Below are 230,686 nucleotides of genomic sequence, written 5' to 3'. Positions count from 1 at the left end.
AATAGCTATATTGCCCCGAATAGCTAACCGATACTCAGTCTGTGCTTTATTGACATCTCGTAATTGTTCATACAATTTCCCTAAGTTATGGTGAACCTCGGCATTGTCTGGATCGAGGCTAATTGCTCGCTCATAGTCAGATATTGCATTGTCCCATTCACTAGCGTGGTAATGTTTCAAACCCCTTTGATTAAAGTAGTTAGCAATTTCGGGAAGTGAAGCTTTAAAGCCAATCAAACTTACTAAAAGTAAAGCTGATAACCCGAATTTTGTTTCTTGCCAAAAATAAGTCTTTATCCCAAAACGTAAAAAAGTTTCTTCAATTCCTTTTCGTCCTGCTTCTGTTAGCACACCACCAACAGTTAATAGGGTTAATACACTCTGAGAAATGACAGCAAATGAACTTAAAAAACCTGCTCCCCCACTCAAAAATCGAGTGGAAATATCTATCACTAAACTCAAAGAACCTGTCAGAGAGGCGATAGTAAGTGCATTCCAAAGCCAGTCAAAATTGTCTAAGGGATGACTAGGAGGTTGCAGAAACCACCACCAAGATGTGACTGGTACATTCAGGTTTGTACGCCAGTCTGCAAGTTTAGTTAGTTGATTAATTTTCTGAGCTTGTTGCTTTAAGCGAGTATCAAGCTCGATAATTTGAAGTAACTGTTCATCGGATTTTTGAGGAATATCATTTAATGCAGCTTGAATGCGATCGCGAGCAGTCAAAACGCTCAAAACTTCCTTTTCTGATACATCAGAAGTCTCTTCAAATGCTGCAAGTTTTTGGCGATAGAGTTCTATTGTCTCATCTAACACCATATTGTTATTTAATTATTTGAATTGCAACAAATATTTAATGGGTAACAGAGAATTGTGACTATTTTAGGACTTACGCAAGTGTCATATTTTTGTCGTAGAGGTTGTCCATAGTCAAAAGGAGCCAGTGCGTTGGGCGGGTTAAGAGACTTGAAGCAACTGGCGTTCCAAATTCCAAAAAATTGGCTCCTTTTGACCCTTGACTCTTGACTCTTGTCCACCATAGGGGAAGATATATGTGCCAGTTGCGTAAGTCCTGTATTTTTTTCCAGAAAACCTCGTAAGTCTGATTACGTAAGAGTTTATTGAGCATATATTTTATGGATAAAAATAGTACAAATGAACGTATTAAAAGGGCTAGATTTTATAGCTAATTGTACTGAAACAAAACTACAAAAGTATAAAATTCAATTCCGGAGGATTGCGGATATCTCTACACCAACCCATAGCGTAAATCCGATATCTCCTTCCTTCTGCACCCTTTGACAGTTGTCATCGTAAATCATCAAAGTTAGTGGATCTGCATGACGGCTCAACCTCAATTACGAGAAACTCCCTCTTTACTACCTTCAGGAATTGAAGTTGAATTTATGCAGGATGGGGAAGATAAATTTTCTATACCTGTCTTGAAAATACGGACTAGTACCGCTGCGCGTTAGTCAAAAGTCATACTTCGACAGGCTCAGTAACTAAAAGTCAGAAGTCAAAAGTATTATGGAATGGGCTTTTTAGGGATTTTAAATGGTCTGCTTCTCTTACAAAGTTTGGCGGGACGGAAACCGACACCGCCAACGCCAGTTGTTTTAAGCCGGGGAACCCTTTCGGCAGTCGCTACAACGGAGGGAACCTCACGCCAGTTCGCTCAAGTCGGGAAACCCGCCCACGCGACTGGCTCCGCAACGCGCTGCCTCACCAACACACTGGCTCAACTTTGCGCTATTTACGCCGTGGTGTACTAGTCCCGCAGGGCGGAATTTGGAATTCGTAATTACGTTTTTGTAAAAGTTTCAGACATTTATAATGGTATATTGATTTGCGCCATGCTGTACTAGTACTTATCCCCAGGCTCAGAAGGCTGGCGATCGCTAAAAATTAGGATAAAAATGCCTATTGTGAGTAGCATTTGAATAGCAAAGAATATCCAACATAATGAAAGCCTTGTGTATCTTGGCTTCAACAAGACTGACCACAAGCAGTATGAGAATTTTATTAGTTGATGACGAAATTGAATTAACTGGCCCTTTGAGTCGCGTGTTATCCCGTGAGGGCTATAGTGTAGATGCGGCTTATGAAGGCATCAATGGCAGCAACTTAGCACAAACAGGCAGTTATGACCTGCTAATTTTAGATTGGATGTTACCAGGAAAAACAGGCTTGGAAATTTGTCAGGAATTACGCCGCCAAGGTAAAACTACTCCGGTGCTGTTTCTCACTGCTAAGGATACTCTAGATGACCGAGTAGAAGGTTTAGATGCAGGTGCGGATGATTATTTAGTGAAACCTTTTGAACTGCGGGAGTTGCTAGCCAGAGTCCGCGCTTTGTTGCGTCGTTCTGGCTTGGAGACATACAGCACCACAACCGGACGCTTGATAGTAGCTGATTTAGAACTAGATATTGAAAACCAAGTAGCTTATCGTCAAGAACGAGTAATTGAGCTATCTCAAAAAGAAAGCCAATTGCTGCAATATTTTATGGAACACAGTGGACAGCTGCTAACTCACGCCCAGATTATGCAAAATCTCTGGCAAGATGAGGAACAACCAAGTAGCAATGTGATTGCTGCATTAATTCGCCTGGTGCGCCGTAAGATTGAGGTTGCAGGTGAAAGTCAGTTAATTCACACTGTTTATGGTAAAGGCTATCGCTTCGGTAGTGGTACTGGAGAGTAGGGGGATGAGGGGGATGAGGGAAGGGGGACAAGGGGAACAAGGAGGACAAGGGGGACAAGGAGGACAACTGATAACTGACAACTGATTATTGACTATTGACTATTGACCAACCGATTGATTTGCATTTGTAATTTATCTCTAAATTGTTGCACTTTTTGATAAGTGGTGGCTCGTTTATTGTTTGCAGGAGCTTCTATATCTATTTGTTCCAAAGGTTGAATAAAATAACGTAGTCGAGTTTTCATAGCCCAAACTCCCATTGAGGGAAAGAGTATCAACAGCAGCATTAAAGGCGATAAGGGTAAGAATGGTAATTTGAATAATTTTTGCAATTTTTTAAGATTTACCGTCCAAGGATGCAAATATTCATTACCAAGGCAAATTACTGGGAGAATCGGAACTTGATAGCGATCGCTCAACTGCTTAAAACTGACATCAAATTTTTGCAGTTGATACCTGTTTCTCCAACCTTTTAGCGGGCCGCGTAAACCTTCTGGTGCATAAAGGAGAATTTTACGTTGCTGCATGGCTGCTGTAAAATCATCTAATTCTGCGCGCACACCACCTAAAACGTTTGACCATCCCGGCGGTAACCACCAAATTACCCAAGGATGCTCGAACAATGAAACTTCTGCTACAGGTTGCACTATCCAGCCTCGTTCTTGACTTAATAAATAAGCCAAGGTCAAAAAGTCCCAAGGAAAACTCATTCCTGCATGATTCATGACGACAATCAATGGACTTGTTGACGGTAAATTTTCAATTTGTTGTAATTCCCCATGAAAATAATATTTCACAATGGGAGCAAGAATTTCTTCGCCAAATGCGCTTTGATATTTGGGATTAAATTCCTCAACTTCTTTTTGTGGAGAACGACAACCAAGACGGAGCCAACGCATCAGCAGCCCTAGATAAAATCCCCCAGGCAATAAAAATAATATATATTCTAGCCAATTCCACCCATCGGGGTCTGTATGGTAATGCTGCCAGTGACGGTTAAATAAAATTAGCCAGCCTGGAGGATACCATAAGCAAAACCAATCAAACCAGCTAAATTTGTAGCCATCATCTGCGGCTGTTTCTAGCTGAATATTGAGTAAGTTTTCAGCGCTTTGATTGCTCACAATTACTGTATGTTTTAGATAATAATTGAGTTATTCGTCTATTATATAGCAGCAATATTTGATTGATAAATTGATTCCTAGATATAGGCAATAAGCTAGAGATTTTTGGCAATTTTTTAGTGTTTTAATTCGCATCCTACCCCAGACGTAAGTTTATGCTAAGACTGACACACAACTGACGTGCGAGATCCCCGACTTCTTGAAGAAGTCGGGGATCTGACCCCTGGCTAGTGTAGTAATAATGCATCATCTGACATAAAATTACTATATGCAGCGTATTTGTGTTGTCGGAACCACAGGTTCAGGAAAAACGACGTTGGCTCGGCAAATTTCTGTTCGCCACAATATACCCCATGTAGAATTAGACTACTTGCACTGGGAACCCAACTGGATAGAAGCACCAAACGCTGTCATGCGCGAGAGGGTTTCTCAAGCAATATCAGGTAATAGTTGGGTGGTTGATGGTAACTACAGTATCGTGCGCGATATTGTTTGGGGAAAAGCTGACACAGTTGTGTGGTTAGATTATTCTTGGGCTGTAGTGATGAGGCGAATATTGCGGCGAACTCTGTCGCGGGTAGTGACACAACAACAAGTCTGCAATGGCAACCGCGAAACATGGCAAACTACTTTTAGTCGTGATTCCGTAATTTTGTGGGCACTGAAGACTTACAATCAAAAGCGCAGAGAATATCCGCAGCTATTTACCAAACCTGAGTATGCCCATCTAAGAATTGTACATTTGCGATCGCCTGACGATACCGAAAATTGGATGCAGAAGCAGTTCACGCCTGAGTTTGGGGCTATTGATGGTAAAGTGTAATAGCAGCTATACGATTTCTAAACTTTGATTTAAGAGTCGCAAAAGTTAATTTACGAGTCGCAAAAGTTAATTTACGAGTCGCAAAAGTTGATTTACGAGTCGCAAAAGTTAATTTACGAGTTGCAAAAGTTGATTTACGAGTTGCAAAAGTTAATTTACGAGTCGCAAAAGTTGATTTACGAGTTGTAAAAGTTGCTTGACGAGTTGTAAAAATTAATTTACGAGTCGCAAAAGTTGACTTTTGAGTTTAAATATAGTGAAAGCGCGATCGCATTTTTGTATTATAGACCTGAGTATGCACATCTCAGGATTATACAATTGCGATCGCTATCAGATACGCAAAATGGGATACTGTAGGCAATGCCCACCATATCAGGGTTTGTAAGCCATAGCCCTACCGACTTATTTATTACGCTGAAACATATCTATCAAATTACCAATTAAAGGTAACTGCTTTAGAACCATTCTTACTAAATCGACAAAAGATTTCTCAGAAAGGCGATCGTCCTGACGAAGTTGTAAAACTCCAATTAATGTCATAATAATAACAGTACCAATAATAGTTAACGCTAAAGAATAAATTGGTAATAACCCTGCAAAAATGCCTATTGTATTAAATACAATTGAGAATAAAAATACATAAAACATTCCGTTTCTAAAAGCAAACGGAAGTGTAAATTGTACTTCCGGTTTAGAATTTTCTTGATTGTTTGGCTGTTCTGTCATCACATTATTTCCTTGTTGTAGTTGCAAAACGTCTATCTTGTCAGTATTAATATAAATATCACCACATAGTCTATTTGTTTCTGTTTGAGTTAACTGGCTTCTGTCCATGACATCATCAATTAATCCCAAGACATTTACCTTTTTATAGCTAATATCACATTCAACATCATATTTTTGATTAGCAATCCGATTTCTTAAATTTTCAAATTTATAAAAGTGTGGCTCTTGTTGATTTTTACATACTGAGCAATTACAAGGAATGAGTTGATTAAATTTTAACTGTTTGTAAGAAGCATGAATTTTATCGATTTCGTAGGTAACACGAGTTAATAAATCTCTTTTGTGCCGACCTACAACGCGAATTTTAATTTCTCTGTTGTCGTAATATTCAATTACCTCTGCCTTCGTATTATCTTGACTGAGAATAACTCCACTTTTCCAGACATATTTTTGTTCATCAATCAACCCATGCATAGCGACTATCAACTGGGTAATCAAGCCTTTGGGCATGAAATCATAAATGTAACGTATGATGATGTTATTGTCTTTGTTCCAGGAATATTCAGGTTGTTTTTCAGTTAAAAGTTGCGGCGCGATGTAAGTTCTAGGATTGTTAGGAATTTCGTAACACAACTTGAAGTTAATCATCAATTGTAGAAGTTCGCCTTGCTTTGTGGCATATTGTTCTTCATGCCAGATATTTTGCAAGTCCTTCCAGGTGAACTTGCCCAAATTGAGAATTACCTGTTTATCGTCCAGAACTTTATACACTGCATCAGTGCCCCACTTAGGTTGAAGGATGACGATATTATTTAAAATCGGGTCTTCTTGGAAGTGTAAGCACACGCCTATATCGTGCAGATAGTTACTTAATTGCAATTTGTCTTTATCTTGGGTGAAGCCATTTTTTTGGCAAATTTGCAAATATTCATCTAAACTAATGTAATTACGTGGGTCATTCTCTAAGGCTTCCCGAACTCTCACCCAGGTTGTGGGAAGTGCTGTGCCAATATGAGGTAGAGAGGTAATATAATGCTTAATTTCTCGCAGAACTTCCGTTAAACCCCGATTAGTAGCAAAGTTAGTTGCTAAGGTTGTCTTTAGGTTGGTAAATCGTCCTCGCAATTGTGGTTCATTAATTTCACGGGGACGGTCTTGCTTTTCATTTTTGATAATTATTACTGGACTATTATCGCTCAACAATTCCACCACATTCAACCAATAGTAAAAATTGGTGTCTTCTTTGCGATTATCTGCTACCAAGGTATAGAGGGAACGCTTGGTGAGGAAAAATTGGTGGGTGGCATGATAAATTTCCTGTCCGCCAAAGTCCCAGATATTAACTCGAAATTCGCGCCCATTTTCCATTGAAAAACGCCACTGGATGACCTCAATACCCTTTGTTGAACCTTCTTCCTGAAGTTGATAATTTTGGTTTTCAATTTTCTTAGCCAGTGTTGTCTTACCTGCGCCTGCTTCGCCAACAATCAGCAATTTTGCTTCATACAGATAATCTGTTCCTTGTGCTTCCACTTGTCGGAAATAATCTTTAATCGAGCCAATACCTTTTTTAACCACTTCTAGTGGTGGCTTTTCAATGGGGTTGTCGCTTAAATTCAGCCAAGTTAATTGTTGCAGGTGAGTGATGGCTTCCGGTATCGTCGTTATTTGGTTGTAGCTTAAATTCAGCTCATTGAAGTTTTGCAGGCGGGTGATGGCTTCCGGTATCCTCTTTATTTGGTTGTAGCTTAAATTCAGCCAAGTTAATTGTTGCAGGTGAGTGATGGCTTCCGGTATCGTTGTTATTTGGTTGTGGCTTAAATTCAGCCAAGTTAATTGTTGGAGGCGGGTGATGACTTCCGGCATCATCCGGATTTGGTTGTAACTTAAATTTAGCCAAGTTAATTGTTGGAGGCGGGTGATGGCTTCCGGTATCATCCGGATTTGATTGTAACTTAAATTTAGCCAAGTTAATTGTTGTAGGTGGGTGATGGCTTCCGGTATCGTTCTGATTTGGTTGTAGCTTAAATTCAACCAAGTTAATTTTTGTAGGTGGGTAATGGCTTCTGATATCGTCGTGATTTGATTGCCGCTTAAATCCAGCTTAGTTACGTGTTGCAGGCGGGTGATGGCTTCCGGTATCCTCTTTATTTGGTTGTAGCTTAAATCCAGCCAAGTTAATTGTTGCAGGCAGGTGATGGCTTCCGGTATCTTCTTTATTTGATTGCCGCTTAAATCCAGCTTAGTTAAGTGTTGCAGGCGGGTAATGGCTTCCGGTATTGTCGTGATTTCGTTGCCTCTTAAACTCAAGACTTCTAACCATTTGAGTTCAAACACCTCAGTAGGAATCTCTATTGATTTGTCCTGCTCGTCAGTCCACAAATAATTGCTTAAATCTAATTCTTTAAGCTGTTTCTCTTTCGCTTGTTGAATTGTTTGCCGGACACGCTGAGGTGTAGTTGTCATACTGGTATCTTGAAATCAAATACAATCCCGCTTCATGCACCTAATTGACTGGAATATGTGGGAGCATCTCAGTAAGAGTAGTGTTTCAGTAACCAACTACATTAGTACTATCAATTTTTACGGATTCTGAGGGTAATATATCATTATCACTCAGGCATTGCTGAATTTAGGCGCGAAAAGTAATACTGTTCAGCTAAGCCCTAACTCAAACGCTGTCGTTATAAACCGTTAAGCACTGGCTTTAGTCATTTCAACAAGTATGGGCTGGAGTGAAATGATTGGAATAGTTTCTACGAGAGATACTGTATAAGCAGAAAGCTGCAAAAAATCGGACACTGGGGGAGTCAACAAAATATTAAAAACTATCTCTTTGAGGTCGCTTGATATTTGAGATAAGCCAGTCAGGGGAAAGCTGCGGGTTCCCATCTCTGTTTTTTGCGCCAACACGGAATAGTCAAAAAAAGCTATACTTACCGCCTGACACTGTTGTTGATTAATTCGCAATAGAATATGGTCGGTCAATTCTATTCCTGTTGCTGGCGAACCTGGTTCAAAGCAAACAGTTAGTGTATCGCTTGTTTCATCATATTTAATACTTGGCTTGCTCATAATATTTAACCCATCACCTTTTGATATGCTGTGATGTAGTACGCTTGAAACCTACCCTGTAAACCCTTGTCATTACCTTGCTGAGTGTCATCTCGCCCAGAACTGAAGTTCCGGGCTAATAGCGTAAGTCCACTTCAGTGGACTGAAATCCTTACGAGTCTACTTTAGTAGACTTTAGCTATTAGCCTTGGAATTCATTCCCAGGCGGTTTGGCAACGAAGCGGAGATTTTAAAGTAGCACTATCTAATATTCTCGGCGCGTTTGCTGAGTTAAGGACTTCAGTCCTTACTAAAGTGAATTAAACGTTAGCCGCTGCTGGTGTTGGTAAATTGACTTTCAACCGCTTAAACATGGCTTCCCGTGCTTGCATTGCTAAAGTATCATCCAAGGGTTCTAGGGTAATTGGCTGTTGATACTTCAGGCGCAATGCTGTTTGAATTAACCAATCTGCGACAAAAGGATTTTTTGGTAACAGGGGGCCGTGGGAATAGGTTGCGATCGCATTCTGATAAAATGCTCCCTCAGTTCCATCTTCACCATTATTGCCCAAACCGTAAACTACTTTTCCCAAAGCTTCGACTTTCCCCAGCTTGGTGCGTCCGCCGTGATTTTCAAAGCCGACTAAATACGGTGTGCTACCTGTCATGGCTTTTAAATCTTGCGCTAGGCGAGAGGCTGTAACTTCAATTACTAAGTTACCTATGCAGCGTTTGGTATTTTCACCAGGATGGACGGAGACTAAATCTAATATTCCTAAACCTTCAATGCGTTGTCCTAATCCGGGTTCATAATAATGTCCGAGTAACTGGGGTGAACCACAGGTAAATACTCCCGGTGTGCCATTTTCAATTTTTTCACGCATGGCATCGGCTTTTACACCTTGCAAATCACGCATGACAATTTCTTGCTGGCGGTCTTGTGCGCCACCACCGACAATCAAGTCTACAGATTTAATATCTTCTGCGGTAGCATTTTGATCTAAGGGTAAAACTTTAACACTGTATCCCCGCCATTGAGCGCGGCGTTCTATAGTAATAACATTACCGCGATCGCCATAGGTACTCATCAGCGTCGGATATAACCAACCAATTGTAATTTCAAATTTTTGAGAAGTCATATAATCTAATTTGAAAATAGTGTTGACTGTTGACTGTTGACTGTTGACTGTTGACTCTTAAGAGAGATTTTCCTGCCGCAGTTGTGTGATTTATCACATGACCGTCTAAGTTGAAAATAAGGCAGAGGGCAGAAGGAAGCAGAAAGTTTTTATCCTTAGTTGTGTCTCTTGCATAAATGAATCACTCATATCTTTTTCTATTTATGAGCGCAGAATCCGGTGTATATCTAGAGTCTGGGTAAGCATATCGCACATTTGTCTTAATTGCTATGTTTATTCGTAGTTTATGTAACAGTTTTGCAGTAACATTTTGCCGATAATCCCAAATGAGTTATCAGGGAATTACAAAAATTCAGTTTCACTTTTCCTGTTGAGTCGTAAGATTACAGATTGTCATAGGTTTGCTTCACAACCTGAAATATTACTTTATGGATTGTAAAACTGCTACATTAGTCTACCAAACAGAGAATCATCTCGAAAAAATTCGGGAGATTTTCCCCGAAGCATGGAAGTTCTTAGAAGAACAAGCTTTTGCTTATGTTCAAGGTAAGAAAGATAATTTTGATTCGGCTGTGAAAGATTTAGTAGGTGAAACCAAGTTTAAATATAGAATGGTTCACCGTGATGATAAAGACCAACTTACCAAAGACCTGGGAGAATTATTAGGAGATATTACCTCCCGCTTACTTTTACAACAACATTTTTCCGCATTAGTTGGTCAACAAGTCTTCTTTAGTACAATTTGCTGTAGTAGCCATCTCACAGCTGACCATGAGATGACTTTAGAAGAAGTGCTACCGATTCAACGCGCCGCCGTGAAGTTGCAATAGGTTAGGGGCTAGGGGCTAGGATGTAGGGATTAGGGGACAAGGGAGACAAGGGAAGGGGGATGGGGGAGACGCTGGGACACGGAGAAATCACCCATGCCCAATGCCCAATGCCCAATGCCCAATGCCCAATGCCCAATGCCCCATGCCCAATTACCGAATCTTCCTCCCAGTTAAGACTTCTCGGACACTCAACATGGCTGTGTATGTGGGTAAAATATGCAGGGTTTCGTTTTTGGGTGTCCGCGCTAATGCTGTGTTTATAGCATCACGTAAATCTTCTTCCACAATTAGATTAAAATTACTGTTAGGGTTGGGATCGCTATAACGCAGACGTAAGGCCATATCATAAGCGCGATCGCCACTCACAACTAAAGTACCTCCACGCTGGACTAGTTTTTCTGTATCTACATCCCAAATCCAAGATACATCTTCGCCATCTTGGACTCGGTCGTTTAATACCAGCAAAGTAGTTTTATCTGTGCTTTGGGTGACTACGCGAATTGTTTCATTAGTCCCGACAGGATTTTTCGATAATAAAATCCGCACTTTTTTACCGTTGATTTCTAAATCTTCCGCACGTCCAAAAGCTGCTTGGAAGTGGGGAATGGTATCGCGGATAGTCGCCTCATCAACGCCTAATTCTTGGGCAGCGGTGGCAGCAGCTAAGGTATTGTATTTGTTGTACAACCCTACAAGAATTTGCGGCCATTCGCTGCTGTTAAGGCTGGGTTGACTTCTACTAAAGCCGCATTTAGAACAGCTATATTCGCCCATGTGGGACAAATACACGCCTTCGTAGTCGAGAGCTTGTCCGCATCTGGGGCAATAGATAGAATCAACAGCATGGGGAATGGCTTCTAAATAATGTTCTGGTTCAGTCAAACCGAAAAACGAGACGCGCTGTTGGGTTAATTGTTGACCGAGATAGCAAATAGTCGGGTCATCAGCATTTGCCACTACGATGGTTTGGGGTGGTAAAGTAGCGATCGCACTTCCCCAGCGTTTACTAATAGTATCGACTTCGCCGTACCTGTCGAGTTGGTCGCGAAACAAATTTAAACACATGATGAGCTTTGGTTGAATCGGTGCTAATACCCTAGGTAAGATGTTCTCATCAACTTCCAAAATCGCATAGTCAACATCCAAGCTACCCGTTAAGCTGGCGTTATCCATCAGCGCCGTCATCAAACCATTTTCCAGATTCGCGCCTGTAGAATTATGGGAAACACGATAGCCTTTGCGTTCTAGAATCTCCCGTAACAGCAGCGATGTGGTAGTTTTACCATTAGTCCCAGCAATGAGAATTGTCCCTTGTTTTACCTGCTGACTCAATAATTGCAACAGCCTGGGTTCAATTTTACGAGCAATCGAGCCTGGTAATACACTAGCAGCACCGAGGCGGAGCGATCGCACCATAAACGTCACGCCTTTCGCCACCGACACCGCCAAACCCAGTCTGAATCTATCTATAAGTTGTATTTTGTTTTTCACTGTAGGTAATAGCTTAAATTAATTTTGTCAATAGTCAATAGTCAATGGTCAATAGTCAATAGTCAATAGGCATCGGGCATGGGGCATGGGGCATTTGTCTTCATCATCCCCCCACACTCCCCACACTCCCCACACTACCTCGTCCCCCTTGTCCCCCTTGTCCTCCTTGTCCCCTCTGCTTCTTTCTCCCCCTTCCCTCATCCCCCAATCTCCAATCTTTCCCGTCCCCAGAAGAGTTATCTTAAAAAATGGTGCAAGGACGTAATCATATATCCAGCGCTACTTGCTGAATTCAGCAAAAACTCACAAAATAGTAGCTCACAAGGTTTCTTTTGATGAATGGCTTAAAGTTTCCTTTTTTACAGAAAAAAACTCATTGGCAACAATTGATTTCTAAAGCTTTGGTGCTGCTTGCGTGCTTGTTGATTATAAATATCCCACCAGCAGTTGCTGGTATTAAGGATGACAATTACGACGGAAATATTTTCGTAGTTTATGCTGGTAATGGTTCACTAATTCCTCCCAGACAGACATTAGCACAGTCCCTAAAAGAGCATAAACCTATCTTTTTGGCTTTTTATGTCGATGACAGCCAAGATTGTAAGGAATACGCGATTACAATTTCACGGGTACAGGAATTCTACGGTAAGGTAGTAGAGATTATCCCCCTGAGTGTAGACACCATCCCATCCGAAAAAACTGACGACCCTACAGATCCAAGATATTACTACTCTGGGGGTGTACCTCAAGTTGTAGTGTTTGATCAATCAGGTAAAGTGCTTTTAAATAAGCAGGGTCAAGTTGCTTTTGAAGAAATAGACGATCGCTTTCGTGAAGTGTTCGATTTATTACCCCGTACCGAGTCGGTACAGTTAAAGCGGCGTTCCTTCAATGAATTCAGTAGTGAGTTAAGTAAGTAGCTTTGGGGCTAGACCAAATTGTGTCTAGCCTAATTTTTAGTGATATCTGATACTACATTCCCAATTTTGCCAAGAGATAATCTTTAAATAATCTGAGTTAACAACAGAAGAAGTTAATTCATAGTCTATAGTCCATATTAGATGACTAATGACTAATGACCAATGACCAATGACTAATGACTAATTAGAGTGTGTTCTGATGTCAAAGGTTTATACTACCGAAGAACTCATCCAAATTTTGGCAGCCGAACGTCAAGCTTGCCTCAAAGGGGAACGCCTAAAGTTAGAAGTAAGCGTTTCTGGCAATCCTTTAATTGACCAGTTTATCAGAACTGATGGGCTGCAAAAGTTTACTGCCTATCAAGACTTTAAAGCTGCCATTCACGACTATCAAAGAGAACATCGAGTGTCAGGAATTATCTGGCATGAAGTGAAGGTTAAGGGGAAAACTGTGTGTTATCCCCAAATAGATAGTGAGTTAATTGCTTTAAGTAATGACTTGGGTATATTACAATCTGCCAAAAATTCTATACTAGAATTTTGGTATGAAGTCACTTCAGACATGGATTTGTACCTGAGTTTTAATAACAGTAAACAATACCAGCAAATTAACAAAATTGATGTAGAAAGAATTTCCCAAAGAACAGAATGGGCAAGTTTATGTAAATGGGAGAATTCTAACTTTTTAGAAATAATTTTACAGTTAGGTTGGGGGCAACCAGAAGAAGCCTATTATAAACGTGGCAGACCCCATTCTGGTAGTGAGTATATTCATGCTGTCAATCCTGGCCATCGTCCTATTGGTTGATTGATCACTAAGAATGCTAAAATATAGCGTAAAAATGACGGACAAAATTGCCACAAAATTGTATTTACTTTCATCAGCTATAAAGGCACTATATCTGTAAAAGAAATTTCACCTGTACAGATAAGCAGTAGCATGAAAGTACGCGCAGTTATCAAACGTCTAGAAGCAGATGGTTGGTATCTTGATAGAACTAAAGGTAGTCATAGACAATTCAAACATCCTGATAAATCTGGTGTAGTTACAGTTCCTGGTAAATTGTCTGATGACTTAGCTCCTGGTACTCTAAGGCGATTTACAGGAATAAATATACCGCTGCCGTTGGTTTCGACTTCCCTGCGGGACGCTACGCGAACGCTCAACCAACTCCAGAGTCGAGAGTTGAGCGAAGTCGAAACTCGCCAACACAGGTATTTTCTTTCTCGGAAATCACCTAAGTAGTATTTGGAGGCAAGCACAGTTGTAAGGAGAATATTCATGCGGTATGCAGTGGTGATTGAAAAGGCTGAAGGTAATTACTCTGCTTATGTCCCCGATTTACCTGGTTGCATAGCTACGGGTGAAACCATAGAAGAAGTCAAGGAGATGATTGCAGAAGCAATTGAATTTCATATAGAAGGAATGCGAGAAGAAGGTTTACCTATTCCTAAGCCTACAAGCATCACTCATGAGGTGGAAGTTTTAGAAGTATTAAATTAAAATTTGGACTCAGCAAACTATCACAGTTAAAAAACTGACTTTAAATGAGTCAAATTGAAATTCTTGCTGCGATTTTTGGTTTAATAAGTGTTTGGCTAACCGTCACAGAAAATATCTGGTGCTGGCCTACAGGTTTGGTGATGGTGTTTCTCTACATCTTCATCTTCTACGAAGCCCGTTTGTACTCAGATGCAATTCTGCAAGTAATTTATGTCTTTTTGCAAATCTACGGTTGGTACGCTTGGCTACATGGGGGAAAGGATAGGGGAGAACTCCATGTAACTCGGATTACCCGCTTGGGTGCAATAGTTTGGGGTGGGGTAGCAATTGCAGCTAGTTTTACCCTTGGTTTTGTCATGCATCGCTACACTGATGCAGCTTTACCATATTGGGATGCTGCTATTACTGTTATCAGCTTAGTGGCGCAGTGGTTGATGGCAAAGAAGGTTTTGGAGTGCTGGCTACTTTGGATTACAGTAGATGTACTGGCTGTTGGGGTGTACGCAGTTAAAAAACTTTACCCAACAACTGGACTGTATGTAGTGTTTCTCGTGTTAGCGGTGCTGGGATATTTGACATGGAACAAGGCTTTGAAAAAGCGGCTACTGGTATGATTCTCGGCAAATTTATGCCGCCACATCTTGGACATCAGTACCTTGTTGATTTTGCCCGGAACTATGTTAAGCATCTCACAGTTTTAGTTTGTTCGATTAAATCTGAGCCAATTCCCGGACATCTCCGCTATGGTTGGATGCGGGAGATGTTTCCTGATGTGGATGTGGTGCATGTAACTGATGAAAATCCCCAAGAACCAAAAGAACACCCGGATTTTTGGCAGATTTGGCATGATACTATTCGCCGGGTGCTACCAACTGGGCCTGACTATGTATTTGCATCGGAAGATTATGGTTGGAAGTTGGCGGAAATCTTAGGTGCAAATTATATTCCTGTAGACCATGCTCGCAGTTTAGTACCAATATCGGGAACGAAGGTGAGGGAAAATGCGATCGCTCACTGGCATTATATCCCACCTTGTGTCCGTCCTTATTTCCTGCGTCGTGTTTGCATCTTTGGGCCGGAATCTACAGGTAAATCGACCTTAGCGCAAAACTTGGCAGCACATTACAACACAATTTATGTTAGTGAGTATGCCCGTGGTTGGCTAGACCCTAAAGATGGGAGATGTAATTTTGCAGACATAGAAATTATTGCTAGGGGACAAATCGCTGCTGAAGATGCATTAGCTAAACAGGCAAACCGGGTGATGTTCTGCGATACTGACCTGATAACAACTACCATCTGGAGTGATGTGCTTTTTGGTAAATGTCCCCAGTGGATTTATCAACAAGCAGAACAGCGCCAGTATGAGTTGTATTTAGTTTTAGATGTAGATGTGCCTTGGGTTGACGATAACCAACGCTACTTACCTCATCTGAGAACAGAATTTCGCGATCGCTGTATTTTTGAATTACAATCTCGAAATAGGCGCTATGTCCTAATTAGCGGCTCCTGGGAAGAACGCTTCCATAAAGCTTGTGTAGCAGTAGACGAAATTATAAATTCTGCATAGCAACGACGGGAATCGCACCCGCATCTCCTGGTCTACTCCAAGGAATTCTGCTGTTTGAACTACGTTGCTGGTGGCAGTGAACCGAATCAAACGGTCGTCTCCCGCCTGAAAAGCAGGCGCTCTACCATTAAGCCACACTGCCAGATAATATTGTGTCCGGTTAAGACTTATCATTAGGGCTGACGCGGGGGACGCGGGGACCGCACGCATTGGGGATTAGGGGCGGCGGGGGAGCGAGGGCGCAGGGAGATTTTAATAATAAGTAATTAACCAGACTTAAATTATTATATAACTTATTTTTTCAAAAATAGCAACAGCTGGATTCGCACCTGCATCTCCTGGTCGATGGGGCATGGGGCATTGGGCATTGGGCATGGGGCATTGGGCATGGGGCATTGGGCATTTGTTATTTCTCCCCACTCCTCCTTGTCTTCCTTGTCCTCCTTGTCCTCCTTGTCTCCTTTGGAGTTACCAGTCTATTTCCATATAATCTTTGAATAATTTGCCGAAGGGGTTTTTTCCTTCGTTGATTCCCTGATAAATGGGGTCGCAGATTCGCGCCGCCGCATCAATAATATCAAAGGGCGGATTTACACCGCGTTCTTGCATAGATTTTGCTTGCTGAACAGGATGTTGAAAGCTAATCCATCCTGGGTCTACTGCGTTCATGAAAATACGGTGTTTAGCATATTCTTTGGCACAGGTGCGAGTCATTTGATTGAGTGCAGCTTTTGCCATGTTGGTGTGAGGATGTCGCCAAGGTTTGTCAACGTCGTTAAATCGCCCTTCCATTGAAGAAACGTTGATGATGTATTTGGCGGTTTGTTTTTGGTTGCTCATTAACGGCTTGAGTCTGCTATTAATGATAAAAGGTGCGATCGCATTAATTATATGCACTTCCAATAACTCCAAAATACTGACTTCATCATCTCTCATCAACCAGCTATTAAACGGACGCAAGTCAAGCTGTTGTCCATCATCGCTATACATTCCCGGCGGAAATAAAGCATAATTTTCGGCTTTATCTTCGGGAATAAGGGGAATTTGCGAGAGAAAAGCTGAGTTTTCTGCTTTTAATTCTTGAATAGCTAAGGCTGGAAGGAAATTATCAGACGTATGAATATGACTAACCAAAGCTTGCAATTCTGGGGATAAATTTTGTAAAGGTAATGATTCAAACTCAATTAAATGCTGATAAAAAGCAGGCGGACGGCGTACTGTTTGCGCGGCGTTGTTAATAATAATGTCGAGTCGGGGATAAAACTTGAGGATGTGTTGGGTAAATTGCTCAACACTGTGGAGATGTCGCAAATCTAGTCCATAAATTTGCAGTCGATTTTGCCATTGTTGAAAATCTGGTTCAGCTGCATATCGTTTCGCCGCATCGTGAGGAAAGCGAGTTGTCACTATTACAGCAGCACCGTCTCGCAACAATCTCAACGCTACACCATAACCAATTTTTACCCTAGCACCTGTGACAACAGCCATCATTCCTTGCAAATCAGCGCTTTGCTGACGTTTGCTGTAGTTTAAATTTCCGCATTTCTCACAGATTGCAGAGTAAAAATTATGCGCTTGTATAAAAGTTGCCTTGCAAACAATGCAACGTTGTTGCTTAGTCATTTGTCATTGGTCATTTGTCATTTGTCATTGGTCATTTGTCAACCGTCAACCGTCAACCGTCAACAATCAACCGTCTCCTCATCTCATTTATACCTTGTCCCATTCGGCATAATTGCACCTGATAATCTAGCACTGCTGAGGTCAGCGCCTAAGATATTTGCACCTAAGAAGTCTGCATCCTGTAGATTGGCTCGACTGAGGTCAGCGCCTAAGAGGTTTGCTTCTTGAAAATTTGCACTTTGAAGGTTTGCGTTGCTGAAATCAGCGCCAATGAGATTGGCTTTGCGGAAGTTTGCTTGTCTGAGGTTTGTGCCACTGAAGTTAATACCATTGAGATTAAATTCACTGAAATTAAATCCCCAAAGCTGAGAGTTTTTCCACTTGGCTCCACTTAAATCAGCTTCGTTTATGTCAGTCGCTTGCAGGATAATATTACTCAAATTCGCTTTATTGAATTTTGCACCACTAACTTTTGTCTCATACAAGTTTGCGCCGCTCAAATTCGCGGCTGTAAGATTGGTTTGGCTGAGATTGGCTGCGTTTAAATCTGCTCTGCTCAAGTTCAATCCAGTCAGATTTAATTCACTGAGGTTAGCTCTAACTAACTTTGCTCGACCTAGTTTTACGCCACTCATATCAGCTTGGTGAAAGTCGGCTGCTTCTAAATTTGCGTGAGTAAATTTACATTGACGGAGATTCGCATTTCTAAAGTTAGCTTTGCTGAGATTTGTTTTGATGAAATTTACTTTATGCAGGATAGCTTGACTAAAATCAAATTCACTCAAATCAGTGCGGCTGAGGTTTGCACCGTTAAGGTTTGCGTCTTGCAAAATAGCCGCAGTTAAGTTAGCACCATTGAGATTTGCATTACTCAAATTTGCTCCACTTAAATTTGCACCGCTAAGGTTGGCTTTGTAGAGTTTTGCTTCACTTAAGTCTGCACCGCTTAAATCTGCCCAACTTAAATCAACTTGGCGAAAGTTTACTCGTTTTAGGTTGGCTCCACTGAGGTTAACTTCAATTAAATTCAGTGCTAAATATTTACTTAAATCTTCTTCAGGGATACACTCTAAAAGTTTTAAATCCTCTGCTCTCCATTCATTCCAAAAACCTACACCTTTTTGTAGTAAAGACAGCATTTCCGTTTGGGTTAATAAATGAGGAGTGTCTGACATAGCAAGATTTCCAACAAAATGATGCTCGGACTAAGTAAGGCGGTGGAAATTAATCAAACTATGTACTTTATGTAAATAGGCTTGAAACTCTTACCAATGACAAATGACCATTGACAAATGACAGCCATTGCCAGTTATGTTTAATTACGCCGACCTACTTATACAGACAATAGCCTAACAGCTTCACCAAAGGGGAATTGATTCAAGTCTAGCCCACCGGGAGTAACTACCCACAATACGGGGAGGTTTGGTGGTTGTTGAGGAAATGTACCATAGCCATCTGTGAGATAAACACAAACACCACTACTGTACCAATCACTTTGTTCGTTGACTTTATCAAAGAAAGGCACAAAAGATGTACCGCCACCGCCTACAGGTTTGGGAAGGGGACTATCTGTGGTGAGTTCATAAGGGCCGTAAGCATCGGCATCAGCGTAATAAAGCTGACACTGAAGATGGGGGTAAGAATTGAGAATTCCCACAACTTCGCTGAAAAATAGCCGCAGTTCTCTCTCGCCTACTGAACCACTGGTGTCAACTGCAACGAATACTTTTACACTTTCGCCTTCGAGTGCTTCGAGGTAAAGCCGCTGACCGATAAAGCGACGGTCAAAGCCTGTAAAATCTGTAGGTGTTCGCACTAAGTAACGCCATAGATAAGAACGCCAATCTAATTGTCCTTGAGTTACTGCTGTGAGTTCTCGCAGGATTCCCGCCGGGATACTACCTTGATTATTGCTGCTGCGGGCAACTGCGATCGCCTGTTGCATGGCATTTCGCCAATGAGTTTCTAAAGTTTTCTGTCGTGCTGCATCTAAACTACCGCCAGATTTCCCATCTATGGCTTCATACAATAAATCAGCTTCGCATTGAGGACAAGTTTTATGCTCTTTGAGCAACAATTCATAAATCTCTTCTACGCTTAAATGCTCTAGCTTTTGATCGCGCACACCACCCGCAGGGAGTTTAAAATTTTCTTGCTGGGCAATCATCCCATTAACCACAATATCAGCTGCCACATTCCAAAGTTGCCGTTCTCGTGCGCCACGGCGGGGGACATGCAAAAGTGCAGCGTGCAAGACTTCGTGTAATAATAAGCCATCAAGTTGGGATGAAGGAAGCGATGCCTGCGGCGGGCAAAGCCTACGCATAAACTTGGCATTAATAAAAATATCCTCCCCATCTGTCGCCGCAGTGGGAACGCTTTCGGTAATTAACACCCTTGCAAACAACGCCAAAGTTGCAAAAAACGGTGACTTCATTCGCAACCGCAGCATAGAAGCGCTGATAATTTTGTCTAGGTTGTCATTAGTCATTTGTCATTAGTCATTAGTCATTAGTCATTTGTCATTTGTCATTTGTCCCCCTTGTCCCCCTTATCCTCCTTGTCCTCCTTGTCCCCCCTGCTCCCCTGCCCCCCTCATCCCCCCATCAATTCTTGAAAGTCCTGCATAAACTTCTGGAGTTTGGGGTCTTTTTGCACTAACTGCGCTAATGCTCCGATTTTCTTTTTACTGCGCATACTGCGGAATAAATCGGTTGCAAATAACTGCACCCATTCCATTGCGGCTGCTTGGGAAATCCAGGTGAAGGCGTTGTGTGCTTGATTCGCTGATTCGGCGCGGATGGCTAAACCTATGGTTGTGGCATAACGAACTGATGGTTCGGTGGGAAATTTAATGCGATCGCCTTTACCTGAGAAAATATCTGTTAAATCGGGCAAGTTTTGATAAAGTCTGATAAAAGCATTGAACTCAGCAGTCGTTCCTACCCCGACAGCGGGGGTAATATCTAATTCAGCTGCATGTAATTGACTCGCCATCACCCAAGAACGCGGCGATGGCCATGATGGCTGCTGGGGGTCGAGTTTGTGCAATAAGCTGGGACGGAAGGAAAGAAAAGCAATAATTTGCTCGTGAACTCCCGTAGATAGTGCGTATGCTTTGAAACTATCAAAATCTGCTTCTACTTGCAGGTGTAAAAAGCGGTTGGCTAGGGGTGAAGGCATATCAAATACTGCTGCACGGTCTTCTTTACGGTTTCCCGCAGCCCAGACAAACCAATTTTCAGGAACTACGTATGAGCCAACACGACGGTCAAGAATTAACTGTTGGGCTACACCTTGCATGGCTGGGGGAGCCATATTCAGTTCATCGAGAAATAAAATACCCTTACCTTCACAAGGTAAAAATTCCGGTGGATACCATTTAGATATACCGTTTTCAGCTACAGGTAAACCCCGTAAATCGGTAGGCGCAAGTTGAGACAGGCGCACATCGACAAAATCGATTTGATGTTTGCGCGCAATTTGAGCCACGATGCTAGATTTACCAATTCCCGGCGCGCCCCAAATCATTGTACTGAGAGATAAGTTTTTGCTCAACAGGTTATCGAGGTAAGCTTTGAGGTCTGCTGGTGTCATGGTTGTGATAATTTTTTAGATAATTTGTTGTTTTTTATTGCGTGACAATGAGCTAATACACCCGACAAAACTGGAGATAGCCAAAAAATGGTTAAAAATAACAGGAACACGAAAAATTGGAATGCGATCGCGTGCCCACTTTTCTAACACATAAATTAGGTATGCTAAAATTTGCAGCTATTGCTTCTTGAACGCTTCATTTGCTCAACAAGTTTGAGATTTTATATTACAAATATACTACAAAATTCCCGTTTATTGAATCATTCGTTTCACATCAGACATCTTTTATGTGTTACACCAATTTTTTATGAAGCTGCATAGAATTCGATCCCCCCTAGCCCACGCCAGTCGTCTCAAGTCGGGAAACCCGCCCACGACGCTGGCTCCCCTTAATAAGGGGGGAACCGGAAAAAATCTCTCAAAGTCCCCCTTTTTAAGGGGGATTTAGGGGGATCTAGATATGTGCAACTTCACATTAAATTGGTATTACACGATTTAAATGGCTGGCGAGAGGAAAAATGATCTGAGTTTTTCCTTTGCTGAATGCAGATATAAAAAAGCGATCGCCACCCGTGCAAAAGCTTGTGTCTGTGCAATTGCACGTTGAGTCAAGATAGTCATATCATGTCCGAGTAATTAGTTATGATTCCCACAATCATTGCACCCCACCCCTTAATCCCCTCCCCGCAAGCGAGGAGGGGAGACAAAGCGTCGCTTTTGCGGGGTGGGGTTCTTGCGGTTTAGTAAGTAATCAACCGGACATGATATCAATTGTTTTGGTGTAGGTCAAAATACAACCACCTGCAATATTAATACATCGGGCTGTTATGCCAATACATCGGGCTGTTATGCCAATACATCGGTCTGTTATGCCAATACGTCGGTCTGTTATGCCAATACATCGGTCTGTTATGCCAATACATTGGTCTGTTATGCCAATACATCGGTCTGTTATATTAATACGTCGGGCTGTTATGCCAATACGTCGGGCTGTTATATTACAATACGGTTCAGTTAACGTTTTAATCTTCTGAAGATCCCCCCAACCCCCCTTAAAAAGGGGGGCTAATAACCCTCTTTTACCCCCTTTTTAAGGGGGTCGCCGCAGGCGGGGGGATCTTAAGTGAACCGTATTGTGTTATATTAATACGTAGACTTGTAAGTGTTAACTAACCCTGTCTAATCTTAATTTTCTGGAAAAATTTTATCTTATTGTAAATTTTTTGAGAGAAATGGGCACATTATATATAGTTGAGTACATGTGCATCTATGCCTCTTCAAAATACAACAAATCGTTTGCGTCCTCAAGTCATTAGCCAAGATGTTAGTTCATTGCACGGTTTGCAAACCATCGCCACTTATGACACATCCCGTGCTGATGCTACTGTGGCAAATATCCAGAAAGCTTATCAAGCGATGTTGGCACAGCAACAAGTGGAAACTGAGAAACTAGCTTTATACCGTGCGGCGGCTGATGCTGCGAGATTGGCAGAATGGGAATTTCACAATGCTATATTAGCCATGAAAGAAGTTGTACGCGGACAATATGGTTCAGATAGCGATCAAGCGCAAGCGATTGGATTGAAGAAAAAATCAGACCGCAAGCGTCCTTCCCGCAAAAAATCGGTGATGGTGACAAGTTAATTAATTTGGGCGTAGGCGCGTAGCGGTAGCGGCGTTCGCGCAGCGTCTCCCCTTGGGAGAAGGAGCTTTTTCAATCTAAGCTTTCTCTTTGTCCCGAGGTCGTAGGGGCGGGTTAAGCCAGATAGTCGTGAATTATGGAATCATATCTGTGAACCCGCCCCTACTGTTTGTGAAAAATGCGGGTAATATGGATTGTCGCGAAGGGCGGGGAAACCCCGCCCCTACAGATGTATCATTTTTTTTCAAATTGGCATAACACAAATAAAAAGCTCTAGATATTAATATCTAGAGCTTTTTCAATCACTTTCAACATGTTTTTCACATTTCAATCACCATACGCAATATTTCATGAATGAATCCAAGCTAGCAGGTAATCACGCAGAGATGTTGAGAGAATTTTTTCCACTACTTTTTGGGCTTTATCTTGTTGTCCTAAAGCGACATATAACTTCACTAAGCGGGTATATTGGTGAGCGCGATCGCTTTCATCGGGAACTTCGGTATACTCACTGACTTGAATAATGCGGCTTTCGGGATCGGCTATTTGTTGAGCTACCGCAAAGGCGCGATCGAGTAATTCAATTGCATCTTGATAACGTTGGAGTTGAGTATAAGTTTTAGCGATCGCAATTAATTTCGGTGCTTGTCTATCCGGTAGGGTTTCCAGTTCTACCAATTGCAAGGCGACATCAAAGGCGGATGATGAAACTGCTTGTTGGAAGATATCATCGTAGCTTGATTGCTGTAAGTAAGAAACAGGATTAGCCTGGGCAATGGTTAAAGCCACAGTATATTGTCGCTGTTGAATTAAATAATCGGCGATTTGCTTGAGTAAACGCCCGCGACTTTCCTCATCTTCTACCTGCTGCGCTGTTTGGATAGCTTGCTGGAGGAAATATTGTGTGCGTTCTTTATCCCCGAAACGCAGATAAGCTTGAGCGATCGCCGCCAGTGCTAAGGCTTTCTGCTCAATTGGTTTTAAGGCTTGTGTTTGTGTAATTGCAAGTTGAATTAAAGAAGTAAATTCTTCTGGTGTAGATGTAATTGCTGCCAGTTCTGTCAGTGTTAATACTTGATAAGGGCTAAAGTTAGTATTTTCAATTTGTGTGACAACTGCAATTACTTTACCGCATTGTTTAGTAATGCCATAGGCGATCGCAATTTCTTGTAAGCTAAGATTGCGTTCCTCCGGCCAAAAATTATTGGGAATCTGTTTTGCTAGTTCCAGTGCTTGATCGATATGTTGCGATCGCAATGGTGCTTGCACAATTTGCCGATACCAACCGGATTTGGTGAGAAAGTCGGCGTTATTTTGCACCGCATTTAAAATTGTCATCGCCAAATTATACTGTTCGGCATTCACAGCAGCTTGCAGTATATTGTTGACGTAACCAACAGAGTTTACCGCAGTTTCCGATTGAATTAAACTTGTAAGTTGGGCAAGAACTTGTTGCATTTGCGGGAATTGCTTGGCTTTGGCGTAAGCAACTGCAATTGCACCTAATGCTAAGGCTTTGGGTTCATCCTGGGTGAGTCGTTGAGCTGCATTGAGAGCAATGGTGAGTTGACCGGATGTGCTGTAAGTTTGAATCAGTGTTGATTGTACAGCTTCTTTCCGCTCATCTTTCGCCACTCGTTTCAAAGCTTGGGCAAACAGGCGATTTCCCCGGCGAATGTGATGATGAATAGCCCAATAAACCGCCATTTGTACTAAAGCATTAGCTTGGTATTCAGCTCCATGAATTTTATGTGTGACAGCTTGAGCTAAGTGCAAATCTCCTCTTTTTACCGCATCACGCACCACTTCTTGACGAATTGCATTAGGGTAATATTCATTATCAATATGTTCAGTTAATTTTAAGGCGCGTTGTTGTTCACCCACATTAATGTATAGTGATGCAATATCAAACAAATAATTCCATTGGGCGTAGGGATCGTCAGTGGGAATTTTCGCCACCGCTGACAATGCTTGGATTAATGCTTGTTTAGCTTGGGCTTGGTTGGAGAATTGCAGCCAAATTCTGGCGAGTTGAATACATTCATTAGCGCGATTAATCGCTTCGGGAATCTGAGATGCTGCTTGAGTAGCTTGTTTAAGTGCGATCGCTGCTTGATCGGTTAATCCCAGAGTTTGATAACCTTTTGCAACTTGTTCAAGATTTTTTGCGATCGCTAAACTAGAATTTTTGCCCAAATTCAGCGCAAACTGCTGCACCTGCTTGAGCCACTCAATCCACTTATCTTGCTCCTGGCGCGGGAGTTGAGTCAAGGGTTGAAAAACAGACAGTTCATTTTGAATCAGATAAAAAATTACATAATCCCGTTGTTCAGGGTTACTCAGGAGTGCAGCATTGTGGAGAATTTCATGGAATAATTTCAGCGCTTGGCTATACTGCTGGGCTTCCATTAATCGCTGCACATCAAAGCTAGCATCATTAATTCTCTCGTAGAGAACTGTCTGGCAAAGTTCGGGGGAGATTTGAAGGGTAGATATCATGGTTTGAGGTATTAGTGATACTACTGGAGAATTACTACAAGTAGCTCACCTGCTTTTCCTCAAACGAGCATTTATTTTAAGAATTGTATTTTCTGATACAGACTTTTGGCTAGCGCAGGATATGGAGCGATCGCGCTAAAGTTTTGGTTCTTTGGTGATCTGCCACTTAGCCAAAATAGTTCAAGGTTTTACACATAATTCCCTGATTTTACCAGCACAAAACCAAATGGAGGCTATTCCACCGAGTGTCATTGCGACCAAACCTTCATTGCTAACTATCTTTTGAAGCTGGTCAAAATTTGACCAAGTTTGAAATATTAGATACATACCAGAGACCCCTCCAAGCACAGAAAGCGCTAAGTCAATAAACTCATCAAGTTTAAGTGTCAATTTGGAAATTCGACGAAAACGGATGGCTAAGATAACCAGCGTAGCGAGACAAGTCAGGATAAACCAAGCTCCGTATATATACTTCTGAGTCATCTAAGCATTCCTATCCGATCTAGTCTGTGGGGCCGTAAACCATGCATAGACAGCGGCAAGCAGTCCACCAATAATAGCACCAGGAATTTGAGCTAATAAAACTCCCAGAAAAGCACCTCCTGTTGCTAGCGCAATCACATGATCTCCCCGTTGCCAAAAATCAGCTTGCTTAAAACTATCAGATAGTTGAGAATCCAAGCGAGAGACAAACTTTTTTGCTGCTTCAGGGATATCATCTGCGTTCAAAATCTGAGCAATCTGAGTTTCAATATCAAGGGATTGTGACCCATTTACTGCAATTGCTAAACTCTTTGTTCGTTCCTGAGCTTGGTACTGCTGTTGCAAGGTTCTATAGGCAAGTTGATATTGCTCATTGAGAACATCATCTTGTCTCATTAAGCTCGGTATCTCTTTTATAACATCAAGCTCATGGTTTTCTAAAGCACGGCCTACTCTACGAATTTCCCGTTGTAAGTCCTGCGACAGCGGTTCCTCCATTTGAGAAACAGCCCTTAGAAAAGCCTCAAGTGTTCTAGCTTCAAAGGGATTCATACAAAACCTCTTCCAGTGAGGGTAAAAGCTGCCCAGTAGTAGGGATTAACATATGGAGACTGGACTAGTTTAATTGTACTATTAGAGTCTTCTTGAAGTCTATATGCTTGCTGTTCTAAATCTTGTTTAATCAATGGATCTAGCCCTTCTATATTACTAAGAGTGCAGAGCCAAGTTGCTAGATCAGCATTTGTAACAGTACGAAGCCATTGTTGTGCTTGGTTCAATGCCCTTGCTGGAGTCATGCCTTCTTGAAGAAATTGATAGAAGCGAATTATAATCCAGGCATTGGAAATTTCGTCAACTGTCCATAAAGAGCTAAAGACGTAACTAACTTTAGCCCGCAGAAAAGCACTAACTAGCCCAACATATTCAGTCGTAATACTTTGGTTTCCAGTCAAAGCAGTTTCACAGGCAGCAATCGTAACTAAATCATAGGTTTCAAGATTGAGATGGCTAATTTCTTTTGCACTTATGTAATCGTTACTAGCCAAGCCAAGTCGGGAGTTTTCGGGCTGATCGCTGTTATACTCTCCGTGACCTGTGAAATGAAATACACGATAATTATTATCTAACTCCGCAATGACATTAGCTTTGGTGGCTTCTTCTTGAACAATAGCAGTAGAGTTGGTAAATTGTTGCCGAACTATTGCGGATTCTAGTTGAGCATAAGGCATTGGATCAATCCCGTCAATTGCAGGATCATCCACATTTAGTAGCGGTCTTTTATGCCATTCCTCCATCGAATCTTGATTTTGCATATTCAGTCCAACCTGAACACTAGGCAGATAGATAGTGGTGAAACGCTCATTAAACAGAGCATGGAGGGGAAAACGGTGTAAATCTCGGTGGGGAATCAAAATTAGATTGTTGATACCTGTGAGTTCAGCTTCAATCGCAGGAATATCTAAAATGCGTTTGAATTCTTCGAGACTAGTTTGCATACTGATTAACCAAGGAGATTTCTGCTTGTCTCCAATATTTTCTTTTGCCTTGTCTCGGTAGCTTGCATATAATTTATCCCAGTCGCTGACCCATGTTTCAAATTCTAGTAGGCGTTTTAGAGATTCTGGTATTTTGCTGTGGTTGATAGATGGGCTTGGATTAATCAGAACAGGAATTATGGTATTGGATTTTAGTACAAAAGTGGTAAGCGAAGCAGGGCTGAGATGCCAATAAATTATTGCTGTTGTAGTATCGAGAAGCTCCTGAGTTTGTTCATAGCTAGGGATTGATAAATCTTGCTCCCATAACAGCCATTTCAAACAAATATTTTTTCCTTGTTCTGCTGTTTGCCAAGCTTCTAAAATTTTCCCCTTCCTAGCCCAAATATCTACAGTTAATTGATTGAAACCTGTAAATTGAAGAGTCAGAATTCTTTTTTGCCGAAAGCTTTTAGCCTGCGCTAACAAACGGTTCAACAAATCTAGGCCTTCTCTTTGCAAATGTTCTGCTTCCTTGATTTCTCCCAACGCTAAACAAACTTGAATTAGATCCTCAATTACCTCTAGATATTCTTTCGGAAAAATCTGAGCAGTTAAAAACCGTAGAGCTTCTTCATAACTTTTCTTAGCCTCCTTCCAATACGAGTAGGGATCTGGCTGCTGCAACCCATGCTTGTAGTGAATTTTTCCTTTAGCACGATGGAGTTGTCCGCAACCCTGTTGATGATATTGACGTACTCCCAAACGTAAATCCTTGAGTTGAGCTTGAGATAGTGGCAACCCTTCATCCAGTATTGCTAAAACAGTCGAGTATTCATGAAATCGACTAAATAGTAGCCATCCCAAACCCTTACGAGCCTGCCAATAACTGGGATCTATCTTTAGCGCTTTGTGATAATCAGCGACAGCATCTTCATTACGTCGTAAATCTTTTAGAACATTGCCGCGTCCATTCAAAACTTGTTTGCGAAAGTTTTCGTAACTACAAAACTTCAGTGCATTATCAAAAGCTTCGAGAGCTTGTCGTGAATCTTTGAGATTATAAGCCAGTATTTTTCCTTTACAATACCAATAATTAGAATTTTTGGGCTTGAGAACGAGAGCCTGATCCAGTAAATCCAGAGCATCTTGGTATTCACCTTCTTGAGCTTGTTGTTCAGCTTGCTTAACTAACTCCTCCGGATTTTTTAAAATAGACTGAATTGTTCGTCCAATTTCTTTAACTTTCGATAACATTTTCTAAGTTCGAGAATTTAAATAGGTGTAAATATTAACCTATAGCATGAAACTATGTGTAGCTCAAAATAATTAATTGTTACTAGTCTTTTTTCAATTGCCTCTATTTAATTAGAGTAGCGCTAATCTCCCGTAAATTCGTTTATAATAAGAAACTTTTTCTACAATCATTCACGTAAAATCACGTTTTTATAGTTCATATTAGCCTATTTACTGACAAATATGCATATAAAATAATCTAGTTGTCAAAACTGAAGGAAGTAATATCATCCAGTGTTTGCGATCGCATCACCTCATGCCTTACACCAAAGCTAACGCAGTCTATAGAATTAGCGATCGCTTTTACTTCCCCTTGTTGCACAATGTTAAGCGGCTCTCAACTGAGACAGTGTACAACTACCATGAGCGATCGCCTTCATGTTCTCTGCTTAAATTTTGAAGCGCGTATTTACTCATTGAGCAGTCTGCTGACGACGCTGCTGTAGTTTTTGTTCTAGTTGATGAAAAACCATTTCTCCGTCAATAACTTCCCCACGTTCCGAAGCTTCGACCCCAATCATGATTTCCCGTTGTAATTCCTCAAATCTACCCTGGTAAATAGATTCCCTTTCCTCTAACAGTTTAATACCCGCAATAATCACTTCCTCTGTTGAGGCATACTTACCGCTTGTAACTTGACTTTGAATAAATTGCTCTAACTCTGGAGTAAAAGAGATATTCATATATATCATCTACCATACTATGTTCCTATTTTAGTGATAGTCGGGTGAAGGCAGAAAAAAGTGTTAATGCATCGACAAAAGAGCGATCGCATCACTTCATGTGTTACACAAGAGCTAACGCAGTCTCCAAAATTAGCGATCGCTCTTACTCCCCCTTGTTGCACAATGTTCAGCGCTCTAGAGTGAAAGCGATAATTAATACATTCGTCTGTTATGCCATTGCATCGAGCTGTTATGCCATTGCATCAAGCTGTTATGCCATTGCATCGAGCTGTTATGCCATTGCATCGAACTGTTATGCCATTGCATCGAACTGTTATGCCATTGCATCGAGCTGTTATGCCATTACATCGAGATGATATGCCATTGCATCGCACTGTAATGATTTAACCACTGTTTCTAATCTTGTTTTATCGGCAAATTTTATCTTATTGTTAAATTTTTTGAGTAAATGGGCAAATTAAATATATAGTTCTTCAGGAATGTATATATGTCTCTCCAAGACACAACACATCGGTTACGCCCGCAATTGATTAGTCAAGATATTACCTCTTGGCACGGATTGCAAACAGTTAGCACCTACGATACAACCCGTGCTGACGCTTCTGTAGCCAGAATACAGCAAGCTTATCAGGCGATGTTGGCACAGCAACAAACCGAAACCGAGAAACTAGCCTTATACCGTGCGGCGGCTGATGCTGCGAGATTAGCAGAATGGGAATTCCACAATGCTATATTAGCCATGAAAGAAGTTGTACTTGGTCAGTATGGTTCGGATAGCGATCAAGCACAAGCGGTGGGATTGAAGAAAAAATCAGATCGCAAGCGTCCCTCCCGCAAAAAGTCGGTGATAGTGACAAGTTAATTACAGCAGTTCTCATGTATTTAGACGACAATTATGAGACCTCACAACAACAGCCCCTTCCCTACTAGCGTTGGGGAGAGAGGAATGGAAGTGAGGTCTATTTGTGGTTCATTTACACAGAAGATGCTGTAATACCAATTTGAAAAAAGAATGCGACAGATGGTAGGGAACACTGCCGTGCCCTCTAGAATATATTGATGTGTCGCAAACATTATTTGAATTGGTATAAGTTGAGCGATCGCATTTCGCGAAAAGTACAGATTATCATCAGGGCACAACATTGTTCATTGGTGTCAACTTAAGTCAAAACGCTTATTCCACAGGCATTTTACCCCACCCCTCAATCCCCTCCCCGCTTGCGGGGAGGGGACGTTTTGCGTCAGCAAAACTGGGGTGGGGTAGCGCGGATATTGGTGGTACGTGATTTTGTATCAAATCACATCTTGGCAAGGGTTTCGCGTTAAGTTGACACGTATGAACAATGTAGTGCTACTACCTGTATATTTGGTTTACGGTAAAAAATGCTGTAGGAGTTAGAAATGTTTCATTCTAACTCCTTAAGGTTTACAACTTTAAACTCCAAGCAGCAAGGGCTAAAGCACCCCAACCAGCGATAAAAGCAGCGCCTCCTAAAGGTGCAATTGCTCCCAAAGATTTCACACCAGTTAAGCTCAGGGCGTACAAACTCCCTGAGAAAATCGCAATACCAATAATAAACAGCCAACCACTGGCGATCAGGGTGAATGGCGGCGACTCGGTGCGACTCAGCAGTAAAGCTACTAACAACAGTGCTAGAGCGTGGTACATTTGATAACGAGAGGCAGTGTCAAAAATTTCGAGCGATCGCTCACTGATTTTGTCCCGTAAAGCATGAGCGCCAAAGGCTCCAGCGGCAACAGATAAACCGCCTAAAACAGCGGCTATACTTAAAAAAATCTGCGTCATCAGACTTAGACGTAAATTGGTGGAGAACATAGCGGCGTTGAAATATTCACCGCTAACTGAGATTGAATTTAGAGTTCAAAATGATATGATATAGCGCCATCCTCGGTGACTTTAAAATTTGCATTGAATTCTTTAGCTTTCTCATCTAAATATTCTCTAGCGGCGATTGCAGGTAATTCTGATTTAATTGCAAAGCCGACAAGCGTCATGCGCCCTTTATTTTCTTGTAGCATTTGATAAAAAATCGATTGCAGGCGATCGTTCATTTGTTGATTTAGAGCTTTTTTCTCTTGCCTGCTTTGATAATACAATCCTAAACTGAGCCATCCCCCTAAAATTAAAGTAGGAACGCCAAAAATTAGACCTTGGCGAGCCGTATTATCAAGGAGATAAAGAGCGTCTTTATTGGGAAATTCTATCCCTGAGTCTTCATCCGTGCTTGGGATTGGCTTCAAGATATTATGTTTCTCAATTCCTGCTGAGACTGATAGAGTTAAAAACATGAATCCGAGTGTGAGTAGCCAACCAGCAGCTAATTTTTCAGCAGTCTTCATAGTTCTCTCTTAGAATTGAACTTTGCTTGCAATTTTAACTTCTCTTTTGCCAAGGTTCCAACAGTCAACAGTCAACCGTCAACCGTCAACAGTCAACCGTCAACCGTCAACAGTCCACAGTCCATTGACCATTGACTATTGACTATTCTGCCAACATTTCCAAAAACTGCGCTTCAGTTAATTGAGGAATTCCCAAGGATTCAGCCTTAGCTAATTTAGAGCCAGCATCTTCACCCACAACTAAATAATCTGTTTTTTTACTGACTGAATCTGTTACCTTACCGCCGGCTTTTTGAATTAAAGCTTTCGCGTCATCTCGCTTTAAGGTGGGTAAAGTCCCAGTGACAACAAAAGTTTTCCCGGCTAGTTTTTGATTACCTTCAGTAATTGTTGTTTCTTGGGTAGTTTCTAACTCTAAACCTGCGGCTTGCAAGCGCGAAATTAATGTTTGATTGGCAGCAATTTGAAACCACTGGTGTACAGATTCGGCAATTTCCACCCCAATTCCGTAAATAAGCGCAATATCTGACTGTTTAGCTTGAGCCAATTTATCTACAGAGCGAAACTTCTCGGTTAATAATTGGGCATTGACGCTGCCAACATGACGGATACCTAAACCATACAACACTCGTGACCAAGGTTGAGTTTTTGATTGAGCGATCGCATCAATTAATTTCTGTGCTGATTTTTGTCCCATTCTTTCTAAGCTACATAACTGCGCTTCTGTAACGTTGTACAAATCAGCGACGGAATGTACTAAACCTTTATCCACAAGTTGATGTACTAGTTTTTCTCCCATTCCTTTAATATCTAAAGCATCACGGCTTACCCAATGTTCAATTGCACCTTTAAGAATCGCCGCACAGGAAGCGTTGACACATCTGGTAACGGCTTCACCTAATTCACGCACCACCGGTTGTCCGCAAACGGGACAATTACTCGGCATAATAAACGGTTGTGTATCCGCCGGACGCAGTTCTTTAAGTACCCGCACCACTTCCGGGATAATCTCCCCAGCTTTGCGAACAATGACTGTATCGCCAATGCGGATATCTAATTGGGCAATGCGATCGCTATTATGTAAGGTAGCTCTTGATACTGTCGTCCCCGCCAATTGTACTGGACGCATCTCTGCTAAGGGTGTCAACGCTCCGGTTCTCCCCACATTTACCGCAATATTTTCAACGCGGGTAGGTGCTTCTTCTGCGGGATATTTCAATGCTACCGCCCAACGCGGGAATTTCTGCGTAAATCCTAGCTGTTCTTGCAGCTTAAAGGAATTGAGCTTTACTACCACCCCATCGGTCATGTAAGGTAAATTCAGCCGTTCTGTGTCCCAATAGTTGTAGTAATCGCCCACATTCGCCAGGGAAGGACACAATTTATGGTTGGGGTTGACGCGAAAACCCATTTTTTGCAACAATTCCAAAGCTTGCCATTGAGTATTAGCAATACTGGCATCATCTCTACCAGGAATGTGCAGGGTATAAGCAAAGAAATCTAAGCGTCTGCGGGCGACAATGCGGGAGTCTAATTGTCTCAGTGTACCAGCCGCAGCATTGCGGGGATTGGCGAATAATTGCTCACCTGCTTTTTGCCTTTCTTCGTTAATTTGTTTAAATACTTCTAAAGGTAGAAACGCCTCACCCCGAACTTCCACCTTTTCTAAAGGTTCTAACCCGTCAAAATTTAACCGTAGAGGAATTGAACGAATTGTGCGGACATTTTGGGTAATATCTTCACCCATCACCCCATCACCGCGAGTTGCGCCTCTAGTGAGAACGCCATTTTGATAAGTAAGTGCGATCGCCGAACCATCAATTTTCAATTCCGTGACATAATCTACTGTGTCAGTTTTGGGGACTTGTCGCCGCCAACGCTGATCCCATGCTTGCAACTCATCAATATTAAAAGCATTCTCCAGACTATATAACGGGATATTATGCCGCACCGATGTAAACTGTGTCGCCGGTCTTTCACCCACGCGCTGAGTGGGGCTATCCGGTGTCACCAGTTCTGGATACTGGGTTTCTAGTTGTTGCAATTCTCGATATAGTTGGTCATAGACTGCATCCTCCATAATTGGTGCATCTAGGACATAATAAGCATAACTAGCTTGCTGCAACAACTGACGTAGTTCTTCTACGCGCTTGGTTTGTGACTGACTCTGTATCATTGACTTTTTGCAAAATACTTAGCGAATAGAATTTAACGATGTTTTGCTAGTATAGCTATTGACTTTAAGTTTGTGAGTATTCCCAAAAATATAGACTCTAATAACAACAATAATTATATTAATCGGGAATCTGGGTTAATGAATACAATTGCGCAATTTACAGCCCCAATCATTATTGGACACAGAGGCGCTAGTGGCTACCGTCCAGAACATACATTAGCTGCTTATGAACTAGCAATTGATTTAGGGGCTGATTATATTGAACCAGATTTAGTTATCACCAAAGATGGCGTGTTAATTGCACGTCACGAAAATGAAATTTCCGAAACTACCGATATAGCCCAGCATCCAGAATTTGCCCAACGTCAAACTACCAAAATCATTGATGGGGAAAGCAAAACAGGCTGGTTTACTGAAGATTTTACCTTGAGTGAACTGAAAACACTGCGGGCAAAAGAGCGAATTCCCCAAGTGCGATCGCAAAATACAAACTATGATGGATTATTTACCATTCCCACACTGCAAGAAATTATCAATTTAGCTCAAACTAAAAGTATTGCAGTTGGGCGGACTATTGGCATTTATCCAGAAACAAAGCACCCAACATATTTTCAATCTATTGGATTACCCTTAGAAGATACCCTACTTGCCACTTTACAAGCCAACGGTTATCAAGGAGCAAATGCACCGATTTTCATTCAGTCTTTTGAAGTTAGCAACCTCAAATATTTAGCGACAAAAACCGATTTACCTTTGGTGCAATTGCTGAATAACACTGGTAAACCCTATGATTTTATAGTCAATAATGTTGATTGCAGCTATGCAGATTTAACCACAAAATCAGGATTACAAGAAATTGCTGAATATGCCCAAGCGATTGGCGTTCATAAAAATATGATAGTCCCAATTGATAGTAACAAAAAACTGCATTTTCCTACATCATTAGTTACAGATGCTCATGCAGCTTCTTTACTAGTTCATGCTTGGACATTCCGCAATGAAGATTTCTTTTTACCGCTTGACTTTCAAGGTAATCCCCAAAAAGAATATGAGCTATTTTTCAGCTTAGGAGTTGATGGTGTATTTAGCGATTTTCCCGATACGGCGAATTTAGTAAAATTAGAAAGTAGCAATTTAAAATAATTAGTTAGTTAAAAACGTTAACACCACCTATTTACGAAACATCCATCAATTCCATACATTTGTTTAAAAGTTCGTCTACCATTGACACAGATTCTACATCAATACATATAAATCCAAGACACTCAACCTCTTCCCTCATAAGTTTATTGTAGAACAGAGTCCGGTGAAGAAACTTTTGAATTAGATATTGTTCATCCTCACACACATTATAAAAATTACTTTCACGCTTGATTCGGTTTCGGAAGAGTTGATCACTAGCCGTAAGCCAAAGCGCTTTAACATTATTTTCGCCAACTAAATTCGCTACAAATCCTGGCCATAACGCAGATCCCTCAAGTATCAGGGATTCCTTTGATAAATCAGCCGCATGAGAATGAACAATAGCCTCGACTTGCGGCATCACATTTTTCTCATAATGCGACAATACATCTACAAAAAGAGCCTCTACAGAAAGATATCTATAATGTTCTACTACGTACTTTGGAATAACCTTTCCATTTGCACTCACCCAAGGACGTCCGGGATGCCGAGCGAGTGTGTCTGTAGAACGGTAACTCCAAGCAAGCTTGGCCGCCAAAGATCGACCAAGGGTAGATTTACCTACATGAGAGGAGCCACCAATTAGAATCACTCGTGTTTCATTGATTAATTTATTCATCTAACTATATAAATCACCTCTAGCTCCAAGCCCGATAAAATGTACTCTCTTGCCAGATATTGGCAGTACGCTGCTCAATTGCTGCTAATTGCTGATTAGTTAGAAGTTGATAGGAAACTGCTGCTTGAACATTCTCTTCTAACTGTTGCGCACTATCAGCCGGAATTATGCAACAATGAACCCCAGATTGAGACAAACTATAACCTAAAGCTTGCTGTATATTATCCAAAGCACCTGCTTGTAATAACTTTCCATAAGCAGGAACTTTCATCGCAATTACACCTAAGTTTTGTTGCTTTGCTAATGGTAAAACTCCTTTAATAAATGAGTCTGTATGATGATTTTCTACAGCATTGATGGGAATAAGTGTTGTATGAAATGGAAAGCGACGTATTCCTTCAGCTATTACTTGTGTATCGTGGTGTCCGGTAATTCCAGCAAACCGCACAATTTTTTGCTGCATCGCTTCTTCTAAAGCTTTGATTGCACCAGATGCACTAAATATAGTGTCAATTTCTTCTGGAAAAGAAACGTGATGCAATTGCCATAGATCTAGATGATCTGTATTGAGACGGTTTAGTGAACTTTCGAGTTCTCGCCATGCGCCATCTCTATCTCTTTTAGCTGTTTTACTTGCTAAGAAAATCTGGCTACGATGGGGTGGGAGTACTTTGCCGAAATGAAGTTCACTTGCTCCATAACTGCTAGCAGTATCAAAGTAACGAATACCAAGTGCGATCGCTCTTTCAATAATCGCCACAGCTTCACGTTCTTTATCTGGTTTATCTAGTGGCGTATTTGTCCCTGCACCTCCCAAACCCAAAATCGGGACTTTTACTCCTGTGCGTCCTAAAACTCGTTCTGGAATTGTTGCTGATGCTGTTCCAGAAGTATTATTTGTTAACGTATCCGCGCCGATAATGCTGCTAGCTACAGCAACACTGGTAAGCAAGAAATTCCGCCGTGTTTTTCTTCCTTTCATTGCTTAATGTACCAAATACAACAGGTTGGGCATTGGGGAGCCACTGCGTTGGACGGGTTTCCCGGCTTGTAGACGCGGAGCGGCTTCCCGCAGGGTAGCAAGTGGCGTCATTGGGCATTGGGCAAAAGTCAAAAGTTATTTGTCTCCCCTGCCCCCTCATCTCTCTCATCCCTAGCCCCTCATCCCTAGCCCCATGCCATTTGTAATTTCTCCGCCTTGAATTACGCAGTATTTTAAAACTTGCGCATATTTCGACTAACTGGGTCAAAACCGAAAGAAAATCTGGTACTTTCATCATAGTAAGCACCAGTTAAATCGGCTCCATACAACTTGGCAAAGTTCAGCTTGGCTCCCCGGAGATTTGCTTCATTCAGCTTGACACCACTTAAATTTGCTCTAGTTAAGTTGGCTTGTGCAAGGTTCGCTCTACTTAAATCTGAACCCCATAGTTTAGCTTTAGCTAAGTTAGCTTTACTTAAGTCTGCTCCCCATAAATTGATTCCTGGTAAATTGGCTGCAATTAACTTGACTTTAGTTAAGTTTGCTGCCGGAAAATATCTCTCTCCTCCAGCATAACGGCGGATCAATTCTGCTGCGTCCATGCTTATTTCACCTTTTTCAGTAAACAAGAAGTAATTTCTTCCCATTCCTGGTTGAGTCCTCCGGAGAACTCTGGCTGATTGCTGCGGCGATACCAGTAATGAGCATTGCTCAAATCCCCTTCTTTGCGGTGCAAATAGCCATGCACCCAAGCGCTGTCAGCATCGCTGGCATTTTGCACTATTTCATGGGCTTTGTCCCAATTACCTTTTTTGTCATAAAACAGTGCTTGTAGAGCTTTTGGCAGAGTTTCAGGGCATAAATGCTGTTTTTCGATTAACTGCTGAAATTCGCTTAAAGTTACCATTGCTGCTCAAACAGTATCAACTCTCTATTTTTAAGATACTGCTTAGTTTGGGACTAATGAAGACGAATCTCAATTATATTGTTGATGGCTCTATTGAACAGAGTATAAATATCAATTTTAGTAGTCTGAACAGTAATTTTTATGCTCACGTAGCTTCATATTTCTATTGTTACAGACACTATCTAAAGAAGTATTTTTGCTCAAAAAGAGGATTAATTTATGGTTCAAGTGAAAATTTACGGCATCAAGGATTATTTAAATCCTATCAAGCAGCAACTTTCAGATGTTATTCATAGTTGTGTAATGGAAGCATTACATTATCCTGCAAATAAGCGGGCACATCGCTTTTTTCCACTGGATAAATCAGACTTTTACTACCCATCTGGGCGCACTGACCGTTATACCATCATCGAGTTCAGTATGATTGAAGGGCGGAGTGTAGCAGCGAAAAAACAATTGATGCGGCTGTTGTTTGAGCGATCGCTTTCGGTAGGTATTACTGGGCAAGATTTAGAAATTACAATTTTCGAGAACCCCAAGCATAATTGGGGTTTTCGCGGTTTACCGGGGGATGAACACGAACTGGATTATAAAGTTGAGGTTTAGTCATCAAGGGTGGGGAGATCCCACCCCGAAAGCGATCGCTGCTAAATTCTACCTGTTGGTTTCGGCTGTTTTAACGGCACAATTTCAAACTCAAAAGCAGCAATTAAGCGGTCATCAATATACACCTGGATCTTATGCTTACCATCAGGGTCGCCTGGTGCGATCGTCCAAAAATTCTTAATCACACCATCAGTAGTATTTTGTGTGCGCTTCGTTACTGCTTGTTTACCATCTGGAGAGATGATGAGATCTTCTCCAGTATCTACACTCCAGGTTTCTGGACGTTTTGGTAATCTAAGAACTTCTCTCCATGTGACTGCACCTTTGTAGTTTTTGAGTTGAATTTGCCAGCCGTATTTATTTCCTTCTTGAAGTGGCACTCTAAAGGTAGGGATAAAGGTTGTTTTACCTTGGGAATCAATTCTTTGTACGCCAAATTCAGCTTTATTGACAATAATTGGTTGAGCATCGCTTTGTGGAGAAGCTGCTACAATTGTGATTGGTTCAGCAGCTATGACCTCAGGCATTAACCAAGAATAAGTTAGTAAAACAGTAACAGCCCAAATTCTCATCAACATAATTTTTGGTCGGATCTTTTAATAGTTATTTCCAACCTTCCGCCCTATCTTCCGGTTGAGGTTGCTGACAATTTGACAGAATTATTTTCCGGGAAAATTGGCAAAATTAAGTTAATAGTTAAATTTTAAACACGAGGTAGACAAAGTAAAAAAAAGTTTCTCGTATCAGAAAATCCATCTGACTGCGGAAACTACTATAGCGAGTGGTAGGTGTGGGTGATGGATATGCATCCATGCCTAAATTTCTTGCCATCAGTACGGCTCGTTTAAGATGCAATGGATCGCTGACAATGAGAAATTTATTTAATTTGTAAGTGGCTACTACTGCACGGGCATTTTTGAGATTTTGGTAAGTTGTTCGTGATTCGGTTTCAGTGAGAATATCATTTAATTTTACTTGTCGTGCTAAAGCATAATTTTTGCCAATTATCGCTTCCGCAGCTTCATTAGGTTCACCAACTCCGCCAGTAAAAATTATCTGATTAACATGCTGATTTTTATACAAGTTAATAGCATGATTAATTCTTTCTCGAAAAACTGGAGATGGTTCATCACCCCAAACGGCTGCACCTAAAACAATTGCTGCATCTGCTTTAGTAGTATCAACTTTATTACCGTACAAATAAATACTGATGGCTGTAGATGCGATCGCTAGCAATAGGGCAGATATGAAAGCTAGTAAAATTAGCATCAGCCATCGTTTTTTGGATTTAGTCATTTGTCAATGGTCAGTTGTCAGTTGTCAGTTGTCAACCTTCAACAGTTTTCTACTAAATTCCAGAAATAGCCATCGGGTGAAAGGAAGGAAAAACTCATCTCGCCAAATTCGTTACTGACTATGTTGGTGACATTTTGGGCTGAACTGTTTTGAATGCGATCGCAATATGTCTCAATTCCTTGTACGCGGTAGGTATATAACGACATCCCTAAGCTACCGGGTTGTGCTGCTTCAAACCGCGACTCTAAATTTATGGTTTCTGGGAAACGAACAATGTAAAGTCTACCACTGCGTGCATTCATGAAATCATACACAGAGGAACGTGGGTCATCAAAGGCGGTAACAATAAACTTTTCACCAGGGTTGAGATCAAACAAATCTCGTCCTGCTAGTGAAGATTCATAGCTAGTTTCGACATCATCACGTACACGCAGCAGACCTAAAACATCTTCGTAAAAGTTCAGAATTTCTTTGCTGTCATCCTGGACAATTAACCCCATGTGAGTAAACTGGCTAGTCTTAAATGCTGCATTTTGGTTAATTTGCCCATAATGTGGCATTGTATAGCCAAATCTTTGGAAGAAAACTTGTCTTGATAATGGTTGCAATAACAACATTTCTCGCACCCCAACCGCTGGATCTATAAAGGGGCGGCTTTTTCTTTCTTTGTTGTATATAATTTCCCAATAAGGGTTGGTGTAACGAATATCCGAACCAGCGGCTTTTGCTTGTTCGGCATGATTTAAAATAGTTAATGCATCAGATGTTAAAGCAGTTGCCCAACGATTTCCTTTGATTTTCATTGAAGCTGTTCCTAATCCCTGATTTGTGGGATTTTGCCAAACCATTAACCGAATTAATCCATGATCGGCATCTTGGTGATACAGGCGAATTGAGCGTAAAGATGAATTTACACCATATAATTGCTTGGCTACATCTGCGGTTAATTCCCCTATTTGACCAATGCGGTAACCAAATATTTCCCAATATTGAATTGCAGAAATTGGTTCGGGAACACCAATACAAACTTCATAGATACCTGCAATTTTAGTAGTTTGTTGCTCTTGAACCATAATAATTTTGAATCAGTAGGTGAGCATAATTAAACGTAAAATGTCAAGCACATCCACTTTTATCAAATTACGATTCCCTTTGAAAGCACGATAATAACTCTTCACGGTCAGCTTGCAAGAGTGAATCCATATATTCATCGGGTGACAATTGTAATAAAGCGGGAATAATGCTTTCTAATGAAGCATCAATATCCCCAAAACGCAGCTTCAAAATTTTAGTAATAGTTGCCCGTCGTTCTACCTGTATTGCTTTCCGTTCCCAACTGGTGACAATCTCCATATATACCTCCTGCTCAGTTAATCCCATTGTATCGACTACAGATTGAAAGACTTCTTCTTCTGCTGCATTCAGTTCCAAGTACACATCTACAAATCCAGAAATTAATTGCATCCGCGCTGGATCTAACCTTAACTTAGTTAGCAACCGCAAACATTCTGCCTTGACCTGCGGACGTTCTGATACAGCAATATTCATCTTCGCCATCAATGCCGCTGCGACTGGATTGTGTTGCGCTAGAAAATCTCGCCAACTTAGGCGATTTAATTGAATCGCTGCAAATTGAAATTCCAGCACTTTTAAATCGGGAAACGTGACACGGTAATTTTGAGGTTCAGCGCGTTTTGGTTCGTCGAAGGAGAAAATCACAACTGGATAAATTGGTAAATTATATTTTTCATGCAAGCGGGCAAAATACTTAAACATCCGCTTGGCGAATTCCGACTCAGTATAAGACTGATTTTCAACGTGAATTAGAAAATAAGTCTCTTTCTGCTCGAAGCGGCATTGTGCCAGCAAATCAATTTCTTTCTTTTCTCCAGATGTGACATCAGTAAATACATCTTGGGGTAAAAACTGGATGGAATCGCGGTCTATTTGGCTAGCTACTTGAGGCAGGAATAAATCGAGAAATTCAACAAAGAATGTAGATATTAATTCTTTGAAAAGCCTGTCATGGTCAATCATCCTAGTAACTCCTCCAACACATCCAAATCTCCGCATTCGGCACAAAAATATCTTCTGGGTACGATTGTGTATCCTGCAAAATTACAGCCAGGAATCGGGTAAACCCCCTATCACAATAGAACTGTGTGTAGGAGCTAGCGATCGCCCTTGACTAGTTGCGTCAGTCCTGCCAATACACATATACTAAAATTTAGCGATCGCCTCTGCCAGTTGCGTAAGTCCTGTACTTATTTGATTTGGTGCAAATACAAATTTTTCAATTGTTAACTTGCTAATGACTGAGTTTTCTCGATACTTTGTGCAGATGGAAGTGGGTTATTACGAAAATTAGGATATTTGCTATCAACTTGATGTGCTTTTTTAGCAATCCAGTTAAAGAATAAATTAACAATCTTTACTTGCCTAAAAATTTGCTGCGGATCGGCAAGGTGAGTTTTTGGTAATTGTTGTCCCATTTCTTTGAGAACCAGACCGATAGGCACATTTATTTCATCCTGGAGTTTGAGAAACCGGAGGAAAAGTGAATTGTAAGCTGAAATCAGCGATCCTACCCCGCCTCTTGCTTGGCCCCAACCAATAAAATACAGTCCTTTGTAATCGGCGAAAAACGAGCCGCCATAACATTGAACTGCTGCGCCTTCAACGCGCTGAAGTTCTTCAGGTAGAAACGGATAGGCGACGTAGTAGCCAGTGGCGCAAATTATTAAGTCAAATGCTTCTCGGCTACCATCAACAAATTCCACTTCGCAACCATCCAAACGACGCACACCTGGCTTGGGGGTGATTCTTCCGTGTTTGATATAATAGGGAACCTCGTTATTCAGAGTTGGGTGCTTGGCAAAAACTCTATGCTTGGGTTGAGATAGACCATAATTTTTATGGTTGCCGAAAGTCAGGCGGATGATCCCGTAAGCCATCAGCCGTTGCAACCATTCTGGCATCCACCATTTAATCAAATCGGCTACGGGAACTCCTGCAAATGATTTGGGAATAAACCATACTGATTCACGCATACTCAGAACAGATTTAGCGCCGACGCGGGCTGCTTCTGCTGCAACATCGCAAGCTGAGTTTCCGCCACCGATTACCAAAACCCTTTTCCCAGTAAGTTGATTTGGGTGTTTGTAATCTTTAGAATGGATAATTTCTCCGTTGAATTCTCCCTGAAATTGCGGAAACCGCTTGCACCAGTGATGACCATTACAAATCAACACTCCTTTATAAATTCGCTGTTCTCCATGAGCAAAGGACACTTCCCAGAGATTATTTTCGACTGGTCGCACGTAACTAATTGTACGGTTAAGTTCGATATGCTCACGCAAGTCAAAATGATTGGCGAAGGCGTTTAAGTAATTCCTCATATTCTGAGCGCTGGGGAAGTCGGGATAATGAGCCGGCATGGGGAAATGGGAAAATTGGGTAATTTTGCGTGACGAGATGATATGTGCTGTTTCGTAAACGCCGTGATACCAATTACCGCCAATATCGTCACTAGCATCAACTTGATCGTAGGGAATATCAGCAGATTTGAGTACTTGAGCCATACCTAATCCGACAAACCCAGCCCCGATAATCAGATGTTTGTCAGTAGTATCAAATATCTTTTGATTTTTACTAGAATTAGTTACGTTGACCAACTTTCAACCTCCTGGTAAATGCATTACTAATCAAGTCCAATAGCAAGGGAGAATATCTTTTCAGAAGATGGACGCTTTTAGCAGTTGGATCGGGAAATACGTGCAGTTGATTGTTAACAATTCCTTGAATGGTTGCGCGCATTACTTTGGCTGGGTCGGTTGCTAAACTTTCGGGAAAACCATTCTCAATTAGTTTACTTAAAGTTCCATAACTTTGTGATTGGAGAATTGGGGTACGACTAAAAAAGGGATAAACAGCTGTAACTTTTACTTGATGGTCTTTGACTTCATTAAAAAGTCCTTCACTGAAGCCACGCAAACCGAATTTGCTACATGCATAATGAGCCATCCCAGCTTGTGCTGACCAGCCTGCTAGCGATGAAATATTGACGATGTGGCCTTTTTGGCGGGCAATCATATCAGCAACAAATAGGGCACTTAACCGCATTGGTGCTAGTAGGTTTATCTGCATGAGTAGCTCCCATTTCTCGCTAGGAACTTCATCCATACGACCAAAGTATGCTATACCAGCGTTATTAATTAATATATCGATGGGTATATCGAGTTTTTTAACTTGACTATAAAGGATTTCACATCCCTCACGAGTAGCAAGATCAACAGCTAGGTAGGCAAGAACCTCTCCAGTTGAAACTACGTTTTGAATTGCTGCAACTCGTTGGCGCAGAACAGCTTCATCTAAATCAGTTAAAATCAGTCGGCTACCAGCCATTAATAATTGTCGGGTTAGTTCCTGTCCGAACCCGCCAGATGCACCAGTGATCAGTACAACAGCTTTATTTAGCTGGGTCATTTCTCTCTTCCACAATAGGTAGAATTATTTTGTTTAATGAAATTTATTAACAATTCAAGGCAAACTCATCTAAATAATTTTGACAGAAAATGATGTTTATAACCTAACAAAAATCAGGGTTTTGATGTCATCAGATTAACTAGAAAGTAATTAATTTAAGTGTGTATTAAATTTGCGGTGATTTGAGTGTCGTTAGTAGTAAGAGCAACCAAGGCACTTTCAAATCTGGTATGAGCCATGTATACTTTCTCAGCACAGGCAATGCATAAGGTATCAAAAAACGCAGAGAGCGTAGGGATACAGGGCGATCGCCATTTTGATCTACAAGTTTATAATGTTGAGCGAGTTCCGCAACAATCTGCACTCGTCCGGTACGGCGCATCACGTTGGAATCCGCTGCTAGTGCGGCAATCACCCGTCCTGTGAGTAAGGGGGTTTCCCAGTTGTAGCGTTCAGCGATTAATGAGTTTTTCTCTTGTGTAGCATTGTTTTCGTTCATTTGAGATGTGAGGCGGGAAATCTGCTCAGTGCCTACAATACCTGGCCATAGTGAAAGTGAAGCGATGTTATAAGGTTTGAGTTCAACGGCCATATCAGCAGCTAGGCGATCGCATCCTGATTTACCTGCACCGTATGCTGCACCAAAAATATAGGACAACCCCCCCCAGGAAGAAATAGTACAAATCAATCCTGAGTTACGCTTGCTCATCATCCGCGCCGCAAAAACACTAGCAACATAGTGACTACGCAAACCAACATTGTTGCAACTATCCCAAAGGCTGGGTTCAAAATCCCAAAATGGCTTTCCTTGAGCATCACTTAAGGCTTGGACTCCTGAAAAAACATTATTTACCAGCAGATCAAGTTGTCCCTGCTGCTCATCTTGAAGGCGATCAAAAAGCGATCGCACCTCCTCGTCGTTACTATGGTCTACTGGTACAGGAATACATACACCACCGACTTCCTCAACAGCAGCGCGAGTTTCCTCAAGACTACCTGAGATACCATTACTGGTAGTATATTTATCTAAACTGCGACCCGTAATATATACGATCGCACCTGCTTCACCAAGACTAATAGCAATTCCCTTGCCAATTCCCCGTGTAGCACCTGTGACTAAGGCAACTTTACCTTCAAGGTGTTTCATTCAAAAATCGTTGAAGTTTTTAACAGGATTTGTGATTAATTATGACAGAGCGACTCAATCAAGAGCAATTATATAGCAGTCATATAGCAAACATGATTAAAGTTTTTCCTACCCGGTTTTTAAGTTGGATGGTTGGTACATTATGCTTATTATCGCCCCTGGCTGTACAGGCAAAAGCTGGCGATCCTAATGGTATTCGCAATCAGCCAGAACCAGGCTGGAGTTTGTGGCGACCACAAGCACAAGCTGCTAAAGCTGATTTTAATTCGGGTTTTTCTAATTTGGAATTAGGGGGATATTTAGATTTTGAGAATGCTTGTCAAACTGATAGGAAACCTAATACAAAAATTGACTATTGGTTTAGGTTGAGTAATTCAGTTCAGCGCATTGGTACGGGACAAGTAGAATATGGCTGTTGGTCTGGGGGACGTTTTTTACATAAATACAGCAGTACTGCGATTAAACCGAGTTTGGGTGATGTCAATTGTCTGCGGGTTTTTTCTCAGAATAAAAAAAGCTTGGTAATTCGGGAGGAACCAAGGGCGAATTCGAGACAATTGGGAGTAGTGGCTAATGGAAGAACTGTCAAACCAAATGGTTTTCCGGCTTCAATTGTCGAAGTGAATGGGGAAAATTGGATTGCGATCGCCTATCCTAAAGATGGTTGGATTTCTGATGGTAGCTTGGCCAGTGGTGGCAATCTCAGGTTATGCTCTGTGAAAAAACCTTAACTTATTTTGGCTCTCGATTAATTAAAATTGTTAACAGGAGTTTTCATAAACCCCATAGCTAAAGCTGGGGGCTTGAAAAAGCCGTAATCTGAGTAGACTAAGTTCTTATTGGATTGATCCCAACGGTCAAATGGTCAAGCAAAACCGTTATCAAACTCGCCAGATTCATACATCGATTTGGGATACTCAGTGTCGTTATACTATCAATGCGATCGCACCAGTTGGCAATTAGCAAATACAGATGTTCCTAGAAGGTAGACAAATTAGCGAGGAAAGGTTTGAGGTTAAATAGTCAGTTATCAGTTGTCAAAAATTAGGCTCAAAGGCGCAACATTCAGGCTTAAAGGTGCAGCTTTCAACATCCAAGCTGCACCTTTCGACATCAAAACCGCAACTTTCGACATCAAAGCCGCAATGTTCAGCCTCAAAGCCACAACGTTCAAGCTTAAAACCGCAACTTTCGACATCAAAGCCGCAACTTTCAGCCTCAAAGCCGCAACTTCCAGCCTCAAAGCCACAACGTTCAAGCTTAAAGCCGCAACTTTCGACATCAAAGCCGCAACGTCCAGCCTCAAAGCCGCAACTTCCAGGCTTAAAAGCAATACAGTTCAGTTACGCTGATGGTCTACCACACTAATTATGACGCGCTCCGAGATCCCCGACTTCTTCAAGAAGTCGGGGATCTGAACAATCGCAACCCAAGAGAAATGTATTGGGCTGAAAAACTCACATTCCAAGCTCAAAGGCTCAAAAGTTATCATAAATTCACCACCAGTTTGTCTCCCTTGTCTTCCTTGTCCCCCTTCCCTCATCCTCGGTCAACGCTCAACAGTCAACAGTCAACAGTCAACGGTCAACAGCCAACAGTCAACAGTCAACAGTCAACAGTCAACAGCCAACAGTCAACAGTCAACAGTCAACAGCCCTTATTAGTATTTATGCAATTTAGACGCGCATTAGCTTATACTTTTGGATTAAGTATTGTTGACAAAACGTTGTTGGTATTCCTGCTCTGTAATCATGTCCTGAGTACTCTCCAAACGATCTACAAACAGGATGCCATCGAGGTGGTCATATTCGTGTTGAAAAATCCGCGCTACAAAATCGGTTAATTCTTGTTGTTGTAATTTGCCATTGCGATCGGTATATTCAACTGCGATCGCTTGGTATCTAGGAACAAATCCCCTAATGCCCGGAACACTCAAACAACCTTCCCAACCTTTAACTACTTCAGTAGAATGCCCAATAATTTTTGGATTGATCATCGCTGTAGGTTCCATTTGTGGGGCGTGAGGATATCTGGGATTAGGACGAGATGCCACAATAAATAAACGATAGGATGCGGCGATTTGTGGTGCAGCAATCCCCACCCCATTAGCTTGAGCAACTGTTGCCATTAAATCTTCAATTAAATTTTGGATATCCTGGTCTTGAATCTTATCAATCAAGCTAGCATGTTGCCGCAATATGGGATTACCTAATTCAATAATTGGTGTCATTTGTCAATAGTCAATAGTCAATGGTCATTGGTCATTGGGCATTGGGCATTGGGCATTGGGCATGGGAAAAAAACTTCCGACACTCCCCACACTCCTCCTTGTCCCCCTTCTCCCCCGGTCACTGAGCGTAGTCGAAGTGCTGCCCCCCGGTCACTGAGCGTAGTCGAAGTGCTGCCCCCTGCTAACTTTCACGCCGCACAGGTAAAGGAGCCGGTTTGACTGCTAGTTGAGAAATTTGCCCATTGCGTTCTATTTGCATTTGTAAAGGATTGCCAATTTTGCTATTTTCTACCAGTTTTTGTACGTCTTCTATTTTACTAACAGGCTGATTATTAATACTATGAATCACATCACCACTTTTTAGCCCAGCCACAAATGCAGGAGAGCGCGGAACCACATTAACCAATAAAACGCCCTTATCAGTTGTCAGAGTAATGCGATCGCCTAATTCTTTATTAATTCTTTCTTTAATTTCTGGTGTCAGTGTCACCATTTGAATACCCAAATAAGGATGCTCGACTTTACCGTTCGCAATTAATTCTTGGGCGATTCTTTGTGCAGTGTTGACCGGAATCGCAAATCCCAAACCTTGAGCGCCCTGAATAATCGCTGTATTCATCCCTATTACTTGACCGCGAACATTTAATAATGGCCCACCAGAGTTACCGGGGTTAATCGCTGCGTCAGTTTGAATATAATCAACTCGCTTGTCGCTAGCACCAATATCACTGCTAGAGCGACCTGTAGCACTGATAATTCCAGATGTCACAGTATTATTCAAACCTAAAGGATTACCAATCGCAATTACAGCCTCTCCCGGTTGTAAAACATCGGAGTTCCCGAGAGACAGGGTTGGCAGATTATTCGCATCAATTTTAATTACAGCCACATCGGTAACCGGATCTTCTCCCAGCACTTTACCGTTAAAAGTCCGACCATCTTTAAGGGTAACGGTTACAGTGTCAGCACCGTCTACTACGTGGGAATTGGTCAAAACTTGACCAGAGGAGTTAATAATAAATCCCGAACCACTACCCCGTTCTACCCGTTGTCTGGGCTGCGTTGGGACGCGATCGCCAAAAAACCTCCGGAAAAATGGATCTTCAAATTCTTCTGGTACTTGGGAAGTGACGGTTCTGGATGAATCAATGCGAACCACAGCAGATCCCACCTTTTGTACTACTCCCACCACAAAGTTAGGATCGCCAGAGGATGAAAAAATTGCTGGTGGCGCAATTGTATTCTGGGGCACAACCGGAGACTTTGGATCATTTTGTTGCGTCTCAATGGTTTTAGCAGGTAAAAGAGAGCAGCCCCCAAGGGCTACCACAAAACTTACCTTAAGTAGCATCGACATCAGATTTGTTCTACTCTGCCTCTGGAGTAAACCTTGGGTAATAATATCTTGGGCTGCACAAATACAGGTGTTTATCTTCATGTGTCGTTGCGTCTCCGTGTTAGTCAGTGGGTGGTAGGATCTTGCCTACCGGGTATGCCCCAAAATGATTACAACTTAAAAGCTTGTTCCAGGTCTAGAGCATGTGAGTGCTAACTTGGTGCTTGCTTATAACTTCTATTGTGACGATTAAACATGGAAATTCCCTTAGACAATTTGTGGAGTCAGGTACTAGAGCGATTGCAGCTAGAATTATCCCGTCCCACCTTTGAAACTTGGATTAAAACTGCTAGCGCCGAGCGATTAGAAAATAATTGCTTGGTAATCTGCACTCCTAATCCTTTTGCTCGGAATTGGTTACAAAAATATTACATCAACACGATTGCTAATGTTGTGCAAGATATTTTCGGACATCCTGTAGAAATTTATCTGACTGTTGCTCAGGGTGAGGCGGTTTCTCATTTGCATGAGCGAGAAGTTGCTTGGGAATTACCAGTCCAAAGTAATGTTTCTGAGACTATTGCTAAAAATAAACAAAAAACTAGTGAATTAAATGTCAAGTATGTATTCTCCAGATTTGTCGTCGGTGCCAATAATCGGATGGCTCACGCTGCGTCATTAGCAGTGGCAGAATATCCAGGGAGGGAGTTTAATCCTTTGTTTTTATGCGGTGGTGTAGGTTTAGGTAAAACTCACCTCATGCAGGCTATTGGACATTATCGCTGGGAAATTTGTCCTGATTGCAAAATCTTTTATGTTTCTACTGAGCAGTTTACTAATGATTTAATTACAGCTATCCGTCAAGATAGTATGCAAAGTTTCCGCGAGCATTATCGGGCGGCTGATGTGTTGTTAGTAGATGATATTCAGTTTCTCGAGGGTAAAGAGTACACTCAAGAAGAATTTTTCCATACTTTTAATACTTTACATGAAGCTGGCAAGCAAGTTGTCATCGCCTCAGACCGCCCTCCTAACCAAATTAAGAGCCTTCAAGAAAGATTATGTTCCCGGTTTTCTATGGGTTTAATTGCTGATATTCAACCCCCGGATTTAGAAACCAGGATGGCGATTCTCCAGAAGAAAGCAGAATACGAAAAAATTCTTCTTTCTCGAGATGTCATTGAGTATATTGCTTCTAACTACACTTCTAATATTCGAGAATTGGAAGGAGCTTTAACGCGAGCGATCGCTTATATCTCGATTTGGGGTTTACCAATGTCAGTGGACAGTATCGCCCCAGTTTTAGAAACACCAAACCAGAAAGTAGCCACTACTCCAGAGGTAATTTTAAAGGTGATTGCTGATGTTTTTCAAGTTTCCATTGAAGACCTAAAAAGCAATTCCCGACGACGAGAAATTAGCTGGGCACGGCAAATAGGGATGTATCTTATGCGCCAACATACAGATTTGAGTTTGCCGAGAATTGGCGAAGAGTTTGGTGGTAAAGATCATACAACGGTGATTTACAGTTGTGACAAAATTATCCAACTGCGAGATAGCGATCGCACTTTAGCCAACACCCTCCGTCAACTGAGCGATCGCATCAACATGCATAGCCGCTCCTAACATTCAACTTGATTGTTTATTTGCCGTTTTCCACAGCCTTCAGTCAAATATTTGTACCAGAATATTAAGCTAAGTTTAAAAATATCTTATATTTTCATTGAGATGTGGAAAAAAATTATTGTTTGTGGAAAAAATTGGGGAAAACTTGATAGTTTTTAGCAAAAACTTCAAATAAGTATAATTACCTTGTGGAAAAACTTCGGGGTTTTTCCACAAGTTTTCCACAGATAGCAGCTGAAGAAACTATCCTAAACATTTAATTAGAGCAAGTTATCCACAATTTCCACAGCTAGTACCGCTGCCGAGTCAGTCAAAATTGAAGAAGACACGGGGACACGGGGACACACCTGGACGCTCTTACACCCCATGTCTAAAGTGTCTAAAGCCTCTTGATTCGGTGCAAGGAATGTCTTTTTTCTTCTCCACGACTAAAGTCTCTTTCTTGAAACCATTCGCGTTGAACCCAAAACACAGGCGACTCTCCGCGTCGCCGCGTCTCCCACTCTCCGCGTCCTATAAAGGTCAAAAGTCCAAGACTTAACCACAAATTACGATTTCACGTCATTACGAGCAAAGTGAAGTATTAGCAAAGGCTGATTACACCTCACGAGTGGGTCAGTCCTAATAATTTCAATATACCAGAGTGCTATTGAGTGGGAAAACAAAAAAAATATCTCCTCTGGAATGGGGAGATATTTCAATATATGGGTAGTAATAAAGTTACAGTTTCAAACCCTAGAGCTTAATAACGGTTACGTCCGCCGTGATTACCTCGGTTACCACCGAACGATCCTCTATCTTCTCTAGGTTTAGCCTTATTAACTTTTAGGTCTCGTCCCATCCACTCTGCTCCATCAAGAGCTTCAATGGCAGCAGCTTCTTCAGCATCTGTACCCATTTCCACAAAACCAAAGCCGCGTACACGACCTGTTTCGCGGTCAGTAGGTAGCTGAACTCGCTTGACGGAACCATATTCTGCAAACACAGCATTCAAGCTTTCTTCTGTAACTTCGTAAGAAAGATTGCCTACATAAACTGACATAGATTGTCTCCGAAATCATAAATATGTAGAGATTTAAGCTTCGGAGAAATGTCTGTAAATACCAAAAACAAAAAACCTGTCAATACTAAAAACAAACGAGTCACCGAATTAACTCTCAATTCTCACTATGGCACAGCAGTCAACTTTTAACAGGGAAGTTGGAAAAAGCGTTATATAAGTTCATATAAACATTTTCCTACTAAGTACGGAGGATAGCACAACCTGCTGAGTCTGACATCGACCTTTGATGTAGACAACAGACTAAAGCAGCGTGCTATTGTATTTGAGAGGTTACTGCTGAAAATATTGGCGATAGTTTAATCGGACTTTAATTTATTGAATTCATTTGGATTTTGGTAGTAGATAATACATAATATGATGTGAAGATACTTTTTAGGTTAATTAAGGCAAAATCTACACAATGATTTTAAACATCATGGACTCATAGTTAGCTTTGTGTTACCTTGAACAGCAACAAGGCTCACACTGACCTGTATCCAGATCAGCGTGGCGACGGCAGTCGCTACAAGCTAGGAAACCCGCAGGGCGAGCTGCCTTATGAATTGCTAGTGAGAGCAGGGGTGTAGTCTGACCAAATTTGAGCGTAGCGAAAACCAGAAAGACTACAACAACCAGACGAAAAAAATCTGCTAAAATAAACATATCTTGACCATCAATGCCATAAGTAAAAACCAAGCTGAAGGTAGATGTTTCAAGAAAAAGATTTGGGTCTTGGGAACCAGGACTTCTGCCCTTGAAGGAGATATAAGACCAATAAAACTATGGAGTTATGGAGGCAATCCCCTGTGAATTGGGAAGCCTAAACTGTACCACAAGGTCAGTGTAGGTAGTTTGCATTAGCATTACTTGCACTCGCGAAGTATTGAAAAATTGAGAGGAAACCATTATCGTAGTCCAAAAGCAACTAATTAACTCGCAAATCAAGTCACCTCAAGTCTTCTTGATTGACCATGAAAATAACAATCGTGGTTTGACCGACACGCATGAAGCTCTAGAATTAGCTCTGAGCCTAGAGCTTGACCTAGTTTTAGTTTCCGAAGGCAAAGACGCTCCAGTAGCCAAGATCCTTAACTATGGCAAGCTTCAGTATCAAAAGAAAAAGCGTCAGGGCCAGAGTGCTAGACCTACAGTCAAGGAAGTTCGGTTCCGTCCAAACGTGGGTGCAGCTGATTACAACTTACGCATCGAGCAAGCGCTTGGGTGGTTGAAAAAAGGCGATTCAGTGAAGTTTGCCATTCGGTTACGAGGTCGAGAACATCAATATCGTGAAAAGGCTGGAGAACTACTAGAACGCATTGTCAGCGATCTCAGTCAAGTAGGTAAAGTTCAATCACTCGATAAACGTTCACTGATTGCGCAAGTTATTCCTGCTTAAATGAATTTTTCCAGCATATCTTGTAAGCTACTCATATCGGCTCGAACACCGATTCAATAATCAGAATCAGTTAAAAATCCCTATCCCGTTGCGGGTAGGGATTTTGTTTAAGGGAGTATCCCAATTTTTCCATCAATACCCGCCAAAGGTATTGGTATAGTATCGTGCGCCCTGGTGGTTAAGAGACTTGTAGCAACTACCGTCCAGGTTTAAAGGATGTCTCTTGAAGTATTAAATATTTCTTCTGATCTCCGCCCAAGCTTCCCCTGAAAATTTACCAAATTTGAGAGTTTCCGGCTTTGATAAATCATTCCTTTGATGGGATATAGATCCGCGCTATGGAGGGTTTAGCAGTGCTAAACCCCTACAATAGGTGTGTTTTTTGAGAATACATATTTTGTATTTATTATCAATGCGTAAGTGCTAGAACTAAGCCAAACACTTCGGGTGGGATTTTTACTTACCTTGAGATACAAGGACTTTTTCGCCCACAATTGCACTCGGTTTTAAACCTTCACTGTTTCAATTAACGCCCTCACCCACCAAGGGTGGGGCTAAACAAACAAAGCCTGCGAAGGCAAGCTAAATTATGTGCATCTTCATATTGAATTGGTATTAGGGGGATCTATAAGTCTTCAATACAACAGAGTTTTTAGACATCCTGTTATCTCGACTTTATCCATTTTTACGAAAACCCAAACCCGACGCTAAGTAGATCAACCTAAATAAATATAATATGTTTTTTCATTGCGTTCGCGTAGCGTCTCGAAGAGAGGAACGAAGCAATCTTGGTCTTTGCGATTGCTTCGTCGTTCCTCCTCGCAATGACATCTTACGTTTAATTATGCCCACCTACTTAAAAGCATTGAAAGACAGTAGTTTTAGTTTTTGAACAGAATCGCAAATCAATGAGATGGAAAAAGTATTGGCCAAAAAAGCAGGGTTTTTGCCGGCTTAGGAAAGCCGAGTTCTTAATTTTGGATAAATTCGAGGTTATAGCTTGTGGACGTTGAGAACAATTAACTATAAATTCATACTCTATAATTCCCTTCTATACATTTATCAAAAGGTAGATTTTAAATTTAAAAATTTGTTGCCGCTCTTCTTTTCTCTTCATGAAGATTGACTTTTAGTTTTTTCTCTCTTGTGATTGTTAAAATGTAGTTAAGCTCAGGGGACAAACAAACTCATGGTTACAAGCAAATTTGATGATACATTAGCTGCCATCGAGTTAAATGCAGCTAGACAACTAAACTGGGATTATAATCAATTCAAAGAATATTTTAGTTTTACAGTAAATCATGAAGCTATTGAGATAGAACTCAAGAATCAAATCGAAGAATCTCAGTTAAAAACTTTAAAGCAAGCTTTGTTAGATTATGGTTTTCAGTACAAAAAAACTGTAAATGATTTTATCTTAGTTTTTGAGCAAGATGTTGAATTAAGGTAAAGCAAAATTATAAATAATCAAATTAAATCCCTTGAACAGCGTAGTCATGGTCTGATCAATAAGGTAGCTTGACGGGGCGGTGATTATTTTACCTATTAATTTTAATTAATAGGTTGCTCTCGCCATCAAAAAATCTAACTTTTGCCAGAATCTTTATGTATCCGCTTGTGCAAAAATCAGCAATGCTGCACTAAGGATCTTAAAGAGAAGGATCGTATGAAAACACTGTTGCTCTACCCCCAGTTTCCTCAGTCTTTTTGGTCTTATGATCGCGCGATGGAAATGGCAGGACTGAAAGCGGCCATTCCACCCCTGGGAATTATTACCGTTGCGGCACTCTTACCTAAAGATTGGCAAGTGAGATTTTACGATCGCAATGTCAGCCTAGAGACAGAGGCAGATTGGGACTGGTGTGAGCTAGTGATTATCTCTGCCATGCTAGTGCAGAAACCGGATTTCCACGCCCTAATTCAAAAAGGTGTACGGTTAGGCAAAAAAGTAGCGGTGGGGGGACCATATCCCACATCAGTCCCCCAAGATGCCCAAGCTTCAGGAGCAGATTATCTCATACTGGATGAAGGAGAGATGACAGTTCCGCTGTTCCTAGAAGCGATCGCCCAAGGACAAGCTCAAGGAATCTTCCGCTCCGCAGAGAAGCCGGATGTCACTCAAAGCCCCATGCCCCGCTTTGACCTGCTGAAACGAGATGCCTACTTCATGATGGCGATTCAGTTTTCTCGCGGTTGTCCCTTCAATTGCGAATTTTGTGACATCATCTCTCTCTACGGTCGCAAATCGCGCACTAAAGAACCTTCTGGGACCTTAGCAGAGTTGCAATTTCTCTATGATTTAGGCTGGCGAGGATCACTCTTTATTGTCGATGACAACTTTATCGGCAATCAACGCAATGTCAAACGCCTCTTAAGAGAATTGATTCCTTGGATGCAGCAGCACAACTATCCCTTCACCTTCATGACCGAAGCTTCTGTGAATTTAGCAGAAGATGATGAATTGCTAGAGCTGATGGTAGAAGCAGGATTCTATGCTGTCTTTCTCGGCATTGAAACTCCTGACCAAGACAGCCTCGTCGTGACGCGCAAAATGCAAAATACGCGCAACCCCCTAGTAGAAGCTTGTCATAAGATCAATGAAGCGGGACTACTGATCTATGCCGGATTTATCCTCGGTTTTGATGGAGAACGCTCCGGTGCAGGTGAACGAATTCAAGCGTTTGTTGAACAAACCAGTATTCCTCAACCGATGTTAGGCATCCTCCAAGCGCTACCCAACACTGCCCTTTGGAACCGACTCCAACAAGAGCAGCGTTTAATAGAGGGTGTCGGTGTCACAGCTACCGGAGACCAAAATACCTTGATGAATTTCGTTCCAACTCGCCCCATTGCCGAAATTGCTAGAGAGTATGTAGAAGGTTTCTGGACGTTGTACGAACCCGCGAACTATCTTCGGAGATCTTTTCAGCAGTGCCTCAATATTGTTCCTCCAGCAAGGGGAACACAAACAATGCAAGTTCCCTTAGGTAGGCAGTTGCGGCTTGTTGCCCAATTAATCTGGCATCAGGGCTTACGACGACCGGAAATTAGAGGGCAATTTTGGGGACAACTATGGACGCTGGTACGAAAAAAGCCCCAAGTTCTGAATATGTATTTGTCCCTCTGCGCTGTGGGCGAGCATTTTTGGGAGTACCGAGTTTTAGCTAGGGAACGCATTACTCAACAGCTAGGCTACGACCCACTAGAAGTTTCTGTACTACCTAAGCTTGAACCAACGCTTGTCAAGAATATGTAACGCAATTTCAGAATCGTTCAGTTTGGCAATAAAAGCTGCTTGTTAACAATAACTAAAAAATATTTCTAGAGTGGTAATATAGACACTCACAAGCTGAACCTGACCATGAAATTAGTTTGCGCCCAAAGCGATCTCAGTACAAACCTCTCATTTGTCAGCCGTGCTGTACCGTCACGACCGACACATCCAGTACTTGCCAATGTGCTGCTACAAGCGGATGCACAAACTAACCAAGTAAGCTTAACCGCCTTCGATCTCAGCTTGGGTATCCGCACTAGCTTTAACGCTGAGGTATGGCAAGGAGGAGCGATCGCTCTTCCTGCTAAATTACTTCTAGACATCACCTCTCGTCTACCAGAGGGAGAAATCACTTTAGACGATGAATCAGCAACCGAAACATCTACAGGTGAGGGGTTAATTGTTACCCTGACACCAAAGAGCGGACATTATCAAGTGCGCGCAATGGGGGCCCAAGAATTTCCCGAACTACCCGTAATTGAAAATTCCCAAGTAATTCATTTAACCGCCGCCGCCTTAATTGAAGGATTACGGGGTTCGTTATTTGCTACCAGTGGAGATGAAACTAAGCAGGTACTCACTGGAGTGCATTTAACAGTTAAACAAGACATTCTGGAATTTGCCGCTACTGATGGGCATCGTTTAGCAGTAGTAGAAACTACTAATGAGCGTCCTATGGAAAATAGTAGCCAACTAGAAGTGACAGTACCAGCTAGAGCGCTGCGCGAACTACAACGGATGTTAGCTCATAGTTCCGCTGATGATGAACCTGTAGCCTTATATTTAGATCAAGGTCAAGTTGTGTTTGCCTGGAAAAATCAACGCTTGACCAGTCGCACTTTAGAAGGACAATATCCAGTTTATCGGCAACTCATACCCCGTCAATTTGAGCGCCAAGTCACTATTGATCGCAAACAATTTGTAAGCACTTTGGAGCGGATTGCAGTGCTAGCCGATCAAAAGAATAATATTGTAAAGCTCAGTATTGATAGCGGTAACCAAGAAATTACATTATCTTGTGAATCTCAAGATGTCGGTAGCGGTAGAGAGTCAATGTCAGCCCAAATATCTGGAGAAGATATAGATATTGCTTTTAATATCAAATATCTCATGGAAGGCTTGAAAGAATTGCCATCTTCAGAAATTCAAATGCATCTCAATCAAAGCCTAACTCCAGTAATTTTTACACCTCTGGGTGGGTTGAAGATGACTTATTTAGCTATGCCGGTGCAACTGAGAAATTAATTTTACATTTTTCATTCCTTTATTGCGCCTAATTCTTTGAGGGGGGAAATTTCTGCTGAAGTTAAGCCTTTAACTAATTACTAGTTCGTAATTCGTAATTCGTAATTCGTAATTCGTAATTTTCGGTGAAACACCGTTCGTCTATAAGTGGAGCAAGTTTGAGTTAGGGGTAGTACCTATCTGTAGGGGCGGGTTTATTTGGATTGTCGATACCCAACAAGGATATCTGTGAACCCGCCCCTACACTACGAATTACGAATTATCAATTACGAATTATTTTAATGCCCGTGATATCATAGGTATCGAAGAGGGTGAATTCCCTAATGACTACAAAAGTAGTTTTGTATCACTCAAATAAGTAAAAATGGCTACTCAAAAGCTAACCCTTGAAATACCAGAATCGCTACTTGAGGAATTGCATCGTTTTGCTGAGTTAACTGGTCAATCTGTAGAATCTTTGGCGCTGCAAAGTATTACAAGCAGTCTACCCCGATTTCGTGAGAAAATATATGACCTTGATGAGTTACTGTCACAGGTAACAACAGATAATTTGCATAGTGAAATCGATAGCGGAGAACCAGTAGGTCGTGAAATCTTTTGATTCACCAGTTTACATTCCGCAACAGGGCGATATTGTTTGGATAGATTTTACGCCCCAAGTTGGACGTGAACAAGCGGGTAGGCGACCTGCAATAATAGTTTCACCCTTTAAATATAATCGCCGAGTTGGATTAACTTTAGTATGTCCCATCACTACAAAAGTTAAGAGATATCCTTTTGAGGTGGTAATTCCAGAAGGTTTAGCAGTATCAGGGGTGGTATTGGCAGATCAGGTAAAATCGTTTGATTGGCGAGAAAGAAATGCGGAGTTTCTTTGTAAAGCACCACCCGAAATAACTGTTGAGGTAATTACTATGCTCAGAACTTTAATACCTTTGCCATAAGTGAATTATTTTTAAAGTACATACTTAATTATTAGTTTTTAATTTAGTGGTTTACGCTCCTTCTTCCACCGCACCTAATGATTTAAATGTGGCTTTTTCAGCTTCTGTTAAGCCTTGAACGCCTGTGATGTTCATGCGTTCATAAGGGCGATCGCTAATGTAGATACTCCGAGGTTCAATGCCCCATGCTCATTTTCATGTGTTCTGGTGTACGCAGTTCATGACGGCTATTGAGGACGATTTTGATAAATGGGAATTTCAATCCAGAATTCTGTGCCTAAACCTGGTTCAGAATCACATTTAAATATACCACCATGTCTATCTACGACAATCTTGTAACTAATTGATAACCCTAAGCCAGTACCTTTACCCACTGGCTTTGTCGTGAAAAAAGGGTCACATATTCTTGCTCTTAAAGCTTCTGGTATACCAGGTCCATTATCCACAATGCGAATCACTACACTATTAATATTGTCTTTCATCTCTCCCATAGAAGTATGGATAGTAATTTGACTTTTATGGGGTTCAGATATAGAGACTCTCTGCTCTTCTAAAGCATCGATCGCATTGCTCAAGACATTCATAAATACTTGATTTAATTGTCCGGCATAACACTCTACCAAGGGCAGCTCGTTGTAATTTTTGATGATATGAATCATCGGGGTTTCTGGCTTTGCTTTTAAGCGATGTTGTAAAATCAGTAGGGTATTATCAATACCTTCGTGAATATCCACCGCTTTCATTTCCGCTTCATCAAGACGAGAGAAATTTCTTAACCCCAAAACAATCTGACGGATGCGATCAATCCCTACTTTCATCGAAGTGAGAGTTTTGGGTAAATCTTCGGTGACAAATTCTAAGTCAATTTCTTCGGCTCGCTCCCAAATTTCGGCGCTAGCATTTGGAACTTGCTGTTGATATAGCTCCAAAATACTGAGTAAATCCTCAGCATATTCACTGACATGAGCCAGGTTACCGTAAATAAAGTTTACAGGGTTATTAATTTCATGGGCAATACCTGCTACCAGCTGACCTAATGAGGACATTTTCTCAGTTTGGATCAGTTGAGTTTGGGTTTCTTGTAGATGGTGTAGAGTTTGAGTTAGCTGTTCTGTTTGCTGCTGAGTTTGCAAGAATAAGTTAACTTGCTGGAGTGCTACCCCAAGCTGATTGGCAATCTGAGCTAAAAACTGAATTTCTGAGGTTTCCCAGTGGCGGGATGCAGAGTTTTGATAAGCTGCGAGCAAACCCCAGAGTTTTTGTCCAATAAAAATTGGGGCGATCGCATATGCTTTGATCTGAAATTTCTCTAAAAGCTCAATATGACACTGAGAGTGACCAGCATGATAGATGTCAGCTACTGCAAAGGTTTGATTGTGACGATATCGCCCACCTTGGGTTTCCTGTAAATAACTATCTTGCCAAATTGTCTTGCTCTCTGGACTTACCAGCTTGATCCAACCCTGATTGACAAACTCAGCAATAAACTCACCACTCCAATCTGGGTGAAACTGATACACCGCTACACGATCTGCTTGTAATGCTTTACAAATTTCTTGAGTAGTAATTTTAAAAATTGCATCTAAGTCAAGAAATTCGCGAATTTTGGCAACAACTTCAAACAATACCCGTTGTTGCTCTGCTGCTTGTCGTAAATCTAATGCTTGCTGCTGTGTTTGCCTGAGTAATTCAGCTTGCTGGAGTGCTACCCCAAGTTGGGCTGCAATCTGACTCATAAAGTTAACTTCTGAATCTTGCCATTGACGGGAACCAGAATGTTGATAAGCACATAGCAAACCCCAAAGTTTTTGTCCGACAAAGATGGGAGCAAGTACAAAAGCGTAAATGTGATACTCTTCTAAATTGTCGATATGACATTGGGTAAAGCCCTGCTTGTAGATGTCATCGACCGCAAATGTTTCGTTGTGGCGGTAACGTCCTCCCTGGGTGTCTTGTAAGTAAGTGTCATTCCAGACTGTATTTACTCCCAGCTTCGACTCATTTGTCCAGTGGGGACTAGCTACCTCAAAATCACCGACAAATTCACCACCCCACTCAGCATCAAAGCGATAAATAGAAACGCGATCGGCTTTGATTAATTGACAAACTTCTTTAGTAGTGATTTGAAAAATAGTTTTGGTATCAAGAGATTCGCGAATTTTAGCAATAACTCCAAATACAGCCTGTTGTTGTTCGGCTGTCCGTTGCATTTCTATTGTCCGCTTTTTAACTTGTTTTTCTAAATTGCTATTAAAGGTTTGTACCTGTTGATAAAGTTCATATTGCTGAATTGCTGAGCCAAAATGTTTACCAATTTCTCTGGCCATTTCTATTTCTGCATCTGTCCATTTTTGAACTTGTGCTGTTTTAGTTTCGCGCCATAGTTCAAAGGATTGACGAGGATAAATTTGCCTTTGGTCTGAATCGAATCGACCTGCCCACAAGGTTTCTGTGTCGATTTCATTCCGAAAAATACTTAAATAACCGACTAACTCCTGGCGATAAGTGAGTGGAATCATCAAAATACTGCGAATCTTAGTTCCTTGAAAAGCAACTTGCACAGTTCGCATATTACGCATTTGATAGATGTCGGAAATTGCCCAAACATCATACTCCCTAGATTGATAATGTTCTTGCCAAACAATAGATTGTTCGATGAGGGGATAGATGGTTTGTTCTGCTAGTACAGGTTGCTGTCCGCAAATATAAAGCCTAATACAATCATTTCCGGGAATTAAACATTCGGCTAAACTTTTAAATTTACTATTTTGCAAATTAAAAGCATTATGTCTAATACAAAGCCTACCACCAGAACCACCGAAGGCAGCTACAGTGGCTTCTAAAGCAGGCTGTAGTACGATTGTCGGCAATGCATGAAGTAGAGTAGCAACGCGATTAATATTAGCTTCCCGTTCCGCTTTTTTCTGGGCTTGGGTGAGGAGGCTACTCTGGGCGATCGCTACTGATAGTTGATCTACTACCATCTGCACCACTTCAATTTCTGACTCTAAAATCTCATGGCTTTGGGCGTGATGAGACACCAAAAGACCCCAAAGTTCTTTTTGGCATAAAATGGGCACAGCTAAAGAAGACTTGACTCCCATCGCCGTCAGGTATTTGACATGGCAGGGATCGACAGGGCGATAATGAATGTCTTGTCTGAGAATTTTTCCTGTCTCTAAGTTACTCACTCGACTGTGACCAATCTGCTGTGTTTCCACATTGACCAGAGAACGCACTTGTAACTTGATAAATAGTTCTCGCGCATGGGTGGGAATGTCATCAGGCGGAAAATTTAGCCCCAGAAGCGATGGTAATCTATCGTTATAAATCGATTCAGCAATGACCTGACCACTACCATCGGCATGAAACTTGTAAATCATGACTCGGTCAGTTGAGAGTAGCGATCGCACTTCTGTTGTCGTCGTTTTGAGAATATCTTCTAAGTCCAACGTTTGACGGATACTGTTTGTAATGCGGCGTAATAATCCTTCTTGTTCAAGGTTTAACCGCAAGTCTGTTTTTGCGATCGGGGTCATTGCTTATCGTGCTAAAATTCTTTATTGATAAAAAATAAAAAATCTTTATCTAAAAATATTATTAAATTTAATTTTTACGTCGTCTTCAGTAAAACTACGGTATAGTAACTATTGAAAACCTTTATTTATTAGTTCACCAAAAATCATTATTGTTTACAGAATAATTACTAACTCTTTTCAAAATATTCCTGAATCTAGAACTGGAGATATATTGACATTATTGTGTAGGCTTATTAACAGCTTAATAAGCTGGTAAGTGTCAATATTTTCAGTAAAAAGCAGAAGCAGAATTTTTCATTTAAGTGTGTTATGTTTTTAGGTATACTATGTCTCAGGTTGACTACTTAGTTTATATTTTAGTTGTCATAGCAAACCCAATAATTTTAGGTTTTTAACTAAAAATATTTGCCACAGAACTGTTTTGTGAATCTCTCACACTAAGAGCGATTTCCGCTGAGGATAAAAACAAAAAAGTACAGACGCAATTACGCCTGTACAAACAGCAAAGTTTAATCCGGCTGGACAATCGAGCCAAATTAACCTATTACATATTAAGCAAACCGAATCTTCAGATAATCTTCATCCATTTTTGCACCAGCAGGTTGGAGTGCTGCTAGCGCTTGTGGCAATACTAGATTACGACGGTGATTGCCAATAGTAATATTTAATTCATCCCCTGTTTTACTCAAGTTAACTTGGTTTTTGGGAATCCCAGGTAAATACAGTTCTAAGCTGTATTCGTCATTAACTTGTACAACCCTGATAGTTGTTTCTTTGTAATAAACTTGTGTGGGATCTTCGTCTTTGTAAAGTGTGTCCTTCAGTCTTTCTAAGGCTGCCAAACCACACATTTCCTCCGAAAATAGTGGAACTTCCTTCACAGGTAGAGGATGAAAATTATCATGGATTTCCTGACGATATTGCTGTTGATTTTGTTTCCAGCGTTGGAAAAATGGGTCTTGGACTTCGGCAGGAATGATGCGATTAGCTACCACTAAATCTGTGGCAACATTATATAAACTTAAATAAGCATGAGCGCGCAGAGATTCTTTAATCACCATCTTTTCTGGATTGGTGACAAGGCGAACTGAAGTTTGAGTATTGTCAGTTAGTACTTTTTCCAAAGCTTCTATTTGTTCATAGAACTCGTAAGGCGCATCCATCACTTCTTTATCTGGTAGCGAAAAACCAGCAATTGGTCGAAACAGAGGTTCAACCAGAGGGCGAAGTGCTACCGAGATGTTTTGAAATGGTTTGTAAAAACGGCGCATGTACCAACCACCAACTTCAGGTAAACTCAGCAATCGCAATGCTGTACCTGTAGGCGCTGAATCAATAATTAATACCTCAAATTCGCCTTCATCGTAATGGCGTTTCATTCTCACCAAGCCAAAAATTTCATCCATGCCTGGTAAAATAGCTAATTCTTCCGCCTGTACTCCATCCAAACCTCTGGCTTGCAGAACTTGGGTAATGTAGCGCTTCACAGCACCCCAGTTTCCTTCTAGTTCTTGCAGTGCATCTAGTTCTGCACCCCATAAATTTGGGCGAATCTGTTTTGGTGCGTGTCCTAGTTCCAGATCAAAGCTATCCGCTAAGGAGTGGGCGGGATCTGTACTCAACACCAGTGTGCGATAGCCTAGTTCTGCACAACGGAGTCCAGTAGCAGCAGCTACAGAAGTTTTTCCTACGCCACCCTTCCCTGTCATTAAAATTACACGCATGGATAATTCTGCCCTGCCTGAGAGTTGTTTACATTTATTTACGCTATCTCTATTATCAATGTTTCAAGAGAATAAATGCTATGGCAGGACATCTCAAGGCGAAGCTTACCAATATATAGATGTGACAGAGAATCAAGCCATACGGGTAAACTAGCTGCTCATTACCCAGGCGATGTCTACACATTTTTTATAAAATCTCAGCGCATCAAACTCGTTACTGGATAAGAAACTCGATGTGCTAACATGACTATTTTGCCTTTATCTCTAGCTTTATCTGGTCGGTAGAGTTTTTGGGAATATTTATACATTGTGTTTGCAGTATTAAAGTATGGACAATACTTGCACCTTTCCTAATACTTTCTGTTAACACACCAATACCTACATCTAACTGAGGTTTTACTTCATGTAGTTGTATGAATTTCCCAGAAGGTAGCATATAACCGCCGAACTCTCTGATAGAGATTTGTTTCCCTGTATTGAAACTAGCAGTATAATCAGAAGCTCTAAACTCATGAACAAATGCGCAACGATAGAATTTATAAATTAAAGCAGCATATGTGAACTTCTTCAGCGTCTTTTCTATATCTTTGAGAGTCATTTCAGGCGGAATAGAATTCTGTTTATGGCAATCCTCGTAAACAAGTTTAATTTCATCAATTCTTGGATCGCAATAAACCCTATGAGACTGACCCGTCCATCTATCCCCTTTATTGTTTATCCATCTATTTTTAATTTCTTGTCTAAAAGGTTCCTCTATTCCCTCTTTTTCTAAAAAATAATTCAGGAAAGGAGTACTCACTCGCTCTAAATCCTGTTGTATATTCGGGTGGAGTAAAAAAGAGACGAACCGTTCTTGGTGCGTTATATTTGCTTTTTGTGGTGAGTTAAGTACTTGATATATATACGATAAACCATCCAATGCTGTACAACCCACAACATAAGAATCAATGTACAAATTGCCAAAAGGATTATAATCCTGGGGTGGCATCATATCTATGTCCTCCCGTTCAATGCTAACCTTTCCGTTGATCAACTTCTCACATAGATCTGCCCTACAGTAGTAAAATTTTTTAACGCGATCAGCAAAATCTTGAACATCATCAACTATCACAACTAGCTCCTAAAACTACAAAAGTAGTGCAATTGTAGCATAAATAAGACTAGCAGAGGGTTAAGTGCGATCACTCATCTGTATATTTGCTTGCTCAGAAGTTTATTGACTCTAGTTTAATCAAAACCAACTAAAGCCTATTCTGCTGTTGACAGTATTTTAATTAACGATTTTTTAAAGAAAATGCATGTTGTTTCAGCACATCCAACTGCGAACAGTGCCAATAATCAATGTGAGAAATAATCAAACCTTCAGGATTGAGACGTAATTCACTCCAGCCAGATATAGAAATTCTTGGTTTCCAAGGTAGGGGGCTATTCCAACTGAGTGTCCACTCGGTTTTAATCGTATCTCCCAAAGATTGAATATCGTGCAAATCCATTTGGGGATTGATAAAAAAAGTCTTGATGAAATTAATCATCAGCTTATAGAGTGCAACACCACGAAATTTAAAAACAGCGTCTTGAAAATAAACATCCGGTGCATAAATGCTATAAGTCTGATTAACAGGAAATCTTTGGTAGTCTTCTTTGAGAATTTGAATTATGTCCATAGCACCCCAAATATTTGCGAGATCGCACACTAACAAATTATAAATTGCCTACTCTTCTATTTCATTCCACATACGTTCTAGTTGATACCGCCACACAGCTAACACTTGTTCCCGTGCCTCTTGAGTTTGCTCGATTTCTCCGAGTAGTCCTTCTGTATAAAAACGTTCGAGATTTTGCATTGTGGACTGAAGAGATTGTCCTTGCTGTTTTGCCGCTTGGACAATTTGTCGGATGCGATTTTCGATCAATCGATTAAAGACACCATTTAAACCAGCTTCATGTAAAGCTATGAGACGAGCGATCGCACTTGACAAATCTGCACTCACCAAAGTGGCGCTGTTATGCTGAAACACTCCCCACATGACTCCTTGATACAAAGCGTAGCGTACTTCCTGAGTCTCATCAAAGTTAGCTTCTAAAAACTGTTCTAGAAATGGTTGTGCTGCTGCTACTGGCACAATGGGCAGTAAAACCCGCAACCAAGTATCATCTTCGGTAAGCAGCACTAACAACCGAAAATTAGCAGTTTCTACTTGCCACGATCCAGGCGCGATCGCACCTACAGATGCTGTCCCAAATAATTTTGTTAGCGTACCCGCAATTTCTTCCGGTGTCATAGATTATTTTAAGCTATCACCTCTAGAGTAGCGCTTTCGGGTATCACAACTGCCCTGCTGCTGGCGGGAATACTTTTAAGGGTAAGTCTCACAATTGGGCGATCGCTTCAGCCATCACAGATGTTATTAAATCTTTATAATTGTGTGGATTAGTAAAGAAGAGTGAAGATGAAACACTGTTCACTAATACCTGATGACTCTGATATTACCAACATAATCAAAGCGATTCTTGATGATGTTGGTAATTTTATTTTCTAGGCTAGAACTGAGTAATTTATTGCCAGATAAACGTATATATATGTTTAAGTCGCAATCCGATTGAATCACATTAAAAACCTCAATTTGCCGAATTTCTGGATCTTGACTGACAACTTTTTGATCTTGCAAAATCTGATACACATCCTTGGCTAGGGCGCTTGACTCTGGTACGCTTTTTCCCAGACGTATTTTACATTTTGGATTTAATGAAGGAGTTGTTGACGGTGAAGCAGCAGTTGGTGGGCTGATATTTGCAGGTTTTGGGGGATTAATAGCTATATAGCCCAGAAATGCCAAAAATACAAACACTATCAAACCAACAATTTTCTTAAAGGTTAGCTGTTGTTTACTTTTATTTTCAAGTTGTAAATTGCGTTTAATTTCTTCTAAGCGCTGTAAAATTTCTTCTGTATTTTTAGGTCTATCTCCTGGAGACCAAGCCATCAAACTATCAATCAAATCTGCGATAGGACTTGATAATTTTGGCATACTGTTACGCCAAAGCAGCTTCCTATTTGCTCCTTCATCAAAATTATTTGGTGCTTTACCTGTTAACAGATGCACAAAGGTACGGCCCAAAGCATAAAAATCAGATTGGGGTAAAGGCTGACCTATTTCTTGCTCTGGTGCGACGTAACCCTTTGTACCAATTCTGCTGATACTTTTTCCCTCTACAACAGCTGCCGTGATTGACCTGATAGCATCAATACCAATTAATACTAGCTCTTCATTCTTGCCTCTCAACATGATATTTGCGGGTTTGATATCACGATGAAAGAAGTTTTTTTGATGAAGATTGCCTAAAATTATAGTCAGTTGTTCCAACCAATAAATTACTTTTTCTTCGGTGATAGAGCGATTATTTCCACTTTCCAGCCATTGTTGTAAATTTAATCCGGCAATCTTCTCCATAACCAAACAATAAGCTACTGTTTGATCGGGAAAATTTATCGGGAAGTATCCTCCTTGATCTACCTGAGGAATTCCAGGAACCCAGTGTTTTACTACAACATATGCCACTCTGTTAAACCGAGATATTGCTTCTTGATTATTTGTGTACAAAACTTTGATTGCTTTGGGCTTGCCGCCATCGGTCATATCAATAGCATCATAAAGCATACACTCTTGAATTTCTTGTTGATGCAATACATCAATTATCCGATAACGCCCATTCAAGAGCAAATCAGAGCCACAATCTTGGCAATAACTCTCATTAATTTTTTTCTGCTTCTGTAGGCATTTTAAATTAATACATAAGCAATTATCTTGTTTTGAGCCTGATGATTTGAATGAGTCAAAGATTGCCATTATTTTGGGATTTATTTGGGAATAAAGATTATTAAAATAATGCAGATAGACTTTTTTATATTTAGGATTATTTCCTAAAAATTTTTGATAATCGAGACTAGATTTTTATTGATTTTAGATAATTGATACCCTGCTTAATCGCCTGAATTAACCTAAAAATAACCAAATTTATTCTTTAGATAAAATTTCCACACAATCAAGCTACTAACTGCTTCCGATAAATTTACAACGTTTCCGGGAAATTCATAGTGAGTTTGTGAAGTTTTATGCTTTGCCTAAGATGCCAAAACTTAATGTAAAATAAAATACTTTACTAAATTTATCAACACGTCCTAATATTTACTAGTATGTAGTTTTGATTATATATGATCGCTTGGTAATCACTAGAATCCGGATAAAACTTGTTAAAAGTTTTACTTTGAAAATATCTCTGATACAAGTATAAATAAGTCATACATAAACTCCTACGGTATTACCATCAAAACACGCTCTTTCTCTATGCCTAAGCCAAAAAGCCTGAAAGCCAAGTCAAAAAAAACTCGGCTTTTAAAGTATGCTGTTTTACCTGTATTAACCCTGCTCATCCTGGTTTGCATCTCTCATGCTACAGCTGCTCAAACTTCGGCATCAGCTAGTTATAAAGTAGCTGATAATACCCAGTGGGTTTTGTTGACTGGGTGCTTAGTGTTCTTTATGAACGCAGGCTTCGCTATGTTAGAGTCTGGCTTTTGTCGCAGCGCCAATGCCATAACTGTCTTAGCCAAAAACCTAATTGTGTTTGCTATTGCTGCTTTAGCCTTCTGGATTTTAGGCTTCGGTTTCATGTTTGGTCATGGGAATGAATTTATCGGCACAAAAGGTTTTTTATTACAAGGTTATGACAATAGCCCTGCAATACAAAACAATTACCAAGGAATTTTTGATTCATTAAAATGGGCAGCGATTCCTCTGAGTGCTAAATTTTTCTTTCAGTTAACCTTTGCTGGTACTGCTGCAACTATTGTTTCCGGAGCGGTTGCGGAAAGAATTAGGTTCGCTGCATTTATGATTTTCAGTTTTTTCTTAGTGTTGAGTTATGCCATCACAGGCCATTGGATGTGGGGAGGTGGTTTTCTCTACAAGCTAGGTTTTAGAGATTTTGCTGGTTCAACTGTAGTTCACTCAGTTGGTGGCTGGGCTGCTTTGATCGGAACTGTATTGTTAAAGCCACGTTTAGGAAAATATAGAAAATTTCAACCAAACGAAAAACGCTCTTGGCAAAGAACAAGCTTTTACGGCAAAAAAATCATTTCTATCCCCGCACATAATCTCAGTGCTGCAACTCTTGGTTGTTTTATTCTTTGGCTTGGTTGGTATGGTTTTAACGCCGGCTCAACACTAACAGCTAATTCCGAAGCTATAGCTCATATTATTGTGACCACTCTCATGGCTGGTGCAATGGGAGCAATGGGTGCTACTTTTTGGTCTTGGCAGTTTTATGAAAAACCTAGTCTCTCATTTATGATTAACGGTATTTTAGCTGGTTGTGTGAGTATTACCGCTGCTTGTGCTTTTGTTAATATTCCCAGTGCAGCTTTGATCGGCTTTATTGGTGGGGCGCTGGTTGTTTATGCATCTGTGATCTTAGATAAGTGCGAAATTGACGATCCAGTAGGTGCTATTTCTGTTCATCTTGTTTGTGGAATCTGGGGAACAGTAGCGGTAGGGCTGTTTAGTCAAGACCCTAGCAGTTATAGCTGGGCTAAAGATTTTTTTACTCAAGAAAGCTCATTAAAGGGTGGGTTATTTTTTGGTGGTGGGCCAAATCTTTTGTTTGCTCAACTTATTGGTATTCTGCTGGTGAGTGAGTTTACGGTAATATTTAGTGCGATCGCCTGGATTGGCATCAGCTATTTTATGTATCTTATTTCTGGTACGTCTCGTTCTAAATTTAAGATTTTCAAATTTTTGCGAGTTTTACCTCAAGAGGAAGTTATCGGTCTAGATAGTTTGTTTGCTGAGGGTAACGATATCCAGCAACTCAAGCGAGAATACATGGAAACTCAAAGGCAAAAACGTTATTGGCAGCGAAAGCGCAATCTCCGCGAATGATCGAGGAGCATACTCATTGGCACGATTTTTTGAATCTTCGCCAATCATCTCTTCATTAACTACAAAAAACCACTATTAAACACATCCAACTTGCACTGCCCTGGTAGCAGCCTCTGTGCGGTTCGTTACTCCTAACTTATTTAGTACCTGACTGACATGATGTCTAATAGTAGAAGGACTCAACTTCATCCGTTGAGCGATCGCTTCATTAGTCAATCCTAAAGCCAGCAGTGTTAATACCTCTTGTTGACGCCTGCTCAGTTCATAGACAGCTTGGGATGATGGTTTGCTCGGTTGCAGCAACGCCTGAACAACCTCTTGTGTCAACATAGAACGACCGATCGCAGCGGCTCGTATGGTATCTGCCAACTCATCAATCGAGACACCCTTGAGCAGGTAGCCAATGGCTCCGGCTTGCATTGCTTGCTGTACTAAGTCATTTTCAAAAAAACTGGTCAAAATTAAAACTTGAATTTGCGGGTATTTTTTGCAGATAGCTCTTGTTGCTTCTGCTCCATTCATCCCGATCATCATCAAATCCATCAGCACTACATTTGGTTGCAGCTGTTCGCACAAACGTACTGCTTCATCTCCATTACGCGCTTCCCCCACTAATTCAATATCATCAAACGCTAGCAAGAGAAATTTAATACCTCCCCGCATAATTTCATGATCGTCAACAGTAACGACACGAATTGGTTTGACTAATTGAGCATGTTCCATATATAAATTTGGGGTTTTATAATCATTTTTAATACATTATTGTTTCATTTAAACGTGTTTTTACTGAAAAATTTTTACTTTTATTTAATAAAGGCTTAATATCATTTCATAATGAGTAATCTGACATAGCATTCAGTCTCTCCTAATTCTTTACCTGACCTTCATTGCAACTTAAAATAACTTCAGTTCCCTGCCCTGGAGAGCTTTCTAGATGGAAAGTAGCACCAATTGAATCAGCCCGTTCTTTCATAATTGCAATCCCTAAATGACCAGATGGTATGTTGTTACGGTCAAAACCACAGCCATTATCGCTTATACGCAAAACTATCTTTTGTGAATCGCTGTAGAGACTCACTGAAACTTGCGTAGCTTGAGCATATTTAATAATATTATTTAGTGCTTCTTGAGCAATTCGATAAAAGACAAGCTTTACCTCATTAGATACAGAGCGATCGCTTTCTACAATTGTTGTTATCTGAAAATTTACCCGTTCGGAAATGGCTTTGGTTAACTGCTTGAGTAATTCACCTAATAGTTTTTCTGCCAAACCATTGGGACGCAACTCAAGCAGTAAATTCCGCATCTCTGCTAACGCTCCTTGTGTGAGCTGGACGAGTTCCTCTAATCCCTGTTGGGCTGTTTCTGGGTTGCGTTTCCACACTCTAGGCAAAGCTTCGGCAATTGTCGCCACAGAAAACAGCGTCTGCGATACTGAATCGTGTAAGTCACGGGCGAGGCGATTTCGTTCAATTTCCACAGCAATCTTGCGTAGCCGTTCGCTTTCCATCAATTGTTCGCGTAGCTTCACCGCTTGCATCAACTCCTTCGTCAGGCGTAGACTCATAATCACCACGAAGGACAGAAATCCATATTCGCTGAGGTATAGAGATTTGAACACTCCCAAATCCATTAGGCGATCGTATTGAACAGTTCCTACAAAAATCGCCAGACTCAAACCCAAAATCAGTGCAGCTTGCTTTTCGCCAAGTTTATATTGACGGTAACAGGCGTAAAAAGTAAAAATTACATTACTGATTAAAGCTAAGAATTGGAACCCGAATAGAGGATTGAGTGTCCCTTCTGGGTGGGTAATTGGTTCGCCCCAAGGCAAAGAGATGCTAGATAGTCTGCTGATTTGGGAGTAGAGAATTCCAGTGGGTAAAATTTGGTTAATTAAGATGCAGATGACGTAGAGGCTATTCAGTGCCAACAGTAAGCGTACTGGCTTAAATTTAGTATATAAAGCCACAAACCAGACATAAGCAATTGTGAAAAGAAACCCTAAGGAAGATGTCAATTTTCTGGCATTTATATAATCTTCTACATCAGTGACTTTATATTTGGCTATAAGAGCCAAGATATAGCTAGCACCCAGCAAGCAGGTTAACCCAAACCAGAAGTGCAGCACAGATTTTAATCGCGCAGAAGCAATTAGCAGGTGTAATAGACCAACATACAGGCAAATGCCAGCAAATATACCCAAAAGGCTTGAAATAATAGTCATTACCTGATTTCACGAGAAACTTGTTTTATAGATAACGCAGTAATTTCACTGTAGTTTACTGCTACTCGCGCAGATGAATGTTGATGGGAGCAAATCAGAAAACAGAACAAAATTATAGATATATAGGATCAATGACCTAGTGCATTATAGGTCATTGATCCTAGTCAAAAATAGGACAAGTATCCGATGCGCTCACTCAGGCGATCGCTGTACAATGGCTTGCACCTTTAATGAATCGACTCGCACCTTGAATGCATTAAAGAGCAACTTTGATGCATGAGCATTGCAAAAACCAGCCTTGCTCATTTTTTATGGCTTGGTGAAGATCGCCACTCTCATTACTCTAGATAAGTATTAATTATATAGGACAAAGATCCTAGTCAAAACTTGGATCTTTGTCCGATGCGGTGACTGAGGCGATCGCTATATAATTCATTTCGCCACAACAAAATTTTAACAACTGCCAAGCCTGTACAAGCAAAACACACAGGTACAAAAGCTTCTATGTCAAGGCAATAAATCAGAGCCAATTAATCGTCATGACTGCCAAAATCCATTTTATCTCCGGCTTACCTCGTTCCGGTTCCACCTTACTCGGAGCGTTACTGCGGCAAAACCCCCGGTTTCACGCCAGCATGACTAGCCCCGTTGGTAGTCTGGTAAACCGAATGCTAGAAGCGATGAGCGAAGACAACGAATATTCTGTCTTTATCACCCCTGAGCAAAAACGGGCATTAACCTTAACTATATTTTCCACATTTTACGAACCCCAAGCCGAAAAAGAAGTCATCTTTGATACTAATCGCTTGTGGTGTAGCAAATTGTCCTTAATTCAACAGCTATTTCCTGGCTCAAAGGTGATTTGCTGCGTGCGGAATGTCGCTTGGATTATGGATAGCATCGAACGGCTGATTAGAAAAAATGCTTTTGATGTGTCGCGGATGTTTAATAATGCTGGCGAACGTTCCACAGTTTACACCCGCACTGAAGCCTTGAGTGGTGGGGGACGGTTAGTGGGGTTTGCTTATAATGCCCTCAAAGAAGCATTTTATAGCGAATACAGTGCTTCTTTACTTTTGGTGGACTATGACTTATTAACCCAAGCACCTGATAAAACCCTATCGCTGATTTATCAATTTTTACAAGAGGAACCCTTTGAGCATGATTTTGCCAATGTGGAATACGAAGCTGAGGAATTTGATCATCGGCTCAATACTAAGGGACTACATCAGGTGCGTCGCAAAGTCGAGTTTCAGCCGCGACTGACAATTTTACCGCCAGATTTATTTACTCAGTATGATGGGTTGTCTTTTTGGAAGAACCCTAGCAATAGTCTGGCGAATGTGATTGTCGCCCAGCCGATAGAAGCGGTGAGCTAATGAAACTTTAAATCTTTCCCCTTCCCTACCAAGCTGCACCTTTGATGCATCGCCTTGCACCTTTAATGCATCGGCTTGCACCTTTGATGCATCGGCTTGCACCTTTAATGCATCGACTTGCACCTTTGATGCATCGACTTGCACCTTTAATGCATTGGCTTGCACCTTTAATGCATTGGCTTGCATCTTTAATGCATCGACCTGCACCTTTAATGCATTGACTTACAAAAGTTAACTCAAGAAATACAAAACCATAAATAAATTCTTTTCAACTTTAACCCTAACAACAGCCACAGCTTTAACCATTGCACTAACAGGAGGAGCAATGAGCAGTGACTCCGTTTTAGGAAAGACATCTATTGACTTAGCAACGTACTAAAACTTTAGTCGTCTGCTGTTTGCCCACCTGACAAATAACTCAACAAAAGAAAAAAATCAAATGACAAACTTCATCGTTAATCAAACTACTGATGACGGCACTGGGACTACTACAGGCACCCTCAGTTACGCAATTCTCCAAGCTAACCAACTCGCAGGGGATGACACCATTACCCTCAATAATGATGTGCGTGTGACTGGGGTAGTAAAAACCCTGGTGAACAGCAACATCAGCATTGTGGGCAACAACCACAGTATTAGCGGCGATGCCAATAACAATGGCATCAACGATAATGGCGACGTGCGCCCCCTATTCATCCAGTCGGGAACTGTCGATATCTCTGACCTGACCATCACCAACGGACGGGCTAAAGGCGGAGATAGTAACAGCGGCGGCGGCGGTGCTGGTTTGGGCGGCGGCTTGTTTATCTATGATGGCAACGTCTCTTTAACCAATGTCGATTTTAGTAACAACGCCGCACAAGGCGGCAGTAGCGGTGTCGGCGGCGGCGGTGCTGGCGGCAGCGGCGGCGGCGGGATGTTTGGCAATTCCGTCAGCGGCTACGGCATTTTCACCGGCGGCGGCGGACTTTTTGCAGCAAACACTAACAACAACGGCGGTTACGGTGGTAACGGCAACTACGGCGGTGGTATTGGTGCCTTCGGTGGCGGTGGGAATGGGAGTTCTAGCAGTAATGGTGCTAGCGGCGGCTTCGGCGGCGGCGGCGGCGGCAGCCAGAAGCTCGGCGGCAACGGCGGCTTCGGCGGCGGCGGCGGCTTCGGCTTCTACGGCAACGGCGGCGGCAACGGCGGCTATGGCGGCGGCGGCGGCGGCTTCGGCGGCGGCTACAGCGGCAATGGCTTCTTCAGCTCCGGCGGCTTCGGCGGCGGCAACGGCGGCTATGGCCGCGGCGGCGGCGGTGCTGGACTAGGAGGTGGTATCTTCGTCCGCAGTGGCTCTTTGACCCTCAACAACACCAGCTTTACTGACAATACAGCTACAGGTGGCACGGGTTCTCAAAATGGTCAAGGCTTAGGTGGGGCAATCTTCATCATGCAGTCCACCACCAACACCAACGGCAACAACCAGGGAATGCCCACCGTCCTTGGCACTATCAATTTTGTCGGTTCATCTACCTTCAGCGGCAACAGTGCAGCTAACGATGCGGGAACTGCCACCAATAACGATGATGTCTACGGCACACAAAAACCTGTCACCAACAGTGCCCCTGTTGCTGTTGATGACACTGCTACTACATTCTTTGCAACTCCTGTCAACATCCCAGTTAGTAGCCTACTGGCAAATGATACCGATGCCGATGGCAACTCGTTAAGCATCACTGCTGTGGGCGGTGCTACCAACGGTACTGCCGTCCTGAACAATAACGGCACAGCCAGCAACACCGCAGATGATTTCGTTTCCTTTACGCCAAATCTTCTGTTCTTTGGGAATGCCAGCTTTAATTACACCCTCAGCGATGGTAGCCTCACTGATACTGGTACGGTGACTGTGGCTGTCGGTCTTAACAGTAATGGTACGAATCAAGCGGATAACCTGGTTGGCAGCATTGGTAACGACATCATCAACGGTGGTAATGGCAACGATACCATCTACGGCGGCGCGGGTAACGATAGCCTCAACGGTGATAATGGCAACGACATCTTGTATGGCGATGGACTGATGGATGGCGGCGCGGGTAACGATAGCCTCAACGGTGGTAATGGCAACGATACTCTCTATGGTGGCGGTGGTAGCGATCGCCTCAATGGCGGTAATGGTAACGATCTCCTTTATGGTGGTGCTGGCAGCGATATTCTCACAGGTGGCAATGGTAACGATATTTTTGCTTTTGCTGCTGGGGAAGGTACTGATACCATTACTGATTTTTCTAAGGGTAGTGATTTGATTGGATTGTATAGTGGTTTAAGCTTTGGGCAATTAAGTTTTTCAGGTAACAATATCAAAGTGACTTCCACCAATGAAATTTTGGCGACGCTGACTGGTATTAATACGACGACGCTGACTGCTGCTAATTTCGTAACAGTCTAAAATCGTAGCCTTTTTGGGTGATTGGTGATGCGATCGCATTTGAGAACAAAAGAAAATGCGATCGCACATCAAACTACCTCAGAATATGGTTTCTTCAGCTTTACCGTGTGGTGAAGATCGCAACTCTCATTATTCAAGATAAGTATTAATTATATAGGACAAAGATCCTAGTCAAAACTGGGATCTTTGTTCGATGCGGTGATTGGGGCGATCGCTCTATAATCCATTTCACTATCAAAAATTTAGACAAACGCCTAGCCGAGCAGACTATCAAGCTCTAGCTTTCATCCCCAACGCAGACAGCATAGGGGACAATCACGCTGCGCTTTTTTTAGCCTCAATGCTAATTCGTTATTAAATAATGTCGCGCCTGGAGAAACATTCAATTTCTCCAGGCGACAAATCAAGCTAATTAACCATTATGAGTGCCAAAATCCACTTTATCTCCGGCTTACCTCGCTCCGGTTCCACCTTACTCGGCGCTTTACTGCGGCAAAATCCCCAGTTTCATGCCAGTATGTCTAGCCCTGTGGGTAGTCTAGTAAATCGAATGCTCGAAGCTATGAGCGAAGACAACGAATTTTCCGTATTCATCACCCCAGAGCAAAAACGGGCATTAACTTTAAATATTTTTTCCACATTTTACCAGTCCCAAACCGATAAACAAGTCATCTTCGACACTAACCGCTTGTGGTGTAGCAAATTGTCCTTAATTCACGAATTATTTCCTCACTCCAAAGTAATTTGCTGTGTGCGGAATGTGGCTTGGATTATGGACAGCATCGAAAGACTAGTCAGAAAAAACTCCTTTGATGTTTCTCGCTTATTTAACAACCCCACCGAACGCGCCACGGTTTACACCCGTACCGAAGCCTTGAGTCAAGGGGGACGGTTAGTGGGGTTTGCCTATAACGCTCTTAAAGAAGCTTTTTATAGCGAATATAGCTCGCGGTTATTGTTAGTCGATTACGACTTATTAGCGCAAAAGCCGGATAAGGTTTTGCATTTAATTTATCAATTTTTAGAAGAAGAACCATTCGACCATGACTTTGAAAATGTCCAATATGATGCACCGGAATTTGACAACCGACTCAACCTGAAAGGACTGCACACAGTTCGTTCTAAAGTCGAGTTGCAAGAAAGGCAAACCATTTTGCCACCGGATTTATTTACCCAATTTAATCAGTTGTCTTTTTGGACAAATCCTAGCAATAGTTCGGCGAATTTGATTGTTGCCCAACCAACAGACACAACGGTTAAATCTTGACTCCCCTTTTTTTAAAGGTGAAAGTTTCTACTCATTCAATTCACACAACAGGAAAAGTATCAAATGGCAAATTTCATCGTTAACCAAACCACTGATGACGGTAGCGGTAATACCGCAGGTACACTCAGTTATGCAATTCTCCAAGCGAACCAAATCGCAGGGGATGACACCATTACCATTAATAGCGATGTCCGCATCACTGGGGTGATGAAAACCCTGGTGAACAGCAACATCACTATTGTAGGCAACGGCAAGAGCATCAGTGGCGATGCCAACAATAACGGTATTAATGATGATGGTGACCTACGCCCCTTATTCATTTTGTCGGGAACCGTCGGTATTTCTGACCTGACCATCACCAACGGACGCGCCAAAGGCGGTAACGGTAGCGGTGGCAGCGGTGGTGGTGCTGGCTTGGGAGGTGGCTTGTTTATTTATGATGGCAATGTCTCCCTAACTAATGTCGCTTTCAGTAATAACACAGCGCAAGGCGGTAATGGCTCGATCGGCTTGAGTGGCGGCGGTGGTGGTGGTATGTTTGGCAATGGCAGCGCCCTCGGCGGCGGTGGACTATTTGGCAACGCCAGTGGCGGTGGCGGTGGCTACGGTGGCAACGGAAACTACGATGGTGGTTCCAATAGTGGCTACAGCGGTAGCACCAGCTTCGGTGGCGGGGGAGACCCTAAAGGTCTTCCCGAAGGCGGCTTCGGTGGTGGCGGTGTATTTGATGGTAACGGTGGCTTTGGTGGTGGTGGTGGCAGTGATAACTCCAGTACTGGTGGAAATGGTGGCTACGGCGGCGGTGGTGGCTACAGTGAAAATGGTGGTGGCTTGGGTGGCTTTGGCGGCGGCAGCAAAGGTTCTTCTTCTGATGGTGGCTCCGGTGCTGGCTTAGGGGGTGGTATCTTTGTTCGCAGTGGTTCTTTAACCCTCAGCGACACCAGTTTTACTAACAACACGGCTGTAGGTGGATTAAGTTCATCGCCGTCTTCAAGTCAAGGCTTGGGTGGGGCAATCTTCATCATGCAGTCCACCACCAACACCAACAATAATAACCAGGGAATGCCCACGGTTCTTGGCACCATCGATTTTGTCGGTTCGTCTACCTTCAGCGGCAACAGTGCGGCTAACGATGCTGGAACTCTCACTAATAATGATGATGTCTACGGCACACAAATACCTGTAACTGCTCCCACTGTCAGCATTACGGCACAAACAGCCACAGCCAATGAAGGTGGTAGCAACGGTGTTTATCGCCTAACTCGCACCGACACCACAGGAGATTTAACCATTAACCTAACTATTGATGGTATTAGTACAGCTTCGACGGCTGACTATACCCTCAATGGTGGTAGCGTCAACGTTTCTGGCAATACCTTAACTGTCACCATTGCCGATGGCCAAAGCTTTGTTGATCTTGACCTAGCAGCCATTGACGACATTGCAACTGAAGCAGCCGAAACCCTCAAACTCAACTTAGACACTGGTACTGGCTACACCGTTGACGGTACAAACAATACTGCCACAGTTACCATTGCCGCCAATGATACCGTCGTCACCAACACCAACGATTCCGGTGAAGGTTCCTTGCGGCAAGCAATTCTCAATGCTAACGCCCTTGCTGGGGCAGATACCATTACCTTTGCAGGTAGCGTATTCACTGATGCCACCCCTAATACCATTACTTTGACATCTGGGCAACTGACAATTACTGATGATGTCACCATTCAAGGAACTGGGGCAAATCAACTGACAGTGAGTGGCAACAATGCCTCCAGCGTGTTCAGCATTTTTCCTATCAGTAGGCCAATAAATAGTACAATTGATGCTTTGACAATTACCGAAGGTAATGGTGGTTATGGTGGAGCCATCACAAATTACGGCACTCTCACCATTACTAACAGCACCATTAGTAACAGTCGGGCATTTAACGGTGGAGGTATTGGGAATGGCGGCACTCTCACTATAATTAACAGCACCATCACTGGCAATAGTACGACGGGCAACTCTGGAGGCGGAATTGCTAGTAGTGGCACTCTCACTGTAATTAATAGCACCATCAGTGGTAACACAGCAGATCGCGTTGGAGGTGGCATAGGCTCTTTTGGTTTTAGTGGCAGCAGTACTATCATCAACAGCACAATTACTAATAACACTGCCAAAAACATCCAAAATGAAGGAGGTGGCGGAGGAGTTTTTCGTTCTTTCGGCAATTTAACTGTCCAAAACACTATCATTGCGGGCAACTTCGACTTGGGGAATCAATCCCCCGATATTTCCGGCGCGGTGACAGGAAATGCCAACAACCTCATTGGTAGCCTGACTGGTGCATCCGGCACTATCGGCACAGGAAGCGATATCACCTTTGCCTCGGCTGGCATCACGGATATCAACCAAGTCCTTGCTGCCCTTGCTAACAACGGTGGCGCAACCCAAACCCACGCCTTAGTCGCAGGTTCAGCCGCCATCAACGCTGGCAATAATGCCTTTGTTCCCTCTGGTGTCACCACCGACCAACGCGGTACAGGTTTTAACCGCATTAGTGGCAGCACAGTCGATATTGGAACTTACGAAGTACAAAATAACAACCCAACAGCGACAAACGACAGCGTAACCACAAATGAAGATACTGCTGTTAACGGTAATGTCTTAACTAATGATACTGACCCCGATACAGGTGATATCCTTACTGTCAGTGCCGTCAACGGCAATGCTGCGAATGTGGGTAATCAAATTACTTTAACTTCTGGTGCGCTGTTAACACTTAATGCTAATGGCACATTTGCTTACAACCCCAACGCTAAATTTGAATCCTTGGGTGTGGGAGCTACTGCCAACGACAGTTTTGCTTATACTATCAGTGATGGCAAAGGTGGTACTAGTACAGCCACAGTCAACCTGACCATCAACGGTGTCAACGATGCGCCCACAGTCGCCAACCCCATTGCTAACCAAAGCACCCTAGAAGATGGCTTCTTCAGCTTTACCATTCCAGCCAACACCTTTGTCGATGTTGATGCAGGTGACAGCTTAACCTACACTGCCACCCTCGCTAACGGCAACGCCCTACCCACTTGGTTAAGCTTCGATGCCAATACCCGCACCTTTAGCGGCACACCCAATGACCCAGATAACGGCACAATTAGCATTAAAGTTACTGCAACTGACACTAGCAACGCCAGTGTTGATGATACCTTTGATTTAACGGTAACTCCTGTTAACGATGCACCTGTAGCCGGTGATGACTCTGCTAGCGCCAATCAAAATACACCTTTGACTTTACTGGCTGCTAACTTGTTAGCTAACGATACAGATGTAGACAGTTCTACTTTAAGCATCACTGCTGTGAGTAACGCTGTTAACGGTACTGTGAGCTTAAATAACAGTGGCAATATCGTCTTTACTCCCACCACAGGTTTTACTGGCAATGGCAGCTTTAACTACACCGTCAGCGATGGCAATGGTGGCACAGATGTAGCGATGGTGACAGTGGCTGTGGGAGTCAACCTCAACGGTACTAACCAAAATGATAATATCAACGGTACATCTGGCAACGACATTATTAATGCACTCAACGGTAACGATAGTGTCTTTGGCAATGCAGGTAACGATAACTTAGTGGGTGATAATGGTAATGACACGCTTTATGGCGGTACTGGCAACGACACCTTGTTAGGTGGTAACGGTGATGACACGCTTAACGGTGAAGCTGGTAACGACCGTCTCGAAGGTGATAACGGTGAAGATTCACTTTCTGGCGGTGACGGTAGCGACACTCTCTTGGGTGGAAATGGTCAAGATTTACTCGTTGGCGGTGCGGGTAACGATTTCCTCAATGGTGGCAAAGCTGATGATATCCTAACTGGCGGTAGTGGTGGCGATATCTTCGTGTTGGAGAAAGCTGCAGGTCGAGATACAATCACTGACTTTAGTTTAGGTCAAGGCGATAAGATTGGCTTGCTTGGGTTGAATTTCAGTCAATTGTCTTTCTCTGGCGATGAGATTCGTTTGGGTAATCAAACTTTGGGAATACTCACTGGCTTTGATACGACTACGCTAACGCAAAGCAACTTTGTTTCTGTGTAAGTTCTGTTGGGTGGGCGAGTGTTTGCCCACTCGACAAATTATTTAGGTGCATTGGCTTGCAATTGAGTTACATCGACTTGCATCTTTGTTGCATTGACTTGCATCTTTGTTGCATCGGCTTGCACCTTTGTGACATTGGCTTGCATCTTAATTGCATTGGCTTGCAACTTGATTGCATTACTTTGCACCTTTTGTACAAGCGTCATAACCTTAAAAAGTCATAGCAATTCACGAATAATATCAAGTGCGTAGGCGTAGCCCGTCGTAGCGAAAAGTCGGAGCGGCGGCTTCCGCCGTAGACGCGTCAGCGGCTTGCCGCAGGCATCTGTTAGCGCAGCGTAAAGCCTTCGGCATAGCTACCCTGCGGGAACGCCAAGGGCGATCGCTCTATAATCCACTTCACCCCAACAAAATTGCGATCGCAACCCATAAGTATAAAAGCTTTCATATCAAAACTAATTAACCGTAATGACTGCCAAAATCCACTCGTTCTCCGGTTTACCTCGTTCCGGTTCCACCTTACTCGGCGCTTTACTGTGACAAAATCCCTGATTTCATGCCAGTCTGTCTAGCCCCGTCGGTTTGTCCTTACCCTAATCTGATGACCATTAATTCCCCAACCCTAAACATCAATACCTCCCTTGAGTTAGCCCACTGGCTGCACCAACAGAACATCAGTTTAGCCTTCAGCACCTATCAGACGAATCGCCTGTTTTTCGTTGGCAGTTCCCCTGAAGGACGTTTGAAGCTTCATGAACGCTTGTTCGACAAACCGATGGGGCTGTATGCAGCAGGAGAACAGCTTTACCTCAGCACTCGCTATCAGATATGGCGATTTGACAATCACCTGTCCCCAGGAGAAATTCAGGGCGCGATCGCTTCGCAAGATCCGCAAGCGGATCGCCTCTACGTACCCCGTGTTGCCCACACCACAGGCGATCTCAATGTCCATGATGTCGTTCTGGACGACTCACGGAAAGTCATTTTTGTCAATACTGATTTTAGCTGTCTGGCGACGCTCAGTGACGACTATAGTTTCGTCCCCATCTGGCAACCGTCTTTCATCTCAAAACTGGTGCCGGAAGATCGCTGCCACCTCAACGGGTTGGCGTTGGTGGAGGGAAAACCCGCCTATGTCACGGCTTGCAGTAGTACCGATACAGCAGCCGGATGGCGCAATTGTCGGATTGATGGCGGGGTGGTTATCGAGGTTTCTAGTAACGAGATCGTTGTCAGGGGTTTATCGATGCCCCATTCACCCCGGTTTTATCAGGGAAAATTGTGGCTGCTGAATTCGGGAACGGGGGAACTGGGATTTATTGAGGGCGAAAAATTTGTGCCAATTGCGTTTTGTCCGGGATTCGTCAGGGGTTTAGCCTTCTGGGGAGATGTGGCACTGGTGGGATTATCGAAACTCCGGGCGAGAACCTTTACCGGATTAGTCTTAGAGGAACGGTTAGCCAAGCAGGGAAATGTACCTCAATGTGGCTTGATGGCAATTTCGCTGACGACGGGAGAAGTGCTGCATTGGCTTCAGTTAGAAGGAGCAGTCGAGGAATTGTTCGATGTGGTAGTGCTGCCGGGGGTGCGCCGTCCCCAAGCTTTGGGATTCCAGAGTGATGAGATCGAGCGTCTGGTGACGTTTCCCGGTTCGGAAGGCATCGTCATTACCAAACCCACCGCCGAACGCCCCAGTAAGGGAGCGAAAGCCCCCGTGGCTGGATTGCCCAAATTGAGAGAAATTACCCCTTCTGCGATCAAATATCAGCGTGTTTACCATCTCAATCCGAATAATTTATTACCCTATGATGCTCTGACCTTTCCCCGCCTGAGTCAACGCTGGCAGACGCAACCGCAACGGGGAGAATTGATCGGACTTTCCGCGTCGCTAGACGGGGAAATCGTCGGTTTTGCTATAGCCGAACTCTTAGGTGATGGCGTAGCCGAACTGATTTCGTTGTTGGTGTTGCCGGAGTGCCGCAATCGAGGCATCGGAACGCGCTTAATCCAAGCTTTAGAAGTCGAATTAGTTAAAAACGGATGCCGACAGATACAGGTGAGCTATCCGAAGGACGACTTCACCGACCTTGCACTCTTGCCATTACTACGTAAGTTGAACTGGCAATGGGAGCCACTAAACCAAGCTGTAGCGACAGCCGTCAAACACATATCTTAACTCTAAGGAGAAAATCAACTATGACCGACCCAATATTTATCGCCCCGATTAACTACTTGACGAATGTGGGTAATTATGCGGTGCCCACGTTTGCCGACATCGATGGGGATGGGGATCTCGATGCTTTTGTCGGGAATCTTGCCGGCAATACGGTGTTCTTCCGCAACACCGGAACGGCGACGGCTCCTTTGTTTACTCAAGAAGCGGAGAACTTCGGACTCTCCGATGTGGGGATTTATGCCGCGCCCACCTTAGCCGACATTGATGGCGATGGGGATCTTGATGCTTTCGTCGGGGAAGGCTACGGCAATACGGTGTTCTTCCGCAATACGGGAACGGCGACCGCTCCGATTTTCACATCTGAAGCAGGGAACTTCGGACTCTCCAATGTGGGGGGTTCTGCCAAACCCACGTTTGCCGACATTGATGGCGATGGGGATCTCGATGCTTTTGTCGGGGGATTCTTCGGCAATACGGTGTTCTTCCGCAATACGGGAACGGCGACGGCTCCGATTTTCACCTCTGAAGCAGGGAACTTCGGACTCACAAATGTGGGGTCTCATGCCGCGCCCACGTTTGCCGACATCGATGGCGATGGGGATCTCGATGCTTTCGTCGGGGAATACTTAGGCAATACGGTGTTCTTCCGCAATACGGGAACGGCGACCGCTCCGATTTTCACATCTGAAGCGGGAAACTTCGGACTCTCCGATGTGGGTAATTATGCCGCGCCCACGTTTGCCGACATCGATGGCGATGGGGATCTCGATGCTTTCGTCGGGAATCTTGCCGGCAATACCTTGTTCTTCGAGAATCAACCGGCCCCACCGCCCCCGATTAATTTCGTCGCTCCCGTGACCAACTCCTTCGGACTCTCCAATGTCGGGTCTTTTGCCAAGCCCACTCTAGCCGACATCGATGGGGATGGGGATCTCGATGCTTTCGTCGGGAATTTTGACGGCAATACGGTGTTCTTCCGCAACACGGGAACGGCGACGGTTCCCAGTTTCAGCCAGGAGGCGGGGAACTTCGGACTCACGGATGTGGGTTTTTATGCCGCACCCACCTTCGCCGACATCGATGGCGATGGAGATCTCGATGCTTTCGTCGGGGAATTCTTAAGCGATACGGTGTTCTTCCGCAATACGGGAACGGCGACGGCTCCTTTGTTTACTCAAGAAGCGGGGAACTTCGGACTCTCCAATGTGGGGGTTTATGGCTCTCCCACCTTCGCCGACATCGATGGCGATGGGGATCTCGATGCTTTCGTCGGGGAACCTAACGGCAATACGGTGTTCTTCCGCAACACAGGAACGGCGACGGTTCCTTTGTTTACTCAAGAAGCGGGGAACTTCGGACTCTCCAATGTGGGGTATAATGCCGCGCCCACCTTCGCCGACATCGATGGCGATGGGGATCTCGATGCTTTCGTCGGGAATAGTAGCGGCAATACGGCGTTCTTCCGCAACACGGGAACGGCGACGGCTCCGATTTTCACATCTGAAGCGGGGAACTTCGGACTCACGGATGTGGGTAATTATGCCTCTCCCACTTTTGCCGACATCGATGGCGATGGGAATCTCGATGCTTTCGTCGGGAATTTTGACGGCAATATCCTGTTCTTCGGGGCGACTACAGGGGGGGTCAACGAGGCACCCACAGTAGCAAATGCCATTGCTAACCAAAACACCCTAGAAGATGGCTTCTTCAGCTTTACCATTCCAGCCAACACCTTTGTCGATGTTGATGCAGGTGACAGCTTAACCTACACTGCCACCCTCGCTAACGGCAACGCCCTACCCACTTGGTTAAGCTTCGATGCCAATACCCGTACCTTTAGCGGCACACCCAATGACCCAGATAACGGTACAATTAGCATTAAAGTTACTGCAACTGACACTAGCAACGCCAGTGTTGACGATACCTTTGATTTAACGGTAACTCCTGTTAACGATGCACCTGTAGCTGGTGATGACTCTGCTAGCGCCAATCAAAATACACCTTTGACTTTACTGGCTGCTAACTTGTTAGCTAACGATACAGATGTAGACAGTTCTACTTTAAGCATCACTGCTGTGAGTAACGCTGTTAACGGTACTGTGAGCTTAAATAACAGTGGCAATATCGTCTTTACTCCCACCACAGGTTTTACTGGCAATGGCAGCTTTAACTACACCGTCAGCGATGGCAATGGTGGCACAGATGTAGCGATGGTGACAGTGGCTGTGGGAGTCAACCTCAACGGTACTAACCAAAATGATAATATCAACGGTACATCTGGCAACGACATTATTAATGCACTCAACGGTAACGATAGTGTCTTTGGTAATGCTGGCAACGATAACCTAGTGGGTGATAATGGTAACGACACGCTTTATGGCGGTACTGGCAACGACACCTTGTTAGGCGGTAACGGTGATGACACACTTAACGGTGAAGCTGGTAACGACCGTCTCGAAGGTGATAACGGTGAAGATTCACTTTCTGGCGGTGACGGTAACGACACTCTCTTGGGTGGAAATGGTCAAGATTTACTCGTTGGCGGTGCGGGTAACGATTTCCTCAATGGTGGCAAAGCTGATGATATCCTAACTGGCGGTAGTGGTGGCGATATCTTCGTGTTGGAGAAAGCTGCAGGTCGAGATACGATTACTGATTTTAGTTTAGGTCAAGGCGATAAGATTGGCTTGTCTGGATTGAGTTTCAGTCAGTTGTCTTTCTCTGGTGATGAGATTCGTTTAGGTAATCAAACCCTAGCGGTGCTGACTGCGTTTGATACCACTACCCTGACACAAAGTAATTTTATCTCTGTTTAAGTGTGTTGGGTGGGCGAGTGTTTGCCCACTCGACAACTTATTTAGGTGCATTGGCTTGCATCTTTGATGTATTGACTTGCATCTTTGTTGTATTCAAGAGCAATTTTGATGTATTGACTTGCACCTTTGTGACATCGGCTTGTCTGGTTTGAGTTTTAGTCAGTTATCTTTCTTTGGTAATGAGATTCGTTTAGGCAATCAAACTTTAGCGGTGCTGACTGGGTTTGATACCACCACGCTGACACAGAACAATTTTACCTCTGTTTAAAAGTATTGGCTGGGCAAATGTTTGCTCACCCTACAAATTGGCTAAATACATTAATTTGCACCTTTGATGCATCGGCTTGCACCTTTGATGCATTGGCTTGCACCTTTGATGCATTGGCTTGCACCTTTGATGCATTGGCTTGCACCTTTGATGCATCGACTTGCACCTTTGATGCATCGGCTTGCACCTTTGATGCATCGGCTTGCACCTTTGATGCATCGGCTTGCACCTTTAATGCATCAAAGAGCAAAAATCAGCTTATCCTTTTCTTAAAGCCTGTTTTATCTAAAAATTTCCTAGTACTGATAGCTTTATGGTGACAATGGGTACATTAAATATATACTTTACAACAGTATGTTAATATGGCTACCCAAGACACAACACGCCGTTTACGCCCTCAAGTAATTAGTGAAGATGTTAGTTCGTGGCACGGTTTGCAAACCATTACTACTTACGAAACTCACCGTGCTGATGCCTCTGCTGCCAAATTACAGCAAGCTTATCAAGCTATGTTGGCTCAGCAACAAGCCGAAACCGAGAAACTAGCTTTATACCGTGCTGCGGCTGATGCTGCGCGATTAGCAGAATGGGAATTTCACAATGCGGTATTAGCGATGAAAGAAGTTGTGCGCGGACAATATGGATTAGATAGCGATCAAGCCCAAGCGGTAGGATTGAAGAAAAAATCAGATTACAAGCGTCCTAGCCGCAAAAAGTTAGTCGCATCATGAGCTAGGAAAAATTATCACATTAAATATCACATTCAAGGAGTGCGATCGCATCTACGAGTCATCTCATGTGCGATCGCACTCTTTCATTTTGCAGCACAGCAAAATTTTCACACTGCCAATAAGTATAAGCATCAATTATATAGGACAAAGATCCTAGTCAAAACTTGGATCTTTGTACGAGGCGCTAACAGAGGCGATCGCTATATAATCGATTTCGCTACAGCAAAATTTGGGCGATTGCCTAAATAAAAAATGATGGCTCAACTGATGAGGCGATGAATCTTCCGCCTTTTTTCCCAAGTTGCACTTTAGTTGCATTGACTTGGAAAAGTTAACTTAACAGACATAAAATCATGAATAAATTCTTTTCGACTCTAACTTTGACAACAGCTACAACTTTAGCTATCGGACTCACTGGAGTAGCAATCGGTAATCACCTTGTTTTAGGACAGACATCTATTGACTTAGCAGCGCTGCGTAGCGATGCTGTATCTGCACACAACACTTATCGAGCCAAGCATAAAAGTCCTAACGTGACCATCGATAATACTCTCAACGAGAGCGCACAAGCCTGGGCACAAACCATAGCAGCTAAAGGTGACTTAGAACACAGTACCAATCGAAACAATGTAGGAGAGAATATATACTGGGGTGGAGAGTCAACAAACTTAGGTAGCGCAGCAGTTCAGGACTGGTACAGTGAAATTAAAGATTATGACTACAACAACCCTGTATTTTCTGGCTCAACTGGGCATTTTACTCAGGTAGTCTGGAAGGGCAGTACCAAAGTCGGCTGTGGTGCTGCACCTGGCCCTGCAACAATTGACGGTACTAAGTACGATGGCTTCTATGTAGTTTGTCAGTATGCTCCTGCGGGTAATGTGAAAGGGCAGTTTGCTGATAATGTTCTAAAACCGCAGTAGTTATATCGATTCAAAAAATGTTTGCGGCACATAGCCGTAAGTAAAAGGCGATCGTTTAATACCAATTCACAATTCGCAATGGGCTACGCCCTGCTACGCTAACGCAATTAAAAAATGCAAGATACAGCAAAGCTGTTTAAGTTTTTTGGGTGAGCAAATGCTTGCCCACTCAACAAATTGATTAGGTGCATCGAAGAGCAACTTTGTTGCATTGGCTTGCACCTTGATTGCATTGAAGTTGCAAACATTAACCTTGCCCAGTCTTCATGGAGTAGAAGCTGACTGGTATAAATACGACGACGCTGACTGCCGCTAATTTCGTAACGCTTTAATCATCTCGATTCATCCAACGCCGACTTTAGTTGCATCGAAAAGCACCTTTGATGCATCGAAAAGCACCTTTGATGCATCGAAAAGTACCTTTGATGCATCGAAAAGCACCTTAGCTAGGAAAAATTAACACATTTTAGATGAGCGATCGCTCCCACAAATAATGTAAAGTGCGATCGCACTCTTCCATAGATGAAGAAAAAACGAGTTATGAACCATCAAGGTCTAATTCTTTGGCTAACAGGTTTAAGTGGGGCGGGTAAAACAACAATCGCCTTATCTGTTGCTCAAGAACTGCGATCGCGGGATTGCCGAGTAGAATTACTTGATGGTGATGTCGTTCGCACCCATTTATCTCAAGGACTTGGATTTACTAAAGAAGATAGAGATATCAATGTCCGACGGATTGGTTTTGTTGCTAACTTGCTCAGTCGAAATGGGGTGATAGCGATCGTGGCTGCAATCAGCCCCTATCGGGAAATTCGAGAGGAATTGAGACAAACAACCACCAATTTTGTAGAAGTTTACGTTCAAGCACCATTAGCAGTTTGTGAATCCCGTGATGTTAAGGGGCTTTATACCAAAGCCAGAACAGGACAAATTAAACATTTTACTGGCATATCTGACCCTTACGAAGAACCTTTAAATCCAGAGATTATTTGTTTGACTCATCAATTCTCTGTTGAGCAATGCGTTTACCAAGTAGTTAGCTATTTAGAATACCAAAGCTACATTAGACATAACTAAAACTTCATCTTAATCAAAAGGTATTGTGTGCCTATCTGTCGCTAATTTCACTTGAAGTAGAGACTTAACTGAACATGAGATTACTTTTTATATATCAAAAATACTGAACCAATAGGCCCAGCATTTTCTACATATATTTTATTGTTGTAATATAATCCTGGTGACATCCCACCATCAAACAAAATTCCTTCTTGAATATTGCCCAAACAATTATTACGAGCAATACCTTCTAGAACATTATCAAATTCATCTGGTAGTAATTCTTGATTATTAGCAGAAAACTCAATATTTGAATTAGCTTTAGCATCATTAACTAATAAAATTACATAACCTTTGTCAGTTATGGCAGCTAAAGAACGGTTTGTTGCTTGCTTACAGGCAAATTCTCCTAAATCTGGACAAATATCTTTAAATTTACCGCCACGATAAAATCTGCCATTACCTCCTACCAAGTTGTAATTAAGAATTTCATTACTTCTTCTTCCAGCCTGAATGGTGGCTTTTCTATCTTGAGGGTTTCCTCCCGATATACCAAAGGAAGAACGTTTAGTTTTAAAGGCTCCTGAATACTCAAATCCGCGAGAAATATTCAATCCTTGTGGTTTATTATCAGTGCCTATATAGTCAGCATTAATTGCAGCTATTGGTTTTTGTCCGTTTAATTGAGAATTTGCATCAGTGATGATTTCGCGAAATTGTTTTGGTACATATTCCTTACGCAATTTTCCCTGATTATCTTTGGCATAGAGCTTATGCGCCAGTCCCACATTTACTTTAAAATCTAATTTTGCTGATTGCGGATTCAAAATAATTACATGATTGATGCCTTTGTCAAATTTTTTTCCTTGGTTATTGGCTTTGAAAAATTCAATACTAAAATTAGCATTTTTGCCAATGCAGCCAGTTTTGGCTGGTTCTTGGGTTGCTTTGGATTCCAGATTTTTACAGCCTGATAATAAATTCATCAGGATGATGAAGATAGATAATAAAAATAATCTAGACATATTGAATAAAAGTCATTAGTCATTTGTCATTTGTCATTTGTTCCCATATTCTCCCTTGTCCCCTTTCCCCCTTCCCCAGTTCCTTTGATGTGCAAAAACCCGCTACAGAATTACTATAGCGGGTAAAAAAAATATTATTCAATCTGGAGTTAATTGAGAATCCACAATTAAGACAGCCACTCTAAAACGGCTTCATCTTTGGTATTGGTATTGCGAGATGGTGTTTCACGCTCAAACTTCATGTGAATCGAGCGGGTTTGCTCGCCATCAGCCGCAACAGCCAAGATAGGATAGTCAATTAAACCATCTTGGAAGGACATCTGGAAGCGGAATGTACCATCTGGATTCAGCTTAATTGGACGACCGCCAATGGTTACAGTAGCATCTGGTTCAGTTGCACCGTAGACAATCAATTCAGCATCCGCAATTAACCAGAACTTGCGTGGACGTACAGGTACAGCAGAAGCGGAGAAGCCAACGCCTGACATTCCTACACCAGACATGTTTAAACCAGAAGTGGTGGGAACTGCCCACATACCCACACCAGATGGGAAAATGTAGGAGCTGATGGCTTGTTCTGGGGGTACAGAGCCAGCTACGTGCTGCATGGAACCAAACAGAGAACCTGCAACCCGTTGCGCTTCGGCAGATTCGGCCATACCAAAGATTTGGTCGTAAATAGGATTGCCGCCGTTAGCAGCATAGGCTGTTGTCGCAATCTTCTTAGCTGGGGGAACCAATTCGTAAACAGTCTTACCACGCAAATCTTCTTCAAAGTTGACTGTAACGAAAACGTCCTCAATCCAGTCAGAAGGATAAACAGGCGGAATGTGGACTCGTGCAGAACGAGCTAGGATTAACCAGCGTCCATCAACAGCACGATAACCGATATCGATGACATAATCGCGATCGCTCACCGGAACTGGTAGATACCATTCTCTCGCTAACTCATCAGCAGGATATTCTTGCAGGCTGTGGGGGCTTTGGTATTCAAGATCGTCGATGTCGGTAACATCATAAATACGCAGCGCTAGCTGTTGTCCTCCTTGGCGACGCAGTTCTTGTTTATGCTCATTGGGAATATCCCAGTAAGTGTAAGCCCATTGAGGATCGCGGGGTAAAAGTACAATCCGACTTTCACCGTAACCAGCAGGTAGATCTGCTAGTCCCTCATCAACATCAGCCAGAGATCCACCATTACGATCCACTTGACCTAACTCAAATTTTGCTGCTTCCACGGTTTCCTGTGCCTCCAGTGATTGAGATGAACTGAGCGAAAACTTGTTGCGCTGAACTTCTTGAATCGATGCTAGTAATTGTGATTTACGCATCCTACTGTAGCGAGAAATACCATATTCACTAGCCACTCTGCGTAATTGCCGCAATGTCATTTCGTCTAGCGGCGGGCGTTCTTTTGCCATTAATTTGGCCTCCAGTAGTTTGAAAGGTAAATGATTTCCTCTGGTTACAGAATGGTATTTAACATCTCATATACTCCAGATGAATTTCTTATTCCTGGCTCCTGGTGTTGCCCAGTGTTGTAGTTTTTTAAACTGTTATTAAATTGACAGTCACTTCCTTTAAATTCCAAGTCATGCCACAATCAGCATTTCTTTGGGATCAAGTGGAGTGCTTCTTTAATAAATATTAAGCAATAACTCTGTCCAGGGATCAAGGGGTAGCAAGACGCTTTTTCGCCATTTTCACGAATCTATCAGCCCTTTGGGGATCAGATTGTTATCATTTGATGACATTATGATTCCTAGCTAATGCCGATTCAGAGCAAATATCAATATTCCATGACAAATATGGCAAAAGCAGTCACAGTACAGGATCGGAACTTTCTCAAGCAGTATTTTCACTAAAAACAACAGCGTCAATAAATCCTGAAGCTCATCTCACTCTGAAAATGGATGGGTTAAGGGGTAAGGGGGAAAGGTTTGAATGTGCCCTTTTCCCTTTCCCCCTTACCCGAACCGTATTGTGAGGAATAGGGCATGGGGCATCGGGAAGAAACTACCAATGCCCAATGCCCGAAGCGACGGGCAAAACAACCTCGTCTACCCACTAAAGGGGAGGCAGTTTCCCGTCGCTTCCAATAAAATTTCTGGGTGATCCCTTCAGGGGATCACCCAGTTAAATAGTTATCAGCTTGGGAGTGAACTGAAGAGGCTACGTCCACTCAGTCAAACTCTGTATTTCTGAAAATAGTAGCTAGCAGAAGACTTTCTTGAGGATCAAAAGTTGCTAAAAAATCATGCTGATCTTATTGACAACGGACATACTCTGGATACGCCAAACATTTTCTTGCCGAACCAAATTATACCGAACTCGCAAAGTTTCGTCAGAAGACTTCTTGATTTGACCATTTTGATAGAACTGTGTAACTTCCTTCACCGTAGCTTCGACGCTGGCGCGATTCGAGTTGGCATCAGTTTTCTCTACAGATTCTACTTTCAAGTTATGGTCGTATTGCCGATAGCGGTTCTTCTCCTTTTCTTCTTTGGCAATTGTCCGCCATTGATCTAAAGATGAACCAATTAATATCTGTTGCAAACTATCAAGATCATGATTTGGCCCTAAAGCAGCAGCTTTGGTAGATAACCAAGTCCGAATGATTTCCTCTGCGGTTGCAGTTGTTAAAGATCCCTCTGGTGTCAGAGGTTTGCTGTTTTTGTCAGGAATGTCTACTGGTGGAGTGTTAATTGCTATTGATAATTGTTCTCCTTGCAAAACTGGTGGCGGGGACAAGAGATTTCTGACAAATCCAAAGGTTGTGGAGACTATGAACCAAAAAACTACTATTACAACCAAAGAAACCAACACAGTCCACACTAGACGCGTTTTTCCTTCTAAGGAATTGGCAAAACTGCGCCGTCTTTGCGGATGACGACGTTCTCGGTTAGAAGGTTGACTGGGCTTTCGCCTTCTTCGCTGTTGTGTTTGTCCTGGTGGAGAAACATTAGCTGAACCATTGATGCTATGGTTCGGTTCTCTAGTTATGCGTTCCGCAGCCGTAAACTGTGTTACGGGAGTTTCTGGTGTTTTACTTCTACCGGATGTGGAAGTAGATGATTTGTTCCATCTGGGTGGCGAGAAGTTGGGAGACTCAAGCCTTTCCCTTGGCGTAGTTGGTGGTAAATCAGGATCGGGTGTTCTGTTGTGATGGAATTGTCGAGAAACTCCAGTGGAATTATTGGGATGGTGGTTACTGTTTGTTTGCTGGGGCGATAAAGGCTGGCGGTTAATGAAAGACCATTCGTTAGTCGGTTCTGCATCCGTTGGTAAAGCTTCTAAATAGGTTTGTACCTGTGGTTGAGCAAAGTAGTTTTTGAGAGAAGCTTGCTGCTTTGTTAAATCGCGAAAGTGGGGAAATACTTCATGTTGTAACCACTGTTCGCCATATAGACAAAGTCCGGGTAACAAATCTGGAGATTCTTGAGATTTTTCGCGAATGAAAGCTAGAGCTTCGTATTCTTGACTAAGTTCTAAAACACGGGTGGCTTCTTCGGTTTGTCCTAATAACAGCGCACATAGGGATTGTTCTAAATGTACATCTTGGCGCTTGCCCAAACGCATCAGCATTTGCTTGGCTTGACGGATCAAAGCTGGTTGACGTTGAACAAATCCCCGTGCTATCAAGGCATAGACAGCCAAGTAAGTAGCAACAGCAGAAGGACGTTTGCTTTCTGCTTCAAATAACTTGTGCTGTTCTGCGACTGTTAAGTGGTAGCGCAATTGCTGGATAAATCGAAGGAAGTCATCTATGTTCAGACCGGATTCATCATTGCCGTTGCCATCGATGCCACCGCGATCGTCTAAGATGTTTTGTAATAGTTCCAAGCCTTGGCGACGTTCCGCAGTATTGACTTCTGGTAAAGCTAGTAATTCCAGAATCCGATATGGTCGCAATTTATAAAGATCAGCCTGGATTTCAGCCTGGACGCTGGGAAATAGCCCTTCGCGAGATAACACTTCTTGACCCGTTTCTAGAGAATTGGCAGCATTCTCGTAATGACCTTGTTGCCATTGTTCTCGACCTAGTTCTAGACAAGCCAAAGCGATGGTCAGAACAATATCAGGGCGGTCTTCCAAGGCTGCTTCGCCGCCTAGATGATCGCCGATTTTGGCATCTGCTGCACTGTTTTTATGGACTAAGTAGGGGCGACCTAGTTTTAGTACTATTTCGTACTCGCCTAGGTCTTGTAGAATCAGTAAAGCACCAACCAATTCCTCCTGCGAAATTTCAATGCTGAGATTTTGTGAGTCAGTCCCACCATGATTGTTTCCTTGACGATTCTCAACTGCTACGGTCGCAGAGGCAGTACCATCAGGGTCATAGGCATGGGCAAGATACAGCTGATCGTAACTGCTACGTTCTTTTGGATCTGATAAAACCACGTAAGCTTCTTCTATGAGTTGTTTGCGCGAAGAAATTGCTGCTTGAGAATACTCACGTCGCGGCAATTGTACAATGCGATCGCTGTATGCCTGCCGCAATTGTTCCTGACTTGCCGCTAACGGTAGTCCTAAAATTCGGTAGTAATCTAGCGGAATTCGCACAGCCTACTTCCCCTGCACCGTGATCAACATAAATTCATCTAGAGCATTCTAGGCATGTAAAACCGTGCCATAATAATACCGTGTTGACTTTACACCACAAGTGTATATTGCAACAACTTGTTTTGAATCTTCCCGAAATTTGAGTCATATTCTAGTACCCAGATTTTGCCTTCGCCTAGAAAGCGTCAGCTTTTTGTTTTAATTCTTAGTATTTTGATTTTTGCTAACCGCTATCAGCCTTTGAAACCAGAGGATAAAATTTCTGGTTTTCTTGCCAATATCAGTTTTTTACTTTGTATTTCTAGAAATATCTGACTCTCCCGTGCAGGAGGCAGCAGGATGATCGGTAAGGCAAGTTAGCCTTTTATACTTTACTCAGATGTTGGTGTATCTCCATTTCTGGTAAAGCCTCTTGGCTAGTATAAAGCTAGCTTCTGGAATGTAAAGCTATCTGACTACTCTGACTCTCTGGTGGTTTACACCATTGAGACGAACTTGACTAATTTTATGTGTTTGATTTATCTTCAAGAGTTTGAGTATTGCTGTCTTGGTGTTGGGGATACATTTTGGGTGTACCTACCCTAAACACTTTTAACAACGGTTACTACTCAATACATCAACACTTGCGTATTGATTTTACCAGATCTGAGATAGCCACTAAAACAGACCTACTGCATAGTAACCTTTTCCTCACTGGTGACAAGTATCTTATTTCATGTCCACGAGGTTTAATGATTAATTCTTTTAGGAATTTCTAAATTAGTACCCTTGTATCCGGTGGAATAATCACCGCTTGGTAGATTTCCTATTGATAACTAGAGAAAAAAATCATATCATTCCTAGATTTAAATTACAATTATCTACCTGAGTATTTATTTCGATGAGGAAGTTTTGTCCTGATTTTTGCCAAATTGTTAATCGCTATGCAGAAACTTGCTATCCTGATTGCTAGCCTATAAAGGGGTGCGGAGTTAACTTGACACGGCGGGTTTGGACTTGTTGGCACTATCCTCACAAAACCTAGGCAAAAAATTGATAATTAAAAATTAAAAGTAAAAAATTCACCCATTCCCTCATGTTCATTGTGGTACATCGGTTTTAAGCATTGACTTTGACAAACACTATCTTGAAAATGGGCATTGGGCATTGGGCATTGGGCATTGGGCATTGGGCATTGGGCATGGGAAAGAGAGATTTTTATGTCCTCATTGTGTGATAAATCACATGATAGGGGCGCTTGGACTGGGGGCTAATAACTGGAGAAGAGCGATTTTCTTACCCTGACTGTGAGTAATTACCTGTTGCGGCCTAGCTTGTTAAATAGCTAATGCTTGATCGCAGCCAGTTCGGGAAAATGTTAAAAATCCTCATCCACAAGGGAATAGGGATTTTGTCAGTTTTAGGGGTGTAGCATTGGGCATTGAAGCAAATCCAAAAACAACTGACAATTGACAAATCACAAAGTCCGATCGCAAAAACCTTGGCTCAGAACTTTGTAAGATAAGACAACCAACACGCGACGCGCGGTAAATTTCACTTTGATGCGACAGGGATACTAAACAAACTAATGGTTCAAGAACGTACATTACCCACTTTTAATGCCGCTAAAGTCCAAATCACCAAAGAAGAAGGCTTGCGGTTGTACGAGGACATGGTTCTCGGAAGATCTTTTGAAGACAAATGCGCCGAAATGTACTATCGGGGCAAAATGTTTGGTTTTGTTCATTTGTACAACGGTCAAGAAGCTGTTTCTACTGGCGTTATTCAAGGGGCGATGCGACCGGGAGAGGATTATGTGTCCAGTACTTACCGCGACCACGTTCACGCTTTGAGTGCGGGAGTCCCAGCCAGAGAGGTAATGGCGGAGTTATTTGGCAAAGCCACAGGTTGCAGCAAAGGGCGTGGTGGTTCCATGCATATGTTTTCTGCGGAACATCGCTTACTGGGTGGCTATGCTTTTGTGGCTGAGGGTATTCCTGTAGCAGCAGGTGCAGCTTTTCAAAGTAAATACCGCCGCGAAGTATTAAAAGATGAAAGCGCTGACCAAGTTACCGCTTGCTTTTTTGGCGATGGTGCAGCCAACAACGGTCAGTTTTTTGAAACTTTAAATATGGCAGCTTTATGGAAACTGCCTATTCTTTTTGTGGTAGAAAATAATAAGTGGGCAATTGGCATGGCTCACGATCGCGCCACTTCTGACCCAGAAATCTACAAAAAAGCCAGTGTGTTTAACATGGCAGGTGTGGAAGTAGACGGAATGGATGTGCTGGCTGTGCGTGCAGTCGCTCAAGAAGCTGTCGCCCGCGCCCGTGCAGGAGAAGGCCCGACAGTAATTGAAGCGTTAACTTATCGTTTCCGTGGTCACTCCCTGGCAGATCCAGACGAATTGCGCAGCAAGGCTGAGAAAGAATTCTGGTTTGCCCGTGATCCAATTAAGAAGTTGGCAGCTTATTTAGTTGAGCAAAACTTAACGGATTCCGAAGAACTCAAAGGCATCGATCGCAAAATTCAGGGAGTGATCGAAGACGCGGTTAAGTTCGCTGAAAGTAGCCCTGAACCAGATCCTAGTGAGTTATATCGTTTCGTGTTTGCAGAAGACGAGTAAGTTAGGGGGTAGGGGAGTAGGGGGGCAGGGGAGCAGGGGAGCAGGGGGGACAAGGGGGACAAGGGAGTGTTCTTCCCTATCTCCCCTATCCTCTCCATCTCTTCCCAATGCCCCATGCCTTATACATAATTAGGAGTAAAATTTGTGTTTTCTATAGCAATTCAACAGCAGCAGTACAAAACCTATATTCTTTCTGATGAAACCGCCCTTTCCCAAGTGGAAGTTGTCCCAGAACGGGGCGGTATTATCACCCGTTGGCGCGTTCAAGGGCAAGAAGTTCTCTATTTAGACGCAGAACGGTTTACTCATCCGGATTTGAGTGTTAGGGGCGGAATTCCGATTTTGTTTCCGATTTGTGGGAATTTGCCGGATAACACTTACACCCATAACGGTCAAACCTACACTCTCAAACAACATGGCTTCGCCCGTGACTTACCTTGGCAAGTGACTGAGCAAGTAACAAGCGATCGCGCTAGTCTAACTTTAGTTCTTAACAGTAACGAACAAACACGCGCTGTTTATCCTTTTGAGTTTCAACTGGCTTTTACCTACCAACTGCAAGGCAATACCTTAGAAATTCGCCAGCAGTATCAGAATTTGTCATCAACACCATTGCCTTTTTCTATGGGTTTTCATCCCTACTTCCTCACATCTAACAAAGATCAGCTAGAGGTGACAATCCCCTCTGGAGAATTTCAAGACCAGAAAACTAAGTCAATTCATCCGTTTTATGGTAAATTTGATTTTAGTCTGGATGAAATCGACGTTGCCTTTAAGCAGCTAACCAGTCAATCTGCTTCTGTGGTAGATAACAGCAGAAAATTAAGATTGACTCTGGATTATGGCAAAGAATATCCTATATTAGTCTTTTGGACAGTCAAGGGTAAAGAATTCTATTGTCTAGAGCCTTGGAGTGCGCCCCGCAACTCGCTCAACAGTGGCGAACATCTGACAGTGCTAGAGCCAGGTACTAGTTACCAAGCATCTGTAAAGTTAACAGGTAATTTTTTCTAAACCCCTTTACAAAACTACAGATGTCTGTGCTATGATTGTTAAGTTGCGAAAACAACGGAACGGGTCGCTAACTCAACGGTAGAGTACTCGGCTTTTAACCGATTAGTTCCGGGTTCGAATCCCGGGCGACCCATTTTAAAGGAAACAATGCTCGCCGATGCTTGAGAAATCAAAGTTGAAGCGAGTTTTATTGTTTAGGCGATTTAGAGGAATAAATATACCGCCGCAGTTGGTTTCGACTTCGCTCAACCAACTCCAGAGTCGAGAGTTGAGCGAAGCGATGCACTGAGCTTGTCGAAGTGTCGAAAGTCGCCAACACAGGTATTTTCTTTCTCGAAAATCACCTTACAACTATCCTAACTTTGAGCGATCGCTCTATTTATCACCAGATATAGCGGTTCTCTTGTGGATGCAATACACTTTGACCTCTCTCCAAACCTCTCTCCTAAAAGGAGAGAGGCTTTGAATCTTACTCCCCAACTCTAGTAGGGAAGGGGCTGGGGGTTAGGTCTGTATTGGACTCAAGCGAGAAGCGCTATACAAGAGCGAATCGCTTGCATTATGCCGTTAACCGATTAGGGTAAAGCAACAGAGCTTTTTTTACCGTTTTTGTTTGCACCATTCACAGATGTAACTGTAGTCTCAGATGCAGGTTGAGAGTTCTGAGAACGGCGTGATGAACTCTTGCGGGGCTTACCTCCAGCCTGACCATATTGCAAACTATCTTTGCCATAATGAGTTGCAACACTCATTAACATCTTTTCTGAATAGCGGTTTAATTCTGCTTCAATTTGAGAGATGCGACCTGCCTTTTCATCTAGGGTAGAGATTAAAGTATTGTAGCTGGATAGCTCGTTTTGCAAACTTTGGATGAGGTTGTCGTATTCTGTCACATTCAATCCCTTGCCAAAGTCTAGTGTCGGGCTAATCCATCGCATTCCGGCAATTCGCCGTAGAGCTTTTTCGAGAGTAGGTGAATTACGTTTTGGTCTTGCCATAAGATGCGCTCCTGGAGTAAATCAGAGGATGACTGCGTATACTCTAGCCAAGGCAACAATAAATCTCTATGAGCAATAATTCGGAAAAATTAACCACAAATTAGCATCAATCTGATTATTTTTCCTTGTTTATACGTAAATTTTTTTAAAAATCGTCATCAAAGTCGTATTTATCGTCGTAAATGTTGTATTTATCGTCGTCGAAGTCGTTTTGATCGTCGTAAATGTTGTATTTATCGTCATCAAAGTCGTTTTGATCGTCGTAAATGTTGTATTTATCGTCATCAAAGTCGTTTTGATCGTCGTAAATGTTGTATTTATCGTCATCAAAGTCGTATTTATCGTCATCAAAGTCGTTTTGATCGTCGTCAAAGTCGTTTTGAGAGGCAACACTGAAGGGATTTCTAGTTTCAGCTTATACTGAATAACACGCCTGTGCCATTTTTTACAGATAAATGGCTGTAATTTAGAATATTTTGTTACTCTTTGGCTAATAGTTCAGCAATTTCGCTAATGACCGAGAAAGAACTGCTACAGGTAATTGAACAAGCCGCAATAGAGCGTGTAACAGAACTTTACCTCTCTGGTAACAATTTGACAGCTTTACCGCCTGACATTGGCAAGCTGGTTAACTTGCAATCGCTCTACCTCAATAGGAATCAACTCAGCAGTCTGCCAGGAGAAATTGGACAACTGGAGAACTTGCAATCGCTCTACCTCAACAGTAATCAACTCAGCAGTCTGCCAGGAGAAATTGGACAACTGGAGAACTTGCAATCGCTCTACCTCAACAGGAATCAACTCAGCAGTCTGCCAGAGAAAATTGTACAACTGGAGAACTTGCAATCGCTCTACCTGGGCAGTAATCAACTCAGCAGTCTGCCAGAGAAAATTGTACAATTGGAGAACTTGCAATTGCTCTACCTGGGCAGTAATCAACTCAGCAGTCTGCCAGGGGAAATTGGACAACTGGAGAACTTGCAATTGCTCTACCTGGGCAGTAATCAACTCAGCAGTCTGCCAGGGGAAATTGGACAACTGGAGAACTTGCAATTGCTCGACCTGAGCAGTAATCAACTCAGCAGTCTGCCAGCGGAATTTGGAAAACTGGTCAACTTGCAATTGCTCGACCTGGGCAGTAATCAACTCAATAGTCTGCCAGCGGAATTTGGAAAACTGGTCAACTTGCAATTGCTCAAACTCGGAGGCAACGAATTAATTACGCTTCCGCCAGAAATCCGAAAAAATGGATTAATAGCAATTATTAACTTTTATAGACAACAACTAGAACAAGAAAGTGAAGACCTCTACGAAGCAAAATTCTTGATTGTTGGCGAAGGAGGAGCAGGTAAAACCTCTTTAGCTAATAAAATTCAAAATGAAAGTTACGAACTCCAGCCGGATGAGAAATCAACCGAAGGCATTGCGGTAATCCGGTGGCATTTCACCCAACCCAATGGCAAAGATTTTCGCGTTAATATTTGGGACTTTGGCGGACAAGAAATTTACCATCAAACACATCAGTTTTTTCTCACCAAACGTTCTCTTTATGCGTTAGTTGCTGATACTCGCAAAGAAAATACAGACTTTTACTGGTGGTTGAAGGTCGTTGAACTCTTAAGTGAAAATAGCCCAGTTATCATTATTAAAAACGAAAAACAAGACCGTCAATGTGAAGTTAATGAACGAGAATTGCGGGGAGAATTTACTAATCTAGAGAAAATCCTAGCAACTAACCTAGCCACCAATCGTGGTTTACCAGATATCAAACAAGCTATTCAAGACTACATTAGTAGACTTCCCCATGTCGGCAAACCTCTGCCAAAACTCTGGTTAAGAGTCCGTTCTGCTTTAGAAAATCACTCCCGCAACTACATTAGCTTTTATGAATACAAGGAATTTTGCCGAGTTAATAATTTAACTGACGATAAATATCAGATTGATCTGAGTCGCTATCTCCACGACCTCGGCGTTTGCTTACACTTTCAAGATGATTCTACACTAAAACACTGTGTCATCCTCAAACCAGAATGGGCAACTACTGCTGTCTACAAAGTGGTAGACAATAAAAGCGTCAAAGAAAAGCTGGGACGTTTCACCAAGCAAAATCTTCAAGATATTTGGAAAGATAGCGAATATGCTGATATGCAAGATGAACTGCTACAATTAATGATGCGGTTTAAACTTTGCTACCCAATTCCTAATAGTCCCAACAATTATATTGCACCGCAATTACTCGATATCGACAAACCTCAATATACTTGGAATGAAACAAATAACTTAATTTTACGCTACGAATACAAGTTCATGCCCAAGGGTATTATCACTCGCTTCATTGTAGAAACCCATCCTTGGATTGAGCAACAAAAACTCGTTTGGAGAAGCGGCGTTGTTCTCGAAAAAGACCAAACTCGTGCAGAAGTTATTGAAAATTATAATCTTAAAGAAATTAAAATCCGTGTAGAAGGAAACCGCAAGAAAGAATTGCTAGCTGTTGTCACTCACGAACTAGATAAAATCCATAAATCTTTTGAGCGATTGCAGTATGACACACTTGTTCCTTGCAACTGCGAAAGCTGTACAGGAAGCCTAACACCTCATTCTTACCCTTTAGATAATTTGTATAAGCGCTTGAAAGCTGGGCGATATCGAATTGAATGCGAAAACAGCTATGAAATGGTAGATGTTCGTAGGCTGATTGATGATGTTAATCTACAATCCCAATTTGAACCACTACAACAAGAATTGTCTAAAGCCAGAGATAAATCATTCAAAAATCAACCGATGATAAATTACCACGATTTCCAAATATTAGTGACAGCAGACCGCAAAATTCGCGCTTCCTCAGAACAGGGCGACGAATGGGGCGAATTGCGCTTGGAAATGAACAGAATTAAGCTGACATTAAAACTAATTGAGTCTCGCCAAACAGATACCGATTTACTCAAAGCTTTAGGTGGCGAACTCTACCAAGCGCTATTCCCGACAAAGATTCACGGACGATTACAAGCGACAATCGCAGGCGCACAAGCAAATAATTACGAGGTACGCTTGCGCCTAGTGTTTGATTCCCCCGAATTAGCCGCCCTACCTTGGGAATTTCTCTATGATGAAGCTACTAACACTTTCTTAGGAAATAACACCCAAACTGTACTGTCGCGTTATGTTGACGTTCCCCTGCAAAAGCGCGACATCAAAGCCGCTAGCTTACCGCTGAAAGTGCTGTTAGTCATCTCCAGCCCAACTGACTTAAAGCAATTAGATGTTACTGGCGAAGAAAACCTGATCCGTGACGCGCTGCAAAAATACATAGATGCAGGCAAAATTGAGTTAGATGTGCTACTAGGAGCTACCATCCGCAACATCGATCAAAAGCTGGAAGAAAAGCCTTACAATGTTTTTCACTTCATTGGTCACGGTAAATTTGAGAACAATCAAGGCTATATTGCCCTAGTAGAGAAAGATGGCAAATGCAAATGGGTAGATGATGAGGGTTTCGCTAATTTCTTCTTAGGCAAGCGCAGCTTAGGGTTAGCCGTGCTAAATTCCTGTCAAGGTGCGGCGGTGTCTGACAACCAAGCATTTGCAGGTATAGCACCTAACTTAGTGCGTCGGGGAATACCCGCAGTAGTCGCCATGCAATATTCCATCCTAGACTCTACCGCTAAGCTGTTTGCTGACAAGTTTTACCGCACTCTCGCTTTGGGTAAGCCTGTAGATGCAGCAATGCAATCCACCCGTAACACCATTTCAATGGAAGTCGGCTTAGATAAACCTGATTTTGCAACACCTGTGCTTTATATGCGGGCTAAGGATGGAATTATTTTGAGTGGGTTGTAAAGGTATTATTTTTAGCATCGGCTAGAGGATGTTTGAAAAATCCTGTCGTGGGTAGCAAAACGTTTTAGATCCCCCATTATCCCCTTTATACCAATTCAAATAATGTTTGCGACACATCAATATATTCTAGAGGGCACGGCAGTGCCCATACGTGTCAACTTAACGCGAAACCCTTGCCAAGATGTGATTTGATACAAAATCACGTACCACCAATATCCGCGCTACCCCACCCCAGTTTTGCTGACGCAAAACGTCCCCTCCCCGCTTGCGGGGAGGGGATTGAGGGGTGGGGTAAAATGCCTGTGGAATAAGCGTTTTGACTTAAGTTGACACCAATGGGCAGTGCCGTGCCCCTACCATCTGTCGCATTCTTTTTTCAAATTGGTATTAAAAAGGGGGACTTTAAGAAGTTTTCCCCCCTTTTTAAGGGGGCTAGGGGGGATCAATGAGTGTGAAGATACAGCCAACCACTTTTCAAACAACCTCTTAGGGCGGTGGGTAGTGCCCACACTATGGGTATTTTAATCAAAGTGCCTTAAGAAAAGCGATCGCGCAATTACTGTAAATGTCGCTGTAATAGCCCAATGAAGACTTCTGGGGTTTCTAGATGGGGTAATATGCCCGTATCGGCGATCGCGTAAATTTCCCCAGTTCGCTAGCATAAGCTTAGGCTAAACCTAAATACCATCGTTATGGTGAAAACCTCTCCACAGCATGGGACAATTCCCCGATTGGAAAATGACGACAAACTCACCCGTTACGAATTTTAACGTCGCTACAACGCCATGCCCGCGATCGCTTTTCTAAACTAGAAAATAAATTACCATTCTAACTGGACTGAATAATTAGCAAAAACAGCATCACGACTAATCATCACAGCATTTTCTATATTAGCTTGAGCAATAAGTAACCGACCAAAAGGATCTTTATGATAAATGGGTAAATATATCTAAAGCTAAAATATGATCAATATTAATTGGTAATATTTCAATATCATTGTTTTGTTGGCTAGCAATAATTTCTTTTAAAGCTTTATTTAACGTGAGTTTACCTAATTGGTGTTGAATTTGCATTTCCCAAAGGCTAACAACACTCAATAACCTGAGGTTATCCTTATCTGTTAATAAATCTAATGCTCTGCTAGAGAGTTTTGAAGGGTCACTATCCCACCAAATAAACGTATGTATATCTAACAGTAATTTCATGGATTTTGTAACCAAAATTCATCTGGTAAAGGTTGAGCAAAATCATCGCTCATTACCATTGCCCCTAAATTTAATCCAGGCTGGGGGTTGTTTTCTGACTCAGAGATAATTTGTTCAAGAGAATTAACTATGGTCAATCTAGCAACAGGAATGTTACCATTAGTGATGACTATTTCTTTGTCATATTGAAGCAAAGAAAGTAATTCACTAACAGTTATTTCTAATTGGTTAATATCAAATCTTTTAGTTGACATAGCTTTTTATATAAATATTTTATATCTGATTATAGCCTCATTTTCTGCACAATAAGAAAGCCTAGCCGTAGTCTGTTGTAAACATCTCTAGGTTAATTTAAATTGAGATTTTGTAGACGTACAAAGTGCGATGTCTAAGACGGGCTACGCCTACGCCTAATCCCTACAATAAATTTCCCCTATTGGGTAGGATAGACTTAGGCTAAACCGAAAATACCATCATTATGGTGAAAACACCTGCACAGCATCGGATAATTCCCCTATTGGAAAATGGCGACAAACTCACCCGTTATGAATTTGAGCGTCGCTACAATGCCATGACAAACTTGAAAAAGGCTGAATTAATCGAGGGAATTGTCTATATTATGCCTGCTGCTTTGCGTTTTAGAAGTCACGGTCAACCTCATGGCTGGATTCTTACATGGCTCGGTAACTATGAAGCAGCTACACCAGGCGTAGCTTTGGGAGTTGAACCAACTGTACGCCTAGATTTGGATAATGAACCTCAGCCAGATGCAGTTCTCCTCATCACCCCAGAAGCAGGAGGTCAAGCAAGAGTGAGTGAGGATGATTATATTGAAGGTGCGCCTGAGTTAATTGTCGAAATTGCTGCTAGTAGCGTAGCTATTGACCTGCATGGCAAAAAACAAGCTTATCGCCGCAATGGTGTCAAAGAATATATTGTCTGGCAAGTCCTAGAGCAAAAATTGAGTTGGTTCTCTTTAGAACAGGGTGAGTACCTGGAATTAGTACCTGATGATCTTGGCGTTCTGCGCAGTCGGGTTTTTCCAGGCTTGTGGTTAGCAGTACCAGAATTATTAACGGGGAATATGCAGTCTGTACTGGCGGCTTTACAAACAGGGTTGCAATCTCCTGAACACGCAGCATTTTTCGAGCAACTACCACCATCAATGAGTTAGGACTTGTGGATTGACAAAAAATACTAAATATGATTTTTTGTCCAAATCACATCTGTTGTAGAGGTCAGATCCCCGACTTCTTAAAGAAGTCGGGGATCTCGTAATCCGTTGTAGAAATCGCCTTTGAGCAATCATCTAGCATACAGGACTACCAAAGCCCCAAACTGTGGCGTAGCAGACTTTACAGTAAGCTATCGTGAATATAAGCCACATTTATGAGTTGTAGCGTAAACTTTTTCAACATAAACACCATTCAATAGTTATAATTTCCTATATGTTGAAAAAACTCTTAAGATTAGCGTAACAATTACAATAATGGTAAATAATTACGCTTCTCTCACACCGACTAGCTGACAACCACATTAGGAGGACTATCTATGGCGCTTGTACCATTAAGGCTGTTGTTGGATCACGCGGCTGAAAACGGTTACGGCATCCCAGCTTTCAACGTTAACAATTTGGAACAAATTCAGGCGATCCTGAAGGCTGCTGCTGAAACAGATAGCCCCGTAATTTTACAAGCTTCTCGTGGCGCTCGTAACTATGCAGGAGAAAACTTCCTCCGCCACCTGATTTTGGCTGCGGTAGAAACCTATCCTCACATTCCCATTGTCATGCACCAAGATCATGGCAATGCTCCTTCTACCTGCTATTCAGCAATTAAGAACAACTTCACCAGCGTCATGATGGATGGCTCGTTGGAAGCGGATGCTAAGACCCCAGCAAGCTTCGAGTACAACGTCCGTGTTACCAGCGAAGTTGTGAATGTAGCTCATTCTTTGGGTGTCAGCGTTGAAGGCGAACTCGGTTGCTTAGGTTCTCTAGAAACTGGTGCGGGTGAAGCTGAAGATGGTCATGGTTTTGAAGGTACACTCGACCATTCCCAATTGCTGACCGACCCCGACGAAGCTGTTAACTTCGTAGAACAAACCCAAGTAGATGCTTTGGCTGTAGCTATTGGTACCAGCCACGGTGCTTATAAGTTTACCCGTAAGCCTACTGGCGAAATTTTGGCAATCAGCCGCATTGAAGAAATTCACCGCCGTTTGCCCAACACCCACTTGGTAATGCACGGTTCTTCCTCCGTACCTGAAGATTTAATTGCTGTAATTAACGAGTATGGCGGAGCAATTCCTGAAACCTACGGCGTACCTGTAGAAGAAATTCAAAAAGGTATCAAGAGCGGTGTACGTAAGGTAAACATTGACACCGACAACCGTCTGGCAATTACTGCTGCGGTACGTGAAGCTTTGGCAAAAAATCCCAAGGAATTTGACCCCCGTCACTTCCTCAAGCCTTCTATCACCTATATGCAGAAGGTTTGTGCAGAACGCTATCAGCAATTTGGTACCGCTGGTAACGCTAGCAAGATTAAGCAAGTTTCTTTGGAAGATTTTGCTGCTAAGTACGCTAAAGGCGAACTCAAAATGATCACCAAGGCAGCTGCCAAAGTCTAATTTGCTTAGACAATAATTAGGGACATCCAATTTTTTAAATACCCAATAAATTTGTAGTGCGAGCGTCTCGCTCGCTGATGTACAAAAGCGAGCAAGATGTTTGTCCTTCGGACACGCTACGCGAACGCACTACGGAATATGGGTAATTTATTTTTTGTAAGTCCCTTAGGAGCATAGCAGTGCTTTGCTCCAATCAGTCTGGAAATTGTGATTTAAAAAAAACCAGGTAGCGGTTGAGTTACCTGGTTTTTTATTGGGCATGGGGCATGGGGCATTGGGCAACAGTCTGTAGGGGCGGGTTCTGTGAGATATTTACACAGAAAACAGATATGTCGGTTAAACCCGCCCCTACAACAGTCAACAGTCAACAGTCAACAGTCATCTGCTAACCGTATAGCTACACTACCGCCGTGGGCTGGTAGTCCTTCTGCTGTTGCTAGGGTGACAGCGGCTGGGCCGATTTTCTGTAATGCTTGTCGATCGCATTCTAAATAGGTAATGCGTTTCAAAAAGTCGTAGACACTTAAGCCAGAAGCAAAACGGGCGGAACGGGAGGTTGGTAAGACATGATTTGGCCCGCCTAAATAATCACCAATGGCTTCTGGTGTATAGCGTCCTAAAAATAGGCTACCAGCACATTTGATTTGGTTGGCAAGCAATTGGGGGTTATCTACACACAGTTCTACGTGTTCTGGTGCTAGCTGGTTGAGCAGGGGAATACTTTGGGCTATATCATTGACAATAATTACAGCGCCATGTTTTTCCCAACTGGCGCTAGCTACTGATTTTGTTGCTAGGGTTGTCAAAATTTGCTCAACAGATGCGATCGCTTTTTGGGCAAATTCTTCCGAATCGGTAATTAAAATAGATTGGGCGCTGGGATCGTGTTCTGCTTGCGATAGTAAATCCCAAGCAATCCAGTCGGGATTATTTTTATCATCTGCAACTACAAGAATTTCTGATGGCCCAGCGATACTGTCAATTCCCACTGTGCCAAATACTTGGCGTTTGGCTTCAGCAACATAGGCATTACCAGGCCCAACAATTTTATCAACAGGGGCAATAGTTTCTGTACCATAAGCTAAAGCTGCGATCGCTTGTGCCCCACCAATACCATATATTTCTGTTACACCGGCAATTTTAGCAGCTGCCAATACTGCGGGATTAATCTCACCACGCGGCATTGGTACTGTCATTACAATCCGATCAACGCCGGCAATTTTCGCGGGTAGGGCATTCATTAATACCGAACTCGGATAACTAGCCCGTCCACCGGGTACATAAATCCCCACTTGGGTTAACGCTACCCAATTTAAACCCAACTTTACGCCGACTGTATCCGTATAGCCGATATCTTGGGGCAGTTGTTTTTCATGGAACGCCGCAATTCTTTCGGCTGCTAATTCTAATGCTGCTTGCACATCAGCCGGACATTGATTTGCAAGTTCAGCAATAAATGTCTCACTCAAATGCAAAGACTGAGAATTATAATGGTCAAAGCGGCTGGTATACTCAGCAACTGCCACATCACCACGGACTTTGACATCAGCCAGAATCTCTCTTACTGTCCCGCTAACATCAACAGTTGCTTCCCGGCGATCGTTTACAAGTGCTTTGAATTTGGTAGAAAAATCTTTGTCGGTTGTTTGAAGTAGCTGCATGGACAGTATCTTGAATGCGCTAAGGTCAATAATAAATCGGAGTCCGATCTATAACAATTTTACCCTAAATTTATGTTTAAAATGCTTAATTTTCAGGGTAATAGTTTCTAGATTCGCAAATCTAGGTATAACTTTCTCTATCACAATTATTTACTTTTTTACCTTTAGTAAACAGCTTTCCAAGCTTCTACAGTTCGTTTGCCGATTTGGCTATCAACCGTTTCTCCACTTTCGGACAAAAGTCTAATAGTGACATTTTTAGCTGGGGAGTTTTTCAGAGCAGTTGCTAACTCATTGCTGACTTTAAATGTACCGTTATTTCCTTCTAAGCGAAAGATCTGTTCGCCAATTTTGATATAAAGGTTAGTAATCTTGAGGGTGTTGTGAGAAATCAAACATTCAGGTGCTGCTAACAATGCATGATAGTATGAGCGATAAGCGCAATTGCGAGCGCTATAAGCTAAAAGAACACGAATTGAGTTACGACTCCACAGGCTAATTACCACAACCCTAGCATTATTATTAACAAAGTTGCTCCAGAAGTAATTACGGTCAAAAATACCCAGGTAATTTCCTTCAAAAGGGTCTTCAATTTTCACAGGCTTTGACCAAGGTACATTCATATTGACACCCAAAGCCGCTGATTTTACTACTGGTAGTTCCCTAGACGCTTTAGCTAGCAGATGGCTTGACTGTGCTACCACTGGCTGAGAGAAAGTGATATTTGTTGTGGCTAAATTCAAAGCTGCTAGACTTAATCCTACTGTTGCCAGTCTAGTCAAACTCCAAATTTGGTTATTTTTACCCTTGGAGTGCATTAACATAACTTAATCTCAAACTAACTTATTAAAAGTAGCCGCAAATTAATGATGAGTGTTTATCCTTTAGGGTTATTACCTTCATTAGCGGATAGGTATATTAAAAATATAGCTGCAATTTTTATCAATACCGATGCAATCACATACTCTAAACTAAACTTTACTTAGGCAGGACTTACGCAAGATGTGACCGAAAACCTGATTCTTGCGTTGCTTCCATTCATCAACTACCGCTACTTTCGTTATGTTTTACGTAAGTCCTATTAGATTTAAAAAAAATCAGCAAGTAGTTTCCCTATTTTATTACGCCAAGCAAGATAAATCAGAAAAATTATCTAGTGAAGCATACTAAACTCTACATTAATATGTGTATAAATTATTAAACGCATATTGTCATTGTTTTAAAGCTTAAACCTCATCCATTTTGAAACCTGGAGTAGTGCGGGACTCAAAGCTCGCTACGAAGAGTAGGGAGCAAGATGCTCCCACTACTTTTAAAACTATGGTTCTCAAAATAGATGTGGTTTATATTCATTCCTAGCGGAAAATTTATCTAAATTTAGGAGATTTAGCCTCAACGCCTGACTTCAAATCCCCGCAAGCCTTCCGGTTCTTCGTAGTCAACTACAATATTTTGTACCACAGCCGCCGGAGGGCCACCATGACACCAGCGAACCATGTCTTCTACTACTTCCCGCGCCCCTTCAAAGACTGCTTCCACACGACTATCGGGAAGGTTTCGCACCCAGCCAGTTAATCCCAACTGGCTAGCTGTATCTACTGTAGCGTAGCGATAACCAACGCCCTGGACTCGGCCAGAAATCAAAACATGGGCGCGGATTAGCTTTGGTATTGGTGTAGGATTCGGCATTGACTGGTCTATGCTTGACGATTTCCAGTTTACCGGGTTTTGAGACGGGGTTTTCGACTCAAAATTTTCGATAAATTGTTTATCAGTGCGATCGCGATCGCCATCTGCACAACTAAAATCAGAGATTGGGGACTGTTAAGCATCAATACATCCCAACCTGTAGATTTAGAATTTAAACTTGCTTATGTCTAATTTGCCACCACTCAATACAGAAACTATTTGGGCAATTCTCAACGAAACAATTGATGATCTAACAGTCAACCAGTTGCTATGGTACTACTTAGGATATCGCTACAACTCATCAACTAAAGAATGGGACAGTAGCGAAGTAGCATCAGAATGGCGAGATGAATACCCACAACCACCAGATTTTATTGACAGTCGCCCCGCTACAGTGAAATTAACTCGTTCTATTCCCAAAGAGAACAAACAAATACTGAAAGAAAAGTTGGGTTTCAAAGGTTATAAAATCGGTGAATTTGGCCCTAGGCAAACTCGCAGAGCAACCGCTGCGAATTGGTTATATAGTTACATGCATCCACCAAGCAGCAACATAGAGTAATTTTCACATAATTACTAAGTCGTAATTCGTAATTCGTAATTAAGCGGTTACGAGTTAAGCGCTTAATTTTTCACCATTCGACTTCCCTCAGGGTTAAATTAACGCTCTTAATCTGTTAGGCGCTACACCCCATTACGTAAATTACGAATTACGAATTATCAATTACGAATTATTTTAATTTATGCCCCTAGATAGAGGAAATAAGTATTTAATTATCTCTCTAGGGCGATTGGCTAATTTCATGTGGGAATAAGAAAATACTTTTAACCAAGATTTTCTACTCCAAATAATCATATGGCTAAGGCAATTGAATTTAATTTATTCGCTCCCTATAATAAAGGTGCTGCATTAATTGGATCTTTTTCTGATTGGGAAGAAATTCCTATGGAAAAAGGTGATGATGGTTATTTTCGCACATCTGTTGAACTAGAAGATGGGGTTTATAAATACAAATTTCGCGTCCAATCAAACTCATGGTTCCTTGAGCCTGAGCAATGGGTTGACGTAACAGATCCTTATGCAACTGATATTGACGAATTAAGCGGTCAAGATAATGGTGTTGTCCACATTAAAGATGGGCAAAGGATTGTTGATACTTATGTTTGGCAACATGATGATAAACCTTTACCTGCTGACCACGAATTAGTAATTTATGAATTGCATGTTGGGGACTTTTCTGGTGGTGAGGATGATCCTTATGCACGAGGTAAGTATAAACATGTTGTGGAGAAACTAGATTATTTATGTGAATTGGGAATCAATGCCATCGAGTTAATGCCCGTTAAAGAATATCCTGGTGACTATAGCTGGGGTTACAATCCTCGCTATTTTTTTGCCCCTGAATCCAGTTATGGTTCTACAGAGGGATTAAAAAAATTAATCGATGAGTGTCATGCTAGAGGCATTCGTGTGATTACGGATGGTATTTATAATCATTCAGAATCTTCTAGTCCATTAACACAAATTGACCATGATTATTGGTATCACCATGAGCCTCGTGACCCTGATAATAGTTGGGGCCCTGAGTTTAACTACGAACATTACGACGAAAATTTAGATACATATCCAGCTAGAAAATTTATCGGTGATACCGTCAGATTTTGGGTTGAAGAGTATCATATAGATGGCATTCGCTACGATGCGGCGCGACAAATTGCCAACTATGATTTTATGCATTGGATTGTTCAAGAAGCGAAAAAAGCTGCTGGTACAAAGCCTTTTTACAATATTGCCGAACACATTCCCGAAACTACCAGCATTACCAATATAGATGGCCCAATGGATGGTTGCTGGCATGACAGTTTTTATCATACAGTTCTGGCTCACATTTGTGGTGACACTTTTGATTTAGAAAACCTCAAAGACGTAATTGATAGTAAACGTCAAGGTTTTATGGGTGCTACCAATGTGGTAAATTACCTTACCAACCATGACCATAACCATCTGATGGTAGAATTGGGCAATCGGAATATTTTTGATGAAGAAGCATTTAGACGAGCTAAATTAGGAGTAGCGATTCTATTTACCTCTGTTGGTGTACCATTGGTTTGGATGGGTGAAGAATTTGGGGAGTATAAACCTAAACAAATTGAATCAGCCAAAATCGATTGGACACTACTAAGTAATGACTTAAATGCTAGTTTGTTTGAATACTATAAAGGCTTGATTAACTTGCGTAAAAATAGCCATGCACTCTACACTGAGAATATTGATTTTATTCATGAAAATCCAGACGCAAAAGTGCTAGCTTACAGCCGATGGAATGATGAAGGTTCTCGCGTTGTAGTGGTAGCAAATTTTTCCGAAAATTTCCTAGCCGGATATCATGTTCCTAACTTTCCTTGTGCTGGCACATGGCACGAATGGACAGCTAATTATGATGTGGAAGCAGGTGACGATGGTATCATCACTGATATTGGGCCTTATGAAGCTAAAGTTTTTGTTTGGCAGTAATCAATTACACTCGTACCTAAAAACAGTTGAGTAATTTAGAAGAGGGGGAAATATTACCCCCTTTTATTTTGGAATCATTAGCTAAGAAATTCAAAGCATTTATTGTGTCTAATAAAATACAATCAAAAGCAAAAACTAAGAAATTATAAGATTGAGTTTTTTAACATTTCTACGATTTTACAGTTTGTTTTGGTGTAGAAACTGTGTATAATTTTTAAGCCTCTGTATAGTAGCATAAATCACATGATCTGCTCCATGCACCACACATTGTTCGATGCCAACATTGAGAGTTCTCACGTTTTATTAACTCCAAATGAAGTCAAAGCAAAAGTACCATTAACTAAATTAGCTGAACAAACAGTTCTGAAATATCGGGAAGAACTAGAAAAAATCCTAGACTTTCAAGATAGAAGAAAATTCATCGTTGTCGGCCCTTGTTCCATCCACGATCCCAAAGCTGCAATCGAATATTCACAAAGATTAAAGATTTTGGCTCAGAAAGTCCAGGATAAACTATTGTTAGTGATGCGGGTTTATTTTGAAAAACCGAGAACTACAGTAGGATGGAAAGGATTGATTAACGATCCAGAGATGGATGATTCATTCCATGTCGAAAATGGTTTGTTAATTGCCCGTAGCTTATTGTTACAAATTGCCGAAATCGGTTTACCTACGGCTACAGAAGCACTTGACCCGATTGTACCTCAATACATTAGTGAACTTCTTGCTTGGTCTGCCATTGGCGCACGCACAACCGAATCACAAACTCACCGGGAAATGGCCAGTGGACTGTCAATGCCTGTGGGTTTTAAAAATGGTACTGATGGTAACATTCAAGTAGCCTTAAATGCTCTGCAATCTGCTAGAACTCCTCATAATTTTCTAGGGATTAATCAAGATGGGCAGGTAAGCGTATTTCAAACTAGAGGTAATGCCTACGGTCATGTTATTTTACGCGGTGGTAATCAGCCCAATTTCGATGCGGAAAATGTCCAATTGATAGAACAGAAATTAAAGGCAGCTGATTTACCACCAAGAATTGTGATTGACTGTAGTCATGGGAATACGAATAAAGATTACAGGTTACAAGGTGCTGTTTTGTCAAACGTGATTCAACAAGTAGTTGATGGCAATACTTCGATTGTGGGGATGATGCTGGAATCGAATTTGTATGAAGGGAATCAACCAGTTAATTGCCAAAAAGATGAATTACGATATGGTGTTTCGGTGACAGACAAATGTATTGGCTGGGAGGAAACTGAAAGAGTTATTTTGGCTGCATATGAAAAGTTGAAGTAGTAATTTGTCAATGGTCATTTGTCAATGGTCATTTGTCATTGGTCACTTGAGCGAAGCCGAAGTATTGGTCATTTGTGTGGAGGCTGATTTTCTATCTCTTCCTTCACCAAAATGGCTAGTTTTTCGGCTGCGCCTGCTTCGCCTCTGACTTGGCGTAGCTTGAGTTGCATTTGCTCTAGTTTTTCGGGATGAGTTAGTAAATCTAATACCATGTCTGCAATATCTTGTGGCTGGAGTTTTCCTACTAATTCAGGTACTATTTCTGACTGTGCCCAAATATTCGGCCAAGCTAGTAAACCTTTGCGTCTGAGAAATAGCCAGTTAATTAATTTAGCAAATGTCGTACCTAAGCCTGGTAAATTAGCTAACAATCCTGGTAAACCATCCCAAGAACGCATAGCATCAAGTTGCTGGGTTGGAAGCAAAACAATCATGGGTACGGCTAAAGCACCGAGTTCGGCGGTGTTGGCTCCGACTGTAGTTAAGCAGATACTACATTGAGATAATATTTCATAGGCAGGGGATTCTTGCCACAGTTCTACTGTTAAGCCGGTGGCTGTTTTTAGTATTGGTTTGTGTTGTTTATCTTCTCTTAATATTAAGGAAGTAGCGCTTAATCCAAAGGTTTCCACAAACGGATTTTTCTGGGGATCGGCAAAACTAGCTAAGGTTTGTAAATCTAAAGTTGGCGCTAGGGAAATGATAAATTTGGTTTGGGGTCTTTGGGCGTGGATGTATTGAGCGATCGCTAATGTTAATGGTACTCCTTGAGATAACTTGGCGGCTTTGGAACCAGGTAACAAACCGATGAGTTCTGTCATTTGTCCTTTGTCCTTGGTTAAGGACGAATAACTCTTAGCCTCTAACATCAAATCCCCGACTACAGTAAATTTGTGCGCATATTTGGTGGGAATGGGTTCAGCAACTTTCGCTTTCATCACGCCAAAGCGGTCAATCAAACTGTACCACCGCGCATCCCATTCGGCGTAAACTACTGTGCTGTATCCCAGTTTTTTACCGATGACAACGGGAAAAAATTGATCCCCGCCCAGAAAAACCACTACTCCGCGACTTCTCCAATCCCAATTATCAACAGTTTTGCCCCAGAGTAAAAACTGCCAAAAATACTCGGCTTTCTGAACTCGGTCTACTTCTGGATATGAAAGTGCGATCGCGGCTTCTTTACCGCTAGCATGGGGACAAGGAGATAAAACTACGGAAATTCTCACAACAGAGCGATCGTTGCCCAATTGTTGCCGTAATGCTTTTACTACTGGACGTACCCAGGTTGTAACTTCCCCAGGGCCATTGGAGAGAATCAGGATATCTACTGGAGTCATGAGTTAATAGTGAATAGTTAGAAGTTATTAGTCAAGAGGCAAATCTTACCTCATTCGTTCCTAACGGATATCATTACAGGCCATGTTTGACAATGTATGTAAATTTCTTGCTGAATCATTTTCCAGGGACTTTGCAACTTGGCTACTTAATGAGCCAATTACACTCACACAACTGAGTCCATCGGAATTATCCCTCGAACCCATCCGCGCCGATGCACTAATTTTGTTGTAATCGGATGAACTTGTTCTCCATCTCGAATTCCAAACTCTACCCAAAGCCGATATTCCCTTTCGCATGGCTGATTATCGCCTGCGCCTGTATCGGCGTTTTCCCCAAAAACGGATGCGTCAGGTGGTAATTTATTTACAACCAAACGATTCTGAGCTAGTTTATCAAACGGAATTTGTCTTAGAAAATACGCAGCACAGATTTGAAGTCATTAGACTTTGGGAACAGCCAACCGAACTATTTTTAAATTCTCCAGGTTTGTTACCTTTTGCAACTTTAAGTCAAACCAACGATCAAAGCCGAACCTTAGAAGAAGTTGCTCAAGCTATTGAAGCAATCAATGACACCCGCATTCGCAGTAATGTTGCTGCATCAACAGCAGTTTTAGCTGGGTTAGTATTAAATAAAGACGTGATTAAAAGAATTTTGCGGAGTGATATTATGCGCGAATCTGTAATTTATCAAGATATTTTGCAAGAAGGACTTAAAGAAGGATTTGAACAGGGTTTAGAACAGGGTTTAGAACAGGGTTTAGAACAGGGTTTAGAACAAAAAGCTCAAGAAATTGCCCGAAAAATGATTAACAAAGGTGTTGATATTGAAACAATAGTAGATATCACAGGTTTAACTCTTGAGCAAGTGCAACAATTACAGGCGCAAACAGACGATAATCAAGCACAGTGATTTAAAAGATCCCCGACTTCTTCAATAAGTCGGGGATCTGAAGCTCACCTATTTTTACAATTATCAATACTAATAAATTAATATTTAATCATATCGATCGTGTCTTATAGCGACTTCTCGCTGTCAAAAGTCAAAAGCGAATTTAACTTAACTATTGTTGAAAACGAGCGATTTTTACCGGAAACGCCGCCCGTAGAACCTAGTTCTTACCTCAAAGAAGCATTAAGCGAAGGACTACCACTAGCAACTGCAACTGGTTCCCAAAAAGCTCGCTCCGAGTTAATTATTAGTCCTATCCTGGTAGAAGTTCGGAAAATTCTCCAACGCCAAGTCAGCTTTTTTTCGGGTGAAGATTTTACCGTCGCACCGGATTTAGGCTTAAGTGGAGTGTGTGATTTTTTAATTAGCCGTTCACCCGAACAAATATTTATTGAAGCTCCTGTTATTGTAATTATTGAAGCGAAAAAAGGTGATTTAAAACCGGGTTTAGGACAATGTGCAGCAGAAATGATTGCTGCACAAAAATTCAATGAGACTAATAATATACCAATTAAAACAATTTATGGCAGCGTCAGCAGTGGTACAGTTTGGCGATTTTTGAAATTATCAGGGCAAACACTAAGTATTGATTTAAACGATTATACCGTTCCCCCAGTGGAAATATTACTGGGTATGTTGGTTTGGATGGTGCGCGACGGTTAGATATTTTGTCGGCGGACACGGTAATTTCTTCCCCATGCCCTATGCCCCATGCCCAAAAACTCAATGAACGTGGATGGACTTTTTCATTAATATCGCTTTATGGTTAAATAGTAAATATCTAAACTACAAAATAAAAACTGCACCCACACTTCGACCCTGATGACAACTGACAACTAAATTGGCAGATGGGAAGCGCAATAAAAACTGCCGCTCGGTATTTGCTTTACATTTTTTAACAATCAGTGTAGCAAATACTCTCAATAAAAAGCAATATCTGCAAAGAAATATGTCATTATGTTTATCGATTTGTGTCAGTTAGACGACAAAATGACCATTTGGTAGGCATTTTCTGATAAAAAAAATTCATATTCCTAAAAATTTTAGTTGAAGTTACGAACGGCAGCATCAGCCGTGATGAACTTCTAGTAGAGAACGCGCATCAAAGGAGCTTATCTGCATGTTCACCCACGTCAAGTCCACCATCAGACATATTGCGCCTGATAATTTACGCGGACGTAATTTAATCAAGGTGGTCTATGTCGTGCTTGAGTCCCAGTACCAGAGTGCATTGTCGCAAGCTGTTCGCACCATTAACGCTAACCATCCCAATCTGGCGATTGAAATCAGCGGGTACTTAATTGAGGAACTCCGAGATTCAGAGAACTACGAGGAGTTCAAGCGGGATATGGAGAGTGCGAATATATTTATTGCCTCTCTGATTTTCATTGAAGACTTAGCACAGAAAGTAGTAACGGCCGTAGAACCATACCGCGATCGCTTAGATGTGGCTGTTGTCTTCCCCTCAATGCCGGAAGTAATGCGCCTGAACAAAATGGGCAGCTTTTCTTTGGCACAATTGGGGCAATCCAAGAGTGCGATCGCGCAATTTATGCGGAAGCGCAAGGAAAAATCCGGTGCAGGCTTCCAAGATGGGATGTTGAAACTGCTGCGAACTCTGCCACAGGTGCTGAAGTTTCTGCCAATGGACAAAGCACAAGATGCTCGAAATTTCATGCTGAGTTTTCAGTATTGGCTAGGGGGTTCACCAGAAAACCTGGAAAACTTCTTGCTGATGCTGACTGATAAATACGTATTAAAAGGTGTAGAAAAAGCAAATCTACCATCTACGACATATCAAGCGCCCGTGGTGTATCCCGATTTGGGAATTTGGCATCCCCTGGCTCCAAATATGTTTGAAGATGTGAGAGAATACCTCAATTGGTACACAACCCGGAAGGATATCTCCAAGGATCTCAAAGATCCTTTAGCTCCCTGTGTTGGGTTGGTATTGCAACGTACTCACCTAGTTACAGGCGACGATGCCCACTATGTGGCGATCGTCCAGGAGTTAGAATCACTCGGAGCCAAAGTACTACCAGTATTTGCCGGGGGTTTGGATTTCTCCAAGCCTGTGGATGCCTACTTTTATGAACCAACTACCAACACACCCTTAGTAGATGCGGTAATTTCTTTGACTGGGTTTGCTTTGGTAGGCGGCCCGGCTAGACAAGATCATCCCAAAGCCATTGACGCACTCAAGCGGTTAAATCGCCCTTACATGGTAGCGTTACCCTTAGTATTCCAAACCACAGAAGAGTGGATGGATAGCGATTTGGGGTTACATCCAATTCAAGTAGCTTTGCAAATTGCCATACCGGAATTGGATGGAGCAATTGAACCGATAATTTTATCAGGTAGAGATGGTACTACCGGCAGAGCGATCGCACTCCAAGACCGTGTGGAAGTTGTCGCCAAACGCGCTTTAAAATGGGCTAATCTCCGCCGCAAACCCAAGCTGGATAAAAAAGTTGCCATTACTGTTTTCAGCTTCCCACCCGATAAGGGGAATGTGGGTACTGCTGCTTACTTGGATGTGTTCGGTTCCATTTACGAGGTGATGAAAGCCCTCAAGAATAACGGCTATGATTTACCGGAATTACCGGAATCAGCCGAAGCGCTGATGCAAGAAGTCATCCACGATGCTCAAGCACAGTACGCTAGCCCGGAACTTAACATCGCCTATAAAATGTCAGTGCCAGAATATGAAACACTGACACCTTACTCTCAACGCTTAGAAGAAAACTGGGGCCCACCTCCCGGACATCTCAACAGCGATGGGCAAAACCTGCTGATTTATGGTAAGCATTTCGGTAATGTGTTTATCGGTGTTCAGCCTACCTTTGGTTACGAAGGCGATCCGATGCGGTTGTTATTCTCCCGTTCCGCTAGTCCTCACCACGGTTTTGCAGCTTACTACACCTACCTAGAGCAAGTTTGGGCAGCTGATGCCGTGTTACACTTCGGTACTCACGGTTCTCTGGAATTTATGCCCGGTAAGCAGATGGGGATGTCTGGTGATTGTTACCCAGACCAACTAATTGGCACAATTCCTAACCTGTATTATTACGCAGCCAATAACCCCAGCGAAGCGACAATTGCCAAGCGCCGGAGCTATGCTGAAACAATTTCTTACCTGACACCCCCGGCTGAGAATGCTGGTTTATACAAGGGTTTGAAAGAACTCAGCGAGTTGATTGCTTCTTACCAAACCCTGAAAGATACAGGACGCGGTATCCCCATTGTTAACTCCATCATGGATAAATGCCGGATGGTGAACCTGGACAAGGATATCAACTTGCCAGAAACTGATGCCAAGGATATGACCGAAGATGAACGGGATAATATTGTTGGCAGCGTGTACCGCAAGCTGATGGAAATTGAATCTAGGTTATTGCCTTGTGGATTGCATATTATTGGTAAACCACCAACAGCCGAAGAAGCGATCGCCACTCTCGTCAACATTGCTAGCCTAGATCGTCAAGAAGAAGGACTTCAAGGCTTACCGGGAATTATCGCCAACAGCATTGGGCGTAACATTGACGATATTTACCAAAATAATGACCGAGGTATTTTAGAAGATGTCCAGCTACTGCAAGACATCACCTTAGCCACCCGCGCCGCTGTTAGCGCCCTTGTGAAAGAGCAAACCGACGCTGAAGGGCGAGTTTCCCTAGTTTCCCGGTTGAATTTCTTCAACATGGGTAAAAAAGAACCTTGGGTAGAAGCATTGCATCAAGCAGGCTATACCAAAATTGATAACGCCGCCTTAAAGCCACTATTTGAGTATTTGGAATTCTGTTTGCAGCAAGTTTGTGCAGATAACGAACTCGGTGGATTACTCAAAGGCTTAGAAGGCGAATACATCCTACCTGGCCCCGGTGGCGATCCCATCCGCAACCCGGATGTATTACCCACAGGTAAGAACATTCACGCCTTAGATCCCCAATCCATTCCCACAACTGCGGCTGTACAATCAGCGAAAATAGTTGTGGATCGGCTGTTGGCAAGAAACAAAGCTGAAAATGACGGTAAATGGCCGGAAACTATTGCTTGTGTGCTTTGGGGAACCGATAACATCAAAACCTACGGGGAATCACTGGCGCAAATCATGTGGATGGTGGGTGTACGCCCCGTTCCCGATGCTTTGGGAAGAGTGAACAAGTTAGAGTTAATATCTTTAGAAGAGTTGGGTAGACCGAGAATTGATGTTGTCATCAACTGTTCTGGTGTATTCCGCGACTTGTTCATCAACCAAATGAACCTGTTAGATCAGGGCGTGAAAATGGCGGCTGAGGCTGACGAACCTTTAGAAATGAACTTTGTCCGCAAACACGCTTTGCAACAAGCTGAGGACATGGGAATTAATCTCCGTCAAGCAGCAACTCGCGTCTTCTCCAATGCTTCTGGTTCCTACTCGTCAAATATCAACTTGGCGGTGGAAAACAGCACCTGGGACAGCGAAGCCGAATTACAGGAAATGTACCTCAACCGGAAATCCTTCGCTTTCAATTCCGATAACCCCGGAATGATGGACGAATCCCGCAAGATTTTTGAAAGCACTTTGAAAACTGCGGATGCGACTTTCCAAAATCTCGATTCTTCGGAGATTAGCTTAACCGATGTTTCCCACTACTTCGACTCAGATCCTACTAAGTTAGTAGCAAGCCTGCGGGGTGATGGTAAAACACCAGCATCTTATATTGCAGATACCACCACAGCTAATGCCCAGGTACGGACATTATCAGAAACCGTGCGCTTAGATGCTCGTACTAAATTATTAAATCCCAAATGGTACGAGGGAATGCTATCTCACGGTTACGAAGGTGTGCGCGAACTCTCCAAGCGGTTGGTAAACACAATGGGTTGGAGTGCAACAGCCGGCGCTGTGGATAACTGGATTTACGAAGATACCAATGAAACCTTCATCAAAGATGAAGAAATGCAAAAACGGTTGATGAATCTTAATCCCCATTCTTTCCGCAAGGTTGTATCAACTTTGTTGGAAGTGAATGGACGCGGTTATTGGGAGACTAGCGAGGAGAATTTAGATCGCCTCCGCGAGTTATACCAAGAAGTTGAAGACCGGATTGAAGGGATTGAGTAGGTGAATACATAACCAATAACATTAAAGGCACGGTATTACCGTGCCTTTAATGTTATTTGACATTTCATATATATAAAAAAGAAGCTAGCTTAGCGGAAGCTATTCTCTAACTGTTTACCTGGTTTTTAGAATGATACTTATATTTTTTTAATAAATAAGTCAATAATTATACACTATATTTTAGTATAATTAAAAGTTAATTTGCCTGAATTATCGATTGGATAGGTAGTTGAAGGTTATTTGTTAGTGTTCAACATCAAGTTGTACGATGCTATTTTACAAACAATGGCAGCTTACCAAAGCAGAGGTAGAAAATGGAGGAAGCGGGGCTGGAACAACAAAGAAAAATCACTCTACTGCGCGATCAACCTCAAAGTGGATTACTTGCAAGACGGGAAAATCAGTCTGATATCCAAGTCTACAAAGACGCTTTAAGTGATCGCTTTATAGAAGCAAGAACAGTAGAGGAGTGTGAAAAGCTTATTTCTCTAAGGCAGAAAGTTCAAGAATTAGACCTAGAAGCTAGAAGATTAGACTATGCACAAAAATCAGCAGAGATCCAACTTCAAGAAGCAAAACAAAAAGCACTTTTCCACCGTAGTCAGCAAGTTGTAGCTAGTGTTGTCTCAATAGGTGTTGGAATTTATTTTTTACAAACTGTTCCTTTAGCTGGGTTATTATTCTTGATTTTAGGTTTAGCTAAACCGCTAGGCTATTCTTTGGGAGAAATAAGTGGGTTTTTAGATGGATTGAAGGGCTTTACAAAAGACTCGGATGAACTCCTGTCTATAGAAAATGAACAAGAAAATAAATCTAAGGAGTCTAGAGATGCAAGACCCTAAGTTCGATTTAATAAATGCATTTAAATTAGAAAAGCGACTTCAAGTTTTTATTTCAGTTTATCTCTCAATAATTTTGATATCAATAATTTTAATTATAGTCATAGTTGATATGACTGCTGAGTTACAGCAGGCTTTAGTGATTGTTTTAGGACTGATTACAATTGCTACTCTTGATGCCTTCAAAAAAGCTATAGCCAACACACAATCGTCTTTTGTAAATGAATTTAAGCAGATTATTATCCAAAATGGAGGTTCTTATATCGACGGGATTGATAGGCGGGTTAGTATCCAAGACGGCAATTATGTAGTAGATGGCAATATTAACTATGGATCTGATAAAAGACAGACTCTTGCCGAAGCTGCTGCTGAAATCCAAGAACTTCTACAACAATTAGAACAATCCAACCCTAGTGCTACTGAAGCTGAAAAAGTTGCATATGTCAATGATGAAGCTGAGCCTGATTTAAAGTCTCGTGTGGTCAGCGCTTTGAAATCTGGTGGCGAAGTCGCTATCGAGAATTCGCTGGACAGTCACTACATAAATATTATTAAGGCCATTATCAAAGGCTGGGTATCTTCGCAATAGCTTAGTGATAAGCATAACCTAACAATATATAGGAACTGATGAAAGTATTTGGCGCAGTTACAAAGACTGTTTATCGCTGCTCAATTTTGCCATTAGACTCCTAAATTCTCGGCTGGAACGCAGAAAATATACCCCATGACAGTTGCTCGCTCACTCTTCCACAACAGGCGATCGCTTGATTTTTGAGGTATGATGCAAGGCGATCGCACTCCCACAACAGGCGATCGCTTTTCTGTTGAGGTATTCTGCAAAGCGATCACACTCCCACAACAGGCGATCGCTTTATGTTTGAGGTGTTCTGCAAGGCGATCGCTCTTCTACAACAGGCGATCGCTTTGATTATATTTCCTTGCGTCTTTTATCTTTCAAGTATTCTGCGATCGCTTCAGCTACGTCTTCTTCAGGTTGATATACCCGTGAGCTTGGTTTCTCGACGTGTAGCTTGTCGAGGTAAGCATGTAAGGCTTCCTCATCATCTCGGTGTTCTAGGACATAGGCTCGAAGTTCAATTGTGGTCATGGTAGCAAAGTCTGGTTTGACACTCATACAAACTCCCATTCTCCAGTAGGCTTAATCTCAAGATTAATTTCCTCTTTTGCCAGAATAATTACGTTTCCAGTGCGCTTATCCATAGTTACTAGGTCAATAGAGCAGTACTTGCTGGTAAGGTCGCAGCACAGCTGAAAACATTTCAGCACCTGTTCTGTGGTAGGCATCACCATTTCCCTACAATAATATATAAACAATAACCAAACCACAGCATACCCGATCAAGTTAAATCTACGGACAACTACGGCAGTTTAACGTTGCTTTAAGCGATGTCTAACGACAAGCCACTACGTGTCTACGCTTTTTTTGAGGTGTTCTACAAGGCGATGTCTACGACCGGCTGTGACGCTCCTGCGTCGCTAACGCTACGCTATCGGTGACGCACTTGCACAACAGGCGATCGCTTCTGGTAGTGTCATCATAGAAAAAGCAAGCAAAGAGCAAAAACTATGCAAAAGCAGCTTAAACAAATGGTTGTATCCGATCCAAAGGTAATGATGGGGAAACCAGTGATTGTTGGGACACGCATCACCGTTGAGTTGATTTTAGAAAAGTTAGCTGCTGGTGAAACTCCAGAGCAAATTTTAGAATCACATCCGCGACTCACGCGCGAGTCAATTCAAGCAGCTTTATCCTTTGCGGTTGAGGCTTTACGATATGATGTGATTTATCCCATTGTTGAGAATGCTTCTTGAACTTTCTAGCAGACGAGAATCTAGATCGGCAAATAGTTGAACGTTTACGCCAAGATGGTCATATCGTTTGGTACGTTCCCGAAATGGAACCGGGGATTTCTGATGATGAAGTGCTGGACTTGGCTAATCAGGAGGGAGCGCTATTATTGACATCGGATAAAGATTTTGGTGAATTAGTGTTCCGTTTAGGCCGTATCGCTTCAGGTGTTGTGCTAACTCGCTTATCAGGATTGTCTACAATCAGCAAAGCAGACATTGTTACCCGTGCAATAAATCAACATACTGACGAGTTGCTGGGAGCTTTTACTGTGATTACACCGACAAATATTCGGATTCGTAAAATTGAGAATTGAATGTCTAAATAAAGCGATACCTACGGTAAGCTACGCTAACGCTCCATTCTTCCAAAGCGATGTCTAACGACAAGTCGCTGCGCGTCTACGCATTTTGGGAGATTTTGCGGGTGTGGGATGCGATCGCTTTTTTTGAGGTGTTCTACAAGGCGATCGCACTTCCACAACAGGCGATCGCACTTCTACAACAGGCGATCGCTTTTTTGAGGTGTTCTGCAAGGCGTAGGCGTAGCCCGTCGTAGACATCGCTCTTTGGGAGTGTAATTTTCAGGGCATAGGATATTGAAGTTCTTGGTCAGTGAGTATAATTATAATAACTAAACTTAATATCTAGCCAATATTACCACGAAGGAAATGCCAGCAAAAGATATTTACCATGATGCTGTTAAAAATGCCTTAATTAAAGATGGCTGGACAATTATAGCTGACCCTTATTTTTTGCAGTATGAAGATGCAGAACTTTATGCTGATTTATTTGTAGAAAAAGCCTTATTAGCAGAACAAGAAGGACGTAAAATAGTTGTAGAAATCAAGAGTTTTATCAGTCCTTCTCCCATGAGAGATTTTGAAAATGCTCTAGGTCAATATATTTTATACCGCGATATTTTACAACTAGCTAGTAAAAACTATAAAATTTATCTAGCAATCAGAGATACAGTATTTGAGACTTTCTTTCAAAGAAAATCTATTCAAGCAGTGGTGAAACTTCAGCAAATTGAATTTATTGTGTTTAACAATGAAAGGGAGGAAATTACTTTATGGATAAATTAACCCAATATCGAGAGTTAATTAAACAGGTGCTAACTGAATATGATAATTTATCTCGTCAATCACCTGATAAAATTGCGGAAAATTGTTTAGTTTTTGATGAAAATCACGATCATTATCTCTGGTTAACTGTAGATTGGCAAGGTAGCAAACGACTTAAATATACTCATGTTCATATTCGGATTAAGAATGAAAAAATTTTCATAGAAGAAGACTGGACAGAAGAGGGAATAGCGACTGAATTAATGAAGTTAGGTGTAACTAGCAGCGATATTGTGTTAGCTTTTCAGCCTCCAGATGTGAGAAAATTTACAGAATTTGCAACAGCTTAGTAAATTATTATTCTACCGGGGCGATCGCACTAATCTTCCACAACAGGTGATCGCTTGATGTTTGAGGTTTTCTGTAAGGCGATCGCTTTTTTTGAGGTGTTCTGCAAGGCGATCGCTCTGACACAACAGGCGATGTCTCAGGACAAACTGCTGCGCGTCTACGCTGCTATGTACTTTATCTTCAAACTACCAAACAATCGCAACTAAACCCGACGCAGTGATATTTTTATCGCTAGTTAATAACTTCACAAGTTCACCTTTATTTGCTAAAATTATTGCAGTTGCTGCAATTTGGCGATCGAGCATTTCATTAATACAATATAAGCTCGTAGTTATGGTAATTATATCTTTATCTAGGGGATAAATTACTACGCGGGGGTCAGCTTCTACTGCTAAAATTACATCTTTTGGATCGGGAATAGAAGTTCTACCTCTTTCTACTATCCAAATAGCTTCGGCTAAGGCAGTTGCAGGAATAACTAACTGAGAATCAGGGTGAGAAAGGATTGCTTTAGCATTTGCGCCTAATCTGGAATTACCTTCAAGAAACCAGACGAGAGCATGAGTATCTAGGACGTATTTCATAACTACTTATCACCAGTCTAACCTATCTTCTTGATTGCCAGAAAAATCAGCAATTTGAAAATCTGCTGCTGTTGACTGTTGATTTCCCGAAAACATCCCAAACTGCATTATTTGCTTTTTTATTTGCTGGGTTTTTGTATCTAAAAAAGTGACAATAACACGACTCTCTGCAATGTCTTCAGGTAATTCTATAAGTTCTATCTGTCCGTGTTTATATAATCCTTCAATTGATTGCAACATAATTTTTCATGTAGTTACTTTTTTGTATATGGTAGTTACTCCTGTGGGTATGATTCCTAGAGGAATTGTTAACCGTGCAATAACTCAATATCCTAACGATTTACTGGCGAATTTGACTGTAATTAAACCTACAAATATTCTGTTTCTTACAATTGAAAATTGAAATAGCCCCCTCCTCGCTTGCGGGGAACTCGGGGCCCCCACGGAGTGGGGATTAGGGGCAGGGGTTGGGGGTGGGGTGACTGTACCTCAATAAATAAACAGAGAAACGCTATAAATCAAAAATTGATTGCAAATATCCCCAACCCTTACGAATTGGTATAACTTAAGTTAGGATTTGCCATAAGCTAAAACTCACAAGTACAAAAGTACGATGCGATTTATCCCTTTCCTGCTTGGGTTTTTGACTGGTAGTCTCACCTACTTAAATCTGACTCCCGGTAATTTGGCAATAGCGCAAATTACTCCAGATAATACCCTTGGTGCTGAAAAATCTGTTGTTACTCCTAATCAGATCATCAAAGGGATTCCCAGTGACAGAATTGATGGGGGGGCTATTCGCGCCGGGAATCTCTTCCATAGCTTTACAGATTTTAATATTCGAGCAGGAAAGGGAGCTTATTTTACTAATCCCAGTGGGATTGAGAATATCTTAACGCGGGTGACGGGAAGTAATGTTTCTCAAATTCTGGGGACATTGGGGGTTTTAGGTAATGCTAACCTGTTTTTTGTTAACCCCAATGGGATTATTTTTGGACAAAATGCGCGTTTGGATGTGAATGGTTCTTTTGTGGGGAGTGCTGGGAAGAGTTTTGTGTTGGGGAATGGGTGGGAGTTTAGCGCTACTAATCCTCAAGCACCACCACTACTAAAAATAAATGTCCCCATTGGTTTGCAAAGAGAAGCAAATGGGGGAGATATCGCTAATGGGGGAAATTTAGCTGTTAATCTGGGAAAGAATCTGACTTTATTTGGGAATACAGTTACTAGCACCGGTGCGTTGATTGCTCCTGGTGGTACAGTACAACTATTAGGAGAACGGGTTGGTTTATTCGCTCATGCTCTGATAGATGTTTCTGCTGATTTAGTTGGTGGTAAGGTTCTCATTGGTGGGGATGATGGACAGAGAATTTATATTGCACCTGATGTAAATATTCATGCTGATGCCCAAACTTTGGGTAATGGTGGCAGTATAATTATTTTGGCTGAAGATACGGCGCAAATATACGGCAACATTAGCACTCGTGGGGGATTACTGGGTGGTAATGGTGGTTTTATAGAAACTAGTGGGCATCAATTTCTTGATATTACCACGACACCAGATATGCAAGCGCCAAGAGGAATTGGGGGGAATTGGCTGATTGATCCGAATAATATTGAAATTGTCGCCGCTGGAACTGGGAATAACAATATCACGGCGACAAATCCCTTCCAGACAACTGGTGATACTTCCCGGATTGAAGTGAATGTGATTGTGAATGCGCTCAAATCTGGGAATGTAACGATATCAACTACAGCAGCTGGCGCAAATTCTCAAGCTGGGGATATTACTCTCAATGCCAAACTAGATTTTAATGGTATCGGTACAGGGAAAACTTTGACGTTAAATGCTCAGAATAATATTTTGATTAATGCACCGATCGCTGACAGCAATACCTTGACAACTGATAGCCTAAATCTTGTATTGAATGGGAATAGCGATCGCACTGGTTTTGGGAGAGTCGAACTTGTTCCCAGTTTATTTTCTCCCGATGACTCTATCTCCACAGGTGGGGGAGATATCGCAATTCAAGGAAATGGTGATACCAATCCAGGTATTTTAACTGTTGTCCCCATCAATTCCGGGGGTGGTAATATTAGCTTGACTGGTACTAGCGTTAATAAACAGGGTATTTTTATTATCTCTCCCATCAATTCAGCAGGGGGAAATATAAATTTACTTGGCGACAGTAACAACCTCGAAGGGATTTTTCATGTCTCTTCCCTGGATTCCGGTAATGGAGATATTACCCTGACAGCAGATCGCAATTTTATTGTGGGTACGGTGACTGGTAGTGGGAATCTGCTGATTCAACCGTTAACACCGTCATTAAATCTGGAATTGGGGAGAAATGATATCGATCTCAGTGCAACTTTCTTACATAATTATGAACTGAGTCGGTTTACCGATGGTTTTGCTGCGATTACCATTGGTCGGGCTGATGGTAGCGGTACAATTAACCTACTGGGTAATGTTACTTTCCCAGATCCTGTCATATTGCGATCGCCTCTCGGTAATGGCAATATCATTGTGAATAAATCCGTACTGGCTACTGGTAGTCTCACCCTAGAAGCAGCAAAAGATATCATTTTCAATAATGGTGCTAATATCAACCCCTTGGTGAAACCGCCTGATATCTTTGCACCTGTGAATCTCGCCTTGAAAGCTGATAACATTAATCTGATTAACAGCAGATTTTCTAGCAGTAGTGGCACAATTACCCTAGATGCTCGTTCCCTGTCGATGAATAACAGCTATTTGAGTAGTAGTAGTTTTGGGGAAAATGGCAGTGGAGCAATTAAGGTAACTGCTGATTCCGTAGCCATTGGTAATAGCACAATCGAAAGCCAAACTTTAGGTAAGGGCGATGGTGGAGCAATTACCATCGATGCAGGAAGCATGGCGATGGAAAATAATAGCCGGATTTTGACTCAGAGCTTTGGTGCAGGGAATGGTGGCTCGATTAATATCATTGCTGATGCTGGATTTATCCTCAACGATAGTAGCATCTCTAGTGCTAATGATAGTTTAGGCGATCGCGGCCAAGTTGACATCCTTGCTAATTCAATTGCCATTAACCGAAGTAGTCTTTTAAGTAATGGACGAGGTTCGGGTAGTTTTCCCTTTGGAGTCAACATCAATGCCACTGGTGACTCGATCATCATTAATGATAGTACATTTACCAGTGGCAGTTCTGGGTTAAGTCCGGCTGGTGCTATCAATATTAATGCAGCTAATTCTGTATCGATGAATAATAATTTTATTGATAGCAGAACTCTCGGTGCGCAAAATGGCGGAGCAATTAACATCACCGCCTCAGCAATCGCGATGAATCAAACTTTTATCCGTAGCAGCAGTTTTAGCGGTGTATCTGTGGGAGGTAAAGGTGGGGACATCAATATCTCTGCGACTAACTCAATTTTACTCGACAACAAAAGTTTTATTACTAGTAGCACCTTTAATACAGGTGATTCGGGAGCAATTTCCTTAACTGCTCATGACTTGATTAATATCAAAAATAATTCTCTCATTAGAAGCAGCACCCTCAATGCAGGGAATGCAGGTGTCGTTAACTTATCTGCTGACCAAATTTTCATCGATAGTAGTAATATTAGAGGCGAAACCTCGACCACAGGTAATGCAGGTAGTATTCTTATCAAAGATGCCAGTTCTGTCTTGCTCTCTAATAATAGTTCCATTTCCAGCGAAACGAGTAATGCCGGAGCTGCTGGAGACATCACAATTACTACTGATACCTTAAACATTAACAGTCAAGCCAAAGTATCTGCAACTGCAACTGCGACTGCTACCACAAAACAACCAACGGGTAAAATCACCGTCAATGCTGCTGCTGTCACACTTTCCGGTGGGGGTGGCTTGTTTGCAGAAACAGCAGGTGTAGCGCCCGCAGGTTCAATCATCCTCCAACCCAATGACAATCAACAAACCTTAAATCTGCAATTGTCAGATGGGGGGAAAATTTCTGCTTTAACTTCTGGTAATGGAAATGCCGGTAATTTAATTGTAACTGCTCCCGAAGCGATAAATATTCATGGCGATGGTCAATTAACAGTAGAAACCAGTAATAATGGTAGCGCCGGAGATATCAATATTATTACCAAAAAATTGACAATTCCCGACGGCTCGCAAATATCTGCTTCCACCTCTAGCAGCGGTAAAGGGGGAAATTTAACGGTTAATGCTGCTGATTTCGCACTACTGCAAAACCAGAGTCGCTTATTAACCCAAGCTACTGGTACTGGTACAGCTGGAAATATCACTATCAACACCCCACAGTTAAATCTGCTATCGGGAGCGAAAATCTCTGCAAACACTATATCAAGTGTAGGTGGAGATATCCAACTCCAGGGATTGCAAACCCTAGAGGTGAACAATAGTCAAATCTCAGCTTCCACCCAAACAGGTAAAGCCGGAAACCTGAGAGTTAACGCCGCTGAGGCTGTAGAATTGAGTGCAGGTGCTTTAACAGTAGCAGCCACAGGAAAAGACGGTGTGGCTGGTGACTTAACCGTGAAAACCGGTCAATTTAATCTCGCCAATCACGCACAAGTCACCGTGAGTAGTCCCCAAGGACAAGCAGGTAATGTAGATATTACCGCTAATTCCCTGTTCCTCAACCAAGGAATAATTGCCGCTGAAACCGGAAACAGTGATACCCAAAGCGGCGCAAATATCAGACTGCAAATATCCGATTGGTTGCAACTACAAAATGAAAGCTTGATTTCTGCTACTGCGAATAATATAGCTAATGGCGGTAACATTAATATTGACACTAAATTCTTGATTGCCTTTCCCTCGATTGGTACACAAGGTAGCGATATCATTGCTAATGCCGAGTTTGGTAACGGTGGTAAAATCAACATTAACGCCGAAGGTGTGTTGGGAATTCAGTTTCGCCCAGCACAAACCCGCTTTAACGACTTCACTGTCAGTTCGGAATTTGGGACATCCGGGGAAGTGGAGATTAATCGAGCTATAGATCCATCTGTGGGATTAACACAATTACCAAAAAGACCAGTACAATCTCAACTATCCCAAGCCTGTAAACCTCAAAAAGCCGAAAATCAAAGCGAATTCTTTATTACTGGAAGAGGTGGTTTACCTGATAATCCCTACGGCGCTCTGCAAACTGATTCTACCATTAAACAATGGGTGACGGTAGATGAGGGTAAAAATATTACTGATAATCATAGTAATATCAACAGGATGAGCAACCAGACACCAGCGGCAATTGTGGAAGCACAGGGAATGATAGTAGATGAGAACGGAGATATCTCTTTAGTTGCCCAAGTGCCTCAAGTTACGCCCCATAGTCCGACATTGACAGCTGTTGCATGTTCGGGTTTTGGAATTCAAAATTAGGGTTTTGGGAAGGGGAAAGGGGGAAACCCAAAAGCTATATTAGCGATCGCAATTACTATATTAGGAAACCCAAAAGCTAGATTGGCGATCGCAATTATTATATCGGCAAACCCAAAAGCTATATCAGGAAACCCAAAAGCTATATTGGCGATCGCATTTGTTATATCGGGAAACCCAAAAGTTATATTGGGAAACCCAAAAGCTATATTGGGAAACCCAAAAGCTATATTGGCGATCGCAATTATTATATCAGGAAACCCAAAAGCTAGATTGGCGATCGCAATTATTATATCGGCAAACCCAAAAGCTAGATTGGCGATCACAATTATTATATCAGGAAACCCAAAAGCTATATCGGGAAACCCAAAAGCTATATCGGGAAACCCAAAAGCTAGATTGGCGATCGCAATTATTATATCAGGAAACCCAAAAGCTAGATTGGCGATCGCAATTATTATATCGGCAAACCCAATTACTAATTACGTTCATCCAGAATTGATATCAAGTCCAGCTAATTATACATGTAGGTTAAGTTGAGGAACGAAACCCAACGTTCTGCGCGATTTTTTGGGTAACGAGAGCGCCTCAACCCAACCTACTGTTGTGCTTAACACCAAGCGTATTGCTTTATGGATGGGGTAATTTCATGCTTCATACTGAGCGCCTTCAGTTGACTTTTTTGGTAAAACTACAGATAAACTGTTAAATATTGCTTTTTACTGTTGATTAATTCCACAAATCTACCCATCTCATCCATAAGGTCATCCTACTATCTTAAAAGAGAACTATGCAACGAGGATCTACCATGTCTGTCAAAACTTGCGGTTCTAATGCTGTGGACAAAGCCCAACGTCGTCTCACCTTGCTTAAATCCATAGATGAGAATCTAGATTTAGGGCATGGATTAACTATTGAAGCTTACACTCGCCTCATCGATAATACCCTTGCAATGCAGGAAGCTGATAATACAGCTAAATATTTATCAGCCAAAATACAACAAAAAAACACACTTCGTTATCTCGTGAACATCGACAAAAATACGTTGAACAATTCTTTGCTAAATCAACCTTCTACAGTTGTCTTTATAGATCCTTCTGTTTCCGACTACAAAACCCTACAGACAGGAGTTGTTGAAGGAGTAGAAGCAGTTATTCTGTCTTCACATCGAGACGGAGTTGAGGAAATTACAGAATTTTTACAAATAAATCCCCAAATAACCACCATTCACATTGTTTCCCACGGTTCTCCGGGATGTTTGTATTTAGGTAATAGTCAACTGAATCTAAACAACATCAGTAAATATGCTGTTTTATTGCAGCATTGGCAAAGCCAGAGTATTTTACTCTATGGATGTAATGTCGCTGCGGGGAATGTTGGGGAAGAATTTATTAGCAAATTACATGAGATTACCAACGCAACTATTAGCGCCTCAGCAACAAAAACGGGAAATTCAGCTTTAGGTGGAAATTGGAAGTTAGAAGTTAATATTCCTGAAAATCATGGGACTTCTCTGATTTTTAGTATGGAAACATTAAAAGCGTATCAGGGAGTATTTGCACTTACATTAGTTGGACTCTGGGAGCGTTTAAGTTATGCAAATGCTGTGACAGTTGTGGGGAACTATGCCTACGTAGTGGGGGATACACTAGAAATTATTGATATTAGTAACTCCAATAATCCAGTTTTTAAGGGAAATTCCCTTCTTTTTGAAGCTCAGGATGTACAAATCGTAGGCAACTACGCTTATGTGGCTGATCAATATTCAGGACTGAAAATAGTAGACATTAGTAATCCCAATTCCCCCATCCTCAAAAACATTTATAATGCCAGTGCTTATGGTGTACAAGTAGTAGGTAACTATGCATATGTCGCTGATGGGTCGTCAGGACTGAAAATAGTAGACATTAGTAATCCCAATTCCCCTATTCTTAAGGGAAATTATGACACCAGTGGCTTTGCTCTGGATGTACAAGTAGTAGGCAATTACGCTTATGTTGCCGATCAAGATAAAGGACTGCAAATAATAGATATTAGTAATATTAACGCCCCCATCCTCAAGGGCAATTATGATACTGATGGCTATGCTTATAGTGTAAAAGTGGTGGGCAACTACGCTTATGTTGCTGATTCTGGTGCGGGACTAAAAATAATAGATATTAGCAATCCCAATTCTCCTGTCCTCATAATTAATTATAGTACCAGTAACTCTCCTTTCATAAGCAGCTCTCCTTTTGATGTACAAATCATAAATAATTATGCTTATATAGTTGATACTTGGTCAGGACTAAAAATAGTAGACGTTAGCAATCCCACTGCCCCCATCCTCAAGGGTAGTTATGATACTAGTGGCTATGCCAGGGGTGTACAAGTATTAGGAAACTACGCTTATATTGCTGATTCTGGTGAAGGACTGAAAATAGTAGACATCAGCAATCCTACTAACCCAATTCTCAAGAGCAATTACGATCCCAGTGACTATGCTTATGCCATACAAGTAGTAGGCAACTACGCCTATGTTGCTGATAGTACTTCGGGGCTGCAAATAATAGACATTAGCAATCCCCATGCCCCCATCCTCAAGGGCAATTATGATACTATTTACGCGGCGATTGATTTACAAATAGTAGGTAACTACGCTTATGTCGTTGAAGCACCTTCCGGACTGAAAATAATAGACATTAGCAATCCCAATGCCCCCATCCTCAAAGGCAATTACAGTAACAGTGGCGATGCTTATATTTATGCCATACAAGTAGTAGGCAACTACGCCTATTTGGCTAATGATCTTTTAGGACTGAAAATAGTAGACATTAGTAATCCCAGCACCCCCATCCTTAAGGGCAGTTATGATACTAGTGGCTATGCCAGGGGTGTACAAGTAGTAGGCAACTACGCTTATGTTGCTGATGATTATTCGGGGCTGCAAATAATAGACATTAGCAATCCTAATGCCCCCATACTTAGGGGAAATTATCATACCAGTGGGTCGGCTCAAGATGTACAAGTAGTAGACAACTACGCTTATGTGGCTGCTAGTGGTTCAGGATTACAAATCATCGACATTAGCAATCCCAATGCCCCCATCCTTAAGGGCAGTTATGATACTAGTGGCTATGCCAGGGGTGTACAAGTAGTAGGCAACTACGCTTATGTTGCTGATAGTGGTTCAGGATTACAAATCATCGACGTTAGTAATCCTATCAACCCCATCCTCAAGGACAATTATGATACTGATGGCGATGCTTACGGTGTACAAGTAGTAGACAACTACACTTATGTTGCTGATTCTGTTAGAGGCTTAAAGATTATTGATACCAGTAAGTTTATTCTTAATGTCATCACAGGTACAGGCAGCAGTGAAACCCTGACCACTACACCCAAACAAGATATTATAGATGCTCAAGGTGGAGATGACACCATCACCAGCACTTTTGCTAACCTGCAACAAAACGACACCATTAACGGTAACACAGGCACAGATACCCTGATCATTATCGAGGGAACTGCAACTGATACTATTGCCATTGATACCAATAACACCACCAATCAAGTCAACATCCCTGGTACAACCATAATCGGATTTGAACGCTTTGATTTAAACGCATTTGCAGGTACAGTCAGCTTTATTGGTAATGCTGGTAACGATTGGATTAAAGCAGGTGCAGGAAATGATGATTTAGGTGGTGGTAACGGAAATGATTACTTGAACGGAGGAACAGGTGCAGATTTATTAGGTGGTGGTGCTGGCAATGATACTTACGTGGTAGATGATGTGGGAGATGTCATTGCCGAATTCTTAAATCAAGGTATTGATAACGTTGAATCTTCTATAACTTGGACATTAAAAGCCAATCTGGAAAATCTCACCTTAACCGGAACTGCTGCAATTAATGGTACAGGCAATACCTTAAATAATACCCTCACTGGCAATAGTGCTAATAACATCCTCAATGGTGGTATTGGTGCAGATACAATGATTGGCGGTGCTGGTAATGATTCCTACTATGTTGATAATGTGGGAGACATCGTTACAGAAATTGCTGGTGCAGGAACTGATAACGTTTACAGCACTGTTAGTTACTCTTTAGCCACTAACAACGCCGAAAATCTGACTTTACAAGGAACATCTGTGATTAACGCTACTGGTAACGACCTGATTAATAGGATTACAGGGAACACAGCAGCTAATACTCTCACAGGTCTTGCAGGTAACGATATCCTTGATGGTAAAGCAGGTGCAGATACCCTAATTGGTGGAACGGGTAATGATTCCTACTATGTGGATGACGTGGGAGACATGATTACAGAAATTGCTGGTGAAGGAACGGATATAGTTTACAGCACTGTTAGTTACTCTTTAGCCACTAACAACGCCGAAAATCTGACTTTACAAGGAACATCTGCGATTAACGCTACTGGTAACGACCTGGCTAATAGGATTACAGGGAACACAGCAGCTAATATTCTCACAGGTCTTGCAGGTAACGATATCCTTGATGGTAAAGCAGGTGCAGATACCCTAATTGGTGGAACTGGAGATGATTCCTACTATGTGGATGACGTGGGAGACATGATTACAGAAATTGCTGATGAAGGAACGGATATAGTTTACAGCACTGTTAGTTACTCTTTAGCCACTAATAACGCCGAAAATCTGACTTTACAAGGAACATCTGCGATTAACGCTACTGGTAACGACCTGATTAATAGGATTACAGGGAATGCAGCAGCTAATATTCTCATTGGTGGTGGAGGTGCAGATATCCTCGATGCTAAAGCAGGTGCAGATACTTTCACAGGTGGTTTTGGTGACGATTCACTCTATCTAGGTGCTGCTGATAGTGCTGTAGATATTGTCAACTATGCTTCTGGTGATGGTGCAGATACGCTTTATCAATTTGTCCGTGGTGTCGGTGCTGATAAAATCCAGTTGACAGGTATTCCTAATATTGATGTGATGACATCAGGTAGTAATACTTTACTGCGTCTGGGTGATGGTATTGCTAATAATATTGGTTTTGGAACTGGTCAGTTATTGGTGACTTTATCAGGTACAACTGGCTTCACCAGTACAAATTTCAGTGACAACTTGTTTGGTGCTAATTTCTTGTTTAGTTAAAGTAATTTACTCAGCGACTTTTTTACAGCGTTTTGCAACTACATGAGGTACACCCTGCCCCTAATCCCCAAAGGAGCCCCGAGTTACCCAACCCTCCCCGCGAGTTCGGGGAGGGTGCGCGATAGCGCGGGTGGGGTATTTTTGTACCTCACCAACGTGAAATCTGCTGTAACATTTTGGAGAACCCAATTGCTAATTACGATAGATAACCTAAAAAACCATATAAATGAGTAAAAATACAGAAAAAATCCTAAATATTGCTTTTTACTGTTGATTAATTCCACAAATCTACCCATCTCATCCATAAGCTCATCCTAATATCTTAAAAGAGAACTATTTCAGGAGGATCTACCATGTCTTTCAAAACTCGCGGTTCTGCTGCTGTGGACAAAGCCCAACGTCGTCTCGCTCTACTTAAATCCATAGATGAAAATCTCAATTTAGGACATGGATTAACTATTGAAGCCTACTCCCGCCTAATCAATAATACCCGTGCAATGGTGGAAGCCCATAATACGCTGTTGTCCAATCTCGATGAATCGCGTAAAGCAGTCATCCAGATGGACAAAGAACTCTCAGAACTTTCCGAACGAATGCTCAGTGGAGTCGCAACTGTCTACGGTAGAAACAGCATCGAGTATTCCAAAGCAGGTGGCTCTAATCGCAAGCGCAAACCATCTACTTCACAAGTTCCAGTTGTTGCGGAAGCTTTACCTACTCAAAGTGCCCCAACTGCAAGTATCCCAGAGCCAACTAACGGGCGAGTTAAGAATTAGCATTGAATATCTGCATTCAGCGATCAGCTATTCTGCTTTTACAGCAGTTTTCACGTAGTTGAACCACACTCTCAGGGCACAGCAGTGCTGTGCCCCTACGACAAATGTGGTCTATTTACAGGAAGATGCTGTAAGTTGACAACAATGTCTGTGAAGGCACCGCTACAACAGTTAACTATCCTCAAAAAACACACATATTGTAGGGGTTTAGCAGTGCTCATACGTGTCAACTTAAGCCAAAAGCTATATAGGGCGGGCGTTGTACAAATTCCCCACGCCCTCATCCCCTAACCCCTTCTCCCAAGGGAGAAGGGGAATTGAATTTCTGGCTCCCCTCTCCCTCAGGGAGAGGGGTTGGGGGTGAGGGCAAAACGTTGTCACCAAGCAGGTTTCACGTTAAGTTGACACCAATGAGCAGTGCTAAACCCTCCATAGCGCGGATCTATCTCCCATCAAAGGAATGATTCATCAAAGCCGGAAACTCTCGAATTTGGTAAATTCATATAATTATTAATTTGTACAGTGCGTAAGTCCTGTAACGTTGGGTTTCGTTCCTCAACTCAACCTACATCTACATCAGTTTTAGTTTTTAGCCTTAACACCAAGTAGCAAGAACCTCTAAAGCCCCCTTCTCAAGGTTTGAGTGGGTAATACCAATTCAAATAATGTTTGCGACACATCAATATATTCTAGAGGGCACGGCACTGCCGTGCCCCTACCATCTGTCGCATTCTTTTTTCAAATTGGTATAAGTTATGACTCATTTGCGATGGGTGCATATATCTGGATATCTTGCACTTTCTTCACCAAGCGCCTAAATCAACCACTCTTGCTGAATGAATAATCATTACTAATTAGTCATTTTTACTGAACTATTAAAATAATCTTAAAAAGATAGTAAAATACCCGCATAAGCAGATTGTTCACAAAGAAAGGTAGTTGTGGTGCGATTTACTGGTATTTTCCGTTGGTTTTTGGTAAACAGCCTTACTTGCTTAACTCTGACTACCTTTAACTCAGCTAGAGCGCAAATAGCTCCAGATAATACTCTTGGTAGAGAAAACTCAGTTGTCACCCCGGATACAATTAAAGGAATCCCCAGTGACAGAATAGATGGGGGTGCAATTCGCGGGGCGAACCTTTTCCACAGCTTTAGTGAATTTAATATTGATTCAGGAAGAGGCGCATATTTTACCAATCCCAGTAGAATTGAGAATATTTTGACAAGGGTAACGGGAAATAATGCTTCTCAAATTCTGGGAACTCTGGGAGTATTGGGTAACGCTAACCTGTTTTTGATCAATCCCAATGGCATAATTTTTGGTAAAGATGCAGTTTTAGATATTCGTGGTTCTTTTACGGCGACTACTGCCGATGGTATGAGATTCGGTGAAAATGGGTTATTTAGTGCTACTAATCCTCAAAGTAGTAATTTATTGACAGTCAAACCAGGGGCGTTATTTAGCAATGCGTTGAGCAATCAGCAAGCGACGATTAATAATCAAGGTAATTTAACTGTTGATGCTGGTAAGAATATAAATTTATTTTCTGCAAATGTGATTAATACAGGCACATTAACAGCACCAGAGGGAACAGTACAATTAACAGGTACAGAAAATTTAATAACTAGAGGAAATATCGCTACAGCTACATTATTCCTCAATACTAAAAACCTGACTATTGGTGAAAACAATAATGCCACAGTTGATAAAACTACATTAGAGGGTTTGTCTGGAAATACAAATCTGATATTGCAAGGGACAAATGATATTACAGTTGATGCTCTGACGAATAACACTTTAAATTTAGCTAATGGTAGCGGTAAAATCGCATTTATTGCTGATGATGATAGAGATGGGAACGGTAATTTTCAGATGGATACTGCCGATACTATCAAAACCAATGGCAGAGATATTAGCATTTCGGGAGCGAGTTTGACATTAGGCAATATTGATACTTACTTGATGAAAGGCGGAGATATTTTTACAGTTGATGTAGATGCTGGGGGTGATATTCCTGCGAGTGGAACTGAAGGAACTGCTATTTTTACCTTCACAGTATCAGAGTCACAAGCAATAGAAGATTTAGATTTACAGTTTTCCGCATCACATACTTGGGATAGTGACATAGCAGTTGATCTCACTTCACCATCTGGGAAAACATTGGAGTTATTTAATCGTATAGGAAATGATGGCGATAACTTTCAAGATACTGTGTTAGATGATAGTGCAGATACAAGTATTAATAATGCTTCACCTCCCTTTCAAGGGAGATTTAAACCAACAGGGGTAGGGGGGTTAGCATCTTTTAATGGTGAGAATACTACAGGAATTTGGCAATTAACAGTCACAGATTGTTGTGCAGGCGATTCAGGTATTTTGTACAAAGCAGGTGAAACTGCACCTTGGGGAACTGCTGAGGGGACAAAACTGATGTTTCGCACTCCAGTTATATCTGGTCATAGCGGTGCAATTACTCTCAATGCGACAAATGGAAGTATTAATGTAGATACAATTTCAACTAATGCTAATGGCAATAATGGTGGCTCTATTTATATTAATGCTAAAGGAGATATTACAGCTAATCGAATAGAAAGTTATACAAATAATAGTATTGATACAAATGGTGGAGATATTCAGCTATTTTCTGGCGGAAATGTTTTAATAAATTTTGGGCTAAGGTCTAATAGCGAGCAAGTAATTAATGGGAATGCCGGAAATATTACGATTAAAGCTGAAAATGATATCTCGATTAATCCGACTAATCAATATTTAGGATATGGAGCGGTAAATGCTTCTACTTCCTTCTATAGGGGCGATAAGAATACTGGTAATGCTGGAAATATTCAACTGACAAGTATTAAGGGCAATATCAACGTTAATAGTGGAATATATACAAACTCATGGAACTATTCAGCTAATGGAAATACAGGAAATGGTGGTGAAATTAGCCTCACATCTTTGGGGAATATCACAACCAGCGAACTCAACACCACCACCGATGCATTTTCAGGAAATGCAGGTGATGGGGGTGCAATTTCCCTAACTAGCACACAGGGTAATATCACTACACAAAGTCTTAACTCTTCTTCCTATTCAGAATCAGGAAATGCAGGTGATGGGGGCGCAATCGCCCTGACTACCACAACAGGAGATATCACAATCGACTCTATAGAAAGTGATACCAGTAATGGTAATGGTACAAATGGCGGCGATATTCAGCTTCTCTCTGGGGAAAATGTTTTAATCAATTTTGGGCTAAGGTCTAATAGCGAGCAAGTAATTAATGGGAATGCCGGAAATATTACGATTAAAGCTGAAAATGATATCTCAATTAATCCGACTAATCAATATTTAGGATATGGAGCGGTAAATGCTTCTACTTCCTTCAATAGGAGTGATGATAATATCGGTAATGCGGGAAGAGTTCAAATCACCAGTATAAATGGCAATATAAAAGTTAATAGTGGAATATATACAAACTCATGGAACTCTTCAGCAAATGGAAATACAGGAAATGGCGGTGCAATTACCCTCACATCTTTGGGTAATATCACAACAGGCGAACTCAACACCACCACCGATGCATTTTCAGGAAATGCAGGTGATGGGGGTGCAATTTCCCTAACTAGCACACAGGGTAATATCACTACACAAAATTTTAACTCTTCCTCCTATTCACAATCAGGAAATGCAGGTGATGGGGGTGGAATATCCCTGAGTGCAAGGGGTAATATCAGTTCAGAAAACCTTGACTCCTCTTCAGCTTCAGATTCAGGAAATGCAGGATCTGGAGGTGCTATATCCCTGACTACTACAGGAGGCGATATTACAGCTAATCAAATAGGAAGTTATGTAATTAATAGTTTTAATACCAGTGGCGGCGATATTCAGCTTTTCTCTGGGGGAAATGTTTTCATCAATTTAGGTTTATGGTCTGATACTTATAACGTAACTAATGGCAATGCCGGAAATATTATTATCAAAGCGGTCAGTGACATCATAATTAATCCTAATAGTCAAGATCCAGGCTTTGGAACTATTAATGCTTCTACTTTCGCCAATGCCATCGATAATCATATCGGCAATGCGGGAAAAGTTCAAATCACCAGTATTAATGGCAATATAGGAGTTTATGGAGGAATATATACAAACTCAACTAATTATTCAGCAAGTGGAAATACAGGAAATGGCGGTGCCATTAGCCTCACATCTTTGGGTAATATCAGAACAGGCGAACTGCATACAACCACCGATGCAAGTTCAGGAAATGCAGATTCTGGAGGTGCAATTTCCCTAACTAGCACACAGGGTAATATCACTACACAAAGTCTTAACTCTTCTTCCTATTCAGAATCAGGAAATGCAGGTGATGGGGGTGCGATCGCCCTGACTAGCACAACAGGAGATATCACAATTGACTCTATAGAAAGTGATACCAGTCATGGTAATGGTACCAATGGCGGCGATATTCAGCTTTTCTCTGGGGGAAATGTTTTCATCAATTTTCGGCTAAGGTCTAATAGCGAGCAAGTAATTAATGGGAATGGCGGAAATATTATTATTAAAGCTGCCAGTGATATTACGATTAATCCGACTAATCAAGATTCAGGATATGGAGCGGTTAATGCTTCTACTTTCCTCAATAGGATTAATGATAATACAGGCAATGCGGGAAAGATTGAATTTACCAGTAGCAATGGCAATATAAAAGTTAATAGTGGAATATTTACCAATTCAACTAACTATTCATCAACTGGAAATACAGGAAATGGCGGTGCTATTAACCTCACATCTTTGGGGAATATCACAACACAAGAAATCAACTCTATCTCTGATGCACTTTCAGGAAATGGGGGTTTCGGGGGCGCAATTTCCCTAACTAGCACAAGGGGTAATATTTCTACACAAGACCTTAACTCCTTGTCATATTCAGTTTCAGGTAATGCGGGAACTGGGGGAATGATTACACTCAGTGCAAGAGATGGGAATATAAATGGGAATCTAGATGAAAATATGATTTCCGCCACTTTGAACTCCTTTTCTGTTGCTCGAACTGGAAATTCAGGAGAAGGTGGTAACGTTTCTTTAACGGCTAAAAATAACATTATAAATTTAGATATTTTAACTTTATCTTCTACTGGCAAATCTGGAGATGTTCAAGTTAATGGTTCTGGAGATTTATCGCTGATAAATACTGACATCATAACTAGTAAAAAGGTGACAATTAAGAATCCTAGATATAATTGGGAAGACATTACTTACATTCCCCTAGATATTAGTGGAGTAGGTCAATCAGGAAATGTAGATATTACCAGCACAGGTAATCTCACATTTAAAGATAGTCGCATCGAAAGCGACACCAGAGGCAGGGACAACGCAGGAAACGTCAACATCTTTAGTCCGGGTACTGTCACCTTCAATAATAGTAAAATTGCCAGCAACACCAATAGCATAGGTCGAGCTGGCAATATACAAATTAATGCCAACAACTTAACCCTTACAGATTCCTCAGAAATCTCCGCCTCCACCACAGCAGAAGGTAAAGCTGGAGACATTACCCTCAATACTCCCACTGTAACACTAGCCAATGGCGGCAAAATCTTCGCCACAACTACAGGTAACGGTAATGGCGGTACAATTACTGTCAATGCACCGAATGAAGTTAATCTCGGTATTGGTGTTCAAGACTTCGCCCCAATTCTCTCTGTAGAAACTAGCGGCGCAGGTAAAGCCGGAAATATCATTGTCAATACACCTAGCCTCACCATATCCGACACCGCCCGCATCACCGCCACCGCCACAAATACAGCCACTAATACTCAAGAAGGTGGAAGCATTAGTTTAAACGCCTCTAAAATGAATTTAGCAGGCATAGTCGGTGTATTTGCCGAAACCCAAGGACAAGCCCCCGCAGGAAGATTAACACTACAACCCTACGAAAATCATCCCGATTTAAACCTTACCCTGTTCCCCAATTCAAAAATATCTGCTTCCACTTCCGGTAGTGGTAATGGCGGCGATTTAATTGTCAAAGCCCCCGAAACAATTAATATTAGCGGACAAGGAACATTAGCTGTAGAAACTTCTAGCAATGGCAATGCAGGTAATATTGAAATTACCACTCAAAACCTGAATTTAACAGATGGTGTCACCCTTTCTGCCGCCACTTCTGGTATTGGTAATGCAGGGGATATTGTACTCAATACCCCAACTTTAAACCTGACTAATGGTAGTAAAATCTTCGCCACAACTTCTGGTAGCGGAGATGGCGGTACAATTAGCGTTAACGCCTTAAATTCTGTCAATATAGGTAAAGGAGTCCAAGATTTTGCGCCAATCCTCTCTGTAGAAACAACTGGCGCAGGTAAAGCTGGGGATATTATTGTCAACACTCCTAGTCTGACAGTATCCGACACCGCCCGCATTACCGCCACCGCCACTGCAACAGCTACCAACACCGAAGGCGGTGGAAGCATCACCTTAAACGCCTCTAAATTAGACCTAGCAGGGATAGTCGGGATTTTTGCCGAAACCCAAGGACAAGCCCCCGCAGGGACATTAAAACTCAATCCCTACGCAAATCAGCCGAATTTAGATATTACCCTGTTCCCCAATTCTAATATTTCCGCTTCAACTTCTGGCAGTGGTAAAGGTGGTGACTTAATTCTCACTGCACCGGAAAATATTAACATTGCAGGGAAAGGAAAATTAGCGGTTGAAAGTACGGGTATAGGCGATGCAGGTAATATTCTTATTACCACCCAAAACTTAAATATTAATGATGGCGTCAAAATCTCCGCTTCAACAATGAATGGTCAAGGCGGTAATATCAACATTAATGCTCATACCTTAACCGCTAATAACGGCGCACAATTTCTCACCAATACATCCGGTACAGCCAAAGCCGGAAATATCAACGTCCAAGTCCGGGATAATATCACCTTAGACGGCACAAATACCGGATTATTTGCCAATACAGAAAAAGCTGCAACAGGTGATAGCGGCAATATTACCATTGACCCTGAAATTTTTACCATTAAAAACGGTGCAGGCATCGGCGTAAATAATAATGGTAGTGGTAAAGGCGGCAATATTTTCCTGAGTGCTGGTACTTTAACTTTAGATAATCAAGCCTTTATTAATGCCGCTACTGCTAGTAATACTGGCGGAGAAATTACTCTAGACATTAAAGATTTCTTATTCCTGCGTCATAACAGCAATATTACTGCCTCAGCCGGTACAGATTTTGCTGGTGGTGATGGTGGTAACATTACGATTAATAGTCCCTTCATTATCGCCGTTAACCAGGAAAACAGCGATATCACAGCCAATGCTTACAGGGGAAATGGTGGTAATGTCAACATATCTACTCAGGGAATATTCGGCATTGGATTCCAAACACAAGATACACAAAACAGCGGTATCACGGCAAGTTCTGAATTTGGCATTAGCGGTAATGTAATTATCAACACACCAGAGGTAGACCCTAGTAAAGGCTTAGTCCAACTACCTTCAAATGTGGCGGATGCTTCCGGGAAAATTGATAACTCTTGCAATCCAGGTAGTAAGCAACAATCCAGTTCATTTACCATCACCGGACGGGGTGGTGTGGCTACTAATCCCTTTGACTCTCTGCAAGCTGATTCTATAGTGAAAAGGTGGGTGATAGTAGATGATGATAAAAATATGACTAATCATACTAGTAATATCAACAAAGTAAGCAATCATCCCCCAGAGGCGATTGTGGAAGCACAAGGATTGCTAAGAGGAGAGAATGGAGAAATGTATCTAGTTGCACAAGCGCCTGAAGTTACACCCCATAGTCCGACGCTGACACCTGTTGCTTGTTCTAGTAAATAGCGGGTACAGCAATGCTCATACGTGTCAACTTAACGTGAAACCCTTACCAAGACATGATTTTCAACTCACTCGCTTACCATCATGATCCGCGTCACCCCACCCCGGCTTTGCTGACGCAAAACCTCCCTGCCCCTAATCCCCAGAGGGGGCCCCGAGTTCCCCGCTTGCGGGGAGGGGATTGAGGGGTGGGGTAAAATGCCCGTGGAATAAGCGTTTTGACTTAAGTTGACACCAATGAGATCAGCAATCCCAACAAGACTTAAATGAAATTCAAAGCTAAAATATATTCTTTCTTGGCGCTGGTACTGGCAACTACTATAATATGTACGCATATTTCGCCAGCTGTTGGCAAACTTGCTGCCAACAACCAGACAACTGCGCAGACATTAATCGCTGTTGCTTCATCTAACTTGCAACAGGGAAAACTATTATATGATGCCGGCAGATTTGCAGAAGCTGTAAAATTTTTGCAGCAAGCAGTCGAGCAATATCAAAAGCAAGGCGATACGGTAAGACTTGCGGCGACGCTGAGTAATCTGTCTCTTGCTTACCAAGAACTTGGTGATTGGCATCAAGCACAACAGGCAATTACAGAAAGTTTAAAATTATTACAAGGTAATCCTGAAAAAATACCCAATTTAGGAGTGCTGGCGCAATCTCTGGATGTGCAAGCTAGTCTACAATTGGCGATGGGACAAACAGATTCAGCCTTGAGTAGTTGGCAACACTCAGCAGAGATTTATACCAAAATCAAAGATAATAGTGGCGTAGTGCGATCGCAAATCAATCAAGCCCAAGCTTTTCGCATCCAAGGTTTTTATCAAAAATCAGGAAAAATACTGAATGAAGTAAAGCAGACATTACAATCACAACCAGATTCTTTAGAAAAAGCCATCAGTTTGCGATCGCTTGGTGATAGTCTCCAGTTAGTGGGTAATTTGCCAGAGTCAGGGAAAATCCTCCAGCAAAGTCTGGAAATTGCCCAACGTCTGCAATCGCCTAGTGATATAGCCGCAAGTTTGTTAAGCTTGGGGAATAATGCTGTTGCCCAGAAGAAAATACCAGAAGCGATCGCATTTTATCAACAAGCTGTTAAAGTATCTTCCTCACCCCTGATCAAAGTTCAAGCACATCTCAATCAACTGAAACTCTTGATTGAAGATGGTAAATCAGCCGATGTGCAAACTTTATTACCTGTAATTCAATCGCAAATCGAACAACTTCCCCCCAGTCATGCCGCTATCTATGCCCGGATTAACTTTGTGCAAAATCTGGTAAAATTAGGGCGTGAGAATTTAACACTGAAGAATTCCCAATTCCTAGCTACAGCAATTCAACAAGCCCGGAATATAGGTGATAAACGAGCAGAAGCTTATGCTTTGGGTAGTTTAGGCAATTTTTACGAACAGACACAGCAGTTGTCCGAGGCGCAAAAACTCACCCAGCAGGCTTTAATATTAACCCAAGCCTACAATGCACCAGAAATTGCTTATCGTTGGCAATGGCAATTAGGAAGGTTATTCAAAGCACAAGGAAATATTCCCGATGCAATTATTGCCTATGATGCGAGTTTGGCAACTCTGGAATCTCTGCGCAGTGATTTGGTAGCTGTTAACCAGAATGTGCAATTCTCTTTCCGTGACAGTGTAGAACCAGTCTATCGAGAATCAGTAGAAATACTGCTAAAATCGCAACAAGGTAAACCTGATGAACAAACCCTAGAGAAAGCACGCCAGCGCATTGAAGCATTGCAATTGGCAGAATTAGATAACTTTTTCCGGGAAGCTTGTTTGCAAGGTCAGACAGTAGTGCTGGATAAACTCGTAGACCAAGATAATCCCACAACTGCAATCTTTTACCCGATGATTCTTCCCGAATCACTCCAGGTAATTGTCAAAATTCCGCAACAACCCCTGCGATATTATACCACCAGCATCCCGAAAGCAGAGGTAGAAAAAATAGCGAATCAACTGCGACAAAATCTGACTAGAAACCATACCAGCAAAGCCATGAGCAACCAGTTACAACAGGTTTACAATTGGCTGATCAAACCGATAGAGTCAGAATTACAAACATCTGGAGTGAAAACCCTGGTGTTTCTCCTCGATGGGGTTTTACGCAATATCCCAATGGCATCTTTGTACGATGGCAAACAATATTTAGTGGAAAAATACGCAGTTGCTCTCAATCTCGGTCTGCAACTTCTCGCTCCCAAACCCATAGGAAAACAGCAGCTGAGAGTAATTACCGCCGGACTCATAAATTCTCCACCGGGATATACCAAATATCCGCCTTTACCTGCAATTGAGAAGGAATTCGAGTTAATCGCCAAAACCGGAATAGCCACAACCAAACTTCTAGAACAGCAGTTCACCAGTAAAGCACTAGAGAGCAAAATTAATTCTGCTAACTTTAACATAGTGCATATAGCAACCCACGGTGAGTTTAGTTCCCGTGCTGAGGATACCTTTATTTTGGCTGCCGATGGCCCGATCAACGTCACCCAGTTCGACAGAATCCTGCGCAGTCGAAATGGAAGTAAATCTCAAATCATGGAACTATTATTTTTGAGTGCTTGTCAGACAGCAGCCGGAGACAACCGCGCCGTACTCGGTCTAGCTGGTGTTGCGGTTAGGGCAGGGGCACGAAGTACAATGGCATCTCTGTGGGACATTGATGATGAAGCGACAGCTAAGTTTGTCGGTCTTTTCTATCAAGAACTCAAGGATGGTAACATCAGCAAAGCTGAAGCTCTCCGCCTTGCTCAGCTAAAGTTGCTCCAAGATGCCAAATACAAAGCACCCCGCTTTTGGTCTGCCTATGTACTGATTGGTAATTGGCTTTAAGTTGCGGGTGTGGGATGTAGAGCGATCGCACTTGAGAATTGAGGAGTGCGATCGCAATTATGATTTTACAAAGCTAGCTCATAGCATTTGTTGTCCACCACTTACAGGTAAATAAGCCCCTGTAATAAATTTGGCTTCGTCAGATGCTAGTAACATGATTGCCCCGGCGATGTCTTCAGGTAAACCGTTGCGTTTCAGTGGCGTGATCTCCATCAAATGATTTTTATATTCCTCTGGAATAAAAGCCGTCGCATCGGTCAATGTCAAACCAGGAGCAATTGCATTGACGCGAATGTTATACTGTCCTAACTCCAGGGCTAAACTTTTCACAAACGCATCTAGTCCAGATTTGGCTGTAGCATGAGAGATAGATCCTGCCATTGGGTAACGTGATACTCCACTGCTAATTGCAATGATGCAGCCTCGTTTTTGTTCAATCATGCTGGGAACGACTGCTTTACAGGGGAAAAATGCAGCTTTGAGTTCACCGAGTAATTTAGCTTCAAAGTCTTCCCAAGGGTGATCGATAAAAGGAGCCATTTTAAATGAAGCATTGGCATTTAACACCAGGGTATTAATTGCTCCAAATGCATCAGCTACCTGCTTCACCATTGTCTCGACTTGTTGCGGATCGCGAACATCGGCTTGAACAGCTAAGGCTTTACCACCTGCTGCTTGAATATCGTCAACTACTTCCTGGGCTGCGGCTTGATTACCGTAATAATTAACACCAACGGCTGCACCCTGCTCTCCAAATAATCGAGCAGTGGCCGCACCAATACCTCGACTAGCCCCTGTGATTAATACAACACTATCTTTCACCGACATAATTTTTATTCTCTCTTGATGATTAATTGCCAGAAACTCTTGATTAAGGATTGGGGATTGGTCAAGAACGCGGAAAAATTGTATCCGCGTATTATATCTTGTTGGATTTAAGACTTGATTAAGGCAGCTGCGGATGCTGAGGAGAAGTTTTCTGGTGCCCATTTGCCATTCTTGGCACTACAATTGCTATTTTGGCGATCGCAACAACTGATATTAAGTCCGACTAATTAGTTATCAAAAGCGACGGGAAACCCACTCCTTCAAGGGGTGGGATTTCGCGTCAGTTGACAATTGACAATTGACTCGCGTTGCGCAATAAACCACTCTTCCTGAGTCAGTAATAATTACTAATTCGTACTTCGTACTTCGTAACTAAAATGATCTTCGGAAAGATAGTACAATACTCCCAAAAGCCATTTTTAACACAAAAAGGTAGTGGTGGTGCGATTTACTCACATTTTCCCTTGGTTCCTGGTCAGCAGCTTTACCTGCTTGAGTTTGACTACCTTTAACTCAGCAACAGCGCAAATCACTCCAGATAATACCCTTGGTACGGAAGGAGCAGTTGTCACACCGGATACAATTAAAGGAATTCCCAGTCAGAGAATTGATGGGGGTGCAATTCGCGGAAGTAACCTCTTCCACAGCTTTAGTGAATTTAATATTGGCTCAGAACGAGGAGCATATTTTACCAATCCCAGTGGCATTGAGAATATTTTGACACGGGTGACGGGAACTAATGTTTCTCGGATTCTGGGAACTTTGGGGGTTTTGGGTAACGCCAACCTCTTTTTGATGAATCCCAATGGGATTGTATTTGGAGCTAATGCGCGCTTGGATGTCAATGGTTCCTTTGTCGGGAGTACTGCAAATAGTTTTGTGTTTGGGAATGGGTTGGAGTTTAGCGCCACTAACCCCCAAGCACCGCCACTACTGAAAATAAATGTCCCCATTGGTTTGCAAACAACGTCGAATCAGGGAGATATATCTAATGCGGGAAAATTAGCAGTTAATGCGGGAAAGGATTTGACTTTATTTGGGAGTACAGTTACTAGCACGGGTTCTTTGATAGCTCCTGGTGGTACAGTACAACTATTAGGAGAGCGGGTTGGTTTATTGAATAATGCCCAGATAGATGTCTCTGCTAATAAAGGTGGTGGGACAGTTTTGATTGGGGGCGATTTTCAAGGTAGCGGTACAACTCCCACAGCAAAACGCACCTATATTGGGCCCAGAGTAAATATTAATGCCAATGCACTCTCTACTGGCAATGGTGGCAATGTCATTATCGCCTCAGATGAAGTCACAGGATTTTATGGCAATATTACCGCCCGTGGTGGTTCTGTTTCCGGTAACGGTGGCTTAGTGCAAGTATCTGGTAAACAAAACCTGATTTTTCGCGGGAGTGTAGATAATAGTGCCATCAAAGGTTTATTTGGAAGGCTGCTGTTAGACACAAAAAATATCATTATTGCCAATGGTTCTGGAAATGGTACAGATAGCTTTGCTCTTAATAATTCTGGTATTAGTGGTTCTATACTGAGCGCGCCGCTGAGTCAAATTAATAAAGCAGCACCCACAACGATATATGAATCAAAATTAGAAGGTTTGTCTGGAAACACAAATCTGATATTGCAGGCAACCAATAATATTACAATTAATCCTTTAAGCGATCGCACTTTAAATCTAACTAATGGTAGCGGTAAAATCACATTTACTGCTGATGCTGATAGAGATGGAATCGGTAATTTTAAAATGGCTACTGCCGATACTATCAAAACAAATGGCAGAAATATTACTATTTCGGGAGCGAGTTTGACATTAGGGAATATTGATACTGAATTTATGAAAGGCGGAGATATTATTGCTGTAGTTGATGTCGATGCTGGGGGTACTATTAATAATAATGATCTTAAGAATGAGCTTGAAAATGAGCCTGAAAACGAGCTTGATAATGAGGAGGAGGTTGATATTGAGCTTTTTAAAAGTACTACTTTTACCTTCAAATTCAAAGTATCAGAGTCACAACCAATCGGGGATTTAGATGTACAGTTTTCAGCATCGCATTCTTGGGATAATGATTTAGTAGTTGATCTGATTTCACCATCTGGACGAAATTTGGAGTTATTTTCTCGTGTAGGCTCTAACGGAGATAACTTTCAAGATACTTTGTTAGATGATAGTGCAGCGACCAGTATTAATAATGCTTCACCTCCCTTCCGAGGTAGATTTAAACCAACAGGAAAAGGTGGGTTAGCATCTTTTAATGGGGAAAATCCTAGAGGAATTTGGAAATTAGAAGTAACAGATGTTTATCCAGAAAAAGATTCAGGCGTTTTATACAAAGCAGGCGAAACTGCTCCTTGGGGAACTGCCAACGGGACAAAACTGATTTTTCGTAATCCAATTCTATCTGATGATAGCGGTTCAATTAATCTTAATGCGACAAATGGAAATATTAATGTAGGCAAAATTAACGCTGTCAGTTTGATAGGAAAAGGTGGGGAAGTTAATCTAACAGCGACAGAAAATATTAAGTTTAATGGCAGTTTGGCTGCTGCGAATAATATTAAAATATTGGCAGATGTTGATGCAAATAGAATCGGTAATGTTCGGATGAATACTGCCGATATTATCAGAACTAATGGACGAAAAGCTGAGATTACAGGTGTTAACCTAACTTTAGGTAATATTGATACTAGTGTTGATACTAGTGACAAACTGAGTGGAGGTAATATAACTTTAACTGCCACAGGGGGCGATATCTCTACACAAAACCTTTACTCCTTCTCATCCTCATCTTCAGATTCAGGAAACGCGGGATCAGGGGGTGCGATCGCCCTAACTACCACACAGGGTAATATCTCTACAAAAAACATTAACTCCTCCTCATCTTCAGATTCAGGAAACGCGGGATCAGGGGGTGCGATCGCCCTAACTACCACACAGGGTAAGATTTCAACACTAGACATTAACTCCTACTCAAATTCACGTTCAGGAGACGCGGGTTCAGGGGGTGCAATCGCCCTAACTACCACACGGGGTAAGATTTCAACACTAGACATTAACTCCTACTCAGCAGGTGAAACCGCAGTGGGTTCAGGAGGTGCGATCGCCCTAACTACCACACAGGGTAATATCTCTACACACGACCTTGTCTCCGAGTCAAATTCAGATTTAGGAACTGCGGGTTCAGGGGGTGCGATCACCCTAACTACCACACAAGGTAATATCTCTACAGAATACCTTGACTCCAGATCAGTCTCCAGCTCATCAGGGGGAAACGGGGGTGCGATCGCCCTGACTACCACACATGGTGATATCTCTACACAATCCATTCATTCTGACTCAAATTCAGATTCAGAAAACGGGGGTTCAGGAGGTGCGATCACCCTGACTACCACATATGGTGATATTTCTACACTAGACCTTCGCTCTAACTCAGATTCAAGCGATGGAAACGCGGGATCAGGGGGTGCGATCGCCCTGACTACCACACAGGGTAATATTTCTACAGAATACCTTGACTCCTCCTCACAATCAGCTTTTGGAAACGCGGGATCAGGGGGTGCGATCGCCCTGACTACCACAAAGGGTAATATTTCTACACACGGCCTTGACTCCGCCTCAATTTCAGATTCAGGAAACGCGGGTTCTGGGGGTGCAATCGCCCTGACTACCACACAGGGTAATATCTCTACACAAGACCTTGACTCTTACTCATATTCACGTTCAGGAAACGCGGAATCTGGGGGTGCAATTGCCCTGACTACCACACAGGGTAATATCTTGACACAAGGCCTTGACTCCTACTCATTTTCACTTTCAGAAAACGCGGGAAATGGTGGAATAATTACTCTCAGTGCAATAGATGGGAATATAGATGTGAATCTAGATATAGATTGGAATATTATTTCCGCAACCTTGAATTCCTTTTCTGTTTCTCCAACCGGAAATTCAGGAGCGGGTGGTAACGTTACTTTAGCAGCTAAAAATAACATTACAGATTTAGATATCTTAACTCTGTCTTCTGCTTCCAAATCTGGAGATGTTCAAATTAACGGTTTTGGGGATTTATCGCTGACAAATACGAATATCATCACTAGTAAACAGTTGACAATCAAGAATCCCCTAGCTGCTCCTGATGAAAACGAAAATATTACCCTGGATGTTAGCGGAGTAGGTCAATCAGGAAATGTGGATATTACCAGCACAGGTAATCTCACATTTAAAGATAGTCGCATAGAAAGCGACACCAGAGGCAGTGACCCCGCAGGCAACGTCAAGATTACCAGTCCTGGTACTGTTACTTTCAATAATAGTAAAATTGCCAGCAACACCAGCAGCACAGGGAACGCCGGCAATATTCAAATTGATGCCAACAACTTAACCCTCACAGATACCTCAGAAATCTCCGCTTCCACCACAGCAGAAGGTTTTGCCGGAGACATCACCATTGATACTCCGACTTTAACAGTAGCCAATGGCGCTCAAATCTTCGCCACAACTACAGGCAAGGGTGATGGCGGTACAATCACAGTCAATGCACCTAATCTAGTTAATCTCGGTATCGGTGTTCAAGACTTTGCCCCGATTATCTCCGTCGAAACAACTGGTGCAGGTAAAGCCGGAAACATCATTGTGAATACTCCTAGCCTCACCGTATCCGATACAGCCCGCATCACCGCCACCGCCACCGCCACCGCCACCAACACCGAAGACGGTGGTAGCATCACCTTAAACGCCTCCAAACTAGACCTAGCAGGCATTGTCGGGATTTTTGCCGAAACCCAAGGACAAGCCCCCGCAGGCACATTACAACTCAATCCTTACCAAAATCAGCCCGATTTAGATATTACCCTGTTCCCCAATTCCACTATTTCTGCTTCTACTTCTGCCAGTGGTAAAGGTGGTGACTTAATTCTCACAGCACCGGAAAATATTAACATTGCAGGATCTGGAAAATTAGCAGTTGAAAGTACAGGTACAGGGGAAGCTGGCAATATTCAAATTACTACCCAAAACTTAAATATTAATGATGGCGTAAAAATCTCAGCTTCTACTATTAATAGTGGTCAAGGCGGTAATATTAACATCAATTCTCATACTTTAACCGCCAATAACGGCTCCCAATTCCTCACCACTACATCCGGTACAAAAAAAGCGGGAAATATCAACGTAAAAGTCCGCGATCGCATTACCTTAGACGGCACAAATACCGGAATATTTGCTAATACAGAAACAGGTTCAACAGGTGTAGGTGGCAGTATTACCATTGACCCTGAAATTTTTCTCATTAAAAACGGTGCGGGGATAGGAGTAAATAGTCAAGGAAGCGGTCAAGGTGGCAATATTTCCCTGCAAGCTGGGACTCTAACTTTAGATAATCAAGCCTTTATTAATGCCGCAACTGTAAGTAGCCAAGGAGGGGAAATTACTCTAGAAGTTAAAGATTTCTTATTCCTGCGTCATAACAGCAACATTACTGCCACAGCCGGCACAGATAAAGCTGGTGGCAATGGTGGTAACATCACCATTAATAGTCCCTTCATCATCGCCGTTGACCAGGAAGACAGCAACATCACAGCCAATGCTTACAGTGGCACTGGTGGTAATATTAACATCTTTACTCAAGGAATATTCGGCATTGGATTCCAAGCACAAGAAACACAACAGAGCGGTATCACTGCTAGTTCCGAATTGGGTGTGAGCGGTAATGTAACTATCAGCACACCAGAGGTAGACCCCCGTAACGGCTTAGTCCAACTCCCCTCAACTCTGGTGGATGCTTCCGGGCAAATTGATAACTCTTGCAAGCCTGGTAGTAAGCAACAAGCCAATTCATTTATCATCACAGGACGCGGTGGCCTACCTTACAGTCCCATTGAACCATTACAAGATACTAGTACCCTAGCACAATGGGTGAAACTCTCAAATCGATCGCAAAACTCTCTAACAGAAAAAATTGAACCAATTGCCACATTAGTCACTACTACTTCCGCAATTTCTTCTGCTTCTAATGCGATTGTGGAAGCTTCTGGTTTGGTAGTTGATGCCAATGGGGATATCTTGCTGGTTGCAGAAGTGCCCAAAGTTACACCCCATATTCCGGCATTCACATCTGTTGCTTGTTCGGCTTCTAATTGAGAGCAACTAAGTTTATCAATTAAAAATTAGGGTTTTTGGGAAGGGGAAAGGGAAAAGGGCAAAGGGTAAGGGGCTTTGCTATATTGGGAAACCCAATTGCTATATTGGGAAACCTAATTGTTATATCGGCGAACCCAATTGTTATATTGGAGAACTCAATTGTTATATTGGAGAACTCAATTGTTATATTGGAGAACTCAATTGCTATATTGGGAAACCCAATTGTTATATCGGCGAACTCAATTGCTATATTGGGAAACCCAATTGCTATATCGGGAAACCCAATTGTTATATCGGCGAACCCAATTGTTATATTGGGAAACCCAATTGCTATATCGGCGAACCCAATTGTTATATTGGGAAACCCAATTGCTATATCGGCGAACCCAATTGCTATATTGGCGATACCTGCGGCGGGCTACGCCGGAGCAATTACTTACAAAAAATAAATTACCCATATTCCGTAGTGCGAGCCGAAAAGCTCGCTGTTGTTCATTCATCGAGCGAGACACTCGGACTACAAATTTATTGGTTATTTAAAAAATTGGATGTCTCCAGTGTTGTGCCCTGATGATTATCTGTACTCACTTGCGTTGCCATCTGCTATATATGCATCTTCATTATCTGCAAGCTTCATATAAATTAATATAAAAACCCTGTGCAGTAATCATCTTATCGATGAAGCGGATAAAATAGTCTCTAGCCTAGGCATCTTGCCTAGCTTAATTTTTCCATCGGCAATATCATCTATAAATAAGTTTAATATCAGATACCCAGAACAAGGTAATTGGAGCTATATTATAAAATCCCAAATTGTTATCTGTTGACTGCTGACGGTTAACCGTCAACCGTCAACACAAAATCCCATCCCTTTTCAGGGTGGTATGAGCTTAATTTTGTATAATTTCTGAAAATTGACTATGAAACTATCTGGTGCTGAACTCAAAAAGCTAGTTAACGCCATTGTTAGTGCCTATCCCACTAAAAATGATTTAGCCATGATGGTTCAGTTTGAATTAGAGGAAAACTTGGAGGCGATCGCCGGCGGTGATAATCTTACAGATATTGTCTTTAAGTTATTAACTAGGTGGGCAATTCCCAGAGGAAAAATATATCGGTTAATTTTAGCCGCCTATGAAACTAATCCTGATAATCCAGAACTTAAAGCATTTTATGAATCAGTTGTTCTTAATCAACGGTTTATTACTGAATTGCCGTTAACAACAACAGATTTTGGCCCCGATATTAACTGGAAAGGCGAAACTGATAAAATTCAACTCCAAAATTGGCTGCAATCTGAAACTGATTACTTGGATGTAGGATTTTTGAAACGAGCAATTGAACAATCTGCATCGGTATGTCGGATTGAAATCCCATCTCGCAAGATTATGGGCACAGGAGTTTTGATTACTCCTAATAAGGTATTAACAAATTATCATGTTTTTCAGCCGACAGAAGAAGACAACATAGAAAACAATGCTCGTGATGCTGTATTGAAATTTGGCTACTTTACTTCAGATGATGGTGGTGAAAAATCTGGGAATTTATTTAAACTAGATAACCAAAAACCGATTTTACGTTTTAGTAAAACTGAAAATCTAGATTATATTTTATTACAGGTAGAATCTAAAATTAACCAAAGCAAAGACATTACACCTGCGCGTTGGGATGAGAGAAAGTTACCGATTGAGAAAATGGGAATTAGTGTTTTACAACATCCTGAAGGCGATTCCATGAAACTTTCCATCAGTCGCGATGGCATCACAGGAGTTTATCATCATAGTGGTTTAGTTCAATATGTGAATAAAACGGCTTTAGGTTCCAGTGGCTCACCTTGTTTTGATGAAGATTGGTGTTTAGTTGCATTACATCATGCTCAAAGAGCCAAAACTTTTGGCACAATTAGGGAAGGAATTTTATTTGCAGCTATTTATCAAGAAATTAAGGCAGATTTAGCTTAAATTATTCAGGAGTTAAACATGGGACGGAGAATAGTTAGTAGCCAATTAGAAGCACAATCAGATTCCGGAAAAATTGATGATTATTTTTCCAAGCTAATTAAATATATTCCTACAGAAATTGTCGGCGGATGGATTGCAATTACCGGATTAATTAAAAGTGCCGCTGGGATTCCTACAAATACTATCTTGTGGATTTTATTGATTGTTTTTACAGTAATGACTGCTGTTTATATTCTCCGGCAAACATCTGAACCAAAAAAGCCTCCAGCAGTTAAACAAACTATTATCTCTACCATAGCGTTTATTGTTTGGGTATTTGCCCTCGGAGAACCTTTTACATCATTAAGTTTTTACCGCCCTGTTTATGGTTCAACTATATTGATTCTATATAACTTAATTATTCCTTTAATTAATCCCGTTGAAACTAAAGCTAAAAGTTAGTCAAAACAATTATAAGTTGCTATGGAATCGTGGTTAGAGAGTAAGAAAAAACAGTTAATAGATGCCATTCTTTATGCTTATCCTAGTAAAAATGATTTAGCAATGGTGGTTAGTTTTGAATTGAGGGAAAATCTGGAAGCGATCGCCGGGGGTGATAATCTTACAGATATTGTCTTTAATTTAGTAACTAGATGGGCAATTCCTGAAGGAAAGCTAGAAAAGCTTTTTCAAGCCTGTTATCAAGACAAACCCGATAATCCTAAATTAAAAGAGCTTGAACAACAATATCAAAATCAGGAAAAATTAGACAAACTTATTAATGTATTACAAAAATACTTTGAACCGGAAAAGGCTATAATTTTTACTGCTTATGAATCATCTTTATATCAAGTACGTAAGTTGAATAAAACCAAACCGCAAACAGTAGAAGAAATAATTAATGAGTTAAATATGCCGCTCCAAGGTAATTATAGTTATCTAGATAAATTTGTCGGCTATTTATCTTTGAGCAACACAGGAACATCTTTATCTAATGATTTAACCAACTGGGGAACAGAAAACATTAAAGACTTTGATGAATTAATTCAACAATTAATCAAAGAGCAACGACAACGAGAACAGCAATGTCATCCCTGTCTCATGATAGCAATTAGTAAATCGGGAGATAATTATGTTGTTGAAGCATGGCTAATCAAAAATTTAGGTCAATATCAGCGAGAATCTTTCTCTGATTGTGAACAACTTAAATTTGACAATAAATCAGAAATTCCTACAGATAAAAATTTAAGCAATTTACCTAAAGTCACCATAAATTTAATTCAACAAAGTTTAATTAAAGCTAATAAATCCATAAAGCAGATTCATATTTTCTTGCCATCTGAATTGATGAATCATGATTTTGATTCTTGGAAAACCGAAGAATATGAACCAGGTGAAGAGGATTTTACTACGGGAATTTGTGAAGATTATGAAGTAATAATTCGGTGTGCAGATAGATTAAGAGGTAAAAGTCCACCAGTTTTTAAATGGCGCGACAAAGCAAATACATTTAAAGATAAATTAGAAGAATATGCTACTAGTGTTTTTATTTTAGGCGCTAGTGATAATCAAAAAACCTTATTCGATCAAATCAAACAGGAAAACGTCATTGCTGTAACCATCACCAGCGTCTTTGAAAAAGGAGATGTATTGGGAAAAATTATTTTCAAATCTGCTCTTCCCCTAGCCCTCTGGACTCGTCAACAGATTCCTGATATTGAAGAAAAATTCAAGAGTATTTTAAAAAATGAAGAGAATGATATTTGTTTAAAAGAATTACCTTCCCATGTTAAAAACAAAAAAGCACAAGGGAATAATAACATTAACCATTTATGCTTATTGTGGGATGACCCCGATTTATTACCACCCGAACAGCTATTAACCGAAAACAAACTCTAAACTGATTAATTTTATGACTAACTGGCAAATTTTTACAGGAAATAGTGAACCTCACGATGATTGGGATTTACCTGATTCTCCCAAGTGGCGACCTTTTGGTAAAGAAATTAACCCAAATCAAAGCCGCAGCCAAGTCAGAGGTGAAACTTTTCAACCTCGTGAAGAAGAAATCAATATGGTTAATGCAGCATTATACCTGCGACGACCTTTATTGATCACAGGTAAACCAGGAACAGGTAAATCATCCTTAGCTTATGCGGTAGCTAGAGAATTGATGTTAGGGGAAGTTTTATATTGGCCGATCACATCTCGGACTACTCTTAAAGATGGATTATATAACTATGATGCGATCGCTCGCTTACAAGAAGTCAAACAGCAGCCAAATTCCCCAAAATCGTCTCCCAGAGCAGAAAAGAAACAACAAGCCAGTAGCATTGAAGACTATATCACCTTGGGTCCTCTAGGGACAGCTTTACTTCCATCACCAAAACCCCGGATTCTCCTCATCGATGAAATTGATAAAAGTGATATTGATTTACCTAACGACCTGTTAAATATTTTTGAAGAGGGACGGTTTGAAATCGAGGAGTTAGTGAGGCTAAAAAAAGAAGTTCCCAGAGTTAATGTGCGGACTGCATATACCGCAGATATTAGTCACGAAATTATCGAAGGAAGAGTAATTTGTACTACCTTTCCCTTGGTAATCTTAACCAGTAATGGCGAGCGAGATTTCCCCCCACCATTTTTGAGACGCTGTTTACGGCTAACGATGAAAGAGCCAGATAAAGAACAGTTAGTGAAAATAATTGCGGCTCATTTAGGTAAAGAAATAGCAGATTCGGAAGATTCCACCAAATTAACAAATGAAGCTCTAGATACATTAGTTGATAATTTTATTGCAGCAAGAGATACAAAAACCCTAGCCAACGATCAACTTCTCAATGCTCTATTTATGGTGACAAAAGGACGCATTGATACTAAAGATGGACTGATTAAACAACTGCTGCAAGATTTAGGACAAGTTGAAGAAGATGAGTAAAGATTCTGCCTATGACGCAGTGAAACGGTTTGTTAATATATTAGAGCGTAGTGGTTTAAGGAAACGTTTAGAACTAAGTGATGAGGATATAGCAGATACTCTTTTGCTAGCTCAGCAAATGGGAGTAGAAACTACTCAAATCAGAGAAAAAGCGCCTCAACCTTTAACAGAAAGCCCAACTATTTCTGAAAAAACAAATATTCAACCTGCTCAACCCTTTGAGCCTGCTATTAATATTTATTCGCCACCCTTAGCTGCGTTACCTCAAAAGTCGCAGACTGAAGAAAATAGAGAGGGTTTACCATTTCAAACCCCTGCTGCACCTGCTTTACCAAACAAACTACAAATTAGTAGAGCTTTGCGTCCTCTGATGCGTAAAGTTCCCTCAACTTCTAAAAGAACTTTGGATGTTGAAGCCACTGTTAACCAGATTGTAGATGCTTTGATTGCCGAACAGGAGATTTGGCTACCGATCACAAAACCTCAACCTGAACGTTGGTTAAATCTGGAGTTAGTGGTAGAAGAAAACCGTTCTTCATTCATTTGGCAAGAAACCATTAATGAATTAACCCAAATATTAGAGAATTATGGGATATTTTATACTGTCAGAACTTGGAATCTATCAAGCGATGCTCAAGGTAATTTACAATTAGTTAGTAGAAAAAAAGGTAAGCAAAAAAAATATTCTCAATCTAATTATCGAGAATTATATCATAGTAATGGACGAGGCTTAATTTTACTCGTCAGTGATTGTGTATCTACTATTTGGCAACAAGAAACCATCTATCAGTGGTTACAAAAATGGTCAAATCAATCCCCAACTGCAATTATGCAGCTTTTCCCGGAAAGACTGTGGTTAAGTAGTGAGTTAGGTTTAGGTTATAAAGTGAAATTGAGTGCTTTTAACCCTGGTGTACCTAACTCTAAATTAATTTGTCGGGAAGATTTAGATATAGAGCAAGCCTTAAATTTACCGATTATTACCCTAGAACCTGAATCGCTCAAAGCCTGGGCGAAAGTGGTTGCAGGTTATGGCAGAATCCAAACACCAGCCGTTGTTTTAGATCTGGAATTTCTTCAAGAACAAGTAAACAAAACAGTAAAATCTCAAACTTTTGAAGCATCACCAGAAGCAATTGTAGATCGATTTTTAGCCACCGCTTCATCTACAGCCCAAAGATTAGCTGGATTAATGGCGGCTGTTCCTGTGAGTTTACCTGTGGTGCATCTGATTCAAAAGACTATGCTACCTAAATCTACACCAGTAAATGTGGCAGAAGTCTTTTTAAGTGGCATGATTGAAAGGAAGAAAAATGAATATGATTTTGTGGAAGGAGTACGTAAATTACTCAACCAAGCAATGCGTTTAGCGGAAACCGAGAATGTTTTAGATGTGGTATCTGAATATATCGCTGAAAAAATGGGATTATCCCTGAAAAGCTTCACGGCATTGCTGTTAAATCTGCCAGATTTTAGTCAAGAAAAACAAGTAAATTTATTACCCTTTGCCCATGTTGCAGTAGAAGTTTTACGCAATCTCGGTGGTAATTATGCCGAATTTGCCGAAGACATTGCAACCAATAATTTACAAAAAATAATAGATAATAATCAACCAATTTTCCAATTATATGCAGGGGAATATACTTGTGCAGTTAAATGGGGTGGAGAAACTGGTACTTGGCACGAAGGACTAGAATTATTATCGATTTCGACCCAAGGTAAAGTAAAGTTTCGTTCTCGGTTTGGTTTTGCAGTAATTGAAAATGTGCAAATAGAAGGACAACAACTCTCATGGAGTTTTGAGCATAATCGCACTGCTGCTAGCTTTACTTTTAAAGAAGATAGTGAAAATAGTTATTTTTGGTCAGGACATCAAACAGGCAAGTTATTTGAGGGATGGTTGAATTATCCCAATGAAGGCAGAATAGATTTTAGAGGTCGCTTGTCTAATTTTGAAGATTTGATATTAAGAGTTAGTGGCGAAACTTGTCCATCTGGCTTCACTTTGGTAACATATGAAGAAGCTATAGAAAACAGAGATATTCTGAGTAGAAAATTAGAGACTTGGGACATTGCCCGAATTGCAGGCGGCGGTTCTATGGATGGTTCAGGATATGATTCTAAGATACGTCAGCAAGATGAACGCGGACTTGGACATTCTCTTTGCAAACGATTAAATTTAGGCGTGATTCAGTTCACTATAGCCACCCTAGAACGTCAGTTAGGCGAACAAGAAGAATGGATTATTAACCGTCAACAAGGTCAAGCAGAATACATTATTGAGGTATTAGCAGAAGGTATTGAACTCGAAATGATAGAAATTCCCGCTGGGACATTCTTAATGGGTGCGCCGGAGGAGGAATTAGAGAGTAGCGATAATGAAAGGCCACAACATCAGGTAACAGTTCCTAACTTCTACATGGGGCGATATCCTATTACCCAAGCACAATGGCAAGCTGTAGCCGCACTCCCCCAAGTTAACCGAGAACTACAACCAAACCCATCTAATTTTCAAGGTGCAAATCGCCCCGTTGAGCAAATTTCTTGGGACGATGCGGTTGAGTTTTGCGATCGCTTATCTTCCCTGACTAAAAGACAGTACCGCCTACCTAGCGAAGCCGAATGGGAATATGCTTGTCGGGCGGGAACAACTACACCATTTCATTTTGGTGAAACAATCACTTCAGAACTTGCCAACTATAATGCTACCCAAACTTATGGTGCAGGGGTGGAAGGAACATATCGACAAGAAACAACAGAAGTAGGGAATTTTGGAGTAGCTAACGCCTTTGGACTTTGCGATATGCATGGGAATGTATGGGAATGCTGTCTCGACGATTGGCATGATAAATATGAAGGTGCGCCAACAGATAGCAGTCCTTGGGTTGATGATAATAATCTTGATCAAAAACAAAAACTAGCCGTACTGCGGGGCGGTTCCTGGCTCAGTAATCCTAGATACTGTCGTTCCCCGTCTCGCTACGACATCGTTAGGGCGGAGCGCGACAACATCGTCAGCAATATTGGTTTTCGTGTTGTCTGCACGGTTGGGAGGATTTTCCAGTCGCCCTTTCTACTTTAGTCCTTTTACCCTTGTCATTGCGAGAAAAGCATAAACCAAAAGCGAAAGAGATGACTGAAAAACTTTCGCTGTTTTCTTTATTTATATAGCAGTCCTAAATCATTCGTGCAAAATTAGATCCCCGACTTCGCAGAAGTTGTCGGGGATCTGGACAACAGTATGAAGATGCAGAACTTTCTGCTGAATTATTTGTAGAAAAAACATTATTAGCAGTAAATAGATCCGCACTGTGGAGGGTTTAGCAGTGCTAAACCCCTACGACAGATGTAATTTGACAAAAAAATCATATTTAGTATTATGGTTTTGGTGGGCTACGTGTATTTCAAAAATCAAATATGAATCCTATAGGATTGCTTCTTTTCTCCTGATGGAGACGCTCCGCTCCCAATGACTATAAATATTTTTGTTTAGGTACTTAATATTTTGGTAAGATAGCAAATTAATTATATAACTTATGCACAGACTAAAATTTTACGTCATTACGAGCGAAGAGTAGTAATCACAAAGGCTTATTTTTTAGTCACGAGTGCGTAAGTCCTAAATTATATTAATTTTGTTAATTACTTAGGACTCAGAACTATGATAGATGGTAAAGCTATATCTATTTCCTTATTTACAGGCGCTTTTGGTCTGGATTTAGGTATGGAAAAAGCAGGATTTCATACAGTAAGTGTAGTAGAAAAAGACCCAGATGCCACTCGCACAATTTTTATTAATAGACCATTTCTTAAAGAAAGTGCTGTTCCTAGAGAAATAGAAAAAGTCAGTTCTCAACAATTACTTGAGGAAGGGGGAAAAGTATTAGGTTTAGGTAGAGCCTTACGCCCAGGTGAAGTAGATTTAGTAACAGGTGGTCCACCTTGTCAGCCATTTAGTACCGCAGGAAAAAGAGGTTCAGTTATAGACCCTCGCGGTAGTTTATTCATGGACTTTATCCGCATTGTTAAAGAAGTTCAACCCCGTTTTTTCTTGATGGAAAATGTGAGAGGATTGCTTTCTGCTCCTCTTCGTCACAGGCCAATTAACCAACGGGGAAAAAATTACCCACCTTTAGAACCTGATGAAATCGCAGGTGCTGCGTTAAAAGTAGTTTTAGCAGAAATGCAGTCTCTAGGCTATAAGGTTGTTTATAATCTTTTGGAAGCAGCCGATTACGGCGTTCCTCAAAACAGAGAACGTGTAGTTTTTATTGGTTCTAGAGATGGAGAAGCAGCTACATTTCCTCTGGCTAAATATAGTAAAGATGGTCAAAATTTACCTAAATGGCTGACTTTAAGAGATGCTTTAACAGGTTTAATTGATCCATCTCCAGAGTTTATGGCTTATTCCGAAAGTCGTCTCAAATTTTTAAGATTATTAAAAGCCGGACAAAACTGGAGACATTTACCAGAAGAATTAAAAAAAGAAGCTATGGGAGGTGCTTATAATTCGGGAGGTGGAAAAGTCGGTTTTTATAGAAGACTATCTTGGGATAAACCTTCACCAACAATCACAACAAGTCCACACCAAAAAGCTACAGATATGTGTCATCCTGTAGAGTTGCGTTCTTTAAGTGTGCGTGAGTCTGCCAAAATCCAAACTTTTCCCGATGATTGGATTTTTTATGGTTCGGTAACTTCTAAATATAAACAAATTGGTAATGCAGTACCAGTACTACTAGCAAAAGAAATAGGGATTTATCTTTTTAGTTTAATACAAGGAAATAAACCAAAAGGTAAAGAGATAGCTGAACAACTTTCCCTGTTTTATTTATAAAATTTACTTAGCAGCCAACTCAGCAAAAGCATTATCAATTTTCTGTAACATATTTCTTACATGGTTTTCAACCAGGTCATATTCCATATGAATCTTATTCCAAAATGCTTTACCAGCAATGCGAGGAATTCTAGGATCGTTAAATGTCCAATCACCTAAATCAAAAACTGCGATAAATAAGGGCTTATCATAAATACCTAATTCTTTTTTGGCTCTATTTGTTTGTGAACCTGTTAATGTACCTTTTAAAGTTTTTAACTGTGCAAATTTAATTAACTCTTCGGTTACAAGAATAATATCTACTCCCTTAATTTTAATTCCAAATTCAAATTCAGGGATAATTACATAAGGACTAATATCAGTTATTTCTTCCCAAAGCCGCCCCATTTTTGTGCTAAGGCTCCTGGTCACTGAGTTGCTAGTTACTAGCAATTTTGCCCCACATAGTTCAAAAAGATTTCGCGGGTTAGGATGATGTTCAAGTATGGCACTTTTCTGTTCAAAGTCTGCTTTTAACCAGTCAATAAAATCATCTGCGAATTTCTCAGTTTTACGGCTAATTAACTGAGATTGTATATCTAATTCTAAAACCGAGCCATTCTGTTTGTCTTGTGTAATTTGATATTGAAAATAAGCAGGTGCTATTGAGGAAATAACTCTTCCGTATTTGTATGCTGTATGCAAATCTTCATCGGCGATATGAATCACATCAATTAATGAAGCATGATGTAAAATCAATGCTTTCCGTTCTTGAATAGAAAGTGGTATTAGAGTCTCAGCAGCTAACTCAGTAGACATAAAATCTATCTTACAATTTATTGTTGCTCTTCTTGGTGTTACCCAAAATTATCTACTATACTGCAATTTATACTAAAATTTGATTTATTAATTAGTGTAAAATCTGGTAAGAATAAATTTGTCATGTAGTATATGGAATTGCTAAAAAGAGCGCAATTACGTTTTGTAACGGAGATTTTACCCGGACGCAAAACACGCGGCTTGATAGAAGCAGGGGACTTAAACCCCCAAATTTAGTTAAATATATGCTCTATGAATAAATACATTCTGGCATTTGATCAAGGCACTACTAGCTCCCGTGCAATTGTATTCAACCGCAATGGCGATATACTCACAGTTGCGCAAAAAGAGTTTACACAAATCTTTCCCCAGCCGGCTTGGGTGGAACATGATGCTGAGGAAATTTGGTCTTCCCAAATTGGTGTGGCGAATGAAGCTTTAGCTAGGATTGATATCCGCGCCAGTGATATTGCTGCGATTGGGATTACTAATCAACGGGAAACTACAATCGTTTGGGATCGCAAAACCGGTAAGCCCATACATAATGCTATAGTTTGGCAAGACCGGCGTACGGCTGCTGTTTGCGATCGCCTCCAAGCATCTGGATATGAAACAACATTCCAAACCAAAACCGGATTAGTCATCGATGCTTATTTTAGCGGCACAAAAATCAAGTGGTTGCTAGATAATGTACCTGGTGCGCGGGAAAAAGCCCAAAGTGGAGAACTAGCTTTTGGAACTGTGGATAGTTGGTTGATTTGGAAGCTGACTCAGGGAGAACTGCACATTACAGATGTAACTAATGCTAGCAGAACCCTGTTATTCAATATTCACACCCAGGATTGGGATGATGAATTGCTGTCCATTCTCGATATTCCCCGTTCCCTGCTTCCCCAGGTGCGGAGTTCATCTGAAGTGTATGGATATACATCAGCAGGACTTTTGGGTAGTCGCGTTGCCATCGCCGGAATTGCTGGAGACCAGCAAGCGGCAACCTTTGGACAAGCATCGCTAAAATCTGGTATGGCGAAAAATACTTACGGTACAGGCTGTTTTATACTCCTGAATACAGGTGATAAACCCATATTATCCCAACAAAAGCTGCTAACAACGATCGCCTGGCGAATTAATGGACGCACCGATTATGCTTTAGAAGGCAGTGTCTTCATTGCTGGGGCGGTTGTGCAGTGGTTACGGGACGGATTGGGCATTATTAAGCACAGCGCAGATATTGAACAATTAGCAAACAGCGTTCCTGATAACGGCGGTGTGTATTTTGTCCCTGCATTCGTCGGTTTAGGCGCACCTTATTGGGATAGCTACGCGCGCGGGACGATCGCAGGTTTAACGCGCGGTTCCACAAGTGCCCATATCGCCCGTGCAGCATTGGAAAGCATTGCATATCAAACTGCTGATGTCATTGAGGCGATGAGTCTTGACTCTAAGCTCAAGCTTAGTGAACTGCGGGTAGATGGCGGTGCATCCCGTAACGATTTGCTGATGCAATTTCAAGCAGATATTTTAGGTGTGCCGGTTGTCCGTCCGAAAATCACAGAAACTACAGCTTTAGGTGCTGCTTATTTAGCAGGTTTAGCTGTAAATTACTGGGAAAGCGAAGCCGAAATTGTCCAACAATGGCAAATGGAACAACGCTTTGAGCCGGCAATTAGCGCTGAGTATCGACAAACACTACTCGATTCATGGCGGCGAGCGATCGCGCAGACGCGATTTAGGTAGGGGAGATGGGGGGACAAGGTGACTCGTAAAATCTATTTTTTTCTCTGCGTACTCTGCGTACTCTGCGGTTCAAAAGTCATTTTTTAACCGCAGAGGCACAGAGAACACAGAGATGAGAGGTTACAGAGGAATTTTTATCGACCTTGAAAGGGCTAATCTAAAATATAGAAGTAATGATGCTAAACAAGCCGATCGCTCGTCAAGATTTAATTGCGCAAATCCGCTCATCTGATGAGTGGGATGTGATTGTGATTGGTGGTGGAGCGACGGGTTTAGGAACGGCGGTGGAAGCGGCTACTCGTGGTTACCGAACGCTGCTTTTAGAGAAATATGATTTTGCTAAAGCAACTTCCAGCCGTTCGACTAAGTTGGTGCATGGGGGAGTGCGGTATCTGGCGCAGGGAAATATTGCTTTAGTCAAAGAAGCCCTACACGAACGGGGACTGCTACGCCGCAATGCTCCTCATTTGGTGCATGATTTGCAGTTTGTTGTACCTGGATATACTTGGTGGACGCAACTTTTCTACGGTGCGGGTTTAAAAATTTACGATTTGCTTTCTGGTAATCTCAGTTTAGGTCATAGTCGGTTTCTGAGCGAACAAGAAACGCGATCGCACATCCCCACTCTTAAAACCGATCGACTCCGGGGAGGTGTTATTTATCATGATGGGCAGTTTGATGATGCTCGCCTTGCCATTACTTTGTGGCACACTTTACTAGATTACAATGGCGTGGCTTTGAATTATCTGCCAGTGATTGGTTTACTCAAATTTGGCGAACAAGTCAAAGGTGTTCGCGCTTGTGATACAGAAACCGGGGAAATTTTTGAGTTAAAGGCAAAAGTTGTAATCAACGCCACAGGTGTATTTGTGGATGACTTGCGGCGGATGGACGATCCGACAGCGGCGGCGATGTTATCTCCTAGCCAAGGGGCGCATGTGGTAGTAGATAAGCGGTTTTTACCGGGTGATAGTGCAATGATGATTCCTAAAACTGCGGATGGGCGAGTATTGTTTGCTCTTCCTTGGCATGGGAAGGTGGTGATTGGCACTACGGACACCCCTGTAGAAAATACTGCCTATGAACCCCGTCCGCTACCAGAGGAAATTGACTTTATTTTGCACACCGCTGCCCAATATCTTACACCTGCGCCCACTCCCGCAGATATATTGAGTGTGTTTGTCGGACAACGTCCATTAGTAAAAGCTGAAAAAATCAAGTCAACCGCAGCCCTCTCCCGCGAACATGTGATTTCTGTTTCTGCTTCGGGATTGCTGACGATTACTGGCGGTAAATGGACAACTTATCGCAAAATGGGTGAGGAAGTAGTGGATCGAGCCATTCAACTTGTGAATCTCTCCCCCCATCCTTCAATTACTGCTAACTTGCATTTACACGGCTGGACTGAAACTGTGTCAGCAGAACCCCTGGATGTGTATGGGAGTGATGCAGAGATGATTCGCGAGTTACCTGGTGCTAATATCCAACTGCATCCCAGGTTGCCTTATTTAGAGGCAGAAGTGCGTTGGGCTACTCGCTATGAATTGGCTTGTACAGTAGAAGACATACTAGCACGAAGGACGCGATCGCTTTTCTTAGATGCGATCGCCAGTATCGAAGCAGCTCCTCGGGTTGCGGCAATTTTAGCTGAAGAACTAGGAAAAGATACAGCTTGGCAGCAACAACAAATTGCAGAATATCATTCTTTGGCTAGTGGATATTCATAAATCAAATCGGATTTCTATATTAGAGAAGAGTAATGCAAAAATTCTTTATATTATTTTTAGTGCTATCCTTTTCCCAGGATATACTTTGTTGATTCACACTATTTACAAATGCGCTAATAACTTCAAATGTGGCTGGTTCATGGCACAAGTTTGGGAGCAAGCACATTTCTCCTAATAAAATAGCTTCGTCAACATGCAATCTCGCCGCTTCTCCAAATTGCTGGATACAAAGTAAAAGTTTATCCATATTTTTTGTTCTTTAGTACAGTTATCCGAAATTGTAGGGGCGGGGTCTCCCCGCCCTTACGAGTGAATATCAAGCAATATTTTTCACTTAATTTAACAAAAATTGTTTGATAAACATCACAGTTGCATAGAATTGGAAATCAATATTTTTCTTCTTGCTGAATCCATGTCCTTCATCCTTAGCCATCAAATACCATACGGGAACTTGATTATTTTTGACCGTGGCTACAATTTGTTCGGCTTCATTCAGAGGAACGCGGGGGTCATTTTTGCCGTGAATCACGAATAGGGGTTTCTTAATTTTACTCGCATTATTCACAGGGGAAATTTTCAGCAAGAATTCTCGCATTTTCGGATCGCGTTCATCACCATATTCTACTCTTCGCAGATCGCGCCGATATCCTTCGGTTTTTTCAAGGAAGGTGACGAAGTTAGAAATGCCGACTATATCTATAGAAGCACGGATGCGATCGCCATATTTAGTCGCAACAGCCAAGGACATATAGCCACCATAGCTTCCCCCTGTGACTAAAATTCGGTCTTTATCTAAGTCTGGTTGCGTTGCTATCCAGTCTAATAATGCACCGATATCCTTCACAGAGTCTTCCCGCAGATAGCCATTGTCCAATTTTAAGAAGGTTTTGCCGTAACCACTTGAACCCCTAACGTTAGGAAACAGTATCGCCACACCTAATTCGTTGAGGTAGTAGTTACCCCGTCCCAAAAATGATGGCCGAGACTGGCTTTCTGGCCCCCCATGAATATCAATAATTACTGGGTGCTTACCTTTAAACTTAGCCGGGGGACGATACAAAAAGCCGGAGATGCTTCTGTCATCAAAACTCTTCCAGCGGATGAGTTGGGCTTCGGGGAAATTCTCGGTGTTTAAGCCCCCTGTCTCGCTTTCTGTCCAGCGTTCAATTTTATTGCTGAGGATATTTAACGAGTATACATCGGCGGTTGTGCGGGCTGAAACTAAGGTAAAGCCTAAATCTTGGTTATTGCGATGCCAATTTACACCATATATATTTCCTACAGGTAACTTTAGCAATGGCTTTTCTTTACCTGTGGCTGTTTCCAAAAGATGCAACACACTCGCCCCGTCTTCATTGGTGACAAAAGCAATGTGTTTACCATCATGGGAAAGGTCGAAGTCTTCAACATCCCAAGGGATATTACTGGTGAGATAGGTATAATTTGATGTTGCTAAGTCGATGTATGCTAACCGGGAAAATTCAAAGTCGCGGTCAGTGATGACATATAAACCCTTACCATCTTTACTAAATACGCCGCCATAATAGGCGACTTTTTCCTTACCGCCCTTTGGTGTGACTAGTTTCTTCTCACCTGATTCAGTATCAATTAGCCACAGATAGCTTTCATTGGCAGATATGTATTCCTGTGCTAAGAATTGGCGATCGCTTGGTGACCAGTCTAAACTACCCCAGCCACCGCCTTCAACCTGTGCCAATAGGCGATTGCTTTTCGGGTTTTTTGGATCAATGATGTAATAATCATTATCTTTCCCCGTGCGTCTGGTAGAAGTGTAAATCATCCGGTCACCCTGGTTCGACCACACACCCCTACTATTTTTTGACTTCCCATCAGTTAGAAGTGTAATTTCCCCCGTCGCTAATTCATAACGGTAATTTTGGTTAAATTCATTACCGCCAATGTCTTTGCTAAACACAAAATATTTTCCCTCGGTGGGTTGAAAAGTTCCCCCACCTACTCGTTCCGGGAAGAACGTTAACTGTTTGCGACTCCCTAGAGGAAATTTGACTAAGTGTACTTGGGGGACATCACCAAAGCGTGTTGAAATCAGCATTTCGCGGCGACTAGGATGCCAACTTGCAAGACTAGCTGAGCGAAACTGGGTATAGCGGTCTACTGTTTCTGTCAGCGATGCAGGTATTGGTGGGATACCATCAGTAACAAGGTTTTCTCCGGGATTAACTGTAGGATTTTGCGCAGAAACCATGATAATAGGTAGTAGCAATACTGCAATGAATGTAGTTAAAAACTTGGTAAAAAATCGCATTTGCCTATTATGGCAGATTTTGAATTAATTTGCTTAAATTCCGCGATCGCGTTCTAATTCTGCAATCACTTTTTGTATATACCACTCTTCTGGCATTTGGGGATAGTATTCTTTCTTTTGCTGAATTAATCTTTGGGCAATTTCCCATTGTCCACCCACCATGCGCAACAATCGCTGACGGAGAAGATTATATTTGTGGTTTCTGGTTTCGGGTAAAGACTTATGAATTTTATTCAGGCTATTTAAAACTAGTTGATAATTATCCCAATCTTCTTTTTCCAGAAAAATACTGGCAGCTTTTTGATAATCTGCGATAGCCTGTTGCATTTCTTCTAAATGAGTATGGGCAATACCCCGATTATAATAAGCTTGGGCATCTTCAGAATTAATTTGTATTGCTTGGGAATAGTCAGCAATTGCCGCGAGATAATTACTCATAGCGCGATAAGCATTACCTCTGGCAACATAGACTAAAGCATCTTCGGGTTGAATTTGCAGTGCAGAGTTAAAATCAGCGATCGCACCTTGATAATCGCCCAATAAGCAACGGGCTTTACCTCGGTTACGATAGACAATTGCATCTTGAAGATTTAATTTAATAGCTTGATTAAAATCAGCGATCGCACCTTGATAGTTACCCATTTTGCAACGCACCACCCCCCGACAGCAATAAGCTTGTGCATCTTGCGGATCGGCTTGTAACACCCAGTTTAAATCTTCAATGGCTTCCTTGGTGTCTCCCTGTTCTGCCTTATCTAATAGTTGCGTAAAATATTCCTTCTCGGATGTGATGGTGACACTGGGAGAATTAGATTGCTGAACCGCTGGTTTTTCTGGTGGTTGTAGCTGTTTAATCCTTTCTAAACACAGACGACAATTTTCTGTATCCTTTTGCGCTAGATATAATTGGGCTGCTTGTTTAAAATTAGCGATCGCATCATGAATATACCCTTGTTTGCGTCGCACCATCCCCCGCAGGCTATAAGCTGCGGCATAATTATAATTATGGCGAATCGCACATTCAACATCTGACAACGCACCGTCCAGATTTTTCAACGCCACCCTAGCCAAGGCGCGGGAGTAGTATGCTTCTACACTCTCCGGATTCAGCTTCAGCGCTTCGGTGTAATCGGACACAGCTTGCAGAATTTCCCCTGAGTCATAATATGCCAACCCCCTTTGAAAGTAAGCTTCTGGAAAGTAAGGTGTCACCTGTAAAGCACGATTAAATTCCGCGATCGCTCCAGCATAGTCTTTTTGCTTAGCTCTTTCCAATCCTCGATTATAGAATTCGTCACTCATGGCTTTTATTAGTTATGACTATAGTAAGTATTCACCGTGACTCTAGCTCATTTCCTATGTTAATCACATTGAACTAACTAAGCGTCATATCAAGTCCGGCTAATTAGACTTCTCCAGAAATGGGGTATTGACCCTGAATACACAAGGCTTTCACATTCATTTTCGGAGATGTCTATTAGTTAGAATTCCCGAATCTATGCAGAAAACCCAAAAACCCTTGCCCCCTGCTGCCTTAATGAGAAGTCTTTAACCAGACACGATATCAGGCGTTGCACACTTGCAGGATCATTTTTATTTTTCTACCTCTTAAAAAACTCCTTGTTGGAGAAGTCAGCACAAAAACATCCCTTCTTAAGCCTCAATCTCTGGTTAAAAGAGAGTTAAGCTTTGACTCGTTTTCCTAATGTATCGGTTAACCGCTTCAGAGCAGGCGATTGATCGTGTGGATCTAAATGAACATCCAGAATGCAGAAGCTGTCAGTATGTGCTCGACTTTCAACTAATGCAACTTCTAACTCATCTTCCGTGTGAACATTAAACCCGCGCCCTACACCCAAAACCTCTGGAATTCGACTGTATTGCCAGAGCAACACATCATTGAATGCGCCATCTAACATCGGACGTTCTGTACCATATCCACGATTGTTGAGTACGATGACAATTGGATTCAATCCATAGCGAGCGATTGTAGACAATTCCATTCCCGTCATTTGGAATGCGCCATCGCCAACCAAAACTAATGGGCGAACGTGAGGATCGACAAACTGAGCACCCAAGCCAGCAGGAACGGCAAATCCTAGAGAGGCATAATAGGCAGATGATACAAATCGGCTTTTATCGTGAACAAATAAATCTAAGCCTGCAAATAAAGCATCTCCCACATCGGCAATCACAATCATGTCGTTGCCTAAGAAGGAGTTCAACCGCTCAAATAATCTAGCGATCGCGATCGGCTGATGTGGAACAGGAGAGTAGGATGTAGGCGGCTTGAAAGTTTGTGGGAGATTTGGTTCTCGACGTTGAATGTTTGCTTCGATTAACCCTTGGACAAAATCTTGTAACCGAATATCTTCATAATTGTGGAGCTGAATCGATGTTTTTTCACTAGTCACATAAATTGAATTTTTCGGATTGAGGTGAGCTGTAAACACACCCAGATTGAAATCAGATAGGAATGCACCCAACAAGATCAGGCAATCGCTAGACTCCACATACTGACGTGCAAATTCATTTCCTATCGCACCTGCATAAATTCCAATTTTGTTGGGGTGCATTTCGCTCATTACCGATTTACCCAGAATGGTTTCCGCTACCGGAATATTCGTTTTTTCAACTAGCTTTAGCAAAGCTTCCTGCAACCCAAATCGATGCATTTCAACGCCAGCCAGTATAACGGGTTGACGAGCGGCATCGATCAGGCTCACAGCTTCTGCAAGAGCTTCTGCCAAGGTATCAGGATTACTAATATCTGGCTGACTGATTCGCTGATAGTTGGGATTAACAGGTTTGTTGACCAAATCGCGGGGGATCTCGATGTAAACTGGGCGCTTATACCGCAGGGCAGCAGCCAGAACGCGATCAATTTCCTGACAAGCCGTGTCGGGGTTATTCAGCACAGTGGAAGCTACGGTGAGTTCCTGAAAAATTTTATACTGAGTATCAAAGTCACGCACTTTATGATGCAGCAGTGGATTTTTGATTCGCTCATTTGTACCAGGTGAACCGCTGATAATCACAACGGGAGATTTCTCAGCAAAGGCTTGTGCTGTAGTATTAGTAACCTTCAACCCTCCAACCGAATATGTAATACAAACGGCACCCAATCCTTTTAACCGAGCATAAGCGTCTGCTGCAAAACCTGCTCCTTGTTCATCGCACGTATTTATGAACTGAATCGAGCTATTTTCTAGAAGTTTGTTAAATCCAAGAACAAAATCCCCTGGTACACCAAATACATGGTGAACACCGTGTTCATAAAGCCGTTGAATTAAATATGTTCCAATGGAATTTGCAATTTCCATACAATAATCCTTCCTTGGTGTCACTATACTCACCAGAACTGACACCAAGATAAAGCGAACACCTTGAGATTGTCAGCGTTTCGCCAATTTCACTTTAACTTAATGCCATTCAGCAAAGCATCCTGAGAAATAATGGTCAGTAATGCCTACGTCAATTATATTGCCTTGTTAATAGGCGGTGTTGAACATGATGAGTTGCGAAAATTTGATGACCGATAATCAATGCAGAGCAAGGCCCTTTTCCCTTTCACCATATAAAACTTTACATAGTTCGGTTTAATCGCGCCTACTGACTTAATGATTTCCCATCGCAAATAAAAAAAGCTGGGGAAATGACTAGATTCAATTCCCCATATCTTGGAGATTTTAAAATATTTCAATTTGCTCTGTTTTTCTATTTCTAAATAGTATTAATCAGAAAGCAAACTTGGAGAAGTTAGCACAAAAACATCCCTTGTTCCTGGAGTGTTATTTCCTGGTTTAATCGGAGTCGTAAAGTGCAAAAATTCATGGTCGTTGACCAACAAAAGTTCTCCAGGATTTAGAACTTTACTAAAAATTGGTTCTTCCTGGTTGGCTGTATACAAATGTGTTTCACCGCCTTGAATATTGTCTCTATCAACAGAGAAAATACCGATAAAATCTGTACCATCTCTATGGATACCTTCCGGCGCAGGATTACCCAAATTATCAGGCGAACAGCTAATCCTAATTTGATGAACTCCTATTTCTGCCTCTGGATGAAGTTTACAAGAATCAGTAAATGCGAAGATAAGGTTTTTAAATATATCAAGTTCTATGAGTGCACTATCTAATTCTGCAAACTCTCTTTTAATATCTCCCAACAATGGATTGTAATCTTTGCTTTGGTAGAAATAACCATGAGGTAGTTTAATCAACTCATTCCCATTAACGGTAAAACGAGATAATCTGCGAGAACGATAATTGCCTTTGATGTAAGGATCAACAGGCATATCATTAAAAAATTGTTTAAACCCTTCTAATTTGATGGAATTTACCTTTCTAAGGGTAAACAGAAAGGCATATTCTAATTCCGTTATTCCCCGGACTGTTTGCATAGGATTTACCTACTTGCAGATTGCAATCCTCCTAACTTTTTTTCTTTTAGGAGGCTGATAAGATCTATTCTATGCTACTTTTTATTAACTTGTCGTAAAAATAACTACATAAAAGACCAAACTATGATAAAGAGGGTAGGGTTTCTAGAATTGAAATCAGAAAGTAAAAATGGTAATCCTTTAGAGTTAAACTTGTTTAGCTCTCAATCATCTCCTTGCTTTCGTAGAGGAGAGTGTCAAAATTATGGATTGGCTTTATCGCTACCCAACTTTATATCCTGGGATTCTACTCAAGCGCTACAAGCGCTTTTTTGCTGATGTGCAACTGACGAATGGGGAAATAGTGACAGCACACTGTCCCAACACAGGGCCGATGACTGGGGTATCGACTCTTGGTAGTGCAGTGCAGCTATCTAAAAGTGCTAATCTTAACCGCAAACTAGCTTACACTTTAGAATTGATTCAGGTGGATGATAATTACCCTACTTGGGTAGGTGTGAATACTGCTTTGCCAAATCAGATAGTAAAGTTAGCTTTGGCAAGATATTTATTCCCAGAGTTGGGTGAATATAGCCAGATTAAGGGCGAAGTAGTTTATGGTCAAGACAAAAAAAGTCGCGTGGATTTTTTCTTGACAGGAAGTGATGAGGAACGCCCAATTTATTTAGAAGTGAAAAATACAACCTTGGCTGAAGGTAATTTAGCACTGTTTCCCGACACAGAAACCACAAGGGGACAAAAGCACTTACGAGAACTGATGGCGCTATTACCCCAAAGCCGTGCAGTCATGCTGTATTTTATTAATCGGGGTGATTGTACAGAGTTTGCCCCTGGCGATCGCACAGACCCGATATATGGTAAGTTATTGCGGGATGCGATCGCTCTTGGTGTAGAAGTATTACCCTGTCGTTTTGATGTCTCTCCAGAAGGGATACGTTATTTAGGTTTAGCAAAACTCAAAATCTGACCTGAATACAGCAAATTGCAAAGCAGTGAAGTACAGATAATTATCAGGGCACAACATTGTTGTGCCCCTACCTGCAAGACGCTGTAAGTTCAGATTTCTGTACCTAACGCGGTTTAATAATTGTATTTAAGCCTCTCCCCGTTGCGGGGAGAGGTTTGGAGAGGGGTTCTTATTTTCTATCGAACTCTACTCACGATTGATCCGAATTAAATCCGTAAGAATGCTATCCAAACTACCATTAACTTGAATTTTCTCAATCTTCTCAGCAATTCGCTCCAATACTTCCAACTCCTTCAAACGCAATGCAACGGGGTTATCCTCCATCACCTTAGCTGTATTTAACATACTGCGAGTTGCAGCAGTTTCTTCACGACGCCGGACTACGTTCGCTTGGGCTGCTTTTTCCGCTTCCACTACTTTGCTCAAAATAGTTTTAATTTCACCGGGGAGAATAATATCTTTCACCCCAACCGAATCTACTTCAATTCCATAGTCTGCGGTTTTTTGGCGAATGTATTCAGAGATACTTCTATCAATCGCGCCTTTATCCTCCAGTAACGCATCTAGAGTTCTTTCCCCAACTGCACCACGCAAAGCAAACTGTAACTCTTTGTACAAGTAGCCAGCAATATCCGATAAACTATTTTTGGCTCTCAAGGGGTCGAGGATACGGAAGCCAGCAGTTAAGTTCAAGCGCAAAGGTACTTTATCTTTAGAAAGGATATCTTGACCAGATACTTCCAGAGCTTGCTGACGCAAATCAAATACTTCCGTTTGCAAAGAACGTCCAAACACCCACCATGCATGTTTTCCTGGTTGGAGTTGTGTTTGAAATTCTTGATTAACGTACAGCAAGCCAATATGTTGTGTTGGTACTTCGCAAATATGCAGACTGCTGCGACTGAGAGTCAAAGCTTCAGGTAAGCCGGAAACTAACTCTGCAATTAAACGAGATGGCAATTTAGCATCATTACTAATGTCAATCACCTCTACCTCAACACCTTGCCAAAACAGCTTACGACTACATGGCGCTAGGATGGAAATGACTTTACTTTGATAGCGGACAATTGCTACTTGCTGATTCTGTAATTGTACTACTGTACAATAATCTGATACAAATTCCGGATGTTTCTCAATTAACACATCTTCCAAGGGAAAGTTGGGATTGGGAACAATCCGGCTGAGAATCTGGAGAGATACATCTCGATTCACAGACCAAAAAGTGTACTCACCTGGTTCTAATGGTCGCACAAAGTTACCTTGCACGTACAGCAAGCCAATTTGATACTCAGAAATTTGAAACTTCGTAATCCCATTTAAAGCAATTTTCCAGATTTGCTGTACAAATTCAGCAGGTAATTCCAAGCTTTCTTCTAAGTTGAACAAATGAGTTTCTACCTCAATAAAACCACGCCAAAAAGCGCGTAATTGATTTGGTGCAACACTAATCCAAGTTTGACCCAAGCGCACTAAAGCAGCTTGATTAAATCCTGTGCGGACAACTATTAAGTATTGTTGTAACTCTGAACTGTGATTTTGCAGCAACAGTTCCAAGTTCTCAATCTTAGCTTCTGGTTGGTTCAAGTCAAAGGTTGTTACTTGCCAATGCCAACCAAAATAAGTATAAGTTCCAGGCTGCAAGATTTTTTTAAAATCACTGCGGTGGTATAAAATGCCAATTTCGTTAGGTTTGATATAGAAAGTTTTCCAAAAAGAAATTTTCATAGATAATTTAGGTAGTTTTAGCCGACGTAGAAAGTTTAATAAAAACATTTACACCCTAGGATTTTTATTCTGTGCTGCTGAAATTATAGTTTGCTCAATTCTCTTTAACCTTGTCTCTGGACGTTTAGCGCTTTCAATCCAAAAGAGGATATTCTTTTTGACGGAATTGCTGAATGCCTGAAAATATTGATTGGCTATTTCATTTGCAGCTAATGCTTGCTGTAAATCATCAGGAACTATTAATGCTTCTATGGCATCTAATGCAGTCCAGGAACCATTTTGCTTTGCGGTTGTAATTTTTTTCAACCCAGCCTCAGTCATCAAACCTTGTTCAATAAGTTCTTCGATATACTGCTTATTTAACTTTGACCAAACGCTTTTCGGTTTGCGCGGAGTAAATATTTGCATATAACGATTTTCATCTAAGGAGTTAACTTTACTGTCAATCCAACCAAAACATAAAGCTTCTTTGACTGCTTCACTATATCTAATACTTGGCTGACCACTTTTTACTTTGTAATAAATAAGCCATACACCAATAGAATTATGGTGATTTTTCTCTAACCATTCCCGCCATGCTTGGCGATTTGGGGCATGAAAGGTTTCTAGTTGGTTATCGAAGTTTGGCATAGGAGAAATTTATCAATAAAGGCAGAGGGCAGAAGGGATTTATTACTAAAGAAGTTAATAGACTTTTACTACACATATAATACATATACTACAATATATTTTTAAACTCTGCAAATGTAGGTGTTTACAGTTCAGTTGCGGACAAATACATCTCCAAAACTGGATTAAGATTGCTACTTTTTCCTAAACTACCCTTGGGTAATCCAGAAACAGAAAATAGCACTCAAATATGCCGTTCGCTTTGACAATTCCAGCAATTTGGATTTGTCAACCGAAGGGACATACTCAAGTTAGGGAGTCATGCATTTGCGCTAGCTTCTTTACTGTTACTACAGACATCACTAGGTAATGTCTAGTAGTAAGCACCTACATCACAGAGTTTTGAATAAAGTTAAATGGGCTACCTTAAAAGGGTAGTGTCTTTTGACCCGGACAGGGTTGGGTGAAAGTACAGGAATCGTAGACGCGAAGCGTCTTCCCGAAGGGTACCTGTAACCAATCGATTATGAGTCGATCGCTCTACCAGTGAGCTAACTTCCGGAGTTTGATGTAGGACTCGAACCTACGCCCGGCCGATCATTTCGGCTGCTCTACCACTGAGCTAATCAAGCCATTGAGTAGTAACGCATTACGCGGCGGTATACGCTCAATCCAGCGGTTGGCGCACCAGTCGGGTATACTGAACCCAAACCATAGCTTTGCTGCTGTATTACTATTCACTACTTAATGTAGCATAAGCCAATTGAAGGCGCTAGTGGATAATTATCATCTTCAGATCCCCGACTTCTTGAAAAAGTCGGGGATCTTGCAGCTAGCTCAAGTTTTAGGTGGCTGCTGTGTAGGGCGAGTAATTTCATACAAATCGTCAGTGCGGCTATACCAATTTCCCGATAGGCGAGCGATCGCATGTAATTTACTTACATCAATGGTGTTTTCTGGCGTAAGTAAATCATCGCGGATATGCCAAAGCACTGCTTCCGCAATAATTAACCCTGATTTGTTACCTTCATTACCCACATAAACTACCTGCTGGAGTAGACACTCAATATTAATCGGTGACTCAGCTATTCGCGGCGCACGTACCTTTTTTGAGGGTAAAGGGGTGAGTCCGGCAATTTTGAACTCGTCAACATCTGGGGGAAACTCACCACTAGTGAGATTCATTTGATACCCTACTTCCTCGGAAACTATGTTGACTACCAATTCCCTAGACTGCTCGACATTTACTAAGGTATCCTTTTTCGAGCCACGACGCGAACCAACTGATATGGCTAGGATTGGGGGAATTCCGCTGACACCCATAAAGAAACTAAATGGTGCAATATTAGGTGTACCATCATTGGCGATAGTTGACACCCAAGCGATCGGTCGGGGAACAATCGAACCAATCAGTAATTGATAGCTATGTCTCGGATCAATTTGCGCAGGATCAATAATCATGTAAATTCCTAGGGTAACAATTACAGTTAGAGGATGTTTTAAAAGTTGTCGGTGATGTATCAAAAACTTTTCGATCCCCCTAAATCCCCCTTTTTAAGGGGGACTTTAAGAAGTTTTCCCCCCTTTTTTAACGGGGACTAAAGCGTGTTTTCAAACTACTCGTTTAGCCTTCTAAATTTCTCGATCCCCCTAAATCCCCTTTAAAAAGGGGGACTTTGAGAGTCTTTTCGCCCCCCTTTTTAAGGGGGGTAGGGGGGATCTAAGACTTTGAAAACACGCCCTAGGGGGGATCTTGATACAACTTGATACTTTACAAACAACCTCTTAAACATCGAGATGAATTTCACAATTTAATCTTTTGAGCAGCGATATTTTATAAACATCGCCTTGATCCATCTCATCTGGTTTCTGCATTTGACTTAAAGCGGTGACAACTTCATCAGAATTGGCGGTGAGAATCACCACAGGGCGATCGCAGGCTATGGGAAAATCATGCCAAGTGCCAATATGTAGCAAAAGTCCATAACCTGCCGGGAACCGTAGTGCTTGCACTTGTTTTAAATCTGGCAAGTTTTCGCCATTTTCATGATTAGGCGGTGCCATCACCATAATAAATGATGCTTGTCCCAAACCAATAAACATTTGGGTCATATACATATGGCGTTCTAGCCATATAATTGGCGGATATCCTGGGAGAATTTTTGCTGTTCTAAAAGTTGCTGTTCCTCGATAGGTAAAGTCAATATTTTCCCCTTCTAATACTCGTTCTTGGTAAAAGGGAATTCCTAAGCCCGGTTTGCTGACATCATCGCCTAACAGATGTCCATAGGGTTTGGTATTTTCTGTATTGGCATCAATTACAGGAATTTTTAAAACTTGGGTTTGTGGAGTTGTCATAATTGTCATAATTGTCATTGGTCATTGGTCATTTGTCATTTGTTATTTGTCTGTGTTGCAGGGTAGGTTAGTTTTTTGAACATAGTTTTGTTGATTTTTTGCGATTTAGTTGAGCAACTGCAAAGTACGCACATCTCACGAATTTTCTTGTTCATTCATCCATTTATAAATACCCTCACCTGTGGTTAACCAGGTATCTGGTTTATTTTTAATATTTCGCAAACACTGTTTTAAATATTTTAATCTTAGTGGTTGACCAACAATAAACGGATGTAAGCCAATTGCCATTACTCTGGCTTGCTGTTCTCCCTCCTGCCATAATTGGTCAAATTGGTCTTCTATAGCTTGGGCAAATTCTGCACCCGAAAAGCGGTTACTTAAACATAAGGTAATATCGTTTGCTTCTATAGTGTAAGGAATCGCTAGCAAGCGACCATTAGGTAAAGGATACCAATAGGGTTGGTCATCATTCACCCAATCAGCAGTGTAAACAATTCCGGCAGCATGTAATAGTTCAAAGGTTGATTCTGTAATCGAAAATCCTGGGGTTAACCAGCCTTGTGGAGTTTTGCCAGTTGCTTGGCGTAATAAATCTAAAGTTTGATTAATTATTTCCGATTCTTCTGCCAGATTCAGGTCACTGTGTCCAGTAGAATTATTAATGCCATGCGCCATAATTTCCCAGTTATGTTGCTGCATAGCTGCCATAATTTCTGGATAAAGCTGATAAATTTCGCCGTTCACTGCTGCTGTTACCGGAATTTCTAACTCAGCAAATAGTTCAAATAATCGCCAAATACCTACACGATTTCCATAGTCTCGCCAACCATAGTTAGCAATTTCTGGGTAACTATTTAAATGGGGTTGAATCGCGGTTCCTAATTTACCAAAGGTGAAGTGTTCGACATTCATGACTACCCACACAGCAACTCTGGCATTATTTGGTAATTTTAATGCTGGACGTTGGGTAATTGGTTGAAAAGATGGAGGTTGTAACATAATTTGTCATTGGTCATTGGTCATTGGTCATTGGTCAGTTGTCAGTTGTAATTTGTCTCCCTCATCTCCCTCATCATTTTGAATTTTGTATTGTTTGTCCTCTTCATCAACAAAAATATACCCTGGGAGGGAGTGATATTTTTTACAAAATATCATAATCTACAAACTCGTTTTTCAGTCTTAAGATAGAGGTGAGAATATGGAAGTATTGGTAGTGCCCTTGTTTTTGATCTTGATGGCTTTAAGCATTCATCTCCCCCAAAGAGGCCCAGCCAGAATTAACAGAACTCGCGGTGGGAGTGTAATTATTGATGTTACCTTTAATACAAATCAAACTTTTCCGATGATTTTGGATACAGGTGCTGATATGACAATTATTACCGCAAAAATGGCAAAAGCTTTGAAGGTAGAGGCGATGGGTTCAATGCCATTTAGGGTCGCCAATAACCAAACAGTGGTTTGGCCTGTTGGTATGGTAAATTCAGTGGAAGTTGGTGGCGCTCAGGTAGATGATGTCAGGGTAGCGATCGCACCTGAAAGAACAATTGGTCTTTTAGGACAGAGCTTTTTGGCAAAGTGCGATTACACGATCGCAGGCGATGTCTTAAAATGTACTCGCAAATGGACTCCGGAAGGATAAAAATTTAAAATTCAAAATTCGCTCATGAAAGACATTTAACAATTTTGGTAATCATAAATATTTATCCGGACTTGATATGACACAGGAAAAAATATTATTGCAACCTGGCACTTTATGGCAAAGTGTCAGGGAACGTACTGAATACGCTTATTCATGCGGGGCTTTGTTGTCGATACCGACGGAGTTTGAGTTTGTTGAGGATGGTGGTGTAAAGTTCTTGGTCAGGATTTTGTCAAATCTTGTGCGCAAGGATGCGGCTAAACAGAAGCAGGTTGAACAATCTGCTAAATCTGGCAAGGATTTTAACCCTTTTTTACCCTACGATCGCGATTTATATGTCGCAGATATTTCTGAAACTCATGTCTGCATTTTGAATAAATTTAATGTTGTTGACCATCACTTGTTAATTATTACTCGCGCTTTTGAGGAACAGGAAAGCTTACTGACTTTAGAAGATTTTGCGGCGATGTGGGCTTGTTTGGCAGAAGGTGAGGGTTTAGCATTTTACAACGGCGGTCAGGTTGCAGGTGCTAGTCAGCGACACAAGCATTTGCAGATTGTACCATTACCACTGACAACAACAGGGGCGGCAATACCGATTCAGTCTTTGTTCGCAGCAGCAGAATTTCCGGGTGCGATGCCTGCGGCGGGCTACGCCTACGCTTCTATACCGGGGTTACCTTTTACACACGCTTTCGTACCCCTAGATCCCAATTGGGCACAGTCGCCACAAACAGCAGCAAAAACAACATTGGAACTTTATCACGCCTCACTCAAGACGGTGGGTATCAGCGCAGTTGACGGTAACAAACAATCTAGTGGCTACAATTTTTTAGCTACGCGAGAATGGATGTTAATAGTACCGCGATCGCAAGAAGAATTCCAAGGAATTTCTGTGAACTCACTAGGATTCGCCGGTGCTTTACTCGTGCGAAATCAACAGCAAATGCAATTCCTCAAGGATTACGGCCCGATGAATCTTTTGAAGAGTGTCGCTAGGGACTAGGGACTAGGGACTAGGGATGAGGGGGATGAGGGGGACAAATGACTATTGACTATTGACTATTGACTATTGACCATTGACCATTGACCAATTACCAATGACAAATGACCAATGACAAATGACCAATAACCATTGACCCCAGGAGATTGTTATGCAACCGCTTGACCTGAAATGGATACGCGCTCAGTTTCCAGCACTGACACAAAAAATCAACGGTGAATCTGTAATTTTTGCCGATGGCCCTGGTGGAACTCAAGTACCTGGTGCTGTACTTGATGCTATCAGCGATTATTTGGTGAGGTCAAATGCTAATTCCCACGGGGCTTTTGCTACCAGTGCGCGGACAGATGCACTGATTACGGCGGCTCGTGCTGCTAGTGCTGATTTACTGGGATGCTACAGTGATGAGGTGGTATTCGGCGCTAACATGACCACCCTGACCTTTAGCTTAAGTCGCGCTATTGGTCGGGAATTGCACCCAGGTGATGAAATTGTGGTGACGCGGCTTGACCATTACGCTAATGTTTCCTCTTGGTATGCATTGGAGGAAAAGGGCGTAATTATCAAGGTTGTAGATTTCAATGTCGAAGACTGCACCTTAGATATGGCTGAACTGGAACGGCTAATTAATCCCCGGACTAAGTTAGTCGCTATTGGCTACGCTTCTAACGCTGTGGGGACAATCAACGATGTCGCCGCTGTGGTACGCCTCGCCCATGCTGTTGGTGCTTTGGTGTTTGTTGATGCAGTCCATTATGTACCTCACGCGCCGATCAATGTCCACGCCCTAGGTTGTGACTTTCTCGCCTGTTCAGCTTATAAATTCTTCGGTCCCCATGTGGGAATTTTATATGGTAAGCGAGAACATCTTGCCCGTTTAACTCCATATAAGGTAAAACCTGCTCCTGATGATGTCCCATCGCGTTGGGAAACAGGGACTTTGAATTTTGAAGGTTTGGCTGGATTGGTGGCGGCGATTAATTACTTGACAAAACTCGGTTGTCATGTATCGCCTTCAGTGGATAGCGAGTTAATTTCCGCTTTAATCGAAGCAGAGAAGGAAGGTTTAGAAACATTCCACTGTCCCAGTTTTCTCACATCCGGGGATGAATCTGCGTCTGCGATCGCCAAAGCTTATCACAGTCGCCGTGCGGCTTTAGTTGCAGCGATGTCAGCAATTCAACAATACGAAAGAGAATTGAGCCACAAACTCATACCCGGATTGTTAGCAATTCCTGGTTTAACCTTATATGGTATTACCAATCAAGAGCGCTTTACTTCCCGCACACCAACAGTTGGATTTCGATTAGCCGGACAAAGCCCGGAAAGTGTTGCCAAAGCATTAGGCGATCGCGGTATATTTTCTTGGCATGGTCATTTTTATGCGATCGGTTTGACTGAAAAGTTAGGTGTAGAAGCTACTGGTGGCTTAGTGCGGATTGGGCTAACCCACTACAACACAGTTGAGGAAATTGAGCAAATTTTGCACGCATTGAAGGAAATTGCGGTGTGAAGTAATACTCAATGCTATGTTTGTCACAGTCAAAGTATCGTTTTTACCGATATGAGACCTAACCCCCAGCCCCTTCTCTACAAGGGAAGGGGAGAAAATCAAAGCCTCTCCAATAATAAAAGCTACTCCTACCGCGCCTCTCCTAAGAGGCTACGGTGTACACACGAGTCCTTTGTTAAACAAAGCAACAACTTTGTTTAACAAGGTTACAACTTTCTTTAACAAGGTTACGACTTTCTTTAATAAGGTTACGACTTTCTTTAATAAGGTTACGACTTTCTTTAATAAGGTTACGACTTTCTTTAACAAGGTTACGACTTTCTTTAACAAGGTTACAACTTTCTTTAATAAGGTTACAACTTTGTTTAACAAGGTTACGACTTTGTTTAACAAGGCAAGTCTTTTTTAAGTCTTTAAGGCAATGAAACAGCTTTGCTTTTCAAGGGGGGTTGGGGGGAGCAAAAGGGAGCATCCCACTTTTTTGTATGTCATTGCGAGCGAAGCGTCTACGTGTCTACGTTCCTCTCTACGAGACGCTACGCGAACGCAATGACAGAACATATTGTATTAATTTACGCCAATCTACTTAATTTACGAAAGACTATTGAGAAATTCATCTAAAGAACTGACAGCGATCGCCGCATCCATTAAACTTTCTAATTGCTCTAAACTCTCACCCTCCAGCCTTGTTTGTACTGCTTGGGGAATTTCGCCAAAACGCCGTTGTAATACCCGCATTAATTGTCGTCGCGCACCCTGGTGTACGCCTTGCTGTAGACCTTGCTGTAAACCTTGCTGTAAACCTTGCTGTAAACCTTTTTGCTCACCTTCAGTGAGAATTTCCTGATACCAAGGTGATTCACGTAATACCGCCATATCCCACCTCATGATTTGTTGCACTAAAGGCATATCTAGTACAAAACTAGCAAAAAATGCTAGCAATGGTTCTAACTCATTGAGTTGTTCCGAAGCTCGGAGTTGAGTTAATGCTCGTTGTACAATTGATGCTTCTCCACCTCCTCGCAAAATCGGCACAAATGGTAATAATGAGGGTAGTGGTTGGCTAAACACAATTTCTGCATCCACTTCCCACAAGTTAATCACGCGATAATCTTGAATCGCCCGTAATCCCAAAAATTCTGCTTCGTAACTATTGACAACAGTGACGGTAGATGGGGGTGGTAAGATGTTGATGAGTACTGGATAGGTTGGTAGTTGATACCGTTCTTGCGCTAAGGCGGCATAAGCTCTCATGCGTAAAGGCATCTGTATTGTATAACGCAACTGCAACTCGTTAAGAATCAAAAAATCTCCACAGGTGTTGCTGTATGCTTTGATCAACACATCTGTTTCGCGGCTAATCCACTGAAACTCTGTGCCGAGAATTTCTTGTGCTACGACATCAGTCCGCTGTGTTACCCATTGCACCCAAGCATCGGGAGCGAGGTTAATTAGTCGCTTACTGCCGATATCTGCTGCTTTTGCCACTGGATGATTGCTAAATGTAATCGTTATCCCTAACTCATCATCATATTGTGTGACCATCAGGCGATGTCTAGCAACAAGAAGCGTAGCTATCTACGCACTTTTGTTAATGGGGTTGATGTAGGCGATCGCCTCCGGTTAGTGTTTGCATAATCGCTCAACAAGCTCTATTCTGTCAGAGTATCAAGTTTAGCTAGTATTCTTAAGCCTTCTTCTGGGTTACCAGTTGCAGCCATTGCTTTAAATCTTGTATGGGCATCAAATTCTGCTAAAGCTATGGTAGAAAGTTCTTCAATTAGCTTGTTTACACTTATACCTTTGGCTTGAGCAAGTTCTTTTAATCTGTTGTGCTTATCATCTGGTAAACGAATAGTTAAAGTTGCCATTTTTGTTTAACTCCTAATAATTTCTTCGGGTTTTAATATTAATAAGTTAGGAAATAACAATTCAGCATTTTGGAAATCTTTGACATTGTGAGTGGCAATAATTTGAGCATTTCCCGCAACTGCTAATTCAATTAAGTGATTGTCAGCTTCGTCTTTTAAATTCGGTCGCCATAGATAGTAGATATAGACCCATTGACTGACGCTCATGAATGATGCTAGTAAAGTCGAAATTTCTTCACTCGTTAATGGGCATTTGGCGATAATTTCTGAGCGCTGAATGACTGATTCATACTCAGAAAATAAAGCATTGCCCATCAAAGGCTGATATTCTCTTTGCAAGCAGCGTCGAATGAGTTCTCGACTGGAGCCTTTAGAGCTAATAAGCGCACTAATAAAAACGCTAGTATCAACTACAATTTTAATCGCCATGTTTACATGGTAGCATATACGCTGTCATAAAAGTCCCATTCAAAAGACTCAAAAGCGATCGCATCCTTCGCAACTGTGTAAAATCAGCGATCGCACTTCTGGTGATGGGATGATGTGCGCGATCGCACTTTTTTTTTTACGAAAGGCTGGTGTTCATACTTTTGTAAAGGCGATCGCATTTTTGATGATGGGGTTGATGTGGGCGATCGCACTTTTAGTGATGGGGTGATGTAGGCGATCGCATTTATGCTGATGAGGTTGATTTGGGCGATCGCACTTCTGATGATGGGGTGATTTAGGCGATCGCACTTTTAATGATGGAGTAGATGTGGGCGATCGCAGTTTTGGTGATAGGGTGATGTGGGCGATCGCAGTTTTGGTGATAGGGTGATGTGGCGATCGCACTCGTTTGGTTACGAAAGGCTTAAGTTGAAATTAACTTGCTAAAGTTGCCTGGCATCAGTAAGGGAAAACACGCAAACTGTAGAATAAATCTTTAAATTCAGTAATGAGCATTATTGCAGAGGTGATGCATTTGACAAACACCACGATGTAGGGATTTTGGGTCGGAGTAGCAAATTTAGCAAAGTGGATGTTTTTAAGATGTCCAGCCATTTGACTTCTCAAAACTTTTAAAACATCCTCTTAACCGAGTAGTATTGGTCTCTAATTCAGTTTTAAATCTCGAAAACTATTAGTTGTCATTATGGTTTTCATTGTTTTTTTCAGATAAAGAAGTGGATGGCTCTTCTTGTAGTTGTGTAGTTTTTGATGTTTCGCTTTTTTCAAAACCATCCCAATAATTTCTGGTTATGTAAGTAAATATTGCCACAAAAGTACCAGAAGTTACAAAAAAACTTACACGCACTAAAATTGTTTGTTGCGCGGCAGCATTATTAGTTAAATCTTGAATGACAAGCTCGAAAACTTTATCTATTTTACTAACGAGAAACCCCGTAATAAACCCTTGAGCAGCTGTTATATAAGTTTTAAACGAACTTTTCTCATTGTTACTATAAGGTGAAATCAATATTCCTATCAACCAACCAATTCCTGAACCAAACAGTCCATTTAGAAACAAAATATACCTTTCTACAAGGAGATCAGTAGGCCATGTAAAAGCCATAATCATCAGTAACCCTAATCCAATAGCTGTGGCTAAAAGTGCAACAATAAGGTCACTACGATCTTTCTTACTTGTTTTCATAGAACTTTTTGTGATATATGGAACCTACACACTTGATAAATTTAACATGATATGTGTGACATAAATTCCGTCAATTAGAAATCCTAATATTAGAATTACTCTAACCAAGTATGTAAAATTTTGTATTGACATTCAACATTTCTGAAATAGTTAAATGCAATAAACTCAAGGAACAAACATGGTCTATATTGCAGAAGTAAAGGTGTATGTTTGGCAAGGGAAAGAAGGCTTAGACTTCGGTCATGCCTCTATGAAGATAACGGGTGTGGATGGTAGTTACACTTATGTTAGTTTTTATCCAGGCGACACTCCCAAAAAAGAGTGGAAACACCTGTGGAAAACTTCTAAGGGTAATATTGTAGAGAAATACGATGAAGATTGTTACCAAATGAAAAGAAACGCAGATAAAATTATTGTTATTCCCAACTTACCGAATCCTAAAAATTATAGTATTGCTTATTATAAAAACATTTGGCAGACATCATTGTGGAAACTATTTGGCACTAATTGTTGTCATGTTGTTATTAATAACCTTCAATGGATGTCAGGAATTGAATTTGCTACTAGTCAATACTCCTGGCATCCTGCTTGGAGCCCACAGGATGTCATAAATTATGCTAATCATCTCTGTTCACAAGCTTTCCCTAAGCCTTCAACAATAGAAGGCTTAGGATATACGATTAGTGGCTCTACGGTAAAAATCAGAGCCGATAAACTTGTAAATAATCGAAAGGGTGGAACTAGTGGGACTCTCAAGCTTAAATTATGGGCTACAAGCAGCCCCAATGACATAGCAAATATTAATGATAATGGTCATATATTTGCTGAAACACAATTTGATACCCTCGAAGGAGGGTATCATTATCCTAATATTGAACATAATGTTCCTTATCAGAGACCACCTGCTGGAACATATTATATTGTAGCAACGTTACATGAGTATGAAACCGAAAACAAATGGCCAATTTATGATTGGGTTAGTGTTAATGGACAGATCACTTCAAAGCCTTTAATTATAGAGGGAACCGTAGGATATACGATTAGCGGCTCTACGGTAGAGATCAGAACCGATAAACTTATACATAATCGCAAGGGTATAACTAGTGGGACTCTCAAGCTTCAATTATGGGCTACAAGCAGCCCCAATGACATAGCAAATATTAATGAGAATGGTCATGTATTTGCTGAAACACAATTTGGTACACTCAAAGAAATGAAGTCTCATCAGATTAAAAATACTGTTCCTTATCAGAGACCACCTGCTGGAACATATTATGTTGTAGCAACGTTACATGAGTATGAAACCGAAAATAAATGGACAATTCATGATTGGGTTAGTGTTAATGGACAGATCACTTCAAAGCCTTTAATTATAGAGGGAACCGTAGGATATACGATTAGCGGCTCTACGGTAGAGATCAGAGCCGATAAACTTATACATAATCGCAAGGGTATAACTAGTGGGACTCTCAAGCTTCAATTATGGGCTACAAGCAGCCCCAATGACATAGCAAATATTAATGAGAATGGTCATGTATTTGCTGAAACACAATTTGGTACACTCAAAGAAATGAAGTCTCATCAGATTAAAAATACTGTTCCTTATCAGAGACCACCTGCTGGAACATATTATGTTGTAGCAACGTTACATGAGTATGAAACCGAAAATAAATGGACAATTCATGATTGGGTCAGTTTTAATGACCGTCTCGTTGAGTGTCACTTGGAAGCCAACTAATTTAGTAAATAATGTAGGTAAACCTGAAATGTCTAAAATTAAGCCTAAGCCTAAAATTATTTTCTCACCTAAGTATGATATTCAATTTTTTGGACTTGAGAAGCTACATCTATTTGATAGCTGTAAGTATGGACGAGCATGGAAAAAACTTAAAAATAAATTTGGTGAAAAGTTAGATAATTGGACAAAATGCCCAGAAACAGAAGTCTCAATCGATGAATTATCTACTGTTCATACCAAGGCATATTTGTCTGAATTGATCACCAATTCTCAGTATCTTTCTCGAGCTCTTGAAATACCACCCTTAGCACTTGTTCCTAATAAACTGATTGATAAAAAGGTTCTATATCCTATGCGTTTAGCAACAAGGGGAACTATTATGGCAGCAGAATGCGCATTAGAAGATGGAATCTCTGTCAATTTATCTGGTGGATATCATCATGCAAGCAGGGAACAAGGTGATGGATTTTGTATTTATTCAGATATCGGTGTTGCTATTTATCAGCTTAAACAAAGTGGAAAGTTAAAATCTGATGATAAAGTTATTGTGATTGATTTAGATGCTCATCAAGGCAATGGCATTGCCAGGATATTTTATGAGGATAGAAGTGTTGTTATTTTTGATATGTATAATGCAGATATCTATCCCCTAGATATGTGGGCAAGGAAAAGAATAGATGCTAATATTCCTCTTAGTCAGGGTACAGATGATTCTGTATACATTGATAAATTAGAAAGGGAACTACCTTCATTTATAGAGAATCAAAGAGATGCAAAAATTGCTTTCTTTAATGCTGGTACTGATATTTATGAAAGAGATCCTCTAGGCAAATTGAGTATATCTAAGCAAGGAGTTTTAAAGCGAGATAAATTTGTTTTGAATAGTCTGATAAATCTTGACATCCCATGTGCTATGGTCTTGGGCGGTGGATACACAAAAGAGAGCTACGAATTAGTAGCTGATAGTATTTACGATATATTGAATACTGCTTATAACTATCAGGATTAGAACTAGTAGAAGGAATAAAACTCATCATACATTTTTGCTTTATAGGGAATTTGGCGAAATCCTTAGTATTGCATATAACTAGAATACTTTTCATAGATAGAGCGATGACATCTAATACTTTACAAGGGGCGATCGCCTTCTTACCAACCATATCAAAAAAGCGATCGCAAACAATAAAACTTCCACATGACAAGGATTAGGGAGTGGGAGTTTGGGTATTTTTGATTCCCCTATCCTTAATTTTTTGATAAACTTGTTCAACCCATCGCTGCGTTATATATTCCATCACTACTGGTTGCAGGAAGAAATGCTCGCCCCTTTTTTCAATTAATGACCGTTGCAATAAGGATTTGATTGCAGGCGGTAACTGACGCTTGAAAGAAAATTTCATGACATCAGCAGCTAACTCAGCAAGGGATACCGGTTCTCGATTAATTGCTAACCAATACATAACTTCCGCTTCTACTGCTGACAAACGCTGAAATTGGCATTCTAACAAGTCGCCAATGTCCTCAAAAATTAGTATTCCTTGTTCCAAATACTCTAAAACAGAGGCAATCTTACCATTGAAAAGCTCTTGGGTTCCGGCTGCTACCATCTTCAGCGCTAAGGGATTACCGCCATAATGCTTGATGAGTACTTGCCATTCTCGTTGTGTACCCGTGAATTGTCCTTTTTGCTGAAATAACTGTTGTCCCTCGGTAAAATTTAATCCTTTTAATGGGAGCGACTTCACTCCTGTTCTCTCTCCTTCTAACGGTACGATGTCTCTAGGTTTTTCTCTGGAAGTGAACAGAATGCAACTATTATGGGGTACTTCGCCAAAGCGCTTCAGTAATTGACCATATCCCTCGTAACCTGGAAGAAATTGTCCTGTTTGACTACCACTAGATAAAATTGTCTCAACATTGTCTAAAATTAGCAGACATCGGTGATTGCTCAAACATTCCATCAACTTTGATAGTTTTTCATCAAAGCATTCAGGTATTACCATTTCTTTTCCCAATGCCCCAAGCAAAAATTGCAGTATCCTTGTCAGCTTATACTCTACTGGCGGTGCGTTTTGCAGGCTGCGCCACACCACTACCTCAAATTCGCTTTGAATTTGCAGCCCCAACTTCACTGCTAATGTGCTTTTGCCAATACCACCAATTCCCAGCAATCCAACTAAACGACACCGTTGTTCTAATATCCACTGTCGTAGCTGCAATAATTCTTCACTACGACCAAAAAACACAGATACATCTGGTGCTTCACCCCAATCATACTGTGGGTTTGCTTGTCGAGTTTCTAGTTCCTCTAAGGTCGAGGTAGGCCTGGTATAATCGCTTGGAGATAAATCTAAATTAAAGGCAGCGAAGGCAGATTGCAAGGAACTTTTATCTACGGGTTCCAAGCGTGCCAAAATTCTCGATATAGTGTGGAGAGCTAAACGAGTGCGATCGCTCAGTTCTTCTAAACAAAAGCTATCTCCACCATTCTCATCAAATTCAACTTGAGTTTTGGCAGCTTGAAATTTATCCCAGCCTTTTAGCGTCAGGATGACACCCCGCCTGCGTCTGCTTGGTTGTTTCATCAACGTTACCTCAAACTTAGTAGATGCATCTCCATCGAGAAAATTCTCAAAGGACAATCAAAGGAGATAGTTGTGGAACAGCTATTCAAGCTTGACCAATTAAATAAAATATGGAACGATACAACATCTTTTATTAGAGCTAAGTTTTTTATTTCACTCGAGCGGCATCTCCAAAAAACGCCAATAAATTTAAATTATTGGCTTTCAAAAAGCGATATTTATTTGTGGCTAAATTAGCCAGTTTTAATGCTAAATCAGGATTTTATCCAATTATTATTGATAATAATACCAAACTAAGTATTTGTAAATGTGAATTTTATCCCTGAGTAAACTGCGATATTTTATATGAGTTTTACTAATATTAATAGGAATCTTGCAAATCGGCAGTTTGGAGCAATCATTTTAACCGTAGCAAAGCATTTACTCACTGTTCTGGTCTTCAAAACCCTCTATCAATTTTAGTAAAACTTCATGGAAAACTCGGATGACAGCAGTTATAAGTTATATAAACTACATCTGTAGTAATGCTCACAGACTGATTTACTAAAGTGTGGTATATGCTAATTTCAATATCGCAATTTTGGTGGAATCGAGTGAAGTTAAGATACAAGAGGACTTCAAGCAATCAGGAAGATTTGGCTTTCAATACTAATAAATTACAACTTTTTGATTCTGAGCAAAAGAAGCGATCGCTCATCGGCTGATACAATATCTGCAAATTCAAAAAAATTGAGGGGATGGGGGAAAATGCGATCGCAATCTTCCCCCATCCCCTTCTAGACGTTATTTAGGATTTAGTAAGGCCACTTCCAATTGCGAATTTCTGGCATATCTTCGCCGTGTTTGTCGATGTAGTGTTTGTGTTCGATGAGCTTGTCTTGCAACATTTGCTTGACATAAGCTGCTTTAGATCCTAATTGTGGCACGCGATCGCATACATCCATAACCAGGTGGAAGCGATCGAGATCGTTGAGGACAACCATATCAAAGGGAGTGGTGGTGGTTCCTTCTTCTTTGTAACCGCGCACATGCAGGTTGTGATGGTTGGTATGGCGGTAGGTTAGGCGATGAATTAGCCAAGGATAGCCATGAAACGCAAAGATAACCGGTTTGTTGGTGGTGAAAATTGTATCAAAGTCTTTGTAGCTTAACCCGTGGGGATGCTCACTTTTTGGTTGCAGTGTCATTAAATCGACTACGTTGACTACCCGCACTTTTAATTCTGGGAAGTGCTGGCGCAAAATATCCACAGCGGCTAAGGTTTCTAAGGTGGGAATATCCCCGGCGCAAGCCATGACTACATCTGGTTCGCTACCTTTATCGTTGCTGGCCCATTCCCAAATTCCAATGCCTTTGGTGCAATGTTTAATCGCTGCGTCCATGTCCAGGTATTGCAAAGCAGGCTGTTTCCCCGCAACGATGACGTTGACATAATGCCGACTTTTTAAGCAATGGTCAGTTACCGATAATAAAGTGTTGGCATCGGGGGGTAAATATATGCGGACAATTTCTGATTTTTTGTTGGCTACCAAGTCAATAAAACCAGGGTCTTGGTGCGAAAAGCCATTGTGGTCTTGTCGCCAAACGTGGGATGTTAGCAGGTAGTTAAGTGAAGCAATTGGTCTGCGCCAAGGTATGTCAAGGGTGCTTTTCAGCCATTTGGCGTGTTGGTTAAACATCGAGTCTACTATGTGGATGAATGCTTCATAGCAGGAGAAGAATCCATGACGACCTGTGAGGAGGTAACCTTCTAACCAACCTTGACAGCAAGTTTCACTGAGAATTTCCATCACCCGTCCATCGGGGGATAGATGTTCGTCTTCGGGAAGGATTTGCGCCGCCCATGTCCGGTCTGTAACTTCAAATACCGGGTCTAGACGATTCGATTGGGTTTCATCGGGGCCGAAAATGCGGAAGTTGCTGTAGTCTTGGTTAAGACGCATGATGTCCCGCAGGAATTTTCCTGTAACTTTGGTAGCTTCGGCTTCGACTTTACCAGGCTGGGGAACATCTACCGCATAGTCTTGGAATTCTGGCATTTTCAGGTCGCGTAGCAACAGACCACCATTGGTATGGGGATTATCACCCATGCGCCGATGTCCTTTAGGCGCTAATGCTGCTAGTTCGGGAATTAGTGTCCCATTATCGTCGAAGAGTTCTTCAGGTTTGTAACTCTTTAACCAATCTTCCAATAATTTCAGATGTTCTGGCTTTTTGGCGATTTCCCCAAAGGGAACTTGATGCGATCGCCAAAAACCCTCAGTCTTTTTCCCATCCACTTCTTTGGGGCCTGTCCAACCTTTGGGGGTTCTGAGGATAATCATCGGCCATTGGGGACGGTTTGTGAAACCATGTACCCTGGCTTCTCTTTGGATACTTTGAATTTCGCTAACTACTGTATCTAAAGTTGCTGCCATTTGCTGATGCACAGCTGCGGGGTCTGAACCTTCGACAAAGTAAGGTTTGTAACCATAGCCGATAAATAAGCTTTCTAACTCTTCATGGCTCAACCGTGAGAGAACAGTTGGGTTAGCAATTTTATACCCGTTGAGGTGTAAAATTGGCAGTACAGCACCATCATGGACAGGATTGATAAACTTGTTCGAGTGCCAGCTAGTAGCTAAAGCACCGGTTTCTGCTTCCCCATCACCAACAACCGCCGCCACAATCAAGTCAGGATTGTCAAAAGCCGCACCATAGGCGTGGACGAGTGCATAACCCAGTTCACCACCTTCATGGATTGAACCAGGCGTTTCTGGTGCTGCGTGGCTGGGAATCCCACCAGGGAAAGAAAATTGTTTGAAAAGCTTCTTCATCCCAAGAGCATCTTGGGAAATGTTGGGGTAATATTTGCTGTAAGATCCTTCTAGGTAAGTATTGGCGACGATTCCCGGGCCACCATGACCAGGGCCAGCTATGTAGATGCTGTTGAGGTCATACTTTTTGATTACACGATTGAGATGAACGTAAATAAAATTCAGTCCAGGTGTAGTTCCCCAGTGTCCCAACAGCCTGGGTTTGACATGTTCTAGCTTCAGCGGTTCTCGTAGCAGCGGATTGTCAAGGAGATATATTTGTCCTACAGAAAGATAATTAGCTGCACGCCAGTAAGCGTTTATTTTCTGCAATTCTTCATCAGATAAAGGCTTTGGTTGGATCGGAGTTGCTAAAGTCATATCAAAACTCCATTACAAGAGGATGGTGACGAATTCATTCAAACAGTATGCAAGTTTACTTATCTAGAGGCTGAGTGTCATCTTACCCGTGACAAATTCTTCCTGAATTTCTCAAAGAAGGTAGCAAGGAATTCCTTTTCCATAAAGATATTTGGTCAATTCTAAAAAAAATGTGAAGAAATACCTAACTAAGAATTCTCTGACAGCGTAACAAATTTAGCAGGAAAGTTAGATATTTTTAAGATTATTTTTAAAATTAAAATTCCCAATTTTTGCAGGTATTAAAACATTATAAAACAGTATTTTGCCAGACATTTATAGCAGTTTGGGCGGTAATTAGTAGAGGAAACAGCGAACTATCAACAGGGATCAAAAATGTTGTTGGTTTCTGAGTCCCGTAACTCCAAATTTGGAAGTTACCAAGGACAAAGTGTCAGATAAAAGAGGAGAAAATTACATCAAATCTTCGGGATTAACTCCCATTTGACGCAACCTTTCGGCGAGAATTTGCGCTCGCCTTGTTTCTGCTGCTAATGCTGCTTCGGCTTGTTCTAGGCGTTGACAAATTTCTATATAAGAGAAAAACTTTGTGCCATCAGGACGATAAATTTGCAACTCCTCGCCAGATAAATCAAAGCGAATTCCTAAGCGGGGACTGGAAAAATTTGCGATCGCGGGAATGATATCTAACCCAACTTCACCTCGCAGCCAGCCTCTTAACTGATTTTTCTCCGGATTGTAAATGTAATACTCCTCAACGCCGTAGCGATCGTAAAAGAGGAGTTTTCGATCCATCTCATCTTGGGAATTGCTAGGAGAAAGAATTTCAAACACTACTTGCGGTGCAATTCCTGACTCATACCATTGTTGATAAGAACCACGTTTACCTTTTGGTCTACCAAACACCACCATTACATCTGGTGCATTTACAATGTTATTGCGTCCTTCCACAGGATACCAAAACAAATCTCCCGCCACAAATACATTTGGGTCATTGGCATACAACCAATCCAAATTTTGCTGGATGACCAAAATCCAGTTAAACTGTTCAGTATTATTTGCCATTGGCTGTCCGTCACTATCCGGGTAGATGACTTCTGTTGGGTTTAATGATTCGGCTTGAGCAACCATAAGCTGAAGGAAGGCATATCTAACCTGCTTGGATTTTAGCACCGGATAGCAAGATTTGAAGTATTGGTGACATTGCTGTTTATGGTTTGCAAGAAGCGATCGCAATATGATGCGATCGGATGAGTGGGTAAATAGATGAGAATAACTGCTGAGGAGTTGTTGCAACGATATGCTGCTGGGGAGCGAGATTTTAGTGGAGTTGACTTGAGATATGCCAAGTTGAGTGGTGCAGACTGGAGTAATAACGATCCTATTGGTAACGATTTGAGTGGGATTAATCTTAATGGTGCCAATCTGAGTGAAGCTAACCTTGGTGCTACCAACCTCTGTGGAGCTAACCTCAGTAGCGCTAACCTGACTAAAGCTTATTTGAGTTATGCCAATTTAAGTGGCGTTAATCTAACCGAAGCCAACTTGAGTTTTACCGAATTGACTGGTGCTAATCTAACTAGTGCCAATCTAACTAGAGCTAATATCATAGGTGCCCAGATGACTGGTGTGAATTTGACTAATGCTAACCTAACTGATGCCTCTGGTGAAGCTAGCGCACTCTGGGAAAATGCTTTGTTTTGCAATACTATTTTGCCAGATAAAAGTGTGATCGTTGATCCCACTTATGCTGATGACTGAATTGCGATCGCACTTTCTTAGCAAATTTCGTTAGAGAGTTGACAAATAAACAAACATCCCCATCATCAATTTGCTGAGCCTATCAACTCGTAGGGGCGGGGAAACCCCCATACGTGTCAACTTAACGTGAAACCCGCTTGGTGAAAAGGTTTCGCCCTCACCCCCAGCCCCTCTCCCCTGGGAGAGGGGAGCTAGAGATCCAATTCCCCTTCTCCCTGGGGAGAAGGGGTTAGGGGATGAGGGCATGGGGGATTTGTACAACGCTTGCCCGATATAGCTTTCGGCTTAAGTTGACACCAATGGGAAACCCCACCCCTACAATTTGGAATAATTTATTTTTTGGTATTTCCTTACTTTCGCAAACCCTGTGGTGACTTCCGCAAACCCTGTGGTGACTTCCGCAAACCCTGTGGTGACTTCCGCAAACCCTGTGGTGACTTCCGCAAACCCTGTGGTGACTTCCACAAACCCTGTGGTGACTTCCGCAAACCCTGTGGTTAGTACACGGTTAATTCAACCGACAACTTAATCATTGATTTCCAATAACCCTGGTGGGGGTGTAACTTCAATGCGACCGGCTTGTAGATCTACAACAGGTGCGATCGCTTCCACAAAGGGAATTAAAACTTTCTTGTGTTTTTTATTGGGTGCAAATTCCGGATCTAACTCTACTTCTAATAAATCATGACCAGCGGGAATTATATCTACTACTTTGCCCAAAAGTTCACCGGATGCTTGCAAAAACACTTCCAAGCCTAGCAAATCGGGAACATAAAATTCATCTTCTGCCAATTCGGGGCGATCGCTTGCTGGTACCATTAATTTAGAATCGCGCAAATCCTCAGCTTGGTTGCGATCGTCTACACCAGCTAATTTAATCACATACACATTTTTCCCTTCAACGTAACGCCCTGCAAGTAATTCTACAGGTTGCGGTTCTGTCTCCCCAGGACGCAACAACCACCGCTTTCCTGCTACCTCAAATCGTTCCGGGAAATCAGTATTCGGATACACCCGCAACTCCCCAGCCAACCCTTGAGCTGCAACAATTTTACCAATATCTAGCCAATCGTCCAATTTTGGATTTTGGATTTTGGATTTTGGATTAGTCTGTTTTTTCCTTTCTTTTTTCGCGTTCTTCGTTTCTTCGCGGTTCATTCCCATTATTTAATTACAGCGTTTCTCGTTTGGATGCAGTAGGCTTTTAACCCCACCCCTAACCCCTCCCCGCAAGCGAGGAGGGGAAGTTTTGTGGCTTAGGACTAATGTCCTTAAAAGGAAAGCGGAAAAGGTAAAGGAAAAAAGCTACTTACATACTTGGCAGTGTACGAAGTTTATCATGACTACCTTCTGCCTTCTGCCCTCTGCCTGTGGTCACTGAGCGAAGCCGAAGTGCTGCCTTCTTTTACTAAGCACTCACAGCTGAACGCTCATAAACTTGTTCAACTACCTTCGCTAAACGGCGCATTCCTGTTACCAATTCCTCATCGCTACCGGTGAGGCTGATGCGGAGACATTGCTGTTTGTGGGGCCAATCTTCTTTTAAACCAGGGAAGAATGTACTACCAGGAACAACAATTACACCTACTTGCTTTAATTCTTGGTATAATTCCCAATCGCTAATTGGTAAATCTTCTAACCACAACCAAGCAAAGATAGCGCCTTCACCGCGATGGAGGAACCAAGGTAAGTCCTTGGACATGGAAGCATCTAATGTATTTTCTAAGACACTAAACTTGTTTTGGTAGAATGGGCGAATGACTTGTTCGGCAATTTCCGCCAAGGCTCCCGAATTGATAGCACGAGCTGCGATCGCTTGTCCATACCGGGACGAATGCAGGCTAGCATTGGTTTGAAATGACTCGAGAACTTGAATCACCTTTTCATTGCCAATAGCAATCCCAATTCTCTCTCCTGGTAGCCCCGCCTTGGATAAGCTGGTGCAATGAATGATATTTTCGCCAAATATCAACGACATATCTGTAAAATTCAGCGCCGGGAAGGGAGGTGCATAAGCTGAGTCAATAAATACTGGCACATCGTAAGGTGCAGCTAAAGCCGCAATTTTTCTGACTTCGTCATCGGTGAGGACGTTACCTGTAGGGTTACAGGGACGAGAGAAAATTACACAACCTGTCTTTTCTGTAATTGACAGTTGGCTGAAGTCGGGACGATATTTAAATCTATGGGCAGGTGCATCAATATCTAAAGCTGGTTTGTAAGCAATTAATGCTTCTGGATCTAAGCAAATTCCACCATAACCAGTGTAGTCAGGGGAAAGAGGTAAGACAATTTCCTTGAGTTCACCTGTAGTAGTGTAACCCCCAAAGGCATTGGCGGCGTAGAAGTAGAGAGTTTGACTACCGGGAGTAATTAAAATATTGCGATCGCTTAAATTTAACCCATAACGGCGATTAAAATCATTAGCGATCGCCTCAATTAAAGGTGCATAACCTTGGCTAGAACCGTAACGGCAAACAACTTCACCATATTCAGAGCTAGCGAGTAAATCTGCCGTACAATCGCGCCATAATCGTTCTACTGCCGGCAAAATCAACGGATTACCCGCACTCAAATTAATTAATTCCTGCCCAGCATTAGCTTTTAACGTTTCCACAATATCTTTCATAATCGCTCGAACGCCGGTCAGGTTAGACATTTGAGCGCCAATTTTTGTAAGGGCAGGATTCATAAGCTGTAACGAAAATAAATTTATTGCGGTATTGACAAATTCTTATCGGCGGATTGCTGCTAGCACAAGGTTTACGTCGTTGCTCAAACAACTATTTCCACCTTTAAATAATCTAAACTAGAGAATGACATTTTAACAAAGTTACATTATTTTTATAATTTTTTGTCATTGGGCATTGGGCATGGGGCATGGGGCATTGGGGAGGCAGTGCGTTGCGGGGGTTCCCCCCGTTGTAGCAACTGCCGTCATTGGGCATTTGTCACAGTCAACAGTCAGTAGGGGCGGGTTTATTTGGATCTTTGTTAATAAATGAGGATATCGGTGAACCCGCCCCTACAACAGTCAACCATCAACCGTCAACCGTCCCCTACCCCTTTACCACCGACTTTCGGTAAACTCATATCAGCCCAATAAAGCAACTTACATACAGGAGGGCTGACTTTTGGAAGTTAAAGCAGCAGTCGCTTACGGCGCGGGTAAGCCGTTAACTATTGAAACGGTTCAATTATCAGGGCCACAACCTGGGGAAGTATTGGTAGAAATTAAAGCCAGTGGTGTGTGCCATACCGATGCTTTCACTCTTTCTGGCGACGATCCTGAAGGTTTGTTTCCCGCGATTTTAGGGCATGAAGGTGCTGGTGTAGTGGTGGAGGTAGGTGCTGGTGTCAAGAGTGTAAAAAGGGGCGATCGCGTTATTCCCCTTTACACTCCAGAATGTCGTCAGTGTGAATATTGTCTCAGCCTGAAAACCAATCTTTGCCAAGCTATTCGCCCTACCCAAGGACGCGGTGTCATGCCCGATGGTACAAGTCGCTTTAGTATCGGTGGCGAAATGATTCATCATTATATGGGTACATCTACATTTGCTAATTATACAGTCTTGCCCGAAATTGCCGTAGCTAAGATTCGCGAAGATGCCCCATTTGATAAGGTTTGTTACATTGGCTGTGGCGTGACCACAGGAATTGGTGCAGTTATTTATACAGCTAAAGTCGAACCAGGGGCAAAGGTAATAGTTTTTGGCTTAGGCGGTATTGGCTTAAATGTCATCCAAGGAGCGCGCCTGGTGGGAGCGGATATGATTGTGGGGGTAGATATTAATCCCAGCAAACGCGCCTTAGCTGAAAAGTTTGGCATGACGCACTTTGTTAACCCCCAGGAAGTAGAAGATGATTTAGTTCCCTACTTAGTAGACTTAACCAAAGGCGGTGCTGATTACACCTTTGAATGTATTGGCAATGTTAAGGTGATGCGTCAAGCCTTAGAATGCTGTCATAAAGGTTGGGGCGTGAGTGTAATTATTGGTGTTGCGGGTGCGGGACAAGAAATTAGTACTCGTCCGTTTCAACTAGTAACTGGTCGTGTGTGGAAAGGTTCAGCATTCGGTGGCGCTAGGGGACGTACAGATGTGCCGAAAATTGTTGATTGGTATATGGATGGGAAGATAAATATTGATGATTTGATTACCCATGTAATGCCGATTGAACAAATTAATGATGCTTTTGAATTGATGCACAAAGGTGAATCAATTCGGAGTGTGGTGACGTTTTAGTTGCATAAATTTTGTTCAAGAGCGGGGAAACCCCGCCCCTACAGTGCGGGTTTATTTACAATGAAATTAGGCATCAAGTAAAAATAAGTAGTGCGAGCCGGAAAGCTCGCGCGGGCTTTTCGTCCCGCACTACAAATATTAAATTGTTTAACTTATTTTTACACGACTCCTTACAGCAGTTTCGGTGGTAATTGAACCACAGATCCTTTCGTAGGGGCACGGCACCAGTCACCTGTGTCAACTTAAGTTAAAAGGCTTATTCCACAAGCGTTTTACCCCACCCCTTTATCCCCTCCCCGTAAACGGGGAGGGGAAGTTTTGGCTTTAGACAAAACTGGGGTGGGGTAACGGGGATCTTGATGGTAGACGATTTGAGGCAAAATCAAGTCTTGATAAGGCTTTCACGTTAAGTTGACACCAATGGGCACCAGTAAGATTACTAATAAGGGCTGTCAACGGTCAACTGTCAACAGCCCTGACTATGGATTGTGCAACTTAAAAGCATAATAGCTGATCGCTGAATGCAGATATTCAATGCTAATTCTTAACTCGCCCGTTAGTTGCTTCTGGAATAATTGCAGTTGGGGTCGGTTGAGTAGGGGAAGCTTCGACAACAACAGGAACTGGTGAAGTAGATGGTTTGCGCTGGCGATTAGAACCGCCTGCTTTGGAATACTCGATGCTATTTCTGCCGTAGACAGTTGCGACTCCACTAAGCTCGACTTTATCCATTTTTACGAAAACCAAAACCAGACGCTAAAACCATTGCAGGAAGGTAGTTTTACTTTTTGAACAGAATCGCAAATCAATGAGATGGAAAAAGTATTGGCCAAAAAACCAGGGTTTTTGCTGGCTCAGTCAAGCCGAGTTCTTAATTTTGGATAAAGTCGAGCTAAGAGCGGGTATTCCGTCCCATACTTGTAGAGAGCGCGAAAATCTACCTAATGAGGAATTTTCATGTCCAGTAAATTAGATTAAATTGCACAAAATGAACTGATTTGTCGCTGCAACTAGATGGATACCAACTCCGGGACCCAACCGCCCTTCCACGAAACCAATGAAAACACCCCAGAAATTGGCGGTGGGTTGCCTGTAATTGAGTATTGGGCAAAGCACACACTATCACCAGAAGGGCCACATCTGTGGAAAACTCTGTTTCACAAGAGTGCTTGCCTGTCCTGCTCCTGGGGGACTGGTGGACAAAAAGGTGGATTCACCAATGAAGTGGGTGAGAAACTACAACGCTGCATGAAAAGTGTAGAAGCCATTTCAGCCGAAATCCAACCTCCGGTTCCAGTCCACTTCTTTGATTCCCACAAGATTACTGACCTACAACAGCTATCCTCTATGGAAGCAGATCGCCTGGGAAGACTTAGCTTCCCAGTGATTCGACGCTCAGGTAGTGACCATTATCAGCGCATTTCTTGGGAAGAGATTTATGCGATCGCCAAAGCTGCGTTTAAGAAACCACCAGAGCGAGTTGCATCCTACAGTTCCGGGCGTGGCTCCAACGAAGCGGCATTTTTACTACAACTGCTGCTGCGAACCCTAGGTTCCAATAATTTGGCAGATTGTTCAGATCTGTGCCATGCTCCTTCTACAACCGCACTCAAGGAGATGTTTGGCACAAACACGTCGATTGTCAGCCTGGAAAGCTTGAAGCAGGCAGATTGTGTGGTCTTAGCAGGGGCAAATTCCGCTTACAATCATCCACGTTTGATGAATGAGCTGATCAAACTGCGGGACAAGGGTGGCAAAGTGATTGTGATCAATCCCGTGATGGAAATTGGATTGGTGAAATTTGGCTCTCCGGCATTCCCAGTTAAATCTCTAATTCCTGGTTCTGAAATTGCTTCATTATATCTTCAGCCGATTCCCGGTAGTGATGTAGCGCTGTTTGTGGGCATTCAAAAAGCGTTAATTGAACAGGGGTTTGTGCAGTACGACTTTTTGCAAGCGCATACCCAAGGGTGGGAAGCAGTATTAGAACAGGCGCGATCGCTTTCTTGGGAAACCATCACGACTACCTGCGGCGTGTCCCAGGCAGAAATTGCCGCCGCCGCAACCATTATCGGGACATCAAAAGCTGTGGTTTTTGGTTGGGCAATGGGCATTACCCAACATACAAATGGTGTCGATAATGTCTACAGCATTGCCAATACAGCGTTAATTAGCGGACAGATTGGCAAAATGGGAGCCGGAGTCATGCCTGTGCGGGGACATTCCAACGTGCAGGGCTTTGGCTCAATGGGTGTCACCGTAAAGCTCAAAGAAGAAATTAAGCAGGCTTTGGAGCAGTTGTTGGGGCGATCGCTCTCTTTACCCACTGGTTATCATACTCGTGACCTGATCGAAGCAGCCCAAGCGGGCAAAGTGGATAGTCTTATCTGTGTAGGCGGCAATCTCTATGGTGCTAATCCTGACTCAGCCCAGGCAAAACGGGCATTGGGTAACATCGATACTATCATCTATCTCGCTACTAAACCCAACATTGGGCACTTTCACGGATTGGCGAAAACTCACACAATCATCATTCCCGTCCTCAACCGATTTGAAAACCCCCACAAAACCACCGTTGAATCGGGTAACAACTTTGTGCGCCTCAATGATGAAGGCAAAACTCACCTCAAGGATGCAGATTTAATTTCCGAGGTCGAGTTTTTAACTGAACTAGCTCATCGGCTGCTGGGTGAATATCCTGTCGAGTGGCGCAAACTGCAAGATACTCGCTACGTGCGGCAACTGATTGCTACAACCATTCCCGGCTATGAAAAAATCGCGACGATTGACGACACCAGCGAAGAGTTTATCATCTCTGGGCGCATCGTCACCGAACCCCATTTCAAAACGCCGTCAGGTAAGGCCAAAATGTTGACTACGCCACTGCCGAATCTGGCTCTACCTCAACCTCAAGACTTTGATATTGATGATAGAGCAAATAGTCTCGTGCTAGCATTAATGACCGGACGCAGCTATTCCCAACACAACACGGTGGTTTACAAAATTGACGATCAGTACCGGGGAATGCCCCATCGCCACTGCATTTTGATGAATCGCTTAGATGCACAAAAGATTGGGTTAGCCGAACACGATCGCGTCACAGTACAGGGCGATGCTGACAAACTAGAGAACGTGGAAGTGATTTACGGTGCTGTACGGGAAGGCGCAGCGTTGATGTTTTATCCCGAAGTGAATGTTATTTTTAAGGCCAGAACAGAAACGCGCTGTGGTACACCTGCTTACAAACGGGTGCCAGTGCTAGTGTATAGAAAATAGCGATCGCGCCTGTGAGTCCTCCAGCTAAAACACCAGTGGCACCGGGGGGTTTGGTGCGGAAGTCTTCGTAGTAGGTACGCAAGCGGGTTTCTTCAGCTTGAATGCGTTGGCGCAGGGCGTAATACCAATTCAAATAATGTTTGCGACACATCAATATATTCTAGAGGGCACGGCAGTGCCATGCCCCTACCATCTGTCGCATTCTTTTTTCAAATTGGTATAAGCTTCGCTGGGTTTGAAGTAGCTGTACTCGCCGTAGGTTGTAGCTTCGGGATAATTTGGATCTAGGACTTTGCCGTTTTGGTCATAACCAACAACACCATCGAGTCTGCCTTGCTTGGTGTAATCAGGTTTGATGGGGAAAGGAATGATGTTGGTATCCTTGGGAATATTGGGATTGGGAACCATGCGGAAGGAGACTAGGGCGCGGTTATGTGCCAAGCGGATGGCATACATATCAGCAGTCTCCGATTCCACGAGGGCATGAAAATCTTTATCTTTCTGCCCTGAATACTTTTCGCTTAAGAGGAAAAAGGGGAATGGGAAAGGGGAAAGAAAAAACCTTTAACCCAAACCCAGTAACCTTTTCCCCAAAACCAATTTTGAGTTCAAAACGCTTAACCGAGTAGTATTGCTTCTGCCCTCTGCCTCCAGCATAGCTGCCTTATTTTCAAGCTAGTTAACTTAGAGACAGCGCTAAAAAATGCCGCCATACCTACATGGGCGTAGGTTGTGGCAGCACTCATACCCAGTAAACTCTCTTGTGTAGCACCTACTAAGTAGCCAAGGGCAGCTCCTAAGACTAAGGTAGGAACTAGTAAACCTCCCGGTGCGCCAGAGCCGTAGGTTAAAATAATTAAGCTAAATTGAACAACAAGAGCGATCGCAGCCAACAATGAATCACTACTACCTGTAAGTAACATATCTCGCAACCCAGCATGATTGCGAAAGGCTACAGGCAACAAGGCGATAACAACACCACTGACTGTAAATAACCCGAAAGCTGGTTTTGAGTATATAAAGGTAAAGTGATTTGGAGGTATCTAGTGCCAGAAGAATCTGTGAGGATTTGCCATTGTTTTGATGGTGAAGTCATTGGTAAATTATTAAATGACATACCTGCAATTGCAAATAGTTTTTCCGAACTATCCAATAAGCGTATATAGTAATTAACTGAATTAGCTGCCTCCGCAATTGGTTGCTTAATAATAGTTTTTTTCGGCAAACAGTTTGTTTGATTTATACATAATTCTAAGGAAAATTCTTGAGCAAGTTGCTCTAAATGTCCAGGTTGCTGCCAAGCTGGTTCAATACTTTGATGTAATGCCTTTGCTACTGATTGCAATCCCTGGTCTATAGTTTCATAGTATGTATGGGCAACTACACTATACACGCCCAATCCAGATAGCCCTAAAATACCACCCATCACGAGGGTATACCAAGCTGCTAGCCGCAACCGAGTCTGGTGGAAAATGAGATTGCGTTGCATATTTTTATAACCTTGTTCCAAGTGTCGCTGTCAAGTTAACAAAAATCAGCAGCCTGAATATTGAGGCGATAGCCTACACCATAGATAGTTTCTATTAATGATTCGCTATCTTCTTCTCCTAATTTGCGTCTTAATAAGCGAATTTGTGCAGCTACTACATTACTACATGGTTCTGCACCAATTTCCCAAAGCTGATTAATAATTTGGTCGCGACTGATAATTTGATTAGGATGCCTCATGAAATATTCTAATAATTGGAATTCTTTGGCAGTTAAAGATAATAATTGCTTCTCACCATGAGGATAATATCGAGTAAGTTCATGTGTGATGTAATTAAGAGTTAAACAACCTACTTGTAAGCGTCGGGGTTGAATTTGGGGTGTAAATGTTGTCCCAACATAAGAAGCGCGGCGTTGTAATGCTCTTAATCTTGCTAGTAGTTCTGCCATATCAAATGGTTTAACTAAATAGTCATCTGCGCCGCTATCTAGACCAATAATTTTTTCTTCCATGCGGTCTTTTGCAGTTAACATCAAAACAGGCAGAATTAATTGGCGCGATCGCAACCATTTACACAACTCTACACCGGAAATTCCTGGTAGCATCCAATCAAAAATCCCTAGCGTGTACTCAGTCCAGCCAGTTTCTAGATATTGCCATGCCTGAGTACCATCAAGAAACCAATCAACTACATACGCCTCATGGGTTAGGACTTCTTTGATTGCTGCGCCTAAATCTGCTTCATCCTCAACTAATATCAGCCGCATACTCAACCCAGTGCTAAAAGCCTTCTTTAATTACGCTGGCACGCAAAAGTGAAATCAATATGAAATTTTGATTCTACTTTAGATAGAAACAATCAGACCTCAAACGGTTGAAGCTCTAATTCTCACGCAAGTTTGCTCAAAACAAAAGCAGCCAAAAATCCCAAGACAAGAATTAGCCCAGCAAAATCATGGGCTTGCTCGAAAGCTTCGGGAATCATGGTGTCTGAAATCATGGCTAAAATCGCACCTGCGGCTACAGCAGTAGTTGCGGCGATAACTTCTTGAGAGAAGTGACTGAACAAAGTATAGCCCAGAAGTGCAGCAATACCAGAGATGATAGCGATCGCTCCCCATACGCCAAAGATGTATGCAGTTGAACCGATGGACAAACTTTCTCAGCGCACTTGCGAGATCACCCAAACAGTCAATGCTTTTCCAGAATGCAGAACAGCGCTTTGGGAAGGGGATCGAGTGTCCCATGATAGACCGTTTGTTTAGCCAAATGCAGATTAAATCTCTCTTTGAATATCTGCTGAATTTCCTCTGGTGTAAAGCGGTAAGGGCCTTGTTCTCTTGTTTCCAAGTGAGAGAAGCATTTCAGTAACAAGTAGCCCTTGGGCTTTAACAAGTTTGCAACTGTTTGCACATAAATACCATAGGTATGGGGTGGCAGAACGTGGAAGCATCCTCTATCGAGAATCAAGTCGAAAGATTGTTCCAGACGACTGTTAAGAATGTCATCTTGCCGAAACGAAATTTCCAATCCCTTTTGGTTTGCTTTTGCTGCTGCTTGATTAATGGCCGCCTCTGACAAATCTGTCGCCATCACCTGGAATCCTCGTTCGGCTAGGGCGATCGCTTGGGTTCCTGGCCCTGTCCCCAAATCCAGCACTGAAGCATTGCTCAGTTCTAGGGTGAGGAGGGCTGATTCGACATCTGGATCTAAGCTTGGGTTGAACCAAGGCATAGTTTCAACGGCTTGTTCTTGATAAAGCGATTCCCAATTGGGAAATTCTCGTTGAGTCATTGTTAGTTACCTTTTGAGGTTATATTAACGCGATGTGCCTAATTCTCTCCCATCACCTGTTAATCAAATAACAGACCCAAAAGCGATCGCTCATTATCCTCAACTTTGGGAGCAGGAGCGGTGAAGATCAAACTCAACAGTGTGTTTGTTGATGACCAGGAAAAAGTTCTGAAGGTCACAATCGCTGTATTGCATGACACTTGTGGTAATTTCTCTGCTTGGCTGACAAAAGTGGCGGAGCGTAAAGCGTAGCAATTTCTACCTATGATACATCCTATGCCATGAAAATTCTTGCGATCGGGGCAACAAGTTTTGTGATTGCGCTCTGCGGTAAAAAATAAGCCATACACAGATGTACGAGAAAGTAATAAAACTGCCTGCGGGAGGCGGGCGGCTGCGCGGGTTCTCCTTTGAGGAGATAAAGGTAGCAATACCAGAGACGCTGTGTAAGACCAATCTGTACTTGTACAAGGAGGCGACGGCGAATGAGACGCGAAACGTTGATGGTTGTTTCTTTTGAAGCTCCGGCTTCAGCGGATCTTGCCGGCGTACTTCACTTCCTAATTCTTTCGCTAACTTGCACCTTCAACAGATAATTTTAGAGGCACAACATCTTGTGCCTCTAGCTTGGTAGTCTATTTAAATTTTGTCAGCCTTGTTGCTACCTCCAGGAAATAATGTGTTTTTGCTGAAATTGCTGCGATGATGCTAGCAATGGTCTTAAGCTATGGGAAGACCTGTAGCGCGATCGTCTTCTGGTGCACCTTGGGTGTCCTGTTGCCCATTGAACTTAATATTTTGGGGATCGCGTGGGGAACCATTTTCGCCTGAGGTGGTTAAACCAAGTTCACCATTTGGTTCAGTTAAAGTTTGGTCAGCACCGCTTGATTTACCCAGATCGAGCAGGAATTGCTGGATAGCGGGAGACGGCGATCGCACAACGGTAGGATTACCAAAGTTTTTAAATGGTACCCAGTAGCTATTGTATTCGCCATTCCAATCAAACAAGCGATCGCCGCCTGTGTTAGCAATCAGTACATCTAATCCGCCACCACCAAAGGCAAAGTCGCGGTCAGCAAATGCTGGCGCATCAGGTTGATTGTTTAAACCACCATTTGTATCAAGATTGTCATCGGCGTTGATGACATCATCACCCAAACCACCGAAGAGACGGTCATTCTGAGTGCCACTGACTAACCAGTCATTACCGGAATCGCCAAAGATATTGTCTTTACCGTCGTTAATTTTGTTACCCGCAGCATCAACAGCATCAAAGTTGAGGAAGAAATTAGCAATTTTCGCCACTGGATTGTTGGCATCATAAGCAGCCAGTTTCCGGGTTACTGGATCGTAGCCTAGTGTGTTGGTATTAGTAACTGGATTGCTGTTGTAGAAAGTAGCTTGTGCTTCTGCACCAGAAATACCATCGTCACCTGCACCACCGTGGAGGAAGTCATCACCTAAACCACCGTAGATAGTGTCATTACCGCCTAAAGTCTCAGCCGCTAAATCAACTGTTTTATTTAAGCGACCAGTAATGTAAACCCAAGCGCCTGTGAATTGTCCAGAAATGCTGATGTTGGTTTGGGCGTTGATGGTATTAACACCATAGAGAGTTTCGGTGAGTCCATTGCGGCTGGTAAAGATTTTGCCATCATCACCAAGGATACCGTCTTCTCCTGCACCGCCGTAAATGCGATCGCTTCCTGTACCGCCGTAGATGTCATCATCCTGTCCTTCGCCAAAGATGACATCGTTACCAGTCATACCGTGGATGACATCATCACCGGATTCACCGTGTAGTACATCAGCCGTACCGCGATCGGTAGTTGCACCTCCTTGAGTGTAATCCAGCAATTGCATAGCCCGGGGAATCAGCTTCAGTGAACCATATAAGTCATAGCTGAAGGTGAGGAATTGACCGTTACTGCCAACTAAACGCAGAATATTACCGTTATCACCGATGATATAGTCAGCATCGCGGGCATGGCCGTTAGCGGATTGATCGCCCAAGTCATTGCGGGCAATATCAGTACCAGCACCACCAAAGATAGTATCAGCGTCATCAGGTCGCTGGGTTGGCGCAGTCAAGCTAAACAGGTTAGAACTACCACCGACAATATCATCTTGACCCAGGTTACCGAAGATTAAATCTTTACCGCCATTACCTTCGATGTAGTCATCGCCATCAGTACCAACACCAGCGAAATCTTCTACGGATGCGGTAGTTGTGTTCAGGGAAACAGCACCGTCACCTTGAATGCTATCGTCGCCCAGTTGACCAAAAATTACGTCATTTTGTGCGCCACCTGCAATGCTGTCATTACCAAAGGTGTTGGCGGCTGGGGTGTAGGAGTGGTCAAACAGTGTAATTGTCCGTTCTTCCGCACCCGTGGGGTTGAGTTGTGAACTACCGTTGACTTGGGCTGTACCATTAGCATCATAGATGACTTGACCGTTGAGCGTGCGGATACGCGGACTGAGGGCATCACCACGGCGGAGAATGGCGGCGTTATCACCTGCGATCGCATCGTTACCTGTACCACCGTCTAGGATGTCATTACCATCATTTCCGCCAGCAACATTGTGTCCGCCAATGATGTCATCATCACCCGCTTCACCGTAGATAGCGTCATTACCCTGTCCGCCGATCTCAATATCCTTACCAGCCCCAGCAGAAATAGTATCGTTACCACCAAGCTGGTTATTATTAGCATCTGTGTTCGCCGTGTCGATGGAAGTAAAGGTGAATGGCTTAGTCAGTGTTGATAATGGCAGGAGATTGGCGTTAACGTCACCTTCAACCACACCGTTATCACCAAATATCAGGTCGTTGTCATCGCCTGCGTTAATTTGGTCATTGCCAACACCACCGAATACAAAGTCATTACCAGCACCAGAGTTAATTGTATCGTTACCGCCATCTTTGACATTGGTTGTCTTGATGCGGTCTATATCGGCTGGGTTGTTATCGGTTTCAACGTAGCTGATGTAGCCGTTGTCACCCAGGACAATATCATTAGCTGTGCCTGTGGTAATGCTGTCGCTAGCAAAGCCGCCGAGAACAATATCTTCACCGCTGCCTGTGGTAATTGTGTCGTTGCCACCGAGATTGCTATCGGTAGTTTCAATGCGATGGATATTACCAGCTACATTGGTGACTCTGCCACTGTCACCGATAACGATGTTATTACCATCACCAGCGTTTACGGTGTCGTTACCATTACCGCCCAGGATGATGTCGTTACCACTGCCTGTGGTAATTGCATCGTTGCCAGTCAAACTGGGTGAGTTGGTGTAAATCAGGTCAACCGTTGCCAGGTTGCCATCGGTGGTGTAATCCACCTTGCCATTGTCACCCAAGACAATGTTGTTACCTGCACCCAAGGTTACCGTGTCGCCAGCGAAGCCACCAAGGACGACATCGTTACCCGTGCCTGCGGTAATGCTGTCGCTACCGCCCAGGCTGTCGTCTGTGGTTTCAATGGTTTGGGGTTGACCATTAGCGATCGCTACCTTACCACTGTCACCGATGACAATGTTATTACCATCACCAGCATTTACGGTGTCGTTGCCATTACCACCCAGGATGATATCTTGACCACTGCCAGTAGTAATTGTGTCATTGCCGCTACTGCCTGGATTAGCAGTTTCTACCTGGATGACATTTCCAGTATTCAGGATTCTCGATGTTCCTGGGGTTTGGGTAATGATACCGTAGTCACCCAAAATAATGTTGTCGCCGCTACTGCCGTCGATAGTGTCATTGCCAACTGTGAGGGCATCGCGGGAGGTGTTAACGCTAGAATTGACGTTCGGCACTGTCAATTCCCTGGTGGCAGTGTCAAGGTTAAAGCCAGAATCACCATAGATGTGGTCAGCGCCGCCTTGTCCGTTGATGTTGTCATCGCCGGAACCGCCTGCAATTTGGTCACCTGCTTGACTACCTGTAATGGTGTCATTACCTGCACCACCGTAGATGGCGACATTCTTTGTGGCAGCTGAGGCGTTGATAATATCGTTACCGGGGTTGGTGAAACTGCGTGCAAATCCTGGGTTGACTTGGTTTGCTGTGTCGGTGTAACGGCTACCGTCTTGGGTGGTATCGCCAAAGATTGCTAGTGGTGCATCCTTACCTCTGGAATCGACTCCACCGCGATCGCTCACCGTAATTGTGTCATCACCACCGCCACCGTGAATGGCTGTCATTGCGCCGTCTGCTGTTTTCTCAACTGTGAATTGGTCGTTACCTTGACCAAGCAAGACTTCTACAACCTCAAAGTTGTTGTAAGTAACTCCAGTTGCACCCATTCCCAACCCGGTGAGAGTATTTGCTGTTAAGTTGCCGGAAGTATTAGCGGTGGTACCATCATTAAATGCAGTCACCACATCCAGGGTTTCATTTTCATTGACGAAGAAATTAGGTGACAGATTGTTGATGGTATATTCACTGTTAGCATCGGGTGTTCCCCAAGTTGGGTCAGGTAGTGAGGGGTTTTGCAGCGTCAGTACAGTTTGACCGTTGTTTTGAGTCACGCCAATAATCCGCCAGAATCGGCGCAGTCCATTACCTCGGCTGATTTCCAAAGTTTTGCCAATTAGGTTATTCAGGAGACTGAGTACATCTGCTGTCGCCACAGTCATGGTGTTATTGGCGGCTGAGTAAGCAAATACCTTTCCTGTAGAGGCGAGTAAATTTGTTTCGCCAGGAAGCAGTACAGGTTCAGCTAAGGAGGTTGACCCGTCGCCACCGTAGCCATCAATAATTAGTTGACCTTGGATACCATCAACTTTGTGAGAACCTTCTTGCGCTGGTAACGAGTTAGTTCCCGCCGCGACTGTCGGCGCATCGCCACCCAAGCTGAAGCGATCGCTACCCAGTCCGCCGAATAGCTTGGTGACAACTCCTGTATTAGTAGACAGAACATAGAATTCGTCGTCACCTTCCGCACCGTCGATAATTACCGTCTCAATATTCGTGTAATTAACTGTCCTTCCAGCGCCAGAGATAGCATTAGCTGTTACCACAAATTTGTCAGCAAATTCTGTACCGATAACCTTCAGCGTATCATTACCATCACCGCCGTTGATGTTAACTGGGGCATTGACAACGTATTGAATGTTATCTACTCCCTGACCAGCCGTGACATTATTATCACTAGAACCTTCTTCCGCAAAGGCGCGAATCACAAACAGGTCATCGTTATCGCCACCATTAAGATTTAGTACTGCTTTGTTGCGGTAGACAGTAAATGTATCATTACCTGCATCACCATCCAGGGTAGTAGTAAAGCTGACACCGTTACTTAAGTAGCCGCGAGTTGTTTGCACAGTCGCAAATACATCTTTAGCAGCGACTCCAGCAGCAGCATCTCGTTGCGACTTGAAGATTTGCCCAACTTGGAAGTTGTCGTTACCGCTACCACCACTGATAGTAGTTTCTGCCCAGTTATCATCTAAGGTGACGGTATCATCTCCATCCTGGGTGTTAACGTTGAGTTTTTCTAGTTTCAGCGTGTAATTGATTCGTTCCACATCAACAAATGGATTTCCGTGGAGTGCGGCGACAAAGGCAACACCATTTACTCTATCTTCAGCCGCCCGCAGAAGGAAATTATCTGCAACAGTTGTACCGAAGACAGTTAATTGATCCTGAAGGGTATCAACTCCCGTGTCAAACACATTAATAATGTAGTCGGTATCACTGCCTGTAATGTTGACTGTGTAATTATCGCTGCCTGCTTGACCATCCAGGGTAAGGTTGTTTCGGCTGCTTTGACCACGGCGGGTTTTATCTAGGGATGGCAGGCGATCTACAATGATTGTGTCGTTGCTGTTACCGCCAAGTACCGAGGTATTACCGACTAATTCTTGGAGACGCAGAGTAATTGAATCTGCATTAGCTTCACCTTGAATTAAGACGTTGGCAGCGATAATTCGACCATTCAAGCTAACAGTAGTTCCTACAGTGTCAGCATTGCTGTAATCACCAAGGATGGTGATATTTTGCTGGGCAGAAATCAGGCTATTGGCATCAGCCGTGATGTTATCGCCAATTCGCAGAGTGACAGAACCATTGGCGGCGGTGACTTGGGCAGTACCATCAAGGAGTAAATCTTCACCTGTGGCGGCGGTGTCCTTGACAGTTAAACGAACATCACCTTGGGCAGCATCTACACTGTTAATATTCAGTCCGCCAACAATTTCCGTGATGTATATGTTGTTAGTCGCTGTGGCTTTGAGTTTACCAGCCGTTGGTTTTGCGGAATCGATTTCTAAATCGTTGGTAACTTCGCCAATGCTGCCAGCTGTAGCAGTGAGAATGCTGTCAGCTGTAGCAGTGAGGTTGATGTTGACACCCTCAATGTTAACTGCGTCGCCGTTAGCATCCAGAATTGAGCCATTCTTAGCTAAGAGTGTGACATCTGCAGTTTGGGACTTGATCGAGTCAACTCGCAAATCGCCGTTGGTTTCAATTAAGTAAACTCCACCGTTAGCTGTAGCTGTAACCGTTCCCGGTGTAGCATTGGATGAGTCAATATCAAAGGGGTTAGCTGCACTAGCGATCGCACCACCAGCCGTCAACTTGATACTAACAGCATTTATTTCGCTGTTGTCATCATCCAGGGCATCAATTATTGAGCCGTCGGCATTAATTGTGACTGTACCCTTTGTGGCTGTAATTGGGTCAATCTTCACATCCCCATCGACATCTAAGTTGACATCACCAGCAGTAGAGACAATATCGGCAACATTTAGAGAAGCAACACTGTGTAAGAAGACATCGTTACCAACAGATGCGCTAAAGTTACCAGCTTTAATTTCTACATCAAGGAAGTTGCTGTTAGTGCCAATATCTCCGCCTGCTTGCAGGTAAACATTACCCGTTGCTGGTGCAGTTACATTACCAGTGAAGATATTAACTACCGTGGCATTGGTATCATTAAAGGCATCGAAAATATCACTCTGCGCTCTCAGGTCTACAGAATTACCCGCAGACACCTTACCAACAGTCATATCCCCTTCTGCTACCTGAATAGAAACACTACCACCAGCAGTCACTCTCGATACATACAGGTCAGAAATTGTTTGAGATTGATTATTAATGGTGGCATCTGTAGCTACCTGTTGGATGTTAATATCACCCACAGCTTCGGCACTCAATCTACCAGATGAGGCAACTTGGATGCGTAAGGGGTTGGTTGTTGTGCTATTAATTGCTCCCTCAGATTTGAGAACCAAGTCACCAAAGCTAGTAATTGCCGCAGTGGAATCTGTATTCAGGTCAGTAATTGCTCCAGCTACTTGTAAACTGACATCGCCACCAGATTTAACATGATTGATTTGCAATGTCCCAGTAGCTTCCACAGCAACACCCTTACCAGCATCAATGGTAACTGCATCAGTAGCTTGTAGGTTGACATCATCTCGGAGTTGGACTGTTAAATGAGTGACGTTAAATCTATCTTCTACCAATTGACCAGTGAGCAAGGTCTTATTCTGGTTGCGGAAGTTACTTTCAAAGCGATTTTGGCTGGTGTTTTGAACAAAGTTTTCGATTAATTCAAAAGTAGTGTCAACTTGCCAATCAGGATTATTAGCATAGTTCACCGCTGATGGTTTCAGATTGACTGTACTAGAGCCGATATAGTGGTAAATAGTATTATCATCTCGAACCAAGGTGACGTTAGGAATTACTTCAACAACCGTTGTATAGCTACTATCAAAACGATTTTCATTGGCGTTTTGGCTGAAGGTAATATCTTGCCAATTACTATCGTTGGCGTAATCTATTCCCAAGAGATTAACACCTGTAGTAGTTGCACCTACATAGCGGTAAATAAAATTCCTATCTCTAACAACTGTGGTGTTAGGAATTACTTGTAAAGCTGTCCCGTTATCGTTAGTAGCGTGGCTTGTAGTTACCTTTTGCCACAAACTCGGTGTTTCATAGCTTTGATTAGCTAAATCTAAAGTCGCTGTAGAACCAATATATTTATAGAGTCCGTAGTCTTGATCGGCGTACTGTACTAAAACAGTTTTGCCGTTACTAATTTGAACAGATTGGGGAGAAGTGCGTGTACTTTGGGTAATAAAGTCAGGTGTCAGTTTCTTCCATAAATTAGTGTTGCTGAAGTTGCCTTGAGATATATCTGCACCTGTGGTATTGCTACCAATGTATTCATAAATTTGGTAGGTAACACCAGCTACATCTTCAGCAGTAGCGATGGAAAGTAATTGTTTCTGGCTATCTGCTAACTGTGCATAACCTTGGGTTAAATCGATGGTTACAGCACTAGAAATTTGTCCCAATTGACCATTATTACCACCAGCTATCAGTGTTACTTTATCAGCAATGATATTTGCTGTTTCTGGTGTGGAGGTGTTTTGTGTAAATCCTAAGAAGTTCGTATCAGGATACAAGAACTGGCGTAAACCTGGGGACATTAAATACTGGTAATTAGGACTGCTAGCTACTGTAGTGGTAGAGAATAGTTCATAAATTCCATCCAGAATTGAACCATTCACTGTTTCTAGACGTACATCGCCATTTTCAGATTCAATTGCTGCGTCTCCATTCCAAGATGTAGCTTCTACCAAGTTCAAGTCGCCAGTCGTTTCGGTGATGTAAATGTTATCATCGGCTTTCGCGGCTAAACCGCCGGAATTAGCCGTGTTACTATCAACTCGAATTACTTGGGACGCACTACCAATAGCACCATCTTCAGCAATTAACTCAACTTTATTCCCCTTAATTAAAGAAGTGTTATCTTTGGCTGTAATTCCATCGGCGGCGTTAATAGTGACATTACCGTTAGTGGAACTAATGTTACCAACAACCAAACTATTACTATTGTTATCTTCCGAAACTACCGTTAATTCAATATCTCCATCGGCGCTAATATTAATTGGTGTTTGAGTTCCGCCTTGAATCTGAGCTTTAAAGTCACCGCCAACTGTGATATTAGTTACAGCACCGAAAATTGCATTATTGTTGGCACTGGTAATTGAACCGTTGTCAGACTCTAGCTCAACTGTGCCGTTATCAGGTGATTCAATATTACCCTGTAAATAAATATCACCTTCGGACTCAATGGATATATTCGGTGTATTTGTTCCTGGAATGAAGTCAATATCAATTGGGTTATCAGCTTTGAGCCTATGAGTATAAAAGTCTTTGAGTCCGATAGTAGTTGTGGTTTTGGTGTGATAGGTTTTCTTCCTTAACCAACCACCGCCGGTTGTCCAATTTTCAACTACTCTGGTGTAGTTGATAAAATTGCTATCAAATTTATCTTCTGCTCGGTTGGTAATGCTGGTGGTGCTAGTAGTGCCAGTATCTTGCCATTTAGTAGTATCCGCAAAGTTTTGATACAAGATTATGCTGGTATTATCACCTTTGTAGCGATATATCTTGTTACTAGCAATATCTCTAATCTGTGTGGTGTCTTTAACTAAGTTGACAGTATTGACAAAATTGCTGTCAAATTTATTGTTGGCTTGATCTGTAATAGTGGTGGTGCTAGTAGTCTTAGTATCTTCCCATTTAGTGATATCTGCAAAGTCTGTGTACAAAGGTATATCTGCATTATCACCTTTGTAGCGATATATCTTGTTAGTGGCAATATCTCTGACTAGTGAGATGTCTTTAATTAAGTCTACGGTGTTATCAGTTTTTTGTTCGTAACTGATAGTGTAGAGGATATCTGAGTCAAACTTGTTGTTTGCTGGATCTGTAATGCTGGTGATGCTAGTAGTGTTAGTATCTTGCCATTTAGTAGTATCAGCAAAGTTTTGGGTAGACAGTAATACGTTGCTGGCATTATTGCCTATGTAGCGGTATATCTTGTTATTAGCAATATTCCTAACTTGGGAGGTATCTTTAATTAAGTTGACCAGGTTGTTGCTGGTTAGAGATTCTGACTCAAGTAAGGGTTGATCGTCACGGAAAGTGGTTTCTGTTGTATCTGGTGGAATGCCATCAGCCGATAGGTCATCCCAATCAAAACCAAGGAGGTTAAAGCTATTCTGCTCGTACTTGTTGATGACAACTCTGGTTTTCTCTTGTCCTTCTGTCCAGGTGTATTGTAATCCTGGTGTGGGTTGATATTTAATATCATCGCTAAAGGTATGGGAAATCGCCGAACCTACAGGAGTATAGTTAATGGTGGAAATATTACCGTTAGCGGCGGGAACTATTGTTCCTGTGTAGGTTGTTTCTTGAATGTTACTACCATTGACTTTGTACTCGACTTTTTTGACTGTTTTCGGGTTAGCGTTACTGTAGGTGTCAACGATCGTAATTATTCCTTCTCGATTGGTAGTGTTATCTATGCGGTTGACAATGAGTTTGTAATTACTTTGGTTATTAATGTCTACATTGGCATAACCATTAGCAACTTTCAGTTTGCCGTTACCTGTACTGAAGATTTGCCCAGCAAGGGTAATCCTACCACCTTGAGGAACGATATCTTCAACTACGATCGCGTTTTCTGCGGCATCAAAGTAACCATTTACAGGTACATTCTCTGTTCCGAAGCTAATACCTGCTAGCACATTGCCATTTTCATCAACAAAGCTTTGGGTGTTTGTACCAGGGTTAAAGTTAGCAGCGATATTCAGTGTCACGGTGCTGACACCACTTTGAATTAAGCCGTTAACGTTGAGGTAGCGTGCGGTAACGGAAATTGCTCCTTGAGCTAAAATTGATGATTCGTTGCGGTTGATGGCTGCATTCAGGTTTTGTCCGCCAACATTGGTTGTATTGCTGTAAGTTTCGGAATCTGCATTGCCAGCAGTGTTAAATACTGCGCTTCTTGCACCATCATAATCAATGTACTGGCGGGGATCTTGATTAGTGTGGAACCAGTCTTCGCTGTTGAGGTTAAAGTCTCTAGCTGCCTGAATGGTGACGTTTTCGGCTCTAATTTCCCCAGAAACGTTAATACTGCCTTCTTGGTTATTAATGTACAAATCACCAGCTTCATTGATTACATCGCCGATGATGTACATATCCTGATCGATGCTTGGTAAGACGATTGTGCCTGTATCGTAAGCACTATCAGCAAAGGAATCTTGAATAATGCTGATAATTTTGCGTTCTACGATATATTTATTTGTCCCCGCGACAAAGGTACTAGCATCTGTAGTGGTAGCTTCCCAATTATTATCTGTGTCGTAACTAATTTCTGAGAGAGCTAATTGTGTGGTTTCAGTTCCTTTATAGCGATAGACTGTATCACCATATTTCACCTCTGTTGTGTTGGGTGTAACACTAACGCTTGCACCACCCGCCAGCACGTTGTTAACGTAAACATTTCCTGGTTGCAGAACAGTGTACTTACCATCAACTACGGTGACTCGTTTGTTATCGCGGATAATTGTGTCATTAACGTTAATAGCAAAAGGTGACTGGTTGAGGATGTCAATTTCTGCGCCTGCTTTGGCTTTGAGTGCGCTACCGACTAAGCTAGTGAAATTGCTAGCTGTCATGCTGTCGGCTTCGATAAAGATACCACCGGGAGCAGCGTAAATATTTGGCAGGTTGACAGAGATAATATCTAATTCCTTCTTGACAGCCTTGACAGTTTGCCCATTCACCTGAATCGTCTCAAACAGACCTAATTCTTGGAGTGTGGCTTCTACTTCTGCCAACTGTACTTGATAACGAGCGATCGCTTCCGTATTTCCTGCATGATTGTCTATCCAAGCTAGGATTTTCTCCCTTTGATCTAATAACAGGTTGCCAGCATTGGCATAGGACAAGCTGATTTTATCTAGGTCTTTGGGTTTAATCGCGTAGAATTTATCTTTGAGTTGAGCTTTTAAGGTAATGGTGACATCACTGCGATAAACTGCTAGTTCTGCTTGCTGCTCTGCGGTGAGAGTTGTACCCAAATCTGTCCATCTGGCAGTATTAGAAAAGTCTTCATCTTGGAGAACAATGTCATCGGATGCCCCTGTCGTTGGGAGTTTATATTGATAGTAATGGCCGGCGTTGCCTTTGTTATATGAACCGGCGATCGCTTGTACAACCGTACCTGTAGAAATGCTAAAGGCAATTTTATCCAAATCTAAACTGCTGTACTCATAAGCCGCATCTTCTGGTAATCCTAGAGCGATTTTCTCAGCTTTAGTTAGTAGTGTTCCTAGTTTAGAATCATCTAATTGTTTTACTAAAGTACCACTACTATTTCTCAAGTCCAGAGGCTTAATGTGGACTAATGCCTTGTTATTAATCCCGGCTTCAATGCTAGTAGTCGTATCAATGTTGACTTGACTGATGCTATTATCAGTTGCCTTAATAGTCGGTCTGGAAGCATCAGGAGTAAGTGGGAAACCGTAGGGAGGAATTGCTAAATTCACCACTAATCCATCGGTTCTGGCTCTTTGACCAGAACCTGCACCAACACCTTTTTTCGCAACTAGGTTAACATCTTCCAAGGCGAGAAGCTGAGTTGTGCCTGTAATATCTACCTTGTTAGTTTCGTTTATGGTTGCATTTAAGACCGGAATACTAATACCAAAGCCAAGACTTGCGGTGGTAATTTCGGCATTAGCGAAACTGTCTATGAGGTTGGAAACTGCAAAGCTATCGCGTCCCGCATAGAGACGAATATCACTAGCTTTAATAACTGAATCATCAACTTTGATTTGATTGCTAGCATTAGTAGTGGTTTTGGCATCGCCAGCATTAACGGCGGCGGAAATAGGTGAACCTCCTGCTAGGATCAGGAGATTGGCACTAGGATTCAAGCTTGAGTCGGTACGAGAGGTGAGGTAAACATCCCCGGTTTTATTTTCTAAGGTTGCTCCATCTAAATTCACCCCAGCTTGAGTATTGGCATCTATTCTCGATAAACCCACACCCATTGCAAACAAACCGGCACTTTCCACTATGACTAAATCATAGGCAGTCACTTCATTCAAGGTTTCAATTCGCAGCGTACCTGGATTAGCATTTGTGCCATTAACGGTAATGTTAGTGCTGTTGCCAATATTGACTAAAGCTTCAAAGGGATTCGTCGATGTACCAATATCTGTGCCACTTTCTAGAACTGTCAGGACTCCTCCACCAGCCGAGCCTGATTTCAGGTTGGCTGAATTGACTAATCCGATGGGGCCGAGTTGTTGATTTTGAGCATTAACAAATTTATCTTTGTTCAGTCGGTTGATGGCGTTGATGATGACGGTATCAGCAGTGACGCTACTGTTAGTACCAATATCGACATTGGCTTTAGAGGTAATTTCATTATCTACACCTGCACCGTTACCAACTCCTGCACCGAAGCTAAAACTGTCGGCGGCGGAATCAACATCTTGGGTATGTTTGGAGAGAATGGAGAGATTTTGAACTGTAATTTTGGTATTGTCGCCAATTTGACCAATGGTGGCATAATCACTGTTGAGGGTAGATTTTGCTCCTCCGGCTGCTACTAAACCTGCACCGGCGGCGACGCTTTCGGCTAACAAGTCATCGGTGCTGGTAGCGGTAATTTTCAAGTTTTTGGCTGTTACTTGTGTACCGTCTCCCAGGATTGCTTCTAATTCGTTGACATCATTTCCTTTACCCAAGTTGACATGGGAAACCATCGCCGTCACAGCTAATCCACCTGCTGCACCGCCATTTGCAGAACTTCTGGCGCGGTTGTTGGCTGTTGACTTGATTTCCACATCACCAGTTGATGCCAGTTTTGTACCTTCGACAAAGGCTTTGACTGCTGTTTGAATATTGGCTTCGGATTCGTTGCCGGCTATACCGACAGTCGCAGCAGAAACACCCGCAGTTAAGGTTTTATCAATGTTGGCAATAGAATCTGCATAGACTGTAGTGTTGACTGAGTTAATAGTTGTGACTGGAGTACCAGTTGTCCAAGCTGTAGAGGAATCATTATCAACCCAAGCTTGAATTGTGCTGTTAATTTTGTTTTCAACTATCGCCACGCCTAAAGCAGCACTGATCAGGGATACGGCAACGGTAATGGCTGTAGCATCACTCGAAAGGAAAGCATCTTCACTAGCGAGAACATTAACATTTCCCTTGGTGGCATTGACAGTCACAGGGCCGGTAATGTGAGCATCAACATCATTATCAATTGTGTTGTATAAACCAACGCCACCACCACTGAAAGCGAATCCACTCAAACTAGTATCAACAGCAATGGAAGCTGTAACGGCAGTAACATTACTAATACGAGCGCGAGACACATCCGCAGAGATGAAGACATTGCCTGTGGTAGCTTCAATCTTTTTAGCGGTGTCGCTCTTAACGTAAGCTTGGACGTTATTTTTAATTTCATTGACTACGTTAGATGCAGCAACAGATACCGCTCCTCCTGTACCAATGACAGCCGCGATCGCAGCTCCTACTGTATGAGCTTTAGTAACTTGACTATCGGATGTGGCTTTAACTTCTAAATCAACTCCAGCAATGGCTTGCGTATTTTCTAGGTAAGCATGGACTTTGCTAGCCATTTTACTGGTTGATTCAGCCCCCGCACCAGCTCCAGCTAAACCAATACCTACTGCGATCGCTACTGAAGCGGCAAAGGATACTGTTTCAATGGTGTCTGTGTTAGTGGCATAAACTTTGATATCCCCGGTGGAAGTAGCAGTGGAATCTTTGATGTATGCTAAAACTTCGTTGCCGTAACCTGAGTCATCTGTAATCGAGTCATAGCCAATCAGGTTTCTAGCTAGGGAAACGCCAATAGTACCGGCTGCGGCGAATAATCCACCTGAACCAGCAACGCCAACTGCTCCTGCTAATGCAGAGATTTGAGAGGTACTTTGAGCATCAAGCTTGATATCTTTATCGTTTCCGCCTTTGGTTTCGATAGTACTGCCATCAACGTAAGCCTTGACGCTGTTGTTGACAATATTCGTTGATTCTGCTCCGACTCCACTTAGTGCCAATGATGCTGAGAATATGTCGAGGGATATGGCTAAACTGACAGATACAGCTACAGCATTAGAAGTAATTGTGGATCTTTCAATAGCTTCTACTGTCAGCGAGCCATTTCTGGCTTCGACTTTGTTGTTGGCATTTTGGATGTAAGCCTGGACTTCATTGTTAATTTTGTTACGAGCTATACTTAGACCAATGGATGCTGCCACTGAGGAAGTACCGGACAAGGATAAGCCGACGGATGCTGCTCCGACTCTGGCTGTATTAATAGTGGTGTCATCAGCTTTGAGGGCGATGCTATTCGCAAAAATACCTGTTGCGCCATCTCCGTCAATAAATGCTTTCACCTTAGCAGCAACTTTGTTTTCAGCGACCGCACCCGCACCTACAAGGCTCACAGCCAGTTCTGAACTCGCAGCGATCGCTAATGCTCCTGCTCCCACATCGGCGGTAATGGTATCTGTAGCGGTAGCTGTTAGGCTTAATGCTCCCCTAGCATTGATACTGGAATCTTGAATATATGCTCTAACTTGAGCAGCATCAGCTTTCTTATTGCCATTGGCTTCATAACCAATGTAGTTTCTCGCTAAAGAACCACCAATCGCGGCGGCTACTCCTGCGCCACTTGCACCTCCAGCTCCACTACCAGCGATCGCTACAACATCAGCATCAATTGTGTTGTCGGAGGTGGCAGTTAACTTCAAGTCACCGACGTTATTAATGGTACTGTTATTGATGTAGGCGTTGGTATTGCTGAGAATAACGTTGGTTGCTCCTGCTCCCCCACCACTGAAACCAGCACCGACACTCTGCCCAACCGCGATCGCAATTGATACAGCTACGCTCTTGGCAGTAATTGTGGCTTCTGAGTCAGCAGTAATTTCTAAGTTATTGTTAGTGGATGAGGCTTTGGCGTTGTCGATGTAGGCGGAAACTTGGTTATTAATTGTATTGTTAGCTAAGGCGACACCAATGGCGATCGCAACTGCATTATTGCCACTAAATGCAAATGACAGAGATCCACCACCAGCATCGGAGGTAATATCGGAGATATCTGTTGCTGAGATTAAGACTTTGTTTCTGGCGGTGACTACAGCGTTATCTTTAACTGCGGCTTCGATGGTGTTGTTGATTTCGTTATCTCCCGAAGCACCTGAGCCAGCTAGGGCAATAGCTGTAGAACCGATAGCAGCTGCCACAGAACCACCGAGAACGAAGTTATCAATGGTGGAGTCAGATGTAGCCTTGACAGTAACTCCACCTGTAGTTGTGTCTACGGTGGTATTAGTGCCTTCAATCAGGGCTTGAATGGTGTTATCGATGTCGTTGATGCCGATCGATAGCCCAATACTACCAGCAACGCTTGTGTTATTCCCCAAGGAAACAGCGATCGCAAATCCCCCCGCATCAGCCGTAATTGTAGAAGTATCAATTGCCTCTACCTTAATGTCTGCTGTGGCATCAACATTGGCATTGTTGCGAATCTTGGCGGTGATAGTATTTTTAATGGTGTTTCCTGAACCCGATCCGGCTCCAGAAAAACTGCCAGTTGCACCACCAGTCAGCGTGCCAGAAAAAGCTCCACTGAGGCTCAGAGCATTCACGGTTGCCGTTGATTTCGCTGTGAGTTCAATTTTGCCATTGCTGGTGTTTACAGTGGCTTGATCGATAGTTGCGTTGGTATCGTTGGTGATGTCGTTTTTAGATATGGCAATACCCAATGAACCAGAACCAGCACCACCAGCAGTTGAACTACGAGAGAGAGCCAGAGCGATCGCCCCGGCATCAGCGTCAATTAGACTATCGTCAATGGCACTCAGGCTGATGTTGCCACCACTAATTACAGTGGAGTTATTATCAATGCGCGCTTCAATAATGTTATCAATCTTGTTACCTGTGCCGACACCCGCACCAGTGAAAGCCAAGCCAGTGGAGGTACTAGAGGAGCCTACTGCTACTGCACCAGTCCAGGCGACAGCATTAATATGTGTGGTGGAGTCAGCTTTGAGGGTGATGTCTCCAGGAGATGTGACTTTGGAGTTGTCAATTTCGGCACGAGTATCGGCATCAAATTTATTCACAGCCGCCGAGACACCCACGGAAATCGATGTGGCACTGGTTTGTCCCAAAGCTACGGCTACAGCTACACCACCCGCATCGGCATCAATTTCACTGTCGTTAATGGCAATCAGTTCAATCTTGCTACCGCTATTGATATTTTTGACATCGCTACCATTGAGAATTACAGATTCAATGGTTTGAGTAATCTCATTGTTGGAACCTGCACCAGCCGCAGCAATAGTAAAGCCACTACCAACTGTGGATGAACTACCAGCACCAGCTGCCGATATACTCAAAGCAAAGATGTTAGCTGTGGATTTACTGTTGAGAGTAATGTTACCTGCCGCCGTCACCTTGGATTTGTCAATTTTAGCTCTAGCTTTGGCGGTGATGGTGTTATTGGAGATAGCTGCACCAAATCCAATGGCTGCGGATGTTTCGATTCCACGAGCCGAGGCGATCGCAATGCCGCCGGCGATCGCTAAAATATAACTGTCATCAACTGCACTCAGAGCGACTGCCCCTGTACCTGTAGTAGTCACCTGACTATTGGCTTCGATTAATGCCTCAATGGTGCTATCTATCTTGTTTTGTGAGCCTGCACCAGTACCACTAATACTAAAAGCACCTAAACTTACAGAGGAAGCATCAGAGAACGTACCACCAACAGTGACAGCATAAATCTCGGCTGTGGAAGTGGCATCTAAACTGACATCAGCTGCTTGTACTACAGCATTACTCAGATAAGCGCGCACCTTATTATCAATTTGGTTGACGGCTACCGCTAACCCAAAAGCCCCAGAAGCAGCATTACTCAAGTTGCCGCGTACTAAGGAAAGCGTGACTGCCCCAGCTACACCTATAATCTCAGAATTATCTGTAGCAGTTACAGACAGATTGCCACTAGAAAGATTAATGGTGGTGTCTTTGCCAAAAGCTTCGACGATATTATCAAACTTACTCCAAGTTACCGAGCCTGTACCAGAGAAGGTATTCACACTTGTGCCATTTCCCTGAGCTGGATCTTGCTCTACCTTCGCACCAGCTAAACCAACGGCAACGCTAATAATCCGACTGTTTTCTTCGGCGTTCAGGGTGACGTGATTATTGGTGATAACATTTGCACCATTAATAAAGGAGCGAGTGTTGTGTTCTATATTATTGGTGCTAACAGCCCCAGCTAATCCAATTTTGGTAGTTTGCTTTTGGGATTTAATTAATGATGTCGCCCCAGAACCAGTACCGAAGGCTGTTTCATTTTCACTGTAGAGGTCAATTGCCCCCAAAGATGTACTAGGTGCTGAAACCTGAATATTCCCAGTAGCGTTAATATATGCTTGAGCTTTTTCATCGGCATCTGTCACCGATACACTACCAGCCACCCCTAAGCCGAAACCACTGGGACTGTCAGCAGCATTTGTCCCTGATGTGACATTGTTATTCTCATCATCGGCTTCTCTGGCTACGTAACCTGCTAAGGTAGCTGAAACTACGTAGCCGCTGTTGCGAGCATTGACATCGAGAACTTTACGGCCTTTGGCGTTGAGAATGTTGCTGTTGCCTGTAATGTCGATATTTAAATTAGCACCGGTGTTATAGTTCTCAATTTCTCCCTTGGTGTTGAAAATGGTCAGAGCGTCTGGGACTTGTAAGTAGGAGAAAAGATCGTTAATGGTTTCGACATTAATATCATCTTTGAGTTGCACTTCATTGCCGATGACTGCCCTGGTATTGCGGATGACTTTGTTGACAGCGACAGTTGCACCGATACCCAAACTGCCTGCTGAGGCTTGATGCGCGCCAAAGTAACTAATCCGCCCGACATTACTATCGGCATCGAGATAAAGTGGCCCACCCGCAATAATCACACCACTGCCAATTTGAGCGATGGTATCGCTGACTTGTAATGCCCAGCCACCTGTTCCAGTTAAACCGATATCATCGGCTTGTCCCCCGGATTGGTTCAGGTCGAGGACAAAGACATTTTCTTTGGCTTTTACCTCTAGTCCATCACCGAGAGAGCCTGTATGCACTCTGGCTGCATCCCTAATTTTAGCAATGGTCTTATTGGTCATCCCTTGGAACAATACCGATGCTCCAAAGCCATTTTTGGCGCGATTACCGTAGATATTAAATACTTCTTCCCACTGTTTTCTGCCGCCTTTCCCAATCTCCTGTCTGGTGTTACCCTTAAATGCAACATCTAGGGCTAAATCCAGGTTGATAATTCCTGCCATATTCAGCAGGGTAATATCAGTAACAGCATTTACTGATACAGCCTGGGTGTTATTTTGGATATTTTGATTAATTCTGGCTCCAGAACCAATGATAGCCCTAGAGTCGTTATCAAATAAGTTAAATGCTGCTGTCAGAGCAATACCAACATCTACTCCTTGGGAATTACCAGTGACAGCTTTGGTGTCTTTATTTTTCGTGTAATTGACTTTGCCTTTGTTCTTGGTACTGACGAAAGTATTAAAGAAATTATCTAATCCCAATTTGCCGCCAAAGAGAAAATCAAAGGCTAAATCTGCCCATTTACCGATCGCTTTTGACCTGGTTTTTTCATCTGTGGAGTTGGTATCTTCTACTAAGCTCTTCAGGGCGAGGGGATAAGTTAAAGTTGAGGTGACATCTAATTTCCCTACAGCATCAATAACCGCATTATCGGCAACGATCGCTTGCACGTTATTAGTGAATGAGCCTACAGCAACAGCAACGGCAACATTTAATGCACCTTCATCTAAGCTAGTTGAACCTTCAACTAGGTTTTGGAAGAATTGACTACCTAATGCCTCAATGTTAATGTCTGCACCTGAGTTTAACGTCCCACCTACAGTGGCATTAACGGTATGCTTAACCAAATTAACGCCGACAGATAATCCCAGAGCAAGTTGGTCTTTGGCCTCAATTTTCAAACCTTTCTTTAATTCATTTTTAATCGTGTTGGGATTGATAGCGTTAGTTAGCCCTGCACCAGCCGCCACCATTAAGCCTATAGGTGCATTTCTCAGCAAGTCTCGCCATTTAGGAACAGAACCCAATGCCCCTTTGGTGTCAATTACATCTGTGGCTTTCTTTAAGTCGGCTTTGATGGAAATCCCTACGGGGTCGGAGACAGCAGTTAATGTGTGTTCACCGATGACTGGTTCTGCTAGTAAGGCTTGTTCCTTGGTAGCTGCTAGTTTGAAGCTGTCTTTACCGATATTGACTACATAGTAATATTCACCAGAAGTGAGATTACCAATGGATTGATTGAGGACTGTATTTCCTTGATACAGGACGCGATCGCCTGTTTTGAAACCATGATCGGTGATTGTAAAGGTTTCTTGAGTTGGATCGACAACTTGGATATTAGTGGGGTCAAAGGTGAGAGAACTGGTACCGTAACTAAAGGTATCAGTACCAGTACCATCAGCTGTGATATCTATGGCTGTGGGAGTAGTTGCGATCGCTTCTGCTAGTGTTGCGGCTAGTTTGATGGTATTTTGATCCACAACAATGGCAAAATAACCTGTTTTATCAACTAAGGTGCTGTTAGTTCCTGTCCCTATGGCTGTACCACCACTGACGTTATAGGTAACAAAATCACCAGTGGTTAGTCCATGATTGGCTATACTAATGGTGTCATTACTGCTGTTGATATTGCTAGGAGTCTTAGTGGTCTTAGCAAATTTCTCATACGCTAATTTATGGGTATTGCCTGCGGCTATGTTGAGATCTAAAGCATTGCCTTTAGCCGCATCATCTAACGTATTTGCCAGTTTAATCGTATTGTTATCAACGACAATGACGAAATAATCTTCTTTACTGGTCAGTTCACCGATGCTTTCTTTTGCTGTAGCATCGCTAGTATAAGTGACAACCTGACCGTTAACTAATCCGTGGTTAGCAATAGTTAAAGTATCATTGGTGTCATTCACAATTGATGCGCTAGAACCATCAAAAGTTAAAAACTTCTCTGGACTCAAGCCATGATTACCAGGATCTAAGCCAGTCGTACTAATATCAATGGCATCACCCTTGAGCTTGATTGGGTCTGCTAACAAGGCTGCACCATCGGTTTCTGCTAACATGAAGCGGTTAGCATCGATGGCGATCGCATAGTAATAACTACCATCCGCAAGATTTTCAATGGGATTATCGCCTTCGGTTAATTTATCTGTGACTGCAAAACTGTGCGACGCATCCGTTGAACCCACAGTTAAATTCAAATATTGACCATTCTCTGCATTTACTTTGCTCAGAGCAATTTTAATCCGATTAGCATCTTCAACAATTACCCAATAATCTTGCTTTGCAACTAAAGGAGTATTTACCCCATTATTGTCATATTGAATCGGCGTTCCAGTTGCACCTAAAAAGTCAACTTGATAAGTTACTTTATCCCCTGTTTTTAGCCCATGACCGGGCAAATAAATCGTATCATTCGTTAAATCTAGGTCAGAAGATACAACTAGGTCAATCGCCACACCATTTTCCGCATCAGCCTCAGTGAGTGCGAGTTTGATATTCTGACTACCATCTTTAATAATGTAGTAGCTATCGTTTTTATAAAGTGGTGAATTGAGCGTAAATGAGTCTCTGTAAATAGTCGTTGCCGTATTAATCAGAGTTTGTAAATCACTCAGAGTAATTTTATCGCCAACCTGATAACCATGATTATTTCTGATAATAGTATTGTTCGTCAAATTCACAGAACTACTATTATTTGATGAACTAATCAGGTCAAGAGCAATACCATTCCTGGCATCAGTGGCATTCCGTGCTAGTTTAAACGAATTATTGCCGTCAGGAATTACATAATACTCATTATTCGTCTCTAGATTCACATCTAGGAAAGTAGCCTTGTAATTAGTTGTCTCTTCGCCACCACTAAAGTCTGTTGTGCCTGCACCACTATAGCTGGTGGAATTTGCACCACTATAACTGGTTGTGGTAGTACCTAATA

At 42.1% G+C, this 230,686-nt stretch carries 171 protein-coding genes, 4 tRNA genes and 2 pseudogenes (2 of these 177 only partly in view); 81 read left to right on the top strand and 96 right to left on the bottom strand.

The window, feature by feature from the left end; translation table 11 throughout:
• Nucleotides 1-819, bottom strand: partial view of a tetratricopeptide repeat protein gene (locus AACU32_RS07155; RefSeq protein WP_339377618.1) — the 5' portion only. 462 nt of this gene lie to the left of the window's left edge; only the first 819 of its 1,281 coding nucleotides appear in the window; its start codon is at nt 817-819; its stop codon lies beyond the left edge, outside the window.
• A gap of 521 nt (nt 820-1,340) precedes the next feature.
• On the opposite strand from AACU32_RS07155, the gene AACU32_RS07150 reads away from it, so the two are divergent.
• Nucleotides 1,341-1,475, top strand: coding sequence for a hypothetical protein (locus tag AACU32_RS07150; protein WP_339377617.1), 135 nt, complete (start codon nt 1,341-1,343; stop codon nt 1,473-1,475).
• A 538-nt stretch (nt 1,476-2,013) separates the two neighbouring features.
• Complete coding sequence (gene rppA / locus AACU32_RS07145) at nt 2,014-2,706, top strand: two-component system response regulator RppA (RefSeq protein WP_096598953.1); 693 nt, start codon at nt 2,014-2,016, stop codon at nt 2,704-2,706.
• Between the two features lie 92 nt (nt 2,707-2,798).
• Here rppA (AACU32_RS07145) and AACU32_RS07140 read toward each other — a convergent pair whose 3' ends face one another.
• Nucleotides 2,799-3,830 (bottom strand): 1-acyl-sn-glycerol-3-phosphate acyltransferase, encoded by a 1,032-nt coding sequence (locus tag AACU32_RS07140; protein ID WP_096598952.1) that lies wholly within the window; start codon nt 3,828-3,830, stop codon nt 2,799-2,801.
• 268 nt (nt 3,831-4,098) lie between these two features.
• On the opposite strand from AACU32_RS07140, the gene AACU32_RS07135 reads away from it, so the two are divergent.
• The gene (locus AACU32_RS07135; RefSeq protein WP_096598951.1) at nt 4,099-4,653 is read left to right on the top strand and encodes a EutP/PduV family microcompartment system protein; all 555 of its coding nucleotides are present in this window, start codon (nt 4,099-4,101) and stop codon (nt 4,651-4,653) included.
• A 402-nt stretch (nt 4,654-5,055) separates the two neighbouring features.
• Here AACU32_RS07135 and AACU32_RS07130 read toward each other — a convergent pair whose 3' ends face one another.
• The 3 genes from AACU32_RS07130 to AACU32_RS07120 form a co-directional block, all read right to left on the bottom strand.
• Entirely contained in the window at nt 5,056-7,845 is a 2,790-nt protein-coding gene (locus AACU32_RS07130; RefSeq protein WP_096598950.1) for a COR domain-containing protein, read from the bottom strand.
• A gap of 228 nt (nt 7,846-8,073) precedes the next feature.
• Nucleotides 8,074-8,454 carry a DUF2283 domain-containing protein gene (locus AACU32_RS07125; protein ID WP_096598949.1) on the bottom strand — a complete coding sequence of 127 codons (381 nt, stop codon included), beginning with the start codon at nt 8,452-8,454 and terminating at the stop codon, nt 8,074-8,076.
• A 299-nt stretch (nt 8,455-8,753) separates the two neighbouring features.
• The gene (locus tag AACU32_RS07120) at nt 8,754-9,572 is read right to left on the bottom strand and encodes a type 1 glutamine amidotransferase (RefSeq protein WP_096598948.1); all 819 of its coding nucleotides are present in this window, start codon (nt 9,570-9,572) and stop codon (nt 8,754-8,756) included.
• Nucleotides 9,573-10,000: 428 nt separating this feature from the next.
• On the opposite strand from AACU32_RS07120, the gene AACU32_RS07115 reads away from it, so the two are divergent.
• Nucleotides 10,001-10,402, top strand: a complete 402-nt coding sequence (locus AACU32_RS07115) for a hypothetical protein (RefSeq protein WP_096598947.1) — start codon at nt 10,001-10,003, stop codon at nt 10,400-10,402.
• Between the two features lie 150 nt (nt 10,403-10,552).
• Here the strand turns inward: AACU32_RS07115 and AACU32_RS07110 are convergent, their stop codons facing one another.
• Nucleotides 10,553-11,893, bottom strand: coding sequence for a MurT ligase domain-containing protein (locus AACU32_RS07110; RefSeq protein ID WP_096598946.1), 1,341 nt, complete (start codon nt 11,891-11,893; stop codon nt 10,553-10,555).
• Nucleotides 11,894-12,228: 335 nt separating this feature from the next.
• Here AACU32_RS07110 and AACU32_RS07105 point away from each other — a divergent pair, with 335 nt between their 5' ends.
• From AACU32_RS07105 to AACU32_RS07080, 6 genes are all read left to right on the top strand, one after another.
• The gene (locus tag AACU32_RS07105) at nt 12,229-12,813 is read left to right on the top strand and encodes a thylakoid membrane photosystem I accumulation factor (RefSeq protein WP_096598945.1); all 585 of its coding nucleotides are present in this window, start codon (nt 12,229-12,231) and stop codon (nt 12,811-12,813) included.
• A 199-nt stretch (nt 12,814-13,012) separates the two neighbouring features.
• The gene (locus tag AACU32_RS07100) at nt 13,013-13,621 is read left to right on the top strand and encodes a hypothetical protein (protein ID WP_096598944.1); all 609 of its coding nucleotides are present in this window, start codon (nt 13,013-13,015) and stop codon (nt 13,619-13,621) included.
• Between the two features lie 132 nt (nt 13,622-13,753).
• The gene (locus AACU32_RS07095; RefSeq protein WP_096598943.1) at nt 13,754-14,059 is read left to right on the top strand and encodes a type II toxin-antitoxin system HicA family toxin; all 306 of its coding nucleotides are present in this window, start codon (nt 13,754-13,756) and stop codon (nt 14,057-14,059) included.
• 36 nt (nt 14,060-14,095) lie between these two features.
• Nucleotides 14,096-14,317: a type II toxin-antitoxin system HicB family antitoxin gene (locus AACU32_RS07090; RefSeq protein WP_096598942.1), complete on the top strand. Its 222-nt coding sequence runs from the start codon at nt 14,096-14,098 to the stop codon at nt 14,315-14,317.
• A 44-nt stretch (nt 14,318-14,361) separates the two neighbouring features.
• Nucleotides 14,362-14,931, top strand: coding sequence for a nicotinamide riboside transporter PnuC (gene pnuC / locus AACU32_RS07085; protein WP_096598941.1), 570 nt, complete (start codon nt 14,362-14,364; stop codon nt 14,929-14,931).
• Complete coding sequence (locus tag AACU32_RS07080; protein WP_339377614.1) at nt 14,895-15,887, top strand: AAA family ATPase; 993 nt, start codon at nt 14,895-14,897, stop codon at nt 15,885-15,887. The genes pnuC and AACU32_RS07080 overlap by 37 nt, the downstream gene beginning before the upstream one ends.
• Before the next feature lie 68 nt (nt 15,888-15,955).
• Here the strand turns inward: AACU32_RS07080 and AACU32_RS07075 are convergent.
• The 6 genes from AACU32_RS07075 to AACU32_RS07050 form a co-directional block, all read right to left on the bottom strand.
• Nucleotides 15,956-16,029: transfer RNA gene (locus AACU32_RS07075), tRNA-Glu, on the bottom strand.
• A gap of 326 nt (nt 16,030-16,355) precedes the next feature.
• On the bottom strand, nt 16,356-17,510 hold the full coding sequence (locus AACU32_RS07070; RefSeq protein ID WP_096598940.1) for an SDR family NAD(P)-dependent oxidoreductase: 1,155 nt from the start codon (nt 17,508-17,510) through the stop codon (nt 16,356-16,358).
• An 83-nt stretch (nt 17,511-17,593) separates the two neighbouring features.
• Nucleotides 17,594-18,685, bottom strand: a complete 1,092-nt coding sequence (locus AACU32_RS07065) for a pentapeptide repeat-containing protein (RefSeq protein ID WP_096598939.1) — start codon at nt 18,683-18,685, stop codon at nt 17,594-17,596.
• Between the two features lie 158 nt (nt 18,686-18,843).
• Nucleotides 18,844-20,001 (bottom strand): vWA domain-containing protein, encoded by a 1,158-nt coding sequence (locus tag AACU32_RS07060; RefSeq protein WP_096598938.1) that lies wholly within the window; start codon nt 19,999-20,001, stop codon nt 18,844-18,846.
• Between the two features lie 104 nt (nt 20,002-20,105).
• Entirely contained in the window at nt 20,106-21,107 is a 1,002-nt protein-coding gene (locus tag AACU32_RS07055) for an AAA family ATPase (protein ID WP_096598937.1), read from the bottom strand.
• 495 nt (nt 21,108-21,602) lie between these two features.
• Complete coding sequence (locus AACU32_RS07050; RefSeq protein WP_339377613.1) at nt 21,603-21,728, bottom strand: hypothetical protein; 126 nt, start codon at nt 21,726-21,728, stop codon at nt 21,603-21,605.
• A 648-nt stretch (nt 21,729-22,376) separates the two neighbouring features.
• On the opposite strand from AACU32_RS07050, the gene AACU32_RS07045 reads away from it, so the two are divergent.
• Nucleotides 22,377-22,751 carry a hypothetical protein gene (locus tag AACU32_RS07045; protein ID WP_096598936.1) on the top strand — a complete coding sequence of 125 codons (375 nt, stop codon included), beginning with the start codon at nt 22,377-22,379 and terminating at the stop codon, nt 22,749-22,751.
• Between the two features lie 346 nt (nt 22,752-23,097).
• Here AACU32_RS07045 and AACU32_RS07040 read toward each other — a convergent pair whose 3' ends face one another.
• From AACU32_RS07040 to AACU32_RS07015, 6 genes are all read right to left on the bottom strand, one after another.
• A complete protein-coding gene (locus AACU32_RS07040) occupies nt 23,098-25,248 on the bottom strand; it encodes a tetratricopeptide repeat protein (RefSeq protein ID WP_096598935.1) in 2,151 nt (716 codons plus the stop codon).
• 180 nt (nt 25,249-25,428) lie between these two features.
• A complete protein-coding gene (locus AACU32_RS07035) occupies nt 25,429-25,731 on the bottom strand; it encodes a hypothetical protein (protein WP_096598934.1) in 303 nt (100 codons plus the stop codon).
• Nucleotides 25,732-26,283: a hypothetical protein gene (locus tag AACU32_RS07030; RefSeq protein WP_096598933.1), complete on the bottom strand. Its 552-nt coding sequence runs from the start codon at nt 26,281-26,283 to the stop codon at nt 25,732-25,734.
• A complete protein-coding gene (locus AACU32_RS07025) occupies nt 26,280-28,463 on the bottom strand; it encodes a CHAT domain-containing protein (protein WP_096598932.1) in 2,184 nt (727 codons plus the stop codon). Before AACU32_RS07025 ends, AACU32_RS07030 begins: the two co-directional genes overlap by 4 nt.
• A gap of 238 nt (nt 28,464-28,701) precedes the next feature.
• A complete protein-coding gene (locus AACU32_RS07020) occupies nt 28,702-28,824 on the bottom strand; it encodes a hypothetical protein (RefSeq protein ID WP_339377612.1) in 123 nt (40 codons plus the stop codon).
• A 91-nt stretch (nt 28,825-28,915) separates the two neighbouring features.
• Nucleotides 28,916-29,185 carry a type II toxin-antitoxin system ParD family antitoxin gene (locus AACU32_RS07015; protein WP_096598931.1) on the bottom strand — a complete coding sequence of 90 codons (270 nt, stop codon included), beginning with the start codon at nt 29,183-29,185 and terminating at the stop codon, nt 28,916-28,918.
• Between the two features lie 234 nt (nt 29,186-29,419).
• Between AACU32_RS07015 and AACU32_RS07010 the strand changes: the two genes are divergently transcribed.
• Both AACU32_RS07010 and AACU32_RS07005 read left to right on the top strand, forming a co-directional pair.
• A complete protein-coding gene (locus AACU32_RS07010; protein WP_339377611.1) occupies nt 29,420-29,575 on the top strand; it encodes a hypothetical protein in 156 nt (51 codons plus the stop codon).
• A gap of 100 nt (nt 29,576-29,675) precedes the next feature.
• Nucleotides 29,676-30,050: a hypothetical protein gene (locus AACU32_RS07005; protein WP_096598930.1), complete on the top strand. Its 375-nt coding sequence runs from the start codon at nt 29,676-29,678 to the stop codon at nt 30,048-30,050.
• A gap of 564 nt (nt 30,051-30,614) precedes the next feature.
• On the opposite strand, the gene AACU32_RS07000 is transcribed toward AACU32_RS07005, so the two are convergent.
• From AACU32_RS07000 to ligA, 3 genes are all read right to left on the bottom strand, one after another.
• Nucleotides 30,615-30,995: a DUF423 domain-containing protein gene (locus tag AACU32_RS07000; RefSeq protein WP_096607896.1), complete on the bottom strand. Its 381-nt coding sequence runs from the start codon at nt 30,993-30,995 to the stop codon at nt 30,615-30,617.
• A gap of 68 nt (nt 30,996-31,063) precedes the next feature.
• Nucleotides 31,064-31,549 (bottom strand): hypothetical protein, encoded by a 486-nt coding sequence (locus tag AACU32_RS06995; RefSeq protein WP_096598929.1) that lies wholly within the window; start codon nt 31,547-31,549, stop codon nt 31,064-31,066.
• Nucleotides 31,550-31,691: 142 nt separating this feature from the next.
• Entirely contained in the window at nt 31,692-33,725 is a 2,034-nt protein-coding gene (ligA, locus tag AACU32_RS06990; protein WP_096598928.1) for an NAD-dependent DNA ligase LigA, read from the bottom strand.
• Between the two features lie 138 nt (nt 33,726-33,863).
• Here ligA and AACU32_RS06985 point away from each other — a divergent pair, with 138 nt between their 5' ends.
• Nucleotides 33,864-34,868 (top strand): glycerophosphodiester phosphodiesterase, encoded by a 1,005-nt coding sequence (locus tag AACU32_RS06985; RefSeq protein ID WP_096607895.1) that lies wholly within the window; start codon nt 33,864-33,866, stop codon nt 34,866-34,868.
• Between the two features lie 31 nt (nt 34,869-34,899).
• On the opposite strand, the gene AACU32_RS06980 is transcribed toward AACU32_RS06985, so the two are convergent.
• The 4 genes from AACU32_RS06980 to AACU32_RS06965 all read right to left on the bottom strand — a co-directional run bounded on the left by AACU32_RS06980 (nt 34,900) and on the right by AACU32_RS06965 (nt 37,415).
• Nucleotides 34,900-35,526, bottom strand: a complete 627-nt coding sequence (locus AACU32_RS06980) for a 2-phosphoglycerate kinase (protein WP_096598927.1) — start codon at nt 35,524-35,526, stop codon at nt 34,900-34,902.
• Nucleotides 35,527-35,545: 19 nt separating this feature from the next.
• Nucleotides 35,546-36,508: an aldo/keto reductase gene (locus tag AACU32_RS06975; protein ID WP_096598926.1), complete on the bottom strand. Its 963-nt coding sequence runs from the start codon at nt 36,506-36,508 to the stop codon at nt 35,546-35,548.
• 233 nt (nt 36,509-36,741) lie between these two features.
• The gene (locus tag AACU32_RS06970; RefSeq protein WP_096598925.1) at nt 36,742-37,110 is read right to left on the bottom strand and encodes a pentapeptide repeat-containing protein; all 369 of its coding nucleotides are present in this window, start codon (nt 37,108-37,110) and stop codon (nt 36,742-36,744) included.
• A 2-nt stretch (nt 37,111-37,112) separates the two neighbouring features.
• Complete coding sequence (locus tag AACU32_RS06965; RefSeq protein WP_096598924.1) at nt 37,113-37,415, bottom strand: hypothetical protein; 303 nt, start codon at nt 37,413-37,415, stop codon at nt 37,113-37,115.
• Between the two features lie 219 nt (nt 37,416-37,634).
• Between AACU32_RS06965 and AACU32_RS06960 the strand changes: the two genes are divergently transcribed.
• A complete protein-coding gene (locus AACU32_RS06960; RefSeq protein WP_096598923.1) occupies nt 37,635-38,021 on the top strand; it encodes a tautomerase family protein in 387 nt (128 codons plus the stop codon).
• A 41-nt stretch (nt 38,022-38,062) separates the two neighbouring features.
• Here AACU32_RS06960 and AACU32_RS06955 read toward each other — a convergent pair whose 3' ends face one another.
• From AACU32_RS06955 to AACU32_RS06925, 7 genes are all read right to left on the bottom strand, one after another.
• Entirely contained in the window at nt 38,063-38,593 is a 531-nt protein-coding gene (locus AACU32_RS06955; protein ID WP_096607894.1) for a hypothetical protein, read from the bottom strand.
• A 124-nt stretch (nt 38,594-38,717) separates the two neighbouring features.
• A complete protein-coding gene (locus AACU32_RS06950; protein ID WP_096598922.1) occupies nt 38,718-39,317 on the bottom strand; it encodes a YdcF family protein in 600 nt (199 codons plus the stop codon).
• Nucleotides 39,318-39,355: 38 nt separating this feature from the next.
• Nucleotides 39,356-40,390 carry a VOC family protein gene (locus tag AACU32_RS06945; protein ID WP_096598921.1) on the bottom strand — a complete coding sequence of 345 codons (1,035 nt, stop codon included), beginning with the start codon at nt 40,388-40,390 and terminating at the stop codon, nt 39,356-39,358.
• A 67-nt stretch (nt 40,391-40,457) separates the two neighbouring features.
• Entirely contained in the window at nt 40,458-41,354 is an 897-nt protein-coding gene (locus AACU32_RS06940) for an Rpn family recombination-promoting nuclease/putative transposase (protein ID WP_096598920.1), read from the bottom strand.
• A 263-nt stretch (nt 41,355-41,617) separates the two neighbouring features.
• Nucleotides 41,618-42,991, bottom strand: coding sequence for a flavin-containing monooxygenase (locus AACU32_RS06935; protein ID WP_339377610.1), 1,374 nt, complete (start codon nt 42,989-42,991; stop codon nt 41,618-41,620).
• The gene (locus AACU32_RS06930; protein WP_096598919.1) at nt 42,975-43,802 is read right to left on the bottom strand and encodes an SDR family NAD(P)-dependent oxidoreductase; all 828 of its coding nucleotides are present in this window, start codon (nt 43,800-43,802) and stop codon (nt 42,975-42,977) included. Before AACU32_RS06930 ends, AACU32_RS06935 begins: the two co-directional genes overlap by 17 nt.
• Nucleotides 43,803-43,968: 166 nt before the next feature.
• Complete coding sequence (locus AACU32_RS06925; RefSeq protein ID WP_096598918.1) at nt 43,969-44,949, bottom strand: SDR family NAD(P)-dependent oxidoreductase; 981 nt, start codon at nt 44,947-44,949, stop codon at nt 43,969-43,971.
• 41 nt (nt 44,950-44,990) lie between these two features.
• Between AACU32_RS06925 and AACU32_RS06920 the strand changes: the two genes are divergently transcribed.
• Nucleotides 44,991-45,680 carry an SH3 domain-containing protein gene (locus tag AACU32_RS06920; RefSeq protein ID WP_339377609.1) on the top strand — a complete coding sequence of 230 codons (690 nt, stop codon included), beginning with the start codon at nt 44,991-44,993 and terminating at the stop codon, nt 45,678-45,680.
• A gap of 299 nt (nt 45,681-45,979) precedes the next feature.
• On the opposite strand, the gene AACU32_RS06915 is transcribed toward AACU32_RS06920, so the two are convergent.
• The 3 genes from AACU32_RS06915 to AACU32_RS06905 form a co-directional block, all read right to left on the bottom strand.
• A complete protein-coding gene (locus tag AACU32_RS06915) occupies nt 45,980-46,282 on the bottom strand; it encodes a hypothetical protein (RefSeq protein WP_339377607.1) in 303 nt (100 codons plus the stop codon).
• A 372-nt stretch (nt 46,283-46,654) separates the two neighbouring features.
• The gene (gene def, locus AACU32_RS06910; RefSeq protein WP_096598917.1) at nt 46,655-47,179 is read right to left on the bottom strand and encodes a peptide deformylase; all 525 of its coding nucleotides are present in this window, start codon (nt 47,177-47,179) and stop codon (nt 46,655-46,657) included.
• Nucleotides 47,180-47,360: 181 nt separating this feature from the next.
• Nucleotides 47,361-48,536, bottom strand: a complete 1,176-nt coding sequence (locus tag AACU32_RS06905; RefSeq protein ID WP_339378671.1) for an HhoA/HhoB/HtrA family serine endopeptidase — start codon at nt 48,534-48,536, stop codon at nt 47,361-47,363.
• A 234-nt stretch (nt 48,537-48,770) separates the two neighbouring features.
• On the opposite strand from AACU32_RS06905, the gene dnaA reads away from it, so the two are divergent.
• Nucleotides 48,771-50,141 carry a chromosomal replication initiator protein DnaA gene (gene dnaA, locus AACU32_RS06900; RefSeq protein WP_096598915.1) on the top strand — a complete coding sequence of 457 codons (1,371 nt, stop codon included), beginning with the start codon at nt 48,771-48,773 and terminating at the stop codon, nt 50,139-50,141.
• 742 nt (nt 50,142-50,883) lie between these two features.
• Here the strand turns inward: dnaA and AACU32_RS06895 are convergent.
• Nucleotides 50,884-51,183: an RNA recognition motif domain-containing protein gene (locus tag AACU32_RS06895; protein WP_096598914.1), complete on the bottom strand. Its 300-nt coding sequence runs from the start codon at nt 51,181-51,183 to the stop codon at nt 50,884-50,886.
• Nucleotides 51,184-52,087: 904 nt separating this feature from the next.
• Here AACU32_RS06895 and infC point away from each other — a divergent pair.
• From infC to mazF, 6 genes are all read left to right on the top strand, one after another.
• Nucleotides 52,088-52,579 carry a translation initiation factor IF-3 gene (gene infC / locus AACU32_RS06890; RefSeq protein WP_096598913.1) on the top strand — a complete coding sequence of 164 codons (492 nt, stop codon included), beginning with the start codon at nt 52,088-52,090 and terminating at the stop codon, nt 52,577-52,579.
• Nucleotides 52,580-53,768: 1,189 nt separating this feature from the next.
• Complete coding sequence (locus AACU32_RS06885; protein ID WP_096598912.1) at nt 53,769-54,029, top strand: lipase chaperone; 261 nt, start codon at nt 53,769-53,771, stop codon at nt 54,027-54,029.
• Nucleotides 54,030-54,245: 216 nt separating this feature from the next.
• Nucleotides 54,246-55,835 (top strand): B12-binding domain-containing radical SAM protein, encoded by a 1,590-nt coding sequence (locus tag AACU32_RS06880; RefSeq protein WP_096598911.1) that lies wholly within the window; start codon nt 54,246-54,248, stop codon nt 55,833-55,835.
• A 105-nt stretch (nt 55,836-55,940) separates the two neighbouring features.
• A complete protein-coding gene (dnaN, locus tag AACU32_RS06875; RefSeq protein ID WP_096598910.1) occupies nt 55,941-57,098 on the top strand; it encodes a DNA polymerase III subunit beta in 1,158 nt (385 codons plus the stop codon).
• Between the two features lie 364 nt (nt 57,099-57,462).
• Nucleotides 57,463-57,699 (top strand): AbrB/MazE/SpoVT family DNA-binding domain-containing protein, encoded by a 237-nt coding sequence (locus tag AACU32_RS06870; RefSeq protein ID WP_096598909.1) that lies wholly within the window; start codon nt 57,463-57,465, stop codon nt 57,697-57,699.
• Nucleotides 57,686-58,042: an endoribonuclease MazF gene (mazF, locus tag AACU32_RS06865; RefSeq protein ID WP_096598908.1), complete on the top strand. Its 357-nt coding sequence runs from the start codon at nt 57,686-57,688 to the stop codon at nt 58,040-58,042. The genes AACU32_RS06870 and mazF overlap by 14 nt, the downstream gene beginning before the upstream one ends.
• A 227-nt stretch (nt 58,043-58,269) precedes the next feature.
• On the opposite strand, the gene AACU32_RS06860 is transcribed toward mazF, so the two are convergent.
• From AACU32_RS06860 to AACU32_RS06835, 6 genes are all read right to left on the bottom strand, one after another.
• A complete protein-coding gene (locus tag AACU32_RS06860; protein ID WP_096598907.1) occupies nt 58,270-61,581 on the bottom strand; it encodes a GAF domain-containing protein in 3,312 nt (1,103 codons plus the stop codon).
• Nucleotides 61,582-62,132: 551 nt separating this feature from the next.
• On the bottom strand, nt 62,133-63,305 hold the full coding sequence (locus AACU32_RS06855) for a TRC40/GET3/ArsA family transport-energizing ATPase (protein ID WP_096598906.1): 1,173 nt from the start codon (nt 63,303-63,305) through the stop codon (nt 62,133-62,135).
• Nucleotides 63,306-63,552: 247 nt separating this feature from the next.
• Nucleotides 63,553-64,416: a hypothetical protein gene (locus AACU32_RS06850; RefSeq protein ID WP_096598905.1), complete on the bottom strand. Its 864-nt coding sequence runs from the start codon at nt 64,414-64,416 to the stop codon at nt 63,553-63,555.
• Nucleotides 64,417-64,579: 163 nt separating this feature from the next.
• The gene (locus AACU32_RS06845; protein WP_096607891.1) at nt 64,580-64,969 is read right to left on the bottom strand and encodes a DUF2358 domain-containing protein; all 390 of its coding nucleotides are present in this window, start codon (nt 64,967-64,969) and stop codon (nt 64,580-64,582) included.
• 48 nt (nt 64,970-65,017) lie between these two features.
• Nucleotides 65,018-65,587 carry a hypothetical protein gene (locus tag AACU32_RS06840; protein ID WP_096598904.1) on the bottom strand — a complete coding sequence of 190 codons (570 nt, stop codon included), beginning with the start codon at nt 65,585-65,587 and terminating at the stop codon, nt 65,018-65,020.
• 183 nt (nt 65,588-65,770) lie between these two features.
• The gene (locus AACU32_RS06835) at nt 65,771-67,153 is read right to left on the bottom strand and encodes a serine/threonine-protein kinase (RefSeq protein WP_096598903.1); all 1,383 of its coding nucleotides are present in this window, start codon (nt 67,151-67,153) and stop codon (nt 65,771-65,773) included.
• 498 nt (nt 67,154-67,651) lie between these two features.
• On the opposite strand from AACU32_RS06835, the gene AACU32_RS06830 reads away from it, so the two are divergent.
• A complete protein-coding gene (locus AACU32_RS06830; RefSeq protein ID WP_096598902.1) occupies nt 67,652-69,244 on the top strand; it encodes an ammonium transporter in 1,593 nt (530 codons plus the stop codon).
• A 75-nt stretch (nt 69,245-69,319) separates the two neighbouring features.
• On the opposite strand, the gene AACU32_RS06825 is transcribed toward AACU32_RS06830, so the two are convergent.
• The 3 genes from AACU32_RS06825 to AACU32_RS06815 form a co-directional block, all read right to left on the bottom strand.
• The gene (locus AACU32_RS06825) at nt 69,320-69,967 is read right to left on the bottom strand and encodes a response regulator (RefSeq protein ID WP_096598901.1); all 648 of its coding nucleotides are present in this window, start codon (nt 69,965-69,967) and stop codon (nt 69,320-69,322) included.
• Between the two features lie 142 nt (nt 69,968-70,109).
• Nucleotides 70,110-71,471: a sensor histidine kinase gene (locus tag AACU32_RS06820; RefSeq protein WP_096598900.1), complete on the bottom strand. Its 1,362-nt coding sequence runs from the start codon at nt 71,469-71,471 to the stop codon at nt 70,110-70,112.
• 380 nt (nt 71,472-71,851) lie between these two features.
• On the bottom strand, nt 71,852-72,001 hold the full coding sequence (locus AACU32_RS06815; protein ID WP_339377605.1) for a hypothetical protein: 150 nt from the start codon (nt 71,999-72,001) through the stop codon (nt 71,852-71,854).
• Between the two features lie 9 nt (nt 72,002-72,010).
• Here AACU32_RS06815 and AACU32_RS06810 point away from each other — a divergent pair, with 9 nt between their 5' ends.
• The 5 genes from AACU32_RS06810 (at nt 72,011) to AACU32_RS06790 (ending at nt 80,631) form a co-directional block, all read left to right on the top strand.
• Complete coding sequence (locus AACU32_RS06810; RefSeq protein WP_096598899.1) at nt 72,011-72,850, top strand: sulfotransferase family protein; 840 nt, start codon at nt 72,011-72,013, stop codon at nt 72,848-72,850.
• Between the two features lie 41 nt (nt 72,851-72,891).
• Nucleotides 72,892-73,071, top strand: a complete 180-nt coding sequence (locus AACU32_RS06805) for a hypothetical protein (protein ID WP_339377604.1) — start codon at nt 72,892-72,894, stop codon at nt 73,069-73,071.
• Nucleotides 73,072-73,289: 218 nt separating this feature from the next.
• Nucleotides 73,290-75,278 carry a calcium-binding protein gene (locus AACU32_RS06800; protein WP_339377603.1) on the top strand — a complete coding sequence of 663 codons (1,989 nt, stop codon included), beginning with the start codon at nt 73,290-73,292 and terminating at the stop codon, nt 75,276-75,278.
• A gap of 421 nt (nt 75,279-75,699) precedes the next feature.
• Nucleotides 75,700-76,545, top strand: coding sequence for a sulfotransferase family protein (locus AACU32_RS06795; protein ID WP_096598897.1), 846 nt, complete (start codon nt 75,700-75,702; stop codon nt 76,543-76,545).
• A 63-nt stretch (nt 76,546-76,608) separates the two neighbouring features.
• Entirely contained in the window at nt 76,609-80,631 is a 4,023-nt protein-coding gene (locus AACU32_RS06790; protein WP_339377602.1) for a beta strand repeat-containing protein, read from the top strand.
• Between the two features lie 38 nt (nt 80,632-80,669).
• Here AACU32_RS06790 and AACU32_RS06785 read toward each other — a convergent pair whose 3' ends face one another.
• Complete coding sequence (locus tag AACU32_RS06785) at nt 80,670-80,837, bottom strand: hypothetical protein (RefSeq protein WP_339377601.1); 168 nt, start codon at nt 80,835-80,837, stop codon at nt 80,670-80,672.
• 350 nt (nt 80,838-81,187) lie between these two features.
• Between AACU32_RS06785 and AACU32_RS06780 the strand changes: the two genes are divergently transcribed.
• The 3 genes from AACU32_RS06780 (at nt 81,188) to AACU32_RS06770 (ending at nt 85,891) form a co-directional block, all read left to right on the top strand.
• Entirely contained in the window at nt 81,188-82,807 is a 1,620-nt protein-coding gene (locus AACU32_RS06780) for a TIGR03032 family protein (protein WP_339377600.1), read from the top strand.
• Complete coding sequence (locus AACU32_RS06775; protein ID WP_096598894.1) at nt 82,756-85,623, top strand: FG-GAP-like repeat-containing protein; 2,868 nt, start codon at nt 82,756-82,758, stop codon at nt 85,621-85,623. The genes AACU32_RS06780 and AACU32_RS06775 overlap by 52 nt, the downstream gene beginning before the upstream one ends.
• 139 nt (nt 85,624-85,762) lie before the next feature.
• Entirely contained in the window at nt 85,763-85,891 is a 129-nt protein-coding gene (locus AACU32_RS06770) for a hypothetical protein (protein WP_339377599.1), read from the top strand.
• 25 nt (nt 85,892-85,916) lie between these two features.
• On the opposite strand, the gene AACU32_RS06765 is transcribed toward AACU32_RS06770, so the two are convergent.
• A complete protein-coding gene (locus tag AACU32_RS06765) occupies nt 85,917-86,141 on the bottom strand; it encodes a hypothetical protein (protein WP_339377598.1) in 225 nt (74 codons plus the stop codon).
• A 112-nt stretch (nt 86,142-86,253) separates the two neighbouring features.
• Between AACU32_RS06765 and AACU32_RS06760 the strand changes: the two genes are divergently transcribed.
• The 3 genes from AACU32_RS06760 to cysC all read left to right on the top strand — a co-directional run bounded on the left by AACU32_RS06760 (nt 86,254) and on the right by cysC (nt 88,622).
• Nucleotides 86,254-86,622 (top strand): hypothetical protein, encoded by a 369-nt coding sequence (locus AACU32_RS06760; protein WP_096598892.1) that lies wholly within the window; start codon nt 86,254-86,256, stop codon nt 86,620-86,622.
• A 353-nt stretch (nt 86,623-86,975) separates the two neighbouring features.
• The gene (locus tag AACU32_RS06755) at nt 86,976-87,545 is read left to right on the top strand and encodes a CAP family protein (RefSeq protein WP_096598891.1); all 570 of its coding nucleotides are present in this window, start codon (nt 86,976-86,978) and stop codon (nt 87,543-87,545) included.
• A gap of 540 nt (nt 87,546-88,085) precedes the next feature.
• A complete protein-coding gene (gene cysC / locus AACU32_RS06750) occupies nt 88,086-88,622 on the top strand; it encodes an adenylyl-sulfate kinase (protein ID WP_096598890.1) in 537 nt (178 codons plus the stop codon).
• Nucleotides 88,623-88,702: 80 nt separating this feature from the next.
• On the opposite strand, the gene AACU32_RS06745 is transcribed toward cysC, so the two are convergent.
• The 3 genes from AACU32_RS06745 to AACU32_RS06735 all read right to left on the bottom strand — a co-directional run bounded on the left by AACU32_RS06745 (nt 88,703) and on the right by AACU32_RS06735 (nt 94,189).
• Nucleotides 88,703-89,626 (bottom strand): phosphodiester glycosidase family protein, encoded by a 924-nt coding sequence (locus AACU32_RS06745; protein WP_096598889.1) that lies wholly within the window; start codon nt 89,624-89,626, stop codon nt 88,703-88,705.
• Nucleotides 89,627-89,793: 167 nt separating this feature from the next.
• Nucleotides 89,794-91,047: a DUF4912 domain-containing protein gene (locus AACU32_RS06740; RefSeq protein ID WP_096598888.1), complete on the bottom strand. Its 1,254-nt coding sequence runs from the start codon at nt 91,045-91,047 to the stop codon at nt 89,794-89,796.
• An 826-nt stretch (nt 91,048-91,873) separates the two neighbouring features.
• On the bottom strand, nt 91,874-94,189 hold the full coding sequence (locus AACU32_RS06735; protein ID WP_096598887.1) for an IMS domain-containing protein: 2,316 nt from the start codon (nt 94,187-94,189) through the stop codon (nt 91,874-91,876).
• A gap of 1,567 nt (nt 94,190-95,756) precedes the next feature.
• Between AACU32_RS06735 and pdhA the strand changes: the two genes are divergently transcribed.
• The 3 genes from pdhA to AACU32_RS06720 all read left to right on the top strand — a co-directional run bounded on the left by pdhA (nt 95,757) and on the right by AACU32_RS06720 (nt 97,941).
• Entirely contained in the window at nt 95,757-96,794 is a 1,038-nt protein-coding gene (gene pdhA / locus AACU32_RS06730) for a pyruvate dehydrogenase (acetyl-transferring) E1 component subunit alpha (RefSeq protein WP_096598886.1), read from the top strand.
• Nucleotides 96,795-96,938: 144 nt separating this feature from the next.
• Entirely contained in the window at nt 96,939-97,808 is an 870-nt protein-coding gene (locus tag AACU32_RS06725) for an aldose epimerase family protein (RefSeq protein WP_096598885.1), read from the top strand.
• A 61-nt stretch (nt 97,809-97,869) separates the two neighbouring features.
• Nucleotides 97,870-97,941: transfer RNA gene (locus tag AACU32_RS06720), tRNA-Lys, on the top strand.
• 442 nt (nt 97,942-98,383) lie between these two features.
• Here the strand turns inward: AACU32_RS06720 and AACU32_RS06715 are convergent.
• Nucleotides 98,384-98,806 carry a hypothetical protein gene (locus tag AACU32_RS06715; protein ID WP_096598884.1) on the bottom strand — a complete coding sequence of 141 codons (423 nt, stop codon included), beginning with the start codon at nt 98,804-98,806 and terminating at the stop codon, nt 98,384-98,386.
• A gap of 513 nt (nt 98,807-99,319) precedes the next feature.
• Between AACU32_RS06715 and AACU32_RS06710 the strand changes: the two genes are divergently transcribed.
• The gene (locus AACU32_RS06710) at nt 99,320-102,646 is read left to right on the top strand and encodes a COR domain-containing protein (RefSeq protein WP_096598883.1); all 3,327 of its coding nucleotides are present in this window, start codon (nt 99,320-99,322) and stop codon (nt 102,644-102,646) included.
• 521 nt (nt 102,647-103,167) lie between these two features.
• Here AACU32_RS06710 and AACU32_RS06705 read toward each other — a convergent pair.
• The 3 genes from AACU32_RS06705 to AACU32_RS06695 form a co-directional block, all read right to left on the bottom strand.
• A complete protein-coding gene (locus AACU32_RS06705) occupies nt 103,168-103,308 on the bottom strand; it encodes a hypothetical protein (RefSeq protein WP_339377597.1) in 141 nt (46 codons plus the stop codon).
• 264 nt (nt 103,309-103,572) lie between these two features.
• Nucleotides 103,573-103,851, bottom strand: coding sequence for a type II toxin-antitoxin system VapC family toxin (locus tag AACU32_RS06700; protein ID WP_339377596.1), 279 nt, complete (start codon nt 103,849-103,851; stop codon nt 103,573-103,575).
• Nucleotides 103,848-104,105: a prevent-host-death protein gene (locus AACU32_RS06695; protein WP_096598882.1), complete on the bottom strand. Its 258-nt coding sequence runs from the start codon at nt 104,103-104,105 to the stop codon at nt 103,848-103,850. The genes AACU32_RS06700 and AACU32_RS06695 overlap by 4 nt, the downstream gene beginning before the upstream one ends.
• 224 nt (nt 104,106-104,329) lie before the next feature.
• Here AACU32_RS06695 and AACU32_RS06690 point away from each other — a divergent pair, with 224 nt between their 5' ends.
• Both AACU32_RS06690 and fba read left to right on the top strand, forming a co-directional pair.
• Complete coding sequence (locus AACU32_RS06690) at nt 104,330-105,025, top strand: Uma2 family endonuclease (RefSeq protein ID WP_096598881.1); 696 nt, start codon at nt 104,330-104,332, stop codon at nt 105,023-105,025.
• A gap of 377 nt (nt 105,026-105,402) precedes the next feature.
• A complete protein-coding gene (gene fba, locus AACU32_RS06685; RefSeq protein WP_096598880.1) occupies nt 105,403-106,482 on the top strand; it encodes a class II fructose-bisphosphate aldolase in 1,080 nt (359 codons plus the stop codon).
• A gap of 371 nt (nt 106,483-106,853) precedes the next feature.
• Here fba and hisD read toward each other — a convergent pair whose 3' ends face one another.
• The 3 genes from hisD to AACU32_RS06670 all read right to left on the bottom strand — a co-directional run bounded on the left by hisD (nt 106,854) and on the right by AACU32_RS06670 (nt 109,832).
• A complete protein-coding gene (hisD, locus tag AACU32_RS06680; protein ID WP_096598879.1) occupies nt 106,854-108,143 on the bottom strand; it encodes a histidinol dehydrogenase in 1,290 nt (429 codons plus the stop codon).
• Nucleotides 108,144-108,307: 164 nt separating this feature from the next.
• Nucleotides 108,308-108,967 carry a hypothetical protein gene (locus AACU32_RS06675; protein WP_339377595.1) on the bottom strand — a complete coding sequence of 220 codons (660 nt, stop codon included), beginning with the start codon at nt 108,965-108,967 and terminating at the stop codon, nt 108,308-108,310.
• A gap of 568 nt (nt 108,968-109,535) precedes the next feature.
• On the bottom strand, nt 109,536-109,832 hold the full coding sequence (locus AACU32_RS06670) for an acylphosphatase (RefSeq protein ID WP_096598878.1): 297 nt from the start codon (nt 109,830-109,832) through the stop codon (nt 109,536-109,538).
• Nucleotides 109,833-110,016: 184 nt separating this feature from the next.
• Between AACU32_RS06670 and AACU32_RS06665 the strand changes: the two genes are divergently transcribed.
• From AACU32_RS06665 to AACU32_RS06655, 3 genes are all read left to right on the top strand, one after another.
• Entirely contained in the window at nt 110,017-110,394 is a 378-nt protein-coding gene (locus AACU32_RS06665; RefSeq protein WP_096598877.1) for a DUF1823 family protein, read from the top strand.
• Nucleotides 110,395-110,688: 294 nt separating this feature from the next.
• Complete coding sequence (locus AACU32_RS06660) at nt 110,689-112,347, top strand: alpha-amylase family glycosyl hydrolase (RefSeq protein ID WP_096598876.1); 1,659 nt, start codon at nt 110,689-110,691, stop codon at nt 112,345-112,347.
• Nucleotides 112,348-112,602: 255 nt separating this feature from the next.
• Nucleotides 112,603-113,646, top strand: a complete 1,044-nt coding sequence (locus AACU32_RS06655) for a 3-deoxy-7-phosphoheptulonate synthase (protein WP_096598875.1) — start codon at nt 112,603-112,605, stop codon at nt 113,644-113,646.
• Nucleotides 113,647-113,714: 68 nt separating this feature from the next.
• Here AACU32_RS06655 and AACU32_RS06650 read toward each other — a convergent pair whose 3' ends face one another.
• Nucleotides 113,715-114,986, bottom strand: a complete 1,272-nt coding sequence (locus tag AACU32_RS06650; RefSeq protein WP_096598874.1) for a hypothetical protein — start codon at nt 114,984-114,986, stop codon at nt 113,715-113,717.
• A gap of 82 nt (nt 114,987-115,068) precedes the next feature.
• Here AACU32_RS06650 and AACU32_RS06645 point away from each other — a divergent pair.
• The 6 genes and pseudogenes from AACU32_RS06645 to AACU32_RS06620 all read left to right on the top strand — a co-directional run bounded on the left by AACU32_RS06645 (nt 115,069) and on the right by AACU32_RS06620 (nt 122,812).
• A pseudogene (locus AACU32_RS06645) lies at nt 115,069-115,899 on the top strand (Rpn family recombination-promoting nuclease/putative transposase).
• A gap of 99 nt (nt 115,900-115,998) precedes the next feature.
• Nucleotides 115,999-116,601, top strand: coding sequence for a hypothetical protein (locus tag AACU32_RS06640; protein ID WP_096598873.1), 603 nt, complete (start codon nt 115,999-116,001; stop codon nt 116,599-116,601).
• Nucleotides 116,602-117,058: 457 nt separating this feature from the next.
• Nucleotides 117,059-121,045 carry a magnesium chelatase subunit H gene (locus AACU32_RS06635; protein WP_096598872.1) on the top strand — a complete coding sequence of 1,329 codons (3,987 nt, stop codon included), beginning with the start codon at nt 117,059-117,061 and terminating at the stop codon, nt 121,043-121,045.
• Between the two features lie 314 nt (nt 121,046-121,359).
• Entirely contained in the window at nt 121,360-121,887 is a 528-nt protein-coding gene (locus AACU32_RS06630) for a hypothetical protein (protein ID WP_096598871.1), read from the top strand.
• A complete protein-coding gene (locus tag AACU32_RS06625) occupies nt 121,874-122,473 on the top strand; it encodes a hypothetical protein (RefSeq protein WP_339377594.1) in 600 nt (199 codons plus the stop codon). Before AACU32_RS06630 ends, AACU32_RS06625 begins: the two co-directional genes overlap by 14 nt.
• A gap of 189 nt (nt 122,474-122,662) precedes the next feature.
• Nucleotides 122,663-122,812 carry a hypothetical protein gene (locus AACU32_RS06620; protein WP_339377593.1) on the top strand — a complete coding sequence of 50 codons (150 nt, stop codon included), beginning with the start codon at nt 122,663-122,665 and terminating at the stop codon, nt 122,810-122,812.
• Here AACU32_RS06620 and AACU32_RS06615 read toward each other — a convergent pair whose 3' ends face one another.
• Nucleotides 122,813-123,019, bottom strand: coding sequence for a DUF6887 family protein (locus AACU32_RS06615; protein ID WP_096598870.1), 207 nt, complete (start codon nt 123,017-123,019; stop codon nt 122,813-122,815).
• On the bottom strand, nt 123,016-123,189 hold the full coding sequence (locus AACU32_RS40650) for a DUF6888 family protein (RefSeq protein ID WP_445223166.1): 174 nt from the start codon (nt 123,187-123,189) through the stop codon (nt 123,016-123,018). The genes AACU32_RS06615 and AACU32_RS40650 overlap by 4 nt, the downstream gene beginning before the upstream one ends.
• Before the next feature lie 282 nt (nt 123,190-123,471).
• Here AACU32_RS40650 and AACU32_RS06610 point away from each other — a divergent pair, with 282 nt between their 5' ends.
• From AACU32_RS06610 to AACU32_RS06585, 6 genes are all read left to right on the top strand, one after another.
• Nucleotides 123,472-123,717, top strand: a complete 246-nt coding sequence (locus AACU32_RS06610) for a DUF433 domain-containing protein (RefSeq protein WP_096598869.1) — start codon at nt 123,472-123,474, stop codon at nt 123,715-123,717.
• Nucleotides 123,714-124,070, top strand: coding sequence for a DUF5615 family PIN-like protein (locus AACU32_RS06605; protein ID WP_096598868.1), 357 nt, complete (start codon nt 123,714-123,716; stop codon nt 124,068-124,070). The genes AACU32_RS06610 and AACU32_RS06605 overlap by 4 nt, the downstream gene beginning before the upstream one ends.
• Nucleotides 124,071-124,129: 59 nt before the next feature.
• Complete coding sequence (locus tag AACU32_RS06600; RefSeq protein ID WP_339377592.1) at nt 124,130-124,312, top strand: hypothetical protein; 183 nt, start codon at nt 124,130-124,132, stop codon at nt 124,310-124,312.
• A gap of 112 nt (nt 124,313-124,424) precedes the next feature.
• On the top strand, nt 124,425-124,841 hold the full coding sequence (locus tag AACU32_RS06595; protein WP_096598867.1) for a XisH family protein: 417 nt from the start codon (nt 124,425-124,427) through the stop codon (nt 124,839-124,841).
• The gene (locus AACU32_RS06590; protein ID WP_096598866.1) at nt 124,829-125,170 is read left to right on the top strand and encodes a XisI protein; all 342 of its coding nucleotides are present in this window, start codon (nt 124,829-124,831) and stop codon (nt 125,168-125,170) included. Before AACU32_RS06595 ends, AACU32_RS06590 begins: the two co-directional genes overlap by 13 nt.
• A 57-nt stretch (nt 125,171-125,227) precedes the next feature.
• Nucleotides 125,228-125,377, top strand: a complete 150-nt coding sequence (locus AACU32_RS06585; protein ID WP_339377591.1) for a hypothetical protein — start codon at nt 125,228-125,230, stop codon at nt 125,375-125,377.
• On the opposite strand, the gene AACU32_RS06580 is transcribed toward AACU32_RS06585, so the two are convergent.
• Nucleotides 125,357-125,755 carry a type II toxin-antitoxin system VapC family toxin gene (locus AACU32_RS06580; protein WP_096598865.1) on the bottom strand — a complete coding sequence of 133 codons (399 nt, stop codon included), beginning with the start codon at nt 125,753-125,755 and terminating at the stop codon, nt 125,357-125,359. The genes AACU32_RS06585 and AACU32_RS06580 overlap by 21 nt on opposite strands.
• 9 nt (nt 125,756-125,764) lie before the next feature.
• On the bottom strand, nt 125,765-125,995 hold the full coding sequence (locus tag AACU32_RS06575; RefSeq protein ID WP_096598864.1) for a hypothetical protein: 231 nt from the start codon (nt 125,993-125,995) through the stop codon (nt 125,765-125,767).
• A gap of 28 nt (nt 125,996-126,023) precedes the next feature.
• Here AACU32_RS06575 and AACU32_RS06570 point away from each other — a divergent pair, with 28 nt between their 5' ends.
• The 7 genes from AACU32_RS06570 to AACU32_RS06540 all read left to right on the top strand — a co-directional run bounded on the left by AACU32_RS06570 (nt 126,024) and on the right by AACU32_RS06540 (nt 147,741).
• A complete protein-coding gene (locus tag AACU32_RS06570) occupies nt 126,024-126,158 on the top strand; it encodes a hypothetical protein (RefSeq protein WP_339377590.1) in 135 nt (44 codons plus the stop codon).
• A 210-nt stretch (nt 126,159-126,368) separates the two neighbouring features.
• Nucleotides 126,369-131,138 carry a two-partner secretion domain-containing protein gene (locus tag AACU32_RS06565; RefSeq protein ID WP_096598863.1) on the top strand — a complete coding sequence of 1,590 codons (4,770 nt, stop codon included), beginning with the start codon at nt 126,369-126,371 and terminating at the stop codon, nt 131,136-131,138.
• 157 nt (nt 131,139-131,295) lie between these two features.
• Entirely contained in the window at nt 131,296-131,637 is a 342-nt protein-coding gene (locus AACU32_RS06560) for a hypothetical protein (protein ID WP_096598862.1), read from the top strand.
• 306 nt (nt 131,638-131,943) lie between these two features.
• Entirely contained in the window at nt 131,944-136,257 is a 4,314-nt protein-coding gene (locus tag AACU32_RS06555) for a DUF4347 domain-containing protein (protein ID WP_339377589.1), read from the top strand.
• Between the two features lie 353 nt (nt 136,258-136,610).
• Nucleotides 136,611-137,033 carry a hypothetical protein gene (locus AACU32_RS06550; protein ID WP_096598861.1) on the top strand — a complete coding sequence of 141 codons (423 nt, stop codon included), beginning with the start codon at nt 136,611-136,613 and terminating at the stop codon, nt 137,031-137,033.
• A gap of 944 nt (nt 137,034-137,977) precedes the next feature.
• A complete protein-coding gene (locus tag AACU32_RS06545) occupies nt 137,978-144,895 on the top strand; it encodes a two-partner secretion domain-containing protein (protein ID WP_339377588.1) in 6,918 nt (2,305 codons plus the stop codon).
• Nucleotides 144,896-145,158: 263 nt separating this feature from the next.
• On the top strand, nt 145,159-147,741 hold the full coding sequence (locus tag AACU32_RS06540) for a CHAT domain-containing protein (protein WP_096598859.1): 2,583 nt from the start codon (nt 145,159-145,161) through the stop codon (nt 147,739-147,741).
• 78 nt (nt 147,742-147,819) lie between these two features.
• On the opposite strand, the gene AACU32_RS06535 is transcribed toward AACU32_RS06540, so the two are convergent.
• Nucleotides 147,820-148,569 (bottom strand): SDR family oxidoreductase, encoded by a 750-nt coding sequence (locus AACU32_RS06535; protein ID WP_096598858.1) that lies wholly within the window; start codon nt 148,567-148,569, stop codon nt 147,820-147,822.
• A 441-nt stretch (nt 148,570-149,010) separates the two neighbouring features.
• Between AACU32_RS06535 and AACU32_RS06530 the strand changes: the two genes are divergently transcribed.
• From AACU32_RS06530 to AACU32_RS06500, 7 genes are all read left to right on the top strand, one after another.
• Nucleotides 149,011-154,716: a two-partner secretion domain-containing protein gene (locus tag AACU32_RS06530; protein WP_339377586.1), complete on the top strand. Its 5,706-nt coding sequence runs from the start codon at nt 149,011-149,013 to the stop codon at nt 154,714-154,716.
• 920 nt (nt 154,717-155,636) lie between these two features.
• Entirely contained in the window at nt 155,637-156,677 is a 1,041-nt protein-coding gene (locus AACU32_RS06525; protein ID WP_096598855.1) for an effector-associated domain EAD1-containing protein, read from the top strand.
• 18 nt (nt 156,678-156,695) lie between these two features.
• Nucleotides 156,696-157,118, top strand: a complete 423-nt coding sequence (locus AACU32_RS06520) for a hypothetical protein (RefSeq protein ID WP_096598854.1) — start codon at nt 156,696-156,698, stop codon at nt 157,116-157,118.
• 21 nt (nt 157,119-157,139) lie between these two features.
• Nucleotides 157,140-158,555 (top strand): VMAP-C domain-containing protein, encoded by a 1,416-nt coding sequence (locus AACU32_RS06515; protein WP_096598853.1) that lies wholly within the window; start codon nt 157,140-157,142, stop codon nt 158,553-158,555.
• Nucleotides 158,556-158,568: 13 nt separating this feature from the next.
• The gene (locus AACU32_RS06510) at nt 158,569-159,594 is read left to right on the top strand and encodes an AAA family ATPase (RefSeq protein WP_096598852.1); all 1,026 of its coding nucleotides are present in this window, start codon (nt 158,569-158,571) and stop codon (nt 159,592-159,594) included.
• Complete coding sequence (locus tag AACU32_RS06505; protein WP_096598851.1) at nt 159,587-162,676, top strand: SAV_2336 N-terminal domain-related protein; 3,090 nt, start codon at nt 159,587-159,589, stop codon at nt 162,674-162,676. The genes AACU32_RS06510 and AACU32_RS06505 overlap by 8 nt, the downstream gene beginning before the upstream one ends.
• Before the next feature lie 579 nt (nt 162,677-163,255).
• Nucleotides 163,256-164,431, top strand: coding sequence for a DNA cytosine methyltransferase (locus AACU32_RS06500; RefSeq protein WP_096598850.1), 1,176 nt, complete (start codon nt 163,256-163,258; stop codon nt 164,429-164,431).
• 3 nt (nt 164,432-164,434) lie between these two features.
• On the opposite strand, the gene AACU32_RS06495 is transcribed toward AACU32_RS06500, so the two are convergent.
• Nucleotides 164,435-165,229 (bottom strand): hypothetical protein, encoded by a 795-nt coding sequence (locus AACU32_RS06495; protein ID WP_096598849.1) that lies wholly within the window; start codon nt 165,227-165,229, stop codon nt 164,435-164,437.
• 252 nt (nt 165,230-165,481) lie between these two features.
• Between AACU32_RS06495 and glpK the strand changes: the two genes are divergently transcribed.
• Nucleotides 165,482-166,966 carry a glycerol kinase GlpK gene (gene glpK / locus AACU32_RS06490; protein ID WP_096598848.1) on the top strand — a complete coding sequence of 495 codons (1,485 nt, stop codon included), beginning with the start codon at nt 165,482-165,484 and terminating at the stop codon, nt 166,964-166,966.
• Between the two features lie 173 nt (nt 166,967-167,139).
• Nucleotides 167,140-168,693 carry a glycerol-3-phosphate dehydrogenase/oxidase gene (locus tag AACU32_RS06485; RefSeq protein WP_339377585.1) on the top strand — a complete coding sequence of 518 codons (1,554 nt, stop codon included), beginning with the start codon at nt 167,140-167,142 and terminating at the stop codon, nt 168,691-168,693.
• 19 nt (nt 168,694-168,712) lie between these two features.
• Here AACU32_RS06485 and AACU32_RS06480 read toward each other — a convergent pair whose 3' ends face one another.
• The 5 genes from AACU32_RS06480 to AACU32_RS06460 form a co-directional block, all read right to left on the bottom strand.
• On the bottom strand, nt 168,713-168,940 hold the full coding sequence (locus tag AACU32_RS06480; protein WP_096598846.1) for a hypothetical protein: 228 nt from the start codon (nt 168,938-168,940) through the stop codon (nt 168,713-168,715).
• Nucleotides 168,941-169,027: 87 nt separating this feature from the next.
• A complete protein-coding gene (locus AACU32_RS06475) occupies nt 169,028-170,980 on the bottom strand; it encodes a S9 family peptidase (RefSeq protein ID WP_339377584.1) in 1,953 nt (650 codons plus the stop codon).
• A gap of 33 nt (nt 170,981-171,013) precedes the next feature.
• Nucleotides 171,014-172,282, bottom strand: a complete 1,269-nt coding sequence (locus tag AACU32_RS06470) for a tetratricopeptide repeat protein (protein WP_096598845.1) — start codon at nt 172,280-172,282, stop codon at nt 171,014-171,016.
• 380 nt (nt 172,283-172,662) lie between these two features.
• Nucleotides 172,663-174,303 (bottom strand): alpha-keto acid decarboxylase family protein, encoded by a 1,641-nt coding sequence (locus tag AACU32_RS06465; protein ID WP_096598844.1) that lies wholly within the window; start codon nt 174,301-174,303, stop codon nt 172,663-172,665.
• Nucleotides 174,304-174,713: 410 nt separating this feature from the next.
• Entirely contained in the window at nt 174,714-175,382 is a 669-nt protein-coding gene (locus tag AACU32_RS06460) for a 2OG-Fe dioxygenase family protein (RefSeq protein WP_096598843.1), read from the bottom strand.
• A gap of 241 nt (nt 175,383-175,623) precedes the next feature.
• On the opposite strand from AACU32_RS06460, the gene sfsA reads away from it, so the two are divergent.
• On the top strand, nt 175,624-176,349 hold the full coding sequence (gene sfsA, locus AACU32_RS06455; protein ID WP_096598842.1) for a DNA/RNA nuclease SfsA: 726 nt from the start codon (nt 175,624-175,626) through the stop codon (nt 176,347-176,349).
• Nucleotides 176,350-176,535: 186 nt separating this feature from the next.
• Here the strand turns inward: sfsA and AACU32_RS06450 are convergent, their stop codons facing one another.
• From AACU32_RS06450 to AACU32_RS06420, 7 genes are all read right to left on the bottom strand, one after another.
• Nucleotides 176,536-178,074: an SPFH domain-containing protein gene (locus tag AACU32_RS06450; protein WP_096607886.1), complete on the bottom strand. Its 1,539-nt coding sequence runs from the start codon at nt 178,072-178,074 to the stop codon at nt 176,536-176,538.
• Nucleotides 178,075-178,122: 48 nt separating this feature from the next.
• A complete protein-coding gene (locus AACU32_RS06445) occupies nt 178,123-178,704 on the bottom strand; it encodes a YdeI/OmpD-associated family protein (RefSeq protein ID WP_096598841.1) in 582 nt (193 codons plus the stop codon).
• Nucleotides 178,705-179,143: 439 nt separating this feature from the next.
• Nucleotides 179,144-179,244: transfer RNA gene (locus AACU32_RS06440), tRNA-Met, on the bottom strand.
• 1 nt (nt 179,245) lies between these two features.
• Nucleotides 179,246-179,315 (bottom strand) — tRNA-His (locus AACU32_RS06435).
• 205 nt (nt 179,316-179,520) lie between these two features.
• Nucleotides 179,521-180,144, bottom strand: coding sequence for a flavin reductase family protein (locus tag AACU32_RS06430; RefSeq protein WP_096598840.1), 624 nt, complete (start codon nt 180,142-180,144; stop codon nt 179,521-179,523).
• Between the two features lie 324 nt (nt 180,145-180,468).
• Nucleotides 180,469-181,041 carry an ureidoglycolate lyase gene (locus tag AACU32_RS06425; protein ID WP_096607885.1) on the bottom strand — a complete coding sequence of 191 codons (573 nt, stop codon included), beginning with the start codon at nt 181,039-181,041 and terminating at the stop codon, nt 180,469-180,471.
• Between the two features lie 135 nt (nt 181,042-181,176).
• Nucleotides 181,177-182,040, bottom strand: a complete 864-nt coding sequence (locus tag AACU32_RS06420) for a polysaccharide deacetylase family protein (RefSeq protein WP_096598839.1) — start codon at nt 182,038-182,040, stop codon at nt 181,177-181,179.
• A gap of 199 nt (nt 182,041-182,239) precedes the next feature.
• Here AACU32_RS06420 and AACU32_RS06415 point away from each other — a divergent pair, with 199 nt between their 5' ends.
• From AACU32_RS06415 to AACU32_RS06405, 3 genes are all read left to right on the top strand, one after another.
• A complete protein-coding gene (locus tag AACU32_RS06415) occupies nt 182,240-182,680 on the top strand; it encodes a retropepsin-like aspartic protease family protein (RefSeq protein ID WP_096598838.1) in 441 nt (146 codons plus the stop codon).
• A gap of 76 nt (nt 182,681-182,756) precedes the next feature.
• Nucleotides 182,757-183,686: an ATP adenylyltransferase family protein gene (locus tag AACU32_RS06410; RefSeq protein ID WP_096598837.1), complete on the top strand. Its 930-nt coding sequence runs from the start codon at nt 182,757-182,759 to the stop codon at nt 183,684-183,686.
• Nucleotides 183,687-183,834: 148 nt separating this feature from the next.
• A complete protein-coding gene (locus AACU32_RS06405) occupies nt 183,835-185,196 on the top strand; it encodes a cysteine desulfurase-like protein (RefSeq protein WP_096598836.1) in 1,362 nt (453 codons plus the stop codon).
• A 591-nt stretch (nt 185,197-185,787) separates the two neighbouring features.
• On the opposite strand, the gene AACU32_RS06400 is transcribed toward AACU32_RS06405, so the two are convergent.
• The 5 genes from AACU32_RS06400 to AACU32_RS06380 all read right to left on the bottom strand — a co-directional run bounded on the left by AACU32_RS06400 (nt 185,788) and on the right by AACU32_RS06380 (nt 188,703).
• Complete coding sequence (locus tag AACU32_RS06400; protein WP_096607884.1) at nt 185,788-186,684, bottom strand: DUF4351 domain-containing protein; 897 nt, start codon at nt 186,682-186,684, stop codon at nt 185,788-185,790.
• Between the two features lie 164 nt (nt 186,685-186,848).
• On the bottom strand, nt 186,849-187,067 hold the full coding sequence (locus AACU32_RS06395) for a toxin-antitoxin system HicB family antitoxin (protein ID WP_096598835.1): 219 nt from the start codon (nt 187,065-187,067) through the stop codon (nt 186,849-186,851).
• 6 nt (nt 187,068-187,073) lie between these two features.
• Nucleotides 187,074-187,496, bottom strand: coding sequence for a putative toxin-antitoxin system toxin component, PIN family (locus AACU32_RS06390; RefSeq protein WP_096598834.1), 423 nt, complete (start codon nt 187,494-187,496; stop codon nt 187,074-187,076).
• 153 nt (nt 187,497-187,649) lie between these two features.
• Nucleotides 187,650-187,901: a hypothetical protein gene (locus AACU32_RS06385; protein ID WP_339377583.1), complete on the bottom strand. Its 252-nt coding sequence runs from the start codon at nt 187,899-187,901 to the stop codon at nt 187,650-187,652.
• A 289-nt stretch (nt 187,902-188,190) separates the two neighbouring features.
• On the bottom strand, nt 188,191-188,703 hold the full coding sequence (locus AACU32_RS06380; RefSeq protein ID WP_096598833.1) for a hypothetical protein: 513 nt from the start codon (nt 188,701-188,703) through the stop codon (nt 188,191-188,193).
• A 178-nt stretch (nt 188,704-188,881) separates the two neighbouring features.
• On the opposite strand from AACU32_RS06380, the gene AACU32_RS06375 reads away from it, so the two are divergent.
• Both AACU32_RS06375 and AACU32_RS06370 read left to right on the top strand, forming a co-directional pair.
• Nucleotides 188,882-190,441 carry a hypothetical protein gene (locus AACU32_RS06375; protein ID WP_096598832.1) on the top strand — a complete coding sequence of 520 codons (1,560 nt, stop codon included), beginning with the start codon at nt 188,882-188,884 and terminating at the stop codon, nt 190,439-190,441.
• 28 nt (nt 190,442-190,469) lie between these two features.
• Nucleotides 190,470-191,450: a histone deacetylase family protein gene (locus AACU32_RS06370; RefSeq protein WP_339377582.1), complete on the top strand. Its 981-nt coding sequence runs from the start codon at nt 190,470-190,472 to the stop codon at nt 191,448-191,450.
• Nucleotides 191,451-191,646: 196 nt separating this feature from the next.
• On the opposite strand, the gene AACU32_RS06365 is transcribed toward AACU32_RS06370, so the two are convergent.
• The 3 genes from AACU32_RS06365 to AACU32_RS06355 all read right to left on the bottom strand — a co-directional run bounded on the left by AACU32_RS06365 (nt 191,647) and on the right by AACU32_RS06355 (nt 197,333).
• Nucleotides 191,647-193,026: an NB-ARC domain-containing protein gene (locus tag AACU32_RS06365; RefSeq protein WP_339377581.1), complete on the bottom strand. Its 1,380-nt coding sequence runs from the start codon at nt 193,024-193,026 to the stop codon at nt 191,647-191,649.
• Nucleotides 193,027-193,820: 794 nt separating this feature from the next.
• A complete protein-coding gene (locus tag AACU32_RS06360; RefSeq protein ID WP_096598829.1) occupies nt 193,821-196,202 on the bottom strand; it encodes a phosphoketolase family protein in 2,382 nt (793 codons plus the stop codon).
• Between the two features lie 453 nt (nt 196,203-196,655).
• Entirely contained in the window at nt 196,656-197,333 is a 678-nt protein-coding gene (locus tag AACU32_RS06355) for a Uma2 family endonuclease (RefSeq protein ID WP_096598828.1), read from the bottom strand.
• A 135-nt stretch (nt 197,334-197,468) separates the two neighbouring features.
• Here AACU32_RS06355 and AACU32_RS06350 point away from each other — a divergent pair, with 135 nt between their 5' ends.
• Nucleotides 197,469-197,963 carry a pentapeptide repeat-containing protein gene (locus AACU32_RS06350; RefSeq protein ID WP_096598827.1) on the top strand — a complete coding sequence of 165 codons (495 nt, stop codon included), beginning with the start codon at nt 197,469-197,471 and terminating at the stop codon, nt 197,961-197,963.
• Between the two features lie 229 nt (nt 197,964-198,192).
• Here the strand turns inward: AACU32_RS06350 and AACU32_RS40645 are convergent.
• The 3 genes and pseudogenes from AACU32_RS40645 to AACU32_RS06335 all read right to left on the bottom strand — a co-directional run.
• Nucleotides 198,193-198,402: pseudogene (locus AACU32_RS40645) on the bottom strand (hypothetical protein); the annotation flags it as partial.
• Nucleotides 198,403-198,488: 86 nt separating this feature from the next.
• Nucleotides 198,489-199,121 (bottom strand): ribosome maturation factor RimM, encoded by a 633-nt coding sequence (rimM, locus tag AACU32_RS06340; RefSeq protein ID WP_096607883.1) that lies wholly within the window; start codon nt 199,119-199,121, stop codon nt 198,489-198,491.
• A gap of 250 nt (nt 199,122-199,371) precedes the next feature.
• Nucleotides 199,372-200,655: a valine--pyruvate transaminase gene (locus AACU32_RS06335; protein ID WP_096598826.1), complete on the bottom strand. Its 1,284-nt coding sequence runs from the start codon at nt 200,653-200,655 to the stop codon at nt 199,372-199,374.
• Nucleotides 200,656-201,097: 442 nt separating this feature from the next.
• Between AACU32_RS06335 and AACU32_RS06330 the strand changes: the two genes are divergently transcribed.
• Nucleotides 201,098-202,207, top strand: coding sequence for an S-(hydroxymethyl)glutathione dehydrogenase/class III alcohol dehydrogenase (locus tag AACU32_RS06330; RefSeq protein ID WP_096598825.1), 1,110 nt, complete (start codon nt 201,098-201,100; stop codon nt 202,205-202,207).
• A gap of 537 nt (nt 202,208-202,744) precedes the next feature.
• Here AACU32_RS06330 and AACU32_RS06325 read toward each other — a convergent pair.
• Complete coding sequence (locus AACU32_RS06325) at nt 202,745-202,939, bottom strand: hypothetical protein (RefSeq protein ID WP_096598824.1); 195 nt, start codon at nt 202,937-202,939, stop codon at nt 202,745-202,747.
• Between the two features lie 282 nt (nt 202,940-203,221).
• On the opposite strand from AACU32_RS06325, the gene AACU32_RS06320 reads away from it, so the two are divergent.
• The gene (locus tag AACU32_RS06320) at nt 203,222-205,483 is read left to right on the top strand and encodes an FdhF/YdeP family oxidoreductase (RefSeq protein WP_096598823.1); all 2,262 of its coding nucleotides are present in this window, start codon (nt 203,222-203,224) and stop codon (nt 205,481-205,483) included.
• Between the two features lie 186 nt (nt 205,484-205,669).
• Here the strand turns inward: AACU32_RS06320 and AACU32_RS06315 are convergent, their stop codons facing one another.
• The 8 genes from AACU32_RS06315 to AACU32_RS06280 all read right to left on the bottom strand — a co-directional run.
• A complete protein-coding gene (locus AACU32_RS06315) occupies nt 205,670-205,960 on the bottom strand; it encodes a hypothetical protein (RefSeq protein ID WP_339377579.1) in 291 nt (96 codons plus the stop codon).
• Between the two features lie 140 nt (nt 205,961-206,100).
• Nucleotides 206,101-206,448: a chloride channel protein gene (locus tag AACU32_RS06310; protein WP_339377578.1), complete on the bottom strand. Its 348-nt coding sequence runs from the start codon at nt 206,446-206,448 to the stop codon at nt 206,101-206,103.
• Nucleotides 206,436-206,972 carry a hypothetical protein gene (locus tag AACU32_RS06305; RefSeq protein WP_339377577.1) on the bottom strand — a complete coding sequence of 179 codons (537 nt, stop codon included), beginning with the start codon at nt 206,970-206,972 and terminating at the stop codon, nt 206,436-206,438. Before AACU32_RS06305 ends, AACU32_RS06310 begins: the two co-directional genes overlap by 13 nt.
• 35 nt (nt 206,973-207,007) lie before the next feature.
• On the bottom strand, nt 207,008-207,739 hold the full coding sequence (rppA, locus tag AACU32_RS06300) for a two-component system response regulator RppA (RefSeq protein WP_096598820.1): 732 nt from the start codon (nt 207,737-207,739) through the stop codon (nt 207,008-207,010).
• Between the two features lie 122 nt (nt 207,740-207,861).
• Nucleotides 207,862-208,128: a hypothetical protein gene (locus AACU32_RS06295; protein WP_339377576.1), complete on the bottom strand. Its 267-nt coding sequence runs from the start codon at nt 208,126-208,128 to the stop codon at nt 207,862-207,864.
• Nucleotides 208,129-208,163: 35 nt separating this feature from the next.
• The gene (locus AACU32_RS06290) at nt 208,164-208,766 is read right to left on the bottom strand and encodes a class I SAM-dependent methyltransferase (RefSeq protein WP_096598819.1); all 603 of its coding nucleotides are present in this window, start codon (nt 208,764-208,766) and stop codon (nt 208,164-208,166) included.
• A gap of 59 nt (nt 208,767-208,825) precedes the next feature.
• Nucleotides 208,826-209,197 (bottom strand): hypothetical protein, encoded by a 372-nt coding sequence (locus AACU32_RS06285; protein ID WP_339377575.1) that lies wholly within the window; start codon nt 209,195-209,197, stop codon nt 208,826-208,828.
• A gap of 289 nt (nt 209,198-209,486) precedes the next feature.
• Nucleotides 209,487-230,686, bottom strand: the 3' portion of a protein-coding gene (locus AACU32_RS06280) for a DUF4347 domain-containing protein (protein ID WP_096598818.1). It continues 4,045 nt past the right edge of the window; the window shows 21,200 of its 25,245 coding nt (coding positions 4,046-25,245); its start codon lies off the right edge, out of view; the stop codon is at nt 209,487-209,489.

The organism is Calothrix sp. NIES-2100 (assembly GCF_963875285.1).
Classification (GTDB): domain Bacteria; phylum Cyanobacteriota; class Cyanobacteriia; order Cyanobacteriales; family Nostocaceae; genus Aulosira.
Note: the sequence above shows the minus strand (reverse complement) of the source record. Positions and strands in the feature narration are given on the sequence as shown.

What these genes read in the sequence shown, in the direction of transcription:
- AACU32_RS07125 (WP_096598949.1), bottom strand. Translation starts at nt 8,454, where the DNA reads ATGAGCAAGCCAAGTATTAAATATGATGAAACAAGCGATACACTAACT.
- AACU32_RS06325 (WP_096598824.1), bottom strand. Translation starts at nt 202,939, where the DNA reads ATGGATAAAGTCGAGCTTAGTGGAGTCGCAACTGTCTACGGCAGAAAT.
- AACU32_RS06505 (WP_096598851.1), top strand. Translation starts at nt 159,587, where the DNA reads ATGAGTAAAGATTCTGCCTATGACGCAGTGAAACGGTTTGTTAATATA.
- AACU32_RS06835 (WP_096598903.1), bottom strand. Translation starts at nt 67,153, where the DNA reads ATGGCAATCTTTGACTCATTCAAATCATCAGGCTCAAAACAAGATAAT.
- AACU32_RS06485 (WP_339377585.1), top strand. Translation starts at nt 167,140, where the DNA reads ATGATGCTAAACAAGCCGATCGCTCGTCAAGATTTAATTGCGCAAATC.
- AACU32_RS06420 (WP_096598839.1), bottom strand. Translation starts at nt 182,040, where the DNA reads ATGTTACAACCTCCATCTTTTCAACCAATTACCCAACGTCCAGCATTA.
- AACU32_RS06855 (WP_096598906.1), bottom strand. Translation starts at nt 63,305, where the DNA reads ATGCGTGTAATTTTAATGACAGGGAAGGGTGGCGTAGGAAAAACTTCT.
- AACU32_RS07005 (WP_096598930.1), top strand. Translation starts at nt 29,676, where the DNA reads ATGTCTCTCCAAGACACAACACATCGGTTACGCCCGCAATTGATTAGT.
- AACU32_RS06480 (WP_096598846.1), bottom strand. Translation starts at nt 168,940, where the DNA reads ATGGATAAACTTTTACTTTGTATCCAGCAATTTGGAGAAGCGGCGAGA.
- AACU32_RS06925 (WP_096598918.1), bottom strand. Translation starts at nt 44,949, where the DNA reads ATGAAACACCTTGAAGGTAAAGTTGCCTTAGTCACAGGTGCTACACGG.
- AACU32_RS06975 (WP_096598926.1), bottom strand. Translation starts at nt 36,508, where the DNA reads ATGAAAGGAAGAAAAACACGGCGGAATTTCTTGCTTACCAGTGTTGCT.
- AACU32_RS06740 (WP_096598888.1), bottom strand. Translation starts at nt 91,047, where the DNA reads ATGGCAAAAGAACGCCCGCCGCTAGACGAAATGACATTGCGGCAATTA.
- AACU32_RS07090 (WP_096598942.1), top strand. Translation starts at nt 14,096, where the DNA reads ATGCGGTATGCAGTGGTGATTGAAAAGGCTGAAGGTAATTACTCTGCT.
- AACU32_RS06755 (WP_096598891.1), top strand. Translation starts at nt 86,976, where the DNA reads ATGAATAAATTCTTTTCGACTCTAACTTTGACAACAGCTACAACTTTA.
- AACU32_RS06810 (WP_096598899.1), top strand. Translation starts at nt 72,011, where the DNA reads ATGACTGCCAAAATCCATTTTATCTCCGGCTTACCTCGTTCCGGTTCC.
- AACU32_RS06355 (WP_096598828.1), bottom strand. Translation starts at nt 197,333, where the DNA reads ATGGTTGCTCAAGCCGAATCATTAAACCCAACAGAAGTCATCTACCCG.
- AACU32_RS06470 (WP_096598845.1), bottom strand. Translation starts at nt 172,282, where the DNA reads ATGAGTGACGAATTCTATAATCGAGGATTGGAAAGAGCTAAGCAAAAA.
- AACU32_RS06695 (WP_096598882.1), bottom strand. Translation starts at nt 104,105, where the DNA reads ATGTCAACTAAAAGATTTGATATTAACCAATTAGAAATAACTGTTAGT.
- AACU32_RS06305 (WP_339377577.1), bottom strand. Translation starts at nt 206,972, where the DNA reads ATGCAACGCAATCTCATTTTCCACCAGACTCGGTTGCGGCTAGCAGCT.
- AACU32_RS06775 (WP_096598894.1), top strand. Translation starts at nt 82,756, where the DNA reads ATGGGAGCCACTAAACCAAGCTGTAGCGACAGCCGTCAAACACATATC.
- rppA (WP_096598820.1), bottom strand. Translation starts at nt 207,739, where the DNA reads ATGCGGCTGATATTAGTTGAGGATGAAGCAGATTTAGGCGCAGCAATC.
- AACU32_RS06520 (WP_096598854.1), top strand. Translation starts at nt 156,696, where the DNA reads ATGGGACGGAGAATAGTTAGTAGCCAATTAGAAGCACAATCAGATTCC.
- AACU32_RS06675 (WP_339377595.1), bottom strand. Translation starts at nt 108,967, where the DNA reads ATGTTAATGCACTCCAAGGGTAAAAATAACCAAATTTGGAGTTTGACT.
- rimM (WP_096607883.1), bottom strand. Translation starts at nt 199,121, where the DNA reads ATGAACCGCGAAGAAACGAAGAACGCGAAAAAAGAAAGGAAAAAACAG.
- AACU32_RS06600 (WP_339377592.1), top strand. Translation starts at nt 124,130, where the DNA reads ATGTCTAACGACAAGTCGCTGCGCGTCTACGCATTTTGGGAGATTTTG.
- AACU32_RS06690 (WP_096598881.1), top strand. Translation starts at nt 104,330, where the DNA reads ATGGTGAAAACACCTGCACAGCATCGGATAATTCCCCTATTGGAAAAT.
- AACU32_RS06410 (WP_096598837.1), top strand. Translation starts at nt 182,757, where the DNA reads ATGACACAGGAAAAAATATTATTGCAACCTGGCACTTTATGGCAAAGT.
- AACU32_RS06700 (WP_339377596.1), bottom strand. Translation starts at nt 103,851, where the DNA reads ATGAAATTACTGTTAGATATACATACGTTTATTTGGTGGGATAGTGAC.
- AACU32_RS06595 (WP_096598867.1), top strand. Translation starts at nt 124,425, where the DNA reads ATGCCAGCAAAAGATATTTACCATGATGCTGTTAAAAATGCCTTAATT.
- AACU32_RS06495 (WP_096598849.1), bottom strand. Translation starts at nt 165,229, where the DNA reads ATGTCTACTGAGTTAGCTGCTGAGACTCTAATACCACTTTCTATTCAA.
- AACU32_RS06920 (WP_339377609.1), top strand. Translation starts at nt 44,991, where the DNA reads ATGACAGAGCGACTCAATCAAGAGCAATTATATAGCAGTCATATAGCA.
- AACU32_RS06625 (WP_339377594.1), top strand. Translation starts at nt 121,874, where the DNA reads ATGCAAGACCCTAAGTTCGATTTAATAAATGCATTTAAATTAGAAAAG.
- AACU32_RS07100 (WP_096598944.1), top strand. Translation starts at nt 13,013, where the DNA reads ATGTCAAAGGTTTATACTACCGAAGAACTCATCCAAATTTTGGCAGCC.
- AACU32_RS06885 (WP_096598912.1), top strand. Translation starts at nt 53,769, where the DNA reads ATGGTTACAAGCAAATTTGATGATACATTAGCTGCCATCGAGTTAAAT.
- AACU32_RS06465 (WP_096598844.1), bottom strand. Translation starts at nt 174,303, where the DNA reads ATGGAAATTGCAAATTCCATTGGAACATATTTAATTCAACGGCTTTAT.
- AACU32_RS06550 (WP_096598861.1), top strand. Translation starts at nt 136,611, where the DNA reads ATGTCTTTCAAAACTCGCGGTTCTGCTGCTGTGGACAAAGCCCAACGT.
- AACU32_RS40650 (WP_445223166.1), bottom strand. Translation starts at nt 123,189, where the DNA reads ATGCCTACCACAGAACAGGTGCTGAAATGTTTTCAGCTGTGCTGCGAC.
- AACU32_RS06670 (WP_096598878.1), bottom strand. Translation starts at nt 109,832, where the DNA reads ATGCCGAATCCTACACCAATACCAAAGCTAATCCGCGCCCATGTTTTG.
- AACU32_RS07070 (WP_096598940.1), bottom strand. Translation starts at nt 17,510, where the DNA reads ATGACTAAGCAACAACGTTGCATTGTTTGCAAGGCAACTTTTATACAA.
- AACU32_RS06705 (WP_339377597.1), bottom strand. Translation starts at nt 103,308, where the DNA reads ATGCTAGCGAACTGGGGAAATTTACGCGATCGCCGATACGGGCATATT.
- AACU32_RS06980 (WP_096598927.1), bottom strand. Translation starts at nt 35,526, where the DNA reads ATGAATAAATTAATCAATGAAACACGAGTGATTCTAATTGGTGGCTCC.
- AACU32_RS06650 (WP_096598874.1), bottom strand. Translation starts at nt 114,986, where the DNA reads ATGACTCCAGTAGATATCCTGATTCTCTCCAATGGCCCTGGGGAAGTT.
- rppA (WP_096598953.1), top strand. Translation starts at nt 2,014, where the DNA reads ATGAGAATTTTATTAGTTGATGACGAAATTGAATTAACTGGCCCTTTG.
- AACU32_RS06870 (WP_096598909.1), top strand. Translation starts at nt 57,463, where the DNA reads ATGGCTACTCAAAAGCTAACCCTTGAAATACCAGAATCGCTACTTGAG.
- AACU32_RS06515 (WP_096598853.1), top strand. Translation starts at nt 157,140, where the DNA reads ATGGAATCGTGGTTAGAGAGTAAGAAAAAACAGTTAATAGATGCCATT.
- AACU32_RS06615 (WP_096598870.1), bottom strand. Translation starts at nt 123,019, where the DNA reads ATGAGTGTCAAACCAGACTTTGCTACCATGACCACAATTGAACTTCGA.
- AACU32_RS07055 (WP_096598937.1), bottom strand. Translation starts at nt 21,107, where the DNA reads ATGACACCAGCAGACCTCAAAGCTTACCTCGATAACCTGTTGAGCAAA.
- AACU32_RS06525 (WP_096598855.1), top strand. Translation starts at nt 155,637, where the DNA reads ATGAAACTATCTGGTGCTGAACTCAAAAAGCTAGTTAACGCCATTGTT.
- AACU32_RS06930 (WP_096598919.1), bottom strand. Translation starts at nt 43,802, where the DNA reads ATGACCCAGCTAAATAAAGCTGTTGTACTGATCACTGGTGCATCTGGC.
- def (WP_096598917.1), bottom strand. Translation starts at nt 47,179, where the DNA reads ATGACACCAATTATTGAATTAGGTAATCCCATATTGCGGCAACATGCT.
- AACU32_RS06570 (WP_339377590.1), top strand. Translation starts at nt 126,024, where the DNA reads ATGGTAGTTACTCCTGTGGGTATGATTCCTAGAGGAATTGTTAACCGT.
- AACU32_RS06585 (WP_339377591.1), top strand. Translation starts at nt 125,228, where the DNA reads ATGTTTGAGGTTTTCTGTAAGGCGATCGCTTTTTTTGAGGTGTTCTGC.
- AACU32_RS06995 (WP_096598929.1), bottom strand. Translation starts at nt 31,549, where the DNA reads ATGAAGACTGCTGAAAAATTAGCTGCTGGTTGGCTACTCACACTCGGA.
- AACU32_RS06475 (WP_339377584.1), bottom strand. Translation starts at nt 170,980, where the DNA reads ATGCGATTTTTTACCAAGTTTTTAACTACATTCATTGCAGTATTGCTA.
- AACU32_RS06940 (WP_096598920.1), bottom strand. Translation starts at nt 41,354, where the DNA reads ATGATTGACCATGACAGGCTTTTCAAAGAATTAATATCTACATTCTTT.
- cysC (WP_096598890.1), top strand. Translation starts at nt 88,086, where the DNA reads ATGAACCATCAAGGTCTAATTCTTTGGCTAACAGGTTTAAGTGGGGCG.
- AACU32_RS06590 (WP_096598866.1), top strand. Translation starts at nt 124,829, where the DNA reads ATGGATAAATTAACCCAATATCGAGAGTTAATTAAACAGGTGCTAACT.
- AACU32_RS07025 (WP_096598932.1), bottom strand. Translation starts at nt 28,463, where the DNA reads ATGTTATCGAAAGTTAAAGAAATTGGACGAACAATTCAGTCTATTTTA.
- AACU32_RS07045 (WP_096598936.1), top strand. Translation starts at nt 22,377, where the DNA reads ATGCCTCTTCAAAATACAACAAATCGTTTGCGTCCTCAAGTCATTAGC.
- AACU32_RS06830 (WP_096598902.1), top strand. Translation starts at nt 67,652, where the DNA reads ATGCCTAAGCCAAAAAGCCTGAAAGCCAAGTCAAAAAAAACTCGGCTT.
- AACU32_RS06630 (WP_096598871.1), top strand. Translation starts at nt 121,360, where the DNA reads ATGGAGGAAGCGGGGCTGGAACAACAAAGAAAAATCACTCTACTGCGC.
- AACU32_RS07150 (WP_339377617.1), top strand. Translation starts at nt 1,341, where the DNA reads ATGACGGCTCAACCTCAATTACGAGAAACTCCCTCTTTACTACCTTCA.
- AACU32_RS06660 (WP_096598876.1), top strand. Translation starts at nt 110,689, where the DNA reads ATGGCTAAGGCAATTGAATTTAATTTATTCGCTCCCTATAATAAAGGT.
- AACU32_RS07030 (WP_096598933.1), bottom strand. Translation starts at nt 26,283, where the DNA reads ATGAATCCCTTTGAAGCTAGAACACTTGAGGCTTTTCTAAGGGCTGTT.
- AACU32_RS06760 (WP_096598892.1), top strand. Translation starts at nt 86,254, where the DNA reads ATGGCTACCCAAGACACAACACGCCGTTTACGCCCTCAAGTAATTAGT.
- AACU32_RS07065 (WP_096598939.1), bottom strand. Translation starts at nt 18,685, where the DNA reads ATGTCAGACACTCCTCATTTATTAACCCAAACGGAAATGCTGTCTTTA.
- AACU32_RS06895 (WP_096598914.1), bottom strand. Translation starts at nt 51,183, where the DNA reads ATGTCAGTTTATGTAGGCAATCTTTCTTACGAAGTTACAGAAGAAAGC.
- AACU32_RS06335 (WP_096598826.1), bottom strand. Translation starts at nt 200,655, where the DNA reads ATGAATCCTGCCCTTACAAAAATTGGCGCTCAAATGTCTAACCTGACC.
- AACU32_RS06880 (WP_096598911.1), top strand. Translation starts at nt 54,246, where the DNA reads ATGAAAACACTGTTGCTCTACCCCCAGTTTCCTCAGTCTTTTTGGTCT.
- AACU32_RS06655 (WP_096598875.1), top strand. Translation starts at nt 112,603, where the DNA reads ATGCACCACACATTGTTCGATGCCAACATTGAGAGTTCTCACGTTTTA.
- ligA (WP_096598928.1), bottom strand. Translation starts at nt 33,725, where the DNA reads ATGATACAGAGTCAGTCACAAACCAAGCGCGTAGAAGAACTACGTCAG.
- AACU32_RS06580 (WP_096598865.1), bottom strand. Translation starts at nt 125,755, where the DNA reads ATGAAATACGTCCTAGATACTCATGCTCTCGTCTGGTTTCTTGAAGGT.
- AACU32_RS06845 (WP_096607891.1), bottom strand. Translation starts at nt 64,969, where the DNA reads ATGGACATAATTCAAATTCTCAAAGAAGACTACCAAAGATTTCCTGTT.
- AACU32_RS06500 (WP_096598850.1), top strand. Translation starts at nt 163,256, where the DNA reads ATGATAGATGGTAAAGCTATATCTATTTCCTTATTTACAGGCGCTTTT.
- AACU32_RS06510 (WP_096598852.1), top strand. Translation starts at nt 158,569, where the DNA reads ATGACTAACTGGCAAATTTTTACAGGAAATAGTGAACCTCACGATGAT.
- AACU32_RS06780 (WP_339377600.1), top strand. Translation starts at nt 81,188, where the DNA reads ATGCCAGTCTGTCTAGCCCCGTCGGTTTGTCCTTACCCTAATCTGATG.
- AACU32_RS06825 (WP_096598901.1), bottom strand. Translation starts at nt 69,967, where the DNA reads ATGGAACATGCTCAATTAGTCAAACCAATTCGTGTCGTTACTGTTGAC.
- pdhA (WP_096598886.1), top strand. Translation starts at nt 95,757, where the DNA reads ATGGTTCAAGAACGTACATTACCCACTTTTAATGCCGCTAAAGTCCAA.
- AACU32_RS07050 (WP_339377613.1), bottom strand. Translation starts at nt 21,728, where the DNA reads ATGACTATCTTGACTCAACGTGCAATTGCACAGACACAAGCTTTTGCA.
- AACU32_RS06795 (WP_096598897.1), top strand. Translation starts at nt 75,700, where the DNA reads ATGAGTGCCAAAATCCACTTTATCTCCGGCTTACCTCGCTCCGGTTCC.
- AACU32_RS06905 (WP_339378671.1), bottom strand. Translation starts at nt 48,536, where the DNA reads ATGTCGATGCTACTTAAGGTAAGTTTTGTGGTAGCCCTTGGGGGCTGC.
- AACU32_RS06460 (WP_096598843.1), bottom strand. Translation starts at nt 175,382, where the DNA reads ATGCAAACAGTCCGGGGAATAACGGAATTAGAATATGCCTTTCTGTTT.
- AACU32_RS07040 (WP_096598935.1), bottom strand. Translation starts at nt 25,248, where the DNA reads ATGATATCTACCCTTCAAATCTCCCCCGAACTTTGCCAGACAGTTCTC.
- AACU32_RS06350 (WP_096598827.1), top strand. Translation starts at nt 197,469, where the DNA reads ATGAGAATAACTGCTGAGGAGTTGTTGCAACGATATGCTGCTGGGGAG.
- AACU32_RS06800 (WP_339377603.1), top strand. Translation starts at nt 73,290, where the DNA reads ATGACAAACTTCATCGTTAATCAAACTACTGATGACGGCACTGGGACT.
- AACU32_RS06395 (WP_096598835.1), bottom strand. Translation starts at nt 187,067, where the DNA reads ATGGCAACTTTAACTATTCGTTTACCAGATGATAAGCACAACAGATTA.
- hisD (WP_096598879.1), bottom strand. Translation starts at nt 108,143, where the DNA reads ATGCAGCTACTTCAAACAACCGACAAAGATTTTTCTACCAAATTCAAA.
- AACU32_RS06840 (WP_096598904.1), bottom strand. Translation starts at nt 65,587, where the DNA reads ATGACACCGGAAGAAATTGCGGGTACGCTAACAAAATTATTTGGGACA.
- AACU32_RS06945 (WP_096598921.1), bottom strand. Translation starts at nt 40,390, where the DNA reads ATGGTTCAAGAGCAACAAACTACTAAAATTGCAGGTATCTATGAAGTT.
- AACU32_RS06620 (WP_339377593.1), top strand. Translation starts at nt 122,663, where the DNA reads ATGATGCAAGGCGATCGCACTCCCACAACAGGCGATCGCTTTTCTGTT.
- AACU32_RS06450 (WP_096607886.1), bottom strand. Translation starts at nt 178,074, where the DNA reads ATGAAAATTTCTTTTTGGAAAACTTTCTATATCAAACCTAACGAAATT.
- AACU32_RS06535 (WP_096598858.1), bottom strand. Translation starts at nt 148,569, where the DNA reads ATGTCGGTGAAAGATAGTGTTGTATTAATCACAGGGGCTAGTCGAGGT.
- glpK (WP_096598848.1), top strand. Translation starts at nt 165,482, where the DNA reads ATGAATAAATACATTCTGGCATTTGATCAAGGCACTACTAGCTCCCGT.
- AACU32_RS07105 (WP_096598945.1), top strand. Translation starts at nt 12,229, where the DNA reads ATGAATGGCTTAAAGTTTCCTTTTTTACAGAAAAAAACTCATTGGCAA.
- AACU32_RS07080 (WP_339377614.1), top strand. Translation starts at nt 14,895, where the DNA reads ATGGAACAAGGCTTTGAAAAAGCGGCTACTGGTATGATTCTCGGCAAA.
- AACU32_RS06950 (WP_096598922.1), bottom strand. Translation starts at nt 39,317, where the DNA reads ATGACTAAATCCAAAAAACGATGGCTGATGCTAATTTTACTAGCTTTC.
- AACU32_RS07135 (WP_096598951.1), top strand. Translation starts at nt 4,099, where the DNA reads ATGCAGCGTATTTGTGTTGTCGGAACCACAGGTTCAGGAAAAACGACG.
- AACU32_RS06860 (WP_096598907.1), bottom strand. Translation starts at nt 61,581, where the DNA reads ATGACCCCGATCGCAAAAACAGACTTGCGGTTAAACCTTGAACAAGAA.
- AACU32_RS06970 (WP_096598925.1), bottom strand. Translation starts at nt 37,110, where the DNA reads ATGGACGCAGCAGAATTGATCCGCCGTTATGCTGGAGGAGAGAGATAT.
- AACU32_RS07060 (WP_096598938.1), bottom strand. Translation starts at nt 20,001, where the DNA reads ATGACTAATGACAACCTAGACAAAATTATCAGCGCTTCTATGCTGCGG.
- dnaN (WP_096598910.1), top strand. Translation starts at nt 55,941, where the DNA reads ATGAAATTAGTTTGCGCCCAAAGCGATCTCAGTACAAACCTCTCATTT.
- AACU32_RS07015 (WP_096598931.1), bottom strand. Translation starts at nt 29,185, where the DNA reads ATGAATATCTCTTTTACTCCAGAGTTAGAGCAATTTATTCAAAGTCAA.
- AACU32_RS06390 (WP_096598834.1), bottom strand. Translation starts at nt 187,496, where the DNA reads ATGGCGATTAAAATTGTAGTTGATACTAGCGTTTTTATTAGTGCGCTT.
- dnaA (WP_096598915.1), top strand. Translation starts at nt 48,771, where the DNA reads ATGGAAATTCCCTTAGACAATTTGTGGAGTCAGGTACTAGAGCGATTG.
- AACU32_RS06710 (WP_096598883.1), top strand. Translation starts at nt 99,320, where the DNA reads ATGACCGAGAAAGAACTGCTACAGGTAATTGAACAAGCCGCAATAGAG.
- AACU32_RS06820 (WP_096598900.1), bottom strand. Translation starts at nt 71,471, where the DNA reads ATGACTATTATTTCAAGCCTTTTGGGTATATTTGCTGGCATTTGCCTG.
- AACU32_RS06320 (WP_096598823.1), top strand. Translation starts at nt 203,222, where the DNA reads ATGGATACCAACTCCGGGACCCAACCGCCCTTCCACGAAACCAATGAA.
- AACU32_RS06370 (WP_339377582.1), top strand. Translation starts at nt 190,470, where the DNA reads ATGTCTAAAATTAAGCCTAAGCCTAAAATTATTTTCTCACCTAAGTAT.
- AACU32_RS06955 (WP_096607894.1), bottom strand. Translation starts at nt 38,593, where the DNA reads ATGAGAATTTGGGCTGTTACTGTTTTACTAACTTATTCTTGGTTAATG.
- AACU32_RS06565 (WP_096598863.1), top strand. Translation starts at nt 126,369, where the DNA reads ATGCGATTTATCCCTTTCCTGCTTGGGTTTTTGACTGGTAGTCTCACC.
- AACU32_RS06960 (WP_096598923.1), top strand. Translation starts at nt 37,635, where the DNA reads ATGGTTCAAGTGAAAATTTACGGCATCAAGGATTATTTAAATCCTATC.
- pnuC (WP_096598941.1), top strand. Translation starts at nt 14,362, where the DNA reads ATGAGTCAAATTGAAATTCTTGCTGCGATTTTTGGTTTAATAAGTGTT.
- AACU32_RS06785 (WP_339377601.1), bottom strand. Translation starts at nt 80,837, where the DNA reads ATGACGCTTGTACAAAAGGTGCAAAGTAATGCAATCAAGTTGCAAGCC.
- AACU32_RS07115 (WP_096598947.1), top strand. Translation starts at nt 10,001, where the DNA reads ATGGATTGTAAAACTGCTACATTAGTCTACCAAACAGAGAATCATCTC.
- AACU32_RS06405 (WP_096598836.1), top strand. Translation starts at nt 183,835, where the DNA reads ATGCAACCGCTTGACCTGAAATGGATACGCGCTCAGTTTCCAGCACTG.
- AACU32_RS07095 (WP_096598943.1), top strand. Translation starts at nt 13,754, where the DNA reads ATGAAAGTACGCGCAGTTATCAAACGTCTAGAAGCAGATGGTTGGTAT.
- AACU32_RS07130 (WP_096598950.1), bottom strand. Translation starts at nt 7,845, where the DNA reads ATGACAACTACACCTCAGCGTGTCCGGCAAACAATTCAACAAGCGAAA.
- AACU32_RS06380 (WP_096598833.1), bottom strand. Translation starts at nt 188,703, where the DNA reads ATGAAAACAAGTAAGAAAGATCGTAGTGACCTTATTGTTGCACTTTTA.
- AACU32_RS07035 (WP_096598934.1), bottom strand. Translation starts at nt 25,731, where the DNA reads ATGACTCAGAAGTATATATACGGAGCTTGGTTTATCCTGACTTGTCTC.
- AACU32_RS06575 (WP_096598864.1), bottom strand. Translation starts at nt 125,995, where the DNA reads ATGTTGCAATCAATTGAAGGATTATATAAACACGGACAGATAGAACTT.
- AACU32_RS06555 (WP_339377589.1), top strand. Translation starts at nt 131,944, where the DNA reads ATGTCTGTCAAAACTTGCGGTTCTAATGCTGTGGACAAAGCCCAACGT.
- AACU32_RS06635 (WP_096598872.1), top strand. Translation starts at nt 117,059, where the DNA reads ATGTTCACCCACGTCAAGTCCACCATCAGACATATTGCGCCTGATAAT.
- AACU32_RS07120 (WP_096598948.1), bottom strand. Translation starts at nt 9,572, where the DNA reads ATGACTTCTCAAAAATTTGAAATTACAATTGGTTGGTTATATCCGACG.
- fba (WP_096598880.1), top strand. Translation starts at nt 105,403, where the DNA reads ATGGCGCTTGTACCATTAAGGCTGTTGTTGGATCACGCGGCTGAAAAC.
- AACU32_RS06715 (WP_096598884.1), bottom strand. Translation starts at nt 98,806, where the DNA reads ATGGCAAGACCAAAACGTAATTCACCTACTCTCGAAAAAGCTCTACGG.
- AACU32_RS06425 (WP_096607885.1), bottom strand. Translation starts at nt 181,041, where the DNA reads ATGACAACTCCACAAACCCAAGTTTTAAAAATTCCTGTAATTGATGCC.
- AACU32_RS06610 (WP_096598869.1), top strand. Translation starts at nt 123,472, where the DNA reads ATGCAAAAGCAGCTTAAACAAATGGTTGTATCCGATCCAAAGGTAATG.
- AACU32_RS06445 (WP_096598841.1), bottom strand. Translation starts at nt 178,704, where the DNA reads ATGCCAAACTTCGATAACCAACTAGAAACCTTTCATGCCCCAAATCGC.
- AACU32_RS06965 (WP_096598924.1), bottom strand. Translation starts at nt 37,415, where the DNA reads ATGGTAACTTTAAGCGAATTTCAGCAGTTAATCGAAAAACAGCATTTA.
- AACU32_RS06665 (WP_096598877.1), top strand. Translation starts at nt 110,017, where the DNA reads ATGTCTAATTTGCCACCACTCAATACAGAAACTATTTGGGCAATTCTC.
- AACU32_RS06985 (WP_096607895.1), top strand. Translation starts at nt 33,864, where the DNA reads ATGAATACAATTGCGCAATTTACAGCCCCAATCATTATTGGACACAGA.
- AACU32_RS06745 (WP_096598889.1), bottom strand. Translation starts at nt 89,626, where the DNA reads ATGTCTAGATTATTTTTATTATCTATCTTCATCATCCTGATGAATTTA.
- AACU32_RS06540 (WP_096598859.1), top strand. Translation starts at nt 145,159, where the DNA reads ATGAAATTCAAAGCTAAAATATATTCTTTCTTGGCGCTGGTACTGGCA.
- AACU32_RS06415 (WP_096598838.1), top strand. Translation starts at nt 182,240, where the DNA reads ATGGAAGTATTGGTAGTGCCCTTGTTTTTGATCTTGATGGCTTTAAGC.
- AACU32_RS06360 (WP_096598829.1), bottom strand. Translation starts at nt 196,202, where the DNA reads ATGACTTTAGCAACTCCGATCCAACCAAAGCCTTTATCTGATGAAGAA.
- AACU32_RS07000 (WP_096607896.1), bottom strand. Translation starts at nt 30,995, where the DNA reads ATGACGCAGATTTTTTTAAGTATAGCCGCTGTTTTAGGCGGTTTATCT.
- AACU32_RS07010 (WP_339377611.1), top strand. Translation starts at nt 29,420, where the DNA reads ATGCCATTGCATCAAGCTGTTATGCCATTGCATCGAGCTGTTATGCCA.
- AACU32_RS06375 (WP_096598832.1), top strand. Translation starts at nt 188,882, where the DNA reads ATGGTCTATATTGCAGAAGTAAAGGTGTATGTTTGGCAAGGGAAAGAA.
- AACU32_RS06430 (WP_096598840.1), bottom strand. Translation starts at nt 180,144, where the DNA reads ATGATTATTGATCCTGCGCAAATTGATCCGAGACATAGCTATCAATTA.
- AACU32_RS06290 (WP_096598819.1), bottom strand. Translation starts at nt 208,766, where the DNA reads ATGACTCAACGAGAATTTCCCAATTGGGAATCGCTTTATCAAGAACAA.
- AACU32_RS06365 (WP_339377581.1), bottom strand. Translation starts at nt 193,026, where the DNA reads ATGAAACAACCAAGCAGACGCAGGCGGGGTGTCATCCTGACGCTAAAA.
- AACU32_RS06790 (WP_339377602.1), top strand. Translation starts at nt 76,609, where the DNA reads ATGGCAAATTTCATCGTTAACCAAACCACTGATGACGGTAGCGGTAAT.